Origin of the sequence: Confluentibacter lentus (genome assembly GCF_002806995.1) — a bacterium.
GTDB lineage: Bacteria > Bacteroidota > Bacteroidia > Flavobacteriales > Flavobacteriaceae > Confluentibacter > Confluentibacter lentus.
In genome coordinates this window covers 1-230,686 of the sequence record NZ_NIHE01000005.1, presented here as the reverse complement: position 1 = coordinate 230,686, position 230,686 = coordinate 1, and the positions used below count along the sequence as shown (strand labels likewise).

At 34.7% G+C, this 230,686-nt stretch carries 202 protein-coding genes, 8 tRNA genes and 1 rRNA gene (1 of these 211 cut by a window edge); 80 read left to right on the top strand and 131 right to left on the bottom strand.

The window, feature by feature from the left end:
• Both CDH50_RS11265 and CDH50_RS11260 read left to right on the top strand, forming a co-directional pair.
• A protein-coding gene (locus CDH50_RS11265) for a WbqC family protein (RefSeq protein WP_100612369.1) crosses the window boundary here: on the top strand, positions 1-568 show its 3' portion. 59 nt of this gene lie to the left of the window's left edge; only the last 568 of its 627 coding nucleotides appear in the window; its start codon lies off the left edge, out of view; the stop codon is at positions 566-568.
• Positions 565-873, top strand: a complete 309-nt coding sequence (locus tag CDH50_RS11260) for a DUF6122 family protein (RefSeq protein WP_100612368.1) — start codon at positions 565-567, stop codon at positions 871-873. The genes CDH50_RS11265 and CDH50_RS11260 overlap by 4 nt, the downstream gene beginning before the upstream one ends.
• 119 nt (positions 874-992) lie before the next feature.
• Here the strand turns inward: CDH50_RS11260 and CDH50_RS11255 are convergent, their stop codons facing one another.
• The 8 genes from CDH50_RS11255 to CDH50_RS11220 form a co-directional block, all read right to left on the bottom strand.
• Positions 993-2,018 carry an endonuclease/exonuclease/phosphatase family protein gene (locus CDH50_RS11255; protein WP_100612367.1) on the bottom strand — a complete coding sequence of 342 codons (1,026 nt, stop codon included), beginning with the start codon at positions 2,016-2,018 and terminating at the stop codon, positions 993-995.
• A 133-nt stretch (positions 2,019-2,151) separates the two neighbouring features.
• Positions 2,152-3,021 carry a rhomboid family intramembrane serine protease gene (locus tag CDH50_RS11250; protein ID WP_100612366.1) on the bottom strand — a complete coding sequence of 290 codons (870 nt, stop codon included), beginning with the start codon at positions 3,019-3,021 and terminating at the stop codon, positions 2,152-2,154.
• Between the two features lies 1 nt (position 3,022).
• Positions 3,023-3,772 carry a rhomboid family intramembrane serine protease gene (locus CDH50_RS11245; RefSeq protein ID WP_100612365.1) on the bottom strand — a complete coding sequence of 250 codons (750 nt, stop codon included), beginning with the start codon at positions 3,770-3,772 and terminating at the stop codon, positions 3,023-3,025.
• Positions 3,773-3,774: 2 nt separating this feature from the next.
• On the bottom strand, positions 3,775-5,625 hold the full coding sequence (gene mutL / locus CDH50_RS11240; RefSeq protein WP_100612364.1) for a DNA mismatch repair endonuclease MutL: 1,851 nt from the start codon (positions 5,623-5,625) through the stop codon (positions 3,775-3,777).
• Between the two features lie 3 nt (positions 5,626-5,628).
• Positions 5,629-5,916 (bottom strand): riboflavin synthase subunit beta, encoded by a 288-nt coding sequence (locus tag CDH50_RS11235; protein WP_100612402.1) that lies wholly within the window; start codon positions 5,914-5,916, stop codon positions 5,629-5,631.
• A gap of 17 nt (positions 5,917-5,933) precedes the next feature.
• Complete coding sequence (locus CDH50_RS11230) at positions 5,934-6,170, bottom strand: hypothetical protein (protein ID WP_100612363.1); 237 nt, start codon at positions 6,168-6,170, stop codon at positions 5,934-5,936.
• A 94-nt stretch (positions 6,171-6,264) separates the two neighbouring features.
• A complete protein-coding gene (gene ribH / locus CDH50_RS11225) occupies positions 6,265-6,750 on the bottom strand; it encodes a 6,7-dimethyl-8-ribityllumazine synthase (RefSeq protein WP_100612362.1) in 486 nt (161 codons plus the stop codon).
• 1 nt (position 6,751) lies between these two features.
• Positions 6,752-7,522 carry a tetratricopeptide repeat protein gene (locus CDH50_RS11220; RefSeq protein ID WP_100612361.1) on the bottom strand — a complete coding sequence of 257 codons (771 nt, stop codon included), beginning with the start codon at positions 7,520-7,522 and terminating at the stop codon, positions 6,752-6,754.
• Positions 7,523-7,655: 133 nt separating this feature from the next.
• Between CDH50_RS11220 and recF the strand changes: the two genes are divergently transcribed.
• The 4 genes from recF to CDH50_RS11200 all read left to right on the top strand — a co-directional run bounded on the left by recF (position 7,656) and on the right by CDH50_RS11200 (position 9,638).
• A complete protein-coding gene (gene recF / locus CDH50_RS11215) occupies positions 7,656-8,735 on the top strand; it encodes a DNA replication/repair protein RecF (protein ID WP_100612360.1) in 1,080 nt (359 codons plus the stop codon).
• 16 nt (positions 8,736-8,751) lie between these two features.
• Positions 8,752-9,048: a DUF721 domain-containing protein gene (locus CDH50_RS11210; protein ID WP_100612359.1), complete on the top strand. Its 297-nt coding sequence runs from the start codon at positions 8,752-8,754 to the stop codon at positions 9,046-9,048.
• Between the two features lie 91 nt (positions 9,049-9,139).
• Positions 9,140-9,331 (top strand): cold-shock protein, encoded by a 192-nt coding sequence (locus CDH50_RS11205; protein ID WP_100612358.1) that lies wholly within the window; start codon positions 9,140-9,142, stop codon positions 9,329-9,331.
• 115 nt (positions 9,332-9,446) lie between these two features.
• Entirely contained in the window at positions 9,447-9,638 is a 192-nt protein-coding gene (locus tag CDH50_RS11200; RefSeq protein WP_100612357.1) for a cold-shock protein, read from the top strand.
• A gap of 92 nt (positions 9,639-9,730) precedes the next feature.
• Here the strand turns inward: CDH50_RS11200 and CDH50_RS11195 are convergent, their stop codons facing one another.
• The gene (locus CDH50_RS11195) at positions 9,731-10,150 is read right to left on the bottom strand and encodes a nucleoside-diphosphate kinase (RefSeq protein WP_100612356.1); all 420 of its coding nucleotides are present in this window, start codon (positions 10,148-10,150) and stop codon (positions 9,731-9,733) included.
• A gap of 178 nt (positions 10,151-10,328) precedes the next feature.
• On the opposite strand from CDH50_RS11195, the gene CDH50_RS11190 reads away from it, so the two are divergent.
• Genes CDH50_RS11190 through CDH50_RS11170 form a run of 5 tightly spaced genes read left to right on the top strand, consistent with a single transcriptional unit; the run spans position 10,329 to position 14,437 of the window.
• The gene (locus tag CDH50_RS11190; protein WP_100612355.1) at positions 10,329-11,348 is read left to right on the top strand and encodes a DHH family phosphoesterase; all 1,020 of its coding nucleotides are present in this window, start codon (positions 10,329-10,331) and stop codon (positions 11,346-11,348) included.
• Positions 11,341-11,886, top strand: coding sequence for a gliding motility-associated peptidyl-prolyl isomerase GldI (gldI, locus tag CDH50_RS11185; protein WP_100612354.1), 546 nt, complete (start codon positions 11,341-11,343; stop codon positions 11,884-11,886). The genes CDH50_RS11190 and gldI overlap by 8 nt, the downstream gene beginning before the upstream one ends.
• A 3-nt stretch (positions 11,887-11,889) precedes the next feature.
• Positions 11,890-13,014, top strand: coding sequence for a peptidylprolyl isomerase (locus CDH50_RS11180; protein ID WP_100612353.1), 1,125 nt, complete (start codon positions 11,890-11,892; stop codon positions 13,012-13,014).
• A gap of 6 nt (positions 13,015-13,020) precedes the next feature.
• On the top strand, positions 13,021-13,950 hold the full coding sequence (gene lgt, locus CDH50_RS11175; RefSeq protein ID WP_100612352.1) for a prolipoprotein diacylglyceryl transferase: 930 nt from the start codon (positions 13,021-13,023) through the stop codon (positions 13,948-13,950).
• Between the two features lies 1 nt (position 13,951).
• Entirely contained in the window at positions 13,952-14,437 is a 486-nt protein-coding gene (locus CDH50_RS11170) for a DUF192 domain-containing protein (protein ID WP_100612351.1), read from the top strand.
• A 7-nt stretch (positions 14,438-14,444) separates the two neighbouring features.
• Here the strand turns inward: CDH50_RS11170 and CDH50_RS11165 are convergent, their stop codons facing one another.
• From CDH50_RS11165 to ychF, 6 genes are all read right to left on the bottom strand, one after another.
• On the bottom strand, positions 14,445-17,096 hold the full coding sequence (locus CDH50_RS11165) for a DNA gyrase/topoisomerase IV subunit A (RefSeq protein WP_100612350.1): 2,652 nt from the start codon (positions 17,094-17,096) through the stop codon (positions 14,445-14,447).
• 9 nt (positions 17,097-17,105) lie between these two features.
• Entirely contained in the window at positions 17,106-17,240 is a 135-nt protein-coding gene (locus CDH50_RS15330) for a hypothetical protein (RefSeq protein WP_262496128.1), read from the bottom strand.
• A gap of 165 nt (positions 17,241-17,405) precedes the next feature.
• A complete protein-coding gene (locus CDH50_RS11160) occupies positions 17,406-19,256 on the bottom strand; it encodes a DNA topoisomerase IV subunit B (RefSeq protein ID WP_100612349.1) in 1,851 nt (616 codons plus the stop codon).
• 193 nt (positions 19,257-19,449) lie between these two features.
• Entirely contained in the window at positions 19,450-20,358 is a 909-nt protein-coding gene (locus tag CDH50_RS11155; RefSeq protein ID WP_100612348.1) for a DMT family transporter, read from the bottom strand.
• Positions 20,359-20,431: 73 nt separating this feature from the next.
• A complete protein-coding gene (locus CDH50_RS11150; RefSeq protein ID WP_100612347.1) occupies positions 20,432-20,884 on the bottom strand; it encodes an SRPBCC family protein in 453 nt (150 codons plus the stop codon).
• 124 nt (positions 20,885-21,008) lie between these two features.
• Positions 21,009-22,103: a redox-regulated ATPase YchF gene (gene ychF / locus CDH50_RS11145; protein WP_100612346.1), complete on the bottom strand. Its 1,095-nt coding sequence runs from the start codon at positions 22,101-22,103 to the stop codon at positions 21,009-21,011.
• Positions 22,104-22,343: 240 nt separating this feature from the next.
• Here ychF and CDH50_RS11140 point away from each other — a divergent pair, with 240 nt between their 5' ends.
• A complete protein-coding gene (locus CDH50_RS11140; RefSeq protein WP_100612345.1) occupies positions 22,344-25,028 on the top strand; it encodes a TonB-dependent receptor in 2,685 nt (894 codons plus the stop codon).
• A 108-nt stretch (positions 25,029-25,136) separates the two neighbouring features.
• Entirely contained in the window at positions 25,137-26,621 is a 1,485-nt protein-coding gene (locus CDH50_RS11135) for a carboxypeptidase-like regulatory domain-containing protein (RefSeq protein WP_100612344.1), read from the top strand.
• An 18-nt stretch (positions 26,622-26,639) separates the two neighbouring features.
• Here CDH50_RS11135 and CDH50_RS11130 read toward each other — a convergent pair whose 3' ends face one another.
• From CDH50_RS11130 to CDH50_RS11045, 17 genes are all read right to left on the bottom strand, one after another.
• Positions 26,640-27,650, bottom strand: a complete 1,011-nt coding sequence (locus tag CDH50_RS11130; protein ID WP_100612343.1) for a LamG-like jellyroll fold domain-containing protein — start codon at positions 27,648-27,650, stop codon at positions 26,640-26,642.
• A 140-nt stretch (positions 27,651-27,790) separates the two neighbouring features.
• Positions 27,791-28,327, bottom strand: a complete 537-nt coding sequence (locus CDH50_RS11125) for a DUF2867 domain-containing protein (RefSeq protein WP_100612342.1) — start codon at positions 28,325-28,327, stop codon at positions 27,791-27,793.
• Positions 28,328-28,431: 104 nt separating this feature from the next.
• On the bottom strand, positions 28,432-29,037 hold the full coding sequence (locus CDH50_RS11120) for a class I SAM-dependent methyltransferase (protein WP_100612341.1): 606 nt from the start codon (positions 29,035-29,037) through the stop codon (positions 28,432-28,434).
• A 354-nt stretch (positions 29,038-29,391) separates the two neighbouring features.
• Complete coding sequence (locus CDH50_RS11115) at positions 29,392-30,435, bottom strand: serine hydrolase domain-containing protein (RefSeq protein ID WP_100612401.1); 1,044 nt, start codon at positions 30,433-30,435, stop codon at positions 29,392-29,394.
• A 25-nt stretch (positions 30,436-30,460) separates the two neighbouring features.
• Entirely contained in the window at positions 30,461-31,225 is a 765-nt protein-coding gene (locus CDH50_RS11110) for a DUF6090 family protein (protein ID WP_232732003.1), read from the bottom strand.
• On the bottom strand, positions 31,222-31,869 hold the full coding sequence (locus tag CDH50_RS11105) for a DUF4386 domain-containing protein (RefSeq protein ID WP_100612340.1): 648 nt from the start codon (positions 31,867-31,869) through the stop codon (positions 31,222-31,224). The genes CDH50_RS11110 and CDH50_RS11105 overlap by 4 nt, the downstream gene beginning before the upstream one ends.
• A gap of 219 nt (positions 31,870-32,088) precedes the next feature.
• The gene (locus tag CDH50_RS11100) at positions 32,089-32,547 is read right to left on the bottom strand and encodes an SRPBCC family protein (protein WP_100612339.1); all 459 of its coding nucleotides are present in this window, start codon (positions 32,545-32,547) and stop codon (positions 32,089-32,091) included.
• Between the two features lie 67 nt (positions 32,548-32,614).
• Complete coding sequence (locus tag CDH50_RS11095) at positions 32,615-35,860, bottom strand: type I restriction endonuclease subunit R (protein ID WP_100612338.1); 3,246 nt, start codon at positions 35,858-35,860, stop codon at positions 32,615-32,617.
• Positions 35,857-36,621, bottom strand: coding sequence for a transposase (locus tag CDH50_RS15205; RefSeq protein ID WP_198513488.1), 765 nt, complete (start codon positions 36,619-36,621; stop codon positions 35,857-35,859). Before CDH50_RS15205 ends, CDH50_RS11095 begins: the two co-directional genes overlap by 4 nt.
• A 3-nt stretch (positions 36,622-36,624) precedes the next feature.
• Positions 36,625-37,764, bottom strand: coding sequence for a restriction endonuclease subunit S (locus CDH50_RS11080; RefSeq protein ID WP_100612337.1), 1,140 nt, complete (start codon positions 37,762-37,764; stop codon positions 36,625-36,627).
• Complete coding sequence (locus tag CDH50_RS11075) at positions 37,748-39,322, bottom strand: type I restriction-modification system subunit M (protein WP_100612336.1); 1,575 nt, start codon at positions 39,320-39,322, stop codon at positions 37,748-37,750. Before CDH50_RS11075 ends, CDH50_RS11080 begins: the two co-directional genes overlap by 17 nt.
• 412 nt (positions 39,323-39,734) lie before the next feature.
• On the bottom strand, positions 39,735-40,865 hold the full coding sequence (locus CDH50_RS11070) for a Gfo/Idh/MocA family protein (RefSeq protein ID WP_100612335.1): 1,131 nt from the start codon (positions 40,863-40,865) through the stop codon (positions 39,735-39,737).
• A 215-nt stretch (positions 40,866-41,080) separates the two neighbouring features.
• Positions 41,081-41,941, bottom strand: a complete 861-nt coding sequence (locus CDH50_RS11065; protein WP_100612334.1) for a sugar phosphate isomerase/epimerase family protein — start codon at positions 41,939-41,941, stop codon at positions 41,081-41,083.
• A gap of 15 nt (positions 41,942-41,956) precedes the next feature.
• Positions 41,957-43,474: an MFS transporter gene (locus tag CDH50_RS11060; protein ID WP_100612333.1), complete on the bottom strand. Its 1,518-nt coding sequence runs from the start codon at positions 43,472-43,474 to the stop codon at positions 41,957-41,959.
• Between the two features lie 36 nt (positions 43,475-43,510).
• On the bottom strand, positions 43,511-47,038 hold the full coding sequence (locus CDH50_RS11055; RefSeq protein WP_198513486.1) for a PVC-type heme-binding CxxCH protein: 3,528 nt from the start codon (positions 47,036-47,038) through the stop codon (positions 43,511-43,513).
• A 248-nt stretch (positions 47,039-47,286) separates the two neighbouring features.
• A complete protein-coding gene (locus tag CDH50_RS11050; RefSeq protein ID WP_100612332.1) occupies positions 47,287-49,899 on the bottom strand; it encodes a glycoside hydrolase family 31 protein in 2,613 nt (870 codons plus the stop codon).
• Between the two features lie 190 nt (positions 49,900-50,089).
• The gene (locus CDH50_RS11045) at positions 50,090-50,443 is read right to left on the bottom strand and encodes a 4Fe-4S dicluster domain-containing protein (protein ID WP_100612331.1); all 354 of its coding nucleotides are present in this window, start codon (positions 50,441-50,443) and stop codon (positions 50,090-50,092) included.
• A gap of 128 nt (positions 50,444-50,571) precedes the next feature.
• On the opposite strand from CDH50_RS11045, the gene CDH50_RS11040 reads away from it, so the two are divergent.
• The 8 genes from CDH50_RS11040 (at position 50,572) to CDH50_RS11005 (ending at position 58,240) form a co-directional block, all read left to right on the top strand.
• Complete coding sequence (locus CDH50_RS11040; RefSeq protein WP_100612398.1) at positions 50,572-51,630, top strand: acyl-CoA reductase; 1,059 nt, start codon at positions 50,572-50,574, stop codon at positions 51,628-51,630.
• A gap of 78 nt (positions 51,631-51,708) precedes the next feature.
• Entirely contained in the window at positions 51,709-52,773 is a 1,065-nt protein-coding gene (gene serC / locus CDH50_RS11035; protein ID WP_100612330.1) for a 3-phosphoserine/phosphohydroxythreonine transaminase, read from the top strand.
• Positions 52,774-52,929: 156 nt separating this feature from the next.
• Positions 52,930-53,880: a D-2-hydroxyacid dehydrogenase gene (locus CDH50_RS11030; RefSeq protein ID WP_100612329.1), complete on the top strand. Its 951-nt coding sequence runs from the start codon at positions 52,930-52,932 to the stop codon at positions 53,878-53,880.
• Between the two features lie 93 nt (positions 53,881-53,973).
• Positions 53,974-54,615 carry a DUF937 domain-containing protein gene (locus CDH50_RS11025; RefSeq protein WP_100612397.1) on the top strand — a complete coding sequence of 214 codons (642 nt, stop codon included), beginning with the start codon at positions 53,974-53,976 and terminating at the stop codon, positions 54,613-54,615.
• Positions 54,616-54,833: 218 nt separating this feature from the next.
• Positions 54,834-55,271, top strand: coding sequence for a DUF6146 family protein (locus CDH50_RS11020; RefSeq protein WP_100612328.1), 438 nt, complete (start codon positions 54,834-54,836; stop codon positions 55,269-55,271).
• A gap of 34 nt (positions 55,272-55,305) precedes the next feature.
• Positions 55,306-55,608 carry a DUF6787 family protein gene (locus CDH50_RS11015; protein WP_100612327.1) on the top strand — a complete coding sequence of 101 codons (303 nt, stop codon included), beginning with the start codon at positions 55,306-55,308 and terminating at the stop codon, positions 55,606-55,608.
• On the top strand, positions 55,608-55,940 hold the full coding sequence (locus CDH50_RS11010) for a hypothetical protein (protein ID WP_100612326.1): 333 nt from the start codon (positions 55,608-55,610) through the stop codon (positions 55,938-55,940). The genes CDH50_RS11015 and CDH50_RS11010 overlap by 1 nt, the downstream gene beginning before the upstream one ends.
• Positions 55,941-56,005: 65 nt before the next feature.
• Positions 56,006-58,240 (top strand): TonB-dependent receptor, encoded by a 2,235-nt coding sequence (locus tag CDH50_RS11005; protein ID WP_100612325.1) that lies wholly within the window; start codon positions 56,006-56,008, stop codon positions 58,238-58,240.
• Positions 58,241-58,276: 36 nt separating this feature from the next.
• Here the strand turns inward: CDH50_RS11005 and CDH50_RS11000 are convergent, their stop codons facing one another.
• From CDH50_RS11000 to msrA, 3 genes are all read right to left on the bottom strand, one after another.
• Complete coding sequence (locus tag CDH50_RS11000) at positions 58,277-58,558, bottom strand: hypothetical protein (protein ID WP_100612324.1); 282 nt, start codon at positions 58,556-58,558, stop codon at positions 58,277-58,279.
• A 71-nt stretch (positions 58,559-58,629) separates the two neighbouring features.
• On the bottom strand, positions 58,630-59,217 hold the full coding sequence (gene folE, locus CDH50_RS10995; RefSeq protein ID WP_100612323.1) for a GTP cyclohydrolase I FolE: 588 nt from the start codon (positions 59,215-59,217) through the stop codon (positions 58,630-58,632).
• A gap of 3 nt (positions 59,218-59,220) precedes the next feature.
• Positions 59,221-59,766, bottom strand: a complete 546-nt coding sequence (gene msrA / locus CDH50_RS10990; protein ID WP_100612322.1) for a peptide-methionine (S)-S-oxide reductase MsrA — start codon at positions 59,764-59,766, stop codon at positions 59,221-59,223.
• A 273-nt stretch (positions 59,767-60,039) separates the two neighbouring features.
• Between msrA and CDH50_RS10985 the strand changes: the two genes are divergently transcribed.
• Complete coding sequence (locus tag CDH50_RS10985; RefSeq protein WP_232732002.1) at positions 60,040-62,481, top strand: DUF5916 domain-containing protein; 2,442 nt, start codon at positions 60,040-60,042, stop codon at positions 62,479-62,481.
• Positions 62,482-62,519: 38 nt separating this feature from the next.
• Positions 62,520-63,182, top strand: a complete 663-nt coding sequence (locus tag CDH50_RS10980) for an ABC transporter ATP-binding protein (RefSeq protein ID WP_100612321.1) — start codon at positions 62,520-62,522, stop codon at positions 63,180-63,182.
• Here CDH50_RS10980 and CDH50_RS10975 read toward each other — a convergent pair.
• Positions 63,174-64,328, bottom strand: a complete 1,155-nt coding sequence (locus CDH50_RS10975) for a PepSY-associated TM helix domain-containing protein (RefSeq protein ID WP_100612320.1) — start codon at positions 64,326-64,328, stop codon at positions 63,174-63,176. The two genes, CDH50_RS10980 and CDH50_RS10975, sit on opposite strands and share 9 nt — an antisense overlap.
• Before the next feature lie 54 nt (positions 64,329-64,382).
• A complete protein-coding gene (locus CDH50_RS10970; RefSeq protein WP_100612319.1) occupies positions 64,383-66,773 on the bottom strand; it encodes a TonB-dependent receptor in 2,391 nt (796 codons plus the stop codon).
• Between the two features lie 192 nt (positions 66,774-66,965).
• On the opposite strand from CDH50_RS10970, the gene CDH50_RS10965 reads away from it, so the two are divergent.
• The gene (locus CDH50_RS10965; protein ID WP_100612318.1) at positions 66,966-67,730 is read left to right on the top strand and encodes a TIGR02757 family protein; all 765 of its coding nucleotides are present in this window, start codon (positions 66,966-66,968) and stop codon (positions 67,728-67,730) included.
• A gap of 65 nt (positions 67,731-67,795) precedes the next feature.
• Here CDH50_RS10965 and CDH50_RS10960 read toward each other — a convergent pair whose 3' ends face one another.
• Entirely contained in the window at positions 67,796-69,691 is a 1,896-nt protein-coding gene (locus CDH50_RS10960; protein WP_100612317.1) for a M61 family metallopeptidase, read from the bottom strand.
• Between the two features lie 85 nt (positions 69,692-69,776).
• Here CDH50_RS10960 and CDH50_RS10955 point away from each other — a divergent pair, with 85 nt between their 5' ends.
• The 5 genes from CDH50_RS10955 to CDH50_RS10935 all read left to right on the top strand — a co-directional run bounded on the left by CDH50_RS10955 (position 69,777) and on the right by CDH50_RS10935 (position 75,045).
• Positions 69,777-70,784: a glycosyltransferase family 2 protein gene (locus tag CDH50_RS10955; RefSeq protein ID WP_100612316.1), complete on the top strand. Its 1,008-nt coding sequence runs from the start codon at positions 69,777-69,779 to the stop codon at positions 70,782-70,784.
• An 87-nt stretch (positions 70,785-70,871) separates the two neighbouring features.
• On the top strand, positions 70,872-72,797 hold the full coding sequence (locus tag CDH50_RS10950) for a vWA domain-containing protein (protein WP_100612315.1): 1,926 nt from the start codon (positions 70,872-70,874) through the stop codon (positions 72,795-72,797).
• A complete protein-coding gene (locus CDH50_RS10945; RefSeq protein WP_100612314.1) occupies positions 72,794-74,047 on the top strand; it encodes a dihydroorotase in 1,254 nt (417 codons plus the stop codon). The genes CDH50_RS10950 and CDH50_RS10945 overlap by 4 nt, the downstream gene beginning before the upstream one ends.
• A gap of 4 nt (positions 74,048-74,051) precedes the next feature.
• Positions 74,052-74,387 (top strand): hypothetical protein, encoded by a 336-nt coding sequence (locus tag CDH50_RS10940; RefSeq protein WP_100612313.1) that lies wholly within the window; start codon positions 74,052-74,054, stop codon positions 74,385-74,387.
• A 1-nt stretch (position 74,388) separates the two neighbouring features.
• Entirely contained in the window at positions 74,389-75,045 is a 657-nt protein-coding gene (locus tag CDH50_RS10935) for an alpha/beta hydrolase (RefSeq protein ID WP_100612312.1), read from the top strand.
• A 174-nt stretch (positions 75,046-75,219) separates the two neighbouring features.
• Here CDH50_RS10935 and CDH50_RS10930 read toward each other — a convergent pair whose 3' ends face one another.
• The 13 genes from CDH50_RS10930 to CDH50_RS10870 all read right to left on the bottom strand — a co-directional run bounded on the left by CDH50_RS10930 (position 75,220) and on the right by CDH50_RS10870 (position 87,660).
• On the bottom strand, positions 75,220-75,921 hold the full coding sequence (locus CDH50_RS10930) for a response regulator transcription factor (RefSeq protein WP_100612311.1): 702 nt from the start codon (positions 75,919-75,921) through the stop codon (positions 75,220-75,222).
• Positions 75,922-75,926: 5 nt separating this feature from the next.
• Entirely contained in the window at positions 75,927-77,462 is a 1,536-nt protein-coding gene (locus CDH50_RS10925; protein ID WP_100612310.1) for a sensor histidine kinase, read from the bottom strand.
• Positions 77,463-77,568: 106 nt separating this feature from the next.
• On the bottom strand, positions 77,569-78,162 hold the full coding sequence (gene coaE / locus CDH50_RS10920; RefSeq protein WP_100612309.1) for a dephospho-CoA kinase: 594 nt from the start codon (positions 78,160-78,162) through the stop codon (positions 77,569-77,571).
• Positions 78,159-79,124 (bottom strand): YbbR-like domain-containing protein, encoded by a 966-nt coding sequence (locus tag CDH50_RS10915; RefSeq protein WP_232732001.1) that lies wholly within the window; start codon positions 79,122-79,124, stop codon positions 78,159-78,161. The genes coaE and CDH50_RS10915 overlap by 4 nt, the downstream gene beginning before the upstream one ends.
• Positions 79,125-79,126: 2 nt before the next feature.
• Positions 79,127-80,128 (bottom strand): glycosyltransferase, encoded by a 1,002-nt coding sequence (locus CDH50_RS10910; protein WP_100612308.1) that lies wholly within the window; start codon positions 80,126-80,128, stop codon positions 79,127-79,129.
• A 73-nt stretch (positions 80,129-80,201) separates the two neighbouring features.
• Positions 80,202-81,020 (bottom strand): enoyl-ACP reductase FabI, encoded by an 819-nt coding sequence (locus CDH50_RS10905; protein ID WP_100612307.1) that lies wholly within the window; start codon positions 81,018-81,020, stop codon positions 80,202-80,204.
• Between the two features lie 68 nt (positions 81,021-81,088).
• Positions 81,089-82,741, bottom strand: a complete 1,653-nt coding sequence (recN, locus tag CDH50_RS10900) for a DNA repair protein RecN (RefSeq protein ID WP_100612306.1) — start codon at positions 82,739-82,741, stop codon at positions 81,089-81,091.
• Between the two features lie 52 nt (positions 82,742-82,793).
• Positions 82,794-83,684 carry a type IX secretion system protein PorD gene (gene porD / locus CDH50_RS10895; protein WP_100612305.1) on the bottom strand — a complete coding sequence of 297 codons (891 nt, stop codon included), beginning with the start codon at positions 83,682-83,684 and terminating at the stop codon, positions 82,794-82,796.
• On the bottom strand, positions 83,677-84,888 hold the full coding sequence (gene coaBC / locus CDH50_RS10890) for a bifunctional phosphopantothenoylcysteine decarboxylase/phosphopantothenate--cysteine ligase CoaBC (protein WP_100612304.1): 1,212 nt from the start codon (positions 84,886-84,888) through the stop codon (positions 83,677-83,679). Before coaBC ends, porD begins: the two co-directional genes overlap by 8 nt.
• Positions 84,889-84,895: 7 nt before the next feature.
• Positions 84,896-85,225 (bottom strand): DNA-directed RNA polymerase subunit omega, encoded by a 330-nt coding sequence (locus tag CDH50_RS10885; RefSeq protein ID WP_100612303.1) that lies wholly within the window; start codon positions 85,223-85,225, stop codon positions 84,896-84,898.
• Between the two features lie 11 nt (positions 85,226-85,236).
• Positions 85,237-86,052 carry an outer membrane protein assembly factor BamD gene (locus tag CDH50_RS10880; protein WP_100612302.1) on the bottom strand — a complete coding sequence of 272 codons (816 nt, stop codon included), beginning with the start codon at positions 86,050-86,052 and terminating at the stop codon, positions 85,237-85,239.
• A 208-nt stretch (positions 86,053-86,260) separates the two neighbouring features.
• The gene (dapA, locus tag CDH50_RS10875) at positions 86,261-87,139 is read right to left on the bottom strand and encodes a 4-hydroxy-tetrahydrodipicolinate synthase (RefSeq protein WP_100612301.1); all 879 of its coding nucleotides are present in this window, start codon (positions 87,137-87,139) and stop codon (positions 86,261-86,263) included.
• Positions 87,136-87,660, bottom strand: a complete 525-nt coding sequence (locus CDH50_RS10870; protein WP_100612300.1) for a DUF6913 domain-containing protein — start codon at positions 87,658-87,660, stop codon at positions 87,136-87,138. The genes dapA and CDH50_RS10870 overlap by 4 nt, the downstream gene beginning before the upstream one ends.
• A gap of 74 nt (positions 87,661-87,734) precedes the next feature.
• Between CDH50_RS10870 and CDH50_RS10865 the strand changes: the two genes are divergently transcribed.
• Together CDH50_RS10865 and CDH50_RS10860 are read left to right on the top strand one after the other, a co-directional pair.
• Positions 87,735-88,496, top strand: coding sequence for a 5'-nucleotidase C-terminal domain-containing protein (locus tag CDH50_RS10865; RefSeq protein ID WP_100612299.1), 762 nt, complete (start codon positions 87,735-87,737; stop codon positions 88,494-88,496).
• Positions 88,497-88,503: 7 nt separating this feature from the next.
• Entirely contained in the window at positions 88,504-89,424 is a 921-nt protein-coding gene (locus CDH50_RS10860; RefSeq protein ID WP_100612298.1) for a bifunctional metallophosphatase/5'-nucleotidase, read from the top strand.
• Here CDH50_RS10860 and CDH50_RS10855 read toward each other — a convergent pair.
• Positions 89,421-90,182 (bottom strand): hypothetical protein, encoded by a 762-nt coding sequence (locus CDH50_RS10855; RefSeq protein WP_100612297.1) that lies wholly within the window; start codon positions 90,180-90,182, stop codon positions 89,421-89,423. The two genes, CDH50_RS10860 and CDH50_RS10855, sit on opposite strands and share 4 nt — an antisense overlap.
• A 171-nt stretch (positions 90,183-90,353) precedes the next feature.
• On the opposite strand from CDH50_RS10855, the gene CDH50_RS10850 reads away from it, so the two are divergent.
• Positions 90,354-90,734 (top strand): DoxX family membrane protein, encoded by a 381-nt coding sequence (locus tag CDH50_RS10850; RefSeq protein WP_100612296.1) that lies wholly within the window; start codon positions 90,354-90,356, stop codon positions 90,732-90,734.
• Here CDH50_RS10850 and CDH50_RS10845 read toward each other — a convergent pair.
• From CDH50_RS10845 to CDH50_RS10830, 4 genes are all read right to left on the bottom strand, one after another.
• Entirely contained in the window at positions 90,731-91,438 is a 708-nt protein-coding gene (locus CDH50_RS10845; protein WP_100612295.1) for a hypothetical protein, read from the bottom strand. The genes CDH50_RS10850 and CDH50_RS10845 overlap by 4 nt on opposite strands.
• Positions 91,439-91,525: 87 nt before the next feature.
• Positions 91,526-93,523 carry an NAD-dependent DNA ligase LigA gene (gene ligA / locus CDH50_RS10840; RefSeq protein WP_100612294.1) on the bottom strand — a complete coding sequence of 666 codons (1,998 nt, stop codon included), beginning with the start codon at positions 93,521-93,523 and terminating at the stop codon, positions 91,526-91,528.
• Positions 93,520-94,374, bottom strand: a complete 855-nt coding sequence (prmC, locus tag CDH50_RS10835; protein ID WP_100612394.1) for a peptide chain release factor N(5)-glutamine methyltransferase — start codon at positions 94,372-94,374, stop codon at positions 93,520-93,522. Before prmC ends, ligA begins: the two co-directional genes overlap by 4 nt.
• Positions 94,371-94,862 carry a GNAT family N-acetyltransferase gene (locus tag CDH50_RS10830; protein WP_100612293.1) on the bottom strand — a complete coding sequence of 164 codons (492 nt, stop codon included), beginning with the start codon at positions 94,860-94,862 and terminating at the stop codon, positions 94,371-94,373. The genes prmC and CDH50_RS10830 overlap by 4 nt, the downstream gene beginning before the upstream one ends.
• Before the next feature lie 22 nt (positions 94,863-94,884).
• On the opposite strand from CDH50_RS10830, the gene ribD reads away from it, so the two are divergent.
• The 3 genes from ribD to CDH50_RS10815 are packed head-to-tail and all read left to right on the top strand — an operon-like array spanning position 94,885 to position 97,120.
• On the top strand, positions 94,885-95,889 hold the full coding sequence (gene ribD, locus CDH50_RS10825) for a bifunctional diaminohydroxyphosphoribosylaminopyrimidine deaminase/5-amino-6-(5-phosphoribosylamino)uracil reductase RibD (protein WP_100612292.1): 1,005 nt from the start codon (positions 94,885-94,887) through the stop codon (positions 95,887-95,889).
• On the top strand, positions 95,882-96,493 hold the full coding sequence (locus CDH50_RS10820; protein WP_100612291.1) for an HAD family hydrolase: 612 nt from the start codon (positions 95,882-95,884) through the stop codon (positions 96,491-96,493). The genes ribD and CDH50_RS10820 overlap by 8 nt, the downstream gene beginning before the upstream one ends.
• A 12-nt stretch (positions 96,494-96,505) precedes the next feature.
• Complete coding sequence (locus CDH50_RS10815) at positions 96,506-97,120, top strand: IMPACT family protein (protein WP_100612290.1); 615 nt, start codon at positions 96,506-96,508, stop codon at positions 97,118-97,120.
• On the opposite strand, the gene CDH50_RS10810 is transcribed toward CDH50_RS10815, so the two are convergent.
• A complete protein-coding gene (locus CDH50_RS10810) occupies positions 97,117-97,515 on the bottom strand; it encodes an acyl-CoA thioesterase (RefSeq protein ID WP_100612289.1) in 399 nt (132 codons plus the stop codon). The two genes, CDH50_RS10815 and CDH50_RS10810, sit on opposite strands and share 4 nt — an antisense overlap.
• A gap of 189 nt (positions 97,516-97,704) precedes the next feature.
• Here CDH50_RS10810 and dnaA point away from each other — a divergent pair, with 189 nt between their 5' ends.
• From dnaA to CDH50_RS10795, 3 genes are read left to right on the top strand one after another with little or no spacing between them, the layout of a single operon-like run.
• Entirely contained in the window at positions 97,705-99,132 is a 1,428-nt protein-coding gene (gene dnaA, locus CDH50_RS10805) for a chromosomal replication initiator protein DnaA (RefSeq protein WP_100612288.1), read from the top strand.
• A gap of 12 nt (positions 99,133-99,144) precedes the next feature.
• A complete protein-coding gene (locus CDH50_RS10800; RefSeq protein WP_232731999.1) occupies positions 99,145-99,597 on the top strand; it encodes a low molecular weight protein-tyrosine-phosphatase in 453 nt (150 codons plus the stop codon).
• A 30-nt stretch (positions 99,598-99,627) separates the two neighbouring features.
• Positions 99,628-100,344, top strand: a complete 717-nt coding sequence (locus CDH50_RS10795; RefSeq protein ID WP_100612286.1) for an SAM-dependent methyltransferase — start codon at positions 99,628-99,630, stop codon at positions 100,342-100,344.
• Between the two features lie 2 nt (positions 100,345-100,346).
• On the opposite strand, the gene CDH50_RS10790 is transcribed toward CDH50_RS10795, so the two are convergent.
• The 5 genes from CDH50_RS10790 to dapF form a co-directional block, all read right to left on the bottom strand.
• Positions 100,347-101,012: a peptidoglycan-binding protein LysM gene (locus CDH50_RS10790; protein ID WP_100612285.1), complete on the bottom strand. Its 666-nt coding sequence runs from the start codon at positions 101,010-101,012 to the stop codon at positions 100,347-100,349.
• Positions 101,013-101,122: 110 nt separating this feature from the next.
• Positions 101,123-101,863 (bottom strand): DUF2279 domain-containing protein, encoded by a 741-nt coding sequence (locus tag CDH50_RS10785; protein WP_317044650.1) that lies wholly within the window; start codon positions 101,861-101,863, stop codon positions 101,123-101,125.
• Positions 101,864-102,033: 170 nt separating this feature from the next.
• Positions 102,034-103,077 carry an endolytic transglycosylase MltG gene (gene mltG / locus CDH50_RS10780; RefSeq protein WP_100612284.1) on the bottom strand — a complete coding sequence of 348 codons (1,044 nt, stop codon included), beginning with the start codon at positions 103,075-103,077 and terminating at the stop codon, positions 102,034-102,036.
• Positions 103,078-103,602, bottom strand: a complete 525-nt coding sequence (locus CDH50_RS10775; RefSeq protein WP_100612283.1) for a GNAT family N-acetyltransferase — start codon at positions 103,600-103,602, stop codon at positions 103,078-103,080.
• Positions 103,599-104,372 (bottom strand): diaminopimelate epimerase, encoded by a 774-nt coding sequence (gene dapF / locus CDH50_RS10770; RefSeq protein ID WP_100612282.1) that lies wholly within the window; start codon positions 104,370-104,372, stop codon positions 103,599-103,601. The genes CDH50_RS10775 and dapF overlap by 4 nt, the downstream gene beginning before the upstream one ends.
• A 123-nt stretch (positions 104,373-104,495) precedes the next feature.
• Between dapF and CDH50_RS10765 the strand changes: the two genes are divergently transcribed.
• From CDH50_RS10765 to CDH50_RS10745, 5 genes are all read left to right on the top strand, one after another.
• On the top strand, positions 104,496-105,887 hold the full coding sequence (locus tag CDH50_RS10765; protein ID WP_100612281.1) for a trypsin-like peptidase domain-containing protein: 1,392 nt from the start codon (positions 104,496-104,498) through the stop codon (positions 105,885-105,887).
• Positions 105,888-106,022: 135 nt separating this feature from the next.
• Positions 106,023-106,643, top strand: coding sequence for a tRNA (guanine-N1)-methyltransferase (locus CDH50_RS10760; RefSeq protein ID WP_100612280.1), 621 nt, complete (start codon positions 106,023-106,025; stop codon positions 106,641-106,643).
• Between the two features lie 183 nt (positions 106,644-106,826).
• The gene (locus CDH50_RS10755; RefSeq protein ID WP_157804976.1) at positions 106,827-107,426 is read left to right on the top strand and encodes a hypothetical protein; all 600 of its coding nucleotides are present in this window, start codon (positions 106,827-106,829) and stop codon (positions 107,424-107,426) included.
• A 542-nt stretch (positions 107,427-107,968) separates the two neighbouring features.
• Entirely contained in the window at positions 107,969-111,427 is a 3,459-nt protein-coding gene (locus CDH50_RS10750) for an endo-1,4-beta-xylanase (protein WP_100612278.1), read from the top strand.
• A gap of 226 nt (positions 111,428-111,653) precedes the next feature.
• Positions 111,654-112,124, top strand: a complete 471-nt coding sequence (locus CDH50_RS10745; protein WP_100612277.1) for a hypothetical protein — start codon at positions 111,654-111,656, stop codon at positions 112,122-112,124.
• A gap of 57 nt (positions 112,125-112,181) precedes the next feature.
• Here the strand turns inward: CDH50_RS10745 and CDH50_RS10740 are convergent, their stop codons facing one another.
• The 4 genes from CDH50_RS10740 to CDH50_RS10725 are packed head-to-tail and all read right to left on the bottom strand — an operon-like array spanning position 112,182 to position 115,445.
• Complete coding sequence (locus CDH50_RS10740) at positions 112,182-112,874, bottom strand: peptidoglycan DD-metalloendopeptidase family protein (protein ID WP_100612276.1); 693 nt, start codon at positions 112,872-112,874, stop codon at positions 112,182-112,184.
• A 29-nt stretch (positions 112,875-112,903) separates the two neighbouring features.
• On the bottom strand, positions 112,904-114,325 hold the full coding sequence (locus tag CDH50_RS10735) for a hypothetical protein (protein WP_157804975.1): 1,422 nt from the start codon (positions 114,323-114,325) through the stop codon (positions 112,904-112,906).
• Positions 114,326-114,337: 12 nt separating this feature from the next.
• Positions 114,338-114,910 carry a hypothetical protein gene (locus CDH50_RS10730; protein ID WP_100612274.1) on the bottom strand — a complete coding sequence of 191 codons (573 nt, stop codon included), beginning with the start codon at positions 114,908-114,910 and terminating at the stop codon, positions 114,338-114,340.
• Positions 114,894-115,445 (bottom strand): RNA polymerase sigma factor, encoded by a 552-nt coding sequence (locus CDH50_RS10725; protein WP_100612273.1) that lies wholly within the window; start codon positions 115,443-115,445, stop codon positions 114,894-114,896. The genes CDH50_RS10730 and CDH50_RS10725 overlap by 17 nt, the downstream gene beginning before the upstream one ends.
• Positions 115,446-115,621: 176 nt before the next feature.
• Between CDH50_RS10725 and CDH50_RS10720 the strand changes: the two genes are divergently transcribed.
• Positions 115,622-116,197 carry a DUF2911 domain-containing protein gene (locus CDH50_RS10720; RefSeq protein ID WP_100612272.1) on the top strand — a complete coding sequence of 192 codons (576 nt, stop codon included), beginning with the start codon at positions 115,622-115,624 and terminating at the stop codon, positions 116,195-116,197.
• A gap of 73 nt (positions 116,198-116,270) precedes the next feature.
• Here the strand turns inward: CDH50_RS10720 and CDH50_RS10715 are convergent, their stop codons facing one another.
• The 3 genes from CDH50_RS10715 to CDH50_RS10705 are packed head-to-tail and all read right to left on the bottom strand — an operon-like array spanning position 116,271 to position 118,498.
• Entirely contained in the window at positions 116,271-116,837 is a 567-nt protein-coding gene (locus CDH50_RS10715; RefSeq protein WP_100612271.1) for a phosphatase PAP2 family protein, read from the bottom strand.
• Between the two features lie 22 nt (positions 116,838-116,859).
• On the bottom strand, positions 116,860-117,087 hold the full coding sequence (locus CDH50_RS10710) for a hypothetical protein (protein ID WP_100612270.1): 228 nt from the start codon (positions 117,085-117,087) through the stop codon (positions 116,860-116,862).
• Positions 117,088-117,094: 7 nt separating this feature from the next.
• Positions 117,095-118,498, bottom strand: a complete 1,404-nt coding sequence (locus CDH50_RS10705) for an MATE family efflux transporter (RefSeq protein WP_100612269.1) — start codon at positions 118,496-118,498, stop codon at positions 117,095-117,097.
• Between the two features lie 319 nt (positions 118,499-118,817).
• On the opposite strand from CDH50_RS10705, the gene CDH50_RS10700 reads away from it, so the two are divergent.
• The gene (locus CDH50_RS10700) at positions 118,818-119,765 is read left to right on the top strand and encodes a TolB family protein (RefSeq protein WP_100612268.1); all 948 of its coding nucleotides are present in this window, start codon (positions 118,818-118,820) and stop codon (positions 119,763-119,765) included.
• On the opposite strand, the gene CDH50_RS10695 is transcribed toward CDH50_RS10700, so the two are convergent.
• From CDH50_RS10695 to mnmA, 3 genes are read right to left on the bottom strand one after another with little or no spacing between them, the layout of a single operon-like run.
• Entirely contained in the window at positions 119,755-120,696 is a 942-nt protein-coding gene (locus tag CDH50_RS10695) for an NAD(P)H-dependent flavin oxidoreductase (RefSeq protein WP_100612267.1), read from the bottom strand. The two genes, CDH50_RS10700 and CDH50_RS10695, sit on opposite strands and share 11 nt — an antisense overlap.
• Positions 120,696-122,306 (bottom strand): S8 family serine peptidase, encoded by a 1,611-nt coding sequence (locus tag CDH50_RS10690; RefSeq protein ID WP_100612266.1) that lies wholly within the window; start codon positions 122,304-122,306, stop codon positions 120,696-120,698. The genes CDH50_RS10695 and CDH50_RS10690 overlap by 1 nt, the downstream gene beginning before the upstream one ends.
• Positions 122,307-122,332: 26 nt before the next feature.
• Positions 122,333-123,520 carry a tRNA 2-thiouridine(34) synthase MnmA gene (gene mnmA / locus CDH50_RS10685; protein WP_100612265.1) on the bottom strand — a complete coding sequence of 396 codons (1,188 nt, stop codon included), beginning with the start codon at positions 123,518-123,520 and terminating at the stop codon, positions 122,333-122,335.
• 234 nt (positions 123,521-123,754) lie between these two features.
• Here mnmA and CDH50_RS10680 point away from each other — a divergent pair, with 234 nt between their 5' ends.
• On the top strand, positions 123,755-124,717 hold the full coding sequence (locus CDH50_RS10680) for a fasciclin domain-containing protein (RefSeq protein ID WP_100612264.1): 963 nt from the start codon (positions 123,755-123,757) through the stop codon (positions 124,715-124,717).
• Positions 124,718-124,823: 106 nt separating this feature from the next.
• On the opposite strand, the gene CDH50_RS10675 is transcribed toward CDH50_RS10680, so the two are convergent.
• The 3 genes from CDH50_RS10675 to CDH50_RS10665 form a co-directional block, all read right to left on the bottom strand.
• A complete protein-coding gene (locus CDH50_RS10675) occupies positions 124,824-125,507 on the bottom strand; it encodes a toxin-antitoxin system YwqK family antitoxin (RefSeq protein ID WP_100612263.1) in 684 nt (227 codons plus the stop codon).
• A 99-nt stretch (positions 125,508-125,606) separates the two neighbouring features.
• The gene (gene yidC, locus CDH50_RS10670; protein ID WP_100612262.1) at positions 125,607-127,502 is read right to left on the bottom strand and encodes a membrane protein insertase YidC; all 1,896 of its coding nucleotides are present in this window, start codon (positions 127,500-127,502) and stop codon (positions 125,607-125,609) included.
• Positions 127,503-127,581: 79 nt separating this feature from the next.
• Positions 127,582-129,222, bottom strand: coding sequence for a CTP synthase (locus CDH50_RS10665; protein ID WP_100612261.1), 1,641 nt, complete (start codon positions 129,220-129,222; stop codon positions 127,582-127,584).
• A gap of 188 nt (positions 129,223-129,410) precedes the next feature.
• Between CDH50_RS10665 and CDH50_RS10660 the strand changes: the two genes are divergently transcribed.
• Both CDH50_RS10660 and CDH50_RS10655 read left to right on the top strand, forming a co-directional pair.
• On the top strand, positions 129,411-130,769 hold the full coding sequence (locus tag CDH50_RS10660; protein WP_100612260.1) for an agmatine deiminase family protein: 1,359 nt from the start codon (positions 129,411-129,413) through the stop codon (positions 130,767-130,769).
• A 156-nt stretch (positions 130,770-130,925) separates the two neighbouring features.
• A complete protein-coding gene (locus CDH50_RS10655; RefSeq protein ID WP_100612259.1) occupies positions 130,926-131,438 on the top strand; it encodes a GNAT family N-acetyltransferase in 513 nt (170 codons plus the stop codon).
• A gap of 45 nt (positions 131,439-131,483) precedes the next feature.
• Here CDH50_RS10655 and CDH50_RS10650 read toward each other — a convergent pair whose 3' ends face one another.
• From CDH50_RS10650 to bshC, 5 genes are all read right to left on the bottom strand, one after another.
• Complete coding sequence (locus tag CDH50_RS10650) at positions 131,484-131,711, bottom strand: DUF3820 family protein (RefSeq protein ID WP_100612258.1); 228 nt, start codon at positions 131,709-131,711, stop codon at positions 131,484-131,486.
• Positions 131,712-131,714: 3 nt separating this feature from the next.
• Positions 131,715-133,484 carry a PBP1 and LysM peptidoglycan-binding domain-containing protein gene (locus CDH50_RS10645; protein ID WP_100612257.1) on the bottom strand — a complete coding sequence of 590 codons (1,770 nt, stop codon included), beginning with the start codon at positions 133,482-133,484 and terminating at the stop codon, positions 131,715-131,717.
• A gap of 190 nt (positions 133,485-133,674) precedes the next feature.
• Positions 133,675-135,210, bottom strand: a complete 1,536-nt coding sequence (gene guaA, locus CDH50_RS10640; protein WP_100612256.1) for a glutamine-hydrolyzing GMP synthase — start codon at positions 135,208-135,210, stop codon at positions 133,675-133,677.
• Positions 135,211-135,272: 62 nt separating this feature from the next.
• Positions 135,273-136,646 carry a pyridoxal phosphate-dependent decarboxylase family protein gene (locus CDH50_RS10635; protein WP_100612255.1) on the bottom strand — a complete coding sequence of 458 codons (1,374 nt, stop codon included), beginning with the start codon at positions 136,644-136,646 and terminating at the stop codon, positions 135,273-135,275.
• An 83-nt stretch (positions 136,647-136,729) separates the two neighbouring features.
• Positions 136,730-138,340: a bacillithiol biosynthesis cysteine-adding enzyme BshC gene (bshC, locus tag CDH50_RS10630; protein WP_100612254.1), complete on the bottom strand. Its 1,611-nt coding sequence runs from the start codon at positions 138,338-138,340 to the stop codon at positions 136,730-136,732.
• 291 nt (positions 138,341-138,631) lie between these two features.
• On the opposite strand from bshC, the gene CDH50_RS10625 reads away from it, so the two are divergent.
• The 13 genes from CDH50_RS10625 (at position 138,632) to CDH50_RS10570 (ending at position 152,892) form a co-directional block, all read left to right on the top strand.
• Positions 138,632-139,882 (top strand): carboxypeptidase-like regulatory domain-containing protein, encoded by a 1,251-nt coding sequence (locus CDH50_RS10625; protein ID WP_100612253.1) that lies wholly within the window; start codon positions 138,632-138,634, stop codon positions 139,880-139,882.
• Positions 139,883-140,159: 277 nt separating this feature from the next.
• Positions 140,160-140,630 carry an OsmC family protein gene (locus CDH50_RS10620; protein ID WP_100612252.1) on the top strand — a complete coding sequence of 157 codons (471 nt, stop codon included), beginning with the start codon at positions 140,160-140,162 and terminating at the stop codon, positions 140,628-140,630.
• Between the two features lie 462 nt (positions 140,631-141,092).
• On the top strand, positions 141,093-141,305 hold the full coding sequence (locus CDH50_RS10615; protein WP_100612251.1) for a class I SAM-dependent methyltransferase: 213 nt from the start codon (positions 141,093-141,095) through the stop codon (positions 141,303-141,305).
• A gap of 120 nt (positions 141,306-141,425) precedes the next feature.
• Positions 141,426-141,590 carry a hypothetical protein gene (locus tag CDH50_RS15115; RefSeq protein ID WP_157804974.1) on the top strand — a complete coding sequence of 55 codons (165 nt, stop codon included), beginning with the start codon at positions 141,426-141,428 and terminating at the stop codon, positions 141,588-141,590.
• A gap of 161 nt (positions 141,591-141,751) precedes the next feature.
• A complete protein-coding gene (locus CDH50_RS10610; RefSeq protein ID WP_100612250.1) occupies positions 141,752-142,210 on the top strand; it encodes a tungsten formylmethanofuran dehydrogenase in 459 nt (152 codons plus the stop codon).
• A gap of 139 nt (positions 142,211-142,349) precedes the next feature.
• The gene (locus tag CDH50_RS10605; RefSeq protein WP_100612249.1) at positions 142,350-142,757 is read left to right on the top strand and encodes a contact-dependent growth inhibition system immunity protein; all 408 of its coding nucleotides are present in this window, start codon (positions 142,350-142,352) and stop codon (positions 142,755-142,757) included.
• Between the two features lie 135 nt (positions 142,758-142,892).
• The gene (locus CDH50_RS10600; protein WP_100612248.1) at positions 142,893-143,228 is read left to right on the top strand and encodes an ArsR/SmtB family transcription factor; all 336 of its coding nucleotides are present in this window, start codon (positions 142,893-142,895) and stop codon (positions 143,226-143,228) included.
• Positions 143,229-143,269: 41 nt separating this feature from the next.
• Positions 143,270-144,232: an SRPBCC domain-containing protein gene (locus CDH50_RS15375; protein WP_100612247.1), complete on the top strand. Its 963-nt coding sequence runs from the start codon at positions 143,270-143,272 to the stop codon at positions 144,230-144,232.
• 30 nt (positions 144,233-144,262) lie between these two features.
• Complete coding sequence (locus tag CDH50_RS10590; RefSeq protein ID WP_100612246.1) at positions 144,263-144,652, top strand: DoxX family protein; 390 nt, start codon at positions 144,263-144,265, stop codon at positions 144,650-144,652.
• A 120-nt stretch (positions 144,653-144,772) separates the two neighbouring features.
• Positions 144,773-145,159, top strand: a complete 387-nt coding sequence (locus CDH50_RS10585; RefSeq protein ID WP_100612245.1) for a VOC family protein — start codon at positions 144,773-144,775, stop codon at positions 145,157-145,159.
• Between the two features lie 44 nt (positions 145,160-145,203).
• A complete protein-coding gene (locus tag CDH50_RS10580; protein WP_157804973.1) occupies positions 145,204-147,708 on the top strand; it encodes an MG2 domain-containing protein in 2,505 nt (834 codons plus the stop codon).
• 6 nt (positions 147,709-147,714) lie between these two features.
• Positions 147,715-150,192: a hypothetical protein gene (locus CDH50_RS10575; protein WP_157804972.1), complete on the top strand. Its 2,478-nt coding sequence runs from the start codon at positions 147,715-147,717 to the stop codon at positions 150,190-150,192.
• Between the two features lie 6 nt (positions 150,193-150,198).
• Complete coding sequence (locus CDH50_RS10570) at positions 150,199-152,892, top strand: MG2 domain-containing protein (RefSeq protein WP_157804971.1); 2,694 nt, start codon at positions 150,199-150,201, stop codon at positions 152,890-152,892.
• A 49-nt stretch (positions 152,893-152,941) separates the two neighbouring features.
• On the opposite strand, the gene guaB is transcribed toward CDH50_RS10570, so the two are convergent.
• Positions 152,942-154,414 carry an IMP dehydrogenase gene (gene guaB, locus CDH50_RS10565; protein WP_100612392.1) on the bottom strand — a complete coding sequence of 491 codons (1,473 nt, stop codon included), beginning with the start codon at positions 154,412-154,414 and terminating at the stop codon, positions 152,942-152,944.
• Between the two features lie 326 nt (positions 154,415-154,740).
• Here guaB and CDH50_RS10560 point away from each other — a divergent pair, with 326 nt between their 5' ends.
• Positions 154,741-156,975 (top strand): TonB-dependent receptor family protein, encoded by a 2,235-nt coding sequence (locus CDH50_RS10560; RefSeq protein ID WP_100612241.1) that lies wholly within the window; start codon positions 154,741-154,743, stop codon positions 156,973-156,975.
• Between the two features lie 56 nt (positions 156,976-157,031).
• Here the strand turns inward: CDH50_RS10560 and CDH50_RS10555 are convergent, their stop codons facing one another.
• Positions 157,032-157,895 carry a hydroxymethylglutaryl-CoA lyase gene (locus tag CDH50_RS10555; protein WP_100612240.1) on the bottom strand — a complete coding sequence of 288 codons (864 nt, stop codon included), beginning with the start codon at positions 157,893-157,895 and terminating at the stop codon, positions 157,032-157,034.
• Positions 157,896-158,121: 226 nt separating this feature from the next.
• Between CDH50_RS10555 and CDH50_RS10550 the strand changes: the two genes are divergently transcribed.
• Positions 158,122-159,285: a zinc-dependent metalloprotease gene (locus CDH50_RS10550; RefSeq protein ID WP_100612239.1), complete on the top strand. Its 1,164-nt coding sequence runs from the start codon at positions 158,122-158,124 to the stop codon at positions 159,283-159,285.
• A gap of 1 nt (position 159,286) precedes the next feature.
• On the opposite strand, the gene CDH50_RS10545 is transcribed toward CDH50_RS10550, so the two are convergent.
• Positions 159,287-160,303, bottom strand: coding sequence for a quinone-dependent dihydroorotate dehydrogenase (locus CDH50_RS10545; protein ID WP_100612391.1), 1,017 nt, complete (start codon positions 160,301-160,303; stop codon positions 159,287-159,289).
• 138 nt (positions 160,304-160,441) lie between these two features.
• Here CDH50_RS10545 and pepT point away from each other — a divergent pair, with 138 nt between their 5' ends.
• The 4 genes from pepT to CDH50_RS10525 all read left to right on the top strand — a co-directional run bounded on the left by pepT (position 160,442) and on the right by CDH50_RS10525 (position 166,729).
• Positions 160,442-161,683 carry a peptidase T gene (gene pepT / locus CDH50_RS10540; RefSeq protein ID WP_100612238.1) on the top strand — a complete coding sequence of 414 codons (1,242 nt, stop codon included), beginning with the start codon at positions 160,442-160,444 and terminating at the stop codon, positions 161,681-161,683.
• On the top strand, positions 161,673-162,323 hold the full coding sequence (locus tag CDH50_RS10535) for an MOSC domain-containing protein (protein ID WP_232731998.1): 651 nt from the start codon (positions 161,673-161,675) through the stop codon (positions 162,321-162,323). The genes pepT and CDH50_RS10535 overlap by 11 nt, the downstream gene beginning before the upstream one ends.
• Before the next feature lie 60 nt (positions 162,324-162,383).
• On the top strand, positions 162,384-164,570 hold the full coding sequence (locus CDH50_RS10530) for a B12-binding domain-containing radical SAM protein (RefSeq protein ID WP_100612237.1): 2,187 nt from the start codon (positions 162,384-162,386) through the stop codon (positions 164,568-164,570).
• 587 nt (positions 164,571-165,157) lie between these two features.
• Positions 165,158-166,729, top strand: coding sequence for a reverse transcriptase domain-containing protein (locus CDH50_RS10525; protein WP_100612236.1), 1,572 nt, complete (start codon positions 165,158-165,160; stop codon positions 166,727-166,729).
• Positions 166,730-166,836: 107 nt separating this feature from the next.
• Here CDH50_RS10525 and CDH50_RS10520 read toward each other — a convergent pair whose 3' ends face one another.
• Positions 166,837-167,694, bottom strand: a complete 858-nt coding sequence (locus CDH50_RS10520) for a bestrophin family protein (RefSeq protein WP_100612235.1) — start codon at positions 167,692-167,694, stop codon at positions 166,837-166,839.
• Positions 167,695-167,815: 121 nt separating this feature from the next.
• Between CDH50_RS10520 and CDH50_RS10515 the strand changes: the two genes are divergently transcribed.
• Both CDH50_RS10515 and CDH50_RS10510 read left to right on the top strand, forming a co-directional pair.
• The gene (locus CDH50_RS10515; protein ID WP_100612234.1) at positions 167,816-169,054 is read left to right on the top strand and encodes a DEAD/DEAH box helicase; all 1,239 of its coding nucleotides are present in this window, start codon (positions 167,816-167,818) and stop codon (positions 169,052-169,054) included.
• A gap of 99 nt (positions 169,055-169,153) precedes the next feature.
• Positions 169,154-170,083 carry a sterol desaturase family protein gene (locus tag CDH50_RS10510; RefSeq protein WP_100612233.1) on the top strand — a complete coding sequence of 310 codons (930 nt, stop codon included), beginning with the start codon at positions 169,154-169,156 and terminating at the stop codon, positions 170,081-170,083.
• Positions 170,084-170,131: 48 nt separating this feature from the next.
• On the opposite strand, the gene CDH50_RS10505 is transcribed toward CDH50_RS10510, so the two are convergent.
• Positions 170,132-170,797, bottom strand: coding sequence for a M15 family metallopeptidase (locus tag CDH50_RS10505; protein ID WP_100612232.1), 666 nt, complete (start codon positions 170,795-170,797; stop codon positions 170,132-170,134).
• A gap of 44 nt (positions 170,798-170,841) precedes the next feature.
• Between CDH50_RS10505 and CDH50_RS10500 the strand changes: the two genes are divergently transcribed.
• From CDH50_RS10500 to CDH50_RS10490, 3 genes are all read left to right on the top strand, one after another.
• A complete protein-coding gene (locus CDH50_RS10500) occupies positions 170,842-171,201 on the top strand; it encodes a DoxX family protein (protein ID WP_100612231.1) in 360 nt (119 codons plus the stop codon).
• Between the two features lie 594 nt (positions 171,202-171,795).
• Positions 171,796-172,497: a DUF4369 domain-containing protein gene (locus CDH50_RS10495; RefSeq protein WP_100612230.1), complete on the top strand. Its 702-nt coding sequence runs from the start codon at positions 171,796-171,798 to the stop codon at positions 172,495-172,497.
• A gap of 63 nt (positions 172,498-172,560) precedes the next feature.
• Positions 172,561-174,867, top strand: coding sequence for a transglycosylase domain-containing protein (locus CDH50_RS10490; protein WP_100612229.1), 2,307 nt, complete (start codon positions 172,561-172,563; stop codon positions 174,865-174,867).
• 196 nt (positions 174,868-175,063) lie between these two features.
• Here CDH50_RS10490 and CDH50_RS10485 read toward each other — a convergent pair.
• Both CDH50_RS10485 and CDH50_RS10480 read right to left on the bottom strand, forming a co-directional pair.
• Positions 175,064-175,137: transfer RNA gene (locus CDH50_RS10485), tRNA-Thr, on the bottom strand.
• A gap of 63 nt (positions 175,138-175,200) precedes the next feature.
• Positions 175,201-175,470, bottom strand: coding sequence for a hypothetical protein (locus tag CDH50_RS10480; protein WP_100612228.1), 270 nt, complete (start codon positions 175,468-175,470; stop codon positions 175,201-175,203).
• Positions 175,471-175,771: 301 nt separating this feature from the next.
• On the opposite strand from CDH50_RS10480, the gene CDH50_RS15325 reads away from it, so the two are divergent.
• Both CDH50_RS15325 and CDH50_RS10475 read left to right on the top strand, forming a co-directional pair.
• Positions 175,772-175,894: a hypothetical protein gene (locus CDH50_RS15325; RefSeq protein ID WP_262496122.1), complete on the top strand. Its 123-nt coding sequence runs from the start codon at positions 175,772-175,774 to the stop codon at positions 175,892-175,894.
• A gap of 11 nt (positions 175,895-175,905) precedes the next feature.
• A complete protein-coding gene (locus tag CDH50_RS10475) occupies positions 175,906-176,274 on the top strand; it encodes a hypothetical protein (RefSeq protein WP_100612227.1) in 369 nt (122 codons plus the stop codon).
• A 77-nt stretch (positions 176,275-176,351) separates the two neighbouring features.
• On the opposite strand, the gene CDH50_RS10470 is transcribed toward CDH50_RS10475, so the two are convergent.
• Positions 176,352-176,762, bottom strand: a complete 411-nt coding sequence (locus CDH50_RS10470) for a 6-pyruvoyl trahydropterin synthase family protein (RefSeq protein WP_100612226.1) — start codon at positions 176,760-176,762, stop codon at positions 176,352-176,354.
• On the bottom strand, positions 176,759-177,286 hold the full coding sequence (gene idi, locus CDH50_RS10465; protein WP_100612225.1) for an isopentenyl-diphosphate Delta-isomerase: 528 nt from the start codon (positions 177,284-177,286) through the stop codon (positions 176,759-176,761). The genes CDH50_RS10470 and idi overlap by 4 nt, the downstream gene beginning before the upstream one ends.
• A gap of 118 nt (positions 177,287-177,404) precedes the next feature.
• Here idi and CDH50_RS10460 point away from each other — a divergent pair, with 118 nt between their 5' ends.
• Together CDH50_RS10460 and CDH50_RS10455 are read left to right on the top strand one after the other, a co-directional pair.
• Positions 177,405-178,991 (top strand): peptide chain release factor 3, encoded by a 1,587-nt coding sequence (locus CDH50_RS10460; RefSeq protein ID WP_100612224.1) that lies wholly within the window; start codon positions 177,405-177,407, stop codon positions 178,989-178,991.
• Positions 178,992-179,068: 77 nt separating this feature from the next.
• Positions 179,069-179,305, top strand: coding sequence for a (4Fe-4S)-binding protein (locus CDH50_RS10455; protein WP_100612223.1), 237 nt, complete (start codon positions 179,069-179,071; stop codon positions 179,303-179,305).
• 170 nt (positions 179,306-179,475) lie between these two features.
• Here CDH50_RS10455 and CDH50_RS10450 read toward each other — a convergent pair whose 3' ends face one another.
• The 23 genes from CDH50_RS10450 to CDH50_RS10340 form a co-directional block, all read right to left on the bottom strand.
• Positions 179,476-179,793: a DUF3467 domain-containing protein gene (locus CDH50_RS10450; RefSeq protein WP_100612222.1), complete on the bottom strand. Its 318-nt coding sequence runs from the start codon at positions 179,791-179,793 to the stop codon at positions 179,476-179,478.
• 88 nt (positions 179,794-179,881) lie between these two features.
• Positions 179,882-184,183, bottom strand: coding sequence for a DNA-directed RNA polymerase subunit beta' (gene rpoC / locus CDH50_RS10445; protein ID WP_100612221.1), 4,302 nt, complete (start codon positions 184,181-184,183; stop codon positions 179,882-179,884).
• Positions 184,184-184,264: 81 nt separating this feature from the next.
• Complete coding sequence (gene rpoB / locus CDH50_RS10440) at positions 184,265-188,077, bottom strand: DNA-directed RNA polymerase subunit beta (protein ID WP_100612220.1); 3,813 nt, start codon at positions 188,075-188,077, stop codon at positions 184,265-184,267.
• A 124-nt stretch (positions 188,078-188,201) separates the two neighbouring features.
• A complete protein-coding gene (gene rplL, locus CDH50_RS10435) occupies positions 188,202-188,579 on the bottom strand; it encodes a 50S ribosomal protein L7/L12 (RefSeq protein ID WP_100612219.1) in 378 nt (125 codons plus the stop codon).
• 63 nt (positions 188,580-188,642) lie between these two features.
• Positions 188,643-189,164 carry a 50S ribosomal protein L10 gene (gene rplJ / locus CDH50_RS10430; protein WP_100612218.1) on the bottom strand — a complete coding sequence of 174 codons (522 nt, stop codon included), beginning with the start codon at positions 189,162-189,164 and terminating at the stop codon, positions 188,643-188,645.
• A gap of 19 nt (positions 189,165-189,183) precedes the next feature.
• Entirely contained in the window at positions 189,184-189,873 is a 690-nt protein-coding gene (gene rplA / locus CDH50_RS10425) for a 50S ribosomal protein L1 (protein WP_100612217.1), read from the bottom strand.
• A 20-nt stretch (positions 189,874-189,893) separates the two neighbouring features.
• A complete protein-coding gene (gene rplK, locus CDH50_RS10420) occupies positions 189,894-190,331 on the bottom strand; it encodes a 50S ribosomal protein L11 (RefSeq protein ID WP_100612216.1) in 438 nt (145 codons plus the stop codon).
• A gap of 74 nt (positions 190,332-190,405) precedes the next feature.
• A complete protein-coding gene (gene nusG, locus CDH50_RS10415; RefSeq protein WP_100612389.1) occupies positions 190,406-190,960 on the bottom strand; it encodes a transcription termination/antitermination protein NusG in 555 nt (184 codons plus the stop codon).
• A gap of 10 nt (positions 190,961-190,970) precedes the next feature.
• Positions 190,971-191,168, bottom strand: a complete 198-nt coding sequence (secE, locus tag CDH50_RS10410) for a preprotein translocase subunit SecE (RefSeq protein WP_100612215.1) — start codon at positions 191,166-191,168, stop codon at positions 190,971-190,973.
• A gap of 127 nt (positions 191,169-191,295) precedes the next feature.
• Positions 191,296-191,368: transfer RNA gene (locus CDH50_RS10405), tRNA-Trp, on the bottom strand.
• Between the two features lie 64 nt (positions 191,369-191,432).
• Positions 191,433-192,620: an elongation factor Tu gene (gene tuf / locus CDH50_RS10400; RefSeq protein ID WP_100612214.1), complete on the bottom strand. Its 1,188-nt coding sequence runs from the start codon at positions 192,618-192,620 to the stop codon at positions 191,433-191,435.
• A gap of 67 nt (positions 192,621-192,687) precedes the next feature.
• A tRNA-Thr gene (locus CDH50_RS10395) sits at positions 192,688-192,759 on the bottom strand.
• Positions 192,760-192,829: 70 nt separating this feature from the next.
• A tRNA-Gly gene (locus CDH50_RS10390) sits at positions 192,830-192,902 on the bottom strand.
• 130 nt (positions 192,903-193,032) lie between these two features.
• Positions 193,033-193,114: transfer RNA gene (locus CDH50_RS10385), tRNA-Tyr, on the bottom strand.
• Between the two features lie 60 nt (positions 193,115-193,174).
• Positions 193,175-193,248, bottom strand: a tRNA-Thr gene (locus CDH50_RS10380).
• A 101-nt stretch (positions 193,249-193,349) separates the two neighbouring features.
• Positions 193,350-193,652 carry a ribosome hibernation-promoting factor, HPF/YfiA family gene (hpf, locus tag CDH50_RS10375; RefSeq protein ID WP_100612388.1) on the bottom strand — a complete coding sequence of 101 codons (303 nt, stop codon included), beginning with the start codon at positions 193,650-193,652 and terminating at the stop codon, positions 193,350-193,352.
• Between the two features lie 28 nt (positions 193,653-193,680).
• Positions 193,681-194,571, bottom strand: a complete 891-nt coding sequence (locus CDH50_RS10370) for a tyrosine-type recombinase/integrase (protein ID WP_100612213.1) — start codon at positions 194,569-194,571, stop codon at positions 193,681-193,683.
• Positions 194,572-194,691: 120 nt separating this feature from the next.
• Entirely contained in the window at positions 194,692-194,889 is a 198-nt protein-coding gene (gene rpsU, locus CDH50_RS10365; RefSeq protein ID WP_100612212.1) for a 30S ribosomal protein S21, read from the bottom strand.
• A gap of 84 nt (positions 194,890-194,973) precedes the next feature.
• Positions 194,974-196,140: an acyl-CoA dehydrogenase family protein gene (locus CDH50_RS10360; protein ID WP_100612211.1), complete on the bottom strand. Its 1,167-nt coding sequence runs from the start codon at positions 196,138-196,140 to the stop codon at positions 194,974-194,976.
• Positions 196,141-196,161: 21 nt separating this feature from the next.
• Positions 196,162-197,025, bottom strand: a complete 864-nt coding sequence (locus tag CDH50_RS10355) for a ComEA family DNA-binding protein (RefSeq protein ID WP_100612210.1) — start codon at positions 197,023-197,025, stop codon at positions 196,162-196,164.
• 18 nt (positions 197,026-197,043) lie between these two features.
• The gene (locus CDH50_RS10350) at positions 197,044-198,720 is read right to left on the bottom strand and encodes an alanine/glycine:cation symporter family protein (RefSeq protein WP_100612209.1); all 1,677 of its coding nucleotides are present in this window, start codon (positions 198,718-198,720) and stop codon (positions 197,044-197,046) included.
• Positions 198,721-198,874: 154 nt separating this feature from the next.
• Positions 198,875-199,102: a PspC domain-containing protein gene (locus CDH50_RS10345; RefSeq protein WP_100612208.1), complete on the bottom strand. Its 228-nt coding sequence runs from the start codon at positions 199,100-199,102 to the stop codon at positions 198,875-198,877.
• 12 nt (positions 199,103-199,114) lie between these two features.
• Positions 199,115-200,389, bottom strand: a complete 1,275-nt coding sequence (locus tag CDH50_RS10340; protein WP_100612207.1) for a DUF2851 family protein — start codon at positions 200,387-200,389, stop codon at positions 199,115-199,117.
• A 113-nt stretch (positions 200,390-200,502) separates the two neighbouring features.
• Here CDH50_RS10340 and CDH50_RS10335 point away from each other — a divergent pair, with 113 nt between their 5' ends.
• Entirely contained in the window at positions 200,503-200,898 is a 396-nt protein-coding gene (locus CDH50_RS10335; RefSeq protein WP_100612206.1) for a DUF2721 domain-containing protein, read from the top strand.
• A gap of 2 nt (positions 200,899-200,900) precedes the next feature.
• Here CDH50_RS10335 and CDH50_RS10330 read toward each other — a convergent pair whose 3' ends face one another.
• From CDH50_RS10330 to porU, 8 genes are all read right to left on the bottom strand, one after another.
• On the bottom strand, positions 200,901-204,167 hold the full coding sequence (locus tag CDH50_RS10330) for a T9SS type B sorting domain-containing protein (RefSeq protein ID WP_232731997.1): 3,267 nt from the start codon (positions 204,165-204,167) through the stop codon (positions 200,901-200,903).
• A 75-nt stretch (positions 204,168-204,242) separates the two neighbouring features.
• A complete protein-coding gene (locus tag CDH50_RS10325) occupies positions 204,243-204,923 on the bottom strand; it encodes an SDR family NAD(P)-dependent oxidoreductase (RefSeq protein ID WP_100612205.1) in 681 nt (226 codons plus the stop codon).
• A complete protein-coding gene (locus CDH50_RS10320; protein ID WP_100612204.1) occupies positions 204,916-205,860 on the bottom strand; it encodes a M28 family peptidase in 945 nt (314 codons plus the stop codon). Before CDH50_RS10320 ends, CDH50_RS10325 begins: the two co-directional genes overlap by 8 nt.
• A 114-nt stretch (positions 205,861-205,974) precedes the next feature.
• Entirely contained in the window at positions 205,975-207,624 is a 1,650-nt protein-coding gene (locus CDH50_RS10315; protein ID WP_100612203.1) for a pyruvate dehydrogenase complex dihydrolipoamide acetyltransferase, read from the bottom strand.
• 3 nt (positions 207,625-207,627) lie between these two features.
• On the bottom strand, positions 207,628-208,626 hold the full coding sequence (pdhA, locus tag CDH50_RS10310) for a pyruvate dehydrogenase (acetyl-transferring) E1 component subunit alpha (RefSeq protein ID WP_100612202.1): 999 nt from the start codon (positions 208,624-208,626) through the stop codon (positions 207,628-207,630).
• 163 nt (positions 208,627-208,789) lie between these two features.
• Positions 208,790-209,272, bottom strand: a complete 483-nt coding sequence (gene cdd, locus CDH50_RS10305) for a cytidine deaminase (protein ID WP_100612201.1) — start codon at positions 209,270-209,272, stop codon at positions 208,790-208,792.
• A 98-nt stretch (positions 209,273-209,370) separates the two neighbouring features.
• A complete protein-coding gene (gene porV / locus CDH50_RS10300; RefSeq protein ID WP_100612200.1) occupies positions 209,371-210,603 on the bottom strand; it encodes a type IX secretion system outer membrane channel protein PorV in 1,233 nt (410 codons plus the stop codon).
• A 34-nt stretch (positions 210,604-210,637) separates the two neighbouring features.
• Positions 210,638-214,525, bottom strand: a complete 3,888-nt coding sequence (gene porU, locus CDH50_RS10295; RefSeq protein WP_100612199.1) for a type IX secretion system sortase PorU — start codon at positions 214,523-214,525, stop codon at positions 210,638-210,640.
• Between the two features lie 264 nt (positions 214,526-214,789).
• On the opposite strand from porU, the gene gldJ reads away from it, so the two are divergent.
• Together gldJ and CDH50_RS10285 are read left to right on the top strand one after the other, a co-directional pair.
• A complete protein-coding gene (gene gldJ / locus CDH50_RS10290) occupies positions 214,790-216,484 on the top strand; it encodes a gliding motility lipoprotein GldJ (protein WP_198513483.1) in 1,695 nt (564 codons plus the stop codon).
• A gap of 89 nt (positions 216,485-216,573) precedes the next feature.
• The gene (locus tag CDH50_RS10285) at positions 216,574-217,854 is read left to right on the top strand and encodes a UDP-N-acetylmuramoyl-tripeptide--D-alanyl-D-alanine ligase (RefSeq protein WP_100612198.1); all 1,281 of its coding nucleotides are present in this window, start codon (positions 216,574-216,576) and stop codon (positions 217,852-217,854) included.
• A gap of 30 nt (positions 217,855-217,884) precedes the next feature.
• Here CDH50_RS10285 and CDH50_RS10280 read toward each other — a convergent pair whose 3' ends face one another.
• The 9 genes from CDH50_RS10280 to CDH50_RS10240 all read right to left on the bottom strand — a co-directional run bounded on the left by CDH50_RS10280 (position 217,885) and on the right by CDH50_RS10240 (position 226,769).
• Positions 217,885-220,383 (bottom strand): glycoside hydrolase family 9 protein, encoded by a 2,499-nt coding sequence (locus CDH50_RS10280; protein ID WP_100612197.1) that lies wholly within the window; start codon positions 220,381-220,383, stop codon positions 217,885-217,887.
• 199 nt (positions 220,384-220,582) lie between these two features.
• Positions 220,583-220,657 (bottom strand) — tRNA-Val (locus tag CDH50_RS10275).
• Between the two features lie 52 nt (positions 220,658-220,709).
• A tRNA-Val gene (locus CDH50_RS10270) sits at positions 220,710-220,784 on the bottom strand.
• A 62-nt stretch (positions 220,785-220,846) separates the two neighbouring features.
• Positions 220,847-222,064: a bifunctional folylpolyglutamate synthase/dihydrofolate synthase gene (locus tag CDH50_RS10265; protein ID WP_100612196.1), complete on the bottom strand. Its 1,218-nt coding sequence runs from the start codon at positions 222,062-222,064 to the stop codon at positions 220,847-220,849.
• 2 nt (positions 222,065-222,066) lie between these two features.
• Positions 222,067-222,915, bottom strand: a complete 849-nt coding sequence (locus CDH50_RS10260; protein WP_100612195.1) for an energy transducer TonB — start codon at positions 222,913-222,915, stop codon at positions 222,067-222,069.
• Between the two features lie 98 nt (positions 222,916-223,013).
• Positions 223,014-223,409 (bottom strand): ExbD/TolR family protein, encoded by a 396-nt coding sequence (locus CDH50_RS10255; protein ID WP_100612194.1) that lies wholly within the window; start codon positions 223,407-223,409, stop codon positions 223,014-223,016.
• A gap of 1 nt (position 223,410) precedes the next feature.
• Positions 223,411-224,112 (bottom strand): MotA/TolQ/ExbB proton channel family protein, encoded by a 702-nt coding sequence (locus CDH50_RS10250; RefSeq protein ID WP_100612193.1) that lies wholly within the window; start codon positions 224,110-224,112, stop codon positions 223,411-223,413.
• Between the two features lie 52 nt (positions 224,113-224,164).
• Positions 224,165-225,562 carry a sodium:proton antiporter NhaD gene (nhaD, locus tag CDH50_RS10245; protein WP_100612192.1) on the bottom strand — a complete coding sequence of 466 codons (1,398 nt, stop codon included), beginning with the start codon at positions 225,560-225,562 and terminating at the stop codon, positions 224,165-224,167.
• Between the two features lie 142 nt (positions 225,563-225,704).
• Positions 225,705-226,769 carry an anhydro-N-acetylmuramic acid kinase gene (locus CDH50_RS10240; RefSeq protein ID WP_100612191.1) on the bottom strand — a complete coding sequence of 355 codons (1,065 nt, stop codon included), beginning with the start codon at positions 226,767-226,769 and terminating at the stop codon, positions 225,705-225,707.
• Between the two features lie 94 nt (positions 226,770-226,863).
• On the opposite strand from CDH50_RS10240, the gene CDH50_RS10235 reads away from it, so the two are divergent.
• A complete protein-coding gene (locus CDH50_RS10235; RefSeq protein ID WP_100612190.1) occupies positions 226,864-228,006 on the top strand; it encodes an acyl-CoA dehydrogenase in 1,143 nt (380 codons plus the stop codon).
• On the opposite strand, the gene CDH50_RS10230 is transcribed toward CDH50_RS10235, so the two are convergent.
• Together CDH50_RS10230 and rrf are read right to left on the bottom strand one after the other, a co-directional pair.
• A complete protein-coding gene (locus CDH50_RS10230; RefSeq protein WP_100612189.1) occupies positions 228,003-230,453 on the bottom strand; it encodes a helix-turn-helix domain-containing protein in 2,451 nt (816 codons plus the stop codon). The genes CDH50_RS10235 and CDH50_RS10230 overlap by 4 nt on opposite strands.
• 149 nt (positions 230,454-230,602) lie before the next feature.
• Positions 230,603-230,686, bottom strand: a 5S ribosomal RNA gene (rrf, locus tag CDH50_RS10225); the annotation flags it as partial.

The window sequence follows — 230,686 nt, the reverse complement described above, 5'->3', positions numbered from 1 at the left end:
AAACGCCGATGAAGTCGTGTTTGAGGTTGATGATAATTTCTTAAAGCAAACCTATAGAAACCGTTGTTATATATATGGAGCCAATGGAAAGTTAGCGTTGAACATTCCCGTCATTCATACTCAAAAAAATCGTCAGAAATATAGAGATGTTAAAATTTTCAATGCAGAAAAATGGCAAGACCATCATTGGAAATCGCTACTGTCTGCTTACAGAACATCGCCTTTTTTTGAGTATTATGAAGATGAGCTTCAACCACTATTTCAAGAAAAAGCCGACTTTATATTAGATTTCAATTTTAAATGTTTTGAAACGATTTGTGATTGTTTACAATTGGAATTAAACACATCAAAAACAGAAGTCTATCAAAAAAACATTGAAAATACAAACGATTACCGATTTTTGGTAGATGCCAAAAAAGAGTATTTAAAGCCTTTTGAAACCTATAACCAAGTCTTTCAAGAAAAGCATGGTTTTATAAATAATTTAAGCATTCTGGATTTACTTTTTAATGAAGGACCTAATACCTTGAATTATTTAGAATCCCAAACCTTATCTCCTTTATCATGATACAAACGTTTGCCCATTACGGATGTCATCTATTATTACCGCTTTTTGTGGCATTAATTTGGTATAAATCGCAATGGAAATATGCTTTTTTAATCATGCTAGCTGGCATTTTAATTGATTTGGACCACTTATTAGCAACCCCCATTTTTGACCCGAACAGGTGTAGTATTGGATTTCATCCGCTTCACTCCTATTTTGCTATGACGTTTTATGTATTTCTTTTAATTCCGAAAAAATCTAGATTAGTGGCTTTGGGATTGGTGATTCATATGATAGCCGATGTGGTGGATTGTTCTTTTATGTGAGAAGTCGCCACGAATTCGCGAATTTTTTGATTTGTTACGTAGGTAGAAATATTTAAAATTAAGTTTTAATCATATACACTTCGACTTCGCTCAGTGTGACAGAGATAAAAAATTAGAAACTAATCCTCCAAACTCAATTTCGTCATAATCGGATAATGATCAGAATACTTCTGATTATAAGTCTTAAATCCGTTGACGGCAAACGCTTCATCCGCTAGCATAAAATCGATTCTTACAGGAAAAAACTTAAAATCATAAGTCCTTCCAAATCCATTCCCTGCCTCAATAAACGTATCGTTTAAATCGCCTCTAATACTTCTATAAACATACGAATAAGCCGTATTATTAAAATCGCCCGTAATAATCATTTTGTATCGGCACTGTTTTTTATGCGCTAAAAAAAGCTCTGTTTGTACTTGTTGCATCTTAAACGTTGAACCCACACGGTTAAAAAGATACGAGGTGTTTTCTTGTTTTAGTTTTTCAACATTGGTATCAATTTTTAACGATTGAAGATGAATGTTGTAAATCCGAATGGTATCCTTACCCTTTACAACATCAGCAAATATGGCATTATTGGCCGTATTTGGAAACTCTAAAGACCCTGAATTTATAATGGGATATTGGGAAAAAATAACCTGTCCGCTTTTTAATTTCTTCCCGGATAGCTTTTCATATTTGTATTTAAAAAAAGAAAAATCCAAGTCCGGATTGGGATGGTAATCTTGAATGTTCAAAATATCTGGTGATTCTTTTTTAATAAAATCCAGTATTTTAGTATCTATACTATCTTCGGGAATCCACTCATATAAATTAAACAACCTGACGTTGTAATTCATCACTTTAATATTATTGGTATTATCAATATTTTTAGAGGATGAAAATTTATAAAAAGACCCATACGTTATGTACCCAATTACAAGAACCGTTAATGACACTATAAGTTGGTTTTTTAGTTTGAATAACCAATACATAAAAAACAACACGTTGATGATGATAAGTACAGAAACCCCCAAACTAAGCACAGAAAGTACAAAAAATGCCTTTGGAGGCAAATATGGTAATATGTAAGATAACAATAATAAAGTAGCCGCAATGATATTTAAAACAAATATGATTTTATCAAAACGACTTAGTTTTTTCATGTTTTAGTGCTTTACTTACTCAGCTCTTTTGGGTTCTAGGTTTTTGGTTCTAGGTTTTTGGTCTTAAATCTTGGGTCTTCCCAATTATATGGTCTATCATCTATCTTCGGTCTTCGGCCATCCGTCTTCCTCCTCATTTCCCCGCTCTAAATAAAAATTCCTTTTCTTCAGCAGTTAAGCTATCATAACCACTTTTACTGATTTTATCTAAAATAACATCAATCTTTTTTTGATGATTAAACTCATTAAAATCAGCTTTAGTATAACCACCAACTTTACTTTTATTTTTATGGACTGTTTTTAAAGGCGATTTTTTTGAAAAACTGAAAAAATCAACAATGGCATCCATAAACTTTCCAAAACCTCTGCCTATATCATGTCCCTTTAAATATTGATTTGCATAAAAATAACCAAGTAATGCACCCCCCAAATGTGCCAAATTTCCCCCTGTGTTAAGTCCGAAAAGCCCAATCACATCAAAAACAACAATAGCAAGACCAAAATACCACAATTTAAGATTGAAAGTAAAAAACCGAAGTTCTTTATTTGGCATGTACGCACAAAGAAAAATGAGCAACGCCCTAACCGACGCTGAAGCACCTACCAAACTTGATGTTACCAGCAAGTTAGGAAACAAATTATAGCAAACCATAAAAAGGAGTCCGCCACTAATAGCCCCCAAAAAATAGACGTTTAATGCCAGTTTCGGATTGAACAAATTAAGAAACCATTGCCCTACCATATAAAGCCACAGCATATTAAAAAGGATGTGCATAAAATCGTAATGCGCAAAGGCATAAGTTATAACAGACCAAGGTTTTAAGATAAACACATCAAAATCGCTTGGTAATTCCAACCAATTTAAGCTACCACTTCTTGAACTACCAAATACTATTGATGAAACAAGACCAAACAGAAAAACAATGACATTAATGACAATGATTTTTTCCAACACATTGAGGCGTGCCAACTTAGTTTTTATATCTTGAGAGAGAGATGTCATACTAATTCCAACGATTTCTATTAAACTGATTTTTTTTCCAATACCACATAATTAAAAATCCGGTTAAGGCACCGCCAACGTGAGCCATATAAGCCGTATTACTCGGACTGAAAAACGATTGGCCCGTTACACCAGAAATTAAATCCAAAATAATAATACCAGGGATAAAATATTTGGCTTTTATAGGAATTGGCAAGAAAATCATCATCAATTCCGCATTGGGATTCATCATAGCAAACGCCGCCATAACACCCATAATGCAACCAGATGCTCCTACCATGGAGGCATTAAAAATGGGGAAAATCTGTTGCAGTTCAGATAATTGAGCTTGATTAATGCCTTGCAATACTTTATTTGTAGATAACATTTCCGAAATCTGGTCATAAGTTAATCCTGAATTTATCAAGTTATTATACGCAGGTAAATATTCTACATAATAATATCCAATTTGTAGAGCAGCAGCACCTAAACCAGCAGAAATATAAAGAAACAAAAATCGTTTACTTCCAAGGTAATATTCCACTGGGGAACCAAACATCCATAAAGCAAACATATTGAAAAATATATGCATAATACCACCATGCATAAACATGTGGGTGATGATTTGCCAAGATTTAAACGATTCATTTTGTGGAAAGTACATAGCAAACCAATCCGTAAATAAAATACCTTGACCAATTGTTAACGTACCAACAAACATAATCACATTAATGATTATTAAATGTTTCACGGTATCTGAAATCCTCATCATATTTATATAAATTTTTTATCCAATTCATCAACGCTCATGGTGATGAATGTGGCTTTGTTATTAGGTGACACATTGGGTTCTTTACAAGCAAACAAGCTGTTTACCAAATGTTCTTGCTCTTCTTTTTTAAGAGATTGCCCGCGTTTAATCGCTAAACTTTTTGCCATGGATTTTGCCAATAAATCGGTGGCACTAAAATTACTATCGGGCACTTCATTCTCAACATCGCTTATTAAATAGTCTAAAATATTACGCACCTCGTTTTCTGGAATATTTATAGGCAAACCTATGATTTCAACTAGGTCATTATGAATGTTTGAAAACACAAAACCAGCATGTTCCAAATCCACTTTTAGCTGTTTAATGATTTCAATATCAGTTGTTGAAAAGTGGAGCTCCAGCGGAAATAGTAATTGCTGGCTCATCCCTTCTTTTATCGTCATACATTTTAGAAAATCTTCATACAAAATACGCTGATGCGCTCTGTATTGATCTAAAATAAGCATCCCCGATTTAATGGTGCTAACAATATATTTATTATGAAGTTGATAGGTTGTTTGAACCTGTTCTGCTTGTGATTCCGAACCAAAAATGGATTCCGTAGATTCCTCACTTTCAAAATGGACTTCACTAAATTCCTTTCTGAAATCGTTTCCTTTGGATTCTAATCCTACATACAAACTATCCCAATTATTTAATGTCTGGGTTTTAAATGCTGTTATTTGTTTTCCAGAATTATAAGTTTCCTTAAACGGATTAAAACTTCTATCTACTTCAATAACAGGATTATTGACTTCTATTTTATTATAATTGTAAGGCGTATCTAAATTGGGATCACGCTCAAAATCAAGCACTGGCGCAATATTAAATTGTCCTAAACTATGTTTAACCGCCGAACGCAATAAGGCATACAAGGTATGTTCATCATCAAACTTAATCTCCGTTTTTGTGGGATGGATGTTGATATCGATAGTTTGCGGATTGACCGTTAAATATAAAAAATACGTTGGGTGCAAATCGCTTTTCAATAAACCATCAAACGCAGACGAAATGGCATGGTTTAAATAACCACTTTTTATAAATCGATCATTCACAAAAAAATATTGTTCGCCTCTGGTTTTTTTAGAAAATTCGGGCTTGCCCACAAATCCACTTATTTTTAAAACCTCCGTAGTCTCTTCAACAGGGACTAATTTTTCATTGGTTTTATTTCCGAAGATATTAACGATACGCTGCCTATAATTCCCCGTTGGAAGATTAAAAACCTCGCTTCCGTTATTAAAAAAAGAAAATGAAATGTTAGGATGCGCTAAGGCTACACGATGAAATTCATCAATAATATGGCGCAATTCCACCGCATTGGATTTTAAAAAATTACGACGTGCCGGAATATTAAAAAATAAGTTTTTTACCGAAATGGATGTCCCTTTTGGAGTCACCACAACATCTTGCGAAACGATACTGCTTCCTTCAATAATGATAGCATTACCAACCTCATCGTGCTCCTGTTTAGTCTTTAATTCTACATGGGCAATGGCAGCAATACTTGCCAACGCTTCTCCTCTGAAACCTTTGGTATGAAGTTGAAATAAATCGTCCGCCGTGCGTATTTTAGAGGTGGCATGACGCTCAAAACTCAATCGAGCATCTGTTGTGCTCATCCCTTTACCATTGTCAATGACCTGAACAAGGGTTTTCCCGGCATCTTTTATAATGAGTTTTATGATAGTTGCTTCAGCATCGATGGCGTTTTCTAAAAGTTCCTTGACTACAGAAGACGGACGTTGTACAACCTCTCCAGCAGCAATTTGATTAGCGACGTGATCTGGTAAAAGCTGTATGATGTCTGCCATGAATTACTTTGAAAAGAAAATGGATAAATCGAATCCGATGATAAAAAGGAAAATAAGAAGTAAAATACCCACAATAATCAATATACGTCTATTGGCTTCTCTATCAGGGTTTGTCTTTAAATCATCTATAGCATTGTTAAATTTTGTTTTCAGTCCGTTATTACTCCCCACTGTTTTTCTAAAATCGTCAAATTTATGCTTTATTTCAAAAGGGTTACCTTCTCCTTTGTCATCAAAATAACGAGGCGTATAACTGAATTTTTTATTTTTACGCAATTTTAAAAGTCCCATGATTTCTTCGGTTTTTGTTACATGTATTTTTTCTCCAATACATACATACAAATCAATAATAATACCAAAACAAGTATCAGCATTTTTATTGATATGCCCCCTTTTACTTTGCGCTTACCCAAGTGGCTACCTTGTTTCCATTTAGAAACGAAATCCGTTTCCTTTACAGTATTTACCTGATTGGCATCTGAATCAGTGTCTCTAGAAAATCTAGGTTTATAATTGAATGATTTATTTTTCCGCTGATTAAACAAAATAGTTGTATTGCTTATACCTCAAAAATACTTAAAAATAGAGAGAAACTAGGAAAGGAATTGCTAAAAATTGTTAACAGTTATAAAGTAGCAACTAACTATTTTTCCGTAAAAAAGCCATTTTAATAGCAGCAATAGCAGCTTCGGTACCTTTATTGCCATGTTTTCCACCAGAACGGTCTATGGCTTGTTGCATGGTATTATCGGTCAGTACACAAAAAATGACGGGGGTATCGTGCAACACATTTAAATCTTTAATGCCTTGGGCAACACCTTCACAAACAAAATCGAAATGTTTGGTTTCCCCTTGAATCACACTACCAATGGCAATAACGGCATCAACCAATTGTTCCTGCATTTTTTTGCTTCCATAAATAAGCTCAAAACTACCTGGAACATGCCAGGTTTTAATATTTTCTGGCGATACATTATTATCAATCAAAGCATGATAAGCCCCTTGAAATAAGCCTTCTGTTATGGTATCATTCCACTCAGAAACAACAATCCCAAACCGAAAATCTTTCGCGTTTGGGATTGTAGCTTTATCGTAATCGGATAAGTTTTTATTAGCCGTTGCCATATTATTTGTTTGCCAACACTTGTGCTTTTCCTATAAATACATCAATCGTTTCTGCTTCTGTAGAATTAGGAAATTCATCTTTAATTTTTTGAAAATGAGTAAGTGCTAAATCCGCTTTGCCTAATTCTAAAGCAATAGCACCTGCTTTGTATAGGTACATAGGTGACGTATACTCGTTAGTTCTCAATTTAGCTGCTTGCTCATAGTAATCTAAAGCATCTTCTCTCTGATTTAATTGTACAAATGCATCACCAATATTTCCTTTCGCCAATGGCGCCAATATGTCGTCATCACTCTTAAAATTGCTTAAATGCTCAACCGCTTTTTTGTAATTTTTCAATCTTAAATAAGACGTACCTGCACAATAATTAGCTAAGTTTGCTGCTGGTGTACCACTATATTCTTCAATAATATCCAAGAAACCAAATTTACCTTCACCACCATTCAACGCTAAGTTGAACAAAGAATCTTTTTCTACACCGTTAACAGCTTCATTAAAATATTTCTGGGCCTGAAACATATCGTTCATAGCTTCTACTTGCTTTGGTTTTGCTATAAATTCATTATACCCTAAATACCCCAATACAACTGCTGCAACAAGCCCTATGACAATAAAAATATATTTTTGGTTTTTTTCAACAAACGCCTCTGTTTTTGAAGCCGTTTGATCTAGTGTGTTAAAAACCTCTGCCGTTGTAGAACCTTCTTCAATAGTGTGTTCTATCTCTTCTTTTGTTTTTGGTTTGTTTCCTCTTTTATTATAAGTTGCCATGTATTGTATTTTAATGCGCCGCAAAAATATAATTTTTCTTCATAACTAAAAGGGTATTTATTTGATATTTTTCAATAATTTGCAGTTCTTTTTACGAGTTTGCACTCCAAATACCCTATAAGTTATTATTTATATGATTTTAAAATCGCTTTCACTTCTCAATTATAAAAATTTTGATAGTAAATCGTTTGTCTTTAATGACAAAATAAACTGTATTGTAGGTAATAATGGACTAGGAAAAACGAATATTTTAGACGCTATTTATCATTTGTCTTTTGGGAAAAGCTATTTTAACCCAGTTGCGACGCAAAATATTAAACATGACGAGGATTTTTTTGTCATTAGCGGCGATTACCATAAAGAAGACAGCACCGAAAAAATAGTGGTGAGTTTAAAACGCGGACAAAAAAAAGTAATAAAACGTAATGGCAAAATATATGATAAGTTTAGTGACCATATCGGACTTTTGCCTTTGGTCATCATCTCTCCAGCCGATAGAGACCTTATTATTGAGGGCAGCGACACCCGGCGGAAATTTATAGACAGCGTTATTTCACAAAGTGATAAAAGTTATTTATCAGATTTAATAAAATACACCAAAGTCTTGGCGCAACGCAATGCGCTTTTAAAATACTTTGCATTGAATCACACGTTTAATTCGGATACTATTGATGTTTATAACAATCAGTTAACAGATTATGGCACACGTATTTTTGAAAAACGAGCAGCTTTTTTAAAAGCATTTGTTCCCGTTTTTAAGTCGAGATACAAAGTAATAAGTAATGATAAAGAAGATGTGGAACTGGTTTATGAAAGTGATTTATTTGAAAACAACCTAAATACGCTTTTACAAAATAACATTAATAAGGACAAGGCTTTACAATATACCAATGTTGGTATCCATAAGGACGATTTAAGTTTTAATATTAAGGAACATCCCATTAAAAAATTTGGAAGCCAAGGGCAACAAAAATCGTTTTTAATTGCTTTAAAATTGGCACAATTCGATTTTATAAAGACACAAAGCGGCGTGAATCCTATTTTATTATTGGATGATATTTTTGATAAATTGGATGAAAATCGTGTGGCGCAAATCATTAAATTAGTGAACGATGAACATTTCGGACAATTATTTATAAGTGATACGCACCCTGAACGCACGGAAGATGTCATCAAACAAGTGCATCAATCTTATGAAATGTTTAGATTATAATTAGAACCTTTTAAATATGCCAAAACGCCATAACGAACATATCAGTATTTCCGATGCCCTTAAAGAATTTGTCGAAACCAATAAATTAGAAAAAGGATTAGATAAAGTAAATGTTTTGGATGCATGGGCAACCTTGATGGGCAATGGTGTTAACAATTATACAACTTCCATACAATTGGAACGTGATATTCTATATGTACAACTAAGTTCCAGTGTGCTTCGAGAAGAATTAAGTTACGGAAAAGAAAAAATTATTAATTTGTTAAATGAAGCACTTGGAAAACCATTAATTAAAAAATTAGTGTTACGCTAGTGAAAACCAATTAATTAAATAAAACAACAAATAACTAGGTAATCCGAATTATAGTACTATCTTTGGCACTTAATTTTTTATATTTATAACAATGAGTAAAGGTACCGTAAAATTCTTCAATGACTCTAAAGGTTTTGGATTTATCACTGAAGATGGCAACAACAAAGAACATTTTGTACACATTTCTGGATTAACAGATGAAATTCGTGAAGGTGATGCAGTAGAATTTGATTTACAAGAAGGTAAAAAAGGTCTAAATGCAGTAAACGTAAAAGTAATCTAATATATACTTTAACAATTTACAAAAAAAAGCCTGTCAATTAATTGACAGGCTTTTTTGTTGCTCCAACAATATTTTCTATTATATTTGTTATAATAACAAATTTAATTTTTTAAGTATGAGTAAAGGTACCGTAAAATTCTTTAACGAGTCTAAAGGTTTTGGATTCATTGTTGAAGAAGGTTCAAAAAAAGAGCATTTTGTTCACATTTCTGGATTAGTTGACGAAATTCGCGAAGGCGATGCCGTTGAGTTTGATTTACAGGAAGGTAGAAAAGGGTTAAACGCAGTAAACGTAAAAGTCATCTAATATATATACATTATCTATTATTTTAACTTTTTAGAAATTTAAAAGCCTGCTAATAAGCAGGCTTTTTAATATAACAATATTGCGACTATTATTTAAAACATCTCTCTACCAGAAAAATGGAAAGCACCTTCAATAGCTGCATTTTCATCACTATCACTTCCATGAATAGCGTTCTCTCCTAAAGATGCAGCATACATTTTACGTATGGTTCCGTCGGCAGCATCGGCAGGATTTGTGGCTCCAATCAACGTTCTAAAGTCTTCAACTGCGTTATCTTTTTCTAAAATGGCAGCTACAATCGGTCCGCGAGTCATATACTCAACCAATTCCCCAAAAAACGGACGTTCTTTATGAATGCCATAAAAAGTTTGCGCATCCTCTTTTGTCATTTGTGTTAATTTCATTGCCACTATTCTAAATCCCGAAGCTGAAATTTTTTCAAGGATTGCACCAATGTGTCCTTTTTCTACAGCATCCGGCTTTAACATGGTAAATGTTCTATTTGTTGCCATTTTTTTGTTTTAAATTATTCGATATTTAACTATTTGATAACCAGGTTTTCATGAAATAACTAATCAAATCTTTAGAAAACACATTTGAAAACCTCTTTGTAATTTTCGGTGCAAAAGTAACGTATTTCTCATTAAAACTAGGTAATCCAGTTTTAAAAAAATTGTATCTTCGCTTCCTATGACACAACAAGATATTGAACGTATTAAACAATTATTGGAGTCACCAAAACAGATTGTTATTGTTCCACATAAAAACCCTGATGGTGATGCCATGGGCTCCACCCTTGGTTTATATCATTATCTAAAAAAACTTAATCACCAAGTGACCCTGATAGCACCTAATGATTATCCAGATTTTTTGAAGTGGATTCCTGGTGATAGCACTGTTTTAAAACACGATTCCCAAACAAAAGAATCTGATAATTTAATACAAAAAGCTGATATTATTTTTACTTTAGATTTTAATGCCTTGCATAGAGCTGGCAATATGGAACCTGTTTTAGCCCAAAGCAGAGCCATAAAAATAATGATAGACCATCATCAAGCACCGGAAGACTTTGCTACTTATGTTTTTTCGGATGTTGCCATGAGTTCAACCTGCGAAATGGTATATCATTTTATTGATATGCTGGAAGATACCAAAAACATTGATGCTGATATTGCAACCTGTTTATATGTTGGTATTATGACCGATACTGGGTCTTTTAGGTTTTCGTGTACCTCAAGCCATACACACCGTATCGCTGCAAATTTGATTGAAAAAGGCGCTAACAACTCTCAAATCCATAATAATGTTTATGACACCAATACGTATGAAAAAATACAACTCTTAGGTTGTGCGCTTAGCAATTTAAAAATTATTCCTGAGTACAGAACAGCTTACATTACGTTGACCCAGAAAGAATTAACTAAATACAATTACAAAAAAGGAGATACCGAAGGTGTGGTTAATTATGGCTTATCCTTAAACAATATTGTAATGGCTGCCATTTTTATTGAAGATAAACAAGAAGGCATTATTAAAATATCATTGCGCTCTAAAGGAGACTTTTCCGTTAATGAATTCTCTAGAGCTCATTTTGAAGGAGGCGGCCATACCAATGCTGCTGGAGGTAAAAGCCTGTTGTCGTTAAAAGATACAGTTGAAAAATTTATTAGTATATTGCCTACTTATTATAAAGCCCTAAATAATGAATAAATTACTAATCCTCGCACTTTTTTTTATAGCTTTTGTTAGCTGTAAAATGCCAGAAGCAAGGAGACCTGTTTCTGTAAAAACAGGCTCATTCATTGATGCTTCCGTAGAAAGAAACAAAAAGTTAAATGCCAAAGAACAATCAACCATTAAAAAATTGATGGAACGCGAAAAGAAAGATTACATTGCTTCCAAAAGTGGTTTTTGGTATTATTACAACATTAAAGTGGATGCTGATAGTTTAGAAACACCAGAATTTGGTGATATTATTAATTACGATTATAACGTTAAAGACCTAAATGGTTCCTTAATATATTCCAAAGACGATATAAAAGATAAAACGTATGTCATGGATAAGGAAGAATTATTTACCGGACTTCGAGAAGGATTAAAACTTATGAAAACCGGTGAAACGGTTACCTTCTTATTCCCTTCCCAAAAAGCATATGGATATTATGGCGATTTAAATAAAATTGGGACAAACATACCTCTAATATGTGAAGTCACTGTGCATTCAATTACCGAAAACCAATCCGATTAATTTATGAGAGTTTTTAAACAGCTTCTAGGTTTATCCCTGATTTTTATAATGGGGTTTTCGTCTTGTGAGGCACAATACCCAGATTTAGAGGATGGTATATATGCCGAATTTGTTACTACTAAAGGGACTATGGTTGCTAAATTATTTTATGACAAAACACCTGTAACGGTAGCCAATTTTGTATCGCTTGCTGAAGGTACCAACACCCTTGTTGATGAAACGTATAAAGGCAAAAAATTTTATAACGGACTTATTTTCCATCGTGTTATGGATGGATTTATGATTCAAGGTGGCGACCCTATGGGTAATGGCATGGGAAATCCGGGATATAAATTTAATGATGAATTCAAAACCGATTTAAAGCACGATAAACCCGGCATACTTTCAATGGCCAATTCGGGACCCAATACTAATGGAAGTCAATTTTTTATAACCGAAGTACCAAAACCTTCACTAGACAACGTGCATACCGTTTTTGGTGAACTAGTTCTGGGAATTGATATCCAGGATTCCATCTCCAATCTAAAAACCGATTCTGCCAATAAACCTTTAGAAGCTATTGTTATTCAAGAGTTAAACATTATTAGAAAAGGTAAAGACGCGAAATCGTTTAATGCTACCAGTATCTTTAAAAACCATTTTGTAGAAATAGAACGCATCGCAAAGGAAAAAGCAGAAAAAAAAGCGGCTATGCTAAAGTCTAACCAAGAAAAATTCAAGACACAAAAAGAAAAAACAATCACCCTCCCTTCTGGGTTACAATATATTATTACCGAAAAAGGCTCAGGTGAAAAACTAGATGAAACTCATAAAATATTAGGAAATTATACCGTTTATTTTGAAGACGGCAAACTTTTGGGAACCAACAAACTAGATACTGCCGAAGCGCTTGATGCCGTTAACCCACGCCAAAAAGTGGCCAATGGTTATGAACCAATCATATTTGAAATTGGCCCAGATGCCAGAATGATTCCCGGATTTAAAGAAGGATTAAAACAACTAAGTGTTGGTGACAAAGCCACTGTTTTTATCCCTTATCATTTAGCATATGGTGAAAGTGGAAATAGAGACATACCGCCAAAAACAAATTTGATATTTGAAGTTGAAATTTTAGAAATTTTGAAATAAGAATCTATGTATTTATTAAAATTTGATTGGAACCCCGTATCGGCCATTAACATTGTAGGCAACTTTAATCTACATTTTTATAGCCTTATGTGGGTTATAGCCTTTATTCTGGGTTGGTTTATTATGAAACGTATTTTCGTTAAGGAAAAGATAAACTTAGAGTATTTAGACCCACTTTTTATATATACCGTTTTGGCAACTATGATTGGTGCGCGTTTAGGACACGTATTATTTTACCAATCGGAACTTATTTCCGAAGACTTTTTTAGTATTTTTTTACCATTCAGTTTTAAAAATGGTATTGAATTTACAGGATTTCAAGGATTGGCAAGTCATGGTGCCGCTATAGGCATCATTATCGGCATGTATTTATATAGAAAAAAATACAACTATAAATCATTGCTTTGGATACTGGACAGAGTCGTTATCTCGGTAGCCTCAGGTGCCGTTTTTATTAGAATAGGTAATTTTATTAATTCTGAAATTATTGGAAAGGTAACCGATTCTAACTTTGGTGTACGCTTCATACAGGATTACTACAACAAATATGAAATCACCCAATTAACAGGTATTAAAGACGTTCAAAAAGCGTACAATGCTGTTTTAGAAAATCCGCAATTTGCTGGTTTATTAGACGCTGTTCCCTACAGACATCCTGCACAATTATATGAATCTTTTTGTTATATTTTTGTATTTTTAATCTTATGGTTTGTGTATTCCAAAACTCCAAAAAGAGATCAAACTGGCTTCTTATTTGGTCTTTTTTTAATTTTACTTTGGACGGTTCGTTTTTTTGTGGAATTTGTTAAAGAGCCTCAAGGAGATGAATATATCAATTGGTTTGGATTAAATACTGGGCAATGGTTAAGCATTCCTTTCATCATTACCGGTCTTTATTTTATGTTTATTTATAAGCCAAAAGAAGCTATAAAATAATATGGGGCGAAAAATATATATAATTGTTTATTTGTGCTTAGGATTTATTTTTCTAACTGTATCGGCTTGTAAAAACGAAAAAAAAACAGTTAAACAAACTGAAGTCACTTTCAACAAAGAAGCAGATCTAACTATATTTAAAATAGCATCAGATTCCACTGAAATAAAATTGGACATTGAAATTGCCGATACAGATTACGACATTCAAACGGGTTTGATGTATAGGATCTCTATGGAAACCAACCAAGGTATGCTATTTGTTTTTGATGACGTTAGGGAACGTTACTTTTTCATGAAAAATACACAAATCCCCTTAGACATTATCTATATTGACGACAACAAAAAAATGGTGAGTTTTCAAAAGAATGCTAAACCTTTTGATGAAACCTCATTACCATCAAATGTTCCGGCAAAATATGTTTTGGAAGTCAACGCGGGCTTGGCTGATACTTGGTTACTTAAGGAAGGGGATAGTTTAAGTTGGTAATTATAATCTAAAATAAGGTTATTTGTCCTTCCCCATCAATTTGAAAACCACCATCATCATCGTTCTTTGTATCAGAATCTGTGGATTCAGAATCATCCTCTAAAACAGTTTCCTCATCAAAAACCTCTAATTCGTCGGCATGGATTTCTTCGGGTGCCTCATAAGTTAATGGTTCCAATAAATTGACTTGTTTTATTTTATCTGTAGTCAATTGGTTTCCTATCGCTTTTATGCCTTTGATGGCTATGAATTCCTCCAGATTTATGATCTGCGTTTCCTTGGCATCTTTACCTTTTTGTTTTGCATAAATCACTTCTGCCATAGGTCGCCAATCGGTGGAGACAATTTCTAATTGCGACTTTTCATGTTCAGAAATAAAAACCTCTTCCTTATTTTCATTTTCAATTAAAAAACGTTTTACATAATAACGTTCTTTTTCGCCATCATAATAAATGACCGAAATGGGCTTTTTAGGAATCCATTTTTCCAAAACAATCATATCATCATCAAAATGAGCCGTAATTTCTGGAACGATTGTTTTAACCACGCCCGATTGGTTGATGATTAAAATACGATCTTCACCTCTAAATTCACCAATAAGTTCGCCTCTACCATCCACATTTAAACGTTGTACGGCATCATCAAACCAAATTTTTCTAGGTTTTAAAGTTGACAACCCTTTTTCCTTGAGTTCTACTTTTTTAATGGGGTACTTAGTAACCAAATTACCCTTAGAATCCCTTCCTTTAATAAGAATATCTGAAAAATCAATATCCCATTTTAATTTTTTGATGCTTCCTGCCTGACGCAATAAAATGGTAACCACCTCAGCTTCCCCATTATGGTTGGCCGAAAAATATAAAATACTGGATAACTTGTTTCCGTTGGTTAAATCGTATTCCTTATCTCTGGTAATGCCCGTTACGGCAAATCGTTTTATATAAGATGGGCCACTTTTCCCATCTCTATAAATCATGTTATATATGGTCCTATTATCTTTTTTATTAAAAACAGCCACATGAATAATGTCTTTGCCCACAAAGGTTTTCGCATCCACTTTGGTGACCATCATTTTACCTTCTCCGGTAAATACGATAATATCATCAATATCGCTACAATCGCAAACGTATTCATCTTTTTTAAGCGACATGCCCACAAAACCCTCTTCACGATTGACGTATAGTTTGGTGTTACGAATCACCACTTTAGTAGCATCTACATCATCAAAAGCGCGTATTTCGGTTTTACGCTCGCGCCCTTCGCCATAATCTTTTTTCAACCGTGTAAAATAGGCGATGGCATATTCTATGAGATGTGCTAAATGATGCTTCATTTCAGCGATCTGGTCTTCTAAAGCTTCTATTTTTTGTTGGGCTTTATCAATATCAAACTTAGAAATACGCTTGATCCTTATTTCGGTCAAACGAACAATATCTTCTTCAGTAATGGCACGCTTCAAATGTTTGATATGTGGTTGCAATCCTTTATCGATGGCACTGATAACACCTTCCCAAGTTTCTTCTTCCTCAATATCACGATAGATTCTTTTTTCAATAAAAATGCGCTCTAAAGAAGCAAAATGCCATTGTTCCTCGAGTTCGTCTAATTTTATTTCTAAATCACTCTTTAAAAGTTGCACCGTGTTATCGGTAGAACGACGTAACATCTCCGAAACACCAATAAATAAAGGTTTGTTATCTTCAATAACACAGCCCAAAGGCGATATAGGCGTTTCACAACTTGTAAAAGCATAAAGGGCATCAATGGTTTTGTCAGGCGAAATACCAGGTGGTAAATGCACTAAAATCTCTACATTGGCAGCCGTATTATCTTCAATCTTCTTGATTTTTATTTTGCCTTTATCGTTAGCCTTTAAAATAGAATCAATTAAGGTAGAGGTATTGGTTCCAAAAGGAATTTCGGTAATAGCGAGTGTGTATTTATCGAGCTGTGATATTTTGGCTCGTACACGGACACGTCCGCCACGCAACCCATCATTATAATTTGAAAAATCGGCAATCCCAGCCGTTGGAAAATCTGGAAACAGTGTAAAACTCTTGCCTTTTAGATGTTTGATGGAAGCATCAATGAGTTCAATAAAATTGTGTGGTAATATTTTTGTGGAAAGTCCAACCGCAATGCCTTCACCCCCTTGTGCCAATAGCAAAGGAAACATAACCGGTAAATTTACGGGTTCTTTTCTTCTGCCATCATAGGATGCCTGCCATTCGGTAATTTTCGGATTGTAAACAACATCTAAAGCAAACTTTGATAGCCGTGCTTCAATATAACGCGATGCCGCAGCACTGTCGCCCGTTAAGATGTTGCCCCAGTTCCCTTGGGTATCGATTAATAAATCTTTTTGGCCGATTTGTACCATGGCATCGGCAATACTAGCATCACCATGCGGGTGATATTGCATGGTATGGCCCACAATATTGGCCACCTTATTATAACGCCCATCATCCAAATCCTTCATGGAATGCATGATACGGCGTTGCACGGGCTTAAAGCCATCTTCAATGGCCGGGACAGCACGTTCTAATATAACGTAGGAAGCATAATCTAAAAACCAGTCTTTATACATGCCCGTTACACGGGTAATGGTTTCTTTTGGTTCGTCTTGTTCGTTATTTAAATCGTTACCGTCTTCAATCATTAATTATTACTATTTTTTTGGTTTGCCTGTAAGCATCGTTTTTCCTGAATGCTTAGTTTTGGCTTTATTTACATTTCTATTAAATGCGGTTACAAAATCATAAACCTCTCTTCTTACCAATTTAGTTTCTTTTGAATATAACATATCTATTTAGTTTTAAAACCTGAGTGAATCAGGTCATGTTAATTTGATTTTTTTGTGCAAATTTACAACTAAACTTATATATTTTAATTCTATTTTAACTAATATTTAAATTGAATTCTCATTTTTTTAATCTTAAAATAACAAATAGATAATTTTGAACACCTTTTATTCAATAATATCTAATTCCACCTTCAAATTATCAATGATAAATTCTTGTCTATCAGGTGTGTTTTTGCCCATATAAAACTCCAATAAATTTTCAATAGACATGTTATCATCCAACATCACGGGATCTAAACGAATGTTTTCTCCAATAAAATGCTTGAACTCATCCGGCGAAATCTCACCAAGTCCTTTAAATCGGGTGATTTCTGGTTTTGGTTTTAACTTTTCAATGGCATCCCGTCGTTCTTCTTCCGAATAACAATAAATCGTTTCCTTCTTATTTCGTACCCTAAATAATGGCGTTTGTAAAATATACAAATGCCCTTCTTTGATGACTTCTGGAAAAAACTGAAGGAAAAATGTAATGAGCAATAATCGAATATGCATCCCATCTACATCGGCATCGGTTGCAATGACCACATTATTGTATCTTAAATCTTCTAAGGATTCTTCTATATTTAGTGCCGCTTGCAACAAATTAAATTCTTCATTTTCATAAACAATTTTTTTGCTCAACCCATAACAGTTCAGTGGTTTTCCTTTTAAACTGAAAACGGCTTGGGTATTAACGTCCCGTGACTTGGTGATACTTCCAGAAGCCGAATCACCTTCGGTGATAAATAAAGTCGATTCCAAACTTCTATCGTTTTTGGTATCGCCAAAATGAACCCGGCAATCACGTAATTTTTTATTGTGAACACTAGCTTTTTTGGCACGGTCTTTTGCCAATTTTCGAATGCCTGATAACTCTTTACGCTCTCGTTCTGCCTGAAGAATTTTACGTTGAATTTTATCTGCCGTTTCCGGATTTTTATGTAAATAGTTATCCAGGTAGGTTTTTAAAAAATCATTGATATACGTTCTTACCGTTGGTAGATCGCCACCCATATCGGTAGAGCCTAATTTGGTTTTGGTCTGACTTTCAAACACGGGTTCCATGACTTTAATGGCAATGGCAGATACAATGGATTTACGCACATCGGACGGGTCGTAATTCTTCCCATAAAACTCACGGATTGTTTTTACCAAAGCTTCTCTAAAAGCCACCAAATGCGTACCACCTTGCGTCGTATTTTGTCCGTTTACAAACGAATGGTATTCTTCGCTATACTGCGTTTTACTATGTGTCATGGCGACTTCAATATCCTCGCCCTTTAAGTGGATGATAGGATACGCTCTATCCGATTCATTAATATTTTCGCTCAATAAATCCTTTAGTCCGTTTTCACTAAAATATTTTTCGCCATTGTAAACTATGGTCAACCCCGGATTAAGGTACACATAGTTTTTGAGCATTTTAATAATATACTCGTTTCTAAACTTGTATTTTTTGAAGATAATTTCATCTGGAACAAAAGACACCTTGGTGCCTTTTCTCCTAGACGTATCATCCAATAAATCCTGATGGATTAAGTTTCCTTGTTCAAATTCAGCAGAAGCCGACTTATTATCGCGTGTAGATTCAACCCTGAAAAAGGATGAAAGCGCATTAACAGCTTTCGTACCAACACCATTCAATCCAACGGATTTCTTAAATGCTTTGGAATCGTACTTGCCTCCAGTGTTCATTTTAGAAACTACATCAACCACTTTTCCTAAAGGAATACCCCGACCGTAATCGCGAACGCTGACTTTATTGCCTTGAATTGAAATTTCAATGGTTTTGCCTGCCCCCATAACATACTCGTCAATAGAGTTGTCCAAAACCTCTTTTAGTAGGATATAAATACCATCATCTGGAGAAGACCCATCACCCAATTTACCAATATACATACCTGGGCGCATACGAATATGTTCTTTCCAGTCTAACGAGCGTATATTGTCTTCTGTGTAGTTGGTTTGTTCAATCATATATCTTTTAACATGTTCTGTGAGGGTACGCTAATATAGTATATCAGTTTAAAAAAAGAAACTGCCATTACACAAAGTAATTAACAATATTTTTTGATAAGTTCGTTGGTGGGTGTTGGGTTCTAGGTCCTAGGTGCTAGGTACTGGGCGATGGGTTGATGTTGATTTGTTTAGTTGAAGAAACTTTTAAATTTTAAATTTTAACTTTCTTTAAGGATACCAACAAAATACCAAATATAACCACCAAGGCACCAAACAACTGCAACCACGTTAATTGTTCCCCTAAAAAAATACCTGCTAAAATAATGGTTGAAACAGGCCCAGCTCCTGCAACAATAGCAAAATTGGAGGAATCAATCATTTTTATGGATATGGAAACCAAAAACGAAGGAATAACCGTAGCAAAAATGGCTATTAAAAGTCCCAGTAGATAAACTTCCCAAGTAAAGCTAAAAATACTGGTTTCATTCATAATTAAATAATGAAGAAATACACATACGCAAGATACAATCATGGCATAGGATGTGAATTTTACAACTCCGAATTTTGGAATTAACCACCCGCTCCCCACTAAGTACGCCGCATAGGTGATGGCACAAAGCAAGATTAAAAATCCCCCCAAGTACACGTTGCTTCCAGAAACAACTACTTCTCCCCAAAATGTAATAACAACACCAACATAGGTTATACCTATGGCCAATAGTTGTTTAGATGTTATTGTTTTTTTAAGAAACACTCTATTTAAAATGATGATGATTGTGGGATATAGAAACAATATAATACGTTCTAAACTAGCTTTAATATATTGAAGCCCAACAAAGTCGAAATAACTGGATAAATAATAGCCTACCACCCCAAAGAAAATAAGCCAATAGTAATCTTTAGTTTTTAAAACGGCATCTGCGGTTTTTTTTCGATTCCAAAAAACAACAGCTAAATAAAAAGGAAATGAAAATAACATGCGTAAAAACAAAATACTTATGGCATCAACATCGTATTGGTAAGCCAATTTTACCATCACCGCTTTTGATGAAAAAAGCACAATCCCTATAAGTCCTATGAGGATACCATATATAAATGTCGTCGGTTTTTTTATTTCCATAAGGCGAAGATAGCCCAGTGTTATTTCAATAAAATATAGAAATTTGACAGATTACGATGCTCAATTAATTAATTTAGAGCAATTCTGCCTTTTGTTTTATATAATTGCCTCTGGTCTTTAAAAGGTTGGCCATATACCTCTTGAGAAAAAACCAATTGGCAAACTGACCAATAATACCAAGAGGAGATTCAAAATTGAATATATCAACCATGAGCGTTTGATTATCGTGTTTTTTGAAAATATGATCATGTCTAAAGGATTTGAATGCGCCAGAAACCATTTCGTCCACAAAATAATGTGGCGAATCGAATTCGGTAATTCTAGAAGTTAAGTGCTGTACAATACCAAAATGTTTGGCTTCCCAACATACCCATTCGCCCAATTCTATGAGTCCGGATATTTTTCCCGCAATAGCTTTTTCTTGGGAATGTTGCAACGATTCTTGATGGATATCAATATTCCTAGCTAAATCAAAACAGGTTTTAGCATCAGCATCAATAAGGGTATGAATTTCAATTTTTGGCATGATTATTTTTGAGGCATTTACATTACAAAATAATATAAAAAATAAATATTTACCTACAAAAAATTAACCCTTTTTTATATAATTATGGAAAGAATATAAAAATGGGCGTATTACTGATAATAGTTTATACATTAAACAAGAAATGCATCACATCACCATCATTCACCACATAGCTTTTACCTTCAACTCGCATTTTTCCTGCTTCTTTTACCTTTACCTCACTACCATAAGTAACGTAATCGTTATAAGCTATCACCTCAGCCCTGATAAAACCTTTTTCAAAATCTGTGTGGATCACACCCGCCGCTTGTGGCGCTGTGGCTCCAATATCAATCGTCCAAGCCCTCACCTCTTTTACCCCAGCCGTAAAATACGTTTGCTGATTTAATAGCTTATATGCGGAACGGATTAATTTGGCCGAACCCGCTTCATCCAGCCCAATATCTTGCAAGAACATTTTTCGTTCTTCGTAATCTTCAAGCTCATTAATATCTGCTTCAATAGCAACCGCCAACACCAATACTTCGGCATTTTCATTTTTTACAGCTTCCTTAACCTGCTCTACATAAGCATTGCCAGAAACGGCAGACCCTTCATCTACATTACAAACATACATGACCGGCTTATCTGTAATAAATTGTGAAGGTTTCACAAAATCGTTATAATCATCTTCGCTAAATTGCAAGGCGCGTATGGATACACCAGCCTCAAGATTTTCTTTGATTTTCATTAAAACAGCTTCTTCTTTTTGGGCCTCTTTATTGCCTGTTTTAGCGGCACGTTTTACTTTCTCCAGTTTTTTATCAACCGTTTCCAAATCCTTCAACTGCAATTCCATATCGATGGTTTCCTTATCCCTAATCGGGTTTACTTTGCCATCAACATGCACAATATTATCATTATCAAAACATCTCAGTACATGCAAAATAGCATCGGTTTCTCTAATGTTTGCCAAAAACTGGTTGCCCAATCCTTCACCTTTACTGGCACCTTTTACCAAGCCTGCAATATCAACAATCTCTACGGTTGCTGGTTGTACCCTCAATGGTTTTACCAATTCGGTAAGCTTCTCCAATCGGGCATCTGGTACATTTACAACACCTATGTTAGGTTCGATGGTACAAAATGGAAAATTGGCACTTTGTGCTTTGGCATTGGACAAACAATTGAATAAGGTTGATTTCCCTACGTTTGGCAATCCTACGATTCCTGCTTTCATGTTGTGAGGTTTTTGTTGTTCCTGCTTCCGCAGAACGCTGATTTTTGTTATTGATTTTGCGAGTGCAAATATAGACTATATTAATAGTAATTTATAATTTTTTTACACTAGCAATAATTGAATTTAATTCAGTAATAAATGCTCTTTACCTAAAATTTGTTGATGTTTTATGATATACGCATAGTTTTTAATAAAACTTTAACATATCTTAGTGTTGACTAATTCAAACAACCATCTAATATGAAAAAAATTTTAATTCTGTTGTTATTTCTAACAGCAACTATCGCTTTTGCCCAACAAACTGTTTCTGGCATTGTTAAAGATGCCAATGGAGAGCCAATCCCTGGCGTTAATATTGTAGAGAAAGGTACTCAAAACGGAACAACATCAGATTTTGATGGTAAATTCATGATTAATGTAGCCGGCGACGCCACATTGACTTTTAGCTATGTGGGCTATAACACGTTGAGCGTAGCCGTAAATAATCAAACCGCTCTAGATGTTACCTTGCAGGATGGTGAAACTTTGGATGAAATTCTTATTGTTGGCTCTCGAAGTCCGAAAAGAACGGCCGTAGATACTGCTGTAGCTATCGATGTTATTGATGTTTCCGAAGTGACTACCCAAGTAGGGAAAGTTGAAATCAATGAAATGCTTCAATATGCAGCACCTTCATTTAATGCAAACAAACAAACGGGTTCTGATGGTGCAGACCACGTGGATCCGGCATCGTTAAGAGGTTTAGGGCCTGACCAAACGCTCGTTTTAATCAATGGAAAACGCAGACATCAATCGTCACTTATAAACATTTTTGGAACCAGAGGTCGTGGAAATACGGGAACCGACCTTAATGCCATTCCTGCTTCTTCAATTAAAAGAATAGAAATCCTTAGAGATGGTGCCTCTGCTCAATATGGATCCGATGCTATTGCTGGTGTTATCAATATTGTTTTAAGGGATAATGTTGACGAACTTACCGGAAGTGTTAGTTATGGTGCTTATAGTACCAATGCCGATGTGGATACCAGTGCATTTTTGGCAGATGATTATGGTGTTTGGAATACCGATGGTTTTAGATTGGATACCGAGAGAGATGGCAATGCTATTGGAAAGGATAAGAATTTTGATGGTGGCTCTGTTAAAGTAACCACTAATTATGGTTTTAAAATTGGCGAAGAAGGTTATGCGAATTTCACCACCGAATATTTAAGTAAAAATAAAACCTTACGTCCTGCTTTCGATTTTAGAAAAGGTTTTGGCGAAGCCGCTATTGATGCTTTTAATTTCTTTGGAAACTTAGCCGTTCCTGTTTCTGAAAATACGGAAATATATGCGTTTGGAGGACGAAATTACCGGGATACCGATGCGTTTGCGTTTACAAGAAATGGCGGCGAACGCGTGGTGGAATCTATTTATCCTAACGGATTTACACCAAGAATCACCTCAAACATCATTGATAATTCCGTTGCTACTGGTGTTAGAACCACAACAGCTAGCGGCTGGAAAATCGACATTAGCAATACCTACGGGAAAAACGATTTTCATTACTATATAAAAGGAACGTTAAATGCCTCTTTGGAGGATGTATCGCCAACTGATTTTGATGCTGGTGGCCATAGCCTCGCTCAAAACACCATCAATTTTGATTTTTCAAAATACTACGATGACGTATTAAGCGGGATGAATTTAGCATTTGGAGCAGAGTATAGAACAGAACGATTTATGATTTATGCTGGTGAAGAAGCATCGTATGGCACATACACCGAAAATGGCATTCTAATTACAGACCCCAGCACACAAACACAAGCTGAAGATGATGAAGGCAATCCGCGTCCAGGTGGTTCCCAAGGTTTTCCAGGGTATAGCCCTGCCAATGCCGTGGATAGAAGCAGAAGCAACTTATCATTATATGCGGATGCCGAATTTGATATTACTGATGCTTTTTTAATAAGTGCTGCCACTCGTTTTGAAAACTTTAGTGATTTTGGAAGCACTATTAATGGTAAATTAGCCGCTCGTTTGAAAGCGACCGATAATATTAATATCCGTGGATCTATCAGCACTGGATTTAGAGCACCTTCCCTGGCTCAAATTTATTACAACCTAAGGTTTACCAATTTTGTGGGCGGTGTTGCTTTAGAATCTTTATTGTCCCCAAACAACAGTCCGGTTACAGCTTCATTTGGCATAGGTCCGTTAAAAGAAGAAAAAGCACTCAATACCGCATTGGGTTTTACGGCTAACTTCGGTGATTTTACAGCCACTATTGATGGTTATTATATTAAAGTAAAAGACCGTATTGTACTTACTGGCAATTTTGATGCGCCACAAATACCCAATGTGGAAGCTGCCCAGTTTTTTGCTAATGGTGCCGATACTCAAACCACGGGTCTGGATGTTATTTTAGCCTACAAAACCAATTTGGGCAGTGATAGTTCGTTTGGTGCCACATTCTTGGGCAACTTTAATGATATGAAAATAGATAAAGTAAAAAATGGCGCCTTGGATGAACAAATCTTTTTTGGCGAACGCGATAAAGCCTTTTTATTAACATCGGCACCAAATAGCAAGATGAGTTTAAATCTTAATTACGACAAAAAATGGTTTGATGCCGCTTTAACGTTTACCAGATTTAGTGAAGTGGAACTATTGGATTATCAAATGTATGAAGACCCTGCAGATTACGGTGGTTTCAATGAACAAATCATAGCTGCAACTGATACTTATGGCGCAAAAATAGTAACGGATTTAAATTTAGGCTTTAAACTTTCCGAAAGCTTAAAATTGAACGTAGGTAGCAACAACCTATTTAACATCTACCCCGACCAACAAGATGATTGGACAGAAGCTGGTGGTTACTGGGATTCTGTACAAATGGGATTTAGTGGTGCCTTTTATTATGCCAAGCTTAATTTTATATTTTAATAAGTTAAAGTAAGTTAAAAGTAAAAACCGAGCCATTTAGCTCGGTTTTATTTGTTTTTATTTGTAACGTTTCTAATTGTAAATCGTTTTATAAATAACACATATGTTATGAAAAAACTAGTATTTCCCTTCGTCGTTTGTTTGGGTTTGCAAATAATACTGGCACAAAACATCACCGCTAAATTAATTGATAAAACTACCAAAGTCCCCATACCTTTCGCCACTATAAAAACGGGCGAGTACAGTGGGGTTATTTCTAATGAAGAAGGCTATTTCACCATCAGTGCCGGTATTTTGGAAAACACACCACTCCACATATCGTTTATGGGTTATGGTAGCAAAACGGTCACCATTCCCAATATAAAAGCCCTAAACTATGTTATTGAACTGGAACCAGCCGTTAACCAACTGGACGAAGTGTACCTCAGCAATAAAAAACCCAACATCGATTCCATTATTGCACGTGTAAAACGCCATGCCTCCAAGAATTACAATACGGATTTAAGACAATACGATATTTTTAGACGTGTAGCCGATTATGTCGATTTTGAAAACCTCAATTTTGAAATCGATAAAGCCTCGCAAGTTAAAAAGCAACAGTTGGAAAAAGTTAATACCGATTTACAAGCACTTACCAATGCCATAATGAACAGTAAAACCGTTCAATATGTAGATTTTAAAGGCACATTATACACCCAAACCAAAGATTCAACCAAACTCATCGTCAATAAAGCTACCAGGTTGCTAGACCACACTAAAGATTTCTCGATAGACAACGTGCAAGAACGTGCCAAAAACATCATGCTACGCTATTTAGATACCACCAAAACCTATAAAGTGAAAACTGGACTCTTTAAAATTGAAGATTCGTTATCGTTTGCAGAAATGAAAAAAGAACAAAAGGAAGCCAAAAAAGAAGAATTTGATGTTAACCAACTAAAAGGAGCCACAAAGCGCTTATTAAGGTTTTCAAAATTTTATGACAACTCATTTTTAATGAATGTATTAAACCCAAGTTTATACGACTATGTTATTGACGACATTACAGTTTATAACCAACAACTTACCTACATTATAAGCTATCAACCCAGAAAGGGCAAAGCCAAATATAGTGGCAAACTCTATGTTACCGATGACGATTATGCCATTACCAAAATCACGTACAGCTATTTTGAAAACCGACATGGTAGCAAGCTGAATTTGAAGTTTTTGTTGGGTGTTAAATACGAAGAAAACCTAAGCAGCGGTTTGGTACTTTACCAAAAACAAAGCGATAACACGTACCAACCCAAGTACATAAACCATGAAAGTGGCAGTTATTTTTATGTGAGTCGGGATTTAACCCTTATTGAAAACAGCAAAGACCGTTTTAAATTGAGCACCGACTTTACCATTGAAGGCAGCAACCGCAGCAAAGAAGAACTCTTAATAACCACCACCAAAGCAACCACGCTAAACGATTACAATAAGGTTACACAACAAAAAAAGACCCCCTACCAAACTTTAACCAAGTTTGATAATACCATTTGGGGCAGTGATGAAACCTTAGAACCCTTACAGGAGATGAAGGCGTTTGGGAGTGAAGGGAATTAAAGGGATATGCTTTTTCACCTATTCCTTTATAAATTTAATAGTATCGCCGTTAGTAAATTTTAAAAAGTACAAGCCATTGCTTAAATGCCGAATATCAATTTTATCACCTTTCATGGTAAGTCCCAAATTCAGTTTGTGTCCCAACATGTTATATAGAGCATAACGCTCTGTTTTGGATAGCCCTTGTATTTCAATAAAATCACTTGATGGATTTGGAAACAACACATACTGGGTGTTATTGCCAGTAATAGTATTTAAACTTAAAGTAGCACAAGTATCACCGGTCGTAATCGCTGATGTGTCTGTCCAGTTTGATGCACTGCTGTCTAATGTAAAGTTCATCAACGTACCATCGTTACCATTGGGGGAATTATCTATTAATGTGGTTATGGCAGCATTATCTGCATTGGCAACGCCTTGATTAAATTGATAATAAGACACCAAACCACTTTCATTACCAGTTAATTCACAACCTTTATAATGATCTATTTCATTGATAGAACGTGCATAATTCCAAATCCGTACCTCATCTATGTCGGTATTTAAAAACCTGCTATCCACATAAGCCGCGCCTATATAAATATTCGGGTTATCATTTAATACCGTAGTATCAACACCAAAAATCTCGGCATCCAAAACACCATCAACATACAGTCTTAAACTTACATTAGCTTCCCTAACTACTGCTACATGGTGCCAGTTGCCATCAACAACGTTTGTGTTACCAGCTATATTTATGTAACTACTGCCATCCCAAAAACATAGCTTATCATTTAAAACCGAAAAAATAAAATCGAATGCATCGCCTCCAACGTCCGAATCCAGAATGCCTGCACCTTCATAAGCCATCACGCCAGTTGGAGATGGGCTTAACACTTTAATGGTAGCTTCTAAGGTAAACGTTGCCGTAGTCACATTGGTAATGGAAACCACATCATCGGTGCCATCTAAATTTAAGGAATTCCCAGATTGGGCCGTTAAGCCTAAATAAGATAATGCAAGAGTCAAAACAAGGTAGATTTGTTTCATAGTTTGGGTTTTTATTTGATAGTGGTAATTTATAAAAAATATATGGCTTTATATGTAAGTATCTTTACAACCTTTAAATTACCAAATAGGCGAAGTTACAAACTTCTTTTAGTAAGATGCTTCGTTATTTTTCGTTTATTTTAATTTTCAACATGTCTAATGATGCCTTTTAACATGGTTGGCACAATGAGCTTATGGAAAGGTCTTACTGGTAGAAAATAGAGCCGCCCAAACCAGTTATTAAATTTTACAGTTGTTGAAATGATTAATTTTTTATGTGTCTTGTCACCGCTTTGTTGATCAACAAATAACGACACCCTAAAATTCAAATGTTTGTCGTCTTCTCCCAATATAATTTCGTCAGTTGTTTTGTCTAACACTTTAAAAAGTCCTATTTGTTCCCCTTTTTCGCCTTTAAAGTTGTCAAGCATTTTTTGTCTGTCAGTCATAGTACCTGAAGTTTTAAGTCCAAAAAGTCCAACTAGTTTGTTTCTAAAAGCAAATAATGTATCAACCCATTTGGGGCCACTCATAAAAAATGATTTCCCAATTTTTGTAGACGTGATGTCGTCATTTGTGTCAATAAACACACTTTCAAAACTATCAATATAGTCAAACGTTTTTTCGTCTGGTTTTAATATGGAAGTATTAGGAAGTGTCGATTTTAATATCTTCATCTCTTTTGTTGTCTAATGTCGTTACGGGGAAATCGGAAGCCAGCAACCAACGTTGTACCAGCTAAAACTAGCAATTTTTCATATATGGTGTTGCGTGCAGTATTTTATTCATTCTTTTTGCATTTTATCAGATACATAGGCTGATTTTCATTCACTTCATTGAATTCAAAAAGTCCAAAGTCATTAAATTCCGCTTTTACTGATTCTTGGTCGTAATAAAATATTTTTGCTCCTTCATGAAATTCATAACGGTCTTTTTCAATTAGTTTTCCCTTTCCAAAATTCGGTGCGTTTTTAGTAATCGCTGTAAAAACCATATAACCGTTTTTAGTCAGTTGTTTATAACAGTCGCTAATCAATTTCATTCTGTCATTTTTGTCAAGAAGATGAATAAGTGCGTAGCAAAAGATTCCATCATATTTTTTATTGTCAAAAGGCATGTCGGTTACTGAACCGTGATAAATGATCATATCCATTCCATAATTTTTATGAGCCAAATCAATAGCGGTTTTGGAAATTTCAATGCCTGTTACGTTCATGCCGCTGTCTATAAAAATTTGTGCATTTCGCCCGTAGCCAATGCCCGGAATGAGTACATTTTTTATTTGATGCGCAACAAAAAAATCTTTTGTCAGAATAGCAGATTTTGCAGGTTCTAAACCCCACATTTCTTTTTTCTCTTTAAATGCTTCTTCCCAGAATTCTGTCATTGTTTTTGTTTTTTTCAAATTTTGTTTTCTAAAATCTTCCTGCTAGCCCTCGTTTGCAACAATCGAGAGTGCCTTCATACAGTCATTGCGAGGAGCGTAGCGACGAAGCAATCTGCCTAATACTATTTTCTGATAATGAGATTAATAATATACCATTAACTGGGGAACATGGTCCTAAGGTATTGACTTAAAAATTATTTGTTAACACGTCACCAAGAAAAACAGTCACTCCCGCAAAACCTGAATGTAAAATAAGTTCTTTCATAAGCTATTTTTGTTCGCTTGCTTGATTGATGTATTTTGAAATGAGTTGTCATGGTAATGACCCATAATAAGATTACAGTATGTATTATCTTATGTGCTTTTTCCTTTCCTCAATATCTTTAAGATACGGTTGTATTCAATTTCAGATAAATTCCAGTTATACCCTTCAAAATTCACAGTATTGGTAAATTGAATAACCACTATATTCAAGTCTTTATGGTACTTTGCGATGGTTTGATAACCCGGTATCAATCCCGTATGTCCGTACTCATAGATTGAGGTATAGATGTCTTGCTCCTTCTTATCTTTAAAAACAGAGCCTTCATTTAAAGCCCTTATAAATTTACCTAAATCTTCTGCAGTAGCCAACATCGAACCAACATTATCTGTTTTTAAATCGGCATCATAGCCCACGTAGTAACCACTCATCACCTCATCCATGTTTACATCCGCTATAGAGCCATAGGTATGGTTTAGATTTAATGGTTCTAGAATTTCTTGTTTTATATATTCAAACGGATGATAGCCGAGCACCTTACGCATAATTTTTACCAGCAGTAAGTAATTGGTGTTCGAATAGTGATAGTCTGCATTGGGTTCGAAATTGGCAGGTAGATCAAGTACCAAGGCAAGCTTCTCATCCTCGGTTTCTTTTGGAGCAGACCAATAATTAAGGGCGTCCGTATAATTTGGAATCCCACTTCGGTGTTGCACCATCATCCTTAAGGTAATTTTATCGGCATGTTCAATCCTGCCTTTCAGTTCGGGCAAATACTCAATCAAGGTTTTATCTAATGAGAGCGTACCACTTCTTACCAATTTTGTAACCGCCAAGGCATTAAAGAGCTTACCCACACTGGCTATTTTAAATAGTGCATGTGGGTCGGCCGGGATTTTTTGTTCCTTATTTTTATAGCCAGCAGTATAAAACGCTGGGGGTTTTCCAGCCTCGTCCACATAAACAATTATGCCATCAAACCCCATATCAATAGCTTGGTTTACTTGCTCTTGAACGGTATCAGGCAGTGGTTTTATCCAAGCCTTTACTATGGGCCAAGGGACTAAAAATAAGGAGATTATCGTTCCTATAAATAACACGATTCTGAGAATATTCTTGGTTCGTTTTTTTGTCATAATCAATCTATTTTCTTTATGGATATTATTGTAGTCCTTTATCAATCTGCATCAAAATAGCATCTAAATCTCCCATTAATGGCTGATAATGTGCTTGTTCTGTAGCATAACTCGCAAGAAGAAACATCAACATATTGTTCTCAAACCCTGTGGAATCCAATAAAGCTAAATTGCTAATCTCGTTTTCACTTACTACCAATCCAAGGTCTTTATATAGGCCTGCTTGCTTAAAAATAGTACTGAGGCTATGTTGATTGGTTCGAAACATATCAAGTACCTTGATGCGTTGGTCGCCGAGTTCCTCTTCCTGTTTTGAAATATCCTCCAAAGTGGACACCCAGTTGGTAAGTTGTGTTCTTAGCCTGTTATTCGTCAAGTTTTTTAAATTCCCTGAATTGATCATTTCATGCAAAAGGGAATTGTTCGGATTAAATGCAATGTCATCCGAGAATGTTTGGTACAATACTTTGGAAAATGTGGATTCCGTAGGTCTTTCCTGTTTCGAATTGTGATATGTCAATATGTTTTTGGCACCGTTATAATTTTTTTGGTTTACTGCTATGAGTTCTTCTAACTTGAATTTGCTTATTTGAAACTCCTCTTTCAATCCCAGTAAATAAATGCGTTCATTTTTATCATTGATGCGGTTTTGGTTCCAATTATTGATTTGCAATGCGATCAAAATTCCAATCACTACCAAGACAATTTCGCCGAAAGCATATTTAAGATACTGTACAATCTTCCCTTTAGAAATTAAGTTCCTCCTTATGTTTTTAAAGAATCGTATCATGCTATTAAATGTTTATCTAAGTTTTTACCTCCTTTTACCAATAGCCATATAGCTAATGACATTTCTCCTATAATACTGGGAATAGCTACCAATGCCAACAATATCGAAGCATAGGCGTCATAGGTTAAAAGCAAAACATGTGCTCCCGTATCTACCATATACATCATTCCTGCCACTATCAAAAAAATAGCGATGAGCCTTATTCTTTTGATGATCATCCCCAAAAGGATTAAGTGTATTCCAAAAAAGAACAACCCAATAAGCCAAATGGTGTTAAATATGTCCACCTGCTTGAGTATTTCTGGAGCCGTGGTTGCAGATAGGCACCTGATGAGTGCAAATAGGGACACTCCCATTATGGCGGCATGCATCATCCTAAACAAGGTGCTGAGGCCAGATAAAGGGTCGTCTTTATACAATTCATATAAGGCCCAAGCCACCACCACATCAAAAACAACGGTTAGCATAAAGGCCATGATCCCCAACCTAACCATGAATGCATGGTCTTGGATGGTGACCAAAGGATCTTTTTGTATGGATTCAATGACTAGGAAATTGGCAAATATGGCTGCAAAGAAAATAATCAGATAGCTGATGCCTGCCATTGATGATAAGGCTCTTGGGTTTTTAATTTTGCTTTTCATGTTGGTTGGTTTTCGGCAAAATAGTCATACGTCAGATGGCTTATGTATATATCAGGGATGTCCATCCCCTAAAAGCTTATAGCGGTTTATGTATGGTTAGTTGCCTGTTTAAAGCAACTAATTTAACAAATACAAAATAAATGGAAAAATCATGATGCTTTAGGCAAGCCCTCTTGTGCTAAAAAAACATGGTATAAGGTATTAGGTGGAGTTATTTTGTTAACTATTTTTATTCTCTAACATTCTAAGCAACTCCCGCTCCAGCCTATCAAAGTTTTCTTCATTTTTAGGCACAACAAAAGGGGTCATTTTGTTACAAGCTTCCCCCGAATCAAAAATCATGCGGAAAGAAATGATTGTTTTGCTAGGGCTAAGTGCTTCAAAGGCTACCTCCATATCAAATAGCGGTTGTGATAGCCTTTTCCAAGCAACTAATTTATTTGGTTCTACAGTTTTAAATACAGAAGCGTTTTCATAATTGCCCTTTTCTGGGCCGTGCATGGTCAATAGCCACTTGCCGCCGGGTTGCAAATCAAACTCATGTATGGTATTGGTAAACCCTTCTGGGCCCCACCAATTTTTTAAATGTTGTGGGTTGACAAAGGCTTGATAAACTACCTCTAATGGTGCATTTAATGCTCTGGAGCTGTAGATTACTTTGTCAATAAGTATACTCATAAATTTTATTCAAATTATATGTTGGGTATGTCGCGACGCTACAAAATTCGCAGAGTTAAGCGGCTAATTAGTTCTGATTTTTCTTAAAGTTTTCCGCTTGTTCAAAAATCTCAATATATACTTCATCTCTCTCTACGGGTGGATAACCAAACTCGTCAAGCAAAAGAATCAGTCCAACTTTCAAAGCCGATTTTATGTCGTCACGTTTGTTCCAGTCAGGGAATTTGGCTTGTCCGTCAACCAAGTCTTTCACGGCTTTTGCTAATTCAATCATTTTATCGTCTGGATATTTGAAGTCGTATTTTATGCAAAGCTCTTTCAAGATATCATAAAAGGCTTTTTCTTCAAAATCAATTCCTAAAGCATCTCCTGCCGAAAATTCTTTGTGAACCTCCCAAATCAAATCTGTCAAAGCGGTTGCCATTTCTTCATAAACTTCACTTCTCAAAATGTCGTTTGCATCACGGTCATTATAGCGTTCAACCAAGGCTTGCATTTTTTTGGTAAAGTCAATTCCTTTTACTCGGTTTACTTTTTTGATTTCTGCAATCACTTTAGCCAATAGCTGTTGAAGCAATTTGATTTTCGTATTTGGCAACTTGATTTTATCAATCTTCGCCAAATAATCTTCATCAAAAATGTCTTGTTCGCTTTCTACTTCGTCTCCGAGTTTAAAAATTTCTTCTACGCCTTCGCTTTGCAACGCTTCTTTAATCATCTCCCTAACTTTGGCGTTCATCTGTGCTGTGTCGGGAGCGTTGCCTTTGGTGAGTTTGAAAACTATCGAACGAATTGCCAAATAGAAATGGGTGTGATCTCTTTCTAATTGCGTTAATTGTTCGCTTCCTGCACAAATATCATAAGCGGCTTTCAGTCGCTTGACTAAGCCCATAAATCGGGTTTCAAATTCTTTAGTTTGTTGCACATATTCGGCAGCCAAATTCAATGTGTTTAATTGCTGAATTGGAGTTGGGGCGTAATTATTTACACTCGTACCAAAATATTTGGAGTTGTCAAATGTGTGAAACAGTTTAGCCAAAAGGTCTAAATGATTTCTCACGATGATGATAGATTCTGCAATGTCTTCAAAATTGTCTTTGTCGCCTTCGCTGTATTGCTTCAAGGCCAAATTCATTTGTGTTTTGATGCCAATATAATCCACCACCAAACCTTTGTTCTTACCTTCAAACTTGCGGTTTACTCTTGATATGGTCTGAATTAAATTGTGTCGCTGAATTGGTTTGTCAATATAAATACTATCCAAAAACGGCACATCAAATCCTGTGAGCCACATATCCACCACAATGGCGATTTTGAAATTTGATTTTTCATTTTTGAATTGTCGGTCAAGTTCTTTGCGTTGGTCTTTAGTGCCTAACAATTCATACATTTCTTTCGGGTCGTCTTGTCCTCTGGTGGCTATGAGTTTGATACGTTCAATGGGTTTCAGTTCTCGTTTGTCTTTGTCGGTAAGTTCTGCACCCTCCTCGGCTGCTCGTATTTCGTTCCATTCAGGTTTTAGTGCAATGATATTTTTATACAGTTCGTAAGCAATCTCACGAGTGCTACACACAAACATGGCTTTTCCTTTTACTGTTGAACCTTCCGATACTCGCGTTTCATAATGATTTACAAAATCTTCGGCGACTGCTTTTAAACGGTCAGGGTCGCCAATAATGGCATACATCTGTGCCATTTCCTTTTTGCTTTGCTCAATCTGATTTTCGTTACTTCCTATCCCTGCACACTTGCCATAGTAATCTTCAATCTCTTTGAGTTTAGAATTATTCAACAGCACTTTGGCTGCTCTGCCTTCATACACAATTCTAACCGTGATTTCATCTTTCACAGATTCCGTCATCGTATAGGCATCAACCACTTTACCAAACACATCAAGCGTTGCATCTATGGGCGTTCCTGTGAAACCTACAAATGTGGCATTGGGTAAAGAATCGTGTAAGTATTTTGCAAAGCCATACGTTTTGGTAACGCCTTTCTCAGTTACTTTCACTTTTTGGTCAAGGTTTACTTGGCTTCTGTGTGCTTCGTCCGAAATACAAATTACATTGGGTCTATCAGTAAGCAGTTGAGTGTCTTCCGTAAACTTGTTAATGGTGGTTAAGAAAACGCCTCCGCTTTGTCTGCCTTGAATCAATTCTCTCAAATTGGCTCGGCTCTCTACACTCACCACTGCATTGTCGCCAATAAAGTTTTTGGCATTTGTAAATTGTCCTGAAAGTTGGTCGTCTAAATCAGTGCGGTCGGTTATTAATACGATGGTCGGACTTTCAAAATATTCGCTTTTCATCAACAATCTTGTGAGATAAAGCATGGTGAAACTCTTTCCGCAACCAGTAGCACCAAAGTAAGTTCCGCCTTTTCCGTTTCCTTCGGGTTTTTGGGCTAGCTTGATATTGTCATATAATGCTCTTGCCGCATAGTATTGCGGATAGCGACAAACAATTTTCTCATTCTTTTTTGAGCTATCAGGAATGTAAATGAAGTTGCGAATAATATCACGCAAACGGTTTTTGTGAAACATGCCTTGAATGAGAGTAAACATACTGTCAATGCCATCTACATCTTTTGCCAAACCTGCCACTCTACGCCAGGCATAGAAAAACTCATAAGGAGCAAAGAATGAACCTGATTTGTTGTTTACGCCATCGCTAATCACACAAAAGGCATTGTATTTAAACAGTTCGGGAATGTCTCTGCGGTATCTCACCGTTAATTGCTTGAAAGCATCAAAAATAGTAGCTTCTTCGCGGATGGCAGATTTAAACTCAAATACTATCAAAGGCAAACCGTTGATATACACAATGCCGTCAGGTATGCGTTTTTCTGAACCAACAATTTCTAATTGATTTACGAACTTGTAAATATTATTGTCCTGTTGGGGCTCATTGCCATAGGTCTTTACCGGTTCGGCTGCTATAGAAATTAACTGGTCTTCTTCGGGTTGACGGTGTTTATTTAAGCCTGAGTAATTAATCAGTTGAATGTAAATGTCCTTTTGGTTGCGGTCTTCTCTTTTGAGAATAAAACCGTCTGAAAGCATTTTTAGAAATGTTTTATTGCTTTCGTAAAGGTCTGATGCAGAAAGTGATTTGAGTTGAAGAATAATAGATTTGGTTTCGTTTGCCGTAATGCCTTGCCCAGCGTACTGCGTTAACAGGAAGTTTTGTAAATCTTCTTCAATCAATACTTCATCTGGTTTACGGGCAATGGTAATGCCTAAATGGTGGGGAAATCCTTCTTGCACCAACAGTTCGGTAAACGCCTTTTCTAATTTTTCTTCGGTGAATTTCATTGCCTATAAAATTTGTCATCATTCCATTTTGCAGGATTATTGATGATGTATTCAGAAATACGTTGATATGATTGTTCATTACGAATGATGTGTTCGTGATAATTGCGTTGCCAAACCGTACAACCGATATTTAATAAATTCAATTGTTTGGTTACCGATGATTTGTAACCACGTACAATGGCACCAATATTATGTGATGGCCCACGTAGGGGCGAATCGAATTCGCCCATTATTTGTTGCGAATCGAATTCGCCCATTGTATTTTCGCCCATTATTCCCATTGCGTTTTCGGGTGAATGATCCATTGCATTTGTGGACGAATGCAATTTGTTGTCATTTGCGGACGAATGTTTTATTGCATTTGCGGGTGAATGCAATTCGTTGTCATTTGCGGACGAATGATCCATTGCATTTTCGGGCGAATGCAATTTGTTGTTATTTTCATTATGGGGCGAATGCAATTCGCCCCTACCCAATAACCGGATAATGCCGTGTATATGGTTTGGCATTATTACAAATTCACCCAATTGTACATTGTTGCGTATTTCGGGGGTTTTCATCCATTCATTATGTGCAATTTCACCATATTTATTCAATTTCATTTCAGGGCGAATGCCATTCGTCCCCACAACAATTTCCCCAAACAAACATGCCCTGTCCTGGCAACATATTGTAATAAAATACAATCCCGCCTGCGAATAATCATATCCTTTTAACCGGATAGACCTACGATGGTGAATATTGGGATTGTATGTATTCATTCTCTAATTTTCTATGGTCGCTAATTTGGAAAGCAACAACTCTTTCAGTTCCGTTAGCTTTTGGATTTCTTTTGAATAGGTAATACTTAATTCATTAATTGGTTTCATTACTGATTCGAACTTTATAAGAATATCATCATCTGGTTTCATTACTTCAATTTTTTCAAAATCAGATTTACTTAACATTGGCATTGTTGAACCGCCCATTGCAATTCCCTTTATTTCATCTGCTACAAAATTCAAGTAATAGTATAGGAAATCTGTATAGAAAGTTTCTTTGACTATGATTGAATTCATTTGTTGATTTGTAATACAGTCATTTTTAACAACTGCAATTTTACCCATATCAGAACCAATACAAGTCACGATTACTGTACCTTTAGGAAGAATTTTGTTTTTTAATTTTGAATATCCCATTTCAGAAAGGTTCCTTTCTGCTCCTAGGACGAACTTATTATAGTTTTTAAAATCACCTGGAGTAACAAAAGGCATTTCATTTCCAAAATCCTCTGGACTGTTACTTGAAGGTGTTTTACCTGTTACAACATTTCCAAAATCCTTTATTTCAACATTTCCCCAATTTTCCTCCACAAACCACTCCCTATAAATCGCCTGTGCGGTTTCTTCCAGTTTTTGTATCAGTTGTTGGTTTAGGGCTATGCGGTTTTGGATGACGTTGTATTCTTTTACTATTTCTTTTTGTTTGGTGATTGTGGGAACTGGAATTAATGTCTCACATAATTCAGTCCATTCGTAACCGCCTCTAATAGCAGCATCACATTTAAAAGTTGCATATCTATCAAACTCGGTTCTGCGAAACCACATCATTAAATATTCAGGGTCAAGTTCATTTCTATCTTTTATTTCAAATACAGGATATGCAGGTGAAACCAAATTGGGCTCATCATCCAACTTTAAAACAACGGGGAATTTATTAACTCGAATAGGTGACATAAAATCACAAGCAAATTGATATTTACTCATAACTCTATACACTGACATATCTGTTCCAACAATATTTGAAGTGGTTTCTCTAAACTCCTTAGTCATACTTAAGCCTAATAATCGAGTAACTTTTAAATCTCGATTTCGGTGTTCAACTTTTTGAATATAGTTGCCGATAGGTTTATAATTTGATTTCATAACCCAACTCTTTAAATACGGTTAATAAATCGTTTTTTGAAGCTGCTTCTGCCTTTAGTAAATCTGCAAATTCAGTTTTGAGGGTTTGCATTTTTTCATCAAAGTCAATATTCTCATCTCGATTTACAAACTCAATGTATTTGCTTGGCACGAGTGAAAAATCTTTTTTAACAACCTCTTCCAACTTTGCCGAATAACAGAACTCGGGGATATTTTCGTATTGGGGCGAATGTGATTCGCCTTTACACTGCCATTGGTGGTAAGTGCTTGTTACCTTTTTAATATCATCATTAGAAAACTGTGTAAATTTCTTTTCAAAAGGTTCTCCCAATTGTCGCAAATCCATAAACAAAATTTCTTTTTCGCGGTTGCGGTAGTTTCTTCGTTGGGGCGAATTGAATTCACCCTTTTTATTTTTATTCAGAATCCAAAGCGTAACGCTAATATCGGTGGTATAAAACAAATTACGTGGCAATACCAAAATGGCTTCCACCAAATTATTTTCAATCAGCTTTCTACGTATTTTATATTCTTCGCCACCGCCACTCAATGCACCATTTGCCAAAATAAAACCTGCAATACCATTATCTGAGAGTTTAGAAACCATATTTAAAATCCAACCGTAATTGGCATTGCTTTTTGGTGGCACATCATAACCTCTCCAACGTGGGTCGTCTTTCAATTCGTTTTCGGCTCGCCAATCTTTTTGGTTAAAAGGCGGGTTTGCCATAATGTAATCTGCTTTCAGGTCTTTGTGTTGGTCGTCTGCAAAGGTGTCGGCAGCTTTTTCGCCTAAGTTTCCACTAATGCCACGTATGGCAAGGTTCATCTTTGCCAGTTTGTACGTGGTATTGGTGTATTCCTGTCCGTAAATAGAAATTTCTTTTTTGTTGCCGTGGTGCGCTTCAATAAACTTAATACTTTGCACAAACATACCGCCAGAACCACAAGCAGGGTCATAGATAATGCCCTTGTAAGGTTCTATCATTTCGGCAATGAGGTTTACAATACTTTTGGGCGTGTAAAATTCTCCTTTGCCTTTTCCTTCGGCTAATGCAAATTTTGAAAGGAAGTATTCATACACTTTGCCCACCACATCTTGCTTCGGGTCTTTGGTCGTGTCAATGTCGTTAATGGTATCGAGCAACGAAGCCAGTTTAGTTACATCTAAACCCAAGCGAGAAAAGTAATTATCGGGCAAGGCACCTTTCAGGGCTTTGTTGTTTTTTTCAATGGTGTGCAAAGCGGTGTCAATAAGCAATGCAATGTCGTCTTGTTTGGCTCTTTTTATCAGGTAACTCCAACGGCTTGTTTCTTCTAAGAAAAACACATTGTTCATATTGTAGAACTCAGCCATTTCAAGGTATTTTTCTTTGCCTTCGGCAATGAGTTTAGCTCGGTGTTCTTCAAACTTATCGCTGGCAAACTTTAAGAAAATTAGTCCCAATACCACGTGTTTGTATTCGGCTGGCTCTACGCTTCCTCTCAATTTATTTGCTGCTTCCCAAAGGGTAACTTCAATTGCTTTTTCTTTTAGTTCTTTCTTCTGCTTCGCCATTATTCTCGTGTCAATGTTTAAAGTTTTTAATGTCTGCTAAGTTAAGTTTTATGGTTGCATTGTCATCATAATTGCGTTGCCAAAAAATGGCTTTTTTGGTTTTTCGAAGCTTTGGCATTTTTCAACACTAATCAAACATAGCCTTTTCTTACAATATATCCAAACACTATTTCATCAGTTTATCATTGTTTCTCAATTGATTAATAGCTTTTATTTCACACTCATTTTAGTTAGGTTCGGGCAAGCTCCCATTTCTAAAAAATACACCAAACCCATCCTCGAACAAGGCATGAAGTCATTTTTTTGTTTTTAGTTATACATCATGAGATTGCTTCGTGCCTCGCAATGACAAATAAAAAATCCCGAGTGATACACTCAGGATTTTTAACTAATTCAAATTATTTAAGTGACCTTATTTACCGCTTAGGGTAAAGTCTGGTAAATACATTTGTTTACCGCCTTGCAACGCCGACTCATGCGCTAAAATACCAACGCAGGTGATGTTGGCAGATTGTTTGGCATTTGGGTAAGGTTCTGTGCCTTTCACCAACGCATTTACAAACTCATGCACCAAATGTGGGTGCGAACCACCATGTCCTGCACCTTGTGTGAAGGACAGGTGTGTGTTATCGTCCGTGTCATACACGCCTTTGGTGGTGAATCGTTGGATTTCTTCAGGTAAATACTTGGCGTAATCTGGCGACTCTACTTCTTGTGGAATCTCTGGTTCTGGCTTTTTAGCGGTATGCACCACCAAAGGATGTCCTTCTATAAGCGGCCATTCCACCGATTTTTTGGAACCATACACTTCAAAACTTTCTCGGTACTGACGTGCCACATCAAACAATGAGCGGTACACATGCGCACTGATATCAGAATCTTTAAACTTGATATGGGTACTTTCAACCGCAAATGGGGAGTTGTATTTTGGAATGAGTTCTTCTCTAATGGTTCCCGAACCAAAGCAAGATACATATTCTGCTTCCGATCTTGTTAATGCCAATACAGGCCCTACGCAATGAGTGGCATAATGCATGGGTGGTAATCCTGGCCAGTAATTCGGCCAACCATCCATGTCTTGTTGGTGACTCGCTTTTAGGTATTGTATTTTACCTAATTCGCCTTTATCATACAGTTCCTTCATAAACAGAAACTCACGGGCATATACCACAGTTTCCATCATCATATAGGTTAATCCGGTGGACTTTACTAAGTCTACGATTTGTTTACATTCTTCAACGGTTGTTGCCATAGGCACTGTACAAGCCACATGCTTCCCTGCCTTTAGGGCTTTTATGGATTGCTCACCATGATTGGGAATGGGCGTATTGATATGTACGGCGTGTATATTTGGGTCTTTTAACAATTCATCATAATCGGTGTAACGCACGTCTATGCCGAATTCATCTCCAATCTCTTTAAGTTTATCCTCGTTACGCTGACAAATGGCGTACATAACCGCATTGGGGTGTTTTTGATAGATGGGAATAAATTCCGCTCCAAATCCTAGACCTACAATGGCTACGTTTATTTTTTTACTCATAACTTTTAATCTATTAGTTTTAATATATGCTTAATTATGTTGTGTTTTTAGTTAGCTTGTCAGTTCGAGTGATTCGCCTTAAGCGAATTGTATCGAGAACTTTAGTTAAGTTAAATTAGCTTCTCGATACAATTTTCTCATACTTCGAAAATCACTCGAAGTGACATTTGATTACTAAATTGACATATTCACTTTTAACTTTTAACTATTCACTATTATTCCGCCCATGATTTTAGAAACTTCAAACCATCTTTTGCAAAATCATCTTGCGTATCGGCTTTAGGTGTCCAAAAACAAACGGCTCCTGCTAATTCCACATTCTGGGTGGTAAAGCTTTCAATAGAAACAATGCCCTTATACCCAATGGCTTCCAACCCTCTTTTGTAGGCATCCCAAGGGGTTTGTCCGCTACCCGGTGCACCCCTATAATTCTCGGAAACCTGTAAATGAATGAGTTTATCGCCAACCGATTTAATCGCTTGTTCTACATCGCGTTCTTCGATACTCATGTGGAAACTATCCAGTATCACATTGGCTGAAGGATGGTTGATATCTTTTACCATGCGCATGACGTCGGCTGTGGTATTTACTAAATCTGATTCAAATCTGTTTAGGGGCTCCAAGGCAATGTTGAGTCCTCTAGCACCTGCCATATCACAAACCTTTTGCAGGTTGTGCACGGCTAAATCCCATTCTGCTTTACGTTGGTCGAGTTTTAACATACGTGCCTTCCCCACTGCCGAATACATAGGCCCTGCAAAAAAGGACACGCCCAATTCGGCACAGATATCTAAACAGGATTCTATGTATGACAATCCGTTTTGTTGGACTTGTTTAGATTCGTTGGTTAAATCCCTTGAGTTGCCAAAAGCCCCACAAATAGCGGTTTCTAAACCATAATCGGTTAAAGCAGATTTTACTTTTTTGACGTCGATGAGCGTTGGGTCTTCCACAGCTATTTCCACCACATCAAACCCCAATTGGGCGATCTTTGGAAACAGTTCCTGAGTGGTTTCCGTTGAAAACGGTGAGGCCCACAACCAGGTACTCACGCCATATTTTATATGCAATGCCATTAATTTCTTTTCTTTTTATTCGTTTTGCTTGGTTAATGCTACTGCGGCATAACCGCCTTTACTTCTGAAATAGAAGATGAGTGCCATATAACTTATAAACATCAAAACAGGAAATATAACAATGTAGCGTAAAGCTTCTTTTTTAGATTGATGCTGAATCTCTGTGATGGTCGCCACTTCTGTTTCTGAAGCTTCTGCAAACTTTATTTGGTCTAAGGCTCTGTAATCTCCAAAAACACTGGTTTTTTCTTCGGTAATGTAGCTCTGACTTAACTCGGTATTCTGTTTAGAATCATACGCTTTAATGCCCTTTTCAATGGAACTGTCTTGAACAAACCCTATGATACCAGCACCAATAACGCCTGCTGCTATCATACCCAAACCACCAATGATATTTAAGGTCAACGCACCACCTTTCGGGAAGCGTTCTGCTACCACACCCAGCATGGTAGGCCAGAAAAAGGCTTTACCAAATCCATAAATGGTTGCGGCTACCAATATCATGACACCTACGGCATAGGACATGAAAAACAATCCGATTCCTGCGACTACCGAACAAATAGCCAATAGCCCCAATGGTGATACTTTATGGATGATGGAACCTGCAAACAATCGCAATACAAACATAATGGCAGAAGTATAAACCAATATCCATCCCGCTTGAAGTCCGATTTGGGTCATGGCTGGCGTCATTAAATCCGTAATCCAACTATCCGTACCCAACTCCGTCACGGCAAGTGGTATCATAATCACCAAAAGAATGACAAATAAGGGCTGTCCGAAACTCTTGGTATATAATCCAAATAATATGGTTATTAACATAATGATGGCCACGTTTAACCAAATGGTCCATGCAAATACCTCACCTAATTGAAATACCACAATAGCAACAATAACCAATGCACCCACAGCACCGACTTCTTGAAGCATTTCCTTGTAGGAGACCCCAGCCTGTACACGCTCGTTTAAAGGGAACTTTCTACGTAACATCATGATACCATACACCAAAGTTGGTATTAAGGTTAAGGCTATTTTGTATTCCCATTTTACATCGGTTCCCATTAATAAGGCTATGATACCTCCAAGTACCAAACCACCTGGCCAACCAGCATGTAGCATATTCAACCATTTTGTTTTTTCTTTTGAGAACATGGTGGCTACCACGGGATTTGCCACAGCTTCAACAATACCATTTCCTATAGCTCCAATAAATGTGGCAAGATAGAGTGTGCTATAACCGTCTGCAGTCACCGTTAAGGCAACCGAAGTGACGTGACAAATAAAGGCAAAACCCAAAGAGGTTTTATAGCCTATTTTATCAACCACCAGACTGAAAAGTACGATACTGATGGCGAATGGCCACAGACCAACACCAGAGATTTCCCCCAACTGTGTTTGGGTCAGATTGAATTGCACACCCCATTCTGGCAATACCAATGCCCGAAGAATAAATCCGAAAGCTGTTGTTACAATTGCTATAAAGCATGTTAGGAACAACAATCTATCGGGCGCTGAATTCGTTTGATTATCCATAAAATAAATTAATTTGGTTAGTAATCTTAGTTAGTTTTAGTTTACTCTTAAAATACCTTTCATAATACGCCAGTGTCCTGGGAAGGTGCATATATAGGGGTAATCTCCTTTTACATTCGGCAGTTTGATGGTTATGGTATAACTACCGCCCGTATTGATTAATGGCGTTGAAGCCAATACTTCTGGCATGGCTGGCACGTAATTCATTTTCTGTCCGTTAGGGTCACTCGCCAATTTATCTGCCGCCGCACCAACAACATTCATAGTCCCCGGTTTAAGAAGTAATAGATTATGCTGCATGAAATCTGGATTTTTAAGAACAATCTGTATGGTTGTCCCTGCCTTAGCGGTTATTAATTCCTTATCATACTTCATGACATCTTTTAGCGTATTCAAAGTAATCACTTGATCCACTTTTCCAACGACTTCGGTGACACCCGATTTGTTAAGTATTTCAAGTTTTCCGTTTTCAAAAACAGTGGATCTTGAGAAATAGTTATCCGGATAATTAGCAATTTTATCAGCACCAAGGCTTCTTTCAAAACCGACTCTAAGTCCTAAATCAAGATTCTTCTTGAACAAACCAGCTGTTTTAACAGAACCTGCTTCCTTGCCGTTTACCGTCAGTTTCATCGTACCATCATCCTGTAAGCCCGCTGTAAAAGAGAAGGTATTTGGCAATGGTTCTGTAGTGACTACCTTATAAGCTTTTCCATTTTGGTTAACCACAAAATGTAAATTATTATCCATAAAATAAAGTCCGTAACCATCCCTACGATTCCCTTGAACCATAATAACACCTGCATATCCTGCTGGTTCATCGCTTCTTTGTCTTAATTCCACATCGCCCGAAACAATCCATTCATTATTACCAACTTCTGGGGTCAATGGCACAGCTTGTCTAAACATTCTACGCAATGGAACCACATTTAAACGAGAACCAAACGCTAATTTTTGAGCTAGCGATGCTTCCATTAAAGACGGATTTACGTTCAAGCCTCTTTTTATGAATTCTGCCCTAAAGCCGCGTTCATTTAACTTACTTGAAATCGTTAACGCATATTTCAACCACATATCGGCAAAGTTTTCTTGTTTCTCTGCCATATTTACAAGCGCACGCCCGATGCCATCCGATTCAGGCATTTCGGTCGTTGCTAAAACAGCAGCTAATCGTACCCTAAAATCGGTATCATTAAAAAGTCCAGCTTTTTCCATAGCATCAAAAGATTGTGCTGTTTTTGGTAATACTTGTATAGCGGCTCTTCTCACACCTGCAGAAGGATGTGATAAAGCTTTCATGGCTACTTTTACGGCCTCATTATTAGGAACATCAAAGGCTCCCAAACCATGTAGCGTCCATAAGGCATGGATTGCTGGCGCGTTGATGCCGATTTCATCAAGCGATTCGTTTTGTATTATTTTATACAATTCAGGAAATACAGAATTATCTTTATTCTCAACTAATAAGCGTTGTGCATGGGTTCTCCAAAGCATATTATTATTAGAAAGGGCTTTGATAAGACCTGCCTTATCATCCTTACTTAATGATAGTGTGCTTTTTTTATCGTGTCCTTTATAAATGACTCTGTAAATACGGCCTCGAGAACGGTCCCTTAGCGGATTTACATAAGCGTTTCCATAACCATTATAAGCATCCACACCTGCAGAACCAGCTGAAGGCGTTGGGTTGTGTTGGATGATGAAGTTATACCAATCAGCTATCCATACGGCACCATCGGGGCCTACTTCAGCTTGAATTGGGCTGGCCCATTCATCGCCACTAGTTAATAAATTCCAACCATCACCATCTTCAATAAAACCAGCACCTTCCTGTTTTAAATTCACTTTGTGCACCAATCTACCCGTTGGTTCGGTAACAAACGCCACACTATTCCAATACGATTTAGGAAATTCCCTTGCGGTATATAAACTGTGCCCTGCTGCTGCCGTAAAACCTTCCATAACATCTACTTGACGCAGGTTTTTAATGGCATAACGCATATCGTAATGAGAGTCTAATTTAAGGATGCCATTTTCATCCAGACCAGCTTTTTCGAAATAGCGTTTCGGTAATCCGAAAAATGCGGAATGAGTATTATTTGCTGTGGAAATAAATACATCAAATTCTTCTGAGAATCCGAGTCCCCAAGTATTATTCGATGCATTCCCCAAATGTTCTATATCTCTGGTGTTTGGATCAAATTTATACATGGCATTGCCAAATGATAAGGAATCTGTACCTCCTTGTGTTGCTACACCATTAAATCGGGAATAGCCTACCATGCCCCAGATATCATTATCCAAACCATAGCGTAAGTTCGAAGATTGTGCATGCGTATCGGTTTTTCCCCATCCTGGTAAAATATCTTCCCGAACATCGGCAACATCGTCGCCATTGGTATCTTTTAGGAATAGGAATGACGGTGACTGACTCACAATAATACCACCATTGGAAAATACAAAACTGGTTGGAATGTTTAATTTTTCAGCAAATGTGGTGACTTTATCTGCTTTGCCATCGCCATCAGTATCTTCTAATATTTTGATTCTATCATCACCTAAATCATCTTCTTTCACTTCATTGGGGTAATCGACTGTTTCAATAACCCACAGCCTGCCTTTTTCGTCCCAGTTCATATACATGGGGTTGAAAATCATCGGTTCTGATGCGAATAGTTTTAATTCAAATCCGACTGGCACTTGCATTAACGACATGGATTCTTCTGGAGTCATTGGTGCTTGAACCCTTGGTGCCGGATCTCTCTTTTCATAATTTGGCACCATACCATCAACATATTGGGCTTCGGCTATATATACTTTTTCAAGATTTGCTTTAGCCTTCTCTCCAACTGCCCACATTAAACCATTCTTTACTAAATCTAAAAAACCTTGGTTAGTAAATGTCCTTATATCATGCCCATAAGCCGTATAAAAAACACGTCCTTCGCCATAAGGTCTTACCCAAGTATATGGCTCATGATGATCGCCTTCCACACGCTCTGCCAATACTTCAATATTTGGAGAGATTTTATCATGGACATAAGTTTCATCAAAGGTTTTAAAAGCGGTAATACCTTTCATGACCTCGTGATTGGGTTTTAAAATCATATTCTGAATGGTATCGAACTTATGACTTTTAAACTGACCACCAATCATTTCTACAACCTCATCGGAATTTCTAAAGCAAAAAGACGCCGAGTGTAAGGCTATCAAGCCTTTACCTCCTTTAACATAGTCTAAAAGCGCTTTTTCTTGCGAAGGCGTGATGGTATCATGGTTGGCATACACAATTAACCCAGCATATTGATCTAGATTTTCTTTGTTTAAATCGTCTGGATTATCGGTAAAAGAAATATTGATACCGCTTCTAAAGTATTCTTTCAAAAGAATACTCGCTAATTTTTGAGAATCGTGATTGGCATTGTTCTTATGACCTAAAAAAAGGATTTCCATTCGTTTAGGAGTGTCATCTACGGGTTCAGAGGTCTTGCTTTTACAGGAGCTTAACAAAATCCCAAAGGACATAACTATGGCTAGTTGAAGCCAAATTTTTTTGTGTGGCATGATTAATTAAGTTTAGTTGAGTTTGATATTTTGTTGCCTAAGAACCATAACTCTAAAACTATAAATAGAGGTGTAAAACTTAAACAACACACCAAAATAGTGTTTTTTTTACACTTATTAATTAATAGCTGTTTTTTTTGATTTTTTTTAACAGTTTGATTTTCAATACAGCTTATAAAATAAAAATCCCAAGCTTACTCTTGGGATTAAAATATTAGGTCGTGGTATGCAAATGTGGTTTTAAGCTTTTATTTTCTAACTACTACTTTTTTTCCATTATAAGTTATTGTTTTAGCTGGCGTAGCTTTGTCAATGCCTATCCCATTGTTTTCTTTCACAAAAACAATATTAAAGATTCTATTTTTAAGCATGCCTTCAAATGTTCCTTCAGTTTTACCAATGGTAAGTGTTTGCTTTTCGTCATTCCAATTAAATGAAATGTTAGAAAAAGCACCGCTTTCATAATTATAATTTGTGCCTTCATCTTCGTATAAGGTAAATGTGCCATCTGCTCCTTCATATACTCTTATTTCGGTAACACCTGATGGTTTATCCTCTGTGCTTTGCATAAAATCGTCCATAGGCACCATAGCACCAGCCTTTACAAAAAGTGGTATTTTAGAAATAACATCTGCTTTAACCGTTTGTCCGCCATCAAACTGTTTGCCAGTCCAAAAATCAATCCACTTAGCGCCTTTAGGCAAATACACCTCTAACTCTGTAACACCTTCATCAGTCACCGGAGCTACCAAAAAAGAAGAGCCAAACATATACTCGTAGTTTTGCTCTAAAGCCATAACATCATTGGGAAAATCCATCACCAACGGACGCATGATGGTGCCGTTATTAAAGGTAATATCTGCTGCTTGTGAATATATATATGGCATTAAACGGTAACGTAAGTTTAGATAATTCAAGGCTTCTTTTTCCATTTTTTCACCATAGCGCCAAAACTCGGTATTGGTTTGGTAACCATGAACCCTTTGTAAAGGCGCAAATGTTGCAAATTGAAACCATCTTAAAAAACGTTCTTGATATTCGGCACTTTCATATTGCCCGCCTCCGGGACGAAAGAAACCACCCGCATCAAACGTCCACCATGGCATACCTGTTATGGACATGTTCAATCCGCCAGTAATCTGTCTTTTTAAAGTTTCCCAATCATGGCCAACATCACCACTCCAAACCGCTGTAGAATAACGCTGTTGCCCCGAGAATCCACTTCTGGTAAGAATGAAAACGCGTTCATCTGGCGCATCTTTACGCACGCCATCATATATGGTTTTTGTAACGTACATGGGGTACACATTGCGCACCACTTCACCAGGCATGGTACCGTTATTAACCATTCTCCCTTGAAGGTCATCATTTTCTGGTTCCGTAGCATCTTGCCACCAACCATCAATGCCGAGCTTTAAAAGTTTATTACTAAAATTTTGCCAGTAAAAATCGGCTGCCTTTTGATCGAAAAAATCAACCCATTGCGTTTCTGGAATATAGAACCCTTTTTCAGTGAATTCTTTTCCAAGTTCTGACACGGGATCTATTTTAGACCATACAGAGACCATCAAACGCATATCCATGTCGTGCAATTCCTGAACCATTTTGGCTGGATCGGGATAATTGTTTTCATCAAACTTCATGGCATTCCATCCGTATTTACCCCAATATTGCCAATCTTGAACAATCATATCTATAGGTAGTTTACGCTCCCTAAACTCCCGTGCATTTTCCAATAACTCGTCTTGGGTATTAAAACGCTCGCGGCAATGGATGTAGCCCAAAGACCAAATGGGCATCAATGGTGCCTGACCAGTTAAATTACGGTAACTGGAAATCACAGCATCGGCATTACCAGCAAACACAACATAATCCAATACGTTGGCAACTGGAGAGCGAAATACGGTTTCATCTTCCACTTTTTTGTAATATACAACAGGTTTATCATTACGCTCTCCTGTTACTAAAATTTTATGCTCTCCAGCCTCCAATTCAACAAACTCACTAGTTGTTGGCGGCAACCAAAAATTTCTAAAATCAATGATATCTTTGCCATCAATGGCTACTTGCCATCGTCTCGCCATTTTTTGACCAACGTCCAGCAAAAGCGCATACTTACCTGATTCTTTAACCGTGAATGTTCCAGTAAAAAGCCCATCCTGCCGTCTTTCGCGTCTGGTACCTTCTGTGGTTGTGACATCTACTGAAATGGCTTCCCCATCTGTTCCTGCTGGCTTTAATTCTATGACATTATCTGCCGGATTAAAATCCGTCAATCCGTAATTATGCCAAAGTAAACCATATCCTTTGCTAGACATAATGAACGGAATGGAAATTTGTGTATTAACCTGTGTTAAGCGTCTTGGCAACGTACGGATATTTAAATACCCATCTTGAAACTGACCTGTACCATATATATATTCATCTTTGGGAGACTCAAAAGCCTGCTCCACAATATAAGTTGGCTGGCCTTGAACGGCACTGGCTGTAAACACTCGACTATCAGGTTTTTCAGTTAAAAAGACTTTACCTGTACTGTCTTTATAACTCAATGCTCCCGTTTTTTTATCTATGACCACTTTCATTTTAGAAGTGCTGACTTCTATTTGAGAATCTGTTTCAGAAACATTAAATTTAGGCACTTCTATTTTAGAAGTAAAAACCAATTCTTCATGGTTTATATTTTTGAAATCTTTTCCGTATTGAATCCTAACGGTACCATCAGATAATGGACTGATGTGCATTGTTCCATCATCTAAAGCAACAATAATTTTATTGGATTGCTTGGTGTAGTTTTTTACCGATTGCCCTAAGCAAAATAGAGGCAATAGCAAGAAAACAAGGGTTCTTTTTAATTTCATTTTTAAGTTTAGTTTAGTTATTTCAAATATAATTATATAAACTTTACGTAGAATGTTCTCAAACTCCGTAATAAAATAATCAACAAATAAATTGCTTTCTATATTAAACCATGAAACACCTTACTACAATACCATAAACAAAAAATCCCAAGCTTTCGCTCAGGATTTATTATTAATCATTCATTATTAATTATTCTTCAGGGTGCATGAAGCGTTGTTTTGCCAACAATTCTTCCTCGGTTTCCACATGGTTCTCATCAGGAACACAACAATCTACAGGGCATACCGCTGCACATTGAGGCTCATCATGAAATCCTTTACACTCCGTGCATTTATCTGGTACAATATAGTAAATCTCATCACTTATAGGTTCTTGGGCATCTTCGGCATCAACTTCCTTGCCGTTGGTTAATACCACTTTACCTTTTAAACTGGTACCGTCTTTATAACGCCAATCGTCTGCGCCTTCATATATAGCGGTATTTGGGCACTCGGGTTCGCAAGCACCACAGTTTATACATTCGTCTGTTATAATAATTGCCATAGCTTTTCTTTTTTAATTATTCCTTGATAAACTTAATATAAAAGTAAGTTTAAAAAAGGTCGTTCGTTACATTTTTCTAACTTTGCATGGCAAAAATAACGCCAAAACCATTCATAACCAAACTTAGGATGAATTTACAGCAAAGAATTAACGCTTTTGTAAAATTAGGAGATTTTTTAAGTCAATTTTCTAACGAATCTATCCATATAAAAAATAATGTGGAACATAACGATTTGTTTTTTGATGGCTTTAAACACCAAATAAAATTAGCCGAAGAACATAATGGCTGGTTCACAAAAGAAAACATACTATTTGCATTGGAGGGTTGGAGCAATTTACTGACCGAAAACAACTTACATGTTTGGTTAAAACCATACCATATTGAAAGCATCCAGCAAAAAAAGATCGCTATTATTATGGCAGGGAATATTCCACTGGTTGGATTTCATGATTTTTTATCCGTATTAATTACGGGACATCAAGTGGTTGTAAAACAATCATCCAACGACAAATATCTACTTCCCTTTTTAGCTAAATATTTGGAATATGTTGAGCCCTATTTTAAAGGATTGATAACCTTTACCGAAGAAAAACTGGAACATTTTGATGCTGTTATTGCTACAGGAAGTAACAATACCGCACGATATTTTGAATATTATTTTAAGGGCAAACCATCCATCATTAGAAATAACCGAAACTCTGTTGCTGTTTTGTTTGGAACGGAAACTCCTGAAGAACTAAAAAAACTATCGGATGATATTTTTAGATATTACGGTCTTGGTTGCAGAAATGTCTCCAAATTGTTTGTTCCAAGGGGATATAATTTCAATGCTTTCTTTGAATCCGTTTACCATTGGCACCCTATTATTGACAAAGCAAAATATGCCAATAATTACGATTACAACAAAGCGGTGTATTTAATGAGTGAGTTCGATATGCTTGAAAATGGCTTTTTAATGATTAAAGAAGATGAAAGCTTTTCATCACCCATTGCTACTGTTTTTTATCAGTATTATGATTCATTAGATGTTTTAAAAGAAACTTTAAATTCAAAAAAAGATCATATACAATGTATTGTTTCAAACGGATTTATGGAAAACGAAATTCCGTTTGGCAAGACTCAAAAACCCGAACTTTGGGATTATGCGGATAACGTAAATTCCATTGAATTTTTATTATCGATTTAACAAAAAAATTATTGAATTTATACCACAAAATATACAATTAATTAGCAACTTTGCATCTTTAAAAATTTACACATACTAATGAAAAAACATAACTTTAGTGCAGGTCCAAGTATTTTACCACAAGAAGTAATCATCAAGTCTTCAGAGGCTGTTCTTGATTTTAACAACGAAGGTTTATCCATATTAGAAATATCACATAGAAGCAAAGCTTTTATTGATGTTATGGAAAAAGCGCGGTCCTTGGCATTGGAATTAATGGGCCTTGAAGGCAAAGGTTATAAAGCATTGTTTTTGCAAGGTGGAGCTAGTACGCAGTTTTTAATGGTTGCCATGAATCTTTTAGAAAAAAGAGCTGGTTATTTAAACACAGGAACTTGGAGTACTAAAGCCATTAAAGAAGCTAAAAAATTAGATGATATTTATGAGGTTGCCTCTTCTAAAGAAGCCAACTTTAATTATGTACCTAAGGGATATGACATTCCTGAAGATTACGATTATTTCCATTGCACATCAAACAATACCATTTTTGGAACCCAGATAAAATCGTTCCCAAACTCACCAATCCCAATGGTTTGTGATATGAGTAGCGATATTTTTTCACGTCAGTTGGATTTCTCTAAATTTGATTTAATCTATGCTGGCGCGCAAAAAAATATGGGCCCTGCTGGTGCGACATTGGTTGTTGTAAAAGAAGACATTCTTGGCAAAGTATCTCGAAATATTCCATCCATTATGGATTATAAAATCCATATAGAGAATGGCAGTATGTACAATACGCCTCCCGTTTTTGCGGTGTACACATGTATGTTGACTTTAGAATGGTTAAAAAGTATAGGTGGTTTAAAAGCAATTGAGGATTTGAACGAGAAAAAAGCTAGATTGATGTATTCTGAAATTGATTTGAATCCGTTATTCAAAGGATTTGCTGCCAAAGAAGATCGTTCTTTCATGAATGCAACATTCACCTTAGAAAACGAAAACTTAAAAGAAACCTTTGAAACTATGCTTAAAGAAGCTGGTATTAGCGGCTTAAACGGACATAGAAGTGTTGGCGGCTATAGAGCATCCATGTACAATGCACTACCTATTGAAAGTATCAAAGCACTTGTTGAAGTAATGAGTGAATTGGAAAGTAAAGCTTAAAACAGAATCGTTATTCCGAACGAAGTGAAGGAATCTGTTTAAAAAGATTGCTACGTCATACTTCCTCGCAATGACAAAAAATAAAATTAATCAGAAGTAAAAGTATAATCGTTCTTGAAACTTTTAACTTTTAACTTTTAACTTTTAACTAAAAAAATGAAAGTATTAGCAAACGACGGTATTTCACAAAGCGGTAAAGATGCTTTAGAAAAAGGTGGTTATGAAGTGATTACCACAACTGTAGCACAAGAACAATTAGCAAATTATATTAACGAAAAAGGCATTGATGTCCTATTGGTACGTAGTGCAACTACAGTTAGAAAAGATTTAATAGACACCTGCCCAGGCATCAAAATAATCGGTCGTGGCGGTGTAGGTATGGACAATATTGATGTGGATTATGCCATTTCAAAAGGTATTCATGTCATTAATACCCCAGCATCATCGTCGCATTCTGTTGCGGAATTGGTATTTGGACATTTCTATGGTTTAGCACGTTTTTTACATCAATCCAATAGAGATATGCCTTTAGAGGGCGACGTTAGCTTTGGTAAGTTGAAAAAAGCATACGCTAAAGGCGTTGAATTAAAAGGAAAAACCTTGGGTGTTATAGGTTTCGGACGTATTGGTCAAGCCACTGCAAAAGTAGGTTTAGGTGCTGGCATGAAAGTGGTTGCCTTCGATCCTTTTATTGAAAAAGCGACTTTAGAATTAGACTTTTTCGACGGACAAAAAGTGAATTTTGATATTAAAACCATTTCTAAAGAAGAGGTTATAAAACAGTCTGACTTCATTACTTTACATGTGCCAGCTCAAGATGGTTATGTTATTAGTAAAAATGAATTCAACATGATGAAAGATGGCGTGTACATTGCTAATGCTGCTCGTGGCGGTGTTATTGATGAAGTTGCCTTAGTTGAAGCTATCATGAACGGAAAAGTTGCAGGCGCAGCTTTAGATGTTTTTGAAAAAGAACCAAAGCCAGAAATTACGTTATTAATGAATTCTGGCCTATCGCTAACACCTCATATAGGTGCAGCTACTGAAGAAGCACAAGACAGAATTGGAACAGAATTAGCCGCTCAAATTATTGGCATACTAGGTTAATAACCAAATCAATATAATTTTTAATTAAAACTTCTGGCTGCCATGTTAGAAGTTTTTTTTGTATATTCAAATCTGTATTTAAAAAATAAAATCATGTCTGGAATATTAGATTTACTAAACAGCGATTTAGGAAAAACAATCGTTAGTGGCGTTTCAAACGAAACCAACCAACCACAAAGCAAAACACAAGACATTTTAACTATGGCATTACCCGTTTTAATGGCTGCCATGAAACGTAATGCTGCCACACCTCAAGGTGCAGAAGGACTTATGAGTGCCTTAAACAGCAAACACGATGGCAGTATTTTAGATAACCTAGGCGGTTTGTTTAGTGGTGGCGTTGGCAACGATGTTATGGAAGATGGCAGTAAAATATTGGGCCATGTTTTAGGTGGCAAACAACAAAACGTACAAATGGCAATAAGCCAAAAATCTGGAATCGATGCTAATTCCGTTGCTCAAATTTTAAAAGTAGCAGCCCCCATCTTATTGGGTGTTTTAGGTAATCAAGCTAAAAAACAAAACGTAAATAACCCTAGCGGTTTAGAAAGTTTACTTGGCGACATGCTTGGTGGTAATTCCAATAAAAACGAACAAAGCTTTTTAGAGTCCATTTTAGATGCCGATGGCGATGGCAGTGTTATTGATGATGTTGCAGGCATGGTTCTGGGAAACAGCAATCAGAAAAAAGGTGGACTTGGTGGTCTTTTAGGAGGCCTTTTTGGAAGAAAATAAATAATACGTTCACACATATTCAAAACACCAAACATTAACATGTTTGGTGTTTTTTATTAAAAACCATTCATAAACAAGTATTTAAGAAATGATTTTTGTAATTTTAAGTATTTGGTTTTAGAATGTCACTCAATGAAAACCATTGTTAACTCATTATGATTTTCAGAACAATACATAAGATGATAATTTTGGGTTATTAATCATTTAAAATTATAGTTATGAAAACAATAATATACATATTACTGGTTTGCGGCTTTATAATTGGTTGTAACACCACGAAGCCCATAGCTTCAAAAACGAACGAAAAATTAGCAAATGCGAAATTAAGTGACACCGTTAAAATTGAGAACGATTCCTTAGAATATCAAATCATTATTATTGAACCTGGTTTTAATGCTTGGTTGGTAGGCAATGCAAGACCAGAAGGATTTTATTCTCAAACATTCTTGGAAAATAGGAACATCATTTATGTGAATGAATGGAATAGAAGAGCTACAAATCCTACTCAGTTCAACGGTAATCTATACCAAATGCAAATTGATTACTATTACGGCATAGACTACGGTTATGAAGTTAATTATAAGCTATATAATTATTTTATTTACTTCCAGCTAACTTATAACCAAAGATTAGGTCCTTTTACGCCAAGAATTTAAATCCTTTCCTTATTTTTGCAATTAAATTGCATTTGTGAATAAGTTAAAAGAACGTTGGGGCATAGAATCTAATTTTCAAATAGCCATCATTTTTATTGTTTTTGCTATTACAGGCTCTACGGCTTCCTATATAGGGAAACCCATCTTAGGTTTTTTAAACATCACTCCAGATACGTTTAATACTGTTTTGTATTGGACAATCAGAATATTTATTCTTTTTATTATGTATCAATTTTTATTGGTATTTTTCGGTTGGCTTTTTGGTCAGCATAAATTCTTTTGGAATTTTGAAAAAAAGATGCTTAGCAGATTTGGCCTTAAACGCTTTTTAGATTAATGCAGATATTAAAACAACATATCACATTTAAAATTTTTGCTTTTGCTCTAGCAATGGTTTTACTTGTTCCTACAGTTGTTAAATTCAATCATATTTTTGTAAACCATAAACATGATATTTGTCAAGGTGAAAAATCGACACATTTACACGAATTAAATACAGATTGCGATTTTTATAAGTTCAAATTAAACAATCCTTACACATATACATATTTTGACTTTAACTTATTCGTACCTAAAGAGCCAACTTTAGGCATAATATCCCAATATCAATTTCTTAGTAAGTACCAACGCTTACAAATTGCGCTTCGCGGTCCTCCTTCTTTAACTTAATAATTAGAAAATAAGCCAATACTATTCGGCATCAAAAATTATTATTAAATTAAAGATAAATAACTATGCGATTATTTTTAAATGCATTGCTATTGCTAGCAATTACAAATTTATATTCTCAAAATTCTATAAAAGGTTCGGTTACAGACGCCAATACAAATCAAAGTTTAGCGTTTGTTAACATCTATATTACCGACCTTGAAAAAGGAACAACCTCTAATGAAAATGGTCTATTTCAAATAGATAATATACCCTCAGGAAAGCACACCATGCAAGTCTCTATTATAGGTTATGAAACACAATCTATAAACATCATCATTCCAAACTCAAACGATTATACCATACGCTTGATACCTTCTGCCATTGAAATGGAAGATATTATAATATCTACACCCTTTCATAAACTTCAAAGTGAAAATGTCATGAAAGTGGAACAAGAAAGTGTAAAAAACTTAAGAGCAAATGGAGCCGTAAACTTAGCTGACGGTATTACCAATATAGCTGGTGTAGAAAGTGTTACCACAGGATTAAGTATTGGAAAGCCCGTTATAAGAGGATTAAGCTCCAATAGGGTTTTGGTTTACACCCAGGGTGTCCGTTTAGAAAATCAACAATTTGGTGCCGAACATGGTTTAGGCATAAGCGATAACGGCATTGAAAGTATTGAAGTTATTAAAGGTCCTGCGTCTCTATTATATGGTAGCGATGCATTAGGAGGCGTGCTATATTTAAATCCTGAAAGATTTGCATCAACAAATTCGTCGGAAGGCGATTTTGGCGGAAACTATTTTAGCAATACAAAAGGGTATAATACCAATGCTGGCTATAAATCATCTGAAGATCATTTTAAATTTTTATTTAGAGGAAGTCTGACCGAGCATTCCGATTATAAAACCAAAGATTATAGAGTTACCAACACACGCTTTAGAGAACAAGATTTTAAAGCTGGTATTGGCTATCAGGACCATGGGTTTAAAACGGAATTTAGGTATAATGTAAACCATTCTAAATTAGGCATTCCAGAAGACATTGGGGAACAATCTACCTTAAGAACTCCTTTGTTGCCTTTTCAAGATATTACCAATCATGTGTTCAGTTCAAAATCAACCATATATCTCAAAAATTCTAGATTAGACATCAATTTAGGGTATATATATAATGATAGAAAAGAGTTTGAAGATCACCACCATCATGAAGACGAAGAAGAACATGAAGATGAAGATCATGCTGAAGATGAGCATGAAAACGAAGTTTTAGAAGCTGCACTTCACATGAAATTAAAAACAACCAATTATGATGTGAAATATCATCTACCAACATTAGGCAAATTTGAAACCATTCTAGGCGTTCAAGGTATGAACCAAATAAACACCAACTATGGTGAAGAAGAACTAATTCCTAATGCTACCACCAATGACTTTGGGATACTGGGTGTTTCCCACATTCATTTTGAAAAATCAGATTTGCAATTGGGTGTTCGCTATGATAATAGACATATTAATATTCAATCAGGCATACAAAAAAACTTTAACAGCTTTAATGGTGCTGCGGGTATTAAGTCCAATATTACAAAAAACATAACCGCTAGGATAAATTTATCAACTGGCTTCAGAGCACCTAATTTGGCTGAACTAACATCCGATGGCACTCATGAAGGTACAAACAGATATGAAATTGGTAATATTGACTTAAAAAATGAACAAAATTTTCAAAGCGATGTGAATCTTGAGTTTAAAAATGATCATGTTGAGTTTTTTGTGAACGGTTTTTATAATAAGGTCAATAACTACATTTTCTTGTCTCCAGATGGAACTTTTATTGATGGCGATCCTGTTTTTGTTTATTTGCAAGATGATGCCCGATTGTATGGTGGTGAAATTGGGCTACATATTCACCCCCATCCTTTAGATTGGCTGCATATAGAGTCTAGTTTTGAAACCGTTACCGGGAAACAAAAAAATGACACCTATTTACCATTAATCCCTGCCAATTCCATATCAAATATTCTTAGGGTAGAATTTGAAAGACCATGGTTAAAAAAGGGTTATGCTTTTATAAAATTAAAAACAACATTTGCCCAAAATAATGTAGATGTTTTCGAAACTACTTCTGATGGCTTTAATTTATTAAGTACTGGATTGGGTGGTACTTTTTCTTTATTTAAAAACGAAGCCACAATTACATTATCTGGTACTAACTTAACGAATGTAAATTATATAAATCATTTGTCTAGACTGAAACCAGACGGTATTTTTAATATGGGAAGAAATATAAATATTGGTATTACATACCAATTATAAAACAAAATCCCTTTCATTGGTTTGAAAGGGATTTTTTTATTGTTTTACTTCTATAACCTTCTTTTTATCTTCACTTTTATTAAACACGTAGGTGTAAATCCACATCAAAGTAAATGAGGGAATAAAATCTATAAAAGGAATAGCTTCTTCAATAAAAGATATGGCAGCAGCAACTTTACCCGAGGTACCTTTATAAAGTTTGGTCATTAAATACGCCGATAACGGTGCCCAAACAAAATCAAACGGTGGAAATACATACGAGATGTAACCACAACCGTCAAATAATAGCCCCAGTAAGAGCTTTTTGTTTTTACTCATAGAGTCATTCATAATTATTTATGCAATAAATGTGTTGTAAGCAACAATGAATACAATAAATATACCGAAATCTACTTACCAATTAACTTCAAAAATTCATTTCGGGTTTCAATCTTTTCAAACTGCCCTCTAAACCCCGATGTGGTTGTTATGGAATTCTGTTTTTGAACGCCACGCATCATCATACACATGTGGGATGCTTCAATAACAACAGCGACTCCCTGTGGTTTTAAAGTATCATTGATACAATCTAAAATCTGTTCAGTTAAACGTTCTTGAACCTGCAAGCGTCTTGCAAAAATATCAACAATTCTTGGCAGTTTGCTGAGACCTACGATATAACCATTTGGAATGTATGCAATATGTGCTTTACCAAAAAAAGGCAAGATATGATGTTCACAAAGTGAATACAACTCAATGTCTTTTACAATAACCATTTCGTTATAAGACTCTTTAAACATGGCACTTTTAAGCACCTTTACAGGATCTTGATGATAGCCTTGTGTTAAAAACTGCATGGCTTTGGCGGCACGTTCTGGGGTTTTTAACAAACCATCCCTTTCTGTATCCTCACCCAAATCCTTAATAATGTTTTTATACCTCTCCCTAACATCATCAGTTACCTGGATATTGTACTCTTCAAATTTTTTATATGGCATGATTTAAATGGTCTTTAATTTATTTGAATACACCGCTTTTAGCTTTTTCAATTTGGGATTTATAACAAACTGACAATAGGCCTGCTCACTGTTTTGATTGTAATAATTTTGATGGTAGTCTTCTGCATTATAAAATACTTCTGAGGGTACGACTTCGGTAACTATGGGACTATCGAAAATATGTTCTTTTTCAAGATACTCTATGAAACTTTCAGCCACTTGTTTTTGAATGTCATCATTATAAAATATGGATGATCGGTATTGTGTACCAACATCATTCCCTTGCCTATTTAATGTCGTTGGGTCGTGTGTGGCAAAGAATATTTCTAAAAGTTCTTGATAACTGATGATATTCTCATCATAAAAAATTTGAATAGCTTCGGCATGTCCAGTACGACCAGTACAAATTTCCCGATATGCCGGATTTTTTATATGCCCACCCGTATATCCTGAAATTACTTTTTCAACACCTTGTAATCGTAAAAAAACGGCTTCTGTACACCAAAAGCACCCCCCAGCGAATGTGGCAATTTGTAAATTATTATTCATATGTAGGTATTTATTTTTTTTAAAAGGTCATATGATATCGCCTTAGTATTATGGGTAGTTTTTACAAAAAAAATTGCTGTTGGCGATTTCATAGCACTTAAAGTTAAGAAAATTTTAGTTGCTCAAGACCATAAAAACTTACACTCCCTTTATAATTTAACTTTTGATTAAGAATAACTTTTTAATGCTCTCTTAATTTTGTAAGATTATCATTAACAAACAATTTTTTATTGTTTTAAATAAAACAATAAAAACTATCAATCAAAAAAACAAATGAAACTAATCAATTCAATGTTTCTTCTTGCCCTTTTTAGTATCTCATCAGTACTGGCTCAAGAAACTGAAAAAAAATCATTAACTATTTCAAAAACCAATAATCCACCTTTAATTGATGGTATTCTAAACGATAATGTATGGCAAAATCTAGAAGAAGCAAAGGACTTTACTCAGTTTAGACCAGAAATGGGCATTAAAGACTCCATGGGCATTAAAACCATTGTTAAAGTTACTTATGATGATAATGCCATTTATTTTGGTGCTTATTTGCATGACGACCCTACCAAAATAATGAATCAGCTCACTACAAGAGATAATTTTGGACAAACAGATTTTTTAGGTATTGTTATCAACCCAAATAATGATGCCCAAAATGATACAGAGTTTTTTATTTTTCCCTCGGGAACACAAGCCGACGCCATTGCAAATCCGAGTATAGGTGAAGATTTTGGATGGAATGCCGTATGGGAAAGTAAGGTTTCTTTGGTAGAAGATGGCTGGATTGTAGAAGTGAAAATACCTTATGATGCACTCAGATTTTCAAATGAAAATGTTCAAACATGGGGACTTCAGTTTCACAGGCATTTTAGAAGAAATAGAACGCAATACACATGGAATCCGATTGATATTACAAAAGGAAACATTGGTTTATACCATGGCGAACTTAAAGGAATCGAAAATATTGAATCCCCTATTAGGCTTAGTTTTTACCCTTTTACTTCAGGATTGGTTAATTCTTATGATGGGGTTACCGACACAGATTTAAATTTTGGCCTGGATGTGAAATATGGGATTACCGAAAACTTTACGCTTGATGCCACTCTAGTACCTGATTTCAGCCAAGCTGGTTTCGATAATTTAGAATTAAATTTAGGCCCCTTTGAGCAAACATTTTCAGAGCAGCGCCAATTCTTTACTGAAGGTGTGGATTTATTCAGCAAGGGTAATTTATTTTTCTCAAGACGTGTAGGCAATGGTCCGACTGGTACTGTTGAATTAAATGAAAATGAAACTATTGAAAAATATCCAAATACCGTAAAAGTTTTAAATGCCGTAAAAGTATCTGGCAGGACAAAAAACGGGCTTGGTATCGGTATTTTTAACGCCATTACCGAAAAAACGTATGCCACTATAAAAAACACGGAAACCGATGAGATAAGAAAAGAAGTTGTCGAGCCCATTTCCAACTATAATATTTTGGTTGTAGACCAGCAATTCAATAAAAATTCATCCGTAAGCCTTATAAACACTAATGTTACTCGAAATGGCAACTTTAGAGATGCCAATGTTACAGGACTTCTTTTTAATATATCAAATAAAAGAAACACCTACAATTTGCAGGGTGAAACAAAAATGAGCAATATTAATGCTCTTGACGGTGCTAAAACAGGTTACAGCACCTATTTTTCTGCCAGAAAATCACATGGTAAATTTCGATATGGTTTCGATCATAGCTATGCCGATACAAAATATGACATCAATGATTTAGGCCTAATTTACAGGAACAATTATAATAATATGGGTGTAGACGTTTCCTATAGAATTTTTGAACCTACTAAAAAGTTAAACAATTATTACATTGGTGGGTACTATAATTATAATAGATTGGCAGACCCTGGTGTTTATACAGGAAGTAGTTTAGGATTAAATTACAATGCACAAACTAAAACGCTTCATAACTATGGTATCAATATTAATATCCAACCAGGCAAACAATATGATTATTTCGAACCAAGAACAGCAGGTAGATTTTTTATTTATGAAAATCGAGTAAATTCAGGGATATGGTTTTCATCTAACTATAATAAGATATTTGCTTTTGATGTTAATTTTGGCGGTCTCACCTATTTTGAAGATACTAGAGACAGTAATGAATATTGGTTTGGGATTGAACCCCGAATTAGATTTAATGACAAACTTTTAGTTAGATATTCATTTAATTATAATAAAGAATTTAACGATAGAGGTTATGCAACAAAAGTTGGTGACGATATTATTTTTGGAGAACGTGATAGAAAAACCATAGTAAACTCACTTTCGGGAAGTTACACATTTAATTCCTTTAATAGCTTATCTCTAACTTTTAGGAATTATTGGTCAACGGTAGATTATAAGGATGATTTTTTTACACTTGAAGATAATGGAAGGCTGAACGCTAATTCTGGTTATGAATTAAGTGATTTGCAAAATAATCCAAATGCCAATTTTAATACTTGGAATTTAGATTTTAGTTATTCTTGGCAATTTGCTCCCGGAAGTTTTTTAACGGCATTGTATAGAAATCAGTTGTTCAACTATGATAATAATGCTAATGATTCATATAGCAAAAGTTTAGACACCCTTTTTGATCAACCCATACAACATACCTTTTCTTTAAGATTGCAGTATTTTATTAATTATTCCAGTGTAAAAAACATTTTTAATAAGAAACATATTTGAGTATTGCCAATAACCACTTAAAGTACTAAATTGTGTGCATGATCCAAGCAAAAAATATTCACAAATACTACAACGATTTACACGTATTAAAAGGTGTTGATATCCATGTAAAAAAAGGCGAAATTGTTTCTATAGTTGGTGCTTCAGGTGCCGGAAAAACAACCTTATTACAAATACTAGGAACCTTAGACAGAGCATCCAATAAAGAAGATTTCAATCTTACAATAAATGACACTAGTATTAAATCATTGAATGATAAAGCCTTGGCTAAATTCAGGAATGAACACATTGGTTTTATTTTTCAGTTCCATCAACTTTTACCCGAATTTACCGCTTTAGAAAACGTATGTTTGCCTGCTTTTATAAAAGGGACAAAAAAGTCTGAGGCTGAAACTAAAGCTAAAGAACTTTTAGATTTCTTGGGCTTATCTCATCGCTACAACCACAAGCCAAACGAATTGTCTGGTGGTGAGCAGCAACGTGTAGCGGTAGCAAGGGCTCTGGTAAATAGTCCCGGACTTATTTTTGCCGATGAACCTTCTGGAAATTTAGATAGTGAATCGGCCGAAAATCTACACAACCTCTTTTTTAAACTAAGAGACGAATTTGGTCAAACCTTTGTGATTGTCACCCACAATGAAGAGCTAGCCAATTTAGCGGACAGAAAACTAACCATGGTCGATGGGAAAATTTTAATATGATGCCTCCAAAGCATTTCCTTTAGTTACATTTTCTTTTTTATATTTTCTACCATACCACAAAAGTATGCCCGTTACCGGTAAAGTTGCTGTAAGTAGACTTACCAAAAAGGCAATTATTTTACCTGCCAAACCACCAATGGCACCAATGTGGATATCGTAGTTCATGCGTAATATTTTTTCACCGACTTCGGCATTTTTATATTTGCCATAAACCCCTGGCGTTTCTATTTCTTCTAAGGTGTTTTGATCGAAGAATCGGAAATCGGAATCATAATAAACCCCTTCAGTATTTGAAACCTCTACATAAATGCTAGAAACATCCGAATCTGGATAATGCAATTCAATACTTTCCGCATTGGGCAATTCCTTTTGAAGTTTTGCAATTAAAAAATCCATTGGAACAGTTTTTCCGTCAGGTTTAAAATCACCACTAATGTTTTCTGGAATAATAAACGCTGCAACTTTATCACCACCGGCCGACTTATAAACGACATATTTAAGCCAATCATAGGACATAATTGTGCCCGTAAAAGCCAATATTAATGCTAATGAACAAATATAAAAACCAACAATCGTGTGCAAATCAAAGTTTTTGCGTTTCCAACGTGTGGTGGGTTTCCACATAAATTGCAATCGCTGTTTTAAGTTTTTACGCTTTTTAGGAATCCATAAAATAAATCCCGAAATGATGATGAAAATAAATAGTAAAATAGAAGCACCAACCACTTGTTCACCAATATCTTTTGGCAACCACAAACGCATATGGCCTTTTAGTATAAACGCAAAAAAACCCGAAAGGTGGTCTTCTATATGAATGATTTCTCCTGAATACGGATTTACAAAAACACTTTGGTAAAACTCTGGTTCGGCATCATAAAAAATAACTTCAATGGCTTCATTTTTATTACTAAAAAGGCTACCATGAATGGTATTATTTGGAAATACCGATGCCCCAATATTTTTAACTTCCGTTGGTGTTAATATGGGTTTATCTTGTTTTTCAACAATTTTATAATCGGAATATAAACTTTCAATTTCATCCCTAAATGCCCAACAACAACCTGTGATGGCAACTATAAATACAACAACCCCTGTTACTAATCCTAAAATTTTATGAAGCGTAAGAATGCTTTTTCTGTAACCCATATTTAAGTATGAAAGGGCAATTAAAAATTGCCCTTTTTAAAATTAATATTTTGTTTAAAATCTATAAGTGAAATTCGCCATTAAAGCGCGTGGAGCTTGCGGATTTATGGTTGACCACCCTTTGTAATATTCTTTATTAAATGCATTGTTCAATTTTAAGCCAAAGGTATAATTGTCTGCCACATAAAAAATTGAGGCGTTGGCAACCGTGTACGCTGGCAAAATAAAATCTCCCGTAGCTGCGTAGTTAATAGCATAACGCTCGCTTCCACCATTAAGTCCGAAACCAAGTCCAAAACCGTCAAAATCACCTTCTTGAAATTCATATGTCGCCCACAAATTATATAGGTTTCTTGGCCCAGCTTCCAATGGCCTTCTGTTTAAAATATTGGTGTTATCAGATTTTGTTGTTTCACTATCGTTGTTACTAAAACCAGCTCTAATATTTAATCCTTTTGTAGGGTTGGCATTAATTTCAATTTCAAAACCTTTGCTTACAACCTCGCCACCTTGAATTTTATTAAAAATGGATGCTGGGTCTGTAATCACTCTATCTTTTACTTTGATATCGTAATAACTTGCAGTAACATTCAATTTATTGTTGAATAAGTTAGTTTTAATTCCAAACTCAAATTGATTGGCTTGTTCTGGATCGAAATTTTTTAATGTTTGCGGACCATCATCAGGATCTCCAACCAATGCTGGTGCCACATTGGTAAATCCATTTTGATAATTTGCAAAAATAGATAGTTGATTTAAAATTGGTTGATACATCAATCCTAATTTTGGTGAAAATGTTGTTTGATTGTAATCATCTGCTCCTGTTGTAATATCCCCTTTGCTATCAAAATGGTCTAAACGAAGTCCGACCATAGCAGATAAATTTGGTGTAATATTTAATACATCAGAAACATACAAACTGTAAATATCAAATTGGGATTTTGCATTATTAACACTTTGTGAAGCCAAAGCAGCATCAACACCAGCAGTTGACAATGGATACCCTGCTTCTTGAGTTCCATCTGGTGTTACACTTCCATAGTATGCATAGCCAGTACCGTTATCAGTAGAACTAACGCTTAAATAATCCATGCCGATAACCACTCTATTTCTTAAATCGGCAATTTTAAAATCACCTATAAAGTTTTGTTGAATATCAGTCGTTTGCGTATTGGCATTTTGCTTGTTTAAATATCTTGAAAATGTAATCTCTGGAGTGCCTCCAAAATCGTATAAATAAGTATAATATCCTTTTGTAGAAGTGGTACTTTTAGAAAGCAATGTTTGTGATTGCCATGTATCGGACAATTTATAATCCATTTCAATTCTGTAATTCTGCGTCGGATTTTCTAATGACAAATCGTTGCTAGTAAAAGAGAATTTATTATTATAACCCAGCTCATCCAGATTTGTTGCCACAGATGGCGCTGCTCTGTTTAAAAATAAAAAGGTTGGGTTTGTTTGTTCCGCTTGGGTGATTTCTCCATAAAATGAAAACGATAATCTGTTGTTTACTTTATAGGATAATGACGGTGCGACAAAAAACGTTTTTCTGAATCCAGCATCTTGAAAACTTTGTTCTGTTGAATAGGATGTATTTAATCTGAAATATATGTTTTTCTCTTTATTTAAAGCGGTGTTGAAATCGCCTGTAATTTGATTCAATCCGTAAGAACCCGATGTGAAAGACACTTCGCCACCTGTACCCACATACGGTTTTTTAGTCACGACATTGATTAATCCACCATAAGATGTTACCGCATTTCCAAATAATGTTGCAGAAGGCCCTTTTACGACTTCAATACGTTCAATATTAGCTGGATTGATAGTTCCGTTTGTTAAACCAGGAAGGCCATTTACTAATTGTGGTTGTACTGAAAACCCTCGTAAAGAATAATAACCAGCTCCATCGCCACCACGACCTGTAGATGCCCATAAGCTTTCCACACCAACAGCATTTTTAAGTGCATCATCAAAATTAGTAACCAATTGCGATTGTAATAATTCTGTTGTGATGGTACTATAAACCTGCGTATTTTCAATATCCCTTAAAGAAAGTTTAGAAACATAAGCCGTTTCTTTTCTTGAGAATTTGTTTGTTCGCTCGCCATTAATGACCACTTCATCTAAAATTTCATTGCCTTCATAAAGCGTGATAATTCCTAAATCGATTGTTTGATTGGCATTTAAATTAATTGCTACTTCTTTAGATTTAAAACCTAAGTAAGAGATGGCAAGCACATAATCTCCATTGGCAATATTTGATATTTCAAAAGCCCCATTATCGTTGGTTTGTATTCCTTTGGAGGTCGATTTTAGACTAACATTCACACCAGAAAGAGCATTATTGTTATTATCTTGTATGGTTCCTTTAATGTTTCCGTTTTGCGAAAAACCAAAAGCACTCATAACAAAAACAGAAAGGATGGTAAGTTGTTTTCTCATTTTTATTTATTTAGACTTAATATAAATAGTTAATTTTGAGCAAAAATATATACCAAACTTGGTTTATGCAAATTATTTAGAATAAATCTAAATAAAAACATATAAGTGATTGAATAACTTATTTTTACGAGGCCAATTATGAAGAATGGCTAATAATAAATACCTTATTTTTGCTTTTAAAAACAAAAAAAATTGAACAAAACAGAGTTAAAAGAGTTTCTTGACACTAAAACTAAGGAATACAACAATCCCCGTTTTATTGAAAGTGACCCCATTCAAATACCACATCAATTCAGAAACAAAGAAGACATTGAAATAGCAGGGTTTTTAACGGCTTCCATCGCTTGGGGAAACCGAAAAAGCATTATTAACAATGCCAAACGTTTGATGGATTTGCTAGATGATTCGCCTTATGATTTTGTAATCCATCATCAAGAAACGGATTTAGAAAAGCTACAATCCTTTGTGCACAGAACATTTAATGCAGATGATGCTATACAATTTATAAAATCGTTAAAACACATTTATTTACAACATAATGGATTAGAATCCGTTTTCGCCAAATATGCCGAAACCGATTCCATGCAAACAGCCATTTCAAAATTTAAGACTGTTTTTTTTGAAATGGAGCACCTCCTCAGAACCCAAAAACATATTAGCGATCCTTTAAAAAATTCAGCTGCAAAACGCATTAATATGTTTTTACGTTGGATGGTTAGAAACGATAAAACGGGCGTGGATTTTGGTATTTGGAAATCCATCTCCCCAAGTCAACTATCTTGCCCGTTGGATGTACATTCAGGGAACGTAGCCCGGAAATTAGGGTTGTTAAATAGAAAACAAAATGATGCCAAAGCCTTGTTGGAATTGGATAAGGCTTTGAGAAAATTGGACCCAAACGATCCTGTAAAATACGATTTTGCTTTATTTGGATTAGGCGTTTTTGAAAAGTTTTAATCAAAAAAAACGATTGATAAGAAGCCCCATCAATCGTTAATCTAAAAATCGTAATTCACAAACGCTTAGCCTTTTAACCAAGCTTCACGCAAATCCAATTGTTGCTTAGTAGCATCTGCCTTTGCTTTTAGCACTTCTCCTTTGGTGTAAGATTGAACAGTTTTTGTTTTTATTTCAATAGCTTCTCCTGCTCTATTCAAGATAACATTAACATCTTGCCCAACAGACCACATAAATACTTTCTGTAAAACGTCATTTGCATTTTGCATGGTTAAATCGGTTCCATCAATGGTTTTAATAATATCTCCAGATTTTACGCCTAAATCGTTCCAAAAACTATTATCCTTTACAGCGTCCGTAAAGAAAATGGTACCATATTGTGGATTTCCAGCTATAATTAATTCCCCGCCATTTAAAATAAAATTAGTTTCAACCTTATCATCTTCCACGATTTCCAATCCTACTTTTTCAAAAAAATCACTATAATTTATGGGCGTTGTGCCTACAACATGCGTGTTTAAAAATGCCCCTATGGAAGGGTATGTCATGGCTGTAATTTCCCCAATAAGTTTATCATCTTCAAAAGGTTTGTTGACACCATATTTATTTGATAACTCTTTCATTAAAGATAAAATACCTCGTTGTCCATTACTTTCCTCTCTCATTAAAATATCGATACACATACCAATCAACGCTCCTTTTTGGTACACGTTTAAATATTGGTCTGCATATGGTTTATTAATAACATTTTCACTCATGACCGTAAAACTCATAGTGTCATCTAACTGTAATGAATTCTGAATTTTATCATAAATAGTCGCATAAAACTTATCTTCTGTTACCAATCCTTGATCGACTTGAAACAAGGTCGCGAAATACTCGGTAACACCTTCATACATCCATAAATGTTTTGAGAATGTTGGATTGTTATAATCAAAGTAATGCACATCTTCAGAATGCACACTTAAAGGGGTTACTATATGAAAAAACTCGTGAGACACCACATCAATCATACCTTCATCCAAATCTTCTGCTGGGTAATCTTCTGGCATGACAACCACGGTAGATTTGTGGTGCTCTAAAGCACCAAATCCTTTAGGAGCACCTTCACTTCTGTCAGATAAATAAAGAAAGATATCATATCTAGGTGTGCTATTAATATCTCCTAAAAATGTTTTTTGAGCATCCATCATCTTAAGCATCGCAGGTTTTAAGGATGCTGCGGAATGCACTTTATTTGGAGAATACACACTCAACACAATTTTAATATCACCAACTTTAAATTCTTCAACGCTTAGGTTTCCGTACATCATGGGGTTATCTGTAACATCAAAATACCTAGGAGCTATATAGTTTGTTGTAACGGCTTTACCGTCTGTACTTGTGGAGCTTCCTGTTTCTTGCAATGCAGAAGAACGCACAAAATCCGCTGGCGCGGTGACATTCACTGTATATTGATTACTTTTTAAAGAGTCGAAATAACCAATAAAACCATGTAAATTCAATACATAATTATCAGGTTCAATGTTGGTTCCAGATGGTGAAAATGGTTCTTCTTTACCAATACCGCCCTCAGTTTCTACATCAAACGTATCGTTAACTAGGTAGGTAATTTTATCCAATTTTTTGGCATTGGCAATCGTCCAAGTATTGACATCTGTTTTTACAACAGACAATTCATTGCCTTTATAATCGTAAGCCTTAAAATCGTCCACATACTTACCAAAATTGCTAATGGAGTAAGTTCCTTGAACAACTTTTGGCAATCTATACGTCACATTATCAATATTAAACCTGCCTGGGTTAATAGTTACCGGCACTTTATCATTTTCAACTTTTGTTAAATCTATTGAAGTTTCTATAGGCAGTGCTGTTGCCAAATCATTACCAATTGTTTGGGTTGACGTACAACCAACAAATAGTATTCCCGCAAACAAGGCGGATAAAATTCTTGTTTTCATGTAATTTTTTTAAATTCTTTAAAAGGACGCCAAATTTAAGATTATGTTACACCTTCCTTTGCCAAGGTTGTGTTAAATTAGCACCATGCAACAACCACTGATAAGCGTTCTTATACCGTTCAAAAATACTGAAAATTATCTTACAGACTGCTTGGAGTCTATAATTATTCAAACCTATAAAAATTGGGAAGTCATCATTGTTGATGATGGCTCAACCGATTCTAGTTATACCTTGGTTGAATTATATGCTTTAAAAGAAAATAGAATAAAACTTTATAAAAACACAGGTAACGGTATTATTGATGCTTTACAACTCGCTTTTATGCACAGCCAAGGCAATTTTATTACCAGAATGGATAGCGATGATATCATGCATCCTGATAAACTAAAAGTGCTTGCAAACAATTTAATGACTTACGGAAAGCATCATGTGGCGGTTGGTTTGGTAAAGTATTTTTCGGATGAAGGCATACAAGAAGGTTACGGAAATTATGAAACCTGGCTTAATAGTTTAACCAAAACAGGGAACAATTATTCTGAAATTTATAAAGAATGTGTGATTCCGTCTCCATGTTGGATGATTCATAAAGAGGATTTGATAGCTTGCGATGCGTTTAATCCGAATGTATATCCAGAGGATTACGATTTAACGTTTCGGTTTTACAAACATAAATTCAAATGCATTCCTTGTAACCACGTTTTACATTATTGGCGGGATTATAGCACACGGACTTCCAGAACGCACATCCATTATGCCCAAAATCATTTTACATCTTTAAAAATCCATCATTTTTTGGATATTGATTACAATAAAAATAAAACCTTGACTATTTGGGGCGCTGGCACCAAAGGAAAAATAATAGCACAAACACTATTGGAAATGAACATTCCTTTTGAATGGATTTGTGATAACCCCAAAAAAATAGGTCGTGATATTTATGGTAAAAAACTAAAAGCCTTTCATGAATTGAAAACTATTGAAAATCCGCAAAGCATCATTACTGTTGCTAATAAAAAATCCCAAATAGAGATTCGGACTTATATAGATGACTTAAACATGAATCCCATAGAAGATTTTGTTTTCTTTTGCTAATTACTGGCTCAGGTTTTTAAAGTGAATTTATTTTCATTATATTCAATAATTAAAAAAAATATGTAGTTTTGACAAATCTAAAAAGAAATGCAGTTTAAACATCCAGAACTTCTTTACGCGCTTTTTTTACTGCTCATTCCCATTATAGTTCATCTATTTCAACTAAGAAAGTTTCAAAAAGAAGCATTCACCAACGTCGCATTTTTAAAGGAAGTCACTTTACAAACCCGAAAAAGTTCGCAATTAAAAAAATGGCTAACATTGTTAACCAGATTGCTATTACTTGCTTGCGTTATTCTAGCATTCGCGCAACCATTTACCGCGAAAACCAACGCTTTTAAAACAAAAAGTGAAACAATTATTTACTTAGATAATTCGTTTAGCATGCAAGCCAAAGGCGATCAAGGCGATCTTTTAAAACGTGCCGTTCAAGATATTATTAGCAATGTCCCTGAAAACAACACAATTTCGCTGCTGACGAATGATAACACGTATAAAAACACATCCATCAAAGCTCTTAAAAATGAGTTGTTGCAATTGGATTATTCAGCAAAACCGCTGACTTATGATGCAGCATTATTAAAAGCCAAAACGCTTTTCAGTAAAGAAAATGGGACTTTAAAAAACATTGTTTTTATTTCAGATTTTCAACAACAAGCGAACAGTTTTAATCCGATAACAGATTCCATTACCAACATATTGGCAGTGCAACTCAAGCCTGTAAATATTAATAATGTCTCCATTGATAGTGCTTACATATCTAGTACAACAGCTTCAAATGTTGAGCTCACAGTAGCCTTAAGACAAACAGGAACACCTATTGAAAACGTACCGGTGTCGCTTTATAATGACGACCAATTAATAGCTAAAACATCGGTCGTCATAAATAACACTGCCAAAACAACATTTTCATTGCCAATAAATACCATTATAAATGGCAAAATAAGTATTGACGATGCCAGTTTGCAATATGATAATGAATTGTTTTTCAACATTAACAAAGTCGATAAAATTAATGTGTTAAGCATTAATGAGGAAAACGATTCCTTTTTAAAACGCATTTTTACGGAAAATGAATTTAATTACATATCAACGACGGTTGACCAATTAAACTTTAACGATTTAGAAAAACAAAACCTGATTGTTTTAAACGAATTAAAAACCATTCCGAATACCTTAGTATCCGTTTTAAAAACCTTCACAGACCAAGGTGGTTACGTGACCATTATTCCTTCAGAAGATATCATTGTTTCATCGTATAATGATTTGCTACTGAATTTCGGCATACGTTTCACTGATTTGGTTGCCTCCGAAAAGCACATCACTACCATTAATTATTCGCATCCCATATACAGCAATGGTGTATTTGAAAAAGAGGTTAAAAATTTTCAATATCCACAAATTGAAAGTTTTTATAATCTGTCAAGTCAAACAGGTGGTGCTGTTTTACAGTTCGAGGATAACAAACCATTCTTGGTGCAAAACAAAAACGCCTTCATATTCACTGCTGCTTTGAATAATGATAATTCCAATTTTAAAAACTCGCCTTTAATCGTTCCCACACTTTACAATATGGCGAAAAACAGTTTTAAAGTGCCAGCCATCTATTACACAATTGGAAACGATACTAGCTTTAATGTGAATGTGCAACTGAACCAAGATGATATTGTATCCATTGAAAACGCCGATGTAAACATCATTCCGAAACAGCAATATTTCAATAATAAAGTATTGATAAATACGCTTGAAGACCCTGCGGTTTCTGGTATTTATACCATCAAAAACAAAAACGAAAGCATACAGAATGTGAGCTATAATTACAATAGGGCCGATAGCGACTTAACCTATCAAGATCTTTCAAACTTAAATAACATCACGCTAAGCGATTCCATTATCGAAAGTTTTGATGTGATAAAAAGTGATACAAATATTAACGCCTTGTGGAAATGGTTTGCTATTTTTGCACTGGTGTTCTTGATTATTGAAATGCTCATCTTAAAATACTTTAAATGAACATACTTATAAAGTCTGCAACAATTATTGATTCTAAAAGCGAGTTCCATAACACAACTCAAGATATATTAATTGAAAACGGTGTTATTACCAACATAGGAAACCAACTAAAAAATCCGAAGAATTATCAAGAAATCACACTCGAAAACCTGCATATCTCCCAAGGTTGGTTTGATAGTAGCGTGTGTTTTGGTGAACCTGGTTTTGAAGAACGTGACACGATTGCCAACGGACTAAAAACAGCGGCAGCTTCTGGATTTACAGCGGTTGCCATGAATGCCAACACGCATCCTATTTTAGACACGAGTTCTGATATTGAATTTGTAAACACAAAAGCAAAAAACCATGCGGTCACCTTATTGCCCATTGGCGCTTTAACAAAAGATGGCAAAAGCGAAGATTTGGCTGAATTATACGATATGACACGTGCTGGTGCCATCGCTTTTTACGACTATCAAAAACCAGTTGGCAATCCAAATCTCTTAAAAATCGCCCTTCAATATGCCATGAATTTTGGTGGCTTGGTATGCTCATTTCCGCAGGAAAATAAAATCGCTGGATTAGGTGTGATGAATGAAAACATTACAAGCACCTCGTTAGGATTAAAAGGAAATCCGACTCTGGCTGAGGAATTGCAAGTCGCCCGAGATTTATTTTTACTGGAATATACGGGTGGAAAATTGCATATTCCAACGATATCTTCGGCAACATCGGTAGCATTGATTCGTGAAGCAAAAAAGAAAAAACTGGACCTGACTTGCAGCGTTGCCATCCACAATCTATATTTTACGGATGATGTTATAACCGACTTCAACACCCATTTTAAAGTGTTGCCACCATTACGAACTAAAACCGATGTAGAGGCACTTACGGAAGGCTTAAAAGATGGCACAATAGATATGGTGACGAGCGACCACAACCCCATAGACATCGAACATAAAAAAATCGAGTTCGATTATGCCGCCAACGGCACTATTGGTTTAGAAAGCGCTTTTGGAGCTTTACAAACTCTATTCACTTTAAAGAAAACCATTGACCTTTTAACCAAAGGAAAATCCAGATTCGGATTGGAGCAAACCCCTATAAACATTGGAAACAAAGTAAATATCACTCTTTTTAATCCAGATACCAAATACACATTTACTACAAAAAATATCATATCTAAATCCAAAAACAGCATTTTTGAAAATGAAACCTTAAAAGGAAACGTTTACGGTATCATTTCGAACAACCAGATTTCTTTAAATTAATAGCATGACAAACGATATTGAAAGAGGGCGCAAACATGCCATTATTAGCTATTTAACCATTATAGGCGTTATCATTGCTTACTATTTGAATAATGAAGACGAAAACAAAAGTGCATTTGCAAGTTTTCATATTCGGCAATCTTTGGGTTTGTGGCTCACGTTTTATGCCTTAGGCTATATCATAGGAAGTTTTGATAGTTGGTTGGTAACCTCCAGTTTTTATGTGTTTTTTGCCGTTCTTTTTATTTATGGGTTTATAAATGCATTAAACAGAAAAACACAATCCGTTCCTTTAGTAGGAGACTTTTACCAAAAAATATTTAAAAATTTAGGCTATTAAAATGAGTACCTCTTCCCTATCATTATATCATATTATTAGAGAATCTACGCTAACCGAAAATGCCCCATTATTAATCATGTTGCACGGTTATGGCAGCGATGAGGCCGATTTATATTCGTTTTCGGGCGAATTGCCGGATGATATTTTTATCATCTCCGTTCAAGCACCTTATGCCTTGGAACCTTACGGACATGCTTGGTATGCCATTAATTTTGATGCCGATATGGGAAAATGGAGTGATAACGAACAAGCCAAAGCATCTAGGGATTTAATCGCCAAATTTATTGATGAAGCGGTAGAAGCTTATCCAGTAAATAAAAATAACGTCACGCTTTTAGGCTTTAGCCAAGGTGCTATCTTAAGTTATTCGGTGGCTTTAACCTATCCTGAAAAAGTAAAAAATATCATAGCCTTAAGTGGCTATATAAATAAGGCTATTTTACCAGAAAATCTTGATAAAACCGACTTCTCTAACCTAGATTTTTACTGCTCACATGGTAGTGTGGACCAAGTAATACCAGTAGATTGGGCCAGACAATCCGCACCCTTTTTAAAAGAGCTTAACATAAAACATATGTATTCTGAATTTCGTGTAGGACATGGTGTAGCCCTTGAAAATTTTCGTGAATTTAGGGAGTGGTTGAGTAAACGGGTTTGATAAACTTGACTTTGTCAGAAAAAAAGTCGAACTTCGTTTAACTTCTGATATAAAACATTAAAACGATTTCATGTCATCTATTTAAACGAATCTAAAAAAAATACTTTATAAAAAATTCTAAACAAAAAAACCAGCAAATAGCTGGCTTTTTTATTTATATAGAATATTCTAAATCTAGTTTACAACCAATCTAAAACCTTCACCGTGAATGTTTAGTATTTCAACATTTTCATCTAGTTTTAGATACTTACGTAATTTGGCAATATAGACGTCCATACTTCGTGAGGTAAAATAATTATCATCTCTCCAAATTTTGGTAAGTGCCAATTCGCGAGGCATTAAATCGTTTTCGTGCAATGCCAATAAACGTAACAATTCGTTTTCTTTTGGCGATAATTTAATGGGGTCGCCACCTTTATAACGTAAAAAACGCAGTTTGGAATTCAGGTCGAAACCACCAATCTTAAATTCAAATTGTTTACTATCAGAAATGGTTTCTGTGGCTTTACGTTGTATAATGGCCTTGATTTTCATTAATAGCACTTCGCTATCAAATGGCTTGTTTAAATAATCGTCCGCCCCCACTTTATAGCCTTTTAAAACGTCTTCTTTCATAGCTTTCGCCGTTAAGAATACAATAGGAATATCGGTGTTTTTTTCTCTTATTTCTTTTGCCAAGGTAAACCCATCTTTGTAAGGCATCATGACATCTAGGATGCATAAGTCGAAATCGCCTTTCTTAAATTTTTCGAAGCCTTCCATACCATTTTTGGCATGAACAACATCATAATCATTCATCATTAAATAATCTTTAAGAACCGTTCCAAAATTTGGGTCGTCTTCAACTAATAAAATTTTCTTTTTTTGTTCTTCCATAGTTTCTATGATATTAAGGGAAGTTTTATGGTAAAAATACTTCCTTTGTCTTTTTCACTTTCTACACTAACATGACCTTGGTGGTCTTCTACAATTCTTTTTACGTAAGCCAAGCCTAAACCATGGCCCTTTACATTATGTATGTTTCCCGTGTGTTCCCTATAAAATTTTTCAAACACACGTTTGGTAGCTGCTTTACTCATCCCACTACCTTGGTCTTTAATTTTTAATAAAATATGTGTTCCCACATTTTCTGTGTAAACATCTATTTTTGGGGCATCTGGAGAATACTTGATGGCATTATCCAAAATATTAACGATGACACTTGTAAAGTGCGTTTCGTTTGCCAACACGGTCGATTTTAAAGCTCCTAAATGGGTTTTAATATACCCTTGCCTATCCTCCACCATAAGTTCTACATGGGTTAAGGCATCTTCTACCAAATCATGTAAATCTACTTTGTCTTTACTTATGTTAAGTTCGTTTTTTTCTAGTTTAGATATTCTCAATACGTTTTCAACTTGGGCGTGCATCCGTTTGTTTTCTTCTTTTATCATATTAAGATAACGAAGCACTTTATCCTTATCATCAATTATTTTCGGATTCTTTATGGCATCCAAAGCTAAATTTATAGTGGCAATGGGCGTTTTAAACTCATGCGTCATATTATTTATGAAATCTGTTTTAATCTCGGATATCTTACGCTGTTTCAATAATTGATACAAGGCACTCGTATAGGTAAACAAAATAACAAGTGTGAAAATAACCGATAGCATGATCATACTTGAAATGGATGACAAAATGAATTTTCTGTCTTCAGGAAAATTAACTAAAAGCCTGTATTTACTTTGATTGTTTTCATCAAAAAAAATGTGCACGCCATAGGTATCCAATGTATTGTTCTCAAAATTATCAGTGCGTACTTTTGTTGCCAAATCGTTACTGTAAATAGCAAACTCATAAGCGATATCCACATTATTCTCTTTTAGTTTTTTGGAGAGCAAACTATCTATTTGTTCTTTTGAAACACGCTTATAAATAGGTATTGTTTTAACATAAGCTTTTAGTTGTTTATTAAAATAATTCCTTTCGGCTTCAGTTAAACGACTACTATTAACAATATTTAAAATGGGTGTTTTACTAATATCTTTATCTGATTCATGCGCATTGTTGTAAACCTCAATTTTAGAACTGCCGATGATATTTTTTATAGCGATACTATCTAAACCAATGTCAAAGAGCGGCGAAGAATACTTATAGTTTTCTTCTAATATAATTTGGGTATAATTTACAGTTTCGTTGGTGCTTTCATTCTGTAAAGACGTGAATAGCTGGGAAACGACAGCTGTATCAACCCTTTTTTCACTATCTAAACTTTGAAACTTCTCATAATAACCATCTAATTCGTTTGTTTGTATGAGATTAGATACGTTTGCCAACGTTTTCTTGACATTAGACTCAAAACGTTCCCGTTGGTTTAATTCAGCACCTTTAATATAATAAGCTTGTAATAAAATAATGCCTATTAGAGATAAACTCATGAAAATAATTAGCAGGACAAATATTTTTTTGCTCATCACTCAAAATTAACATTTTAACATTTAGCACTCTTGCCTTTTAACCTTACATTAACAAATATGTTAAAATTTAAGATTTCCCACAATGTTTTAAGAGTTCGTGATGGATTTTCAGCACTTGCTCCTTGGTGTTTTCAATAGTCGTATTATGTATAACAAAATGGGACAGCTTTACTTTAGCGTCATCTGGCCATTGATTTTTCATCACGGCTTCTATTTTTTCTTTGGTGGTAGTTTCCCTCTTTAACAAACGTGCTATTCTTAAATCTTTTGGTGCCGTTACCGTAATAACAAAATCGCATTGTTTGTATCCGTTATTTTCGAACAAAACAGCAGCTTCCTTAATAACGTAATTTGTATGTTGTTTTGAAACCCATTTTTTAAAATGCGCCCCTACTTTTGGGTGTACAAGGGCATTCATTTTCTGTAAATACTCTTTATTTCTAAAAATAATATCTGCTATATATGGTCTGTTCAATTCATTATCAATATAAGCCTGTTTGCCAAATAAATTGGTGAGTTGACGCTTTAAAACTTTCGAGGTATTCATCAGTTTTTTAGCTTCTTCATCTGCAATATAAATAGGAACCCCCAAAGCCTGAAACTCTTTAGCTACTGTAGTTTTACCACTACCAATACCGCCTGTAAGACCAACTATTTTCATTCTAAAATTATAAATTCAATACGTTGTTGATTCACTTTTGCACTTTTTACCAATTTAGATGTTTTGGTAAGTTTTGGTATTAAATATGTTTGTTCATTTTCAATAGCACTAAAATCACATTCAACAACAAAATCCTCAGCCGTTATGGCTTTAAAATCCTTTAAACTGGTATAATAGGCGACAATGACTTCCTTTGGAAAATAATTTAAGGTCATGTTTTCAGGTACGTTTACAACCGAAACCGGAATTTTAAGCGTGCCTTCAGTATATTTTTCTACAGTACCAAATACCTGTACCTCATTTACTGAAAACTTTAAATCTTTATTTTTCTTGGGCAATTTAAGTTTTACCGTACTCGATATATTTGATTTCACATCTTTTAAAGTCAGTTTTTCCGTTTGAATGCTAATAACTTTTGAAGCTATGATTTCTGGCCCTACCACAACAATGGAGTCGGGTTTTAATTTATAATCTCCTGTGATATCAAAACCTGAAGTAAAGCTAATGTCTGTATTAAGAACAATGGGTATTTTCTTGACTAAATTAACATCGTACTTAAAAATCAATGTGTCTGGCGAAATATTTAACAACTGTACTTTACTTCCAAATTGTTTTTCACTATATATATACGCTTTAGACTTGTCCCAAATAAAGGCAGATTTTGATTTAGTGACATCTTTAGAAAAATCTATCGTGATTTTTGGTGGATATAAATAATAGCTCAGCCATTTAAAACCATGTGTTTTTAAAGTGACTTTTAATTTTGCCGTGGAATCGTTAAGAACCACATTTTCTTGTGGCACATTTATTTTATTGATTTCAAAAGTGATGGTTTTTGTATATTCTTTAGATAGTTTGGTGAAAATTAAAATAACAAACGCCAATATCAGGAACAAAAAAAAGACATTTATTTTTCTGTTCTTGATAGAGATGAGTATTTCCTTTTTTAATTTCCGTATCATGTTTATTTAAAAAATAATTCTGGAAAAAATTGTTTTGGGTCTTTTTTTAAAACACCAACAACAATGGTCGATTTTAAAAACCCAAAGCCATATCCAAAAAACTGTACAACGACTGCTGGTATGGCATATAACGCAACAATAATGCTTTTAGTTGTTATTAAAGCCAAAACAAATGTCATTATAAAATACAACAAATACAGCTGTATAAAAAACTTTATTTGAAATAAATAAAGAATATATGCTATTAAAAACCCTAAACAAAACACTGTGGGGAACCAATAGGTTATCTTTTTTGTTTTGGGATGCCATGCATTTAAAATGGGCCTCACCAATCCGAATTTATAAACTTGCTTGTAAAATTTTTCCCAAGAAATTCTTCGTTTATGGTACACAAATGCTTCTGGAATGAGTTTAGTTTTAAAACCCAAATTCCATAATCTAATCGATAAATCTGGGTCTTCACCTGGGTGAATATGTCCAAATCCGCCAGAGGCAATAAACGCTTCTTTTGAAATACCCATATTGAAACTTCTGGGTTGAAATTTATCAATATTTTCATTTCCTCCTCTAATACCGCCAGTGGTGATAAAGGAAGTCATGGAGAAATTAATGGCTTTCTGAATATTGCTAAAGGACTCATGTGCTGCATCAGGTCCGCCAAAACAATCCACATAATTTTCATTCAAACTTTTAACAACGGATTCTAAATAGTGTTCCGGTAATATACAATCACTATCTAAAATGATAAAATAGTTGCCTTTAGCGTGTGTCATCCCAAAATTTCTAGAATCTCCAGGTCCAGAGTTTTCTTTAAAAAAATAAGAAATATTGAGTTTGTCTTTATATAAATCAATGATGTCTTTTGAAGGGATTGTAGAGCCATCTTCAACAATGACAATCTCAAATGTTTCGGTTAATTTTAACGCCACAAAACTTTGCAAAAGTTCTTGTATTTCGTCGGGACGATTATAAACAGGAATTATAAATGAGAATTGTAGATGCATATCACAAATGTAACCAATCCATACAAAAAAGCCACCGTTTTATGGGTGGCTCATTTATTTTGTACTGTAAATATTATTCTTCTCCCATAAAGGTTGACATCACGGCATCACTCACACCCATATTGCTAAAACCACCATCATTATATAGGTTTTGCAAAGTCACCCGTTTGGTTAAATCACTAAATAAGGTTACGGTATAGTTAGCACAATCTAAAGCTGTGGCATTTCCTAATGGCGACATTTTATCGGCATAAGCAATAAAACCATCAAAGCCTTTGACACCACTTCCTGCGGTAGTTGGTGTTGGCGACTGCGAAATGGTATTCACTCTTACTTTTTTATCCCTTCCAAAGAAATATCCAAAACTACGTGCAATACTTTCTAAATAGGCTTTGTTATCCGCCATATCATTATAGTCAGGAAACACACGCTGCGCCGCCATATAGGTTAACGCTACAATACTTCCCCACTCGTTCATGGCATCACTTTTATATAATGTTTGCATCAATTTATGAAAAGACATCGCAGATACATCAGTTCCTTTTTGGGTCCATTCATAATTTTGATCGGTATAATGTTTCCCTTTACGCACGTTAATGGACATACCAATGGAGTGCAATACAAAATCCAGTTTACCTCCAAGAATCTCCGTAGATTTATCAATTAAATTTTGTAAATCCTCAACAGAAGTGGCATCAGCAGGAATGATTTGAGAACCTGTTTTTTCGGCTAACTCATTTATTTGCCCCATTCGCATAGCAACCGGCGCATTGGTTAATACAAATTGGCCGCCTTCTTCATGGACACGCTCCGCGGTTTTCCAAGCGATAGAGTTTGCATCTAGAGCTCCAAAAATAATTCCCCTTTTTCCTTTAAGTAAATTGTATGACATATCTATTTGTTGTTAATTCGTTCGTTGTTTAATTGTAAAAGTCAACAAAGGTAAAAAACTTTTAACTTTTAGTTCAATAATTCTTTGGCATGTGCAATGGCAGATGACGACATTTCCAAACCTCCCAGCATTTGCGCGATTTCAACAATCCGCTCGTCGTAATTTAATTTCATCAAATTGGTTTGTGTGACATCGTTCACATCTTCTTTAAACACTTTATAATGCGAATGGCCTTTAGCGGCGATTTGTGGTAAATGCGTAATGGAAAATACTTGCATGGTTTTACTCATTTCCAACATGATATCACCCATTTTATTGGAAATTTCGCCAGAAACACCCGTATCAATTTCATCAAACATGATGGTTGGCAATTGTATATATTTTGATAAAACCGATTTGATGGCGAGCATAATTCTTGATAGTTCCCCACCAGAAGCAGCTTTCTTCAATTCATTAAAACTACCTCCTTTATTGGCTGAAAATAAAAAAGATAATTCATCTTTTCCGTTAGCAAAAAAATCATTTCCGTAATTTACCTCTATTTTAAACTGTGCATTTGGCATTCCCAAATCCTTTAAAATACTTTGTAATTGGTTAACTAAGCTTGGAATGACTTCTGAACGTTTATCATGAATGGATTTAGAAATAACGTTGAGTTCTTCTTCTTTCTTAGAAATTTCAACTCTCTTTTTCTGAATGGTATCATCTAAATTTTCAGTGTATGATACTTTTTCTTCTAAATTATTCTTTATGGTGATTAATTCAGAAACATCTGTCACCACATGTTTTTGCATCAAATTATGAAGCTTTTGCAACTTGAGATTCACGGCTTCCAATCGGGTTGGATTGGCCTCAAGATTTTCTTGAAGTCCATCAATTTCCGCAAAAACATCATCCAAATCAATCAGACTACTATTGACTCGATTATATAATTCCTCATATTTTGAAGACATCCCAGCTAATTTTTGTAGACTGTTTTTCAAAAGGGTCATTGTCGAAATAATACCAATCTGTTCCTCGCCTAAAAGCTGATAGGATTCCGCTAGTTTTTCCTTAATGGATTCTACATTATTTAAGGTTTCATATTCTTCCTCAAGCAATTCAACCTCACCCACAACCAAATTGGCTTCCACCAATTCATTCAGTAAAAATGTATTGTAATCGTGTTCTTTAATGGCTTCCGCCTGAAAATGAAGCAATTCATTTAGCTCTTTTTGAAGTGATTTATAAAGCTTTAATTCCGATTTATAATTTTGAAGTTCAGCATCATTATTTGCTAAGGCGTCAATAATTTGAAACTGGAAATCGTTACTTGTTAATTCCAAAGTTTGGTGTTGCGAATGAATGTCAATCAAGCGCTCTCCCAACAATTGCAGACTATTTAAATTCACTGGCGAATCATTTACAAACGCTCTGGATTTCCCTGAAGGTAAAATCTCCCTACGAATGATAGTTTGCTCTTCATAATCCAAATCTTCTGCCTTAAAAAGTGATTTCAAATGATAATTGGAAATATTAAAAACGGCCTCTATCACGCATTTTTCATCAGTGTTTTTTAAACTGCTTAAATCGGCTCGCTTACCTAAAACCAAGGACAAGCCTCCCAAAAGTATAGACTTTCCTGCTCCCGTTTCACCTGTTATTATTGAAAAACCATCGTTAAAACTAACTTGGAGATTATCAATTAAAGCGTAATTTTTTATGGAAAGTGATACTAACATGTCTTGGTTAATGGTTGATGGTTGCTAGTTGATGGTTAAAAAACTTTGAAACCTAAAATTTAATATTTTGCCATTTACTACTGTGCATGGGGGCTACTTTTTGCAAGGTTTCTTTAACGCTGGCAATATTCACATTAGGGCCATCACTGAAAATTTGTTCAATTTCATCTGCTTTAGAATCAAAAAACGTCCGTAATAAAAACGAATTTGGCCTTCTACTATTCATTGCTTCAAACTGTTTTAAAGCAGTAGCTATTTTTTCTTTTCCTGCTTTCGGATTTTCTCCCATCACATCCAAGCCTTCCCTATGATAAATATAAAGTACATCCCTGAACTCTTTAAAGGTTGTGGACAACACGTTGTCTATTAAAGCAAAGCGGCTTTGAAGTCCATCTTCTAATTTCCAACCTTTATAATTCTCTTGTCGGGAATAATTAGAAATGATTTGCGCTTGTTTAAAATAAATCTCCCCACCACCTTTACTAAACGAATCTGCATCTAAAGCCAAAATCATATAGACATGAAAGGCTATAACCGATACTAAATTGGATTCGTATTGGTTTGGATTAAAAATTAAATTTTGAAATTCTAAATATCTAAATGAAAAATCCCTATCATTATAATTATAAATAGGCGTTGTATAAGAAGAACCAAAAACAGGACGAGAAGATTGTACCTGAATAGTGGCTTGAAACGATTCGCCACTATAATCTGAAATGGTAATGTTCATACTGCAATTGATGCGTTCCTGTGCAGAAAATGTTCTATTGGTCCACGTTGTATTATTGACAAACTCGGTTAATTGACTTTCGAGTGTTTTAAAAATCTGTAAATTCTCATTTCCAGTTTGGCGCGCATTCACCACAACATTACAGTTTAACTCTTGAGAAAAACCCGTAAAAGTTGCAAAGTAAATACATAGAATAAATATAATATTACGCATCCAGTTGTTTTATTATTTCGTTTAATAAGTCTTTAGCAACTTCTGTTTTAGACTTCAATGGAAATTCTTCACTTTCATTTTTATCATTTATAAAAGTCACTTTATTGGTATCGCTTTTAAAACCAGCTCCAGAGTCGTTTAACGAATTTAACACAATTAAGTTTAAATTCTTTCTTTTAAGTTTGTCTTTTGCATTTTCAATTTCATTATCGGTCTCTAACGCAAAACCAACCAAAAATTGATTGGTTTTAATGGCTCCTAAAGAAGCTAAAATATCCTTGGTTTTTTCTAACTCTAATGTTAACGTATCTTCAGTCTTTTTTATTTTTTGTGCAGCGACTTCTTTTGGTTTAAAATCGGCTACAGCCGCCGATAGAATAGCCACATTTACTTCTTTAAAATAGGCATGGGCGGCATTAAACATCTCTTCTGCGCTTACAACAGGAACGATGTGTATGAAATTATGTGAAACACTTTCATGGGTTGGTCCCGTGATTAAAATGACTTCAGCCCCTAAATTGGCTGACACCTTAGCAATTTCGAAACCCATTTTACCACTGGAATGATTCCCAATAAAACGGACCGGATCGATGGCTTCATAAGTAGGCCCAGCCGTGATAAGTATTTTTTTTCCTTTAAGGGGTAATTTGTTTAAAATATCATTTTCAATAAATGTAACAATATCTTCCGGCTCTGCCATTCTACCTTCCCCAACTAAACCGCTAGCCAATTCACCACTTGTAGCTGGAATCATGATATTGCCATAACTTTGTAATATACTAAACGACCGCAATGTACTTTCATGTTTATACATGTCCAAATCCATAGCGGGTGCAAAATAAACCGGACATTTAGCTGATAAGTAGGTTGCAAGCAATAAATTATCACAAATGCCATTGGACATTTTTGATAAGGTATTGGCGGTTGCAGGAGCTATGACGAAGATATTTGCCCAAAGCCCTAAATCTACATGGCTGTTCCACACAGCATTGTCATCTTCATCATTGGTAAACGAAGAATAAACGGGATTTTTTGAAAGTGTTGATAAGGTTAAAGGCGTAATAAAGTCTTTAGAAGCAGGAGTCATAACGACTTTGACGTTCGCACCAGCTTTCACAAATAACCTTACTAAAGAAGCTGTTTTATAAGCGGCAATACCAGCGCTTATGCCCAGTAGTATATTTTTGCCGCTTAATATTGACATTTTAAAATTATTCCTGGGAATCGTCCTCAGTATTTCTAAAATAGATTTTATCTGTTAACCATTCTTGAACGGCTAATGCATGAGGTTTTGGTAATTTTTCATAAAATTTAGATACCTCAATTTGTTCTTTGTTTTCAAAGATTTCTTCAAGACTATCATTATAAGTTGCGAATTCTTCCAACTTATCGATTAGTTCTCTTTTAATCTCTGTATTAATTTGCTCGGCACGTCTCGCAATGATAGAAATTGACTCATAGATGTTCTCTGTTGGCTCATCTATTTGGTTTCTATCGTACGTGATGGTATTAACTGGAGCATTCGTTCTTTTTAAATCCATTGTATTGCTATTTAACTTTTATTGCTGTAATTTTTTAATTCTTCTTCTAAACTAAGGGCCATTTTATCGGCATCTTGGATATATTTTGAATCTGAGTAAGCTTTTTTAAATAATGTATAATATTCTTTCGCCTCCTTCAACCTAAATTCTTTTTTGCTTTCTACACTATTCATAGCCTGTTGGTAAGCGGCGTCAAATTTATAAAACAAGGCATCCTCTCTTAACACGGAACCTGGAAATTCAAAAATAAAATTGTCGAAGGATTTTATGGCAGCATTAAAATCCCTAGTATATCCGGGGGCTATCAGTGCATATTGCTTCGCAATTTCATAAGCTTTTTTCTCTAATTTAAAATCCAGTTCCTTAAAAAGCTTATTTGCTTCTGCGGCATATTCAGATTCCGGATACATATTAAGAAAGTTTTGCAACTTTTCGATAGCATTTTTTGTCTCTGTTTGATCTTTCGAATATTCAGGAGATAACATGTAATAACTCTTTGCGCTTAAAAAAGCTGTTTCCTCCACTTTCTCGCTAGTAGGGTAACTAGCCACAAAACGTTCAAATTGGTAAGCAGACGTATGATAATCCCTCATTTTGTAAAAAGTGTTGGAATACAAATACATCAATTTTTCTGCTTGAGGTTTTCCTCTGTAACTTGGAACGATTTGAGCAAAAAGTTTATTTGCCTTTTCATATTTACCTTGGCTATAAAGAGAATCTCCCATTTGAAACTTTACAGCGATATCTTCAGATTTTAAGGCCTTTTGATATTCACTACACGAGCTTAAAACTAAAAATAAAATTAGTATGTAAAGTAAATGCTTCATTTGTTTGTATGCTTTGCTTTTTATCTGTCAAATGTAATTTGCTTAACTGAATTAAAGTTCTATTACTGAAACTTTCATTAAGCTCATTTCATAAATTTCAAACAAGAGGCAAAATTAAGTTATTATAATGGATTTTAAAAATATAATTTTTACACGAAAATAATCTCTAAAACACAGTGTAAATAAGGTTTAAGTTATATTTAACACACTAAAATTGATTTACAAAATCGGCAATTTTAGCTTTCAAACCATTTGAAGCAGGAACCAATGGCAATCTTACGGTATCTTGGCATAGATTTAAAGCTTCAAAAACGGCTTTAATTCCTGCTGGATTATTCTCTTCAAAAATATAACCAATAACATCCATTAATTTAAAATGAAGTTTGTATGCCTCTTTGGCATTCCCTTCCAATCCTAGACGAATCATTTCTGAAAATTCTTTAGGAAACGCCTGTCCTATCACAGATATCACACCAGCGCCACCTGCTAAAACAACACCAAGTGCCAAATCATCATCCCCAGAAATAATTAAAAAATCTTCTGGTTTGTCTTTTAATAACTTTAAATATTGGGCAACATTGTTACATGCTTCTTTGATACCTATAATATTTTCAAAATCGTTTGCCAATCTTAAAGTCGTTTCTGGCTCCATGTTTTTGGATGTACGTCCAGGAACATTATACAAAATCACAGGAACAGGTGATGCTTCTGCAATAGCTTTAAAATGCTGATAAATACCTTCTTGCGTTGGTTTAGTATAATAAGGCGACACCGACAAAATAGCATCCATATCACTTAAATTGGTCGCTTTTATTTCTTCAATAACCTGCATGGTATTATTTCCGCCAATCCCCAATACCATAGGTACACGGCCATTATTAGCTTTAGAAATAGTTTTTATAATATCTTGTTTTTCTTGCTTAGTAACGGTTACGCTCTCTGCTGTTGTACCACAAATTACAAGATAATCCGTTCCATTATCTATATTGAAGTTGACAATGTTTGTTAAGGCCTCATGATCTACACTTAAATCAGTTTTGAATGGTGTAACCAAAGCAACTCCAGTTCCTAGAAACTTACTGTTCATTTTTTAATTTTATTTAATATAGTTAAGTACTTAAAAACCTCGTTTTCAAATACATCGAATTCGTTCAAATTGGTACTAATGATTAAATCGTTCAATCTTAAATCATTCTGAAAAATGCCAACTTTAAATTGCGCTTTTGATTTGGCTGTCATCAATTTCAATTCTAAATCCTCTGCCAAATAGTAACTGATTAAAACATCGAACTTTTTATCCAAAAAAGTTTGTAATTCCACATTCTTAATGTCGCCTTTCCATCCAAAATCATCTGGATTAAAACATAAATCCCATGTATTTAAATTGGCTTTTTTATCTTTAGAAAAACCTATAACCTTAAGATTATTAGGGTGTAAATTTATTTTTGAGGCTAAATTTTTAAACAAGCCAAAATCTTCATTCTCTCCCAAATTAAAGATGATGCCCAAGCTTTCAATCTTACTATCATCAACGTTTACGTAACGATTTGATAATAGTTTGTTCAAATACTTTTTATTTGAATTCTCTTTAAAAGCCCTTAAAAACATTTACCTTTATACTTTGCGCAAAGGTAGCAAAAGTAGATTCAAAATATTAGCAAAATTTCACAAGTATCTATAATATGGATTTGAAACCTCTCTTTTTCGGTTTGTTTTTATTATTATTTATTGGTTGCAAAGAAACACATTTCTACCTCTCTAAAATTGAAGGAAAACAAATTTCAATTTCAGATAGCATAGCTACCAACAATGAGATTGAAGCTTTTATAAAACCTTACAGAAACCATATACAGAAAGATTTGAATAGTGTGTTGGCATATTCGGTGGGCACTTACACTAAAACTGATGGCGATTTTAATACCGCCATTGGAAACTTTATGGCCGATGCTATTTTTGATGAGGCAAACCCTATTTTTAAAAGCCGAACTGGAAAAAACATAGACATGGTTTTATTAAATCATGGAGGTATTCGTTCCATAATATCTAAAGGAAACATTACTACCCGAACAGCTTTTGAATTGATGCCTTTTGAAAACACACTTTTAGTAGTTGAAATGAAAGGAACCCAAATAGATAGTTTGGTTGCCTATTTAAGTGAGGCAAAAAAAGCCCATCCCATTTCAAAATTAAAACTAGTTATTGACACCGATTTTAATATTATTGAAGCTACTATAAATGGAAAAGATATTGAAGACGAAAAGACCTATTATGTATTAACTAATGATTATTTATATAATGGTGGCGATAACATGACCTTTTTTAAACGAAACGGAGGCGTTCACGATTTAAATTACAAAGTAAGAAACGCTTTGATAGATCATTTTAAAAAAGTGGATACTATAAGTCCGGTTAGAGACGACAGGTTTATTCAAAAAAGCAATTGAGACAAATATGAAACGTAGAGATTTTTTACAAAAAACATCGGTGGCTACTGGGGCTTTAACTCTTGGTGGTTTGGGGTTACAGTCGTTTACTACCTCAGCGAAAACATCACAAATAACCATTTTACACACTAATGATGTACATAGTCATATTGATGCTTTTGGACCAGAAGATGGCAGAAATGCCAATAAAGGCGGCGTTGCCCGTAGAGCTAGCTTAATAGAATCCATTAGAAATGAAAATCCAAATACACTTTTATTTGATGCAGGTGATATTTTTCAAGGCACCCCATACTTTAATTATTATGGTGGTGAATTGGAGTTTAAGTTAATGAGTATGCTAAAATATGATGCATCAACCATTGGGAATCATGATTTTGATAATGGCATTGATGGATTATATGCACAATTGCCATATGCTAAATTCGATTTTATTTGTTCAAATTATGATTTTTCGAATACGATAATGAACACGCATGTAAAGCCTTATCGGATATTTAAAAAGGGATCTATTAAAATTGGCGTTTTCGGATTAGGTATTGAATTAGACGGTTTGGTTGATAAAAACATGTATAAAGAAACCAAATATTTAAATCCAATAGAAACGGCACAAGAGATGACGCGGATTTTAAAAGATGATGAACGCTGTGATTTGATTATTTGTTTATCCCATTTAGGATACGATTATAGCAAGGAGAATCCAAACAAAATAAGTGATTTAAAATTGGCCACAGCCACAAAAAATATCGACTTAATTATTGGTGGTCATACCCACACATTTTTATCAAAACCAACTGTAATGAAAAATATAGAGGATAAAAATATGCTTGTAAACCAAGTAGGTTGTTATGGTATTAATTTAGGACGCATTGATTTTTATTTTGATTCAGAAAAAAATAAAACCGTTAGCGGAACATCTATAATAGTTTAAGCCAGAATTTCATCTCTAGAATAGGTTTTTTGCAGAATATCTTTTTCATCATAAGCACCTTTAGATGCTTTATTGGTTTCAATGATATATTTAAAGGCAAAGAAAAGTCCGGTGATATGCAATAACCTATCTATCATCAAAATACTCCAATTATAAACATAATAATGCACTACGTAATTTAGAACATCTGAAAAAGCAAAGCAAATAGCCATGATTAAAAAAAGAATGGATGCCTTTGTTTGTTTACCAAGATATACTGCAAATGAGACAAATACCAAAAGTATTAACGCCATACTTTTTATTCCAAACAACATCATTTCCATACCATCTGTTATTAAAGCACTCAACATACTACACAATGTGTATAAAAAATAACCATTGATTAATAAAATACCAAGCAAATAAAAACCAACTACCTTATCAATATCAGCAAGTTTGAATTTAGAAACACTGAGTACAATTAAACCTATATAACTAAACAAATACATCGTGTTCGAGCTCGTTGTTCCAGAATCATTTGCTAAAAAAAATCCAGAAGCGTCTCCAAAAAATGAGAACACCAAAAAAGCAATAAACACCAAATTCACTATTCTATTCTTAACAGAGAAAGCTATTAAAAAAAAGGGAATGAATAGTGCCTTAGAAGCATTTAAAAATAATGGATTTTCACTATAAGCTGCAAAAACATTTAAAATCATCAACAACGATAGGGCGATAAAAAACATGGCGTCATGGCCAATTTTGAATGTAGTGTTCATGGTATTTATAATAAGTAGGGCTACAAATATAATCAATTACATCGAAAAAAAATGACACTTCATCGATTATATTGTTAAATTTTGGTATTCTATTTGCTAATCGCTTGCAAAATGATTGGTAGTTGGATTTACCACGTCTAACATTCCAAGTTAATCCTTAACTTAAATACCATGAAAAAACACTTGCCTTTTATCCTTAGAATTATTGTTGCAGTTATTTTAATTCAAACACTACGCTATAAGTTTACAGCCCACCCAGATAGTGTTTATATTTTTGCAAAAGTTGGATTAGAACCAGAAGGAAGAATTGGTATTGGAGTTTTAGAACTCATTGCCAGTATTTTTTTATTTATACCGAAAACTATTTGGCTTGGTGCTGTACTTACCATAGGTATTATTGGTGGCGCTATATTTATGCACATAACGCAATTAGGCATTGTGGTTAACAATGACGGAGGCATTTTATTTGTCACAGCCATGATAACCTTTATACTGGCAACAATAATACTCTACTTATATAGAAAAACCATCCCTTTTATAAAAAGAAATTAATCAATTAGCATATTAATGGGTTCTTCATTATCCAGTTTGGACTGTTGATAAAAGAAATAAAAGGCTAATAGCGCCAATGAAACGGCTATAAAATTAAGTAAGTCTTGTTTAGCAACATATAAGTAAGCTACACTTATTACTTCAGAAAACACAATACATAGAGATCCTACAAATAAATACAAAGACTTTTTATTATCTCTATAAAAATAATTTAAAAGTGAACTGGACAAGAGTAAAAGCATGACAATATTGTATACCAGTTCAACAAAATATTCATAGTTCAATTCAACATGAGGGTCTATGATAACCTGTAAAACATAAACAATATAAATATTTAAAGCTGTCAATACAATTAAATGTATTTTGAAATTTTTAAGTACGTGAATTAAACTAATTGATTTACAAATTTTAATGAACAACATTAAATAAGCAAGAATATATAATGAGTTACCTAAAAAATAATCAACACTGTAACTCAACACATCTGAAATCATTGCCAAAAGTTCAGATAAAGAGTAAAAAATTAAAAACAAAATAAATAACATGGACTTTTCTTTAACACTTAAAAAATATGTTAAGGCAACAAAAGGAAATATTAAAGACCTAAAATTGAATGCCAATAAATCATGACCACTAAATTGAAAAACAGCAAATAGGGTATAAATTAATAAAACCAAACCAACCAAGATTTTAGACTTGTTCATGAGAGACATTAAATTGTTACCTTGCAAATATAAAATAATAACACAATTAAACGATAAAAAAATACATTTTATCGATTAAATTACAAATTATTTTATTTTTTGTAAGAATTCATATTCGTTTATTAATAAAATATTCAAATCCTCTGCTTTTTTCTTTTTGCTTGGCCCCATATTATCACCAGCAACAATAAAACTAGTTTTGGAAGAAATAGAACTACTTACTTTTCCACCGTTATCTTCTATGAGTTTTTTTAGCTCATCTCTAGACAATGTTTCAAAAACTCCAGAGATAACAATACTCTGCCCTTCAAGTTTATCAGTCTGACCAACAAGTTGTTCTGCAGAGATTTCCAATTGGATACCAAATTGTCTTAACCGTTTAATTATAAATTCGTTTTTTTCAGATTTAAAAAATTCCACAACGCTCTGAGCTATCTTAATTCCTATTTCATCTACATTTACTAAATCATCTAAAGAAGCGTTGGCAATAGCATCAATGGATTTATAATGTTTTGCTAATTTTTTTGCCACTGTTTCGCCCACATAACGAATACCTAAAGCAAACATAACTCTTTCAAATGGAATACTTTTGGATTGCTCAATGCCTAAAATTAAATTATCAGCACTCTTTTCGGCCATTCTTTCAAGAGGAATGATTTGCTCTTTCGTTAATTCATACAAATCTGAATAATCATCAATCAAGCCTTCATTAACAAGAAGCGCCACAGTTTCGCCACCTAAACCTTCAATATCCATTGCTTTCCTCGATATATAATGCTGAATCCGACCAATAATTTGAGGCTTACAACCATTATAATTCGGACAGTAATGTTGTGCTTCGCCTTCTTGCCTGACTAATGGTGTGCCACATTCAGGACATTCTGTAATGTATTCTGTTGGCTTTGAATTTAGTTGACGCCGATTTAAATCTACCGCAATAATCTTCGGAATGATTTCTCCTCCTTTTTCAACATACACCTCATCACCTACCCTGATATCTAATTTTTCTATTTGATCGGCATTATGCAAAGACGCTCTTTTTACAATGGTTCCGGCCAATTCCACAGGCTGTAAATTGGCAACTGGCGTAATGGCTCCTGTTCGCCCTACCTGATACGAAATACTGTTTAATCTTGTTGAAACTTGTTCCGCTTTAAATTTATAGGCAATTGCCCAACGCGGTGACTTGGCGGTATACCCCAATTCTTCTTGTTGATCTAAACTATTAACCTTTACAACAACGCCGTCCGTTTCATAAGGCAAATCATGTCGATGCACATCCCAGTAAGCTATAAACGCCAATACCTCATCTATAGAATAGACTAATTTGGAAGCAATGGGCACTTTAAAGCCCCATTCCCTTGCTTTTTTAAGGCCCTCAAAATGTGAATGAATCCCCAAATGATTCCCTATTAATCCATATAGTAAACAATCTAAAGGGCGCTTTGCCACTTCAGAACTATCCTGCAGTTTCAAACTTCCTGAAGCTGTGTTTCTGGGATTTCTATAAGGTTCTTCTCCAATCTCAATACGTTCTTCATTCATTTTGTTGAATCCATCAATCGGCAAAATAATTTCACCCCTAATATCAAATTTTGGTGGATAATCTCCTTTTAGCTTCAGCGGAACCGATTTAATGGTTTTTACATTGGCTGTGATATTATCGCCTTGAAAACCATCACCTCTAGTAAGAGCTTTGACTAAAGCCCCATTTTCATAAGTCAGACTAATGGAAGCACCGTCATATTTTAATTCGCATACATATTGAATCTCACCATCAATCATCTTTTTAATTCGGTTTTCCCAATCCAACAAATCTTCTTTGGAATACGAATTATCCAACGAATACATGCGATGCTCGTGTGGAATGGTTTCGAAATTTTTGGTAATATCACCTCCAACGCGTTGTGTTGGTGAATTAATATCAAAAAACTCGGGATACTGATTTTCAAGAGCTTCGAGTTCCTTTAATTTGGTATCGAATTCTAAATCTGATATCGTTGGAGTATCCAATACATAATAATTATAATTATGGTCGTTTAGTTCGTTACGAAGTTTTAATATGTGTTCCTCAATACTATTCATTGTATTTTTTCTCCTTTAATCATTCTATCTTTTTTAAAGATATCTTGTTTTAATTCTATATTTTTAAAATGATAATCTTTTAACAACTGAATCATGTCGTTACCAAGATATTCATTAATTTCAAAAAAAAGCATGCCATTGTCCTTCAAATTATTAAGAGCAAATTTTGTAATGGCTTTATAAAATTGTAACGGATTTTCATCTTCCACAAACAACGCCAAATGTGGTTCATTATTTAAAACATTCGGTTTCATTTGCTTTTTTTCAAGTTCCCGAACGTAGGGTGGATTTGAAACAATGACATCAAATTTTAAATCCGAAATACTTTCAGTCAATAGAATATCAGCTTCAATAAACTCGATTTTAACATCATTTAATTCCGCATTTTGCCTAGCGACTTTTAACGCTTCCTTGCTAATATCTATTGCACAAACATCTGCATTTTGTAAATTTTTAGCCAACGAAATAGCAATACAACCACTCCCCGTTCCAATATCTAAAATGGTTAGGTCTTGGGCCTTGGGTCTTGGGTGGCTAGTCAATATCCAATCAACAAGTTCCTCCGTTTCTGATCTTGGTATCAAAACATGTTGATTGACTTTAAAAGGCAACCCGAAAAACTCAGTATTTCCTATTATATATTGAATGGGTTCTTGGTTTTTTAAACGTTCTAATGCATTGAAAAGCTTTTCACTATTATCACTAATTAGCTCAGGATTCATAGCTAATTTGATTCTGGTGATATTATAATAGTATTCTAATAATATAAAAAAGAAACTATCCACTTCATGTTTATCGTAAATGGCATCTAATTCTTCGTGGAAAATATGTTGAATGTCTTTTAGCTTCATAAATCCTTTATCATCCAAACGCCACAAGAATAATGTCCCGTATTTCCTAAAGCGCCTGGTAAATTCTTAAAACCATAAGATTCATAAATATGGATGGCCGCTTTTAGTTGCAACGCAGATTCTATATAGCATTGTTTATAACCCAAATCCTTTGCAGCCTGCAAACACTTTTCAAATAATTGCTTGCCAAAACCTCTGCCTCTAATGTATGGCGAAAAATACATTTTCTGGATTTCACAAATCTCATTTTCAAAATCCTTTAAAGGTTTTACACCGCCTCCACCAAGCACTTTTCCATCCGTATCAATAACATAATACACCTCATTATCTTTTTGATAGGATTCGAACATTCTTGTAGTTTCAATATCTGAATACGCAGTGCCTTCCAAAGAAATTTTAAACTCATGAAAACAATCACGTATAATCTGCTCAATTTGCTGATTATCCTGAGGTTGAATTTCTCTAATAATGATAGCATTAATACCCATTAATTAATCTTATTTTTGTGCCGTGAATATACATGAAAAATACATAAAACGCTGTATTGAAATAGCCAAAAATGGTTTGGGAAGCACGCGACCAAATCCTATGGTGGGGTGCATTATTGTGCATAATAACAATATAATTGGCGAAGGTTTTACAAGTGCTTATGGTGGTAATCATGCTGAAGTAAACGCGATAAATTCGGTTGTTGACAAACATCTTTTAAAAGATTCAACCCTATATGTGACTTTAGAACCCTGTTCCCATTTTGGCAAAACGCCCCCGTGTAGCGACCTCATCATTAAATATAACATCCCAAATGTGGTTATTGGTTGTATTGATGACAACATTAAAGTCGCCGGAAAAGGTATTGAAAAACTTAAAAATGCTGGTTGCCAAGTAACTGTTGGCATTCTGGAAAAAGAATGCAAGGAACATCATAAACGATTCTTCACATTTCATAACAAAAAGCGCCCTTATATCATTTTAAAATGGGCCGAAACCCAAGATGGTTTTATAGCTCCGGAAACCAAAAACGAACAAAAACCAGTTTGGATTAGCAATGATTATTCCCGACAATTAACCCATAAATGGCGTGCTGAAGAGCAAGCTATTTTGGTTGGCACGAATACAGTATTACAAGATAATCCGAGTTTAACGGTTAGGGATTGGAAAGGGCAAAATCCGATTAGAATTGTGATAGATAAAGATTTAAAATTGCCTAAGAGCTTGGCTATTTTTAATTCAGAAGCACAAACAATCATCATCTCCAAAAACGATGCGGACTTCTCAAATCAGGTCGCCAAACAAATCTGCGACATACTGTTTCAGAAGGATATAAACTCAGTAATTATTGAAGGAGGCAAACATACTTTACAGACGTTTATAGATGAAAAATTGTGGGATGAAGCCAGAATATTTATAGGAAATATCACATTCAACACAGGTGTGAAAGCTCCAGAATTAAATGGAAAATTAATTTCCAAAGAACATATTAAAGACGATATTCTTAAAACATATAGAAATGATTAAAGCGATTATTTTCGATTTTGGTAATGTGTTCATCAATTTGGACATTGATGGTTTTACACAAAATGCTTTCAAACATTTTAAGATTGATGACTTTTCGGAAGAAATGATAGCATTCAATAGTTTTTATGAGCAAGGCCTCATTTCAACAGAAGAATTTTTGGAATTTTATGTTGAAAACTTCCCCAATCTTTCAGAAGAAGAACTTATAGACATTTGGAATTTCATACTGAAAGATTTTCCTGAGCATCGTTTGAGCTTTTTAAAAGAATTACAAAAATCAGCAAAATACAAACTGATTCTGTTAAGCAATACCAACGAACTTCACATCGATTGGATTAAAAAAAACATATCTTTTTATGAGGAATTCAAAAATTGTTTTGATGCTTTTTACTTATCACACGACATTCATTTAAGAAAACCAAATCGGGATATTTTTGAATATGTTCTGAGTGAAAACAACGTAAATGCAAAAGAGTGTTTTTTTGTTGATGACAATAACGATAATATCAAAACTGCCAATTCTTTAGGCATAAACACGTGGTATATCAACCCGAAAACGGAAGATATCACGTCGCTTTTCAAAGTAAATGGTCATTTGTTTTAACTTCTTTCTTTTTTGACTGATAAAGACACATACAAAACCATTGAAACTACAACTGAGGCTATTTTATTCAAAGATAAAAACAGTAAATTTTATGGTTTTGCTTTTCCTATACAAAGTGAAAACGAGGTAAAACTACATATTGAAGATTTAAAAAAGAAGCACCATGCCGCCAGACATTGGTGTTACGCTTATCAATTGGGAACAGAAACCATATCATTTAGAGCGAATGATGATGGCGAACCTAACAATTCCGCAGGAATGCCCATTTACGGTCAAATACAATCATTTGATGTCACCAATATTCTACTTGTTATTGTTCGCTATTTTGGCGGTGTTAAATTGGGTGTTTCTGGCTTAATTAATGCTTATAAAACCACGGCGCAATTAACTTTAGAAGCTTCAAAAATTGTTAAAAAAACCATAAATATTGAATTCTGTATCACTTTTGACTATAGGAATATAAATAAAGTGATGCGGGCTATTAAAGAAAATAACATTACCGTCACCAATCAAAAACTGGAACTGGATTGCAACATCTATATTTCGGTCAGGAAAAAAGATGCAACATACATTTTCGATATTTTCAACAACCTTTTTGAAGCAAAAATTAAGCAAATAAAAAGTTAATAGCCTATTGCATCCAAAATATATTGTGGCGCTTTAACAGGTCGGTTTGTTTTCATATCAATAAACACCAAAATAGTACTAGCAGTTGTTAAAATTTCACCTTTTTCGTTAGTGATTTCATAGTCAAATTCAATCTTAGCCGTAGGCTTATTTTTTAGTTGTGTTTTAACATTAATTAGGTCATCATAACCCGCTGATTTTTTATAATTTATACAAAGGGAAACTACGGGCAACATAATACCACTTTCCTCCATATTTTTATAAGAAATGCCCAATTTCCGCAACCACTCAATACGCCCCATTTCAAGATATAATGCGTAATTCCCGTGATATACCACGCCCATTTGGTCGGTTTCACCATATCTCACTCTTATTTGTATTTTGTCGAATTTCATAAGGTTTATTAAATAATTTTTTGTAGTTTCGGCTACAGGTTAAACATGATGAAAAAATTCTGAAAATTCAACACTAATTCATTTTTTTTTTAAGAATTTTGTTCACATATTTGCCTAACAATAAACAGGGGGAAAGAGAAAAATTCTTCTCTTCATTAACTAACTAACAAACAAACCATAAATACAATAATGAGTGTAACTGCGCAATCGGTATGGAATAACTGTCTTGAATTTATAAAAGATAATATACAACCGCAAGCGTATAAAACTTGGTTTGAACCTATTATTCCCGTTAAACTTACAGATAATGCTTTAAGCATTCAAGTCCCTAGTAAATTCTTTTACGAATGGCTTGAAGAGCACTATGTAAAAATACTTAAAGTATCATTAACAAAAGAACTTGGAGAAAAAGCCAAACTTGTTTACATTATAAAAATGGAAAACACGTATGGCAATAAACATCCATTTACAGAAAAAATTCCGAGTTCTAATAGAAGTGGTATGAAATCCCAAGAGGTTGATATTCCACTTCAAAATAAAAATCCAGAATTACGCAATCCGTTTGTTATTCCCGGCATTAGAAATGTAAAAATTGAATCGCAATTAAATCCGAATTACAGTTTTGAAAATTTCCTTGAAGGCGATTCCAATCGTTTAGCAAGAAGTGCTGGTTTAGCGGTGGCATCAAAACCAGGTGGCACATCTTTCAATCCGTTGCTTATATTTGGTGGCGTTGGGTTGGGAAAAACCCATTTAGCACACGCTATTGGTGTTGATATTAAAGATAAATATCCTGAAAAAACGGTTTTATATATTTCTGCTGAAAAATTTACACAACAATACATTGATTCCGTAAAAAAGAACAATAGAAATGACTTTATTCATTTTTACCAAATTATTGATGTGTTGATTATTGATGATGTTCAATTTTTATCAGGAAAATCTGGAACCCAAGATGTATTCTTCCATATATTCAACCATTTGCACCAAAACGGCAAACAGGTTATTTTAACTAGCGACAAGGCGCCAGTTGATATGCAAGATATTGAGCAACGCTTATTATCACGTTTTAAATGGGGACTTTCTGCTGAATTGCAAAATCCGGATTTTGAAACCCGAGTTTCCATCTTAAAAAACAAGTTATATCGTGATGGTGTTGAAATGCCTGATGATATTATTGAATATGTTGCCAAAAACATCAAAACAAATGTGAGAGAGTTGGAAGGTGCGATTATATCTTTAATTGCCCAATCGTCTTTCAACAAAAAAGAGATTACCATCGATTTGGCAAAACAAATTGTTGAGAAATTTGTTAAGAATACCAAACGTGAGGTTTCCATAGATTATATCCAAAAAATTGTGTCCGATTATTTCCAAATGGACATTGACACGTTACAGTCTAAAACCAGAAAACGCCATATTGTCCAAGCAAGGCAATTGGCTATGTTCTTTGCGAAAAAATTCACTAAAGCGTCTTTAGCAAGCATTGGCTCCCAAATAGGAAAAAGAGACCATGCCACTGTGCTTCACGCCTGTAAGACTGTTGATAATTTATCTTCAACAGATAAGCAATTCAAAAAATACGTGGAGGATATTACTAAAAAGCTCTCTATTTAAATTTCCTTTTCCATGATTAAAATCTTAATGGTATGTCTAGGTAATATTTGCCGATCGCCATTAGCCGAAGGCATTTTAAAATCCAAGCTTCCAAATAACAACTTTATAGTCGATTCCGCTGGCACTGCCAATTATCATGTGGGTAATTCACCAGATAAACGCTCTGTAGCCGTTGCTAGAAAGTACGGATTGGACATTTCTAATTTATCTGGAAGACAATTTAGTGTAGCTGATTTTGATACATTCGATTATATTTATGTGATGGATGCATCCAATTATAATAATGTGATAGCACTTGCAAGGGATGAAAACGATAAAGGCAAGGTTAAATTCATCTTGAATGAAATATATCCAAATCAGAATTATGATGTTCCCGACCCATATTATGGAGGTGATGAAGGTTTTGAAAACGTTTACAAAATGCTGGATGAAGCATGTACCACAATCGCCAAGTCTTTACTTTAATTTTAAAAAAATATTTAGGAAACTTACCAAATGAATACTGCTAAAGGAAAACTATATCTTATACCAACAACCCTAGGAGATAACGACCCTTTAGACGTATTGCCCGTAACCGTAAAAAACATCATTGAACAAACAAATACGTTTATTGTTGAAAATGAAAAGACAGCACGACATTTTATAAAAAAAATAGCTCCCGATAAATTACAATCAGCCTTAAAAATATATCTTCTAAATAAGTTTACAGAAGATACCGAATTACCTAAGTTTTTAGAATCCTGTGCCATGGGCATTAATGTTGGCTTACTTTCTGAAGCTGGCTGCCCAGGTATAGCCGATCCTGGCGCCGATGTTGTAAAATTAGCACATCAACTAGATATTAAAGTGGTGCCGTTAGTCGGGCCTTCATCTATTTTAATGGCCATGATGGGTTCCGGAATGAATGGCCAAAGCTTTACATTTAATGGTTATTTACCGATAGACAAAGACGAAAGAAAAAAAGAAATTAAACGATTGGAACGCCTCTCTTTTGAACTCAACCAATCTCAAATTTTTATTGAAACTCCCTATAGAAACAATAAAATGCTGGAAGATATTTGTAGCATTTTAGAGAAAAATACGAGCGTTTGTGTAGCTTGCGATATCACATTGCCGACAGAGTTCATTAAAACACTTTACGTTAACGAATGGACCAAAAAAAAAGTAGACCTTCATAAAAGGCCTACCATATTCATTATCCATAAATTTTAATTTTACATAGAAGTCACCTTCGCTTTTTTATTGGGCTTTAAAAAAGACGTATCATATCCAGAAAACTTTTTGATATAATACTGAACGGAAGTCCCATAACTATCTTCATGGTCTTGAGCACCGTAACTTCTTAAATAATGTTTAACACTTCCTGGACCTGCTAAATGTGCTGCCGCCAAAATACCAGACTCTGTAATAACAACTCCGTTGATTTTTTTACCAACAAAATTTTTAATGTCGCGTCTTAAAATCCATTTGTTACGCTCTGCATTGGCAATAAATGCCTTTTCTTGAAGTGCAGGATTGCTTAAAAAATTTGCTGGATTATAAATTCCAATCAATTTTAAGGTTTCCGTTCCAAATTGGTATTTTCCTAAATACCCAAGGGTGTTAACCGAAGAATAATCACCTCTAGATTCCTTGAAGGCCAAATCTTCTTTAAAACCTACAAAAGATTTCCCAAGATAAGGTGAAAACAATCTGTTTCCGTCGTTTAGCACCAAATCGCTCTCGTGAGTAATTGGCTCTGGGCTTACCGTATAAATCAACTCTAAGCCCTTTGTTGAATATTTACTAAAATCAATCGTGTCTTTCGAAGACAACGAGACATACAATAGAACACATATTGTAAGTGATAAAATCAGATAACTTGCAATATTTTTCTTCATAATTTTTAAATTTCTTCAGCATATTTAATTAAAAATATACTTGAAAATTTGAGGGTGCAAAATTAGACATTATAATCATTAATTCAAAATTACTCGTTTATGTGCCTTTTTTAATAGTACAATAGATGAAATACACTACCTTTTTTACTAAACTCAATGGCTGGAAACGGCATCTTAATTACGTTAAACACATCCAAAATGGATCTCAACACTTGCGACTTTGTTTCTATCTTACTCAAATTTAAGTCAAAACTTACATAGAACTGCCTGTACCTTTCATTATTTGTTAACAACTGATTGTCAATATCTTTCAATCCAGATAGCATCCCGTCAGCGCCATAGCCTACTGACAAATCCAACCATTTTGGTATCTTACTTTCTTTAAAAAAAGAATGCAGATTGATGTTTAGCCAATAGGTTTGTCCGTTATAATCCTTTAAAACTTGTTCCAAAAAACCATCACCAAGTTTATTTGGACTCTGTGACGCATAATGTGTTTGATGAAATGAAAACTTCAACATCATACGCTGTTCGTTCCATAATAATTCTTGTCCGACATACAATCCTGTGCCTGCTCCATTAGCCAAAACATCTGTCCATGAAAATCCCCATTCCTCTGAAAAACCATCAAAAACTTCCACAGCAGTTAAAAATCCGAAACCCAAAGTAGCACCATAAATTAATTGGTCTTTTTTACTAACACCTGCCCAATGAAGTGCCTGCGCTCCCAATCGCCCCATTTGATATGAAGAGAAGACATGACCTACTTTATCGATTTGAAGCCATTCACCACTATCATCAATGGTATGGAATTTTGACTTAGGATAATCTGCATACCAAAGTTGGTTCAAACCGATTAGGGATACACCTATTATAGACGCTTCACTTATTGTGATGGCATTTCGTCTCGGTATATTTAGCGTATCGCTAGGTGTTAAAAAAGAATCTAATTTAGATTGTGAAAATGAAAAACAGGTTATAAATAAGAAACAGAAAATATATTTAAGTTTATAACAACCCACTACTGATTGATACCTTGGGATGATAAATATGCGTGATATTCCCTAGCGTAAGCATTATGCTGAGCCAATGTCTTTGCAAATTTATGATACCCTAAACGTTTCGCATCAGCAACAAAATAAAGATAATCATGCTTTTCGTAATTTAAAACGGCATCAATGGCAGACACATCTGGCATGGCGATAAGTCCGGGAGTTAGACCTAAATTCTTATAGGTATTGTAAGGAGAATTTATCTCTTTATGAACATTCAAAACCCGTTTTATAACGGTGTTTTTATATTGAGGCAGTTGGTATGCCGCAAATTTTAAAGTGGGATCTGCCTGCAAAAGCATACCTATTCGTAATCTGTTTAAATACACTCCAGCAATTCTTGGCTGTTCATCTACCGCTTTAGATTCTTCGTGAACAATAGATGCCAAAGTAATCACTTGGGTTGGCGTTAAATTAATGGCTTTGGCTTTCGCTTTTCGGGTGTCGTTCCAAAACCTGTTGTATTCCTTCAACATTCTGTCCCTAAATTGTTCAGCAGACGTATTCCAAAAAAATTCGTAACTATTTGGAATATACATTCCCAAACTTGTAGCTAAGGTGAAATCATTTTTTTTCAGAAATGCCTCATCGGTCATGGCATTTAATAAGGATAAGCTATCCGCTTCTATTTGAGCACTGATACGTCCTGCCAATTTTTCAAGGGATTCTTGATTGTTGAATGATATATTAAAAGGCAAATTATTACTTCTTATGGAATTAATAATATCATTATTATTCATGCCTTTTTTAATAGCATAACGGCCTGCTTTTATATTGGTGACGTACTTTTTTTGCTTTGCTAAGGCGTCAAACGAATCAATATCTTTTAAAAGTGGAATAAGTTGTTCCCTAACATCTTCATAGGTACCATTGGTTGGCACATACACATAGGCGACATCATTATTAAAGTTTGTATTGGACACAAACATGGCATTATAAACATAGTAAGCAAAGTAAGCTGCTACTGCTAAACCAATAAATACGATCGCCAAAAGTATCTTTTTTATATACATTTAATTATTTATAAGCTGAAACAGATATTCATTTTTATAAGAACCATTCACATAGTTCCAATCCTTTTTAAGACCCACATTTACAAACCCTTGATTGGTAAAAAGTTTTATACTGGCCTTGTTTTCTTCTGAAATATTACAGTACAATTGATGCAGCCCCAAATGCGAAAAACTATAATTAATCAATAATTGCAAAGCTTCCCTACCATAACCTTTATCTCTATTACTTGCATCTTTAATTAAAATGCCAATACCTGCTCTTCTATTCTTAAAATCGAAATCGAAAATATCAATCAAACCCAAAGGATTATTATCATAACCCGAAACCACCAGTCGTAATTGTTTCACCTCAAAAATATCTTTATGGGCATTTTGAAGGTATTCCTTGATTAAAAATTTTGAATACGGTGTTTGCGTGTTACTTATTTCCCAAACAGATTCATCGTTTTCAACGGCATATACAAATTCTAAATCCTCCGGCTCCAAAGCGCGTAAATAAATCTCGCTTCCTTTTAACGTTATCATATGGTTCCTTTATAAACAAACGTTGCAGGACCAATAAGCCATACATTTTTGTAAACGCCGTTTTCAACATCAAAACTAACTTGCAATTCGCCACCTTGCACCTGTAAAGTAATTAAGTTTTTATCGGTTTCGTTCAAAGCATGCATGGCCAATGCCACAGCAGTAACACCGGTTCCGCAAGACAGCGTTTCATCTTCTACCCCACGTTCATAAGTTCTTACGGCAAAAATTTGATCGTTTATTTTTTTAACGAAATTAACATTGCTACCAACTTCATTATAAGGTTCCCCGCATCTAATGGTAGCGCCCTTGGTTTTAATATCAAAATCTTCTATACGATCTTCAAATTGCACATGATGAGGTGAACCCGTATTTAAAAAAACGTGTTTTGAATGTTTTTCTATAGTATGAACGTCTTGCATTTGCAATCTAACCATATCGCCATGTATAGTAGCATGATGTACACCATCAATGGCTTCAAAAACCGCATGTTCAGTAATAACACCCAAATGATTTGCAAATGCCACTAAACAACGGCCGCCGTTGCCACACATACTGCTTTCATTACCATCGGCATTATAATACACCATTCTGAAATCTAAATCTGGGTGGTTTTCAAGCAAAATAAGTCCGTCAGCCCCTATGCCAAAACGTCTGTCGCATAGCAATGCAATGTGTTTGGCATTTTTTTTGTTGAACGATTGTTGACGATTATCTATCATCACAAAATCGTTTCCTGTTCCTTGATATTTATAAAAAATCTGTTGCATAATACAGGGCAAATATATGAATATTAAAACGTTTTTTTCATTGTTAAATAGTCGTTAAAGTTGAATTTTCCGTTCAATAAATTTTTAATTTTAATCGTTAATCTATAAATAAAACTGAAAATTATGAAGAAGATTTTATCCTTAGTATTGGTTTCAGCATTAGGTGGCATGTTAACACTTGGTGCCTATAAATTATTTTTAGAACCAGAAAACAACCTTGTTGTAACTTCCGCACCAGCGAATCCTGCATTTTTACCGACTAGCTTTTCAACAGCAAGTGAAGCTCCCGATTTCACTATCGCTGCCGAAAACACCTTAAATGCTGTTGTGCATGTAAAAAACGTATCTATTAGTGCCGGGCAAATGTCGTTACAAGATTTATTTTTAGGAAGAAGTACGCCACGTGCTCAAATGGGGACTGGTTCTGGCGTGATTATTAATGCCGATGGGTATATTATTACCAATAATCATGTTATCAATAATTCAAATGAACTTTCGGTGACTTTAAATAACAATAAAACATACAAAGCTGAAATAGTAGGTTCAGATCCGATAACAGATATTGCCCTTTTAAAAATTGATGCTGATGAAGACTTGCCTTTCATAACTTTTGCTGATTCAGACGAAGTTAAAGTTGGTGAATGGGTTTTAGCTGTTGGAAATCCTTTTAACTTAACATCAACCGTTACAGCAGGTATTGTAAGCGCTAAAGCTAGAGATTTATCGGGTACTAGCTCTCAATCTTTTATTCAAACTGATGCTGCCGTAAACCCAGGAAATTCTGGTGGCGCATTGGTAAATACCCGAGGAGAACTTATTGGTATCAATACGGCTATTTCATCCCAAACAGGGTCTTATGTTGGTTATTCATTTGCTGTACCAAGCAACATTGCGCGTCGGGTTATTGAAGACATTATGGAATATGGTAATGTACAAAATGGCATTCTGGGCATCAGTGGTACTGCTTTAAATAGCGCCTTATCTAAAGAATTTGGTGTTAGCGATACCGAAGGTATTTATGTTGATAGTGTTCTTGAAGATTCTGGAGCTAAAAAAGCAGGCATTAAAAAAGGTGATATCATTAAAGAAATCGACAATATTAAAGTATCAAAATTTGCCGATTTAACAGGACATATTAGTGCCAAAAGGGTTGATGATGTAGTAACCCTTAAAATTTACAGGGATGGAAATTTAAAAACCGTAAATGTTACTTTGACCAGAAATGAAACCATTATGATTCCTACTGTGGGACAAGTGAAAAATGCCAAACCAGAGGAATTAAAAAAATACAAAACTTCTCATGGTGTAAAAATTACTGAGTTTAGTAAAAAATATGCAGAATATTGGGAAAAATATGGAGTCAAAGAAGGTGCCATTATCACTGCTATAAATGATCAAAAAGTAAACTCCGTTGATGATGCTCAAAACATTATAAAGAATTTATCACGTTACGAACCATTAAAAATCGAGCTTGTAAATACTAACGGAGAAAAAGAGCGTTATTATTTTAGGTAAACATCCAATAAAAATTTCTGACCGTATATATAGAAGCCTCAATAAAATGAGGCTTTTTATATAAATATGTCCATATTAAAGCATATTTTTTTTTAACTTCGTAAACCAAACATAACCATTTTAAAATCTACCTAAATGAAATGCATTAAATACCTACTAGTTACGGCCGTTCTTTTAACCTGTTCTTTTACAACATTTTCACAAAATAACACAGAAGAAGAAACCCTTTCCTTGGATGAAGGTTCTATAGATAGTCAATTTGAATATGTTATAACACGCTCTAATAATTACCAAGATTTTAAAGTCATTAAAAAGGACTGGCTTTACAAACTTAAAGCCCACACCATAGACTCCCTAAAAGCCGTACATAAAGATTTAGCAGACACCAAAATACTTGTCGACACACAAGCTAAAGAGATTTCAGATTTAAAGTCGAGCTTAGAAAGTACCCAAACAAATTTGGAAAATACCCGAAGCGAAAAAGATAATATTGGTTTGTTTGGCATGCAAATGAGTAAAGGCAGTTACAAAGCCATCATGTGGTTTATCATTGCTTGTTTATTAATCCTGCTGGGGTTATTTATCTACAAGTTTAAAAATAGCAATGACATTACAAGACAAGCCAAAAAGAATCTGGCCGATATTGAAGAAGAATTTGAAGAGCACCGCAAAACAGCCGTTGAACGTGAGCAAAAAGTAAGACGCCAATTGCAAGACGAAATAAATAAACAAAAAACGACTAAAGGCGGTAAATAAGTTTTAAGCTTTTTATACAATCTTTAAAAATCTGTAACTAGAGTTACGGATTTTTTTGTTTAAACTTAAAGCGTTGCCTTTGCCAGAAAAAATAACTAATTTCGTTTGACTATTGATATTAGGATAATTGAAACTACCTATATCTTAAAAGTTAGCCTTAATTAGAAAATGACCCCAAAAAGTTTGGAAATATTTGAAAAGAGAAAAGGAATCTATATTTCTCCAGAAAATATTATTGCCATTTCTTGGACAATTCTAATTTTTTTAATCCATTATTTAAAACATTCTTTTGAATTTTATTTTAATGGATGGGATGCTGTTATATTAATTTTTTGGCTTATTTATATCATTGGTTTACTTATAAGCACATTTTTTAGATACCAAAGAGAAATTGGTAAATATAATGGAAAATTAATCTTCCAAGAAAACCAAATACAATTGAATGATGAAGTTTATAAAATTTCTGAAATTGCTAAATTGGATTTTGTTCACGCCTATGACATTCGAGGAATGTTTGTTAATCATCTCATCGAATTTGCACCACATCTATCAAATGGACTTGACAATGAATTATTTTTAATTCTTAAAAACGGAGAAAAAATAAAATGCAACTTTTTGCAAACAGAATCTGAAAGGCTTAAACATTATAAAGAAATGCTAACTCACTACCATAGAAAAGGAATTATTGATTGGTTACAGCTTTTGAACCTATTAGAGATACAGGATTATGACAAAATACAAAAATTTAAAAAAGAAATATCTAATACAAACACCGCAGAATAATAATTGCTTCCTTACTCAAGTTTCGATACCACAAACACGTTAGACAAACCCTAAAAACCCAACCTCAAAATCATCTCCTTATCCGGGCAATTATCTAAATAAAATTTAAAATCCGCAATTAACATTACCGATTTTTTTCAAAACTCAAAATTTTTCATCTTCGCAAGATTTTACATATTTAATCATTCATTATCCTACTTAAAATATTTAGACTAATTAATATTTTCAAATTTAAAAAACAAAATTCTTTCATGTATCATTATATCTTATTAAGAAAAAGCGAACCCAGTGATAACTCTTCAACGTTTAAAATTTATAATTCATCGGATTATCTTCTTGTTTTTTAGGTTTTTAATTTTTTTTAAAGCAAAAAATTAATTATCCTCAAATATTTTAGATATTTTTATTAAATCACCACATTATCTAAAAATTTAATTTTTGCAGCACCATAAATTAACAAGCAAAGAATTATTTTTTTTATTTAAAATTAAATAGTAACCATATTATTTTTTTAACCAATTAACTAATAAAAACTAAGCAGAATGAAAAAAAATTACAAAAAAAGATGGATTTTACTTATGCTATTTCTAGTGGCAATGCTTCAAGTAAATTATGCTCAAAACATTATACCAAACCCTAGTTTTGAATTAGGAAATAACGACGATTTTAATGGTTGGAGCAAATGGAACGGCCCTGCTTCCCTATTAGCCACCTCGGTTGCTTCAGAAGTAAATGATGGCAGTCGCGCATTAAAAGCAGTAGTTGCCGCAGATGGCAACCCTTGGAATGTGCAATTAGTAAGTGATCCTGTTCCTACCATAATTGGTGAAAGCTATACATTTACAGCTTATATTAAAGGAGCGGTAGCAGGAACTGAAATTCGTTTTTCTACTAATCCTAGTGCCCTTTATTCTGGAAATTATGTTGTTTCTGAAACTTGGACACAAGTGTCTTGGACTTTCACGGCAAATGAAGTGAATACACGTATCGTATTAGATCTGGGAGCTAATGCCAACACCTATTTTATTGATACTATGGAAATGTTGGCGCCACCAAGTGTTGGAGAGAATATTGTTCCAAACCCGAGTTTTGAATTGGGTAGTGATGATACTTTTACCAATTGGTCTAAATTTAATGGAGCAACCGCCCTTGTACAGACTACCGAACCGACTGAAGTACATGATGGAAATAGAGCTCTTAAAGCAATTTCTACTGGGGGCAACCCATGGAGCGTTCAAATGGCAAGTGATTTAATACCTACAATTATTGGCCAAAGTTATACCTTTAAAATATATGTAAAAGGAGCCGTTGCTGGTACGTCTATTCGATTTTCAACCAGTCCAAGTGCGCAGTATTCAGGAAATTACACAGTATCCGATACATGGACTTTATTATCATGGACTTTTACTGCAAACGCAACTGAAACACGTATCGTATTAGATTTAGGAGCACAAGCCAACACCTATTTCTTAGACAGCATGGAAATGCTTGCCCCTGTTAATGACGAACCCAGTTTAGTGCTCAATGGTAGTTTTGAAGGAGGCAGTGGTGATTTTTTTGAAAATTGGGGACAATGGAATGGTGATAGTTCACTCACAGAAACTTTGGAAACAAGCGAAATAAAAACCGGAAGCCGAGCATTAAAAGCTACTGTTGCAGCAAATGGTGAGCCCTATATGGTACAAATGGTAAGCGACCCTATTGCAACGTCTATAGGAGCTACCTACGAGTTTCAAATCTATACAAAAGCGCTAACAGCAGGATCAACTATCCGTTTTTCTACAAATCCTAATGCGCTATATTCAGAAGATTTTACGGTGGGTACAGACTGGACCTTATTAACTTGGAGTTTTATTGCCAATTCACCTGAAACTAGAATAGCTTTAGATTTGGGAAAATTTGCTAACACGTATTTCTTAGATGATGCCCAAATGCAAATTCAATGCGGAGTCACTTTTTATTCACCTCCAGCCTCACAAACTCCCATTGCCAGTGGAAAAAACAAATTCCTAGGAACAATTTATGATGCCAATGATGCCAATCTAAATAAATATTTCAACCAAATTACCCCAGAAAATGCTGGAAAATGGGGAAGCGTTGAAAGAGAAGATGGTGTTTTCGATTTTAGCCAATTAGATGCAGCAAGAGCCTATGCCGCACAAAATAATTTTCCTTTCCGTTTTCATGTACTTGTATGGGGAAATCAGCAACCTACTTGGTTAAAGCCTATGAGCGATGAAGAAAAAGTGGTTAGAATTAAAAGATGGTTTCAAGAAGTTGCTGGTCATTATGATAATAGTTCTGATGCAAGAAAAACTTTGGAATATTTAGAAGTAGTCAATGAGATTTTAAATGATAAACCGGATAATCAAGGTTCAAACGCGACCGATGATAGCAGCGGTGATTACTTGAATGCCTTGCGTTCATTAAATGCAGAATTAAATACAGAACCAAGCACTTATGATTGGGTAGTAAACGCCTTTAAATTAGCTCGTTTATATTTCCCTTGCGAAACCAAATTGATGATTAACGAGTACGGTATTGAAAATACGCCAACAAGCGCTGCCGAGTATGTTTCCATTATAGAGTTGCTAAAAAAAGACAATTTAGTTGATGTAGTAGGCATGCAGGGACACTCCTTTTCAACGCGCAGATACGGAAATGGAAGTTTTGAAAATGCTACAAATAACTTATCAAATAATTTAAACCTCATAGCTGATACTGGATTACCAATTATGATTACCGAAATGGATATTGATGGTGATGCCTCTTTAGATGCAAATGGCGTACGAACCAATAATGGTACACAAGAAGAACAAGATGCTTTTCAACTATCAGAATATCAGCGTATTTTTGGATTATACTGGAACCATCCATCGGTAATAGGAATAACGTTATGGGGTTACCGTTCAGGAATGTGGCGTACTACTCAAGAAGCTTACTTAATCAATCTTTGTGAAGGTTCAGAAAAACCAGCAATGAGTCAGTACTTAAACACGGTCATAAGAAACGGCGAAAATCCACCATTACTCACCTCATTTGTTGACATGGTCGGATCAATAAGTATTGAACCTATATCACAACAATATAGTGATGATATAACAATTAAAATAAACATTCCAAGTGGCAACAGTAAATGTGGAGTCGCTGCACAAGATGCAGGTATTTACATCAATGGCACATTAGTGGGAGAGATTCAGCTAGTTGAAAATGGAAATGATTTGGAAGGTAGCTTAACCATTAGTTTGTTAGAGGGCAATAACTTAGGTCTATATAGCCCAGGAACTAAAACGGTTACAGCTGTTTTTGATCAACCCAATGAGAACCTTAATGTTGACATTGCGGAAACCCAATTCACAGTTACCCAAGAAGATGCTGAATTGAAGATAATAGGTAAAACAAATTATAATACCAAACATTCCTCAAACATAGCTGAAATAACCCTTAACGGTTTCATAGAAGATATAGGTGAATTATCAGGTGGTTCTCTTGGCGATATTACCAATAGTAAAGTTCGCTTTCTATTAGATGGTATTCCCATAGTTGTTGAAAATGTAACAGATGAAAATGGTTATTTTGGCGTTTCTCCTATAGGAAACAAAACTAAAGGAAAAGTAGAATTAACCTTTCCTCTAGATATGGGGGATGAATCAACCCAACAATATCAAATTAGTTTAGAAGCTGGAGGATATTATCAAGGCAATTCTGTTAGCAAAGCTAATTTGGTTATTAAAAACAATAATCATAAGCCCTCTAAATTAGATATTGTATGTTGGCCTAATCCTACCCCCGATGAGTTTCGTGTGAACCTAGTTGGTTTTAACAAAAAAGACCAGGTTGACATTAAAGTTTTCAATTATTACAGTCATAGAATCGTATATTCAACAAAAGGAAAAGCCGATGAAAACTATATCTTTGGAGAAAATTTTCAATCAGGATTATATTACATCATTGTTGAACAGGGAAAAAATAAAATTCAAAAATTATTATTAAAAAAGTAATTAATTGCTTTTAACAAATTAAAGCTGGCTTATATATTTATAAGTCAGCTTTTTTTTTGTAATCATTTTTAAAATCTGTAATCAGCGTTACGAATTTTTTGCTTTAACTATAAAAATTGACTTTGAAGGAAAAATTAACTAACTTCGTTTAACTATCGATATAGATAATTGAAACTAGCCATATCTTAAAAATCATGGATTATTAAACCAAAACTACAACAAAAATATGCACAGATTTGAAAAACTAATCTATCGAAGTACATCATTTACATTGGGTGCCTTACAAGATGCTAATTCAAAAATTATTGAAGAACTTCAAACAAGCGGATCAACAATACTTTTGAAAAATCTTCAAATGATTCAACTTCAAAAGGCAATATTTGCGGTTGGAATGTTCTCAATATTTGATGCAACATTACAACATCAATTATCTTGTAGAAACGGATTTGAAGGTGCCAAAAACACGCTTAAGGATAGACATGAGTTAGATCTTCATGATCGTTTTGATGAATTTATATGCGCTATCAATGTTTTAAAGCATGGAGAAGGGAGAAGTTATGACTTTCTAGTATCAAAATCCAAATTACTCCCATTTAAAGTAAAATTGCGTGGAGAAAATTTCTTTGAAGAGGGCGATGTTTCTGAAATTAATACATTAATAGAAGTGGATGATAATTTTGTTTTGAACTGTGCATAAGGTTTCAAATGTAATTAACAATTAAATACCTAAACAGCTCGCACATTTAAACTATCCTCAAACCCCCAACCTCAAAACCAACTCCGGATTCGGACAATTATCCAAATAAAACTCCAAATCCTTTTTATTGCAAACACCTGGGTAATCACCCTTAAAACCTTGCAAGTCTTTTATGATTTGAAAATGCAAATGTGGTGGGTAATTACCATTTACGGTGGCATCGCCCAACGTGGCAAACGGTTCGCCTTGTTTTATGGGTTTACCTGCTTCTAAATTTTCTAAAGAAGCCAAGCTTAAATGACCGTATAAGGTGTAAAATTCAAACTCATTTATGGTATGTTTTAAAATAATGGTCGGTCCATAATCACCAAAATTCGTATTGTTTTTAAAACTATGCACGGTGGCATCCAAAGGACAATAAATCGGGCTTTCGGCAGCTATCCATAAATCTACTCCCAAATGGATGTTGCGTTCGGTAGCCTCGTTGTTGTTAAAATGTTGACTGCGTTTGTAGATAGTCCGCACTTCATTATAACCACCGTAGCCCACCAAGCCATTGTGTTGGTGTATTTGGCTTTCAATATAATTTTGCAATGCTTCAGTCTTACTAACATCAATAGCTTTGAGTTGTTTATTATCCTCCGAAAGGTCTATGGAAATGTATTTGGAATTTGGAATTTCAGGATGTAGTACCCGAAGTGGCTTGGGACTGACATGCTTTAAAAACTCCTGAAAATGGGTTGAGGACATAGAAGACGTGTTTCCTCAAAAATAATAAACTATTGCATAACAACATTACTGTACTTCGCATTTACCACAATGGTTTTTTTGGTACTCGAATTGTTTGTTGAAAATGTTGAGACATTATCATTGGATGTTTTTTTAGGGTGTTTTAAACGTGAACGCGTGCCTTTATACTGAAAATTAGCATCCACTTTAGGAAGCGAAATAACAGCATCACTATTTTGAAGGGTAACATTTAAATTGTTAAACCCATCCCCTATATTTAAGATTTTTAAATCGCCAATACTGCCATTAATTACGGCATTATCTGTGACGTTATGAATTTTTACATTAGAAGAATTAGACGTTAATACCAAACGCTTGACATTTTTTAGTTCGGCAGCCTTTACAAAATTTAAGTTGAGCTCGCCAACATTCCAATAGGCTATATTTACGGGCGAATAAGAAGCATTAATGGAAGTTTTGCTTCCATTAATGCTATTTGCCATAAACTTGGTATACGATAAATTAGCATTCAGATTATCTACATTGGATACAAATTTAAGTTCACCGTGTTTTACGTCTACCTTAATTTTAGCATCTTTTGGCAATTTAATCTTAATCGTTTTCTTAACGTTTGAGTTAGATCCTGTATTGATTATTTTCTCAATAACAATGCGTCTTTCGTCAGCCAGTTTTTCACGTTCATCAGCCATTTTTTCAAGCTCCTTTTCACGTTGCTCCCTAAGTATCATTACATGTTTTTTTTGCTCTTCTCGATGCTCCATTCTTGCTGCATTGGCTTCCATTTTTGCTGCCAAACTTTTGCCCCATTCTTCATATTGTTTAGCATATTTTTCACCCCATTCTTTACCAAATTTTTCGCCCCATGCTTCCATTTGCTTGGCGTAATCGTCTCCAAATTTAGATTCAAAATTTTTAGACCATTTCTCCATATATTTTTCACCGTCTTTTTTATAGGCTTCATAATCAAATTGCATGTTGTTGATGCCTTCTGGTAATTCTGGCAATTCTGGCATCTCGGGCATTTCAGGTAACTCAGGTAATTCTGGCAGTTCTGGTAAATATGACAAATTGTACTTTAACTCGTCTAGTATCACGTTAACATCGGCATGATTCCCATCGTTTCTTTGAATCCAAGTAGCTGGTGCATTGCCTTTTGTACTTATTGAAATCTCTTTAGATGTGGCATCTACACTAACGCCCCAAGCTTTCAAGGCTTGTTCCAGTTCTTCTTTTGAAAGTTTCCCTCCTTCAATATAGGCTTCAATCTCCACAACATTTTTGTTCCAAGTATCAAACTCAATATTGCAATTGCTGGTATTTAAGTTTAAAATAACGTCATTGTCTACTTTAATGGATTGGGACAACTTGGTTAATTTTTGTTGCGCTATGATGCTTCCCACTATAAAAAAGCTAAGCACAAATAAGGATTGTTTAATGATTTTACTATTCATTTTTTGATTTTTTTAGATTGATTTTGATGTGTCTTCCACATCATCAGGTAAGTTTTGTAATTGCGATCTTAAACGGTACAAAAGATTTAAACGAAGTTTTAAATTATCTATCAGAGCGTTTACGGTTAACTCATTTGGCCCCAATTCTGTTAATTCAACGGACAAACGTTGGTATTCCTTATCAAGTCCTTCCAACTGCTCCAAATAGCCATCAAACACATCTTTGGTTTCTGGCGTGTATGCCATTTTAGACAATTCTAAATTGATACTCGCCAAATAATAATCTTCCACTTTTTTAAGTCCAGGAGATACATCACCCAAAGTTTTAATATTAACAGGTTTAGTTTCTGCAACATTTATGTCTGTGGATGTAGGCGTTATTTTAAAATAATTATAAGCTCCAAAAGACAACCCTAAAAGCACCACAACACTTGCCGCTACTTGCAGCCAATTAAATGGGCGCTTTTTCGAAATGGGCAAAGCCTTATCCAGTTTTTCAAGAAATCTATCTTGATGGTTTTCAGACATCGTTTCATGTTGTATCCCTCCTTCCTCTTTAAATAGGTCCCTAATATCTCGTGCCATTTTTCTTTAATGTTAACAGTTCTTGCAATTTTATTCTCCCTCTTGATAATTGTGTGCGCGAAGCGACTTCCGTAATATTCAAAATTTCTGAAATCTCTTGGTGGTCGTAGCCTTCAATTAAATAAAGCATCACCACGTATTGATACGTTTCAGGTAATTTTTTAATTGCTTCTTTTACATCGTTTAAAGTGATTTCGTCATCCACTAACCATTTGTCATCGTTTGGAGTATCAACAATTTTCAGGTGCACCTCATCCAACGCAACCAAATGTTGCTTTTTGGATTTTAAAAAATCGATACTTTTATTGATAACAATACGTTTTAACCAAGCCCCAAAAGTAACTTCCGCCTTGTATTGGTCGAGTTTAGAAAACGCTTTAATAAACGCTTCCTGCACCACATCTTCGGCATCGGTGGCATCATTCAAAAATCGTTTAGCAACACTATACATCCCGTTGCAGTACTGGTTGTATACCTGCAATTGTGCTTTCCGATTGTTTTGTTTACATTGTTCTATAATGTCAACCTGAAACATGCGCGCCTTACTTTTGGTTTTAAGTTAGTTCATTTTAATAGACGACAAAAAAAAGGCAGTGTTGCAAAAAACATATTTTTTTTTGTGTTGATATATCAAAGCTAAGAAATCTGCGTTTGCATTAAATAATTAAATACTTTTTAAAGTATCTTTATCCATTAAATAAAACATTGCATATGAACACCTTTTTAAAACGACTCTTAATTTTTTTATCCTTAATAGCCGTAGGCCTATTTTTATATTCATATTTTGTTGAAAACATTTTTGCAGCACGATTAAGTCCTAAAGATACCATTGCTTATAAGTTTAATGATTTAAAGTTGGAGGTTTTTTACAACAGACCTTCTAAAAAAGGACGCGATATTTTTGGAGGTTTAGTGCCATTAAATGAAGTTTGGCGAACTGGAGCCAATGAAGCGACTACCTTTGAGACGAACAAACCTCTTAAAATAGATGGCATACCGCTACCAACTGGAAAATACACCTTATGGACGGTACCAAAAGATACGGCATGGACTGTTATTTTTAATTCCAAACAATATTCTTGGGGTGTAGATACCGAAATGAAACCCATGTGGGACCCAAATTATGATGTATTAGATGTTGAAGTTCCTGTACATAAACTTGATAAAACCGTAGAACAATTTACCATAGGTTTTGATAATACAACAGGCGATTTATCTTTAACCATGGCTTGGGATGATGTGAAAGTTGCCGTTCCCATAGAAGAAGTTCCAGAAATACAGGAGTAATTTTTTTGCTTTGCGAGATTTAAATTAGGATTTAGAAACCTGCTACGGTTTTTAATGTCTGGTTTATTGAATATTAACCAACATACTGTTTTATAAGATACAGACTTAACTTGTAGAATCCGAATCCTGTTAGCGCGCCAAACGTCCATCCACACAGAATATCTACCGGATAATGTACACCAACATAAATCCTGCTGTAGGCTACAATAACACTCCAAAACAATAAAATAAAAATGAGGTTTTTGTAGTAAGGCTTTAATATCAGCCCTGCAAATACAGCTGCTGCCATAGAATTAGCAGCATGTCCAGAAAAGAAACCATAAAGTCCGCAACGTACCGCTATAAACCGCGTATACTCCATAATCCCTTCTGCCCTACATGGTCTGGGGCGACCAAAACCACGTTTAAAAACATTAGTTATTTGGTCGGTAAAGGTAATCATGACTACAATAATGACTATAAATAGCAATAGTGCTTTTAATCCAAATTTTTTATACAACAAAAACAACAATACGGCATACAACGGAATAAAGGTAAGCTCGTCAGTAATTATTAACCATAGCCAATCCCATGTTGGAGAGCCTAAATTATTTAAAAACAAAAAAAGTTGTTTATCGTATTCTATTATTTTGTCAATCATTTATGGGAATTTAGAAATGGCATTACTCTTCATACTTTGCTATTTCACTATCATAAAACTCGGTGGCGAGCTTAATCAAGTTCTCTGTTTCCATTTCAAGTTCCTTGGCATCTTCTTCATCAAAATCTTCAAACCATTCTACCTCATCGTCTTCCAAATTAATGATAAACCTAGGAAATTCGGTGTGGATGACATAGATGGCATTTGGATAATTGGTGTTATCACCTAGAATAAATTTAGGAAGACTCATGTTGTTATTAGGTGTTTATTGTTAAGTTGTTGAGCTGTTTGTTGGACAAAATTAACTTTTTTGTCAAATAATTAAATCTAATATACAATAAAATGGCGGCTGTTGAAAGTCCAGCCAATAAACCCAACCAAATACCAAAACTGCCATAAGCATCTTCTTTTCCTAAAAACCAACTCATAGGAAACCCAATAAGCCAATAGGAAATGAAGGTTATAATGGTTGGCATTTTAACATCTTGGAGACCTCTTAAAGCTCCTAAAAAAATCACTTGAACACTATCACTTATTTGAAAAATAGCCGCCACAATCAATAATGTAGAGGCAATGCTTACCACTTCCATATTATCCATTAAATTTTCCGCATCATTATAATCAACATATAATTTGGGTAAAAATTCATTGAAGCTAAAAAACAAAATAGCGAAACCAAAAGCCAAAATAATGCCCAATAGAAATATAGAAAAAGCAATGCGTCTTAGTTCAACAAAATTCTTTAATCCTTTTTGGTTTCCAACACGAATCATGGCGGCAACGCTTAAACCCATAGCCACCATAAAGGTCATGGAAGATAAGTTTAATGCAATTTGGTTTGCCGCTTGCGGATTTTTACCCAGCAAACCACTTAACCAAATGGCAGCAGTAAAAACGGCAACTTCAAAAAACATTTGCATGGCACTTGGTGCTCCAAGGTTTATGATTTTTTTCATCATGGTTTTTTTTAAAACAAAAAACTTGATGTGTGTTACATACGGTTTCGATTTTTCTTTATTCTTTAAAATCCACCATAAAAACCAAACCATGATAATTCTGGAAATTAAGGTGCCATAAGCAGCTCCAACAATGCCTAATTCTGGAAATCCGAATTTCCCAAAAATGAGCAAATAATTAAAAATAACGTTTAGGATGTTTGCTAAAAGTGCTGCATACATAGGATATCTGGTTATTGATAAACCATCACTAAATTGCTTAAACCCTTGAAAAATAATTAATGGTATCAATGAAAATGCCACCAAATCCAGATAAGGAATTGCCAAGATAACCACCTCTTCGGGTTGTTTCATTAAATACATAAGCGGTTTTGCAAAAAATACCATTAAAAAAAGTAAAACGCCCAAAACGGTACATAAAAACAAACCATGTTTAAATGACGATTTTCCTTTGGCAAAATGGCCTTCGGAATCTGCTTCAGCAATTAATGGCGTTATGGCTGTTGAAAAACCGATTCCTAAAGACATGGCTATAAACATAAAACTATTGCCCAGAGATACGGCAGCAAGTTCAGCCGTTCCTAATTGACCAACCATAACATTATCTACAAAACTTACAAAAGTATGCCCCAACATACCTAACATAACAGGTGCTGCTAGATTCCAATTGTATTTAAATTCTTTGGTGTAATTTGCTAATTGCATTCGGCAAAAGTAATTCTTAAACTTTGTTTATAATAATTTAAAAATGTTTTTATAAAAAATTAACAAATGTTAATAAATTTAATAAAACCATGTGTTTAGGTAAGTTTTTTTATATAAATTCGCAAGGCTTTTAAAGCAAATCCTTTAAGGGGATTCATTAATATTTTATAAAAAGGCTTTATTATTATTTTAGGGGATCAAAAGCTATTTAGAGGTTTTTGTTTAAAAGGGGGAATTTATTTCCCCTTTTTTTATTGTATAAAAAATTAACATTATATTCATTAATTTAGTTATGGTATATTAACTTAATAATTAGATTATGAAACGTTTAATTCCAATTATGTGTTTTATGAATATGCTTATGGGATTTTCTCAAGAGTCCAAAAAAGCGTTCATTCCAGATATTGTAAAACAATTTCCTAACGTAAGGGATATTGCCATCTCACCTGATGGCAATGAGATGTTGTTTTCAGCTCAAAGTATTATGGGAAATTTATCATCTGTCATAACTATTAAAAAGGAAAATGGAATCTGGAATAAACCGCAAGTCACCTCTTTTTCTGGACAGTATTTTGATTTAGAACCATTTTTTTCGCCAGATGGCTTAAAAATTTATTTTGTTTCAAACAGACCTATTCATAAGGCTTCAACCACCATAAAGGATTTTGACATTTGGTATGTAGAACGTGATGATTTAAATAAAAACTGGTCAGAACCAAAAAACTTAGGAAGCCCCATAAACACTTTGTATGATGAATTTTATCCTTCTATTGCCACTAATGGGAATTTATATTTCACGAGGGATAATACATCCCTAAAAAATAAGGATGATATTTATTTTAGCGAATTTAAGGATTCCCAATACACAGAACCAATGGTGTTACCAAATGCCATAAATTCTGAAGGTTATGAATATAATGCTTTTATTGCGTCTGATGAGTCTTTTTTAATTTATGGTTCTTATAACAGAAGCGGTGGTTTTGGCAGTGGTGATTTGTATATCAGCTTTAATTCAGAAACTGGTTGGACACCAGCCAAAAACTTAGGAGAACATATCAATTCTGACAAGATGGATTATTGCCCTTTTGTAGATTTAAAAACGAGTACCCTATATTTTACAAGTAAAATGGATAATACCATTACTGAGTTTGAAAAGCCTCTCACGATTGATGAGTTATTTGAAGAATTGAATAAATATGATAATGGACTGAGTAGATTGTACCACATTTCTATTGAAACATTACTAAAAAACAAAGTCACAAATTAGAAACCTGCTTTTTTGCTTCGGTAAATTCACGCATCATATCTTCAACAATTTGAGCGACTGGCTTTATATCATGTATCAATCCGGCAACCTGACCGATTTCTAATTCCCCTTCTTCTAAATCACCTTCAAACATCCCTTTTTTAGCACGTCCCCTTCCCAATAATTCTTGCAATTGTTCTGGAGTTGGTGACTTTTTATAAAGCTCTTGCAAGTCGTTATAAAACTTATTTTTTATCAATCTTACTGGAGCCAATTCTTTTAAAGTTAGCTGTGTATGGCCTTCTTTGGTATCAGTAATTAATTTCTTAAAGTCTATATGGGCTGAACTTTCTTCACTGGCTGCAAACCTGCTACCGACTTGAACGCCATCAGCCCCTAAAACCATGGCTGCCAACATGGCTTGCCCCGTAGCAATGCCACCCGCAGCAATCAATGGAATTTGTATCTGTTCCTTTACCATGGGAATCAATGTTAAGGTGGTGGTTTCATCTCTGCCGTTATGGCCTCCTGCTTCAAAACCTTCAGCAACTACGGCATCAACTCCAGCTTCTTGTGCCTTGAGTGCAAACTTGACGCTACTTACCACATGCGCCACAGTTATACCTTGCTCTTTTAACCAAGGCGTCCACGTTTTAGGATTTCCTGCTGAAGTAAATACAATCTTCACGCCTTCCTCAACAATAATATCCATAATCTCCTGGATATTTGGATATAGCATAGGCACATTCACCCCGAAAGGCTTGTTGGTCGCTTTTTTACATTTTTGGATATGTTCACGTAATACGTCTGGATACATGGAACCAGCACCAATAATTCCTAAAACACCCGAATTACTTGATGCAGAAGCTAATCGCCAGCCACTATTCCATACCATACCTGCTTGCACTATAGGGTATTTGATATTGAATAATTCCGTAATCCTATTAGCCATTACTTTTTAATGAGTTTAAAGGTTTTTGAAATTTTCGGGGATTCAATTTTTATAATATATAAACCATCTGATAAGTAAGAAATATCAATAGGCTCAATTACGTCTAAAATGGGAATGGTTTTGACTTCCCTTCCTAAAATATCATAAATACTGAAAGTCCAAAATGTTTCTTCCGAAGGTAGTTTAAAAAAAACGTCGCCTGAACTCGGATTTGGAAACATCAAAATCTCTTCTGGATTTTCATCATCATCACCAATTGAAAGCTCTCCATTTAATGCTGCAAGCAAATTAGGAATGCCATATCCTAAGAAATAATCTGGATTATTATATTGGGATGCTGATTCTCGTACCAACTGCATAATTTCAGCATTTGTTTTATCGGGTAAAGCTTGCCATAAACAAACGATACCACCCGCTAAAATAGGCGAACTGAACGATGTGCCATTTAATGTCCCAATCACATCATTAGTGCCTATTACATAACTTGCTTGACCTTGTGCCACCACATCTGGTTTTTGTGTGGGCTGAATAGCACTTCCAACAGAACTAAAAGACGCATAGGTTCCAGTAGCCGTTACAGCCCCAACAGACAATACATTTGAAGAATCTGCAGGTGCATTAATGCCATTATTTCCCTCGTTTCCTGCAGAATTAATAATCAACAGCCCTTTTTCAAAAGCGATGTTGGCGCCTTTGGTTATAAAAGTTGTGCTTCCATCAAAATGTGATGCTGAATAATTATAATTTGTGTTATCATAAAAACTTCCATAGCCTAAAGAAGAATTAACCACGTCCACTCCCAAACTATCGGCACGCTCAACTGCTTCAACCCAATAACTTTCCTCAACTGGATTTTCATTAATCCCATCTTCAGTGATAAATAAATAATAAGACGCATCAGGGGCGGTGCCTACAAATTGATCTTGAATATACCCAGCCATGGTGCTCAACACCCATGTACCGTGACTACTGGACGTGTTCGCATAAACATTAGCATTTCTATTCACAAAATCATAGCCATCTATAATATTATTGGCATTTCTCAATCTTTGGAATGCTGCCATGGTATTTACGTTTGGAAAACCAGCATCTAAAACGGCCACAGTCATACCAGTTCCTGTATAATCCAAAAGGTGCAACTCATGACCATTAATCATATCAATCTGGTTGAAAGCATCGCCATAATTGAAGGTTGTTAATGTGCTTTCGAGTTTAGAAACCTGCTTTTGCGAAATAGGTTTTGCTGTATTTAAACTTTTATCTGCAAAATCTATGGAAGCAACAAAACCTAAGTTTGTTAGTGCTTCAATATCAGTTTGACTTCCTCTAACATGTACCGCATTAAACCATTTGGATTTTGCCATAACGGTTATTCCCGCTGCATTTTTAAGCTGGGTAATGTAACTTTCGTTTACCGGCACATCACGTTCATCAATAGAAACGCCATGGGCGCTTTTTCTATCGAGTGCTTTTTGGGTAAGAATATTAATGGGATTTGCAACGGAAGTCGCTACGTTTTGTTTATCGGTTAAATATATCCAAGCATCTTGTTGGGCGTAAACAGGTATCAGAGAGAATAGCAATATCAAAAATAGTAGGCCTTTTTTCATCGCTCATCGGTTTAAGTGATAGCAAGTTACGAAATTACTCCAGAACCTACTAACTCATCATTTAAATACCAAGCGACGAACTGTCCTGCTGTGATGGCAGATTGGGGTTGTTCAAACTCCACATACAATCCACTATCCACTTTGTATAGCGTTGCTTTTTGTAATGGTTGGCGATACCGGATTCTTGCCATGACTTGCATGGTGTCATCTATATTAAGCGCTAAATCCTCCCGAATCCAATGCAACTCGTCGTTAGTTACAAATAGGGCTTTTTTATACAATCCAGGGTGTTCTTTACCCTGCCCTGTGTAAATCACATTGTCGTCCACATTGGTCTCAATAACAAATAAAGGTTCTACCGTACCACCAACAGCTAATCCTTTGCGTTGTCCTTTAGTAAAATAATGCGCACCTTGGTGTTTTCCAACAATAGTTCCATCTTCAAGATGATAATCAATTTTTTGGGTTAAATATTGAAGTTCTTCTTGCTTAGAATGAAATGTTGGAACGCTTTTACCATAAATTATATTTTCTTTTGGAACTTCAACAATAATACCTTCTTTTGGTTTGAGTTGTTGTTGTAAAAAATCTGGCAACTTCACTTTACCTATAAAACACAGACCTTGGGAATCTTTTTTCTCAGCCGTTACCAAATTTAATTTGGTAGCAATCTCCCTCACTTGTGGTTTTGTTAATTCGCCTATCGGAAATAATGATTTTGCTAATTGCTCCTGTGATAATTGACATAAAAAATAAGATTGATCTTTATTATCATCCACACCTTTTAACAATTGATAAATGTCTTTACCATCTTTTTGAATGATACCCTTTCTACAATAATGTCCCGTAGCTACATAATCTGCACCCAGCTCCATAGCGATTTTCATAAAAACATCAAACTTGATTTCTCGATTGCAAAGTACGTCAGGATTGGGCGTTCTTCCTTTTTCGTACTCATTAAACATATAATCTACTATACGCTCTTTGTATTGTTCACTTAAATCAATAGTTTGAAAGGGAATCCCTAATTTATCGGCAACCAACATGGCGTCGTTGCTATCATCAAGCCAAGGACATTCATTGGAGATGGTAACAGAATCATCGTGCCAATTTTTCATAAACAAGCCAATCACTTCATAACCTTGCTCCTTTAATAAATAAGCAGCAACGCTAGAATCTACACCTCCGGAAAGTCCTATTATAACACGTTTCATATGTAATATAAATTGTTTTTAAAGGCCATTTTGTATCACCCTATTCTTCAATTTCACCTGACAAAATCAGGTTACAAAGATACATTTTTTTAAAGAAATTTAATTATTTAAAAATGGAACTTCAATCGTAAATCGATTACTTTTGTTTAAAGTTTTGTTAAATTAACTAAACAATAAGTGTATTTTTGTTCAATATTTTGTTATATTTGTTGAACAAAAAAAAAAAACAACACTATGAAAAATTTATTAAATTTAAAACTATCTTTAGTATTATTTCTAGCAGTAACTTCACTATCATCCTGTAACAATGATGACGCTGTTCCTGCTCCAGAAACTATTGCAGAAATAGCTGCCGCTACACCTGGTTTAAGCAATTTAGTAGCTGCTTTAGACAGGGCTGGACTTGTTGAAACTCTAAATGGTCCAGGACAATTTACTGTATTCGCGCCAACTAACGATGCTTTTCAAGCTTTCTTAACGGCAAATGGTTTTACCTCTCTTAATGATGTTCCAGTTAATGTATTAACCCAAGTATTGCTAAACCATGTAGTTCTAGGAGACAATGTATCAACCAGTCTCTCAACTGGCTATGTAAATACATTGGCTACTTATGGTGACACCGAACTAAACTTAAGCATGTTTATAAATACTGCTGGCGGTGTTAAGCTTAATGGTGTTTCTAATGTCGAATTTGCTGATATTGATGCCACAAATGGAGTAATACATATTGTAGATGCTGTTATAGGCTTACCAACTGTAGTAACATTTGCCTTGGCAGATCCTACATTCGAAATATTGGTATCTGCGTTAACCAGAGAAACGTCCTTTACATTTGTAAATACATTGTCTACAGCTAACGGAACCAATCCAGCTCCATTCACGGTTTTCGCTCCTACCAATACCGCGTTTGTTAATTTACTGGGTGAGTTAAGTTTAACAAGTTTAGCTGATGTACCTACAGATACACTAGCAGCTGCCTTAACAATGCATGTCGTTGCAGGCGCCAATGTTCAATCGTCTGCTTTAACAAATAATATGCCTATCCCCACTTTAGGAGGAAACATAACGGCTAACGTTACTGGGGGCGCAACTTTAACAGATGCAAATGCTAGAGTTAGCAATATTATTTTTACAGATGTACAAGCAGTTAATGGTGTTGTACATGTAATCGATAAAGTTATTTTACCTCCATTATAAAATAATAATTATTAGTTTGGTTTGTTGATTTTAGACAGTTTTAATTGAGTGACTTAAATATTGTCTATGAAAAAGAAGGGTTCCTTAAGCAATTAAGGAATCTTTTTTATTTATTTGTTGATGATAAATTCTTTTCTTCAGTAAGTTTACCATTTTCATAGTACTTCCAAGTGCCCGTCTTTTGGTCATTATTATAAAAACCCTCCGCAATTAACTGCCCTTTTGGATCATAAAATTTTGAAAGTCCGTGTAAGACACCATCAGCATAGGTATATTCTTTAATAACTATATTATCCTCTGAATACCAAACCAATACCCCATTAAGCTTCCCATTTTTATAAGTTTCCTTTTGAGATACTTGTCCGGTGTTGTAATAAATAAAGCGCTCACCTGTTAAATTTCCATTGTCATCAAAATGTTCTAAAATCAGTAATTTATTTGAATCCTTTTGATAGTATTTCCATTCACCAACATAAATTTTACCGTTCATTTGCCCTTCGCTTATTATCTTTCCATTAGAAGCAAAAAAAGTAACATTTGCTTTTGTTCCAGGCTCCAAAAATTCTCTTGTAGCCGTTAAAACAGCTTTACTATTGATGTTTTTATAGAATTTAAACAACCCTATTTCTTTACCATGATAAAATTCACCTTCAAACCTTAAAACAGTAGTGCCATCAAAATTCTTTTTCCAAACGCCATGTTGTTTGCCGTTTTCATCCAATTGGTTGATTGTTTGTGCTGAAACTGAAAAAACCAACAGCAAAAATATACATCTAAATAAGTGTTTCATATGGAGATAAATTACAAAAGTAATGTCAATTTATATATAACAAATAAGCCGCCAAAATATTTTGGCAGCTTATGTTTAATTTTATAATATATCAATGAATTATTTTCTTTTCTGTTGAAGCTGTTTTTGTTTTTCTGCTTGCTCCATCATTTCAGCCATTTTCTTTTGAAAACGATTTTCCTTTTTAGGTTTCTTCTTATTTTCTTGAATTTGAGCATGAATTTTATCCTCATCAAGAATATAATTTTTAATAACTAAAATGATACCTATACTAATGACATTGGAAATAAAATAATATAAACTCAAACCTGATGCATAATTATTAAAGAAAAACAACATCATTATTGGGGAAAGATACATCATGTACTTCATCATCTTCGCCATATCTGGCATGCCTTCTTGCGTTGGTTGGGACATTATTTGGTCTCCAGTAGTCAATTTCATGTAGAAGAAAATGGCAACAGAAGCCAATATAGGGAACAAACTAACATGGTCTCCATAAAATGGGATGTTGAATGGCAATTTTGCAATGGTATCATACGATGATAAATCCTCTACCCAAAGGAAACTTTTTTGACGTAAATCGAATGCTGAAGGAAAAAACTGGAATAAAGCATAGAACACAGGCAACTGAATTAAAGCTGGCATGCAACCCGCCATAGGGCTCGCCCCTGCCTTGGTTTGCAATGCCAAAGTTTCTTGTTGCGCTTTCATTTTATTGTCTTTGTACTTCTCACGGATAGCATCCAACTCAGGTTTTAGAATCTTCAACTTTGCTTGAGATAAAAACTGCTTATACTGAACAAAAGACATCAATAACTTGATGGCGATGGTCATCACAATAATGGCGATTCCGTAAGGTAAAAACCCTCCTAAAAATGCAAAAAACGGAATGAATAAGTATTTGTTTATCCAACCAAATATGCCCCAACCTAATGGCACAATTTCGTCTAAATTCCTATCGTATTTATTTAAAATCTTAAAGTCACTTGGCCCATAATACCAATCCATGGATTTATTTATCTCGCCACCACTAAGTTCTAAAGGCAATGTAACAGCAAAGGCTTTTGTGTATGTAGTATCGATGACCTCATCTTCAACCAGATTTTTAGATACCAATTTTGAAGTTTTAAAAGGCGAATCAGCTAACAAAATAGACGTAAAAAAGTGCTGTTTAAAAGCAACATATGTTAAATCTTCAGCAACATCATCTGTTTCTTCTTGTTGCCCTAGATAATCATCCTTTCCATCTTCATATTCAAAAACAACTTCAGTATATCTATTTTCGTAAGATACACTTTTAGCATGACGGTATGTTTTTAAATTCCAGTCTAAATTAATGGGCTGCGAACCATTAATAACGTCGCTTAGGCCTTGTGAACGAATGGCGAAATCCATCATATAATCACCTTCTTTCAACTCGTAACGGTATTCTAAAAATTTACTTTCGGACACCTTCAGTTTCATCGAAACCACAGTGTTTCCTCCATTTTTAGTGACTGTTGGATGAAATATTAAATCTTTAGTATTTAGAATTCTGCTATCGGTAGTTCCAAAATTAATATTGAAAGAAGCATTATTATCTTTAATTATATAGATTGGATTGCCTTTAAAATCAACATAATTTTTAAGTTTCACCTCTGAAAGATAACCTCCTTTATTACTGAATTTTAAGGCTAATAAATCGCTTTCAACAACCGTTTCTTCAGCACTGGGTTGCACTGCCGAATAGGCAAAAGCACCTAATTTATTTTTTAATGCTACTAGTTTCAGAGAATCCCCAGCACCTTCCGTATAAAAATCGTCGACAGTTGTTACTTTATTTTGCTCTTGATTTTTAGCTCTTTTATCAGCTTCAACCTGTTCTTGTTTAGCTTTTTTTTGAGCTTCAAGTTCTTCTGGCGTTGGTTGATTTTGCCAAAGCATGAACATCAATATTCCGAAAATCAGGACAAATCCTAATATCGAATTAATATCTAATTTTTTTTCTTCCATGTAGTCTTAAATAGTATCTCTTAAAATAATGTCCGTTTCTAACGGAATGATAATTGGTTAAGCAATAAGTTATCCAAAATTAATTATGTGACACCTTGGCATCTTTTTTACTTTTTTTATATGCTAATGAAGCCTTAACAAACGCCACAAAAAGTGGATGTGGATTAGCAACGGTACTTCTATATTCTGGATGATATTGTACGCCAATAAACCATGGATGACTTGGTATTTCGACAATTTCAACCAATTTGGTATCAGGATTAAAACCTGTAGCTATCATACCAGCAGCCTCCATTTGCGCTTTGTAAGCACTATTGAATTCATACCTATGTCTGTGACGCTCCCTTATGATGTCCGTTTTATAAATTTTGCTTGCCAAGCTATTGCTTTTCAATTCACAATCCCACGCTCCCAATCGCATGGTGCCACCTTTTCGAGTGATTGTTTTTTGATCTTCCATTAAATCGATGATAGGATTTGGGGTGTTGGGATCCATTTCTGTTGAATTGGCATTAGTGATACCCACAACGTTTCTTGCAAATTCAATAACTGCCATTTGCATCCCTAAACATACGCCTAAAAATGGCACATTATTTTCGCGCACATATTTTACTGCGGTAATTTTACCTTCAATACCACGCTCTCCAAAACCTGGAGCTACCAAAACACCATCTAAATGGCATAATTTTAATTTGATATTATCGTCATTCAAATATTCGGAATGAATGGATTCAATATTCACCTTCACTTCATTTTCTGCACCCGCATGAATAAAGGATTCCAATATGGATTTGTATGAATCTTGCAATTCTACATATTTACCAATAAGACCAATCGTGATTTCCGTTTTAGGGTTTTTATGTTTGAATAAAAATTGATTCCACTTCGTAATGTCTGGAACACTGGATTTCAAATCCAATTTTTTCAACACCACTTTATCAAGTCCTTCTTTCAGCATTAAATTAGGTACGTCGTAAATAGTAGATGCATCAATAGATTGAATCACCGCTTCTTCCCTAACATTACAAAATAATGCCAGCTTTTTTCGTAATTCATTTGGTAGATGGTGTTCTGTTCTACAAACCAATATATCTGCCATTATCCCGCTTTCCATAAGCGTTTTAACACTGTGCTGTGTTGGTTTTGTTTTCAACTCCCCTGCAGCAGATAAATAAGGCACCAAAGTTAAATGAATCACGATGCCATTATTTTCACCTAAGTCCCATCTTAATTGACGAACCGCCTCAATGTATGGCAACGATTCGATATCACCAACCGTTCCACCTATTTCCGTAATGATGATATCAAAATCCCCAGACTTTCCAAGAATTTGAATACGATGCTTAATTTCATCCGTAATATGGGGAACTACCTGTACTGTTTTGCCTAAAAATTCACCACGACGTTCTTTTTCAATGACACTTTGGTAAATACGACCCGTGGTTACATTGTTAGCTTGACTCGTTGGCACGTTTAAAAATCGTTCATAATGTCCTAAGTCTAAGTCTGTTTCAGCACCATCCTCCGTAACATAACACTCTCCATGTTCATAAGGATTTAATGTTCCTGGATCTACATTTATATAGGGATCTAACTTTTGTATTGTTACTCTATAGCCTTGAGCCTGAAGTAATTTAGCCAAAGAAGCGGCTATAATACCTTTACCTAGAGAAGACGTAACCCCTCCGGTTACAAATATGTATTTTGCTTTAGTTGTCATGTTGCGCTTATAAACGCAGGCAAATTTACAAAATTAAAACAGTTATTACCGAATAGTTTTTTAGTTATTTAAATGGTTGTTATTAACAATAAATATTTAACATAACGTAATGTTAAATGGTTTTAATTAATAAAACTTTCAAATTATTTTTACGAAAATTCTTATAACCTAAATCCGTAGGACTTTTTATGTCTACACTTAAATTTATTTTCGAACTAAAGTCTTTATCTAGACTTATTTTCAGTTTACTTTTAATACTGCAAGTACTTTTTATAAATGATCTATTTTCTCAAAACAAAGGCAACGACTTTCGTTTTCCAGCAGAATTTGAACAGCATCAAGCCGTATGGCTGAGTTGGGAAGACGAAGACGCTACAGTACAAGCTACTATTGGCAATATTATTAAAGGTCTTTCTGGTAAGGTTCCAGTAAAGATTGCAACTTCCAATGCCCAAGTTCAAAAATCCGCTAAAGAAACACTTTATAAAATGGGCATAGATATTAGTTTCATACAATTCCACATACTGCCAGGAGCAAGATTGTGGATACGGGACAACGGTGCCCAATTTTTGGTAAATGATGAAAAAGATATGGCTGCTATAGATTTTAATTGGAGTAATTACGGTTACTATGACTGGTTGCTTAGCACCAGGCCACAATTAGCGCTTTACTTTATGGCTATGAAAATGAGTTCTGAAGAAAATCAATATAGTGACGCCGATAAAGAAATGGCTAGCCTCGTTAGAGCAAGACGCATCAAATCTGAATTGGTAATGGAAGGTGGCTCACTAGAATCTAATGGCAAAGGTGTGTTACTGCAATCTGAACAGATTACTTTGCAGCGCAACCCAGAATGGACCAAAGAAGAAATAGAGGAAGAATACCTTAGGATCATGAATATTAAAAAAGTCATCTGGTTAAAAAATGGCACTGCTGATGATTCTAGATCTTTTATTCCTAACAATGGCTATGTATCTTTAGGCACAGGTGGCCATACCGATGAGTTTGTAAGATTTGCTGATGCCCATACCATTTTATTGGCTTGGATTGATGAAGATGATATTAACAAACATCCTTTAAATCGTATAAATTATCAAAGGATGCTAGAAAACTATAACATACTTAAAAACGCTACCGATCAAGACGGCAAACCTTTTAGAATCATTAAAATCCCCTTACCTAATGTGATTGAATGGACTGCCGAAATTGTTGAGAAAGCTGGAAATATGGAATTTGATAAATTGGAAGCCAATAGGCTTGCTCCAGATGACGGAAGAACCATCGGCGATAAAGTAACACGTGTGGCATCTATATCTTATCTTAATTTCCTGGTGTCAAATGGTGTGCTTATAAACGCATCTTATACCAATCATGGAACATCAATAGAACATGAAGCAAAAGTGAGAGCGTTATTCAAAGAAGCGTTTCCCAACCTAGAACAAGTTTGGATTGATGCCTTACCACTAAACCGTATGGGTGGTGGCATACACTGCATTACACTCCAGGAACCTTTGCACAAAATACCTGAGAAACTTATATTTCCTTAAAGAAAATTCTTTAATAGTACTTGATTGCACAAAAACGTCCCATTTAGTTTGTACTTTTTTCATTAATATCTCTTTATGATTAACCCGTAATTAATGAAGCCAAAATCTTAATAAAATTTTTAACTTTATAGCTGAATCAAGCAACTAAATGAAAAAATGAACTTTACATATAGAAAAGGAACAAAAACAGATTTGTATGAATTAAAAAAATTGGCAATAAAATCTTGGTCGCCATTTAAACAATCATTAACAGAAGATAATTGGGCAAACTTAAAAAGGACGATAGAGAACGACGAAACATATGAAAAATTACTTGAACAATCACATTGCATTGTTTGTACCAAGAATGGAGAAAAAATTATAGGAATGGCTTTTCTTGTTTCTAGTGGACATCCGACTGATATTTACTTGAAAGAATGGAGTTATATTCGTTTAGTTTCTGTTGACCCTGGCTATAGTGGACTAGGAATTGGAAGGACATTGACAACTATGTGTATGGACTTAGCTAAACAAAATGGAGAAGATATAATTGCACTACACACTTCCGAGATTATGGATAAAGCGAGACATCTTTACGAAAGTTTGGGCTTTAGAGTTTTAAAGGAGATTGACCATCGGCTTGGAAAACGATATTGGTTATACAAAATAGACCTAAAGGAAATAAATTAACAATCTAAAATTGCCAACCATCAAAACATAAACAAGCTAAAAAATTCATCTAGGATATTGCTTTTTTACAGTCCTTATCAACTCTTCTAAGCCATTAAGTTTTATTTCATATATCTGTTTAAGCATATCTCCCAACTTTCCTTTAGGAAATCCTTTGTTGTGATACCAAACCACATAATATTCGGGCAAGTCTATTAAATAGCGATCTTTGTATTTACCAAAAGGCATTTTGGCATGCGACAGTTCTATTAAAACATTTTTATTGGGTATCAATAGCTATTGTTTTACCTCTACAATATTTAAATCTTGATACTTTAATAGATAAACCGCATCATTGTAATATCCTCCCGAAAGTTTCTTTTTATAACCAAACTTATTCTCTACATACTCCGTTAAAAGCGTTTCGTTTGCAGATACATACATATTATCAGATGTTACCAAGCGTAATACCACATCCATCGTTAAATCAAACCCTCTAGTTGCTCTTTTGTTGGGGGTAATATTATATAATTTGGTATAGGACTTTACAAAGGAATTATTATCGCTTTCGCTATACATTTTTGAATTAGATGCAAATGTAAAATGAAGCGCTGATAACTCATTATTATTGATATCATCACCATCAAAAGATGCATTTTTATTTGTGGTAGTCAATACTATTCTTATTCCAGGGTTATTCTCTTCTCTATTCCCATTCTGCATCAATGAATTCAACAAACTCGTCACATTAGATATGAAACCAATATTTTTGGTTTCTAAAAAAATGATGTTTTTACCTTGCCTTAAGTGCGCCCTAATATCCTCAATGGTTACAAAATGGCTATCTTTACCTTCTTTATTTTTTCTTGAATAAATCTGTTTAGCAGATGGAAATTCTTTTTTAAGCTCATTGGAAACAGCCATATTTTCAGAATCAGATATGATAATAATATTGGCTACTTTAGCATCTGATTTTACGTAATTAATTATTTTGGTTTTTAATAAATCATCAGATGGCAACGATTGAAATTCATTATCTTTTAATTGTAAGTTGGTTCCAATCAATGAAATCACAGGAACATTCAATGCTCTTAATTCTGAGGCCGCTTTATCATAGGTACCGGGTGTTAACGGACCAATAACGGCATCGACACTTTTAAAATCATGGGATTGAATAATTTTTGAAACTTCGCTTACTTCATATTTAGTGTCGTACACATCTACTTTAAGCGACACACCTAACTTTTTCAATGAGTCAACGGCCATTAAAATACCTGAATGAAAATCTAATGATGCTTGTAGATAACGGTCTGTTTTTATGCTATTTTTTGTGCCAGAAATAGAATCAAAATCAACCCGATTCAATCTAAATGGCAACATGACAGCTATGTGCTTTGTTTTGTAATCTGAGATTTTTCTTGATAAATCTGTAATAGGTCTAGGTTTTTCATTGGTATTGCCATTAGACTTAGAAGATGGTATTTTCAAGACCATACCAACCTTTAAACCACTTTCCTTTAAACCAGGATTTAACGCCTCTAATTCTGATTGCTCGAGTCCTAATTTTAGTTTTAAACGATAAAATCCTTCCGTGGGCAATACTTCATAATAACCGTAGTTATCATCTATCGTTTTTTCGGCAGTACGTTCAATATTTGGAACATGTATTTCTTGTCCCTCTTTAAGCATATCGCCCATATTTGGATTTAGGGCTTCTAATTCTTTCACAGAAATGCCAAATTTATAGGCGATGCCCCATTTGGTTTCTTTAGGTTGAACCGTATAGATTTTAGAATTTTCTACTTCTATTTCCTTAAACACAGGGATTTGAAGTTTATCTCCCTTATTCAAAGTATTGGAATATAAAAACGTATTATACTTTTTTATCTCATCTTCGGTAACATTGTACTGTTTTGAAATTCCATACAAAGTCTCTTTACGTGACACTTTATGACTTTTAAAGCCTTGTAGTTCTTTAGTAATGGTTACCGTAGACTTATTTTGCGCATGTGTTGCATTGAAATTGAAAATCAGCAAAAAACTTAATACGTATAAGAATTTAATCATATAATCTATTTTAAAAGGTATTGTGAATTATAAATAACGTTATTTAATAACTATGCATATAGCATGCCAAAGAAATACCATACAATTTAATAATAATTTTTAAAACTCCATTTATATACGGCTGTTCTTTACAAAAAGACTGTCCTTGGAAGTTTAAATATTATTTTTCAATCATTGTAAAAACACAAAATCATTCCCACTCTATCGTTGCTGGTGGTTTTGAGCTAATATCGTAAACAACTCTATTAACGCCTTTCACTTTGTTTATGATATCGTTCGAGGTTTTTTGAAGAAATTCATATGGTAAATTTACCCAGTCGGCTGTCATACCGTCGGTGCTTTCAACAGCTCTAAGTGCAACACATTTTTCGTAGGTTCGCTCATCTCCCATAACACCAACACTATTCACTGGCAACAACATAGCGCCTGCTTGCCAAACCTTGTCGTAGAGTCCCCAAGCTTTTAAACCGTTAATAAAAATAGCATCCACTTCTTGTAAAATACGCACTTTCTCGGCGGTGATATCCCCCAAAATACGAATACCCAAACCAGGCCCCGGAAACGGATGTCGACCTAAAAGTTCGGGGTCGATTCCTAATGTAGCACCTACGCGTCTTACTTCATCTTTAAACAAAGCGCGCAAAGGTTCCACTATTTTAAGTTTCATAAAATCTGGTAAGCCACCCACATTATGATGACTTTTTATGGTTGCTGAAGGCCCTCCAGTAGCGGATACACTTTCAATAACATCAGGATAAATAGTGCCTTGTGCCAACCATTTGACGTCGGTAAGCTTATGGGCTTCATCATCAAAAACCTCAATAAAGGCATTACCTATGGCTTTTCGTTTTTTCTCTGGGTCTTCTATACCGGCCAAGGCATCCAAAAATCGTTTTGAAGCATCGACACCTTTTACATTAAGTCCCATGCCCTCGTATTGATTCAGTACATTTTCAAATTCATTTTTACGAAGCAAGCCATTATTTACAAAAATGCAATACAAATTTTTTCCAATGGCTTTATTTAAAAGTACGGCAGCTACGGTAGAATCAACACCTCCTGAAAGCCCTAGTACTACTTTATCATCACCTACTTTCTCCCTAAGTGCTTCAACCGTTTCTTCAACAAACGACTGAGGCGTCCAATCTTGGTTAACTCCTGCAATATGCACTAAAAAGTTTTCCAATAATTGTTTTCCATGGGTGGTGTGATATACTTCAGGATGAAATTGAATGGCATAGGTTTCTTCACCATCAATTCTATAAGCTGCATTAGTAACATCGTTGGTGCTGCCAATTAAAATACCATTTGTTGGCAAATGCTTAATCGTATCACTGTGGCTCATCCAAACTTGACTACCTTCATTTATTTTATTAAAAAATGGTTCAGCTTTTTTGATAAAGGACAAATGAGCACGACCATATTCCCTTGTGTTTGAAGGCGCTACCTCTCCACCCGAAAAGTGTGCTAAATATTGCGCGCCATAGCAAACGGCCAACAATGGCTTTTTTCCTCTGATATTAGATAAATCTGGATGTGGGGCATCATCCCCCCTTACCGAAAACGGACTTCCAGAAAGTATAACAGCGTTATATTCTGAAACTGTTTGGGGAATTTTATTGTAAGGATGAATTTCGCAATAAATATTGAGTTCTCTAACTCTGCGGGCAATAAGCTGTGTGTATTGCGAACCGAAATCTAAAATAAGTACCTTGTTATGTTGCATGCGCAAAAATAACAATGATTTTATAATTTCGATTTACGATTTTAGATTTTTTGAATTAATTTTTAGACCATCGATTCCAAAATCATTTTTATATCATGTTCTGTCGTATCTGGGTTTATAAAACAGAAACGTGACACAGTTTCAAACGTGTCTCCTCCTTTCCACTTGGTTGGTGTTACCAAGGCGAATCCTTTTCTGTGATTTTTGTAAGTCCACGCTTTATAATCTTCCGGTTTCCAACCAATTCTTCTATATAAAACACAGGACAAACTTGGTTCCCTAACCAATTCCACATGTGGCATTTCTTCTATCAATCTACCAGCTATTTGTGCCAATTCTATACCTCGCTCAACGGCTTGTTTGTATCTATCGGTGCCATGCATCGCCAATGAAAACCATAAGGGCAATCCCCTAACTCTTCTTGTTAATTGTATTTGATAATCGGCAGGGTTAAAACCTTGCGAACCTTCATCTTTAAAAATATCCAGATAAGAGCCTTCTTGTTCATGTGCCTGTTTTGCCAATTCAGGATTTTTATAAATAATAGCGCCACAATCGTAAGGCGAAAACAGCCATTTATGTGGATCAATGGTGATACTATCCGCTTCTTCTATGCCGGCAAACAAATGCTTCACCGAATCGGACAATAGCGCACCGCCACCATAAGCGGCATCCACATGGAACCAAAGTTTTTCTTTCTTGCAGATTTCAGCAATCCCTTTTAAATCATCTATAATCCCAGCATTGGTTGTTCCCGCTGTTGCGACTATGGAGAAAAGACGTTTTCGTTGATTTGATGTTAGGGACTCAATCATAATTTGAAGGTTGGATGCATGCATTTTGTCTTCAGTGTCTACATATAACACATCGGCATCAATCACTTTCGCCATGGCTTTGACTGATGAGTGCGCCCCAATGGATGTGATAATCAATCCCTTTTCATTTTTGTTTTTTTCATCTAAACGTCTCCAATATTCCCTAGCAGTTACAATGGCTGATAAGTTTGCCGCTGTACCACCACTTGTAAATACACCAAAGGCTCCCTTGGGCAACCCCGTTAAAGATACCATCCATTTCATGGCTTCGTTTTCACAAAAAATACCGCCAGCTCCTTCCATCCAGTAAGCCCCATGAATGCTTGATGCCGATGTTACCAAATCGAACATGATAGCTGCTCTTGTGGGTGATGCAGGTACAAATGCTAAATGCCGTGGATGATCAATGGACACGTTAGCATTCATTAAATGCTTCTTCCATAAATTAAAAGCCACCTCGCCACCAATACCTTTGGGGGTGATGGTCTCACCTACCAAAGCCTTTAATTCTTCAGCTGCTTTCGGATGACCTATTTGGCGATTGGACGCAGAAATCCTATCAATGGCATATTTCATAACATCCATCGTCATTTCTACCAATTCAATATCTATTTTGTGCATTGTTTTACAAATAAATTTGCATTTTGATTTATACAAATTTAGTGATTAACTAATAGATGCTCTGAAATTTAAGGTTTTAATGGTTATAGTGTTACAACGAGAAAATCACTTCTTAGAGGTTGTAAATTTTTGATAAGACTGGGAATAAGTTCTTCACCATATTCCAAATAAAACTCAGAAAAATTGGTGTTTCTTTCTTGAAGTCCTTGACTGGGAAACAACTCGTTTTGAAGCTCGGTCATTCTAGAAACTTGCTCAGCTAATTTCTTTTTTTGTGCTTTTAACAAACGTTTTTCAAGATATTCAAGTCCTTTTATTTGCTTGACTTCCTGTGCTTTAACAGCTCCCAAAAACGATTTATCCGTTTGTTCCGCAAGTGCATATAACGCTTCAAACTCCTGCTTTAATAATGCTTTTTGTGTTGAAAAATCTATATCAATATTGGAAATTTCCCTAACTTTTTTATTGATGAAGGCATCTCGTTTTAAAAACAGATCTTCATTGGAAATCCCTAACTTTTCCAGTTTATCAGATTGTTTTTGGGTTTTAATCAACACCGAATTTCTTAATAACAATATGGGAAATGGTACATTAACCGTATTAAAAAAATCCTTTAACTGAAGCCAATATGCCAACTCACCGCCTCCGCCAATGTAACATAGGTTTGGCAATATGACTTCTTGGTACAACGGACGCACAATGACATTCGGACTAAACCGCTCTGGATGTGTTTTAACTTCTTCCAAAATAGCTTCTTTAGCCCAAGTGATATTGGTATTAATAACGCTATACATATTGTTTTCAAAAACAATGCGTTCCCTCAAATTTTCACTAATGTAAAACAAATTAATCTCACGCGGATTTACTTGAATCCCGTAAGGTTGATTTGGCAAAGTGTTTATCTGCTCATTCGTTTTAAAAACCGTTTTGAACGATGTTTGATCCAACAATTCATTTTCCATAAATGGAACAAAAAGTTGTTTTAAATCCTTATCAGCCGCATCAAGAATCACCAAACCGTAGTCTTTAAACAATTCATTCGCCAAATAGCGTGTCGCATCAGCTAAATTGGAATGTTCTAAATAAGCATGTTTAAAAAGAGACTTTAAATAATCGGCATTTTTGGTATGTCCGAGTTCCAAAGAAAACAAATCAAAAACCGCTTTTAAACCTTCCGTAGATAAGTCGCCCACAGCGCCATGTGATGCTTTTTCCCAATGGATTTTTTTTCCTTTAAAATTAAAATAATTTATTTCCTCAAAATCATGGTCTTCAGTAGCCATCCAATAAATGGGCACAAAATTATAGTCTGGGTAGGTTGACTTTAATATCTTGGCAAGATTAATGGTGGAAACAATTTTATATAAAAAATACAAAGGACCGGTGAATAAATTCAATTGATGGCCTGTGGTAATCGTGAATGTTTTATTGGATTTTAAACTTTCAATGTTTTCAACGGTCATATCAGAAGTTTCAATCTCTGTATATTGTTTTTTTAAAACCGATGCCAAAACTTCACGCTGAGATTCCGAAATAAACTTTGATTGCTCTTTCTCCTCAATCTGCTTTTTAAAATTTTCTAAGGATGGAAATCTATTATAAAACGGAGTTAACTCTGGTTTTTCATCTAAATAATCACAGATTAGTGAAGAAAAATAGCGTGTTTTTTTAAATGAAATGCCTTCCAATCCCATAGTTGATTTTTAAAATAATTGAGCGCATAAATATACTGTTAATACATTTTTAAATTCTAAAAATTTAGTTAAGAATTCTAAGTGGAATAGAAATCAAAAAAGCAATCCATCATATTTAATTAAGCGCTTCAATTCCTTTACATATTTACCGATATTAAATAACATTTGTAAATAATTATGTTTTTAAATACCGTAGCAAATAAATACATACATTGTTTTGTTAAAACATTCTAATTATTAGAAAGTTACACAAATATTTTGTACTTTAATGGTTCGCTAAACTAAAAAATTATGAAAAGAGATGTTTTTTTTAGAGCAATCTGTATTCTTTTTATAAATTGCTCACTCGTCAATGCCCAGGATATTTCTTCATTTAAAGAAATAAATGGCTCCGTAATTGACCAAAAAACCAAAAGCAAATTGGTGTTTGCAGATTTGGTTATTAATGGCTCGAATATTAGTACGGTTACCAATACAGATGGTGAATTCTCTCTAAAAATACCCAACAATCTTCTAGATGGCACTATAACCATCTCTCACTTAGGATACCAAAAAATAGAGCTTAAAATTTCTGATATTTCTAATGACGAGAAAATTTATCTGGAGCCCTCAATAATTCAATTGGATGAAGTAAAAATTGCATCCAAATTTAAAGATGCCAAAGCCTTGGTGATTGAAACATTAGGCAAAAAAAACACATTGTATAATGACGACAATATGTTAATGACTGCTTTTTACAGAGAAACCATTAAGAAAAGAAGAAAAAATGCTTCCTTATCCGAAGCTGTTGTTCAAATACACAAACAACCCTATAAAAACTCAAGAAACGATAATATTGAGCTTATAAAAGCAAGGAAAAAAACCGACTATTCAAGGTTAGATACCTTAGCTATGAAACTACAGGGAGGTCCATTCAGTAATTTATATATTGATATTATTAAATATCCAGAGTATATATTCGACATTGAAAACATTGAGTTTTATAATTTCAATTTTGATGAATCTACACAAATAGATAATAGCCTTGTTTATGTGGTGAATTTTGAACAAATTCCAGGCATAGAAACACCATTATACTATGGAAAATTATACATCGATGCTGAAAATTTAGCCCTAAAAAGTGCCGTTTACAGTTTAAATGTTGAAAACAAACGATTGGCCAGCGAGATGTACGTTCGTAAAAAACCAAGAAAAGCAGATGTGTATCCTACCGAAGCCACATACAGGGTTAATTATAGAACCCAAAATGGCAAATGGCATTATGCCTACAGTAATATTTTGCTAACATTTAAAGTAGATTGGCAAGGAAAACTATTTAATAGCGTGTACACTTTAAACAGTGAAATGGCGGTAACCGATTGGAAAATCATGGACACTAAATTAGTTAAAAACAATAGTATGCTATTCCCATCAACCATTTTAACAGAGCAGGTTTCTGGTTTTTCCGATCCCGCTTTTTGGGGCGAATACAATATAATTGAACCCGAAAAATCTATTGAAACGGCCATCGAAAAAATAAAAAAACAGTTAGAACGCACCTAAAATATTTTTATAATCATCTACAAAATTTAATAGGCACTTATTTGGCATTAGTTCAAATAGGTGCCTAATATATTCTTAGTAAATCCATTCATAAAACTCGATTAAGTTTATTCAGTTTCCTTTTGCCTTTACTTCTTCCAAAGAAAAATTATTATTAAAATCAATTTCCGCAAGCATTTTAGTTATTTTTGAGAGTATAGATAATTTGCATATAGAACTTGCTCGCATTCAATAGCTATAAGCCATTTAAGGAAATCGACAATCATTTAAAATAAGAATGAAAAAACACAATTATGAAATAAAAGTTGAGTGGACAGGAAACGAGGGACACGGAACTCTGGATTACAAGTCTTATAACAGAAACCATAAAATCATAACTGACGGAAAATATGATGGAATCAATGGCTCTTCTGACCCTTCATTCTTGGGAGATAAGACAAGATATAATCCAGAAGACCTTTTTTTGTCTTCTTTGTCAGCTTGCCACATGCTTTGGTATTTGCACTTATGTTCGGTGCACAAAATTGTAGTAACTGAATATTTGGACAATGCAACAGGAATCATGGAGGAAACTGAAAATGGAAGTGGAAAATTTACCGAGGTTACGCTTAACCCGAATGTAAAGATTACGGACCTAAATATGATTGAAAAAGCAAATGAATTGCACGAGGAAGCGAATAAAATGTGTTTTATTGCTAATTCTTGCAACTTTAAAATAAGACATAAACCAAATACAACTGCTAAATAAATAACAGCTTACAACTTGATGAATAAAAAATGCTAGTTTTAGCTAAAACAAAGTTTGTTGCTCGTCGCTAGATTTTGCTTGGCCTGTTCGCTACACATACAAAAGCATGTTCGTTGAAGGTAATTAGAACAAATGAGGCCTATTAAAATCAAATTTTGAAAAGATTATGAATATTAAGAAACTATTACTAAAGATAAAACCCGTTGAATTTTATGTTAGAGGGAAAAAACTTTAACTGACCCTCATTATTTATCTGTACAGAGAAAAAATCATGAAGAACTTTTATAAGCACCCAATCGCACAGAAATTATTAATTTTTTATTATCACTATATCAAGAAGATACTTGTTATCTAGAAATTGGCGTTCGCAATCCAGAAGACAATTACAATCGTATCAAAGCAAACAAAAAACACAGTGTTGACCCCGGTATTGAGTTTGAGGAAAACCCTGTGGATTTTAAAATGACAAGTGATGAGTTTTTTCAGAAACTTTCTGCCAATGATATATTATCTAATAGCATAAAATTTAATGTGATTTTTATTGATGGTTTACACCTTGCCCAACAAGCAGATAGAGATATAAAAAATGCAATCAAATACATTAAAAATGATGGTTTTATAGTGGTACACGATTGTAATCCTCCCTCTGAATGGCATGCCAGAGGATGTCATTGATAAAAGTACACTCCAGCATATGCATTTTGGAACGGAACAACTTGGAAAGCTTTTTTAAAATGGCGTTTCAATCCTGAAATAAACTCTTGTTGCATTGATTCAGATTGGGGCGTTGGAATAATGTCTAAAGATTATCCGATTGGTAAAAATATAGAATCCACAAATCCTTTCTTTGAATTCCATTTATTAGAAGAAAACCGAAAAGATTATTTAAACTTTATGGATTTTGAAACTTTTAAGGGCATTGTACAAAAACAACCCTACCCACAAAGTATGCAAGTATAATAAACAATATCTAACTATAGTCAATGGACTTGCCTCTAAAAATAAATAAGTAACTAATTGACAAAAAGACATTTAACCAATTGGATATTGTACTGAAAAATCTTAATTTAGAGCCACGATAAAAAGTTTTCTTAAAAAAAACAATTTCAACTTTAGATATCATGGAAAAAATACAATTTAAAAAAGACATAAAATCTTCTGCTAAAAACGTTTTTGAAACCATGTTAGGACTTAAAAATATTGAAACCTACGAGCAGTGGACAGCGGAGTTTAACCCAACCTCAACTTACGAAGGTCAATGGAAAAAAGGTGCTAAAATGTATTTTGTTGGCACCGATGAAAAAGGCAACCGCGGCGGTATGGTCTCAGAAATTGCGGATCTTATTCCCGCTAAATTTGTGTCCATTCGCCATTATGGCATATTAGATGGCGACATCGAAATTACCAAAGGGGAACAGGTTGAAAAATGGGCTGGCGGTTTGGAAAATTATTCATTTAATGAAAATAATGGCGTCACTACAGTGACCATTGATATGGACATTACAGAGGATTACCTAGATTATTTTAAAACAACTTGGCCAAAGGCATTGGATACACTTAAACGTATATCTGAAAATTAAAAAGTTAGCACTCTTGCAATAGTAATTATTCACTTGCTTTCTATCTTCTGAAAATCCCAAATTAACCACCGTTTTTGCGTGCTTTCCAGAAGAAGCAAACGACAACAAAACGAGGGTTGACCCAAAAATAATACTAGCAATGATTAAATTGGAAAACAATTGGCAACAAAAGACACTTGAAAATTTAGAAAAAGACTTTTGGGGTGAGCCAACTTATGACAGTTATTTGGTAAAACGAACACACGAAATAAGAAAACTGCCATTAATAGAGTTGACCAATGATGATATAGCTATGATGTTAAGACAAGAATTTAGCCTTGGCTATATAGTTCCACTAGCCATTGAGAAATTACAAATTGACATACTATCATTTGGCGAAAGTGGTAATGAAGGAGCTATTATGGAAGCAATTCTAGAAATATCCCTTGATTTTTGGAAAGTAAACAAAGATTATTGGCATGCCATTTATACCATATTAGACGATAATTTGACTATCTGGACATTTAACCGTGATAAATTTGATAACGCACTTTTAAACGAAAAATAACAATAGAATAATAGTTATTAGTCTTTATACTCAACTATAAAAATCCCTAGTAAAAATTTCAATAAACATTTGCGCAATCAATTAATTGCACATATATTTGCAAACGATTGATTGCGAAATTTATTATTTATAATTATGAGAAGAGATATTTTCCAAGCCATTGCCGACCCCACCAGAAGAGCCATTTTGGTGCTTCTTACCACACAAGCCATGACACCCAATGCTATAGCAGAACATTTTGATTCTACCAGACAAGCGGTGTCTAACCATATTAAAATACTATCGGAATGCGAGTTGGTGAAACATGAGCAAGTCGGCAGGGAAATTTATTACCATCTGGAAAAAAATAAGATGAAAGAAATAGACCAATGGTTAGAACAATTTAGAAAACTTTGGGAAAACCGCTTCGACAATCTGGATATGTATTTGGCAAACATTCAAAAAGAAAACAAGGATCAGAACAAAGCATAGAGTAAATCAATGCTTACCTAAATCAATAAAAACAAATCAAAATGAAAAACCATCTGTTATTCAACTTTATTGTAAACAAAGAAAATAATACCGTAAACATACAACGTGAATTTGCCGCAAACCTAGATTTGGTTTGGGATGCTTGGACCAAACCAGAAATTCTTGACCAATGGTGGGCACCAAAACCGTATCGCACCGTAACAAAGTCCATGGATTTTAGAGAAGGTGGCACATGGTTGTATTATATGCTAAGTCCAGAAAATGACAAACATTGGTGTAAAAATGATTATATAAAAATCGACCCTAAGAAAAGCTATTCTGGTTTGGATGCTTTTTGTGATGAAAACGGAGTTACCAATAAAGACATGCCCAGAACGCAATGGAACAATACATTTACTGAAAATGCGAATAAAACCTTGGTTTCCATTGTAGCCACTTATGAAAGCCTAGCTGATCTCGAGAAAATAATTGCATTAGGATTCCAACAAGGCTTTACGATGGCTCTTGAAAATTTGGATGCTTATATTGAACAAAAATTCAAATTAAGAAGCGAACTAAAATTAGACAATACGCCAAGAGTCACCACATATTTAAATTTTGATGGCAAAACTGAAGAAGCCTTTAATTTCTACAAAAAAGTTTTTAAAACCGAATTCTCGGGAAAAGGCATGCAACGTTTTGGAGATATTTCAAGCGATGCTGGACATCCACCCATAGCCGATGCCATTAAAAAAATGGTATTACATGTAGAATTGCCCATCACTGGAAACCACATTTTAATGGGAACAGACGCACCAAAGGAAATGGGCTTCACATTAACGAAAGGAAACAATATGCACCTCTGCATTGAACCAGAAACAAGAGAAGAAGCAGACAGACTCTTTAACGAACTCTCTGTGGATGGCACTGTTAGTATGCCTATGGCAGATATGTTTTTTGGTGCCTACTTTGGTGAGTTCTCCGATAAATATGGCATCAATTGGATGATAAATTATAAAAATTAATATCTTTAAATATCTAAAATTTAGCAAGTTATGAGTACAAATAATATTCCAAAACTAAGGTTATGGATATCCTACATCCTTCAAGGTATCATCGTCATTATGCTTTTAATGGGCGCTTTTAATAATTTACTAATGACTGAAATGGCAGTAACAGGCGCCAAAGAGATGGGATATCCAGAATATTCCGTACATTATTTAGGCATCATTTTATTTGTTAGCACTGTATTATATGCAATACCAAAAACAGCTTTCATTGGAGCTATATTGTTAACTGGTTGGCTTGGTGGTGCTGTGGCAACACATATCATTCACGGAGATCCGCTTTCTAATATATTCTTCCCTATACTATTCGGAATGATTGTTTGGACTAGCTTGTTATTAAGACATAAAAAAATGTATGAGGTCTTTTTAAATAGATAATTAATTTAGCTATTTAAAAGAATATGCAATCACCTGATGGTTTTTGAAAGAAATTTATTTATTTTTAATGCTAACTAAATGTCAATAAGACGTTTGATGTGTCATTAAAAATAACTCATTATGGAAATCCACAACCCAGTAGTTTGGTTCGAAATTTACACCGATAACCTACAAAGAGCCAAAATCTTTTACGAAAACGTATTTCAAATACAATTATCTGTACTGCCAACACCAGAAGACATGCCTCTTCAAATGTTGGCATTTCCATCCAACATGGAATCCAAAAACATGGCTTCTGGAGCTTTGGTATATATGGAAGGTTTTAAGGCAGGCAACAACAGTACCATCGTCTATTTTTACAGTAAAGATTGTGCTATTGAAGAAACCAGAATCGAAGCTGCTGGAGGTAGTGTATTTCGATCTAAAATGTCTATTGGAGACTACGGTTTTATTGTGCTGGCTTTAGATACCGAAGGCAATATGATTGGAATTCATTCTATGGAATAAAACCTATTATATTGAATAAAAGAAATAGCAAAAAAAATGATTTTATGGCTGTGCTTAAAGTTTCTAAGTACAGCTTTGTGTGTTTATTTTTGTTATTAAGTAGCTGTTTTAATTCCGTAGTTGCAAATTCACAAGAATCTAAAACCACTATTTCCAATACCTCTTTAGCAGAAAAAATATACCTGCAACTAGACAAAGATATTTACACCAAAGGTTCTACCATTTGGTTTAAATCCATTGTCACAAAATCAGTTGACAACACCCCTACCGATTTGAGTAGCGTTCTACATATAGAACTCATCAATGCTGAAGAAACGATTATTGAAAAAAAACTCATCAAGCTAAACCAAGGCATTGGCAATGGGCATTTCGATTTACCTGAAACCTTGCAAGCTGGCACCTACCTCATCAGAGCCTACACCGAATGGAACAAAAACTTTGATTCAGATTTCTTCTTTGAAAAGTATGTGCAAGTGTTTTCACTTTATGACAGTACAACAAATAAAGAAGGAACTTCACAAAGCGAATTATTATCCACAGAAGAAAAAACAGAAACCACTTCCATAATCAATAATGACATCGATTTGCAATTTTTACCAGAAAGCGGTGAATTGGTTCATGGACTTTCTAGCAAGGTCGGGTTTAAAGCCTTAAACAGCTTTGGGACTGGTATTACTGTAGAAGGAACTGTATTTGATGATGAAAATAACCAAATAACAACTTTCAAAAGCAATGCCTTGGGCATGGGAAGCTTTCAACTCGATTCGGTAAACGGTAACAAAACCTACCATGCCAAACTTAAGAATACATCAAAAATACATCCGTTGCCAAAAGCAACGTTTATGGGACATGTCCTTTCGGTTGTTGAACAGGATAAAATCATCACAATAAACACATCGTCAAACTATTTAAAAAACGATTCCATTTATTTGAATGTGTCTTTTAGGGGAACCACGCTCCATGAATTGAAAGCACCACTCAAGAATGGCACTTTAAAGTTCCTATTTTCAAGTAACGAACTCCCTGAGGGCATCCTTGTTTTTAAAATGATGGATGCCAATAAACGCACTGTTGCTGAAAGACTTTATTTTAATAAAAGATTGGGAAACGACTTAAATTTAAAAGTTGCGACCAATAAATCCAAATATTCAAAACGGGAACTGACCCATTTAACCCTAGAAACTACTAATGACAAAGGGGAATCTATAAACGTCAATGCATCTATTTTGGTGATTGATAAAAAGGAATTGGGGCCAATGCAAAGTTTACGGGATAATATCCTATCTTATTTTTTATTAAGCTCGGAACTGAAAGGTGAGATTGAAAATCCGGGTTATTACTTGAGCAATAATGAAAATAAGGAAGCCGATTTGGATGCCCTAATGCTTACCCAAGGCTGGAGGCATTATAAATACTCTAAACCATATGACAAGCTTTCATTCAGACCAGAAACTGCTTTAACCGTTTCTGGAACGGCAATTAACAAGTCGTTTACCAACAAAGACAAACAGGTAAATCTCACCATGATGACATTTGGAAAAGAAGAAGTTCTGTATACCCAAACGACCGATACCTTAGGTCGTTTCAATTTCACTTTGGATGATGAATTTGGTGGCTCACTGAATGTGCTTATCCAAAGCACTAAAAAATCGGGTAAAAAAGTTAATTACGACTTCAGGATTGATGAAAAGAAATCCCCAATTATTGTTTTCGAACCCAAAAAAATCATAGAAAAACCAGATCCCATTATTGAAAAACTGGTTGAAAAAGAGGTAAAAAAGGCAAGGGTTATGGATGACTTCTATATTCCTGAGGGCAATATTGCCCTGGATGAAGTATTATTAACAGGCAGAAACCTAAATGCAGCACAGCAAAAAGTCACAAAACGGTTTGGAGAACCAGATATAATAATTGATGGTAAGGAGCTGCAAGAGAAAGAACAACGATGGCATTCGGGAATTTATGACATACTTTATTATAATTTTCGTGATAAGATTGAGATAGTAAGGACAATAGATGGAATTTTATATGCCAAGGCTTTGAACAACGAACCCACTCTAATCATTGTGGACGGTATCCCTGTTCAGCTTTATGAATATCAGAATCTTCAAAACATCCCAGCCGAAGAAATTACTAGTGTAGAAGTCATAGAGTATGCCAAATCATTTGGGATGTTTTGTAGTAAAGTAATAATGGGAAGATGCCCTGGTCAAGGAAATATAATTGCCATATATACCAAAGGCCAAAGAGGTATTTATGGCGCTTACACACGACACATTAAGGGCTTATCCCAAACTATGATTCCCATATTTTCAGAAAGCAAAACATTTTATGCCCCAAAATATGACACAATAACCGCAGAAGATTTAGAATGGCCAGATTTAAGAAGCTTAATACATTGGGAACCGATATTAAAAACAGATAATTCAGGCAAAATCGAAATCTCTTTTTACAATGGAGATATTACAGGCGACATGATGGTAATTATGGAGGTCATTAGTGACAACGGGTCTATTGGCTATCAAGAATACAGCTATAAAGTGGAATAGAATACTATGGAGAAAATAAATCATTTATTGTTAATCATTGGGATGTGCTTGACTAATGTAGCTATTGGGCAGAACACTATTTCCAACGCCTCTTTAGCAGAAAAAATATACCTGCAACTAGATAAGGATATTTACACTACTGGTTCCACCATTTGGTTTAAGTCCATCGTCACAAAATCACTTGACAACACCCCTACCGATTTGAGTGGCGTACTTTATGTAGAACTCATAAATGCTGAAAAAAAACTTATTGAGAAAAAACTAATTAAAATTGACAAAGGCATTGGCGAGGGACATTTCGATTTACCCGAAACCTTACAAGCCGGCACTTACCTCGTCAGGGCATACACCGAATGGAACAAGAATTTTGATACCGATTTTTTCTTTGAAAAGTATGTGCAAGTGTTTTCTATTTATGACAGTACAACAAATAAAGAAGTCACTTCGCAAATACAATTATCATCCACGGAAGAACACCCAGAAATCACGTCTACAATCAATAATTACATCGACTTGCAGTTTCTGCCCGAAAGCGGCGAATTGGTTCATGGGCTTTCAAGCAAGGTTGGATTTAAGGCCTTAAATAGCTTTGGAACAGGAATCCCTGTGGAAGGCGCTGTATTTGATGATGAAAATAATCAAATAACAACTTTTAAAAGCAATTCTCTTGGCATGGGGAGTTTTCAACTGGATTCGGTGAACGGCAACAGAACCTACCACGCCAAACTTAAGAACGATCCAAAAATCCATCCGTTGCCAAAAGCAGCATTTATGGGACATGTCCTTTCGGTGGTTGAAAAGGATAAAATCATCACCATAAACACGGCATCAAACTATTTAAAAAACGATTCCATTTATTTGAATGTTTCCTTTAGGGGAACAACACTTCATGAATTAAAGGCGCCACTCAAAAACGGTAATTTAAAATTCCTGTTTTCAAGTAACGAGCTTCCCGAGGGCATCCTTGTTTTTAAAATGATGGACAATTATAAACGGATGGTAGCTGAAAGACTTTATTTCAATAAAAGTTTGGAAAATGAGTTAAATTTAAAAGTGTCGACCAATAAATCCAAATATTCAAAACGGGAACTGACCCATTTAACTCTCGAAACCACGAATAGCAAGGGTGAATTCATGAATGGCAATGCATCCGTTTTGGTAATTGATAAAAAAGAATTGGGGCAGATGCAAAGTTTACGAAATAATATCCTGTCTTATTTTTTGTTGAGCTCGGAGCTGAAAGGCATGATTGAAAATCCGGGTTATTATTTCAACAATAATGAAAATAAGGACACCGATTTGGATGCCCTAATGCTTACCCAAGGCTGGAGGCATTATAAGTATTCGAAACCTTATGACAAACTTTTGTTCAAACCAGAATCTTCATTAACCGTTTCCGGCAATATAATTAGTAAATCTTCCAAAAACGATGGCAATCATATTGATTTAACTATGATGACCTTCGGGAAAGAAGAAGTTCTGTACGCACAAACCACCGATAGTCTTGGCAAGTTTTATTTTGATTTGGATGATGAATTTGGAGGTGAACTTAACATCCTTATCCAAAGCACTAAAAAATCGGGTAAAAAAGTAGAATATGATTTTAATATTGATGAAAGAACCGTCCCGCCAATTGTTTTCAACCATACAAAAGAGATAGAAAAACCTAACCCGAAAATTGAAAAGCTTGTTGAAAAAACCATTGAAAGGAAAAAAGCCGAAGATGATTTTTTTATTCCCGAAGGCAATATTGCCTTAGATGAAGTAGTGTTAACCGGCAGAAACCTTAACGCTGCGCAGCAAAAAGTCGCCAAACGGTTTGGCGAACCTGACAGAATCATTGATGGTAAAGACATACAAGAGAAAGAACAAAAATGGTCCTATGGACTTTATAGTGTGCTAATGTTTAGTTTTCCAGATAAAATTCAAATAAAAAGAATTGATGGCGTTTTGTATGCGTTTGGTATAAACAATGAACCAACACTTGTTGTTATTGATGGCGTTACTGTAAGGCCTTATGAATACTCACAAATAGAAGGTATACCACCAAGTCAAGTTACCAGTGTGGAGGTTATTGAATATGCTAAGTTTTTTGCTAGTTTTTATTGTGAATTATTTCCACAAACTTGTAAAGATCCCCCTCCAACAGGAAATATTATTGCCATTTACACTAAAGCAGGAATAGGTATTCATGGGGCATACCAACGCAAACCAAAAGGAATAACCAATCTTTCTGTGCCTGTCTTTTCAGAAACCAAAGTATTTTATGCCCCAAAATATGATAAGCCAATTCCAAAAGAATTGGATAAACCCGACTTAAGAACAGTAATCCATTGGCAACCCATATTAAAAACCGATGATTCTGGCAAAGCTGAAATCTCTTTTTACAATGGAGACGTTACAGGTGATATGATGGTAATTATGGAGGCCATTAGTGACAATGGGGCTATTGGCTATCAAGAATACAGCTATAAAGTGGAATAAAACAATATGAAAACAATCATCCATCTACTATTTATTGCAGGAATATGTTTGCCTAACATAACTATTGGGCAGAACACTATTCCCAACGCCTCTTTAGCAGAAAAAATATACCTGCAATTGGATAAGGATATCTATACCACAGGTTCTACCATTTGGTTTAAATCCATTGTCACAAAATCACTTGACAACACCCCTACTGATTTGAGTGGCGTTCTATATGTAGAACTCATCAATGCTGAAAAAACACTCGTTGAAAAAAAATTACTCAAATTAAACCAAGGCATTGGTAACGGACATTTCGATTTACCCGAAGCTTTACAAACTGGCACCTACCTCATCAGGGCCTACACTGAATGGAACAAAAACTTTGATACGGATTTCTTCTTTGAAAAGTATGTGCAAGTGTTCACCCCTCTCAATAAAAACAACAAAGAAAATGCCATTAGTAATTTGACATTAATTAAAGACGCAAACGAAGATGACCATCTAAAAGCAATCCTAAACCCATTTGTTCTGGATACCCTTCATAAAAACAAACTACAACTTTCTATTACTATTGATGGCAAAAAGGATTCTATAGCAATTAAAAAAGAAAAGGACGATAGTTACCAAATAGACTATATCATTCCAAAAGAAAGTCAGTTGGCAACTTTGGAACTCATAACCTCTAACCAGAAAACATATTCCAAGACCATTGTGTTGGACGAACAGGTTATTTACCTGCAATTCTTCCCTGAGAGCGGTGAATTGGTCCATGGATTATCAAGTAGAGTCGGCTTTAAAGCTTTGAATGCTTTTGGAAGCGGCACTAAAATTGAAGGTGATATTGTTGACCAAAACAATCTATTGATTACCTCTTTTAAAAGCAACAGCCTAGGCATGGGCAGTTTTGAATTGAACGAAGTGGATAGCACCAAAACCTATTACGCCAAATTGATTGCATCAAACAAAACCGACATCTTATACCCCTTACCAAAAATAGCTTCATTAGGAAATGTACTGTCTGTTTCAGAGCAGGACAAAATTATGACCGTAAATACTTCATCCAATTATTTAAAAAATGATAGCATTTATATAAATGTTTCCTTTAGGGGCGTGACAATGTATGATTTGAAGTCGCCACTAAAAAATGGTAATCGAAAATTCATGTTTTCTAGTAATGACCTTCCAGAGGGCATCATTGTTTTTAAAATGATGGACGATAAAAACCAAGCTGTGGCCGAACGTATTTATTTCAATAAACGGTTGGGAAACAACTTGAACATTAAAATAAATACCGATAAATCAATCTTCTCGAAACGGGAATTGACCCATATTAATATTGAAACCACAAACATTAATGGTGAACCGATAAATTCCAATTCATCTGTTTTAGTTATCAACAAGGAACAATTGGGAGAGATGCAAAGTAAGAGGGACAACATTTCGTCTTATTTCTTATTGAGTTCTGAATTGAAAGGGCCTATAGAAAACCCTGGTTTTTATTTTAGTAATAATAACGATATGCAAAGCGATTTGGATGCGCTCATGCTCACCCAGGGTTGGAGACAGTATAAGTATTCAAAACCTTTTGAAAGACTGCCTTTTAAACCGGAGACATCTCTAGCTGTTTCGGGCCATGTTACCAGTGCGCTTTCAAAAAACAAAAGGAGGCCTGCCGAAATCACTATGATGACCTTTGGTGAAAGCAAAGATATTTACGCTCAAACAACGGATAGCCTTGGCAATTTCAAGTTCAATCTGTCCGATGAATTTGGGAAGGATATGGGCATCGTACTCCAAAGTGCCAAAAAATCCGGAACAAAAGTGAACTATAATTTCTTTTTGGACAGAAAACAATCGCCAGCCATTACTTTTAACCACAAAAAGTCCGTTGAAAAATTGGATAGCATCGCGGAGATCTTTTTAAGAAAAGAAGATGAAAAGAAATTGGTTTATAATAATTTCTCTTTAAATTCTGATGATATTCTTTTGGATGAAGTCATTATTAATGCCTATAAGCTAACCCCAAACCGTAAAAAAGTGATGGATAGGTTTGGCGAACCAGATAAGGTTATTGAAGGTGATGATGTCGCTGCAGCAGAAAAAAAATGGTCTTTCGGACTTTATAGTGTGCTTATGTTTAGTTTTTCTGATAAGCTTTCGATAAAAAGAGGGACAGATGGCAATTTATACGCAAGGGCTTTTAATGGTGAACTAACATTAGTTGTTATTGACGGAATTCCACTAAAAGAGTATGAATATCCTTTAATTCAAAATATTCCTCCAAGTGAAGTAAGCAGTGTTGAAATTATTGAATATGCAAAAGATTTTCCATCTCTATTTTGCGAAACATACCCTAGTCGTCCATGTCTTCAACCTCCGATGTGGGGCAATGTAATAGCAATCTACACTTATGGTCAAAAAGGCTTATATGGTGTTAGTAGCCCTAAAGGGATCATGAAAACATCTGTACCTATCTTTTCACAAACAAAAGAATTTTATACGCCTAAATATAATAACGTACAGGCAGACGATTTACAAAAACCCGATTTAAGGTCAGTGATACATTGGCAACCCATATTGAAAACCGATGATTTGGGAATAGGTAAAACATCATTTTATAATGCGGATATTGCTGGCGAAATGATGGTCATTATTGAAGCGATTGGTGAAAATGGGGCCATTGCTTATAAAGAATTTATTTATAGAGTAGAATAAAAAATCCAACCTTTCCAGATTGGATTTTTTATTTAATATATTTTAAAACTTATCTCGAATAATTAGGAGATTCATTAGTTATCGTCACATCATGTGGATGACTTTCGTTAATACCACTTGATGTTATTTTTACAAATTGTCCTGTTTCTTTTAAGGTCTCAATGTCCTTAGCACCACAATAGCCCATACCGGCACGTAAACCCCCAACAAACTGATGGATACTTTCATATAAATCACCTTTATAAGGCACACGACCCACAATTCCTTCTGGTACTAATTTTTTAATATCATCTTCTACATCCTGAAAATAACGGTCTTTACTGCCTTCCTTCATGGCTTCCACAGAACCCATACCACGATAGGATTTGAATTTTCTACCTTCATAAATAATAGTCTCTCCTGGAGATTCTTTAGTTCCTGCCAATAATGACCCTAACATAACAGAATCCGCTCCCGCTGCAATCGCTTTTGGAATATCCCCTGTATAACGAATACCTCCATCAGCTATTACTGGAACTCCACTGCCTTTAATAGCTGCTGCGACTTCCAAAACCGCTGAAAACTGTGGAAATCCGACACCTGCAACCACACGCGTGGTGCAAATAGAACCTGGACCTATACCGACTTTCACGGCATCTGCACCTGCCTCCACTAAATATTTAGCTGCGGCGGCTGTTGCTATATTTCCAACAATAACATCCAACTCTGGAAACTTTGCTTTAATATCTTTTAAAACACTCACCACCCCTTTGGTGTGTCCGTGCGCTGTATCAATAACAACGGCATCAACACCTGCATTTACCAAAGCTTCCGTTCTTTCTAAAGCATCTGCGGTGACACCAATAGCTGCCGCAACACGTAAGCGTCCGAATTTATCTTTATTAGCGTTTGGCTTTTGGGTCAATTTTGTAATATCCCTAAAAGTTATCAAACCAGATAATTTAAAATGGTCGTCAACTATAAGTAATTTTTCAATTTTATGCTGTTGGAGAATAATCTCAGCATCTTGAAGCGAGGTTCCCATTGGAGCAGTTACTAAGTTTTCACTGGTCATGACCTCAACAATGGGTCTGCTTTTTTTATGTTCAAAACGCAAATCACGGTTAGTAACAATGCCTTTTAATACGCCATTTTCATCTACAATGGGAATACCTCCAATGCCATATTCTGCCATACACTGCTTTGCATCAATCACCCGAGCCGTAAGAGGCAAGGTTACTGGGTCTATAATCATACCACTTTCTGCACGTTTTACCTTTCTAACTTTTAAAGCTTGGGCTTCAATCGTCATATTCTTATGCAATACGCCTATACCACCTTCTTGAGCCATGGCAATCGCCATTTTACTCTCGGTAACGGTGTCCATAGCTGCTGAAACAATAGGAACGTTAATGGAAATATTTCGTGTGAATTTTGTTTGGATACTAACCTCGCGAGGTAAAACTTCTGAAAAAGCGGGAACTAAAAGGACGTCGTCGTAAGTAAGACCTTCCCCTACTATTTTATTTTGATGTGCAGTCATGGCAATTACTTTATAATTGCGTGCAAATCTACGCATTTTTTTCGTTTCTATTTTAATTATACACAGGAAAAAAATAATATAGTAGATTCTCTCAATTATGATAATAAAATAGAATTCAAAAGAGAAAACTTACCTCTTTTTTAATAAAAAAGCATTTCAATTTGAGAAAAGTATCTTATTCTAAATCGTTTAACTTTCTATAAAATTTCCAATAAATCTTTTTACCTTTTTTATTTTTATTTATTCTAAATAAATTTTGAAAATATGATTTTAGATATTATTTTCGCAGCATATTAATAATCGTTATTTTTAATAAGTCTAAATAAATGAATAAATATCTAACCTTTTTATTAATCGCAATTGGATTATCAAACCTAAACTTTGCGCAACAAACCAGTAAAAAAGAGACACAAACAGATTCCATTCAAAATTTGGATGAAGTCATCATCAGTACCGATGTCATGTTAGGAAACAAATATGTAGCCAAAAACAGAACGGGATCTGCTTATTATATTTCACCTGAAGAACTTGAAAAATTCAGTTATACAGACATAAATAGAATACTGCGTACCGTACCGGGAGTTAATATATATGAAGAAGACGGTTTTGGTTTACGTCCCAATATTAGTTTACGCGGTACGTCGCCAGAACGTAGTTCAAAAATAACCATTATGGAAGATGGTGTATTAATAGCTCCGGCTCCTTACAGTGCGCCTGCTGCTTATTATTTCCCGACAGTCGCCCGTATGTCTGCCATAGAAATCTTAAAAGGTAGCAGTCAGGTTCAATACGGCCCTTTTACTTCTGGTGGTGCCATTAATATGGTTTCCACACAGATTCCACAAACATTTAATGGTTCTGTGAGAGCCAATTATGGCAGCTTTAACACCGGACAATTACATGCTAAAGTAGGCGACAGCAAAGACAATTTTGGCTATATGGTGGAGTATCTTAATTATAATTCGGATGGTTTTAAAAATTTACCGAATGGCGACGACACCGGATTTGATAAAAATGATGTGGTAGCAAAATTCAGAATAAACAGCAGTAAAGAAGCGAAACTGCAACAAGCCTTCGACATAAAATTCCAATATTCGGATGAAGTATCAGATGAAACCTATTTGGGATTGACCAATGATGACTTTGAGAGTTCACCGTTCAGTCGTTATGCAGGTTCGCAAGTGGATAAAATGACCACCGAGCACATCCAATTACAATTGACCCATTCCATAAATGTCAACCCAAACTTTAGAATTACAACCAACGGGTATTACAATGGTTTTTCAAGAAACTGGTACAAGTTGAATGATGTTACATTTAACGGTGTAAAAGTTGGTATTTCATCAATACTTAAAGACCCAACAACCTATTCAAACCATTTTTCAATAATAAGAGGTGATGCAAACAGTAGCGATAATGCATTTAATGTAAAAGCGAATAACAGAGAATATGTATCTAAAGGTGTTCAAACCAAATTGGATTATCACTGGTATGGAAACAACACATTCCACGATATTGAAGTGGGAGCACGTTACCACTTCGACGAAGAAGACCGTTTTCAATGGGTAGATGGCTATAATATTTTTAACGGACACATGAATCTTACCAATGCCGGTGTACCTGGAACAGATGCAAACCGCATAAGCGATGCCAATGCCTTTGCTGCATTTGCATTATACAAACTAAAATATAAAAGCCTGACTCTTACACCTGGTATTCGTTATGAGAATATCACTTTGTCACAAGCCAATTTCGGTTCCAATGATGTAAATAGAACAGGTACCAATCTTTCTACCAGAGAAAACAAAGTAGATGTATTTATTCCAGGAATAGGATTTAACTACAATTTTTCAGATAACATATCAACTTTTGGTGGTGTGCATAAAGGATTTTCACCACCAAGCAACCAACCTGGACAAAAAGCAGAGGAAAGCATCAATTACGAATTGGGCTCACGCTTCAACGTTTTTGGTATTAATGGTGAATTGGTTGGATTTTATAATGATTACAGCAATCTATTGGGTAGCGACTTGGCAGCATCAGGAGGTACAGGTTCTCTAGAGCAATTTAATGCAGGTGAAGTTGTTGTAAAGGGTCTTGAAGTCCTTTTAAACTATAATTTACTTCCTAAAACATCAAAATTTGCTTTACCCATATCTTTTGGATATACCTTTACTGATACGGAGATTTTAAACAGTTTTGAAAGTACCGATGAACTTTGGGGAGACGTTACTAAAGGCGATGAATTACCATACATCTCCAAACACCAATTTAATGCGGTTATTTCATTAGAGCATGACCGTTTTGAACTTAACCTAAGTGGTCGTTATAACGGACAGTTCAGAACTGTTGCTGGAACTGGCAGTTTTCAAGAAAATGAGAGTGTGGACTCTAATTTTATCATTGATTTTTCAGGAAAATACCACTTCAACAAGCATATAAGTCTTACTGGAAATATCATCAACCTTTTAGATGAAACCTATGCGGTATCCCGTGCACCATCTGGTTTACGCCCGGGACATCCTTTTGGAGCTTACGGAGGTTTAGAAATCAGATTCTAATCAAGACTGAAAAGATCTATTTTAAAAAGAGCACCATTAAAAATGGCGCTCTTTTTTTAGTGGTATATACTAAAAATCTTTGTCGCCTCATTATGGGCACTTTCAAAACTTAATGCGTTTAAACTATTTACTTTTTTTGATGTAAAATAGGAAAGTAATTTTTCCGTAGGCATATTTCCTGTTAGCTCGTCTTTCGCCATCGGGCAACCTCCAAATCCTTGAATGGCACCATCAAACCGGTTACAGCCTGCTTTGTAAGCAGCATCCACTTTTTCAAACCAAGAATTGTAAGTCGTATGCAAATGCGCTCCGAACTCAATATCAGGATATAAAGGAATTAAATTTGAAAATAAGTAATGAATATTTTCTGGATTAGACGAACCAATAGTATCGCTAAGCGAAATGATTTTTACGCCCATTTTAGATAATTTACGGGTCCATTCCCCAACAATATCAACATTCCAAGGATCGCCATAAGGATTTCCAAATCCCATGGATAAATAAGCAACAACCTGTTTGTTCGTTTTATTTGAAATATTTAAAATGTCGTCCAATATTAAAACCGATTGCGCAATGGTTTTATGGGTATTTCGCATTTGAAAGTTTTCAGAAATGGAAAAGGGATACCCCAAATAATCAATTTCAGAAAATTGCGAAGCATCTTCAGCACCTCTTTCATTAGCAACGATAGCTAATAATTTACTCTTTGTGCTGCTTAAATCCAATTGAGATAATACCAATGCCGTATCTGCCATTTGCGGAATGGCCTTGGGTGATACAAAACTCCCAAAATCGATAGTATCAAAACCTACACGTAACAATGATTGTATATATTGAACCTTAGCTTCTGTGGGAATGAAGGTTTTTATACCCTGCATGGCATCTCTTGGGCATTCAATGATTTTAATCGGACTTGGCATGTATCATTTAAAATAGGGATGATAAAAATACTATTATTTTTTGGAAGCATTCATGATAAATTAACCACTCGTTTTCTAAATCAATTTCACAATAAATCTTTGATACACAAAATAATGTTCAGAAAAATGATGCTATTGTTAAATAATCGATAAAATTAACGCTACAACGTTTTTATTATACTTCACTTGTAATTAAGAATACATTTGAATAAATGTTTCGTCCCCAATGAATCTTTTTAAAATAAAAATTAGTATTCTACTTGTTTCGGTATCATTATTGTTACCTTTCCATCTCTCATCCCAAAATAATCCAGAATACAGTTGTGGGACAACCACCAGTAAAGAATCGCTTGAATTTTACAATAGCATAAGGTCTGAAATCGCTAAAAATGAAAAAAGTTTTATGGCTAAATCTTCTTCTGCAAAAGGAGCTCATGACATAAAAGTTGAACATATCCCGATTAAAGCCCACATTATTAGAACGTCTCAAGGAAGTGACGGTTTAGATGTAGATGATTTAAAGCAAACTATTGATAATCTTAACGCCATTTTTAAAGATATTTATATTCAGTTTTCATTAAGTGATAATATCAATTATATTGATAATGATGCTTTTTACCATTTTAACAAAAGTGATGAAAGTGAATTGACAAAAAACAATTATACAGAAGGGGCATTGAATATTTACTTTGCAAATAACCTAAAAAATGAATCCAACAATAATATTTGTGGTTATGCGAACATTACCAAAAATGCCAATATTATTTTTATGCAAAACAGTTGTGCGATAAACGATTCTTCATTGGCACATGAAATAGGCCACTTTCTATCTTTAATACATACCCACGGCCCGAACGATAATGCGACTACAGAGTTGGTAAATGGAACCAATTGTGATACGGATGGCGATGGTGTTTGTGACACTCCTGCCGATCCAAAATTAGGTTCTAACAATCTGGATTCATGCAACTATATAGGAACTGCAACTGATGCTAATGGTGATAAATATCAACCTGACACTTACAATCTGATGTCTTATTCCTACAAAGGATGTAGAACCCGATTCTCTAAACAACAACAGGCTCGCATGTATGCTTTCTTTCTATATACAAAAATGCAGTTTTTTGGCGCTACTATCGAAGATGTTGAAGAATCTCCATTAGCTCAGGTAAAAATTTATCCAAATCCTGTTTCAGATGGTACATTAAACATTTCTTCAGCAACTGATGATAGTGCCACCCATTATCAAATATCTAATTTTTATGGTCAGGTATTGTCCCAAGGGCCACTTACCAACAAACAAATTGACGTTAATAACTTATCTTCGGGAACGTATTTGTTGACTCTAAATAATGGAAAGTCCAGAGTGGTTAAAAAGTTCATCAAGTAACTTACTTTTTAATCAGCGCCTTATTGATATCCTTAATAAGTTTTGGTCCTTCATAGATAAATCCGGTATAAAGCTGAATTAAATCGGCACCAGCTTCCAGTTTTTCCAAAGCGTCTTCAACGGTATGAATGCCTCCAACACCAATAATAGGGAATGCCTTATTACTTTTTTCAGCCAAAAACCGAATCACTTCCGTAGAGCGATTTGTTAATGGTTTCCCGCTTAAACCACCCATTTCTGTTTTACTTTCAGACGTTAAACCGTCTCTTGAAATGGTAGTGTTAGTAGCAATAATGCCGTCTATTTTGGTTTCTGCAACAATATCAATAATATCCAATAATTGCTCATTGGTTAAATCTGGAGCAATTTTTAATAAAATGGGTTTCTTTTTTGTATGGTTTGCGTTTTCAATCTGCAAGTCTTTTAAAAGATTGGTCAACGGCTCTTTATCCTGCAAAGCTCTTAAATTAGGCGTGTTGGGCGAACTGACATTCACCACAAAATAATCTACATAATCAAACAGGGCGTTGAAACACATTTTATAATCATCAACAGCATTCTCATTAGGCGTTACTTTATTTTTTCCAATATTGCCACCAATTAAAACATCTTTGTTAGTTTTTAAACGTTTCACAGCGTCTTCAACACCGCCATTGTTAAATCCCATACGGTTAATAATAGCTGAATCTGCTTTTAAGCGAAATAATCTTTTCTTAGGATTTCCCGGTTGTGCCTTTGGTGTTAGTGTGCCTATTTCAATAAAACCGAATCCGAGGTTTGATAATTCATTGAAGAGTTTCGCATCCTTATCAAATCCCGCAGCTAAGCCAATGGGATTTTTAAATCTTAATCCGAATAATTCCTTTTCCAAAGAAGCATCTTCAACTTGATATATTTTTTTAATAATGGATGAAACAAAAGGAATCTTGTTTATAAACCGAATGAGCGAAAACGTAAAATAATGCACATCTTCAGGATCAAACCAAAATAATATGGGACGAATAAGTAATTTATACATAGAGACGTTGAATTGTGGCACAAAAATACCATTCATTTCATAAAAAACAGCATGAAGCATTTGAAAATTAGTAGTATTTTTGAGTTCATAATTTGCTTTTAGTATTCCCAATAAAAACCTCAAACAAAATCCATAAACATGATTGATAAACAACATATTATAAATAGATTCATCAGTTACGTTACTATTGATACACAATCAAATCCAGATAGTGAAACTACCCCAAGCACTGAAAAACAATGGCATTTGGCAAATAAATTAGCGGAAGAATTAAAAGCCATTGGCATGCAAGATGTCAGCATAGATGATAACGCCTATATAATGGCAACCTTACCAAGCAACGTTGCCCATCATGTGCCAACTATTGGGTTTATTTCCCATTTTGATACGTCTCCAGATTTTACGGCAACCCAGGTAAAACCTCAAATTATTGAACATTATAATGGAAAGGATATTGTTTTAAATGTGGCTGAAAATATCATATTATCACCTGATTACTTTGAAGATTTACATCTCTACAAAGGGCAAACTTTAATTACCACAGATGGCACAACGCTTTTGGGAGCCGATGATAAAGCAGGCATTTGTGAAATCATGACGGCCATGGAGTATTTAATCAATCATCCCGAAGTTAAGCATGGAACTATTAAAGTTGGTTTTACACCCGATGAAGAAATAGGACGTGGTGCCCATAAATTTGATGTCAAAAAATTTGGAGCCGATTGGGCTTACACCATGGACGGGAGCCAAATTGGTGAACTGGAATATGAGAATTTTAATGCCGCTAGCGCCAAAGTACGCGTTAAAGGAAAAAGTGTGCACCCAGGTTATGCCAAAGGCAAAATGGTTAACTCGCTTTATATTGCTACCGAATTCATCAATTCATTACCGCGCTTGGAAACACCAGAACATACCGACGAATATCAAGGTTTTTTTCATTTACACACTGTGAAAGGCGATGTTGAGGAAACCGAATTGCAATATATTATTCGCGATCATGATTTCGGACATTTTGAAGCACGTAAAGATATGATGCTAAAACTGACCGAAGAGCTTAATTCACAATACGAAGAAGATATTATAAGTATTGAAATTAAAGACCAATACTTTAATATGAAAGAGAAAGTAGAGCCCGTGATGCATATTGTTGATATTGCTGAAGACGCCATGAAACAATTGGGCATCAAACCCATCATAAAACCAATTCGTGGTGGCACGGATGGTTCCCAACTCAGTTTTATGGGATTACCTTGTCCGAATATATTTGCCGGCGGCCATAATTTTCACGGACGTTATGAATACGTTCCTGTAGAAAGCATGATAAAAGCTACTGAAGTGATTTGTAAAATTGCGGAGCTGACTGCTTTAAATGAATATTGAAAACATGCACATCACTTCCACCAACATTGCTAAACCAACGACCATACTTTTTAGAGGAAAAAAAGTGGTTACCGGTATTTATAAAACGCCAACGCAACAACCTATTTATTTAGGAAAAAGTGATGTGAAAGATGATGAAGTAACCGATAGAAAATATCACGGTGGTGAGTTTAAAGCGTGTTATTTATTTTCTGAAAATCATTATGGCTATTGGAAAAATCTGTATCCTGATTTAGATTGGAATTGGGGCATGTTTGGCGAAAATCTAACCATCAACGGATTGGACGAAACCAAAATAACGATTGGCGATGTTTATAAAATAGGTTCTGCCTTGGTTCAAGTCACCCAGCCCAGAGAACCTTGTTTTAAATTGGGTGTGAAGTTTGGTTCACAAAAAGTGGTCAAGCAATTTGTCAATCATGGATTTCCAGGGACTTATGTTAGGGTTTTGGAAGAAGGTTTTGTAAAAACTAGCGATACGGTTTCGCTTATTGAACCCGCTAAAAACAGTTTAACAACGCATCAGTTTTATAACTTGTTGTTTTCAAAAGATAAAAATCAAGAACATTTGGCTCTTGCCATAGAAAATGAGGCGCTGCCTTTACGAAAAAGGGAAAAGCTGCGTGCGTTTATAAATTAGCAGCCATCAAACACAGCTTCTTTTCAACTATCTTTGTGACTATTTATTTTCCGTAGCATTTTGAAAGACCTTTTACTCATCACGCCTCCGTTTACGCAATTAAACACGCCCTACCCTGCTACGTGCTATTTAAAAGGCTTTTTGAATACGAAAAACATCAGCTCATTTCAAATGGATTTGGGTATTGAAGTGATTTTAGACCTGTTTTCAAAAAAAACATTTCAAGAGCTTTTTGAATTAGCGTCAAAAAACAATAGCATCACTTCTGAAAATGCGCAAAGAATTTATAGTTTAAGAGACGCTTATTTACAACCTTTAGATGATGTGATTGCCTTTCTGCAAGGCAAAAAATCAACCTTTGCCAGACAAATTTGCACCGACCATTTTTTACCGCAAGCCTCCCGTTTCGACCAATTAGATGAACTCGATTGGGCATTTGGTAATATGGGCATGCAGGATAAAGCTAAACATTTAGCAACCTTGTATCTGGAGGATTTATCCGATTTTATTGTAGAATGCATCGATGACAATTTTGGTTTCAGTCGTTATGCCGAACGCTTGGGACAGAGTGCCAATTCGTTTGATGAATTATACGAACAATTACAAAGTCAACCGACTTACATTGACACCTTTACTTTAAACATTCTCGAAGAAAAATTAAAAACCATTCAACCAAAATTGGTGTGTTTTTCAGTGCCGTTTCCGGGAAATTTATACAGTGCCTTTCGTTGTGCCCAACATATAAAAGCCAACTACCCCCACATTAAAATTGCGATGGGTGGCGGATTCCCAAATACCGAATTACGGTCGGTAACCGACACGAGAGTATTTGAATTTTTCGATTTTATTACCTTGGATGATGGCGAATTACCAATTGAATTACTACACCATCACATAGAAAACCCAAATAACCAAGAATTCAAACGCACCTTTCTTTTAGAAAATGGACAAGTCGTTTATAAAAACAACAGCCCCAAACCAGATTATAAACAAAGTGAAGTCGGCACGCCAGATTATTCCGATTTACATTTAGACAAATACATCTCCGTGATAGAAATCGCCAACCCCATGCACAGTTTGTGGAGCGATGGCCGATGGAACAAACTCACCATGGCACACGGTTGCTATTGGGGCAAGTGTACGTTTTGCGATATTTCGTTGGATTATATTAAAATCTACGAACCCATTGCCGCCAAATTATTGGTCGATCGCATGGAACAACTCATCGAGCAAACGGGCGAAAACGGATTCCATTTTGTGGACGAAGCCGCACCTCCCGCCCTCATGAAAGCCCTTGCTTTGGAAATTATAAAACGGAAACTTACGGTGACGTGGTGGACCAACATTCGGTTTGAAAAAAACTTCACGAAAGATTTGTGTTTACTGCTAAAAGCCTCTGGCTGTATTGCAGTTTCTGGCGGACTGGAAGTGGCTTCCGATAGGTTGTTGGCACTTATTGATAAAGGTGTTACCGTCGCCCAAGTCGCCCAAGTCACTCGCCATTTTACCGAAGCCAACATCATGGTACACGCCTATTTAATGTATGGCTACCCCACGCAAACCATTCAGGAAACGGTTGATAGTTTGGAAATGGTGCGTCAGCTCTTCGAAATTGGTGTGTTGCAATCGGGGTTTTGGCACCAATTCGCTTTAACAGCGCACAGCCCGATTGGATTGAATCCTTCAGAATACCACATCATACCCAACACCAAACCCATTACGTTTGCCAATAATGATATTGCGTTTACAGACACCACGGGCATTGACCATAACCAGTTTAGTTTCGGCTTAAAAAAATCGCTTTTTAATTATATGCACGGTATTGGTTTTGAATTGCCGTTGCAAGATTGGTTCGATTTTAAAATCCCAAAAACCACGATTCAACCTGATTATATCCATAATTGTTTAGAAACCGATGTGCATTTCAACATCAAACCCACGGCAAAAATACTTTGGTTGGGCTCAACACCTTTGGTAACCGAAACTTCCAAAACCAAAAAAGGGCAAACGTATTATGCCTTACAAGCCACGTTTCATAGCACTACGGACACCTTTACCATCACTTTAGATAAACATCATGGCACTTGGTTTTTAAATGCATTGGAAACCTTACGCCCAAACAACCCACAACTGCCTGCCTTTTCAGACTTAAAAAAAGATTTTGAAACCCAATTTGAAGATTTTGAATTGTTTTGGTTTTCAAAACCGATGAATGTTTTACGAGAAAATGGATTGTTGTTATTATAACGTTTTTTAACTTTATTAGAAGTAAAGACATGTCTTCGTTCAAATGTCGATAAACAATCAATTGACATTTTTAGATTGATAATTTCATTTAATGCTAGAATAACAAGTCTGAATTTAAAACTTTTATCTTTATTAGGAAATACTGAGAAACTGACATTTGAAATGACATAATGACATAAGCATCTTGTAAAAAAGACTATGTTTTCCATAAATTTTGAAATGGTATGATTTGTGATTATTTGAAGATCAAGGATTAAGAGTTGGGACAAGACTGGTAGGTACGTTTTATGTAAAGTACACATTAGTGTTCCACGCGCAGACTTCGGCTGACGTGTGAAGAGAGATTCCAATCTTGCAAATCTTTATCAATGTTATTACAAGTTGCATTGTGAGGAGTGTAAGATGAACTGTCTTAGTTTCTATTTCTGCCGATACTGTCATAAGTGATGGTGTTAGTAAAGATACGAACTTTATTCTATCAATGAGTGGCGTTGCAAATAGCGAAAGTGAAAAGCAACTTCAGGATTGTATCTACCGATAAGTAAGCCACGACCAACTCTAATCCTTTTTTTAATCAATGTTTAACTATGAATGAGGAATGGCTAAAATTTAAAAAATATCCACACATAGGAATACCTTTAACTAGCCAAAAAGACAAATCTTGGTTAAAAAGTTACATTTCAAATCCAGAAAACATTGCCAATCACAAGTTTGTGCCTCTCATGCATAGAACTTTGAGTCAGAGAAAATACAGACCATTAGAAAATGCACCTAAGAATGATAGTGGGAAACGTAAACGAACAGTTAGTGATAAGAAAGAACGTCATATTTATTTCTCTTCACATTTAGATTCAATCATTTATAGCTATTACAGCCACCTGCTTACAAAAACATATGAGGAATATTTAGAGGACAAACCTTATGGTTCAGTCGCTGTAGCATATAGGAAAATTCCAATAGGTAATGGTAAAAGTGGAAATAAGTCAAATATCGAATTTGCTTTCGAAGCATTTGAATTCATCGAAAAAAATAAGCATCGAAAACTTTCTATAATTGTTGCAGATGTAACTTCATTTTTTGACAATTTAGACCATCGTATTTTACATAGACAATGGAAACGTATTTTAGGAACAACAAATTTGCCTGATGACCATTATACAATATTCAAGAATTTGGTTGATAATAAATATGTTAATGAAAACGAATTGTTTAAAAGGTTTCAGCATAAATTAATAGTTGAACGTTTTAAACCAAATGATACTTCACACAAAATACTTAAGCGAAAGAAAGTCAGTAAAATCTATAATATGCGGCACGAAAATGTTGTCGCTTTTTGTGATAAAGATGAATTTTTCGAAGAAGCGACTGATTTAATACGAGTTGATAAACCATACAAAAGAGACGTCCGAAAAAAACTGGATAAGAAGGAGAAAAAAGGTATTCCACAAGGAACTCCAATTAGTGCTACACTAGCTAATATTTATATGCTAGATTTTGATGAACGAATATATTCTGAGGTTGATTCAAATTCAAAAGAAGCTTATTATCAAAGATATAGCGATGATTTGATAATTATTTGCGCCCAAAAGGATGAAAAACATTTTTATAATTTGATTCAAAAAGAAATTGAAATTGAAGCCAACCTTGAAATTCAACCAAAAAAAACTAATATTTATAGGTATGAATTAACCGAAAACTCAGTTTTTAAAGGAGGTATTGTAAAAGACGAAACAATCAATTCTAACAAACAATTAGAATATTTAGGATTTATGTATGATGGTTCAAAGGTAAAAGTTAAAACTGCTGGGTTTTCAAAATTTTATAGAACTATGAAAAGGTCATTCAGGAGAGGTGCACACTTTGCAAAAAAAGCCCACATTCCATCTGATTCGCTTTTTGAAACTAGATTATATAAGAGGTTCACACATTTAGGCTCTAAAAGACGTTTAAAATGGTTACAAGATGAAAATAGCCCAAAAGGTTATAGTCCTTCAAAACATTTTGATTGGGGAAATTTCATAAGCTATCTAAATAAAGCAAATTATGTTATGAAAGAAATTAATAAAGATGATACGATAATTCAGCAATATAGTAAGGTTTGGAATAAATTTCATAAAATTAAAAAATCTATATATCAAGAATTAAATATTGTTAAATAAAATAACTGCTCAGAATTAATTCTATGAAAAATATCATAAAAATATATTGCTTTTCATATAAAATATGTTTAAGCGCAATTTCAAAAAAGCCTCAACTATAAATATTCCTAAATAATCTCCTCCACATGCTTTTTAATGTTTGCCGAAATCTTTTCAATAGGCAAATCGTTGGCATCAAAACCAAATGGGTCTTCAATTTCTTCGGCAATCAACTCTAAACTTGCCAATACGTAAAAAATAAAAATAACTACTGGTACCGCATAATATCCCAAACTAAACACATAACCAAAAGGTAAGGTCATCACATAAAAAAAGATAAATTTTTTAATAAACGCGCTGTAAGAATAGGGAATGGGCGTATTTTTTATTCGTTCGCAAGCACCACAAATATCTGTAAACGACTGTAATTCGGCATTGATGGTAATGATTTGGTCGCCCGAAATTTTATTTTGTTCATGTAAATCGTTCACCTTTTGATAAATCATGGTGGCAATTTGGTTGGGTCGGTGTTTATGATTGTCTAAATCAATGCCTTCAAACAATTGCAAACTGGTTTCCTTATCGGTTAAATGTTTGGACAATATAGAAGCATAACCCGGAATCAATTTCCTGAAATATGCCCTGTCGTGATCTTCCTTCAACATAACACTTAGCTTCATGGCTAAATTTCGGCTGTTGTTCACCAACGCACCCCATAGTTTTCGGCCTTCCCACCAGCGATCGTAAGCCGTATTCGTTCTAAATACCAACAATAAGGAAATGACAAAGCCCAACATACTGTGCATGACGGTAATGTTTGATAAATGGTTTTTCTCGGAGAGGTTCCAATATTCCAATTCCAAATACCCAACGCCATAGGTATAAAGCCCAATAAAAATCATCATGGGAATCAGTTTCCGAAACGTATCCGATTTATGGAATCTAAAAATAAAGGTAATCCAGTCTTTTGGGTTGTATTGTACCATGGGTTTTTAGCAAATTATAATGTGTGGTAAAATTAGAAAATGTTTGAGCATATATCCATGAAAGGATACTAAAATTACCCCGATAACTTTTATGTATCTTTGCAGCAAATTTCAATACACTATGTCGTTTAAAGACTTACAATTAAACAAACCCATTTTAAGAGCCGTTGCAGAAGCTGGTTACGATAACCCAACCTTGGTTCAGGAAAAAACAATTCCGTTGGTATTAGCTAAAAAAGACGTGATTGTTTCGGCACAAACCGGCACCGGAAAAACCGCTGCGTTTGCCTTACCTATTTTGCAATTGCTATTTGATAAACAAGATGCCAGTAAAAGTGGCAAAAAAATAAAAGCGTTGATAATAAGTCCGACCCGCGAATTGGCGGTTCAAATTGAAGAAAATTTTAAAACCTATTGTAAATACACCAATTTAAGAACCACGGTGGTGTACGGCGGCACATCCATTGAGCCACAAAAAGATGTGCTTAAAAAAGGCGTCGATATTTTAATTGCCACGCCCGGACGTTTATTGGATTTGCACAAACAAGATACCGTAAACCTAGATTATGTGGAGATTTTGGTATTGGATGAAGCGGATTTAATGCTCGATATGGGTTTTATTGACGATGTTAAAAAAATAGAACGTTTGTGTACCAGAGAGAAACAAATTTTATTGTTTTCGGCAACCATCCCTTTTAAAGTGGAACAATTGGCAAACACCATTTTAAATGAACCAGAACGTGTGGAAGTGGCACCCAATTCGTCCACCTCAAAAAACGTCAACCAAGTATTATATTATGTGCCAAAGCGCAATAAAATAGAACTGTGTTTGCATTTATTACGAAATACTATTAAAGGCAGTATTCTTATTTTTAGACGCACCAAATTTGGTGTGGAGAAATTGGAACAAACACTTATTAAAAATGGCTATAAAGTGGAAAGCATCCACGGTGATAAGAGTCAGAATCTGCGACAAGAAGCCTTGCAAAAATTTAAAGATAAACAAGCCACCATTTTAATCGCCACCGATGTAGCAGCCCGTGGGATTGATATTGATAATTTAGATGCGGTTGTGAATTTCGATTTACCCAATGTGCCAGAAACGTATGTGCACCGAATTGGTAGAACCGCCAGAGCTGGAAACTCAGGAACGTCCTATTCTTTATGTTCGGCAGATGAAAAAACCTATGTAGCAACCATTCAGCAACTTATCAATATGCAATTGGATGTGGTTGATGACCATCCATATCCTTTAGACCCAAAAACTAAAAAGGAAATCCATAAAACCCCAGGAAAAAGCAAGCATAAAAAGGGGCGTAAAAGCGAAGGTTCAAAAAAAAATAAGAAACGTTGGTATTAAATTGGTTGTAATTCCGCTAGTTAATTACTATATTGATGAAAATTAAAAACCATCACTACACTACTAACCACACCAACGTTTTTAAAATTTAGATATTAAATGGATTTTACAAACCCGTTAGTGTATGGTGTTCCCTGCTTTTTAGGGCTTATTTTATTGGAGCTCACTTATAGCAAATCCCACGACGACCACAAACACCTCTACAAATGGAAAGATCTAGCGTCTAGTATGACTATGGGCGTTGGCTCGGTGATTTTAGCGCCTTTAATAAAAACGATTTCGGCTATTGTCATCTTCAATTATGTATATGAATTGTTCAATCCTATTGTTGATGGCGTTCGCACCAATATTATGGGTTGGGAATCTTTTGGCTATGCTTGGTATGTTTGGATTTTATGTCAGTTTTTAGACGATTTCACCTATTATTGGTTTCATAGGCAAAATCATATGGTCCGCTTTTTATGGGCGGCACATATTGTACATCACTCTTCTGACAATTTCAATCTAGGAACGGCCGTTAGAAACGGCTGGTTCACCATTTTATATAAACCATTCTTTTATATGTGGTTGCCCGCCATTGGGTTTCCTCCAGAAATGGTGATTGTATGTTTAGGCATCGAAGCACTTTGGCAATTTCAGTTACATACGGCTTACGTCCCGAAAATGGGAATTATTGAAAAAGTATTCAATACACACACCATGCACCAAGTACACCACGCTAAAAATTTGGAATATATGGATAAAAACCACGGTGGATTTTTAAATATGTTCGACAAACTATTTGGAACTTGGAAAGAATTAGACGAGACTATTGACATTGAATATGGTGTTACCAAACCACCTAATTCCTATAACCCTTTGGTTATTTTAACGCATGAATACAAAGACATTTGGAAGGATATGAAGCAAAGTCCGAATTGGTATCATAAATTCATGTATGCTTTTGGTCCTCCAGGATGGAGCCATGATGGAAGTACACTAACTATTAAGCAGATGCGCGAGGAAATGAAGTTAGAGGATAGAAGCTAGACAATAGACTACAGACCTAAGACCCAGGACCCAAAACATAAAAAGTTTTTATTTTACTGGAAAATCAAAATACGTATTAGGAAAAGGTTCATTTTTTAAAGTAAAATGCCACCATTCTTTATAGAAATTCACGAAACCATGTTTGGTCATTATTTTTAGCAATAGTTTTCTGTTTGATTTTTGTTCTTCGGAAATATCTTTATAATCTGTCCATGATTGTTTTCCGAAGAAATCATAGTTGCTTCCCATATCTAAAGGCTTCTTTGTTTTAGCGTTGATGATGGTAACATCTACCGTACTTCCTTTACTATGCCCAGAACGTGAGGCGATATAATCTTCTTTAAATAAATCTTTTTTATCCACATCAGGATAAAATTGGTTTTTGTTAATGGTATCATTTAAATCTTCTGCCCACTTCATAAAATGATTAACGGCACGTTGTGGTCTATACCCATCAAACAACAGTAAACACATATCTTGTTGCTCTAATTCCAGTTGCACCAATTTCAAGGCATTGGCAGCAGCTTCGGTTAAAATAAGTTTATTGGATTGATAGCCATCAATTACTTTACCAACAAAATTTTTTGATGAAGAGTACCTTAATTCGACTTCTAAATCTGGAATCACATCTTTTACATATACAAATCCTTCTGGTAATTGGCCAAGAACTTTAAAACAAATAAATAAAAACAAAAAAGCTATTCTATGTTTCATATACATTTCAAATTATGCTAATTTAGAGAAAATACATTTTAAACATGAATTATCCTTGGCATTTATACGTAATGGCTGCACTATATATGGTCGCAGGAATCAATCATTTTATAAAACCTAAATTCTATACACGCATTATGCCGTATTATATACCAAAACATATATTATTGGTTTATTTAAGCGGGATGGCAGAAGTAATTTTAGGTATATCGGTATGTATTCCAGCGGTAAAAGACATAGCCATTATCTTTATCATCATCATGTTACTGATGTTTCTTTTAGTACATTTTTATATGCTTACTGACAAAAAAGCATCTGCAGGATTACCAACCTGGGCGCTCATTTCAAGAATTCCTTTGCAGTTTTTACTTATGTATTGGGCTTACTCCTACCTCAACTTATAAAATATGAGAATTATAAGCACAAAAAAACCGAGTTCCCTCAAACTCGGTTTCTCCTTATTTGCTTTTTATATTATGAAGATCGATTTAGGGCTTCTATATCAACAACATAATGCAAATATTAATTAATTAATCCATTGAACTAAAAAGTATGTTATTTAGTACACTTCAAAAGTAAAAATATAATTCAATATGAACGACAAAAAACACAATAAATCGATGAAATACATCATTTTTTAACATTTATCGTTGTAATATTTCATTTCAACGATAAAATACACAAACCAGAAACATAAAACATTAGTTATTAGAATTATTTTAAACAAAAAAAGCACCCCTAAATAGGAGTGCTTTTTCTCTAACTAACTAACTAACTAACCAAAAATATGAGTTGCGATTATAAGTTTAAAGTAACCACTCAATAAACTTGTGAACATGATTGCAACGAATACATACAAACAAGCATCGTGCCAAACTTTAATAATACATGGTTTAAATTTCTTTTTTGATTCGATTTCCTCAAAAAAAATTAAGATGCCACAATTAGAATTTGAAATATAATTATAAGATATTTGCGATTCTAAAATTTAGTTGGAAATGAAAAAAATTCTATTATTAATACTATTGGCTTTTGTAGTTTCATGTAACAAAGAAGCCACTCCTGATTTAATTGTAAAAGGCACCATTGAAGGATTGAAAAAGGGAACTATTTATCTTAAAAAGGAGCAAGATACTTCACTCGTTACTGTTGATTCTGTAATTATTAATGGAATTCCTGACTTTGAATTACATAGCAGCATAGATACTCCTGAAATGTTTTATTTGTATTTGGATAAAAATTCAAGTGAAGAAGATAGAATTGCATTCTTTGCAGATAAAGGCATTACCGAAATAAATACCTCTATGAAAAGGTTTGTATATGATGCAAAAATAAATGGCTCTGAGCAACAAAAAGTCTGGGAAAAGTACAAGCTTATGGCCGCAAAGTTCAATGAAAAAAATCTGGATCTCATAAAGGAAGATTTAGAATCACAACAAGCGGGCGACACTTCTAAAATAAACAAAATCCAAAAGGATTACGAGAACAATTTAAAAAGACGCTATTTATATACTGTGAATTTTGCAATAAACAATAAGGATAGTGAGGTAGCACCCTATTTAGCATTAACGGAAATCTATAATGCAAAAATCAGTCTGCTGGACACTATCAATAAATCATTAACTCCCAAAGTTAAAGCTTCAAAATATGGGAAAGAACTTCAAAAATTTGTCGATCAAATTAAATTAGAGGAGCAATAAAAAAACAATAAGCGGGCGGCATCTGTATCCATTTTTAAATCGTAAATATGATAATACAACGCTATGCTTAAAATAAAATTTCTAAAAAATAAATGGCTTAAAATTATTGTAACGGCCACCTTTTTTTTAATCCTTCTTTTAGTTTCCTTTTTTGGAAGTATTTATTATGGTATGTGGGGCGAAGTGCCTTCCCTTAAGTCTTTGGAAACCCTTAAGCAAAGCCAAGCCACAGAAGTTTTAGACACAAACAACGAGTTAATCGGTAAGTTTTACGTGTTTGATAGACAATCCATCACTTACAAAGATTTTCCTGAACATCTTATAAATGCCCTTATTTGTACGGAAGATATCAGATTTTACAATCATGATGGTGTAGATAACAAAAGTCTAGCGCGTGTATTTTTAAAAACCATATTGCTCTCCAATGATGCATCTGGAGGCGGAAGTACCATTACATTACAACTGGCTAAAAATCTATTCGGAAGAAAGGACCATGGCTTTTTAAGCATAGTCATCAATAAAATTATGGAAAGCATCGTCGCTACCAGAATTGAAAAAGTGTATTCCAAAGAAGACATTCTTACCCTGTACCTCAATACCGTTCCTTTTCCTGATAATACGTACGGGATTGAAAGTGCATCGAAAAAATTCTTTAACATGCACACAAAAGATATAAGCATAGCACAAGCCGCAACACTTATCGGCTCTTTAAAAGCCAATACCTATTACAACCCTAGGGTTAACCCAGAAAGAGCAATTACCAGAAGGAACGTGGTGATTAATCAAATGAAAAAATATGGGTATTTGAATGCTGATGAAGCTTTAAAAATTTCAAAAGAACCGCTTGTTCTAGACTATCGCTCTTACGACCCAAACCAAGGGCTAGCCCCTTATTTCAGAGCTGAAATAAAACGGCAATTAGACACGATTCTTCAATTACAAAAATTTAGGAAACCCAATGGCGAAATCTATAATATTTTTCATGATGGCTTAAAAATTTATACAACTTTAGACAATACACTTCAAGAGTATGCTGAAATTGCCATGACAAAGCACATGACAGGTTTACAAAAGCAATATGAAAAAGCTTATGGCAATAATGCGCCTTGGCTTAAAAACAAGCAGGCTTATAAAGCCGCTAAAATACGTTTGGTTGCTTATAAAAAACTAAAAGCAGCCGGTTTAACAGAAAAAGAAATTGAAGCCGAATTAAAGAAAAAACGCGACATAGAATTGTTTAGCTGGAGCAAAACTGAAATAAAACAGTTATCCACACTTGATAGTTTGGAGTATTATTTAAAATTTCTCAATGCAGGCATGATTTCGCTAGACCCTTCTTCTGGAGCCATCAAAGCTTATGTTGGAGGTATTGATTATCGCTATTTTCAATACGACCATGTATCGCAAAGCAAGCGCCAAGTAGGCTCAACATTTAAGCCCATTGTTTATACAGCTGCCTTAGAAAACGGTATGGAACCCTGCACCTACTTCCCTATTAAAGCAATCACTTATACCGATGTTGAAGATTGGACACCATCAAACGCTGGCGGAGATCATGATGACGATTTAAATTATTCTTTGCAATATGCATTAAGCAACTCCGTAAACACCATAGCGGTAAAAGTATTGAATGAAATAGGCATACCAAAAGTCATCAATCAAGCAAAAATGATGGGTATTGAAAGCACTATTGAAGAAGTGCCTTCCATAGCTTTAGGCTCTTCAAACCTAAGCGTTTTAGAACTGGCAAAAGCATATACATCCTATGTGAATAACAGCATACCCTCTACCCCCTTATTTATTACCAAAATTGAAGATAAAGACGGCAACTTAATAGCATCTTATGATGATTTAAATCCTAAAAAACGAATAGAAAAAGCATTTAGTGATACCACAAGACAGGTGATGCTTGAGTTTATGAAAGCAACTATCGATAGTGGAACTGCACAAAGACTACGTTCACAATACCACTTTAACAACGATTTAGCAGGCAAAACAGGAACCACCCAAAATAATAAAGATGGTTGGTTTGTGGGCATCATGCCAAAATTGGTCACCATTACATGGGTTGGAAATGATAACCAGCAAATAGGCTTCAGTAATACATCGATAGGCCAAGGAGCCAATTCGGCGTTGCCCATATTCGCCAATTACTTACAGCTATTAAGTCAAGATTCAAAATATGCACCCATCGTTTCTGCTAAATTTGAAACCCCCTCAGAGGATGTTTTGGAATCCTTAATATGTGAACCATCTAAAAAAGACGGTCTTTTTGAGCGTTTGTTTGGAAACAAAAAAGACACCAAAGAATTCAATGAAGAAAAACCGAAAGGTGGTATTTTTTCTTGGTTTAGGAAAAACAAAAAATGATTTATAACACAAAACCCCAATCATTTATATGATTAAGGTTTTATTGAACCGATGGAAGAGCTCCCTTCGACAAACTTCGTTTGCTACTTTCAAAACAAAATATATTTTGTTTTTTCAGTAATGCTCAGGATAAACTTCTCGCCCAAAGGACTACCAACAAAAAACCCCAACCATTTACATGATTGAGGTCTTATTGAGCCGATGGAGGGGCTCGAACCCACGACCTGCTGATTACAAATCAGCTGCTCTAGCCAACTGAGCTACATCGGCGAATTTTTGACTCGGCAAATATAATTCTTAGTTACATATTTGCAAATCTGAATTCATTAATTTTTATCCTAGAGCGTTAATTTTTTCGATTAAAGCACGTCCTTTAGTTTCAAGCTCATTAGCAATAGCTTTAAAATGGGATTTTTTATTAACCACTTTACTATCGTTTATTTTAGCAATTAAAGCATCAAAAGTTTCAATTGCCTCATCAATTATTGCTTCGCTTTTTTTAGTGTCTTTTCCTTGGTTTGCGAATTCCCAAACGTAAACTGCTTCTATAATATCACCTAAAACATAATTAATATCTTTCTTTAGGTTTCTAACATTTGCCATATTTAAATATTTATTTTGACGCAAAATTACATTAATCTATTCAAAATCCTTATAAAAGATTATTGTTTTCGAAAAAAAATATTTTATATTTGTTTCTATGAATTCAAGTAAGATGTCATATAACCAAATTTGCAACCGCATTTCCCAACAGAATATGTCGGACACGTTCGTATGTCTTAAAACCAAAGACCGTTATATGCATCTTGAATAAACGTTAATAATATAATTATATCTATAACAAATCAAGGTGCTTTTTTTAAAGCACCTTTTTTATTTTATATCAATTTAAATTTTAAAAACCATGAAAACATTTAATTCCATTACCCAAAAGCTTCAGTTTGTATTCAATGTAAATGCCTGTAAAAAAGTCATGCATACTATATTTCACAAACACAATTTGTATCCATTATTGTTATACCCTTAAAAAATAAAATCATGAAAACACATCATATAAACACATCATTTATAGTAACTAAAGATATAAGCAATGCAAATGGCTTTTTATTACCACATATACTTTATGATAAAATAAAAACAGTTGCTACTTATCCCGTTAAGGAATTTTATTTACAAGGGGTTCCTGATATTGGAAATTTCAAATTCAAAATGTATAAGAATGCCTTTGTTAACGACAAACTAACCATACAAGCCCAATTAGTAAAACAAAATGAGGGTAGCTATTGGGTAAACATTATCGTTACAAAAGAAAAATCTGCAACAAATTACCAAGAACGAATTTCTAGTGCGTTTTTTGATTTTCCCAAAGAGAACAAACATTTTACCGTAAACAGAACAGCTTGTTAAATAAAATTCCCAAGTATACTTCTTGGGAATTTTTTTATTTAAAATGATTCAAACTTGATAGTGTATCAATGTGCATGCTATTTGCCAGAATAACTTACAAAATTACGTGGTGTTTCGTAAAGAGTAATTTCTAAGTGTAAATTTGGTTTTAATTTTGGCTTTATCTTGTTGTAAATAACAACGGCTATATGTTCAGCGGTTGGATTCAAATCTTTAAACTCAGGTACTTCTACATTTAAGTTTTTATGGTCGAAAGCATCTTCCACCTCCTCTTTTATGATATCCTTTAAAAACTGAATATCAATTACATAACCCGTTTCCTTATCAATTTCTCCCGTAACACTTACAATGAGCTCGTAATTATGTCCATGATAATTTGGATTGCTACATTTTCCAAAAATTAAACTGTTTTTCTCATCAGTCCAATCTTTTCTATAGAGTCTATGCGCTGCATTAAAATGCGCTTTTCTACTAACGGTTACGTTCATTTTTTAGAGATGTTTATATGTTCGTAGAATTTATCAAAAATAATCTTAAACCATTCAGTATAAAGCCCTGGCCTTTCTAAAATATCATTTTTTACGGTTTCAAGTGACATCCATTTCCAACTGGCAACTTCTTCCGGATTAATAATTGGTGCATCATTATAATTACCAATCAAAATATGGTCAAATTCGTGTTCAGTCAGTCCATTATCAAAAGGTGCTTTATAAATAAATGAGATGGATTCTTGTAAATCGACCACAAATCCCATTTCTTCAAATAAACGTCTTTTGCCAGCTTGAATATTGCTTTCACCTTCACGTTGATGGCTACAGCATGTATTGGTCCAAAGTCCGGGCGAATGGTATTTGGTTAAAGCCCGTTGCTGAAGCATCAATTCATTATTGTCATTAAAAATAAACACTGAAAATGCACGATGCAACAATGCTTTTTCATGCGCTTCCATTTTTGGCATTAAGCCAATTTGTTCGTCCTTTTCGTTTACAAGGATCACTTGTTCTTCTTTCATAGTAGAACAAAAATACCAAGTAAAACATTAATATAATCAATCTTAACAAGAAATTCTAAAATCAAAATTCCCAAATCATATTTATAAAGTATCTTTGCATCCCATTTGCATATAACATATGAGTTTTTTAAAAGAAATACAACGCAGACGTACCTTTGGCATCATTTCACATCCAGATGCTGGGAAAACTACTTTGACTGAAAAATTGCTTCTTTTTGGAGGCGCAATCCAAGAAGCTGGTGCTGTAAAAAGTAATAAAATTAAAAAAGGAGCTACGAGCGATTTCATGGAAATTGAACGCCAACGTGGTATTTCGGTTGCAACTTCTGTCTTGGCTTTTGAATATGATGGTATTAAAATCAATATTCTAGACACACCAGGGCATAAGGATTTTGCTGAAGACACTTTTAGAACTTTAACGGCTGTTGATAGTGTGATTGTAGTGATTGACGTGGCAAAAGGTGTTGAGGAACAGACTGAAAAATTAGTTGAAGTTTGCCGTATGCGGAATATTCCTATGATTGTGTTTATCAACAAAATGGATAGAGAGGGGAAAGATGCTTTTGATTTGCTAGATGAAGTGGAACAAAAATTAGGTTTGAGTGTGACCCCTTTAAGTTTCCCGATCGGCATGGGTTACGACTTTAAAGGGATTTATAATATTTGGGAAAAAAACATCAACCTTTTTAGTGGTGATAGCAGAAAGAATATTGAAGAAACTATTGAGATATCTGATTTAGAATCTCCTGAATTAACCAAACTCGTTGGTGAAAAATCGGCAAATACACTGCGAGAAGAAATAGAATTGGTTGAAGGTATTTATCCACCGTTTGATAAAGACGCTTACCTAAACGGACAATTACAACCCGTCTTTTTTGGTTCGGCTTTAAATAATTTTGGTGTTAGGGAATTGTTGGATTGCTTTATTGAAATTGCCCCTAAACCAAGACCAAAACAAAGTGAGGAACGTTTAGTAACACCCGAAGAAGATAAATTCTCTGGGTTTGTATTTAAAATACATGCTAACATGGATCCAAACCATAGAGATAGATTAGCGTTTGTAAAAATCGTATCTGGAACGTTTGAAAGAAACAAACCTTACTTGCACGTTAGACATGGAAAAAAATTAAAATTCTCTAGTCCGAATGCTTTTTTTGCAGAAAAGAAAGAGATTGTAGATATCTCCTACGCAGGCGACATCGTGGGACTTCATGATACTGGGAATTTTAAAATTGGAGATACGCTGACCGAAGGTGAAGTTATTAATTATAAAGGGGTTCCTAGTTTTTCTCCTGAACATTTTAGATATATTAATAATGCCGATCCTTTAAAATCGAAACAGTTATTTAAGGGCATTGACCAATTAATGGATGAAGGGGTTGCGCAGTTATTTACCTTGGAACTTAATGGCAGAAAAGTCATTGGAACCGTTGGTGCTTTACAATACGAAGTGATTCAATACAGGCTTGAACACGAATACGGTGCTAAATGTACTTATGAAAATTTAAATGTATATAAAGCCTGTTGGGTGGATCCAAAAGATTCTAAAAGTGAAGAATACAAAGATTTTATGAGGGTCAAACAACGATTTTTGGCAAAAGACAAACAAAACCAATTGGTGTTTTTGGCGGATTCCCATTTTTCCCTGGAAATGACGCAACAAAAATACCCAAGCTTAAAGTTTCATTTTACCTCAGAATTTTAACGAAACGACGATTTTATTTTATTAAAACAATAATATTAAAGACTTTAGATTAAAGTTTAACCCCAAATTGAACTGCCATGAAAAATACTGATGACAATGAATTTAGTAACAAAGACATTACAGTAACGTTTGAACCTAGTATATGTGTTCAATCAGGAATCTGTGCCAAAGAATTATCTGACGTTTTTAGTTTTTCGATTATTCCTTGGATTAACTTAGACGATACTGAATCAGAAAAAATAATAAATCAAATCAAAAGGTGTCCTTCTGGAGCTTTAAAATTCAGAATGAACGCAGTGAAACAAGCTAGCTAAATTCAACCATAAATGTGTTTTTAAACAAAAAAGCCCTTTGAATTGATTTCAAAGGGCTTTTAATTTATGCTCGTCCTGTTGGTCCAAAATTTAATGGGATGGGAGGTTGTTCATTGAAACATTTCGAACAACCTTTCAAAAGTTAAACACTTCTCGCATTTTTTGTTTTTTTACGCTTGCCCCGTTGGACCAAAATTCAAAGGTATTGGCGGTTGTTCGTAATCCTTAATTTCACCATGAGAATGTTCAAATCTGGCCACATTTTCACCCAAAGCTTTCAATAAACGCTTAGCATGTTGAGGCGTTAATATAATTCTGGATTTTACTTTGCTTTTTGGCACCCCAGGCATAATACTCACAAAATCTACCACAAATTCAGAAACAGAATGGTTAATAATGGCCAAATTAGAATAGATTCCGTCAGCTATATTCTCGTCTAACTCTATGTTAATTTGCCCTTGTTTTGGCTTATCTTTTTCGTTTGACATAATCTCATGATTTGAATTAAAAAGCCTTCAAGTTAATATACATGAAGGCTTTTGTTTTGACAGATTCCTACCTCCGCAGGAATCACAATTAATTATAATTTAATTCTTTTTTTACTTGCATCATTTCATCAAACTCTTCTTTAGAACCTACGATAATATCAGAGTAGCGACGCATACCTGTTCCTGCTGGAATTCTGTGTCCTACAATTACATTTTCTTTAAGTCCTTCTAAATCATCAATTTTTCCAGCAACTGCCGCTTCGTTAAGAACCTTCGTTGTTTCTTGGAACGATGCTGCCGAAATAAATGATTTTGTTTGAAGTGATGCTCTAGTAATACCTTGTAATATTGGCGTAGCGGTTGCAGGTCTTGCATCCCTTGCCTCAACAAGTTTTTTATCTTCTCTACGTAAAATAGAGTTTTCATCCCTTAATACACGAGGTGTTATAATTTGACCTGGTTTAAGGTTTACTGAATCTCCAGCATCTTCTACCACTTTCATTCCGAAGATGGCATCATTTTCCATGATAAAATCATCTTTATGAGCCAATTGATCTTCTAAGAACAAGGTATCACCAGAATCAATAATCCTCACTTTACGCATCATCTGTCTTACAACAACCTCAAAGTGTTTGTCGTTGATTTTCACACCTTGTAAACGATATACTTCTTGTACTTCATTCACTAAATATTGCTGAACCGCAGATGGCCCTTTAATATCCAATATGTCGTTAGGCGTGATGGAACCATCAGATAATGCCATACCCGCTTTTACGTAATCATTCTCTTGAACAAGAATTTGATTAGATAATTTTACTAGATATTTCTTAACCTCTCCTAATTTAGATTCAATGACAATCTCGCGGTTACCTCTTTTGATTTTTCCAAAAGAAACAACACCATCAATTTCACTTACCACCGCTGGATTGGAAGGGTTTCGTGCTTCGAACAACTCAGTTACACGTGGTAAACCTCCTGTAATATCTCCAGATTTAGATGATTTTCTTGGAATTTTAACTAATATTCTACCAACATTAATTTTCTCTCCATTATCAATCATTAAGTGGGCACCAACTGGTAAGTTGTAGGAACGTATGATTTCTCCTTTTCCATCCTCAATATGAAGTGTTGGGATTAATCGCTTGTTTCTAGATTCAGAAATTACTTTTTCTTGGAAACCTGTTTGCTCATCAATCTCCACTTGATAAGTCATACCTTGCTCTATATTCTCATATTTGATTTTTCCAGCAAACTCAGAAATAATAACACCGTTGTATGGATCCCAGGTACAAACCACATCACCTTTGGTTAATTCTTGTCCATTTTTAACATAAATAGTAGAGCCGTAAGGAATATTGTTGGTACTTAAAGTAATACCTGTTTTCTTATCAACAAGTTTAATCTCAGAGGTACGTGAAATAACAATATCAATCGCATTACCTTCGCTGTCCTGTCCTTTGACTGTTTTTAAATCTTCAATTTCTGCAATACCATTGAATTTAACGGCTAATTTATTTTCTTCGGAAATGTTACCTGCAATACCCCCTACGTGGAATGTACGAAGTGTTAACTGTGTTCCAGGCTCTCCAATAGACTGAGCTGCAACAACACCAACCGCTTCACCACGTTGAACCATTTTGCCTGTAGCCAAGTTACGTCCGTAACATTTAGCACAAATGCCTTTTAATGCTTCACAAGTTAAAGCAGAACGTACTTCAACAGCATCAATTGGAGATTCTTCAATCGCTTTGGCAACATCATCGTCAATTAATTCTCCAGAAGCTACTAACAATTCTTCAGTTAACGGGTTGTAAACATCATTTAATGATACACGACCTACAATTCTTTCTTCAAGAGTTTCAACAACTTCGTCATTTTTCTTTAATGCCTCAACTTCAACACCTCTTAAAGTACCACAATCTACTGTATTAATAATAACATCTTGAGAAACGTCCACCAAACGACGGGTTAAGTAACCAGCATCGGCCGTTTTTAAAGCCGTATCGGCAAGACCTTTACGAGCACCGTGTGTAGAAATGAAGTATTCTAAAATTGAAAGACCTTCTTTAAAGTTAGAAAGAATCGGATTTTCAATAATCTCTCCTCCACCTGCATTCGATTTTTTAGGCTTCGCCATCAAACCACGCATCCCTGTAAGCTGACGAATTTGTTCTTTAGATCCACGAGCTCCAGAATCAAGCATCATATACACCGAGTTAAACCCTTGTTGGTCTTCACGAATACGTTTCATTGACAATTCAGTCAATTCAGCATTGGTAGAAGTCCATATATCAATAACCTGGTTATAACGTTCGTTGTTTGTAATAAGACCCATATTATAGTTGGCCATGATACCATCAACAAGCGTATTGGCTTTATCAATCATACCTTGTTTTTCTGGTGGAATAATAATATCACCCAAACTGAATGACAATCCACCTTGGAATGCAAACTTAAATCCTAAAGTTCTAATTTCATCAAGGAAATCAGCTGTTTCAGGAACAGATGTGAACTTAAGAATGTTTCCAATAATATCTCTTAACGACTTTTTGGTAAGTACCTCATTAATATAACCTGCTGCTTGTGGCACTTTTTGGTTAAATAACACACGACCAACAGTAGTTTCAATAATTGTTGGTGCTAATTTACCATCGGCATTAATATCTAAAGTTCTTACTTTAATAGCTGCGTTTAAGTCTACTTTTTTCTCATTAAAAGCGATTTCAACTTCTTCTGGTGCATAGAAAGTTAAACCTTCACCTTTTACTGGTGCATCTGGTGTAGACTTACGTAACTTGGTCATGTAATACAGACCAAGAACCATGTCTTGAGATGGTACAGTAACTGGTGAACCGTTCGCTGGATTTAAGATATTGTGAGATGCCAACATTAATAATTGACACTCTAAAATAGCTTCTGGACCTAATGGTAAATGTACCGCCATTTGGTCACCATCAAAATCCGCGTTAAACGCTGTACACACTAAAGGGTGCAACTGAATGGCTTTCCCTTCAATTAATTTTGGTTGAAATGCTTGAATACCTAGTCTGTGTAATGTAGGAGCACGATTTAAAAGTACTGGATGTCCTTTTAAAACGTTTTCTAAAATATCCCAAACTACAGGTTCTCTTTTATCTATAATTTTCTTTGCAGATTTTACAGTTTTTACAATACCTCTTTCAATCAATTTTCTGATAACGAAAGGTTTGTATAATTCTGCGGCCATGTTTTTTGGCAATCCACATTCATGTAATTTTAATTCTGGTCCCACAACAATAACAGAACGTGCAGAATAATCGACACGTTTTCCTAAAAGGTTTTGACGGAAACGTCCTTGTTTACCTTTTAATGAATCTGATAATGATTTTAATGGCCTGTTAGAATCGGTTTTTACAGCCGAAGATTTACGTGTATTATCAAATAATGAATCTACAGACTCTTGAAGCATACGTTTTTCATTACGTAAAATCACTTCAGGAGCTTTAATCTCCACCAATCTTTTTAAACGATTGTTACGGATGATCACACGACGGTATAAATCATTTAAATCTGATGTTGCAAAACGACCACCATCTAACGGCACTAACGGACGTAATTCTGGTGGGATGATTGGAATGACTTTCATAATCATCCACTCAGGACGGTTTTCTCTATTTTGATTCGATTCACGAAGCGATTCAACAACTTGTAAACGTTTTAAACTTTCCGTTTTACGTTGCTTAGAAGTTTCAGTATTCGCTTTATGGCGTAATTCATAAGACAACGCTTCTAAATCAATTCTAGCCAACAATTCAATTAAACACTCCGCACCCATTTTAGCAAGAAACTTGTTAGGGTCGTGGTCATCTAAATATTGATTATCTTGTGGAAGTGACTCCAGTATATTTAAATACTCTTCCTCTGTTAAGAAATCCATCGTTTGTAATGGCTCTCCATCTTCATTCTTTGCATTACCCGGTTGAATAACCACATAACGCTCATAATAGATAATCATATCTAATTTTTTAGACGGTAAGCCTAAAAGATATCCTATTTTATTTGGTAACGAACGGAAGTACCAGATATGAGCAATTGGCACCACTAAATTGATATGCCCTACGCGATCACGACGCACTTTCTTTTCAGTTACTTCTACACCACAACGATCGCAAACGATGCCTTTGTAGCGAATTCTTTTATATTTACCGCAAGCACATTCATAATCCTTAACTGGACCAAAAATACGCTCACAGAACAAACCATCTCTTTCTGGTTTGTGGGTACGATAATTGATAGTTTCTGGTTTTAAAACCTCGCCTCTAGACTCCGCTAAAATTGATTCTGGCGATGCTAAACCAATTGTGATTTTGTTAAATCTTTTTACTGTATTCTTATCTTGTTTTCTTGCCATGATATATGGTGATATCGAATTATTTGTAAACATTATATAGAATCCATGGTTCAGACTAATTCGTCTGAACCATGAAATTCATTATTCCTCTAATCTAATGTCTAAGCCTAAACCTTTAAGTTCGTGCATTAATACATTAAATGATTCTGGTAATCCAGGTTCTGGCATTGGCTCACCTTTTACGATAGCTTCGTAAGTTTTGGCTCTACCAATAACGTCATCAGATTTTACAGTTAAAATTTCTCTTAATGTAGCTGAAGCGCCATAAGCTTCTAAAGCCCATACCTCCATCTCACCAAAACGTTGACCACCAAATTGTGCTTTACCACCAAGCGGTTGTTGCGTTATTAATGAGTATGGTCCGATAGAACGTGCGTGCATTTTATCATCAACCATATGTCCTAATTTCAACATATAGATGACACCAACCGTTGCTGGTTGATCAAAACGCTCTCCTGTTCCACCATCATATAAATAAGTATGTCCATATCTTGGAATACCTGCTTCATCAGTCAGTTCATTAATTTGATCTATCGTAGCACCATCAAAAATAGGAGTTGCATAAGTGCGCCCTAATTTTTGACCCGCCCATCCAAGAACAGTTTCGTAAATCTGTCCGATGTTCATACGCGATGGTACACCTAACGGATTTAATACGATATCAACAGGTGTTCCGTCTTCTAAGAAAGGCATATCTTCTGCTCTAACAATACGAGCTACAATACCTTTATTACCATGACGTCCTGCCATTTTATCACCTACTTTAAGTTTACGCTTTTTAGCGATATATACTTTAGCAAGTTTAATGATACCAGCTGGCAACTCATCTCCTACAGAAATTGTAAACTTCTCACGTCTTAAAGACCCTTGTAAGTCGTTTTCTTTAATTTTATAGTTATGGATTAAGTCGGCAACCAATTTATTGGTATGGTCATCTGTGGTCCATTTTCCAGATATTAAATGCGCATAATCATCAACTGCATTTAACATTTTAAGTGTGAATTTTTTACCTTTTGGCAATACTTCTTCACCTAAATCATTAAAGATACCTTGGGATGTTTTACCATTAACGATGTTGAATAATTTGTCGATTAAAATCGTTTTTAAATCTTCAAACTTAGCATCATAAATTGCTTCTAAATGCGTAATATCATCTTTATCCTGTGCTCTCTTACGTTTATCTTTTACAGCACGAGAGAATAATTTTTTATCAATGACAACACCATTTAATGATGGAGATGCTTTTAAAGACGCATCTTTCACATCACCTGCTTTATCACCAAAGATTGCTCTAAGTAATTTCTCTTCAGGTGTTGGATCTGATTCTCCTTTAGGAGTGATTTTACCGATAAGAATGTCTCCCGGTTTCACTTCTGCGCCAATGCGAATCATACCGTTTTCATCCAAATCTTTTGTTGCTTCTTCAGAAACGTTAGGAATATCATTAGTCAATTCCTCATTTCCTAATTTAGTATCTCTAACTTCTAAAGAATATTCATCAACGTGAATCGATGTAAATATATCTTCACGAACTACTTTCTCAGAAATTACAATCGCATCCTCGAAATTATAACCTTTCCAAGGCATGAAGGCCACTTTCATATTTCTACCTAATGCCAATTCTCCTTTTTGGGTTGCATAACCTTCACACAACACTTGACCTTTAGTTACTTTATCTCCTTTAACCACAATTGGTTTTAAGTTGATACTGGTGCCTTGATTGGTTTTTCTGAATTTTACTAACGGATAGGTTTTAACATCACTATCAAAACTTACCGCAGCTTCATCTTCAGTACGATCGTATTGTATTCTTATCTCATTTGCATCCACATAAAGCACGACTCCACTTCCTTCAGCATTAATCAATACACGGGAATCTGAAGCGACTTGACGCTCTAAACCAGTTCCAACGATAGGTGCTTGCGGTAACAATAATGGTACTGCTTGACGCATCATGTTCGATCCCATCAATGCTCTATTCGCATCATCATGTTCCAAGAAAGGAATTAAAGATGCTGATATTGATGAAATTTGGTTTGGTGCCACATCCGTAAAATGAAGATTGGATGGATCGATTACTGGGAAATCACCTTCCATTCTAGCAATTACCTTATCATGTAAAATCTTGCCATTTCCATCAACTTTAACAGTTGCTTGAGCAATCAATTTACCTTCTTCTTCTTCAGCACTTAAGTAAACGGGGGCATTTTTAATATCAACGGCACCATTTGTCACAGGGCGATAAGGCGTTTCAATGAATCCCATGGAGTTGACTTTCGCAAAAACAGATAGTGATGAAATTAAACCAATATTTGGTCCCTCTGGTGTTTCAATTGGACAAAGTCTTCCATAATGGGTATAGTGAACGTCACGTACCTCAAAACCTGCTCTCTCTCTTGATAAACCTCCTGGTCCTAGAGCTGATAAACGACGTTTGTGTGTAATCTCAGCTAACGGATTTGTTTGATCCATGAATTGAGATAACTGGTTTGTACCGAAGAATGAATTAATAACAGACGATAATGTCTTAGCATTAATTAAATCTATTGGTGTAAACACCTCATTATCACGAACGTTCATACGCTCACGAATGGTACGAGCCATACGCGCTAAACCAACACCAAATTGTTGTGATAGTTGCTCACCAACTGTACGTACACGACGGTTTGATAAGTGGTCAATATCATCAATCTCAGCTTTAGAATTGATAAGCTCGATTAAATATTTTATAATGGTAATGATATCTTCTTTGGTCAAAACTTGTTTGTCCATTCCAATATCAAGATTCAATTTTTTGTTCATTCTATAACGACCTACTTCACCCAAAGAGTAACGTTGGTCACTAAAGAATAATTTATCTATGATACCACGTGCAGTTTCCTCATCGGGTGGTTCAGCATTACGTAGTTGTCTATATATATGTTCAACAGCCTCTTTTTCAGAGTTTGTTGGATCTTTTTGAAGCGTGTTATGAATAATAGCATAATCACCTTGTTGTGCACTTTCTTTGTGTAAAAGAATCGTCTTAACATCGGCTTCTATAATTTCTTCAATATTATCTTTATCTAAAACAGTATCACGATCAAGCACAATTTCATTACGCTCAATAGATACAACCTCACCAGTATCCTCATCCACAAAATCCTCGTGCCATGTATTAAGAACACGCGCCGCTAATTTTCTTCCTTGGTATTTTTTTAATCCAGATTTAGAAACTTTAATTTCTTCAGCTAGGTCGAAAATTTCAAGAATGTCTTTATCACGTTCAAAACCAATAGCTCTAAATAATGTAGTTACAGGAAGTTTTTTCTTTCTGTCGATATAAGCATACATCACTTGGTTAATATCTGTAGCAAATTCAATCCAAGAACCTTTAAATGGAATGACTCTCGCTGAGTAAAGTTTAGTCCCATTTGCATGGAATGATTGACCAAAGAATACCCCTGGTGAACGGTGCAATTGAGATACTACAACACGTTCGGCACCATTGATAACAAAAGTACCACTTGGCGTCATGTAAGGTATCGTTCCTAAGTACACATCTTGAACAATGGTCTCGAAATCCTCATGTTCAGGGTCTGTACAATATAACTTTAACCTTGCTTTTAACGGAACGCTATAAGTAAGACCTCTTTCTATACACTCCTCTATGGCATATCTTGGTGGATCTACAAAGTAATCTAGAAATTCTAAAACAAATTGATTACGTGAATCAGTGATTGGGAAGTTTTCCATGAAGGTATTATATAAACCTTCATGTCCTCTTTCTTCAGATTTAGTTTCTAATTGGAAAAAATCCTGAAAGGATTTTATCTGAATATCCAAGAAATCCGGGTATTCTGTTCTATTAACAATAGACGAGAAATTTAATCTTTCAGCTTGTGTTGATAACATCAATGGACGGAATTTTGATTAAAAAAATAATAATTGGCGTATCTTATGGTTATATACGCAAAATGGTTTAGGTCTGGAAGTGCTAACTTCAGACCTAAACCTTGGTATTGTTTAGCTGCTAAGCTTATTTAAGCTCAACCTCTGCTCCAGCTTCTTCTAACGATGCTTTTAAGCCTTCTGCTTCATCTTTAGAAACACCCTCTTTAACTGGGCTTGGCGCATTATCTACTAATTCTTTAGCTTCTTTTAATCCTAAACCAGTTAATTCTTTAACTAATTTAACAACTGCTAATTTAGAAGCACCAGCTGCTTTAAGGATAACATTAAATTCTGTTTGTACTTCAGCTGCCTCATCACCTCCAGCAGCAGGACCAGCAGCAACTGCAACTGCAGCAGCAGCAGGCTCGATGCCATACTCTTCTTTTAATATTTTAGCTAATTCATTAACTTCTTTTACTGTTAAGTTAACTAATTGTTCTGCGAAATCTTTTAAATCTGCCATTTTTCTATCGTTTTTAATAAATTTTAATTTAATATAATGTAATTAAGTGCGTACTATGTGATACTATCCTTCTTTTTCGGATAGTGTTTTAAGAATTCCAGCTAGTTTTCCACCACTTGATTTAAGTGCAGAAACAACATTTTTAGCAGGAGATTGTAGTAATCCTATAATCTCACCTATCAACTCTTCTTTAGACTTGATATCTACTAGCATGTCTAGTTGGTTATCTCCAATATAAACACATTCCTCAATAAATGCTCCTTTTAATAAAGGCTTTTCTGATTTCTTGCGGAAGGTTTTAATTAACTTAGCTGGACCATTACCAGTTTCAGAATACATAACGGAGGTATTACCTTTTAAAACTGAAGGTAAATTTCCGAATTCTCTATCTGAAGCCTCCATTGCTTTTGCAAGCAAGGTATTCTTAACTACAGCTAATTTTATGTTCGCTTTAAAACAAGCACGACGTAAATCTGAAGTCGTACCTGCATTTAATCCTGAAATATCTGCTATGTAAATGTTAGCATTGTTAGCTAGGTCTGCAGTTAATTCTTGAATTACTTGTGATTTTTCTTCTCTTGTCATAATAAAAGTTTTTAACTAATTAGCTAACTTTAGGATCAATTGCAACACTAGGACTCATGGTGCTAGATATATGAATACTTTTAACATAAGTACCTTTTGCAGCAGTTGGCTTAAGTTTTAATAATGTTTGAATTAATTCATTTGCATTTCCTGCAATTTTATCAGCTGTAAATGATGCTTTACCAATAGCAGCGTGTACAATACCAGTTTTATCAACTTTAAAATCGATTTTACCAGCTTTTACTTCTGTTACTGCTTTAGCAATATCCATTGTTACTGTTCCTGTCTTTGGGTTTGGCATTAAACCACGTGGGCCTAATACACGTCCTAACGGACCTAATTTACCCATTACGCTAGGCATGGTAATAATAACATCAACATCTGTCCAACCATTCTTGATTTTATCCAAATATTCATCCAACCCAACATAATCTGCTCCTGCTTCTTTAGCTTCTGCTTCTTTATCTGGAGTTACTAATGCTAATACTTTCATGTCTTTACCAGTACCATGTGGAAGCGATACAACACCTCTTACCATTTGGTTCGCTTTTCTTGGATCTACACCCAATTTTACCGCGATATCTACTGATGCGTCAAACTTAGTACTTGTAATTTCTTTTACTAATACTGATGCTTCATCAAGAGAATAAAGTCTCCCTTTTTCTATTTTTGCTAAAGCTTCTTTTTGCTTTCTTGTTAATCTTGCCATTTCTTAATGTCTTTTATAGATTAAAACGGTGCGTTTCCGGTTACGGTTATACCCATAGACCTTGCAGTACCAGCAACCATTTTCATAGCAGACACTAGAGTAAATGCATTTAAATCTACCATCTTATCTTCTGCTATTGTTTTGATTTGGTCCCACGAAACTTTAGCTACTTTTTTTCGGTTTGGTTCTCCTGAACCTTTTTTTAATTTGGCCGCTTCTAATAATTGTACCGCTGCAGGAGGAGTCTTAATTACAAAGTCAAATGATTTGTCTTTGTAAACAGAGATAGCAACTGGTAATACTTTACCAGGCTTATCTTGGGTTCTAGCATTAAATTGCTTACAGAATTCCATGATATTAACTCCAGCAGCTCCTAAAGCGGGTCCAACCGGTGGCGACGGATTCGCTGCACCTCCCCTAACTTGTAGCTTAACTACTTTAAATAATTCTTTTGCCATTTTTAATAATTTAAGTCGATATACTTCTAAAATTGGAAGCCTAGTAGCACATCATTTATATAGTGTAACAATTATTATACTTTTTCAACTTGCATAAAGCTCAATTCCAATGGTGTTTTTCTTCCGAAAATTTTCACCATAACTTCAAGTTTACGCTTCTCTTCATTAATATTTTCAATGGTACCGTCAAATCCATTGAATGGTCCGTCAATAACTTTGACGGTCTCACCTTTGGTAAATGGTATCATAACATTTGCACTTTCATCAACAGACAACTCATCAACCTTACCTAACATTCTGTTAACTTCAGATAGCCTTAACGGCACAGGATCTCCTCCTTTAGTTTCACCTAAAAAACCTATGACATTAGTAACAGACCTAATAATATGAGGAATTTCACCTGTTAAGTTTGCTTGAATCATTATATATCCTGGAAAATAAACTTTTTCTTTATTTATTTTTTTCCCATTTCTAATCTGAATCACTTTTTCAGTTGGAACTAAAACATGATCAACATAATCTTGAAGACCTAATCGAGCAATTTCATTCTCTATATAAGTCTTAATTTTGTTTTCTTGACCACTTACAGCCCTAACAACATACCATTTTTTTTCACCTACTTCAGACATAAAATTTGTTTTATCCATTAATCCATTGGAAATAAAGTGTTATGACTTTGCTGAACACCGTATCGACACCCCAAATAGCAAGTGAAAATATAATTGAAAATACAGCAACTAAAACCGTTAAACTTTGTGCTTCTGCCCATGTTGGCCAGGTTACATTGTTTTTTAGTTCTCCAAACGATTCTTTTATATAATTTACAAATCCAGCCATTCTATAAATATTTATTTTTTAATGGATTAAAAATTCCTTTTTAATATTCTAAAATCAAATTAGAAATTTTCAAACACTTTTAAATCTAATCAATAAAGTTACTTTTAATAGCAATCTTTAACTTTAGCACGGGTTGGGAGACTCGAACTCACGACACCTGGTTTTGGAGACCAGTGCTCTACCAACTGAGCTAAACCCGTAAACATAAGTCAAGGTATTCCGAAAAAACGGAATACCTTAGCTTACAGTATTTACTTAACTATCTTAGTCTAAAATTTCAGTAACCTGACCAGCACCTACTGTTCTACCACCTTCACGGATTGCAAAACGTAAACCTACGTTCATTGCAATTTTTTGGATAAGCTCAACAGTTATAGTAAGGTTGTCTCCTGGCATAACCATCTCAACACCTGAAGGTAAAGAAATGTTTCCTGTCACGTCAGTTGTACGTACGTAGAACTGTGGACGGTAGTTGTTATGGAATGGAGTATGACGTCCACCTTCTTCTTTTTTAAGGATGTAAACCTCAGCTTTAAATTTAGCGTGTGGAGTTACAGAACCTGGTTTTACAATAACCATACCTCTAGAGATTTGAGATTTCTCAATACCTCTTAATAAGATACCTGCGTTATCTCCAGCTTCACCTCTATCTAATATTTGACGGAACATCTCGATACCAGTGATAGTAGAAGTCAATTTCTCAGCTCCCATACCAATGATCTCAACTGGATCTCCAGTTTTAGCGATACCTGTTTCTATACGACCTGTAGCAACAGTACCACGACCAGTGATAGAGAATACGTCTTCGATAGGCATCAAGAATGGTTTGTCAATTTCTCTTAATGGCTCTTCAATCCAAGTATCACAAGCTTCCATTAATTGCATCACTGTTTCAACCCATTTTGGCTCACCATTAAGTGCACCTAAAGCAGAACCAGCAATTACAGGCCCATTATCTCCATCATATTCATAGAAAGATAATAAATCCCTGATTTCCATTTCAACTAACTCTAATAACTCTTCATCATCAACCATATCCACTTTATTCATGAATACAACCATACGAGGAATTCCTACTTGACGACCTAATAAGATGTGCTCACGAGTTTGTGGCATAGGACCATCTGTAGCAGCAACTACTAAAATAGCACCATCCATTTGTGCAGCACCAGTAACCATGTTCTTTACGTAATCCGCGTGACCTGGACAGTCAACGTGAGCGTAGTGACGGTTAGCTGTTGCATATTCTACGTGAGATGTATTAATTGTAATACCTCTTTCTTTTTCTTCTGGTGCGTTATCAATCTGATCGAATGATTTTGCTTCTGATAAACCTGCATCAGCTAATACTTTAGTAATAGCAGCAGTTAAAGTTGTTTTACCGTGATCTACGTGTCCAATTGTACCAATGTTTAAGTGTGGTTTTGAACGATCGAAAGTTGCCTTTGCCATGTTTTTAAATAATTTAAATCTTAGTTATATAATAATATTAGTGTATTCTAATTCTTTGCAAATATAGAGCCAATGACGAGAATTGAACTCGTGACCTCTTCCTTACCAAGGAAACGCTCTACCCCTGAGCTACACCGGCGTTTCATTTACGATTTGCCGATTTTACATTTACAATTTGAAATTGTACTTCGTAACTCGTAAATTTTTAGAGCGGGAGACCGGGTTCGAACCGGCGACATTCAGCTTGGAAGGCTGACGCTCTACCAACTGAGCTACTCCCGCAATTTTTATGAAATCTCCATAAAAGAAATTCCTATCCACTTTCTTAAAGAACGTATAAAACCTTAGTTATTCTAATTTTTTAGATTAGAAAACCAAAATTTCAGATTCCTGCTTTAGCAGAAATTCATTGTGGGGAGAGCAGGATTCGAACCTGCGAAGACGTAGTCAGCAGATTTACAGTCTGCCCTCGTTGGCCGCTTGAGTATCTCCCCAAATTTTCAAAATTTCAATTTCCAAAATCCAAATCCCAAAGGGAAATGTCTTTTTAAAAGAGCCGATGGAGGGGCTCGAACCCACGACCTGCTGATTACAAATCAGCTGCTCTAGCCAACTGAGCTACATCGGCCTTTTTCTTACTTTTTTAGCACAAAAAAAGCCCGCTATTTCTAACGGACTGCAAATGTATAGATTTATTTATTTAATCAAAACATTTTTTGATAAATTTTGTCACAATTTTGCTCTTAACTTTTCTTTTCTCTTTTTAAGTTGTCGTTCAAGTGACGCTGCCGCCATATCGGCTCCTTCTTCAAACGATTTACATTGTTTTTTTACTACAAAGCTATCTCCCGGCACACTTACCCTAGCTTCAAAAATTTTATTTTCTTTATCACTCGTGTTTTCTACCTTTAAATATACGTCGGATTGTATGACTTTATCATAAAACAAATCTAATTTATCCATCCGCTTTTGGATAAAATTAATCAACTTTTTGTCTGCGTTGAAATTAACGGACTGCGTGTTTACTTTCATACTTACATGTTTTGGGTTAGACAATATTTTACTTTTTACTTCTAGGATGTGCATTTACGTGCACTTTTTTCAACTCTGCAATACTATTATGCGTATAAACTTGAGTTGCCGCTAAACTGGAATGTCCTAAAAGCTCTTTAACAGCATTTAAATCTGCACCTTGGTTAAGCAAATGTGTTGCGAAAGAATGCCGTAAAATATGCGGACTCTTTTTCACTTTTGAAGATGCCTTACTAAAATAATCATTTATTATTCTGTAAACAAGTGTTTCATATACTTTAACGCCATTTTTTGTTAAAAATAGTTTATCGGTATCGACAACGGTTTTTAATTCACTTCTGGATTTTAAATAATGATGTAATGATTGTACTACTGAATGTAATAACGGCACTAACCGTTCTTTATTTCTTTTTCCTAAAACTTTTAAGGTGTTGTTTTGAAAATCGATGCTAGCAAGCTTCAACTCCACCAACTCAATACGTCTTATTCCTGTTGAATAAAACAGCTCAATGATTAATTTATCACGAATACCTTCAAAACTATCTTCATAAAATAAATCGTCTATGGCCGTATTGATTTCCGATTCCGAAAAAGGGATTTGAATTTTTTTACTGGTTTTTAAGGCTTTATGTTTTGTTAATGGATTTAATTTAATATCGCCTACTTTTTGAAGAAACTTAAAATAAGTATTTAAAGCCGATACTTTTCTGTTGATGCTTCTATTGGATACTTTTTTCTCAACCAAGGATACAATCCAACTCCGTATTTGGGAATAGTTTACGTTTTGGATGGCGACTTCATCAAATTCACTTTTTACAAAGTCAACAAAACTTTCCAAATCGGTTTGGTAGGCTTTCACCGTTAGGGTAGAATACTTTTTCTCAAGCAATAAATAATCCGTGAATTTTTTTAAAGACATTTATCAAAGTTAGAAGTACAACCTTAAAAGTACAAAGTTTAACAGGGATATGTTCAATTTTAGGACAAAAAAAAATCCCGCGAGTTGCGGGAATTAAATTATATACGATTTAGAAGCTCATTAAATATTATCTTCTGCATCTCTTAAACCTTGAATGTATTGCGCTTTTTGTATTTGTGCCCTACGCTCTACTGAAGGCTTTGTAAACTGCTTTCTGTTTTGTAACTGACGTTTTACGCCTGTTTTATCAAACTTACGTTTAAAACGCTTTAACGCTCTATCGATGTTTTCTCCTTCTTTAATTGGTATTATTAACATAGTGTCTTAACCTCCTCTCTTTTAGAATTTCAGAGTGCAAATATATAATTAATTCTGAATTCTGAATTCAAAATTCTGAATTTTTTATACTACTGGTTTATAATCCTTTTTATCTATAATAATTTTAGCTAATATTTCCCTAAGAATTTCTGAAGTGCCTCCACCAATAGGTCCTAACCTACTGTCTCTAAATAGTCTTGCCAACGGATAATCTTCCATATAGCCGTAACCACCTAAAAATTGAAGGCATTGGTAAATAACCTCATCGGCCATTTTAGTGGACTTTAATTTAGACATTGTGGCTTGTTTCACAACGTATTCGCCTTTATTCAATCTGTAAGCCACCGAATAATTGAATTCTTTACAGATTTCCATATCGGTATATATATCTACCAACGTATGTCTTAAAGCCTGAAATTTATCGATTGACTTTCCGAAAGCTTCGCGTTGTGACATATAATTTAAGGTATATTCTAAAGCGTATTCCGCACGGGCATGGGCATTGATACCCATAACCAATCTTTCTAAAGCAAAATGTTGTAGTATATAACCAAAACCGTCGTTTTCTTCACCCAATAAATTGCTCGCAGAAATCTTGACGTTATTAAAGGCAATCTCTCCGGTATCGGACGCTCGCCAACCAAGTTTATTCAATTTGGTTGAAGTTATACCTGGTGTTTCCCTATCAATAACAAAAATACTGATGCCTTTATTGCCTGCTTCTGGTTTTGTTTTTGCCGTAACAATTAAATAATCGCTATAAACACCGTTAGTAATAAAGGTTTTAGACCCATTAATGATATAAAAGTCGCCTTCTTTAACGGCGGTTGTTCTTAAACCCGCTACATCACTTCCTCCAAAAGGTTCGGTAATGCAAAGGCAACCAACTTTATCACCTGTAATACTTGGGGCTAAATAGGTTTGTTTAATAGCTTCACTGCCTTCGGCATTTAAATGCGTCATGGCTAAATACACATGCGCCCAAATAGCAGCTGCAAAACCTCCAGAGTTTACTTTTTGAAGTTCTTCTAGAAGAATAACGGTGTAGAAAAGATCTAGATTTAATCCGCCATAAGCTTCTGGGTAATTGATTCCCAAAAAGCCCATGTCGCCAAATTTTTTCCAGATATCCTTATCAATGACACCTGTTTGTTCCCATTTATCTACATTTTGAACGACTTCTTTTTTTAAAAAATCTTGAAGACTTTTTCTAAAAAGATGATGTTCTTCAGTGAAGTACATATTATTCATTTTTGTTTTTCTTTTTCTTTTTCAATGAAGCGACAAATATAATTTAATTATATCTAATTTATCGATTGGAAAATCCTTAACTTTTGTTAATTCCTCAATTGCCTTAAATCCGTCCCTTAATTGTCTTTGTTCTATGATGTTATGAACCAAATCATAATCTAGATATGGGATGGTGACAAGCTCCTCTGAAGTTGCTTGATTTAAATTAATTTTAACAATCGGTCTAGGTGTTTTTACCGTGAATTCTTTTGTGATGTTTTCAATAACCTCTGGTGTTAAACCATACACTTCTTGAAGTTGAATATCGGCAATAAAACCACCTTTAAATTTATTCCTGTATTTAATGATGCGTTGGGATAAAGCGTCGCCCACACCATACACTTTTTGAAGTTGTTGCGCAGTAGCTGTATTTAAATCTTGCTTTTGAGCCAAGGTTTTTGGACTATTATTATACGTTGAAATGGGTTTGGAAACTGGATTCTCTACCCAATCTGGAAATTTAAAATAGGGTGATATGGTATTTAAAAGTGAATCTGAAATTTTGGTAACTTCCTGAAATTGTTTTGCCGAATTAATCCATTGATTTTGCTTTTTAAAAGCCAACAACCTGTCAATTTCTTCATTAGTCATTCCTAAAGAAGCGCCTTTATAATCTGTTATATAATTGGGATTAAACGGATAGGTGGTTGGTTTTCTAGCTTCCAATTCTGCCATGCGTAATGAATCTATTTCTTTATTGTAGGATTCTAATAATGCTTGGTTGACATTAATTTTTTCGGGTGAAACATCAATAAAAAAATAAATACATTGAAAAACAATGATAAGGACTATCAATAAAAAAATCCCATTGCGCTGACTTTTAGAAAACGTAAAATGGGATTTCATATAAACTCTTTTAAAAAATTACATGTGTTTTGTAATATCCTCTGCGCCGTCTTGAATGGCTTCTTTTTTAATCATGATGGCATCCAAATACCGTTTCATTTCTTGTTTCACTTTAGGAAATAAGAAAAATAATCCTATCATATTTGGGAATACCAATGCCAAAATCATGGCATCAGAGAATTTGATAACGGCATCTAAAGTTGCTGCCGCTCCAATAACTACAAAGAATAAGAATAATATTTTATAAACCAAGTCCGCTTTTTTTCCTCTTCCAAATAAATATTTCCATGATTGTAAGCCATAATATGACCAAGAAATCATGGTTGATAAAGCAAACAAGACAATAGCAATGGTTAATACATAGGAAAAGTGAGGAATGACCGAATCAAATGCCAAAGAGGTTAAATCGACTCCGCTAATGGGCAGTCCGGTTGATTTTAAAATCACGCTACTTCCATGTTGTGCCGTATAATCGAATACTGCTTGCGGGTCTGTACCATTAATATTAAAGAAAATAATAACCAAAGCAGTCATGGTACAAATAACAACGGTATCAATAAATGGTTCTAAAAGAGCTACAACACCTTCGGAAGCTGGATATTGTGTACGTACCGCAGAGTGTGCAATAGCAGCTGAACCTGCTCCCGCTTCGTTAGAAAAAGCGGCTCTTTGAAATCCGACAATGATTATGCCAACCACTCCACCAAGACCAGCCATAGGTGAAAATGCTCCATTAATAATTAATGAAAATGCCAATCCTATATCACTAAAATTAGCAAATATGATAACCAAAGAAGCTAAAATGTAAAGTCCTGCCATAAAAGGCACAATTTTCTCAGTGATTTTAGCAATACGTTTTATACCACCTATAATTACTATACCAACAAAAATGGCTAGAGCAATGCCTATAATAACACCAGTGGCCCCTCCTTGTAAATTTAATAAAGTACTTATTTGAACAGCAGCCTGATTGGATTGAAATGCATTACCACCACCAAAAGATGCCCCTACGCAAAGCACAGCAAATAGAATCCCTAATACTTTACCAAGTTTACCAAAACCAATTTCTTTCATCCCTTTAGATAAATAGTACATGGGGCCACCGTACACAGTACCATCTTTCCCTATATCCCTATATTTTACGCCTAAGGTACATTCCACAAATTTGGTTGACATCCCTAATAAACCACAAACAATCATCCAAAACGTGGCTCCTGGCCCACCTAGGCCTATTGCTACTGCAACCCCAGCAATATTCCCAAGGCCAACAGTTCCAGAAACAGCTGTTGCCAATGCCTGAAAATGGGATACTTCTCCATGAGCGCTTTCGTCTCTTATAGTATGCGGAATATCTTCAACCGCCAAGGCTTCATCATTGTTATAAAGCTTATCAACGCCATGCTTTTCAATATCAACATACTTACCCCTTACGGTACTGATAGCTGTCCAGAATTTAGTAATACTAGGAAACTTAAAATAGATGGTGAAAAAAGACGCTCCTAAAACCAAAAGAAGCACCACAAATGGAATTTGATACTCCCCAATAGGAACTTTAGTCAAGATAAAACCTTCCCACCAAGTAGCAAAAGGCATGAAAGCATCATTTACTTTTTCATCAAGTCCTTTTTCTGTAACGTCTTGTGCAATTGCTAAAAATGGTAATAAAGTGAAAATTGAAGGAAGATATTTCTTCATAAGAATTCTATGTTGGTTAGATTTATTGAAAAATAATTACTAGAAGTAAGCAAGATGCTAAAAAAAAATGGCTTTTTAAAACTTCTGCTGATAAAAATACAAAACCATTAATGCATTTTTACTTCTGAAGCTTTAATTTTTATAATTTAAAAAACTATAAATCAAAAACCGAAGATCGTTTAGTGTAAAGCAAATCTTTAATACGCATCCAAAAAGCCAAAAACAAGTACAATGCAAAACCAAAACCTACAGTTACAAACGTTAAATACATAAACGACGTTCTAACAACTTTGGCGCGAATACCCAATCTATCGGCAATACGTTGGCAAACATAATACCCATGTTTTTGAAAATATAATAAGACTTTATAAAATATATTCATGCTGCAATTTAATCAATTACTATGTAAAAGAGAATTTCCTATGGCACATTGTAAACACTTATTTTTATTACAATAATCGTTTTTAAGCTGAAGCAATCCTTGGGATTGTAATGCAGACCTTGATACTAATTTTAATGAATTGAATTTTTCTATAATGTTGTTCTTTTCTGAAGCAATAGACTCGATCAAACTTATTATGGAATCTTCAGTATGAATGCCTTGAAATTTCGCATAGCTAAATTTTAAAGGTATAATTGTATTTATTAATAACAAATCGACAAATCCCTTGGTTAGCACTTTCCTTGATTTTTTTGAAGATTTCCCAAAGGTATAATGCGATTCCCAAAAAGATGATGTTGGTACAGAAAACAAATCATAGAAATCATCTAAAGTATTTATTTCTATAATTTTTGAAAATAAGTTTTTATTTTGATGGTATAATGTTGCTAATTGCGATAGTCTAATGGTCGGGAAATTGGGTGGACGCAACCTAAAAAACTGGATGGGCATGACATTCTTATTATACAGTAAAAATTTTTGTTTTAAAAATTCATATTCTTTTGCCAACTCTAAATAATAAGGTTCTTCTATTTCTTGCTCCAATAATGCTGCTTGTCCAAATAGTAAGGCTTCTAAAGTGGTATTATTAGTTAGCGTCTTTCTAATAATTGAGAAATCTACGCTATTTGCCAAACTTAAAAACGCATCGCCATTTACCTTTAGCCCAAAATTTTTGAGAAGCATTTTAAACAAAACAGCTTCCCAATCGTTTTTTGAAGCTAGTAACAAAGCATTAATGTGTTCTGATTTTCGTTCTAAACGTTCCAAATACAAACGTTCTAGCCAATTGAAAATATCAAAATCGTTGATGCTTGAAAAATCATATTCGCAATTAATCCATTTACCAGATTTGGAGAATAATTTTTCATAATTATTCAAGGCTGATTTAGATAAGTAGTTTTTTAATTCTAAAGTTGGAATCTTTGTATTATTTCTTCGGAATATATCGGTATCATGCTCCCAGACCACATGCAAAATCACATTATCATACGCTTTATCCAATTCGTGATTGTGCAAAAACCAATCGGATGATTTTATATGAACCTCTACATTACCAGCCCAAAGCTGATTATCAATTTCTAATTGGGCATTAAAAAAATCAGGCCCAGCGTTAAAATTATGTTGCCCAACAGAATGTAGATTAATAATTTCGTTATCTGTGGTTTTAATATTGGAAACATCTATTTTTTTATGTTTCCAGAGATAATGTAAAAAATCTTCTTGCATGCTTCTAAAGTAGGAAAAGTTTTAAAATGGCAATAATTTTGATTTAAAATTTTTTATCTAATAAATCTCTTAGTTTAAAAAGTTCTTTAACTTTATAGGAAACTTAAACGTACATGGAAGAACTCACGCTTACCACTCCTGCTGTTTTATTTTCAGCCATTACATTAATCATGCTCGCCTACACCAACCGATTTTTGGCTTATGCTGCCGTAGTAAGAAGTTTGCATGACAAATACCTTGAGAAAAAAGACAAACAACTTATAAAGCAGATAGAGAATATAAAGAAACGATTGTACCTAACACGCGCTATGCAAATTTATGGTATTAGCAGTTTGTTGTTATGTGTATTAACTATGTTTCTTATTTATGTACAACAACAAACCATTGCGGTTTGGGTATTTGGTGCCGCCTTAGTATTATTGATTGTATCTTTGGCATTGCTTATTAAAGAAATACAGATATCCGTAAAGGCTTTGGAACATCATATCAGTGATATTGAGAATAATTGAAATTAACGTTTCAAAGCAAAATGTCCGGTAAACGTATTGTTATCATTTAGCTTAACCGTAAACCAGTAATCGGTAGCAGTCAACTTTTGGCCTCTAAAAGTACCATCCCATCCCTCATCTTTTGCGGAAATTTGCTTTAAAAGTTTGCCATACCGGTCATGTATAAATATTTCAGCATTTGGATAATCTGTTATTCCTTTTATTTGCCAAGTATCATTTACGCCATCTCCGTTTGGAGTGAAATATTTAGGATAATCTATAATAACAACCTCTTCAAAATCTTCACCACATCCTAATTTATCTTTAACAGAAACTATGTAAATTCCCCCTGAAACATTGTTGAATAAATTACTGTTTTGATAATTAATGCCATCAATCGAATATTCAAAATCACCATCTCCCGAAGCATTTATTTTTATATAATTATCATCAGATAGCTCTTTGAATTCCACGTTAACGATACTTGGAAGCTCAGAACGAATCAACTTAAAGTCAAAACTATTTTCACAATAAATGTCATTATTGTTTTGTCCAACCGTAAGGGTGTAATTTCCGGCATTAATCAAATCAGCTTGGTAGGAACTTGAAATAATTGTGCCATCTTGATATTTCCAATTATAAGTATCAAAATTACTTTCAACACTTACGCTTAATGATGGCTCTAAATTGCATAAAAAATAAGAATCCTCCATAGAAACTAATGGTAATGGGTTTACAATCAAATTAAAACTGGTCTCAGAAAAGCATAAACTATTAAGCTCATTTTCTACCCTAACATAAATGATTTGTGACCAAGGTTGGGTATTTTGAAACGTTGAAGGCAAAGGACTTGGCAATTGATTGTTTCCTGCATCAAAATAGGTGATTTTTAATCCGTTTTGATTTCCTATGATTTCGTTTTCAATATGTGTTGTATTAAAATTTGCAAAACCATTTCCTAAATCACAGGCATAAAGTGTTTGAGGTTGGTTTATTTGTGGTTGAGACGCCGTTCTTAAAGTTACCGAAGTTTCGGAAAAGCAAGTCGTTATTGGATTTATAACTCGTACTGTAATTAATTCCTCATTAGAAACTGTATTGGTATAAGGATTTGGCAGTGGACTTGGTAATGGATTTCCGTTGACATCAAAATAAGAGACTTGCAAACCTGTTTGATTGCCTAAAACTTGAGATTCAATATTTGAAGTATCAAAATATTCTGAAATACCATCGTTGTTGTCGTCGCAGCCAATTATTTCGTTAAATGTATTTGCTATTGGTAGTGGAATTACTATTAAATTAAAAGTAATCTCATTAGAACAATTAGTATTAATATTAGTTACTTTTCCTGTTACAGTCTCTTGATTGACAACTCTATTTACAGTATTTAGTGAATTGATTAATTCACCATCTTGATGATAAAATTCAACAACCAAGTCTGAGTTTCCATTTTTAATTTCAGATTCGGTTTGGGTTAAATCAAAAACTGTAAAACCATCAGAATCATTATCACAAACATATAAATCATCTACATTATCAATATTAAGGTTATTTGAATTAACTATTAAATCGAAAGTAGTTTCAGAATAACAACACGAGTTATCATCATAAGCAACTCTAACCGTTATGGTTTCCCTATTCTTAATTGTGTTTGTAAATGGATTCGGCAATGTATAGTATTGATTGCCTGATCCATCAATATAAGTAACTTGTTTGTTTACTTGCCCACCTAGAACTTGCTGTTCTATAGCAGACACATCAAAAGATGTTGAAATATCAGAGTTAAAAATGTCTTCACAAGCATAAATATTATTAATTCCGTAGGCAGTTGGAGGCTCTTTAACATCAATAGTTTGGGTTAAATTCTCAACACTCCCATCATTACCTGTAACCCTAGCTGTAACAGTATAGGTACCATTTCCTGAAAAATCATGAAAAGGGGATATATCTGTCGAGATATTATCTGCTCCAGAGGCCGGATCTCCAAAATTCCAAACTATAGAAGCGACATTTTCTTTTTTCTCTACCCTAAACTCCTTTAAAAACTCTGAACAAATACTTGTCGTATATATTTCAAATTTACTTTCCGCTACTATATTCTTATTACCTGTTAAATTAATATAAAATTTGCTGTTCGGACGCCCTAGTTCTTCTGTGGTAATATATTTCATATTACAATAATCATCATAGTAATCTTTCGTTCCACAACCTTTATACCATGAAAAGTCTGTATCCACTTCTGTACCAGCAATAAACATGACGCCACTAGCCCATACTATATCATGAACAACCTCAACTAAAATTTTATCAACTGCTGGTTTTATAACAATAGGATCGTCAAACGTGATATTTATTATTTGCGGATCATATTCGCTAATATAAGGCACCCTAACATATTTGCTAGTTCCTATTAAATTAGATTCTGAAAATGAATCAGGAAAATTGTCATCAATTTTGTAAATATTAAATTTGATATTTGTTCCACCATCAGAACCACTTATACCAACCTGACCGGAATTAATAACTAATTCTTCATTGGCTAATACTCTAAATTGATCCAAATCAAAAACTCTTGCCCAATAAAACATGGCACTTGAGCAGCCAAACATGTTGGTTCTTAACAAATTGTCACCTACGTTATGAGACAATCTTAATAAATCTCCTGAGTTAGTAATATCAATGGCTTCACCAGTTACATTAATATAAAAATTTGCATTAGGTACTGGGTTATTAAGTTCTGACACTCTTGTTAAACCATAATTTTCATCACATCCGCTATACCAAGATTCACCAGTATCTTCAGCTGTTCCAGCAACAACAACCCTAGCCGATTCGGGATTATAAAAATCGACACTTTTGTGTACCGTGACTAATATTTTTTCTGTACCTGCTGGAACAATAATGGGCTCTTCAAAATACACATTCATAATTTCTGGAGGGCCATTAATTAACGGTGCTTGCCCATAACCACGAGTTCCCAAAGCAGATCTGGGATACAGCGAATGAAAAAAAATAGGGAAATTTTCATCAATACTGTAAACACTAAATTGTAAGTGGGCGCCAGTATTAGACTCGCTTAAAGCAACTTGTAAAGAGTTAATAAAAAATTGTTCATTTGGTTTTATTCCAAAATCCGATAACTTAAAAATTTTAGACCAACCTTCATCCCTATCCTCACAAGAAAACATCCCCGTATCGATAGGTATATTACCAACATTATGCGTTAATGTTATTTGAGCAAATCCTATTCCTAGGTTTAGCAAAAAAATCAAAGAAAGAATATTCCTCATTGGAACAAATATATAAAACAGGAATTAATTGATTTCAATTTTCTGTTTTAATGTAAAAAATAACGTCGAACAATTTTAAGGCGTAGAATTAGAAACTTGTAACAATTTCCCATTATAATATTTTTGTCCGTTTAGAGCAAAATCAAAAATATAGTTTGCCATTTCTAAAGCTGAAGTTGATGCTATGTAACCAGGAAAGGCTTCTTGCAACATTTCGGTTTGTACGGCTCCCAACGCTAACACATTAAATGAGATACCGGAATCTTTGTATTCTTCAGCCAATAATTCGGTCAAGTTAATAACGGCTGCTTTACTGGAACTGTAGGCCGCCAATCCCGAAAACTTTATGCTACCTTGTACACCACCCATAGAACTGATAGTAACCACATGACTACCTTGTTTCATATAAGGCAACACTATTTTAGTTAATTCAACCACACCAAACACATTGGTTTTATAAACGGTTTCAAAATCTTCCACAGTAAGTTGGGAAAATGGTTTATTAACAAGCATACCAGCATTATTAATCAACACATCTACTTGCTGCCAATTCGTATTTATAAAATCCGATACCTTTTTGTAAGCATTGGCATCACTTAAATCGAACGAAAAAGACGTGACATTATGTAATTTAAGCAGTGCTATTGACTTTTCGTTACGTGAAAGTGCCAATACGTGATGCCCAGCCTTGGCAAACAATTTAACCAACTCAAAACCAATACCTCTACTTGTACCCGTTATAATTATATTACTCATTATATAGTTTAATTTCTTTAGTTGGTGTATTGCAAATGGCTTCAATAGCTGGGATGATTTTCCTTATTAATTTAGCCATGTGTTTGTAATCCAATTTATCGGTTTCATCATCTACATGGTGATAATAATCATAGTTAGACAAATCGCTACATGATATGGTGTGGCAAGGCACTTTAAAAGTCTCATAAAAAGGATGATTATCTGAACGTTTAAATAAATCTCTTTCTTCTGAAATCTCAGATAAACCAGTAAGATTGAAATCGCTGTACTCATTTATTTTTTCAGATATATTTGATAGTCCATATCCAGTCACAAATGCCATATAATCCCTATCTGGAAAAGGAACTCCAATCATTTCAAAATTCAACATGGTGTATAGGTCTATATTATCCTCTTTAAGTGTTTTTGCTAAATGGGCCGAACCTAACATGCCTTTTTCTTCGGCAGAAAATAAGGCGACTATAATGCTTCGCTTATTACTTTTTGTTGCTGCAAAATGTTGTGCTATTAGTAAAACCCCACTCACTCCCGATGCATTATCGTTAGCCCCGTTGGCAAGTTCATCGTTACCAACTTTATCTGCTAGTCCAATATGATCATAATGCGCCCCTATAATAACAACCTCGTTTTTAAGTTTGGGGTCATTACCTTCTATATAGCCAACAATATTGTAAGCATCTAAAACACTCCACTTAAAATTGTTTCTATACGTTTCAAAATAAGGTTTGATATTATTTTTTTCAAAAACAGCCTCAATGTATATGGCTGCTTTTTCAATTCCTACAGACCCTATTTCACGCCCTTCCAATTCATTGGATGAAAGATAGGCCGTAATCATTTCTAAGGCTTTGGGCGACACACTATCCTTATTAAGTACTTTGAAGCTTACAAATCCAATTAAAATGGCAAAAGGGATGATTATAAAGATTTTTTTCATAGTAAATATTTCATGCTTAAAGATAAAAAAACCTGCTTCAATCCAGGAAATTTTCAGGAGAAACAGGTTTAAATTTTATAAAGAGGTCTTAAGACTGCACTCTAAGTGACATTCTTACACCAACATAGTAACAGGATTTTCAATATATCCTTTTAATGTTTGCAGAAATTGTGCCCCTGTAGCTCCATCAACAGTTCTATGGTCGCAGGCCAATGACAATTTCATGGTATTACCAACAACTATTTGTCCATTCTTAACAACCGGTTTTTCAACAATATTACCAACGGAAAGAATGGCTGAATTTGGCTGATTGATAATAGAGGTAAATGTATCTATCCCAAACATCCCTAAGTTAGAAACCGTGAACGTACTGCCTTCCATTTCTTGGGGCGTTAGTTTTTTATTTCTAGCCTTCCCTGCAAGATCTTTTACCGCCGCACCTATTTGAGGTAAGGTTTGTTCATTCGCGAACTTAACTACAGGAACCACCAAACCGTCTGGCACAGCTACGGCAACACCAATATGAACATGATTATTCAAGCGCATTTTATCTGGAAACCATTGTGAGTTGACTTGTGGATGTTGCTTTAATGCCAAAGCACATGCCTTGATAACCATATCGTTATACGATATTTTTGTGTCTGGGATGGAATTAAACTGTGCTCGGAATGAAATGGCATTATCCATATCAAACTCAACACTCAAATAATAATGAGGTGCTGTAAACTTAGAATTGGTTAATGCTTTAGCAATAGCTTTACGCATTTGGGAATTAGGAATCTCTTCAAAATCTTCTTGACCAAGTGGCATAAATTTACCAACTGACGCTGCTACTGAAGGCGTGTAATTCTCAATATCACTTTTTACAATACGTCCGTTTTCACCCGACCCTTGTACTTGTTGTAAATTAATTCCTTTTTCTTCAGCGATTTTTTTAGCTAATGGAGATACAAATAACCTTCCGTTAGTAGCTGTTTTAGCAGCTGGCTTGGATTCCTTTGGAGCTTCTTGTTTCTGAATTTCTTTTGAAGTTTCGACTTTTGGCTCTTCAACTTTTTTTGGTGATTCTTCTTTCTTAGCAGTTGTTGCACCAGCTTTAAAACTAGATGCCACTCCAGATACATCTGTCCCAGTAGGGCCTATAATAGCTAGTAATGAATCTACTTTTGCAGATTCACCTTCTTTTAAACCAATATATAATAAGGTTCCTGATTGAAAGGATTCAAATTCCATAGTAGCTTTATCTGTTTCGATTTCTGCTAAAATTTCACCTTCCGTAACGGTATCACCAACTTTTTTCAGCCAAGTAGCAACTGTACCTTCTTCCATGGTATCACTTAAACGAGGCATCGTAACCACAACAACACCATCAGGTAAATCGGCATTTGAAGAAGCCGTTTGATCCTCTGATTTTTCTTCTATTGGCGCTTTTATTTCTGTAGATTCTTTTTCTTCTTTCTTTGGCTCAGGCTTCACTTCAGGAGTAGATTTGCTACCACCACTTAATAAACTGGAAATATCTTCACCTTCTTCACCAATGATGGCCAACAATTCATCAACCTTGGTAGTTTCCCCTTCTTTAACACCAATATGGAGTAATGTACCTTCATGAAAAGACTCAAATTCCATAGTGGCTTTATCAGTTTCAATTTCAGCTAAAATATCGCCTTCACTTATTTTGTCACCAACCTTTTTTAACCAAGTGGCCACAGTTCCTTCTTCCATGGTATCGCTCAATCGCGGCATATTTATTATTTCTGCCATAGCTTATATTTTATGTTGAATAAATGGATAATCTTCTTGCTCGTAAACAACGTCGTACATAACATTTTTCTCTGGATATGGTGACTCATCTGCAAATTTCTCGCATTCTTCAACCAAATCCTTAACACGTTTGTCTATGATTTTTAAATCGTCTTCAGAAGCATATTTCTTTTCAAGAATAATATCTTTAATCTGGGTTATTGGGTCTATTTTCTTGTATTCTTCAACTTCTGCCTTTGTCCTATAATGTTGAGCATCACTCATGGAGTGGCCTCTATAGCGGTATGTTTTCAACTCTAAAAACGTTGGTCCTTCACCACGACGTGCACGTTGAATGGCCTCATCAAAAGCTTCTGCAACTTTTATAGGATTCATCCCATTAACAGGGCCACAAGGCATTTCATAACCCAAACCTAATTTCCAAATTTCAGTATGGTTAGCTGTACGCTCTACAGACGTTCCCATAGCATATCCGTTGTTTTCACAAACAAATACAACTGGCAATTTCCAAAGCATGGCTAAATTGAACGATTCATGCAACGACCCTTGACGAGCAGCGCCATCACCAAAACAGCATAATGTTACGGCATCGCTACCATGATACTTATCTCCAAAAGCAATTCCTGCACCGAGTGGAATTTGACCCCCAACAATACCATGACCTCCATAAAAACGGAATTCTTTAGAAAAAATGTGCATGGACCCCCCAAGACCTTGTGATGTCCCAGTACCTTTTCCAAAAAGCTCTGCCATAACACGTCTTGGATCTACACCCATGCCAATTGGCTGAACGTGATTTCTATAGGCGGTAATCATTTTATCTTTTGTTAAGTCCATAGCATGTAAAGCCCCTGCCAATACAGCTTCCTGACCATTGTACAAGTGAAGAAACCCTCTTACTTTTTGTTGTATATATACTGCAGCTAGTTTGTCTTCAAACTTTCTCCAGAATGACATGTCTTCGTACCATTTGAGGTAAACTTCTTTTGTGATTTTTTGCATCGACTAATATAATATTAGATTTTACTTAAGCGAAACACAAAAGTAATACATTGCTAGGGATTGCAAAAACGTAAATTCATTAAAGTCGAAAAAATATTGAATTTGATATCTTTTTGGAAAATTTTAATTATTTACTGTTTTTTTGAAAAGATTACTACAATAATTACAATGCTTTTTTATCAAAAAGTAAGGGCAGCAAATTGCTTAGGGAATTCGATTTCATAATGTTACCAACTTCACCCATAAAATAAATTTCTACAGGGGAGTCTTGCTTAATTTCATATTCCGCTATCGCTTGCCTGCAAGCGCCACATGGCGGAATGGGTTGCTTGGTTTTTTGATTACTTGAAGCCGCTGTAATAGCCATCTTTAATATTTTGGAATCTGGGTATTTGGCGCCTGCATAATATATGGCAGTACGTTCGGCACACAAACCTGAAGGGTAGGAGACGTTTTCTTGGTTATTTCCTGTTACTATTTCCCCATTATCTAATAAGATAGCTGCCCCCACTTTAAATTTAGAATATGGCGCATAGGCCTTGATTCTTGCTTTAATGGCATTATTCATTAATAGAAATACATCATTGGGAAGTTCATTTAAGTCGTCGTAGACTTGAAAAATGGATTCTATTTTGAGTTCTTTCATGCGTTAAACTTTTTTAATAAAGTTACGATACTATTTTAAACAAAAAAACTATTACGATTTGTAATAGTTTTTAGATATCATAAAATGCTTCATACTAATTAGTATTCTCTGTATTCGCCTGCACCAAAATTAAATGTTAATGCAAAACGCAACGTACTTTCCAGAGGACTTTGCACTTTTGATGCCGAAAATAAGTATGATAAATCGATATTAACTACATTATACTTAAAGCCAGCACCTAAAGCCAAAAATTTTCTAGCACCTTTTTCTTCACTTTCATTAAAATAACCTGCCCTGAATGCGAAGGAATCTTGATAGGTATATTCTGCGCCTAATGCCCAAGTGAATTCTTTTAATTCTTCGCTAAAACCACCCGGTGCATCTCCAAAAGACTGAAAAATACCGGACAAGAAATCCACATTAGGGTCTTGACCTTTGTAAATGACACCCTCCTGAACCAAAGTTGTTTCTTCTCCATCATCATAAACACCATTACTATTTGTATCAACATAATTATACTCATCACCATATATAGGAGGAGTTGGCACCAACAGTTTGGCTACTTCTGCCGTCACAGCCAATTTATTGTACTCATCAAAAATAAAATCAAAACCAGCCCCTAAGCGTAGATTTGTTGGTTGAAAATTTTCTACACCACCATCATCATATTTGAATTTTGGCCCTAAATTTTGAACGGCAAACCCAGCTCTCCATCGCCCATTAAAATCTGAGTATGCTTCTTCTTCACTTTGATAATATCCCGAAATATCTACTCCAAAAGTATTTGCTGCTGCCACATTACCAGTTCCATCATCAAGTCTTAAATCAGATCGTAAATATCGCATAGCAACAGACATGGCGAATTGATCTGACAATCTTAAGGCGTAAGAAGCGTCTATGGTCAATTCGTTAGGTCTCTGTATTAATGCTTGTGATATTTCATTCTCTCTAAATTCAATATCTCCCAAAGAAAAATATCTAAAACTAGCAGCAAAGGCACTACGCTCATCTAAACGATTAAAATAAGTGACATTTCCTAAAAAAATATCATTTACCAATTTACTTAAATAAGGCGTGTAACTGACCGCTATGCCTGATTTGGTTTCCGAAAAAACATATTTCGATGAATTCCATTGTTGTGAAAAACCATCTACCGAGGTAGCAACTCCCATATCGCCCATAGCAGCTGCACGTGCATCTGCCGCAATGAGGACAAAAGGCATTCCTGTGGTTATGACTCTAGAATCGTTGTCATCAGGGATTATGGTAGTTTGTGCACTTATTTTAAATACAGTTACCAAGAGCATTAAAACGCATACTTTATTCTTCATGTATCAATTTTTATTTAACAAATATAATTTTTTATTATAGTATTACAAGTTTCTCGATTTTTTCCACTTTTTTATTTAAAAGATTTGAGTGAACGGTTAATTTATAAATATAAACTCCTTTTCCTATTCTATCTCCAAAATCGTCCCTACCGTCCCAAACAATATCCCTAGATAACGTGCTATTAACAATGCCTCCACCCATAGTTTGACCATTGAGCGTTCTAACCAGTTTCCCAGAAACGGTAAATATTTGTATTGAAACGTCTAAAGCATCAGAACTATTGTGATTGAACCAAAATTCGGTATAATTAACAAATGGATTGGGATAATTCAACACATTATTTATAACCAATTCTTGGTCTTTATCAAATACAATGAATTGAATTTCTGCAATGGAAGAATTATTATAAACATCCCAAGCTTTGAGTGTTAAAGTGTGAAGACCAGGTTCTAAATCCCTAAAAGGATAGGTGGCGATTCCTTTTTGATAATCATCAACTTCTGTTTGATAATAATCATTCAATATAAACGGATTGGTTTCATCACCATCTAAAATGGCTACAATGTCATGACCAATACCACTTGCCGTATTAATACCATTGGCGTCTTCCAATTTTACCAACAATGTAGGTGATTCATTAGTAATACCTCCTGATACAAAATTCTCATCATTCATGTATAATGTAATGGTAGGACCTATATTATCTTCTTCTGCATTTTCATTCAAACCCCCTATTTTTACCGTATTTATGGCCGCTCCCGTTTGGTCTTCCAACAAGGCGGCCTTTTCTGAATAAAAACTCACTTTACCAAAGCCTACAGGAATACCAATATCTTTTGGAACCACAAAATTAAATTCGAATTGCCCGTTTTGAACAGATGCCTGACCCCTAAAAATAATTGCACCAAGTGTTGTGAAATCCAATCTTACTACTTGCCCATTGACATCTCTAGTACCATCATTAGCAAGGGTTTGCCTGTTTATATCTTTATCATAAATGGTTGTAGAAAGTACACCGTTATAATTGCTTAAAATATTTCCAGACAAATCGGTTACTTCACCTGATAATTTTATGCGACTTAATGCTTTTAAGGTATCTGTCGCTTGTGTGATGTCTACATCATTAATTTTTGTTAATCTAATATTTGGTTTAGGAAATGCCAACTTCATAGCAGGATCACCGATAAAAAACACCAATCTATTTTGACTGTTTGAAGCTATTGACGGATTATTTTTAGTCAATCGCAATGATTCGGCCATAGTTGGATATTCAAAATCGCTATAATTATCGTCATCACTATATGAAAATAAATACTGCCCCAAAAGATTATTAAAGTTGATAGCAAAATTCACGAATATTTGTCGAGTTGTAGTAATAAGACCTATTGCTCCTGCTTGCTTATTCCAATAAGCGAATTCACCAGCCGTTTGCCTAAACGGATTATCGAACTTGGTAAACTCACATGTAACGGACACAAAACAATGGAGCTTATTAAAATTTCTCAAACCCTGTATATCCGGTTTCAACAATATACGTTCACCAGCCAAACCATCTTCACCACCATGTCCAAAGTAGTTTACCACCAAAGCACCGTTATCAATGGCATTTACAAAAGCCTCATTGACTTTTGGATAGGTATTTCCGCCTGCCGAAGACTCCTGTTTAAAAGCATCAGAATGCACTTTTACAACGTTTACAAACGGTTTTTCTTGGGTAACCAAATTTCCGATATTGTCTGTGGTTTGTTGCAAAATCCCTTCCCAATCCCGGTCTACATCATCCGAAACTACAACATAATTATTACGCCAGCTTCCAAAGGATTCCTTGGAATAATAAGATTCTACTTTATCAACCATGTCCTTTGCTTGTTGGGGCGTTTCGGCAAGAATTCTACCAACAGCAATATCCAATCTATCACTGGTTCCCATGGTACCTTCATTAGCATCCATCATACCATAAAAATCATCAGAAACAAAAGAACTCGTTAGATTGAAACTATTATAAGAATACCACGAAGGCATAATGTTTGTATTGTTCTGTATTCTGTCTTTATAGTCAAAAGAACCGTCTCCAAACAAACATAAATACTTTAATCTGTTATCTGGAGTGCTGGCATTATCATACACATATTTTACCATATTTCTAATGGCACCAATATCTTGATTACCTGTACTAAACTCATTATAAATCTCGTTCAAGCCAACAACCTTAACATTTAGATTGTATTGATTTCTATTTATTTGCGCCAAACGTTCTGCTTGGGCGAGCATATTATTGGGTGCTACAATAACATAATCTATATCTTGAAATTGCCCTGAACTATTTAAAAAAAGTGTTCCTTTTAAGTTCTGATTACTTAATGAGGTATTTGAATCTGCTTTTGGCTCATAATAATCTGTTGGAGTTACAGCCACATAAGTTTTTAAAGTGCCTAATGTAGATGTAAAACTAAAAGTGGCACTTGCATTTGTGTTTTCAAGACTTGTGACGTTATATTTATCCGTAACGTCCCAAACTTCTGAGACTTGTGATGCATTGGTTATATTGTATTGACCAATGCCAGAAGTTGATGTAACAATACTATTTTTGAACTGAAACTGCTTATTCGAAAAGCTCAGATTTCTTAAACTTTCAACAGAAACATAATCCAAATAACCAACACCACTTGGATTTCCCTGATTATCAAAATTAAGATTCACTGAAATTGTTGAAGACCCTACGTTTACATTTCCAATGTAGGATGCCTCATTAGCTAAATTTGTTCCAGAAACACCATTTATTAACAAAGTAGAAACAGCCGTTCCATTAACATCAATTTTTAAAGAACTTTGAGTTGTAGATGTTGAAGCGAAATACACCTTAAGTCTTACTGGAGCTGTTGTAACCAAATTGGGAACATCAAATTGAAATGTTTTTTGATTTTGAATATCAAATCTATCACCAAACCATCGTCTTCCCAAAGACGCTAAATTGTATTCATCTACTTCATGAAAATGATAATCTTCAAACGTATTAATTACCAAATCTATCGCACCAGTTGGTTGATTAAATGGCTGAATACGTTTCCCATTACCAGTTCCCACATTAATATAGTAGTATGTTTTATCTGTGTAACAATTTATATTGGTATTGCTTTCTGAATTAAATTCTTTAGGACCTTGCGCATAAAACAGTATATAGTCTTCATTATTAAACACGCCGTCTGCTTCACCAACAAATTTTATGGCATTTTCAATAACATCAAATGATTGAGCAATAGTATTGGAATACGGTATCATTTGTCCGCCATTGCCATATATTTTGATAGTACGCGGGTCCACATTATCAACATCAACACCTAATTGCCTTATAAAATTCTTCGACAATCTGAAAACACCAGTCTCTTCAACATAAAATTTAAACCATCTCCCAGTACTTAACACAGAATTTGAAACAGCCAAAGAACCAAATGATTTATTTGCTGCAGTAGTTCTATTCGTATTAGTGATTTCATTGTAGGTAATTTGGAAAGAAGTGATTTTTTTAAATGAACCATCAGTGTTCTTTATAATAGGCGATAATTTAAAAAAGGCATATTGTTTATCCCTTGATTTGGAATTTTCTAAGCTAAACTTTAATTCATTCGGTAATTTATTAATATCCAAATCACCTAATTCGCTTTTAGATATGTTGGAATATGAAACATTAGTTATAACTATTGAAGATTCATTAATCGGACTGGTTATTTTCCATTGGTCGACGAATTGCAATCCTTCTTCAAAATCATAACTAAAATGTTCTTTATTAAATGAAGGTATTTCTAAGGAATGATTTCCAGCAGATAACACTTGTTTTCCCTCCCAATTAACAGTATAATTTTTTTGTTGAGAGAGACAAACAATAGAAATGAATAAAAATAAAAGTAGAAATTTCCTTTTCATTGATTAATTAACGTATTTGTATCTGTCTTATTACTGGAAATAATCAACATTTTTTTAAAACTGATTCAAAAATACAATAATAATCGGGATATAGGCGTTATAAAACCACCAAATAACAAAGAAATAATCCAAAAACATCGATGTAATGCATTAAAAATAGGGTGAAATGCACTTTTTTTTGGTTGAAATGCAAAAAAACGCTTGCGATGTTCGGTTTAATTACTATATTGCAGCACCAAAAACATTATTAGCTTACTTAAACGTATGGATATGAAAAAAGTAGTGACAATCAAAGTATTATTAATCCTAACATTATCTGTGGTCTTGATTGGTTGTAAAAAATCATCGAGCTCAAAGAATAGTTCAAGAGCCACAGGATGGAATATTAACGACAAAGAAGGGGGTTTTCAATACAATACTAGCTTTGAAGAACAAGAAACTTCACCTGGTTTAGTTTTTGTAGAAGGCGGAACTTTTACAAAAGGTAGGGTTCAAGATGACGTTATGCATGATTGGAATAATACGCCAACACAGCAACACGTCCAGTCTTTCTACATGGATGAAACTGAAGTTACCAATATGATGTATCTAGAGTATCTAGATTGGATTAAGAGAGTTTATCCACCCTCTGATGAAAATTTTAGAGCTATTTACCATGGGGCTTTACCAGACACTCTTGTTTGGAGAAACCGCTTAGGTTTTAATGAAATCATGACAGAAAATTATCTACGTCACCCTGGATATGCTGAATATCCTGTTGTTGGTGTTAGTTGGATTCAAGCTGTAGAATTTGCTAATTGGAGATCGGATCGTGTTAATGAATACTATTTAGAAAATGCTGGTTATTTAAAACGCGATGCTAAAACGACAGATGTTAATGCAGAATCCACGTTTAATACAGATACATATATTAATGCTCCAACATTAACATATGGTGGAAATGAAGAAATTATCAACCCTGATAGTGGAAGAAGAAACGTACGTACTGATGCAGACGGAAATCCTGTAGGCGTGTTTGCTACTAGAGAAACTGGTATTATATCGCCGAAATACAGACTACCAACAGAAACAGAATGGGAATATGCTGCTTTAGGTTTAAGTGAAATAAGAGCTTACAATTTATACCGTGGTCGTAAAAAATATCCATGGGACGGACAATATACACGTTCTGGAAAACGTAAAACCCGTGGTGATCAATTAGCTAATTTCAAACAAGGAAAAGGAGATTATGGCGGAATAGCAGGATGGTCTGATGATGGTGCTGATATTACAAACAAAGTTAAATCTTATGATCCTAACGATTTCGGTTTATATGATATGGCTGGAAATGTTGCTGAATGGGTTGCCGATGTTTATAGACCAATTGTAGATGATGAATTTAATGATTTCAATTACTACAGAGGAAATGTTTATACTAAAAATGCCATTAATGATGATGGAACGGTAAAAATTGTGACATCAGATAATATTGTATATGATACACTATCTACCGGTAAATTGGTTGCGAGAAATCTTCCTGGACAAATTTTACAAGTTCCTGTTGATGAAAATGAAACCTATTTAAGAACAAACTTCGATAAAAGTAACGAGATTAATTTTAGAGACGGTGACAAACGCTCATCTAGATATTTCGAAAGTTTTAACGACGATGAAACCGAAGGTAAAAATAAAGAGGATGCTGAAACCAGAAAAATGTACAATGCTCCCAAGCATTCTGTAACTAGGGATTCTTTAGGCAACATTGTTAGAGAGTATGATAAAAACAACAACAGAACCTCTTTAATTAATGATGAAACTAGGGTTTATAAAGGTGGTTCTTGGAAAGACAGAGAATATTGGTTAGACCCTGCTCAAAGACGCTATTTCCCTCAAGATATGGCAACAGACTACATTGGATTTAGATGTGCTATGTCTAGAGTAGGTTCAAAAAGCAAAGCAAAAAATAAAACGAAGAATTAGTAAAAAAAATATTCTATAATATTAAAAAGTCCTAGCAAATGTTAGGACTTTTTTTATACATTTAATTTTATAACTAAAATACTTTACTTTTGAAAATTCAACAACTCCACACGTTATTCTTGGAATGCCATTCAGCTTGCACTGACACTAGAAAAATCAAAGAAAATGATATGTTTTTTGCTCTTAAAGGTGATAATTTCAATGGAAATGCTTATGCGCAACAAGCCATAAATCTTGGCGCCAAATACGTTATTATAGACGAATTCGAATATTATAAAAACTCCCAGACCATTCTAGTGGATAATGTATTGGAAACACTTCAGAAGTTGGCTTCATATCATCGCACTTTTTTAAATATCCCCATTATTGCATTAACGGGCAGCAATGGAAAAACAACAACCAAAGAGTTAATCAATACAACACTATCAAAAAAATACAAAACAACAGCTACTGTTGGCAATTTAAACAACCATATAGGTGTTCCATTAACATTGTTGTCTATGGATAAGAATACCGAAATCGGTATTGTGGAAATGGGCGCTAATCACTTAAAAGAAATAGCATTTTTATGTGGTATTGCAAAACCAGACTATGGTTATATCACAAATTTCGGGAAAGCGCATTTAGAAGGTTTTGGAAGTGTTGAAGGCGTTATTAAAGGAAAAAGTGAAATGTATGATTATCTTAAAGCAAATAACAAAACCATTTTTGTGAATGCAAACGATGCCATTCAATTAGAGAAAACTCAAAAAACAACCACTTATACTTTTGGAAATAAAACTTCAAAAACCAATGTGAGTGTTGATTTTATTGAAGCCCAGCCTTTTGTAAAATGTTTTTATGACAATCAAACTATAGAAAGCAAACTTATCGGCGATTATAACTTTAATAATATTGCTGCAGCAATTACCATTGCTAACTATTTTAAAGTTGACAGCATCTCTATAAAACAAGCCATTGAAAATTATATTCCAGCCAATAATCGTTCTCAGATTATACAGAAAGGGAACAACAAAATTATTTTAGATGCTTATAATGCCAACCCAACAAGTATGAGCGCTGCCTTATTGAATCTTGAAAAGCAAATGGGCCATAAAATTAGTATTATTGGAGATATGTTTGAACTTGGTGATGAGGCAAAAAAAGAGCATCAACATATTACTGAATTGGCAATTTCATTAAATATCAATCAATTAATTTTTATTGGAGAAAACTTTTTTCAAACTAAAACAGCTTCTGAAAAAATAACCAAATACAAATCTTTCTCAGATTTCAAAGATCAATTTAAACCTTTATCCATTAAAGATTCTACAATTTTAATAAAAGGCTCCAGAGGTATGGCACTGGAACGCGTTTTAGATCTATTATAAAATTAGATTAATTCGTTTCTTTCAATTCATCTATCTATTCAATAGCTGATTTGCTGCTAGAATCAAAAAGATATAATCCGTTGTACCTCCACCTAGAACATATTCTGTTTGCTGCCATAAAAAAGGCCATTCTAATAATTCAGGAAAATCTGGTCTTATTAAAGCTGTACCCGAACCAACACCTCCAGGAATAAATGAAAATTCTCCTCTATTTACGCCATATGCCTGGGTTAATGATCTGGACCCAACACCTGATGCAAATGACGATGTATTAACACCTGGATGCACACCAAGAACAAAATTCATGGCATTAAGCATATAGGTGTTTGGGAATATTTCCGGGAAACTAGTATGTAAAAAATATTGTTGCACTCCAAAATTTTGAATACCCCAACCAGCTCCCCAAATATTGGGTTCATAAGGCATTCCGTAAGGTGTTTTCTTCCCTAATTCTTTTACTTTCTCAAAATAAGTTTTAGCTGCCGCTGTGATTTTAACTTTAAAGTTTTCATTTTTAATTAACGGAATGATTGGGCCTACAATCCAACCATTTTGCTCAAATCTATCTGCAATGGCATCTTTATTCTCTACTAAAAATTGCGTGTATTTCTCATTTTTGGTTGTTTTCAACAGCTCTACAGCCAAGTTCGTTTTGGCTATTGGATTTCTTGGTTTGGTTATTTCCCATATTTCTTCTGCAATTTCAAGACAGTCTTTTGCCAAAGCATCATTAAATCCTTTTAAAACTCTTGCTGCTGCAGCTAATCCTGCCGCTGCATTTAGTTCTCGGTTAGGATTTTGCTCTGTAAAAACCCATCTGTCATCACCAATTCCAGATTTACCCATTTCAATTCCAACCGTATCTACTGCTGATGTTTTCATTTCATGCGAATAAACCTCATTATCAGTATGGTTAACAGGATCCCCTAATAAGGTGTATTGTCTTTTGTGCGGTTCAATAATGCCTCTGTAAAAACGACCCATGGATTTGTAACCTCCAACAATGGATAATGCGCCATGCTCAATTTGTTGTAACATATCTGGTTTGCCATCTTGCTGCAACATTTCGACTGTCTTGGTTTCTTGGTCGATACTTGTGTTATCGTAATCTACATTAAAAAGCTCATATATTTGTGATAATCCTTGTACTGTTGAGGCTTGAGATTCAACACGTAAGTCATAATCACCTGCATCATGCCATCCTCCAACGTTAATACCTAGCACATGCTCTCCCGATTTATATTTTGTTAGTGTTTCAGGACCTTGCAAATAGCCATCAAAATGGTTTGTGTTTATGGGCGCCATTCGAGCATCATCTAAATGACAGCGGCCATGCCACACTTTGTACCTATCATTAACACGCATGTGGCACATTTGTACAGGTAGGAAATACTCAAGGGTAGGCTGCCAAACGTTTCGTTTAAAAACATCATCGCTTATTTGAAATGGATTTGTTTTATAACTTCCATACTCAACTATATACATGCCTGGTTCAGTAATTTTAGAAAAATCGAATTGATAATACTTATAACGTAAAAAGGCACCCCATTCTTTTGGTGTTTCAGAAATCACCTCTGTAAATCCACCTTCAGTACTAACCTTTAACAGTTTTATGTTCTTAACATCTATATCGTTTTTATCTGTTTCTATAGTAGCAACTTTGGGTTGATTGGTATGATAACCTACTTGCGACACTTGAACTACTGGGCTATAGGTATAATTATTCTCTACTTTAGGGGTTACCAACCATTCAATTGCATTTTTAGTAGCACCAGCAGGAACTAGAGAGCGCACCACAAACCACCCGTTGGAATGTTTTGCCCGGCCATCTATTAATTGCAAATTACTATCTTTCAAATTCTTTATAGTAAGAGTTTGTGAAGTCGTTTCCGGAGCAATTACAAGAACCTTCCCTTCTGCCATAGGAGTTAATTGAAATTCGTTATCGCTGTCTTTATATCCTGGACCATTTGCTTGACGGTTGAAAATCCCAAAATGATTATCCATGTAATACGATTTTCCAAATAAAATACCTGGAAAAAGTTCTATGTTCATACCAACTTTACCAACCCACTCTTGTGGAATAGGTTTATCTAAATCCACCACAATTTTAAAAGATTTTCCTTGCGGAATGACTTTAAGCGTATAGGTCATATTTAAATCTGGATAGAAAATGGGATTAAAACCAACACCATTTATTGATGCATCCGGATATTCCATACGTACACTAATCTCTTGTTTACCAAGATCTACTTGGCGTTCACCAACTTTAGGAACAGGCTGCCATTGCCCGGGAGTAGGTTCTAGTCTTAAGTCTCCGTTTGTTGCAACCCTTAAACCATTTTGAATAATACCCACACCACCTTGATGGCTTTCGGGATAAAAATCGTGTGCTAACATGACATTGGCACCTCTCATTTCTAAATACTCTTGGCTATTAATTTTAAATATTTGTGTTGAATCTACTTTTTTCTGGGCATAAATATTACAAATACACAGTATTGAAAAGATGGTGAAAAACGATTTCATTTTTTGGTGTTTAAAGGTTGAAAATCAGTACCAAGTGTAGCGTTTTTTTTAATCATTTCAAAGCTATGATTAATAAATCTTTTTAGCTTTGGAAGCTGAATTTAAGCCATTGATGATTAAACATTTTTTACAAAAGCTTAAGAGATATGGCGACAGAAAGAATATTATATATACTGCAAAAATAAAGAAAGAAAAAAAGTGGGTCATACTGGATTCGAACCAGTGACTTCCACGTTGTCGACGTGACACTCTGAACCAACTGAGTTAATGACCCTTTTATGATTTAAACAAAAAATCCTAAAGTATGTACTTTAGGATTTTTTTTGTGGGCGACAAGGGATTCGAACCCCTGACCCTTTGGGTGTAAACCAAATGCTCTGAACCAGCTGAGCTAGTCGCCCTTTAATTAGGTGTGCAAATATAAGCTAGATTTTTAATCTGCAAAAACTTTTTCAATAAAAAATTAAACTATTTCTGCAACAACAAAGGTACTTCCACCAATATAAATGCAATCATTTTCATTAGCATTATTTTTTGCAGCCTTATATGCTTCTTTTACAGAAGTATAAGCATTTCCATTAAATCCAGCATCTGAAAATATTTGTTTTAGTTCTTTTGCATCTAAGCCTCGTGGAATATCTGGTTTACAAAAATAATAAGTTGCCTTTTTTGGCAATAAAGGCAAAACAGATGTGACATCTTTATCATTGACCACCCCAAAAACAATATGAAGTGAATTATAAGTTTCGTCCAAAAGTTGTTTCATGACATAACTCAGGCCTTCTTTGTTATGCGCCGTATCACAAATTACTTTCGGATTTTGCAGCAAAATTTGCCATCTTCCCATCAATCCTGTATTATCCACGACCTTTAACAACCCTTTTTTAATATGTATTTGAGATATTTTGAAACCTCTTTCTTGAATTTTATTTATAGATTGAAGAACCGTCTTAATGTTCTTTTCTTGATAACTGCCTTTTAAATCACTTTCAAAAACGTCTTTAATTTCTTTGTCAGCAAACGTAATTTGAGAATTATTTTTAGAAGCTAAATTCTTAAAAATAGGCTGTGTTTCCATTTGTGTTTCGCCAATAACTACAGGTATATTAGGCTTTATAATACCTCCTTTTTCAAACGCTATATCTTCTAGCGTATTTCCCAAAAATTGCATATGGTCAAATCCTATATTAGTTATAACGGACACTTCCGGAGTGATAATATTTGTGGAATCCAATCGGCCGCCAAGACCCACTTCAACAATAGCAATATCTACTTTTTCCTTTGAGAAATAATCGAATGCCATACCCACCGTCATTTCGAAAAACGATAAAGAATTGGATTCTAAAAACGATTTATTTCGTTTAATAAAACCTATGACAAATTGTTTGCTAACAACCCTACCGTTAATCTTAATGCGCTCTCTAAAGTCTTTTAAATGTGGCGATGTATATAATCCAACTTTATAGCCTGCTTCTTGCAATATAGAGGCCAGCATATGGCTAGTAGAACCTTTACCATTGGTGCCTGCTACATGAACCGATTTAAAATACCTTTCAGGAAAGTTTAAATGCTCGGCTAATTTTAGGGTATTTGATAAATCTTTTCTGAAAGCCGATTTACCCTGTCTTTGATACATTGGCAGTTGAGAAAACATCCAATCTAGTGTATCTTGATACGTCATTTCTATTGACCCAACTGGAAGTTAACTTTTACGAAACCTATTTGTTTTGTTGGTGCATTAGGGTCAGGTTGCCATTTGTGTGATAATGCTATTTTTTTGGCAGGTTCTAATAAGCAAGGTGCTGTATTAGTTGTTCCTTTTACACCTGGTTCTGCTTCAATCACATTACCATTTCTATTGACCGTAATTCTAACAATCACCATTCCAGATTCATTACAATTTTGTTTTAAGGTATTATAGGTGGCCCTACCCCTTCCATTTAATCCATAACCAACACCACCGCTTCCAGAGCCTCCAGAACCAAAATAACTTGGCGCATAAGGGTCTCCGTCTAATTGGCCTTTATCCCCAGCTTTATTGTCATTACCTTCTCCGCCAGTAGCCGTACCTTCAGATTTGCTAACGCCTCCTATTAAAGCATCCAATTTACGTTTCTTATCATCTTGCTCTTGCTTTTCTTTAGCAATTCTATCTGCTTCGGCTTTCGCTTTGGCATCAGCTATGGCTTTGGCATTCGCTTCAGCTTGTTTTTGCTTTTTTATGGCAATGGCCTCTTGGTTATCTTGAGTTAAGACTTCTTCTTTTGATTCAGATGCTTTCGTTGGTTCCGTTTTTGAGACATCTGGTTGATACAGTTCATTAATATCTTTTGGCTCTGATTTTATGGGTTCCAAAGGTTGAACATCGCCTTTTCCGAAATCCGTTGTTCCAAAGTTTACCGCAACGCCATACTCAATCGGTGGATCCATGTATGGTGCTCCCACAACAAATAATAATAAAATTAATATCACTGTAATTAATGTTGTTAATTTAGCAGAATCCCTTTCATGTTTGGTTTCTAAAAATTTCATTTGTTAATACTTATTAATTTTTTTGATTATGGATGATTGTATTCCTTAGTAAATTTAAAACTTGGCTTGCTAACTAATTCTAATGTAATAATCTATAATTAACTGCCTGGTTTAACTGCCAATATAATCTTAAATTTGTTTCTGTTGGCAATGTCCATTACTTTCACAACATTTTCTACTGGTACAGATTTTTCTGCACGTAAAATAATTGTTGGGCTCTCTTCGGTGGAAAGTGCTGTGATTAATTCTGATTCCAACACACTTTCACCAACTCTTTTTTCATCAATATAATAGGTCAAATCTTTCTGGATACTCACTGCTATCGATTTTTTATTCTCTGTTTTACCACTAGCTTTTGGCAATAAAATATCAATAGCACTCGTAGACACCAATGTAGAAGCTATCATAAAAAATATAAGTAGTAGAAAAACAATATCTGTCATAGATGACATATTGAATTCTGGCGATACTTTATTTCTTCCCCTAATATTCATCCTATGATGGTTCGTTTAAATGATCCAGAAACTCCAATGAGTTTGCTTCCATTTGATAGACAACTTTGTCGGTTTTAACCACCAAATGATTGTATGCCATAAAAGAAACAATTCCAACAATTAAACCCGCAACCGTGGTTGTCATTGCTGTATAAAGTCCACTAGCTAAAACATCCATTTGGATGGTACCTCCTGCATTGGCGAGTTCAAATATCGCTAATATCATTCCAACTACCGTACCAAGAAACCCTATCATAGGCCCAGCACCAGAAATTGTAGCTAACATACTCACGTTTTTTTCCAATCCATAAATTTCTAATCTTCCGGCATTTTCCAGAGCGGTATTAATATCTGCTAGGGGCTTTCCTATTCTAGATATTCCCTTTCCAATCAATCTAGATACAGGTGTATTAGCTTGTGCACAAAGTATTTGAGCTGTGTCAATTTTTCCATGACTTACATGATCTTTAATTTGATTCATGAAATTTGAATCTACTTTTGATGCTGCTTTAATGGCAAATAAGCGCTCAAAATAAATATATATGGCAAAAACAAGCATTAAAAACAAAACTGCAATTATGATTTGTCCTGCAAGTCCGCCACTACTAATTAACTCGATTATTGAAAGTGATTTTTCAACAGGCACTTCATCTGTAAGTAACTCGGCACCTTCTTGGGTAGTTTGGATTATGGTATTTAGCATATAAAATTTTATTTCTTGAATTGTATAACGTTTGTTTTTTTGTTAAAGTATATTAAAATAAAGTTCTTGTAAACATAAATGCTACCGCACCTACCAAAAAGCCAATAAGTGCCAACCATGAAATCTTTTTTAGGTACCAGAAAAAATCAATTTTTTCCATTCCCATTGCTACAACTCCCGCAGCCGACCCAATAATAAGCATACTACCTCCCGTTCCTGCCGAATAGGCTACAAAATGCCATAATTCATTATCCATAGGTTCGTGGAACATTCCTAAGCTGGCTGCTACCAAAGGCACATTGTCAATAATCGCAGATCCCACACCTAGCAATAACACCACTAAATCTGAAACACCTTCGCCCACATGCATCTCTGTCCCTAATCTTGGCATCGTTCTTTCTAATGTTCCTGCAAAATCAAACAAAATACCAAGAGACTCTAAAGCCGCTACGGCCATTAATATTCCTAAAAAGAATAAAATACTTGGCAATTCAATTCTGGACAAAGAATGATGAACTGGACTATGAATGGCATGAGCATCACTTTCCTCTGAGCTAAATTCTGTTAAACTAAATTTCCTCCTACTATATATCTCAGCAAAAGTTGCAACAACAGACAATGATAACATCATGCCTACATATGGAGGTAGGTGGGTTACCATTTTAAAAATAGGTACAAATACAATAGCTCCAAGACCCAAATAAAGCATTCTAGCACTAAATTTAGATTTCTTTACTTCCTCTTCACCCTCTTCAATATCCAAATTTCCTCTAAATACTGGCAGAAAAGAAGCTATAAAAGATGGAACTGCCATACATAAAAATGATGGAAGAAGCAAATATCCTACCAAATGTCCTGTACTAACTTTTTTACCTATCCATAACATGGTAGTTGTTACATCTCCAATAGGAGACCAAGCACCACCTGCGTTTGCCGCAATAATAATCAAACCAGCATAATAGAGTCTTACATTTCTGTCTTTAACTATTTTTTGAAGTATGGATATTAATACAATAGTAGCCGTTAAATTATCAATAATTGCAGATAAGATAAACGCAAGTATTGAAAAAATCCATAAAATTTTTGTTTTCTTTTTTGTTTTTACAAAGTCCTTAATTGTTGAAAAGCCATCAAAATAATCTATTATTTCAACTATAGTCATGGCTCCTAAAAGAAACACCAATATTTCTGCCGTTTTACCTAAATGATGAAGTAAAGTTTCTTCCATTAGGTGCATTTTTTCATCTGAAGTAAAAGAACCAAATCCTTCTAATAAACTATGATTAGCAGAGTCAAACCATTGAGGGAAACTTTCTAATCCTAGAGCGATTAATGCCCAACAAATAGCCATCATTACTAAAGCTGGAATTAACTTATCTATTTTTAAATTATGCTCTAAAGTAATGGCTAAATACCCCATTACAAATACTAAAATAATTGCTGTTTCCATGAAATTAATGTTGTTTTTCGGGATTGAACCGATTTCAGATAAGTATGATTTTACTACTTATAAAGTTGATTGGTTTTAAGATTTTTATTGATTTCACAAATATAAAAAACTAAAACCCTTAAACTTTAATTTAACATTATTTTTAAGAACTAAAAATGTTACCTGCGCTGTGGTTTTTAATAGCCCCAGTAACACTTTTAAGCGTATTTACCTCATTTCTAAGTCTTAGCACACCTAAAAAGCCAAAAATTAAAGCTTCTTTAAATTCAATTATATTTTTTGAAGGAGCTAAAATTTTGTTGTTAGTATGATATTTAATTCTATCTATAAGAAATTCGTTATAAACACCACCGCCCGTGGCAAGTAAGGATGCGTTACTTTTTATATTAATCTCTTTTGAAATTTGGATGGCAACATGTTCCACAAAAGTTCTCAGAACATCTTTTATCTCCATATTGTAAGAGTCAATCAAAGGAAAAATAGAATGTCTTACCCATTCAAGTCCTAAGGATTTTGGATACGGTAAGTCATAAAAATCCAAACTATTTAATTCATTTAACAAGGAGTCATTAACGCTTCCAGATGAAGCTAAATTTCCTTTATCATCAAAATGGAAACCAAGAGGTTTTATATAATAATTAAGAACAATATTAACAGGACAAATATCATAAGCAATCCGTTCTCCTTCAATATTCGTTGAAATATTTGCAAAACCTCCTAAATTCAAACAAAAATCATATTCAGAAAAAAGAAGCTCATCTCCAATGGGAACAAGCGGTGCTCCTTGACCACCTAGCTCAACATCCTGAACCCTAAAATCACATACAACCGTATTTTTAGTTAGAGTAGCAAGCATTTCTTTATTTCCTATTTGATAAGTCAATTTATTTTGTGGTTGGTGCAAAGCTGTATGTCCATGCGAACAAATGGCATCAATCTCTGTAATTTCATTCTTTTCAATAAAAGCATTAATAACATGGGCTAGATAATACGTGTAATCGGTATCTATTAAGTCCAACTCACTAATAGAATAAGAAACCAATTTGCTTAGTTTTTCCAGCCATTCATATTCATACTCAAAAGTTTGTGCTTCAATAACTGTAAAATTCCATTTAATATCTTTTTGAAACTTCACATATACTACATCAATACCATCTAAAGAGGTACCAGACATAACACCAATAATATTATATTCCGCTTTTACCATATGAGGTAAAAATAATAATACTCATTCAAAATCTCCTATTAAAAAGGTATATTTGAGTTAACTGTTTATTAAATTATCAAAACAATTAGAAATTATGGATTTTAGTCTTTCAGAAGAACATCTCATGATACGTGATACTGCCAGGGATTTTGCAATAAATGAATTGCTTCCAGGTGTTATTGAACGTGATGAAAAACAACAGTTTCCCGATGCATTAGTCAAAAAAATGGGAGCGCTCGGATTTATGGGAGTTATGGTTGACCCAAAATATGGAGGAAGCGGTATGGATACCATATCTTATGTCCTCATCATGGCAGAATTATCTAAAATTGATGCGTCAGCTTCTGTCATTGTTTCTGTAAATAATTCCCTTGTATGCTATGGTATTGAAGCTTATGGCAATGAAGCTCAGAAACAAAAATATTTAACCAAACTAGTAACAGGAGAATTTGTTGGTGCTTTTTGTTTAAGTGAACCCGAAGCTGGAAGTGATGCCACATCGCAAAAAACAACAGCGATTGATAAAGGCGATTATTATTTACTTAACGGGACAAAAAATTGGATTACTAATGGCGGTAGAGCCGATATATATTTAGTGATTGCTCAAACTGATAAAGACAAAGGCTCGCACGGAATCAATGCGTTTATTGTTGAAAAAGGAATGGATGGTTTTAACGTGGGTCCTAAAGAAAACAAATTAGGCATTCGCGGAAGTGATACTCACACTTTACAATTTAATGATGTGAAAGTGCCTAAAGAAAATAGAATTGGTGAAGACGGATTTGGTTTTAGATTCGCCATGAAAACCTTGTCTGGCGGACGTATAGGCATTGCTGCCCAAGCTCTTGGAATTGCTCAAGGTGCTTATGAATTGGCTTTAAAATATTCTAAAGAACGTAAAACTTTTGGAACAGAAATTTCCAATCATCAAGCCATCGCTTTTAAATTGGCGGATATGTATACCGATATTTCTGCTGCTCGTCTTTTGGTTATGAAAGCTGCTTGCGATAAAGATCAAGGTAATAATTATGACATATCCAGCGCTATGGCAAAATTATATGCTTCAAAAGTGGCTATGGAACATACGGTAGAAGCCGTTCAAATTCACGGTGGCAATGGTTTTGTAAAAGAGTATCATGTAGAACGCTTAATGCGTGATGCCAAAATAACGCAGATTTACGAAGGTACTTCAGAAATTCAAAAAATCATTATTTCTAGAAGTATTTTGAGAGATTAGCTTTTACTTTTTTCAGAATTCAAAAACTCTAAAACTAATTTTAATTCGCCATAAGTGTATTTATCATCTAATTGACTTTTTAAATCAGATAGATTTTCAAATGTTATTTTAGGAATAATTTCCTTTAATTCTTCAAAATGTTCTCTGGACATTAAATCTGTGATTTTTATTTCCCCAGAAGAAACAAAGCTTACTAAATGTCCGAAAATAGTGTTCTCATTCAATTCTCGTTCATTGGCAATATCTTGAATAGATTTACCAGATTTAAACAATTCCAAAGACAATTTTTTAGTATCAACTTTTGATTTTTTTGGTATATTTTCTTCAAAAACGGTTTCATCATTTGGAGTTTCTATATCATTTTCATCACAATAATTTTTAATGACATTTAGGATTGCATTGCCATATTTTTCAACTCTGGTTTTTCCCATGTCGCTTATTTGCAACAGTTCCTTTTTTGTTAATGGCAAGGTTTCACACATTTCGTACAATGCCTTTTGAGTGAATACCTGATAATGAACAAGATCATTTTCATTAGAAATTTCATTTCTTAACACTCTTAGCAACTCAAATAATTCCACATTTGTAGTTCCATCTACAACCGCTTTTCGTGTTTTCTTAGGTTTTTCTTTGGCTATAAATACTGACTTAGCCCGCAGTTCCAAAAGTTTTTTTGTTGTAAATCCTCCAGACAGTCCACTAAAATATAAAAGTTTAACTTCCAGCAATTCTTCAATGGCATCTAGATTCTTTGTAATATCAGCTCCAATAGCTTTGTTATCTGTTGTAAAACCAAACTCTTTTAAAGGTAAAATCAAATTCGTTTCAGTTTCAGTTTTAAAATAGGAAATGGCTTTTATAAAGCGTTCTTGAATCATTTCATCTTTTTCAGGCAGCGTATCTTTAGCAGAGAGCTGCTTTAATTGAAGATTAAAACTATTGCTAACCTTTAGAAAACTGGTAATTACATTTTTTATAGTCAGCATAGGCACTTCAACTTTGCCTTCAATACTTGTTCTGTTTTTATAAAAAATATCTAGTATGCGATTTACTGGATATACAAATTCATAAAAATTAAAAACGTCACCTATCAAATCTAACTGAAACATTTTTTGCGACGTATGCAAAATAGCGGTATCAGGCTCATTTGCTTCCGCATTCTTATTAAAGGAAATAACATGGCTATCACTAATAATTTGGTTCGAATTAATTTTACTTTTTAAAACCAACCCTTCTAACGATTTACATCTACTTAATGCCACATAGGTTTGGCCGTGAGCAAAAGCACCTTCGGCATCAATAATAGCCCTTTCAAATGTTAAACCTTGACTTTTATGTATGGTGATGGCCCAAGCCAATCGTAATGGCATTTGCGTAAATGCTCCAATTTTATCTTCGGTAATTGCCTTTGTTTCGGCGTCTACCGTATAATTAATGTTTTCCCAAGTTTCGGGAGTCGTTATAATATTAAAATCATCATCAGGACAATGTACTACCACTTCATCTTTATCTAATAAGATGACCTTTCCAATTTTTCCATTAAAATAGCGTTTTTCAGGACTGCTATCATTCTTTATAAACATGACTTGTGCTCCTACTTTCAATGAAAGAATTTCATCATTAGGAAAAGAAAACTCTGGAAACTTCCCTTCTACTTTAGCTTTATATGTGAATGCTTTAGTTTTTAGTTTCTCCAACTCTACGCGATTGGTGGCTTCTGCTTTGTTATTATGCGTTGTTAATGAAATATAACCTGCATCTGGCTCTGGTATAAAATTAGGAATATATCTCTTATTTAATTCCTTTACTGAAGTTTCACTTAGCACATTATTTCTAACCTCATTAAGTATTTCAATGAACTTAGGGTTTTCTTGTCTGTAAATATGCTTTAATTCTATAGTAACCGCCTTGCATTCTTTATATGCTTGGCTACTAAAAAAGAATCCGTTACTATAAATATGTTTCAATAATTCCCATTCGTTCTCTTTAACAACAGGAGATAATTGTTGTAAATCACCAATCATAAGCAACTGTACACCTCCAAATACCTTATCTCTATTTCTAAAACGACGCAGGGTTCTATCTATACCATCCAATAAATCAGCACGAACCATACTAATTTCATCAATAACCAATAAATCCATAGACTTAATAATATTGATTTTAGTCTTGCTAAACTTCCTATTAAAACTTGAAGAATTATTCAAATCCGTATCTGGTAGAATCGGTCCAAAAGGCATTTGAAAAAACGAATGTATGGTCACGCCTTTCGCATTAATAGCTGCTACGCCTGTTGGAGCAACAACAACCAAACGTTTTAAACTATTCATTTTTAGTCGATGTAAGAATGTAGTTTTACCTGTACCTGCCTTACCTGTTAAAAAAATAGATCGGTTTGTATTGTTTACAAACTCCCAGGCCAATTCTAATTCTTTATTTGTAGCCATCAGTAAGTTTAAAAATAGAAGTTGAAGATAGTAATTTGAAGTTTAATCTTGTAAGAAAAAATAAATAATTTTATCTGAAAAGATGATTAGATACTCAACCAATCTATATAAAACAAAAAGCCCTTCATATTGCTATGAAGGGCTTCCAAGAAAGGCAACGACCTACTCTCCCACTTTCGCAGTACCATCGGCGCTAACGGGCTTAACTACTCTGTTCGGAATGGTAAGAGGTG

What these genes read in the sequence shown, in the direction of transcription:
- CDH50_RS11260 (WP_100612368.1), top strand. Translation starts at nt 565, where the DNA reads ATGATACAAACGTTTGCCCATTACGGATGTCATCTATTATTACCGCTT.
- CDH50_RS11255 (WP_100612367.1), bottom strand. Translation starts at nt 2,018, where the DNA reads ATGAAAAAACTAAGTCGTTTTGATAAAATCATATTTGTTTTAAATATC.
- CDH50_RS11250 (WP_100612366.1), bottom strand. Translation starts at nt 3,021, where the DNA reads ATGACATCTCTCTCTCAAGATATAAAAACTAAGTTGGCACGCCTCAAT.
- CDH50_RS11245 (WP_100612365.1), bottom strand. Translation starts at nt 3,772, where the DNA reads ATGATGAGGATTTCAGATACCGTGAAACATTTAATAATCATTAATGTG.
- mutL (WP_100612364.1), bottom strand. Translation starts at nt 5,625, where the DNA reads ATGGCAGACATCATACAGCTTTTACCAGATCACGTCGCTAATCAAATT.
- CDH50_RS11235 (WP_100612402.1), bottom strand. Translation starts at nt 5,916, where the DNA reads ATGGGACTTTTAAAATTGCGTAAAAATAAAAAATTCAGTTATACGCCT.
- ribH (WP_100612362.1), bottom strand. Translation starts at nt 6,750, where the DNA reads ATGGCAACGGCTAATAAAAACTTATCCGATTACGATAAAGCTACAATC.
- CDH50_RS11220 (WP_100612361.1), bottom strand. Translation starts at nt 7,522, where the DNA reads ATGGCAACTTATAATAAAAGAGGAAACAAACCAAAAACAAAAGAAGAG.
- recF (WP_100612360.1), top strand. Translation starts at nt 7,656, where the DNA reads ATGATTTTAAAATCGCTTTCACTTCTCAATTATAAAAATTTTGATAGT.
- CDH50_RS11210 (WP_100612359.1), top strand. Translation starts at nt 8,752, where the DNA reads ATGCCAAAACGCCATAACGAACATATCAGTATTTCCGATGCCCTTAAA.
- CDH50_RS11205 (WP_100612358.1), top strand. Translation starts at nt 9,140, where the DNA reads ATGAGTAAAGGTACCGTAAAATTCTTCAATGACTCTAAAGGTTTTGGA.
- CDH50_RS11200 (WP_100612357.1), top strand. Translation starts at nt 9,447, where the DNA reads ATGAGTAAAGGTACCGTAAAATTCTTTAACGAGTCTAAAGGTTTTGGA.
- CDH50_RS11195 (WP_100612356.1), bottom strand. Translation starts at nt 10,150, where the DNA reads ATGGCAACAAATAGAACATTTACCATGTTAAAGCCGGATGCTGTAGAA.
- CDH50_RS11190 (WP_100612355.1), top strand. Translation starts at nt 10,329, where the DNA reads ATGACACAACAAGATATTGAACGTATTAAACAATTATTGGAGTCACCA.
- gldI (WP_100612354.1), top strand. Translation starts at nt 11,341, where the DNA reads ATGAATAAATTACTAATCCTCGCACTTTTTTTTATAGCTTTTGTTAGC.
- CDH50_RS11180 (WP_100612353.1), top strand. Translation starts at nt 11,890, where the DNA reads ATGAGAGTTTTTAAACAGCTTCTAGGTTTATCCCTGATTTTTATAATG.
- lgt (WP_100612352.1), top strand. Translation starts at nt 13,021, where the DNA reads ATGTATTTATTAAAATTTGATTGGAACCCCGTATCGGCCATTAACATT.
- CDH50_RS11170 (WP_100612351.1), top strand. Translation starts at nt 13,952, where the DNA reads ATGGGGCGAAAAATATATATAATTGTTTATTTGTGCTTAGGATTTATT.
- CDH50_RS11165 (WP_100612350.1), bottom strand. Translation starts at nt 17,096, where the DNA reads ATGATTGAAGACGGTAACGATTTAAATAACGAACAAGACGAACCAAAA.
- CDH50_RS15330 (WP_262496128.1), bottom strand. Translation starts at nt 17,240, where the DNA reads ATGTTATATTCAAAAGAAACTAAATTGGTAAGAAGAGAGGTTTATGAT.
- CDH50_RS11160 (WP_100612349.1), bottom strand. Translation starts at nt 19,256, where the DNA reads ATGATTGAACAAACCAACTACACAGAAGACAATATACGCTCGTTAGAC.
- CDH50_RS11155 (WP_100612348.1), bottom strand. Translation starts at nt 20,358, where the DNA reads ATGGAAATAAAAAAACCGACGACATTTATATATGGTATCCTCATAGGA.
- CDH50_RS11150 (WP_100612347.1), bottom strand. Translation starts at nt 20,884, where the DNA reads ATGCCAAAAATTGAAATTCATACCCTTATTGATGCTGATGCTAAAACC.
- ychF (WP_100612346.1), bottom strand. Translation starts at nt 22,103, where the DNA reads ATGAAAGCAGGAATCGTAGGATTGCCAAACGTAGGGAAATCAACCTTA.
- CDH50_RS11140 (WP_100612345.1), top strand. Translation starts at nt 22,344, where the DNA reads ATGAAAAAAATTTTAATTCTGTTGTTATTTCTAACAGCAACTATCGCT.
- CDH50_RS11135 (WP_100612344.1), top strand. Translation starts at nt 25,137, where the DNA reads ATGAAAAAACTAGTATTTCCCTTCGTCGTTTGTTTGGGTTTGCAAATA.
- CDH50_RS11130 (WP_100612343.1), bottom strand. Translation starts at nt 27,650, where the DNA reads ATGAAACAAATCTACCTTGTTTTGACTCTTGCATTATCTTATTTAGGC.
- CDH50_RS11125 (WP_100612342.1), bottom strand. Translation starts at nt 28,327, where the DNA reads ATGAAGATATTAAAATCGACACTTCCTAATACTTCCATATTAAAACCA.
- CDH50_RS11120 (WP_100612341.1), bottom strand. Translation starts at nt 29,037, where the DNA reads ATGACAGAATTCTGGGAAGAAGCATTTAAAGAGAAAAAAGAAATGTGG.
- CDH50_RS11115 (WP_100612401.1), bottom strand. Translation starts at nt 30,435, where the DNA reads ATGACAAAAAAACGAACCAAGAATATTCTCAGAATCGTGTTATTTATA.
- CDH50_RS11110 (WP_232732003.1), bottom strand. Translation starts at nt 31,225, where the DNA reads ATGATACGATTCTTTAAAAACATAAGGAGGAACTTAATTTCTAAAGGG.
- CDH50_RS11105 (WP_100612340.1), bottom strand. Translation starts at nt 31,869, where the DNA reads ATGAAAAGCAAAATTAAAAACCCAAGAGCCTTATCATCAATGGCAGGC.
- CDH50_RS11100 (WP_100612339.1), bottom strand. Translation starts at nt 32,547, where the DNA reads ATGAGTATACTTATTGACAAAGTAATCTACAGCTCCAGAGCATTAAAT.
- CDH50_RS11095 (WP_100612338.1), bottom strand. Translation starts at nt 35,860, where the DNA reads ATGAAATTCACCGAAGAAAAATTAGAAAAGGCGTTTACCGAACTGTTG.
- CDH50_RS15205 (WP_198513488.1), bottom strand. Translation starts at nt 36,621, where the DNA reads ATGAATACATACAATCCCAATATTCACCATCGTAGGTCTATCCGGTTA.
- CDH50_RS11080 (WP_100612337.1), bottom strand. Translation starts at nt 37,764, where the DNA reads ATGAAATCAAATTATAAACCTATCGGCAACTATATTCAAAAAGTTGAA.
- CDH50_RS11075 (WP_100612336.1), bottom strand. Translation starts at nt 39,322, where the DNA reads ATGGCGAAGCAGAAGAAAGAACTAAAAGAAAAAGCAATTGAAGTTACC.
- CDH50_RS11070 (WP_100612335.1), bottom strand. Translation starts at nt 40,865, where the DNA reads ATGAGTAAAAAAATAAACGTAGCCATTGTAGGTCTAGGATTTGGAGCG.
- CDH50_RS11065 (WP_100612334.1), bottom strand. Translation starts at nt 41,941, where the DNA reads ATGGCATTGCATATAAAATATGGCGTGAGTACCTGGTTGTGGGCCTCA.
- CDH50_RS11060 (WP_100612333.1), bottom strand. Translation starts at nt 43,474, where the DNA reads ATGGATAATCAAACGAATTCAGCGCCCGATAGATTGTTGTTCCTAACA.
- CDH50_RS11055 (WP_198513486.1), bottom strand. Translation starts at nt 47,038, where the DNA reads ATGCCACACAAAAAAATTTGGCTTCAACTAGCCATAGTTATGTCCTTT.
- CDH50_RS11050 (WP_100612332.1), bottom strand. Translation starts at nt 49,899, where the DNA reads ATGAAATTAAAAAGAACCCTTGTTTTCTTGCTATTGCCTCTATTTTGC.
- CDH50_RS11045 (WP_100612331.1), bottom strand. Translation starts at nt 50,443, where the DNA reads ATGGCAATTATTATAACAGACGAATGTATAAACTGTGGTGCTTGCGAA.
- CDH50_RS11040 (WP_100612398.1), top strand. Translation starts at nt 50,572, where the DNA reads ATGAATTTACAGCAAAGAATTAACGCTTTTGTAAAATTAGGAGATTTT.
- serC (WP_100612330.1), top strand. Translation starts at nt 51,709, where the DNA reads ATGAAAAAACATAACTTTAGTGCAGGTCCAAGTATTTTACCACAAGAA.
- CDH50_RS11030 (WP_100612329.1), top strand. Translation starts at nt 52,930, where the DNA reads ATGAAAGTATTAGCAAACGACGGTATTTCACAAAGCGGTAAAGATGCT.
- CDH50_RS11025 (WP_100612397.1), top strand. Translation starts at nt 53,974, where the DNA reads ATGTCTGGAATATTAGATTTACTAAACAGCGATTTAGGAAAAACAATC.
- CDH50_RS11020 (WP_100612328.1), top strand. Translation starts at nt 54,834, where the DNA reads ATGAAAACAATAATATACATATTACTGGTTTGCGGCTTTATAATTGGT.
- CDH50_RS11010 (WP_100612326.1), top strand. Translation starts at nt 55,608, where the DNA reads ATGCAGATATTAAAACAACATATCACATTTAAAATTTTTGCTTTTGCT.
- CDH50_RS11005 (WP_100612325.1), top strand. Translation starts at nt 56,006, where the DNA reads ATGCGATTATTTTTAAATGCATTGCTATTGCTAGCAATTACAAATTTA.
- CDH50_RS11000 (WP_100612324.1), bottom strand. Translation starts at nt 58,558, where the DNA reads ATGAGTAAAAACAAAAAGCTCTTACTGGGGCTATTATTTGACGGTTGT.
- folE (WP_100612323.1), bottom strand. Translation starts at nt 59,217, where the DNA reads ATGCCATATAAAAAATTTGAAGAGTACAATATCCAGGTAACTGATGAT.
- msrA (WP_100612322.1), bottom strand. Translation starts at nt 59,766, where the DNA reads ATGAATAATAATTTACAAATTGCCACATTCGCTGGGGGGTGCTTTTGG.
- CDH50_RS10985 (WP_232732002.1), top strand. Translation starts at nt 60,040, where the DNA reads ATGAAACTAATCAATTCAATGTTTCTTCTTGCCCTTTTTAGTATCTCA.
- CDH50_RS10980 (WP_100612321.1), top strand. Translation starts at nt 62,520, where the DNA reads ATGATCCAAGCAAAAAATATTCACAAATACTACAACGATTTACACGTA.
- CDH50_RS10975 (WP_100612320.1), bottom strand. Translation starts at nt 64,328, where the DNA reads ATGGGTTACAGAAAAAGCATTCTTACGCTTCATAAAATTTTAGGATTA.
- CDH50_RS10970 (WP_100612319.1), bottom strand. Translation starts at nt 66,773, where the DNA reads ATGAGAAAACAACTTACCATCCTTTCTGTTTTTGTTATGAGTGCTTTT.
- CDH50_RS10960 (WP_100612317.1), bottom strand. Translation starts at nt 69,691, where the DNA reads ATGAAAACAAGAATTTTATCCGCCTTGTTTGCGGGAATACTATTTGTT.
- CDH50_RS10955 (WP_100612316.1), top strand. Translation starts at nt 69,777, where the DNA reads ATGCAACAACCACTGATAAGCGTTCTTATACCGTTCAAAAATACTGAA.
- CDH50_RS10950 (WP_100612315.1), top strand. Translation starts at nt 70,872, where the DNA reads ATGCAGTTTAAACATCCAGAACTTCTTTACGCGCTTTTTTTACTGCTC.
- CDH50_RS10945 (WP_100612314.1), top strand. Translation starts at nt 72,794, where the DNA reads ATGAACATACTTATAAAGTCTGCAACAATTATTGATTCTAAAAGCGAG.
- CDH50_RS10940 (WP_100612313.1), top strand. Translation starts at nt 74,052, where the DNA reads ATGACAAACGATATTGAAAGAGGGCGCAAACATGCCATTATTAGCTAT.
- CDH50_RS10935 (WP_100612312.1), top strand. Translation starts at nt 74,389, where the DNA reads ATGAGTACCTCTTCCCTATCATTATATCATATTATTAGAGAATCTACG.
- CDH50_RS10930 (WP_100612311.1), bottom strand. Translation starts at nt 75,921, where the DNA reads ATGGAAGAACAAAAAAAGAAAATTTTATTAGTTGAAGACGACCCAAAT.
- CDH50_RS10925 (WP_100612310.1), bottom strand. Translation starts at nt 77,462, where the DNA reads ATGAGTTTATCTCTAATAGGCATTATTTTATTACAAGCTTATTATATT.
- coaE (WP_100612309.1), bottom strand. Translation starts at nt 78,162, where the DNA reads ATGAAAATAGTTGGTCTTACAGGCGGTATTGGTAGTGGTAAAACTACA.
- CDH50_RS10915 (WP_232732001.1), bottom strand. Translation starts at nt 79,124, where the DNA reads ATGATACGGAAATTAAAAAAGGAAATACTCATCTCTATCAAGAACAGA.
- CDH50_RS10910 (WP_100612308.1), bottom strand. Translation starts at nt 80,128, where the DNA reads ATGCATCTACAATTCTCATTTATAATTCCTGTTTATAATCGTCCCGAC.
- CDH50_RS10905 (WP_100612307.1), bottom strand. Translation starts at nt 81,020, where the DNA reads ATGTCATACAATTTACTTAAAGGAAAAAGGGGAATTATTTTTGGAGCT.
- recN (WP_100612306.1), bottom strand. Translation starts at nt 82,741, where the DNA reads ATGTTAGTATCACTTTCCATAAAAAATTACGCTTTAATTGATAATCTC.
- porD (WP_100612305.1), bottom strand. Translation starts at nt 83,684, where the DNA reads ATGCGTAATATTATATTTATTCTATGTATTTACTTTGCAACTTTTACG.
- coaBC (WP_100612304.1), bottom strand. Translation starts at nt 84,888, where the DNA reads ATGTCAATATTAAGCGGCAAAAATATACTACTGGGCATAAGCGCTGGT.
- CDH50_RS10885 (WP_100612303.1), bottom strand. Translation starts at nt 85,225, where the DNA reads ATGGATTTAAAAAGAACGAATGCTCCAGTTAATACCATCACGTACGAT.
- CDH50_RS10880 (WP_100612302.1), bottom strand. Translation starts at nt 86,052, where the DNA reads ATGAAGCATTTACTTTACATACTAATTTTATTTTTAGTTTTAAGCTCG.
- dapA (WP_100612301.1), bottom strand. Translation starts at nt 87,139, where the DNA reads ATGAACAGTAAGTTTCTAGGAACTGGAGTTGCTTTGGTTACACCATTC.
- CDH50_RS10870 (WP_100612300.1), bottom strand. Translation starts at nt 87,660, where the DNA reads ATGTTTTTAAGGGCTTTTAAAGAGAATTCAAATAAAAAGTATTTGAAC.
- CDH50_RS10865 (WP_100612299.1), top strand. Translation starts at nt 87,735, where the DNA reads ATGGATTTGAAACCTCTCTTTTTCGGTTTGTTTTTATTATTATTTATT.
- CDH50_RS10860 (WP_100612298.1), top strand. Translation starts at nt 88,504, where the DNA reads ATGAAACGTAGAGATTTTTTACAAAAAACATCGGTGGCTACTGGGGCT.
- CDH50_RS10855 (WP_100612297.1), bottom strand. Translation starts at nt 90,182, where the DNA reads ATGAACACTACATTCAAAATTGGCCATGACGCCATGTTTTTTATCGCC.
- CDH50_RS10850 (WP_100612296.1), top strand. Translation starts at nt 90,354, where the DNA reads ATGAAAAAACACTTGCCTTTTATCCTTAGAATTATTGTTGCAGTTATT.
- CDH50_RS10845 (WP_100612295.1), bottom strand. Translation starts at nt 91,438, where the DNA reads ATGAACAAGTCTAAAATCTTGGTTGGTTTGGTTTTATTAATTTATACC.
- ligA (WP_100612294.1), bottom strand. Translation starts at nt 93,523, where the DNA reads ATGAATAGTATTGAGGAACACATATTAAAACTTCGTAACGAACTAAAC.
- prmC (WP_100612394.1), bottom strand. Translation starts at nt 94,374, where the DNA reads ATGAAGCTAAAAGACATTCAACATATTTTCCACGAAGAATTAGATGCC.
- CDH50_RS10830 (WP_100612293.1), bottom strand. Translation starts at nt 94,862, where the DNA reads ATGGGTATTAATGCTATCATTATTAGAGAAATTCAACCTCAGGATAAT.
- CDH50_RS10820 (WP_100612291.1), top strand. Translation starts at nt 95,882, where the DNA reads ATGATTAAAGCGATTATTTTCGATTTTGGTAATGTGTTCATCAATTTG.
- CDH50_RS10810 (WP_100612289.1), bottom strand. Translation starts at nt 97,515, where the DNA reads ATGAAATTCGACAAAATACAAATAAGAGTGAGATATGGTGAAACCGAC.
- dnaA (WP_100612288.1), top strand. Translation starts at nt 97,705, where the DNA reads ATGAGTGTAACTGCGCAATCGGTATGGAATAACTGTCTTGAATTTATA.
- CDH50_RS10800 (WP_232731999.1), top strand. Translation starts at nt 99,145, where the DNA reads ATGATTAAAATCTTAATGGTATGTCTAGGTAATATTTGCCGATCGCCA.
- CDH50_RS10795 (WP_100612286.1), top strand. Translation starts at nt 99,628, where the DNA reads ATGAATACTGCTAAAGGAAAACTATATCTTATACCAACAACCCTAGGA.
- CDH50_RS10790 (WP_100612285.1), bottom strand. Translation starts at nt 101,012, where the DNA reads ATGAAGAAAAATATTGCAAGTTATCTGATTTTATCACTTACAATATGT.
- mltG (WP_100612284.1), bottom strand. Translation starts at nt 103,077, where the DNA reads ATGTATATAAAAAAGATACTTTTGGCGATCGTATTTATTGGTTTAGCA.
- CDH50_RS10775 (WP_100612283.1), bottom strand. Translation starts at nt 103,602, where the DNA reads ATGATAACGTTAAAAGGAAGCGAGATTTATTTACGCGCTTTGGAGCCG.
- dapF (WP_100612282.1), bottom strand. Translation starts at nt 104,372, where the DNA reads ATGCAACAGATTTTTTATAAATATCAAGGAACAGGAAACGATTTTGTG.
- CDH50_RS10765 (WP_100612281.1), top strand. Translation starts at nt 104,496, where the DNA reads ATGAAGAAGATTTTATCCTTAGTATTGGTTTCAGCATTAGGTGGCATG.
- CDH50_RS10760 (WP_100612280.1), top strand. Translation starts at nt 106,023, where the DNA reads ATGAAATGCATTAAATACCTACTAGTTACGGCCGTTCTTTTAACCTGT.
- CDH50_RS10750 (WP_100612278.1), top strand. Translation starts at nt 107,969, where the DNA reads ATGAAAAAAAATTACAAAAAAAGATGGATTTTACTTATGCTATTTCTA.
- CDH50_RS10745 (WP_100612277.1), top strand. Translation starts at nt 111,654, where the DNA reads ATGCACAGATTTGAAAAACTAATCTATCGAAGTACATCATTTACATTG.
- CDH50_RS10740 (WP_100612276.1), bottom strand. Translation starts at nt 112,874, where the DNA reads ATGTCCTCAACCCATTTTCAGGAGTTTTTAAAGCATGTCAGTCCCAAG.
- CDH50_RS10735 (WP_157804975.1), bottom strand. Translation starts at nt 114,325, where the DNA reads ATGAATAGTAAAATCATTAAACAATCCTTATTTGTGCTTAGCTTTTTT.
- CDH50_RS10730 (WP_100612274.1), bottom strand. Translation starts at nt 114,910, where the DNA reads ATGGCACGAGATATTAGGGACCTATTTAAAGAGGAAGGAGGGATACAA.
- CDH50_RS10725 (WP_100612273.1), bottom strand. Translation starts at nt 115,445, where the DNA reads ATGTTTCAGGTTGACATTATAGAACAATGTAAACAAAACAATCGGAAA.
- CDH50_RS10720 (WP_100612272.1), top strand. Translation starts at nt 115,622, where the DNA reads ATGAACACCTTTTTAAAACGACTCTTAATTTTTTTATCCTTAATAGCC.
- CDH50_RS10715 (WP_100612271.1), bottom strand. Translation starts at nt 116,837, where the DNA reads ATGATTGACAAAATAATAGAATACGATAAACAACTTTTTTTGTTTTTA.
- CDH50_RS10710 (WP_100612270.1), bottom strand. Translation starts at nt 117,087, where the DNA reads ATGAGTCTTCCTAAATTTATTCTAGGTGATAACACCAATTATCCAAAT.
- CDH50_RS10705 (WP_100612269.1), bottom strand. Translation starts at nt 118,498, where the DNA reads ATGCAATTAGCAAATTACACCAAAGAATTTAAATACAATTGGAATCTA.
- CDH50_RS10700 (WP_100612268.1), top strand. Translation starts at nt 118,818, where the DNA reads ATGAAACGTTTAATTCCAATTATGTGTTTTATGAATATGCTTATGGGA.
- CDH50_RS10695 (WP_100612267.1), bottom strand. Translation starts at nt 120,696, where the DNA reads ATGGCTAATAGGATTACGGAATTATTCAATATCAAATACCCTATAGTG.
- CDH50_RS10690 (WP_100612266.1), bottom strand. Translation starts at nt 122,306, where the DNA reads ATGAAAAAAGGCCTACTATTTTTGATATTGCTATTCTCTCTGATACCT.
- mnmA (WP_100612265.1), bottom strand. Translation starts at nt 123,520, where the DNA reads ATGAAACGTGTTATAATAGGACTTTCCGGAGGTGTAGATTCTAGCGTT.
- CDH50_RS10680 (WP_100612264.1), top strand. Translation starts at nt 123,755, where the DNA reads ATGAAAAATTTATTAAATTTAAAACTATCTTTAGTATTATTTCTAGCA.
- CDH50_RS10675 (WP_100612263.1), bottom strand. Translation starts at nt 125,507, where the DNA reads ATGAAACACTTATTTAGATGTATATTTTTGCTGTTGGTTTTTTCAGTT.
- yidC (WP_100612262.1), bottom strand. Translation starts at nt 127,502, where the DNA reads ATGGAAGAAAAAAAATTAGATATTAATTCGATATTAGGATTTGTCCTG.
- CDH50_RS10665 (WP_100612261.1), bottom strand. Translation starts at nt 129,222, where the DNA reads ATGACAACTAAAGCAAAATACATATTTGTAACCGGAGGGGTTACGTCT.
- CDH50_RS10660 (WP_100612260.1), top strand. Translation starts at nt 129,411, where the DNA reads ATGTCTACACTTAAATTTATTTTCGAACTAAAGTCTTTATCTAGACTT.
- CDH50_RS10655 (WP_100612259.1), top strand. Translation starts at nt 130,926, where the DNA reads ATGAACTTTACATATAGAAAAGGAACAAAAACAGATTTGTATGAATTA.
- CDH50_RS10645 (WP_100612257.1), bottom strand. Translation starts at nt 133,484, where the DNA reads ATGATTAAATTCTTATACGTATTAAGTTTTTTGCTGATTTTCAATTTC.
- guaA (WP_100612256.1), bottom strand. Translation starts at nt 135,210, where the DNA reads ATGCAACATAACAAGGTACTTATTTTAGATTTCGGTTCGCAATACACA.
- CDH50_RS10635 (WP_100612255.1), bottom strand. Translation starts at nt 136,646, where the DNA reads ATGCACAAAATAGATATTGAATTGGTAGAAATGACGATGGATGTTATG.
- bshC (WP_100612254.1), bottom strand. Translation starts at nt 138,340, where the DNA reads ATGGGATTGGAAGGCATTTCATTTAAAAAAACACGCTATTTTTCTTCA.
- CDH50_RS10625 (WP_100612253.1), top strand. Translation starts at nt 138,632, where the DNA reads ATGAAAAGAGATGTTTTTTTTAGAGCAATCTGTATTCTTTTTATAAAT.
- CDH50_RS10620 (WP_100612252.1), top strand. Translation starts at nt 140,160, where the DNA reads ATGAAAAAACACAATTATGAAATAAAAGTTGAGTGGACAGGAAACGAG.
- CDH50_RS10615 (WP_100612251.1), top strand. Translation starts at nt 141,093, where the DNA reads ATGACAAGTGATGAGTTTTTTCAGAAACTTTCTGCCAATGATATATTA.
- CDH50_RS15115 (WP_157804974.1), top strand. Translation starts at nt 141,426, where the DNA reads ATGTCTAAAGATTATCCGATTGGTAAAAATATAGAATCCACAAATCCT.
- CDH50_RS10610 (WP_100612250.1), top strand. Translation starts at nt 141,752, where the DNA reads ATGGAAAAAATACAATTTAAAAAAGACATAAAATCTTCTGCTAAAAAC.
- CDH50_RS10605 (WP_100612249.1), top strand. Translation starts at nt 142,350, where the DNA reads ATGATTAAATTGGAAAACAATTGGCAACAAAAGACACTTGAAAATTTA.
- CDH50_RS10600 (WP_100612248.1), top strand. Translation starts at nt 142,893, where the DNA reads ATGAGAAGAGATATTTTCCAAGCCATTGCCGACCCCACCAGAAGAGCC.
- CDH50_RS15375 (WP_100612247.1), top strand. Translation starts at nt 143,270, where the DNA reads ATGAAAAACCATCTGTTATTCAACTTTATTGTAAACAAAGAAAATAAT.
- CDH50_RS10590 (WP_100612246.1), top strand. Translation starts at nt 144,263, where the DNA reads ATGAGTACAAATAATATTCCAAAACTAAGGTTATGGATATCCTACATC.
- CDH50_RS10585 (WP_100612245.1), top strand. Translation starts at nt 144,773, where the DNA reads ATGGAAATCCACAACCCAGTAGTTTGGTTCGAAATTTACACCGATAAC.
- CDH50_RS10580 (WP_157804973.1), top strand. Translation starts at nt 145,204, where the DNA reads ATGGCTGTGCTTAAAGTTTCTAAGTACAGCTTTGTGTGTTTATTTTTG.
- CDH50_RS10575 (WP_157804972.1), top strand. Translation starts at nt 147,715, where the DNA reads ATGGAGAAAATAAATCATTTATTGTTAATCATTGGGATGTGCTTGACT.
- CDH50_RS10570 (WP_157804971.1), top strand. Translation starts at nt 150,199, where the DNA reads ATGAAAACAATCATCCATCTACTATTTATTGCAGGAATATGTTTGCCT.
- guaB (WP_100612392.1), bottom strand. Translation starts at nt 154,414, where the DNA reads ATGACTGCACATCAAAATAAAATAGTAGGGGAAGGTCTTACTTACGAC.
- CDH50_RS10560 (WP_100612241.1), top strand. Translation starts at nt 154,741, where the DNA reads ATGAATAAATATCTAACCTTTTTATTAATCGCAATTGGATTATCAAAC.
- CDH50_RS10555 (WP_100612240.1), bottom strand. Translation starts at nt 157,895, where the DNA reads ATGCCAAGTCCGATTAAAATCATTGAATGCCCAAGAGATGCCATGCAG.
- CDH50_RS10550 (WP_100612239.1), top strand. Translation starts at nt 158,122, where the DNA reads ATGAATCTTTTTAAAATAAAAATTAGTATTCTACTTGTTTCGGTATCA.
- CDH50_RS10545 (WP_100612391.1), bottom strand. Translation starts at nt 160,303, where the DNA reads ATGTATAAATTACTTATTCGTCCCATATTATTTTGGTTTGATCCTGAA.
- pepT (WP_100612238.1), top strand. Translation starts at nt 160,442, where the DNA reads ATGATTGATAAACAACATATTATAAATAGATTCATCAGTTACGTTACT.
- CDH50_RS10535 (WP_232731998.1), top strand. Translation starts at nt 161,673, where the DNA reads ATGAATATTGAAAACATGCACATCACTTCCACCAACATTGCTAAACCA.
- CDH50_RS10525 (WP_100612236.1), top strand. Translation starts at nt 165,158, where the DNA reads ATGAATGAGGAATGGCTAAAATTTAAAAAATATCCACACATAGGAATA.
- CDH50_RS10520 (WP_100612235.1), bottom strand. Translation starts at nt 167,694, where the DNA reads ATGGTACAATACAACCCAAAAGACTGGATTACCTTTATTTTTAGATTC.
- CDH50_RS10515 (WP_100612234.1), top strand. Translation starts at nt 167,816, where the DNA reads ATGTCGTTTAAAGACTTACAATTAAACAAACCCATTTTAAGAGCCGTT.
- CDH50_RS10510 (WP_100612233.1), top strand. Translation starts at nt 169,154, where the DNA reads ATGGATTTTACAAACCCGTTAGTGTATGGTGTTCCCTGCTTTTTAGGG.
- CDH50_RS10505 (WP_100612232.1), bottom strand. Translation starts at nt 170,797, where the DNA reads ATGAAACATAGAATAGCTTTTTTGTTTTTATTTATTTGTTTTAAAGTT.
- CDH50_RS10500 (WP_100612231.1), top strand. Translation starts at nt 170,842, where the DNA reads ATGAATTATCCTTGGCATTTATACGTAATGGCTGCACTATATATGGTC.
- CDH50_RS10495 (WP_100612230.1), top strand. Translation starts at nt 171,796, where the DNA reads ATGAAAAAAATTCTATTATTAATACTATTGGCTTTTGTAGTTTCATGT.
- CDH50_RS10490 (WP_100612229.1), top strand. Translation starts at nt 172,561, where the DNA reads ATGCTTAAAATAAAATTTCTAAAAAATAAATGGCTTAAAATTATTGTA.
- CDH50_RS10480 (WP_100612228.1), bottom strand. Translation starts at nt 175,470, where the DNA reads ATGGCAAATGTTAGAAACCTAAAGAAAGATATTAATTATGTTTTAGGT.
- CDH50_RS15325 (WP_262496122.1), top strand. Translation starts at nt 175,772, where the DNA reads ATGAAAACATTTAATTCCATTACCCAAAAGCTTCAGTTTGTATTCAAT.
- CDH50_RS10475 (WP_100612227.1), top strand. Translation starts at nt 175,906, where the DNA reads ATGAAAACACATCATATAAACACATCATTTATAGTAACTAAAGATATA.
- CDH50_RS10470 (WP_100612226.1), bottom strand. Translation starts at nt 176,762, where the DNA reads ATGAACGTAACCGTTAGTAGAAAAGCGCATTTTAATGCAGCGCATAGA.
- idi (WP_100612225.1), bottom strand. Translation starts at nt 177,286, where the DNA reads ATGAAAGAAGAACAAGTGATCCTTGTAAACGAAAAGGACGAACAAATT.
- CDH50_RS10460 (WP_100612224.1), top strand. Translation starts at nt 177,405, where the DNA reads ATGAGTTTTTTAAAAGAAATACAACGCAGACGTACCTTTGGCATCATT.
- CDH50_RS10455 (WP_100612223.1), top strand. Translation starts at nt 179,069, where the DNA reads ATGAAAAATACTGATGACAATGAATTTAGTAACAAAGACATTACAGTA.
- CDH50_RS10450 (WP_100612222.1), bottom strand. Translation starts at nt 179,793, where the DNA reads ATGTCAAACGAAAAAGATAAGCCAAAACAAGGGCAAATTAACATAGAG.
- rpoC (WP_100612221.1), bottom strand. Translation starts at nt 184,183, where the DNA reads ATGGCAAGAAAACAAGATAAGAATACAGTAAAAAGATTTAACAAAATC.
- rpoB (WP_100612220.1), bottom strand. Translation starts at nt 188,077, where the DNA reads ATGTTATCAACACAAGCTGAAAGATTAAATTTCTCGTCTATTGTTAAT.
- rplL (WP_100612219.1), bottom strand. Translation starts at nt 188,579, where the DNA reads ATGGCAGATTTAAAAGATTTCGCAGAACAATTAGTTAACTTAACAGTA.
- rplJ (WP_100612218.1), bottom strand. Translation starts at nt 189,164, where the DNA reads ATGACAAGAGAAGAAAAATCACAAGTAATTCAAGAATTAACTGCAGAC.
- rplA (WP_100612217.1), bottom strand. Translation starts at nt 189,873, where the DNA reads ATGGCAAGATTAACAAGAAAGCAAAAAGAAGCTTTAGCAAAAATAGAA.
- rplK (WP_100612216.1), bottom strand. Translation starts at nt 190,331, where the DNA reads ATGGCAAAAGAATTATTTAAAGTAGTTAAGCTACAAGTTAGGGGAGGT.
- nusG (WP_100612389.1), bottom strand. Translation starts at nt 190,960, where the DNA reads ATGTCTGAAGTAGGTGAAAAAAAATGGTATGTTGTTAGGGCTGTAAGT.
- secE (WP_100612215.1), bottom strand. Translation starts at nt 191,168, where the DNA reads ATGGCTGGATTTGTAAATTATATAAAAGAATCGTTTGGAGAACTAAAA.
- tuf (WP_100612214.1), bottom strand. Translation starts at nt 192,620, where the DNA reads ATGGCAAAGGCAACTTTCGATCGTTCAAAACCACACTTAAACATTGGT.
- hpf (WP_100612388.1), bottom strand. Translation starts at nt 193,652, where the DNA reads ATGAAAGTAAACACGCAGTCCGTTAATTTCAACGCAGACAAAAAGTTG.
- CDH50_RS10370 (WP_100612213.1), bottom strand. Translation starts at nt 194,571, where the DNA reads ATGTCTTTAAAAAAATTCACGGATTATTTATTGCTTGAGAAAAAGTAT.
- rpsU (WP_100612212.1), bottom strand. Translation starts at nt 194,889, where the DNA reads ATGTTAATAATACCAATTAAAGAAGGAGAAAACATCGATAGAGCGTTA.
- CDH50_RS10360 (WP_100612211.1), bottom strand. Translation starts at nt 196,140, where the DNA reads ATGAATAATATGTACTTCACTGAAGAACATCATCTTTTTAGAAAAAGT.
- CDH50_RS10355 (WP_100612210.1), bottom strand. Translation starts at nt 197,025, where the DNA reads ATGAAATCCCATTTTACGTTTTCTAAAAGTCAGCGCAATGGGATTTTT.
- CDH50_RS10350 (WP_100612209.1), bottom strand. Translation starts at nt 198,720, where the DNA reads ATGAAGAAATATCTTCCTTCAATTTTCACTTTATTACCATTTTTAGCA.
- CDH50_RS10345 (WP_100612208.1), bottom strand. Translation starts at nt 199,102, where the DNA reads ATGAATATATTTTATAAAGTCTTATTATATTTTCAAAAACATGGGTAT.
- CDH50_RS10340 (WP_100612207.1), bottom strand. Translation starts at nt 200,389, where the DNA reads ATGCAAGAAGATTTTTTACATTATCTCTGGAAACATAAAAAAATAGAT.
- CDH50_RS10335 (WP_100612206.1), top strand. Translation starts at nt 200,503, where the DNA reads ATGGAAGAACTCACGCTTACCACTCCTGCTGTTTTATTTTCAGCCATT.
- CDH50_RS10330 (WP_232731997.1), bottom strand. Translation starts at nt 204,167, where the DNA reads ATGAGGAATATTCTTTCTTTGATTTTTTTGCTAAACCTAGGAATAGGA.
- CDH50_RS10325 (WP_100612205.1), bottom strand. Translation starts at nt 204,923, where the DNA reads ATGAGTAATATAATTATAACGGGTACAAGTAGAGGTATTGGTTTTGAG.
- CDH50_RS10320 (WP_100612204.1), bottom strand. Translation starts at nt 205,860, where the DNA reads ATGAAAAAAATCTTTATAATCATCCCTTTTGCCATTTTAATTGGATTT.
- CDH50_RS10315 (WP_100612203.1), bottom strand. Translation starts at nt 207,624, where the DNA reads ATGGCAGAAATAATAAATATGCCGCGATTGAGCGATACCATGGAAGAA.
- pdhA (WP_100612202.1), bottom strand. Translation starts at nt 208,626, where the DNA reads ATGCAAAAAATCACAAAAGAAGTTTACCTCAAATGGTACGAAGACATG.
- cdd (WP_100612201.1), bottom strand. Translation starts at nt 209,272, where the DNA reads ATGAAAGAACTCAAAATAGAATCCATTTTTCAAGTCTACGACGACTTA.
- porV (WP_100612200.1), bottom strand. Translation starts at nt 210,603, where the DNA reads ATGAAGAATAAAGTATGCGTTTTAATGCTCTTGGTAACTGTATTTAAA.
- porU (WP_100612199.1), bottom strand. Translation starts at nt 214,525, where the DNA reads ATGAAAAGGAAATTTCTACTTTTATTTTTATTCATTTCTATTGTTTGT.
- gldJ (WP_198513483.1), top strand. Translation starts at nt 214,790, where the DNA reads ATGGATATGAAAAAAGTAGTGACAATCAAAGTATTATTAATCCTAACA.
- CDH50_RS10280 (WP_100612197.1), bottom strand. Translation starts at nt 220,383, where the DNA reads ATGAAATCGTTTTTCACCATCTTTTCAATACTGTGTATTTGTAATATT.
- CDH50_RS10265 (WP_100612196.1), bottom strand. Translation starts at nt 222,064, where the DNA reads ATGACGTATCAAGATACACTAGATTGGATGTTTTCTCAACTGCCAATG.
- CDH50_RS10260 (WP_100612195.1), bottom strand. Translation starts at nt 222,915, where the DNA reads ATGAAATTTTTAGAAACCAAACATGAAAGGGATTCTGCTAAATTAACA.
- CDH50_RS10255 (WP_100612194.1), bottom strand. Translation starts at nt 223,409, where the DNA reads ATGAATATTAGGGGAAGAAATAAAGTATCGCCAGAATTCAATATGTCA.
- CDH50_RS10250 (WP_100612193.1), bottom strand. Translation starts at nt 224,112, where the DNA reads ATGCTAAATACCATAATCCAAACTACCCAAGAAGGTGCCGAGTTACTT.
- nhaD (WP_100612192.1), bottom strand. Translation starts at nt 225,562, where the DNA reads ATGGAAACAGCAATTATTTTAGTATTTGTAATGGGGTATTTAGCCATT.
- CDH50_RS10240 (WP_100612191.1), bottom strand. Translation starts at nt 226,769, where the DNA reads ATGGTAAAAGCGGAATATAATATTATTGGTGTTATGTCTGGTACCTCT.
- CDH50_RS10235 (WP_100612190.1), top strand. Translation starts at nt 226,864, where the DNA reads ATGGATTTTAGTCTTTCAGAAGAACATCTCATGATACGTGATACTGCC.
- CDH50_RS10230 (WP_100612189.1), bottom strand. Translation starts at nt 230,453, where the DNA reads ATGGCTACAAATAAAGAATTAGAATTGGCCTGGGAGTTTGTAAACAAT.